201 protein-coding genes and 2 riboswitches (2 of these 203 only partly in view) are annotated in these 230,686 nt (G+C 63.6%); of the genes, 81 read left to right on the top strand and 120 right to left on the bottom strand.

Going from position 1 to position 230,686, the window contains the following annotated elements; genetic code table 11:
* Positions 1-533 carry the 3' portion of an HlyC/CorC family transporter gene (locus BHD08_RS02880; protein ID WP_015275519.1) on the top strand. 310 nt of this gene lie to the left of the window's left edge, so only the last 533 of its 843 coding nucleotides appear in the window; its start codon lies off the left edge, out of view; its stop codon occupies positions 531-533.
* A gap of 116 nt (positions 534-649) precedes the next feature.
* The gene (gene lnt / locus BHD08_RS02875) at positions 650-2,158 is read left to right on the top strand and encodes an apolipoprotein N-acyltransferase (RefSeq protein ID WP_125020745.1); all 1,509 of its coding nucleotides are present in this window, start codon (positions 650-652) and stop codon (positions 2,156-2,158) included.
* Positions 2,159-2,262: 104 nt separating this feature from the next.
* Here lnt and BHD08_RS02870 read toward each other — a convergent pair whose 3' ends face one another.
* Positions 2,263-3,036, bottom strand: a complete 774-nt coding sequence (locus tag BHD08_RS02870; protein WP_125020744.1) for a YdcF family protein — start codon at positions 3,034-3,036, stop codon at positions 2,263-2,265.
* A gap of 66 nt (positions 3,037-3,102) precedes the next feature.
* The gene (locus tag BHD08_RS02865) at positions 3,103-3,552 is read right to left on the bottom strand and encodes a hypothetical protein (protein WP_177412618.1); all 450 of its coding nucleotides are present in this window, start codon (positions 3,550-3,552) and stop codon (positions 3,103-3,105) included.
* Positions 3,553-3,815: 263 nt separating this feature from the next.
* Here BHD08_RS02865 and leuS point away from each other — a divergent pair, with 263 nt between their 5' ends.
* From leuS to BHD08_RS02840, 5 genes are all read left to right on the top strand, one after another.
* Entirely contained in the window at positions 3,816-6,422 is a 2,607-nt protein-coding gene (leuS, locus tag BHD08_RS02860; protein ID WP_125020743.1) for a leucine--tRNA ligase, read from the top strand.
* 43 nt (positions 6,423-6,465) lie between these two features.
* Complete coding sequence (gene lptE / locus BHD08_RS02855) at positions 6,466-7,071, top strand: LPS assembly lipoprotein LptE (RefSeq protein WP_125020742.1); 606 nt, start codon at positions 6,466-6,468, stop codon at positions 7,069-7,071.
* 37 nt (positions 7,072-7,108) lie between these two features.
* Positions 7,109-8,137: a DNA polymerase III subunit delta gene (gene holA / locus BHD08_RS02850; protein ID WP_015275513.1), complete on the top strand. Its 1,029-nt coding sequence runs from the start codon at positions 7,109-7,111 to the stop codon at positions 8,135-8,137.
* A gap of 93 nt (positions 8,138-8,230) precedes the next feature.
* Positions 8,231-8,389: an alternative ribosome rescue factor ArfA gene (gene arfA / locus BHD08_RS02845; protein ID WP_125020741.1), complete on the top strand. Its 159-nt coding sequence runs from the start codon at positions 8,231-8,233 to the stop codon at positions 8,387-8,389.
* Between the two features lie 62 nt (positions 8,390-8,451).
* A complete protein-coding gene (locus BHD08_RS02840; RefSeq protein WP_125020740.1) occupies positions 8,452-9,750 on the top strand; it encodes a lytic murein transglycosylase in 1,299 nt (432 codons plus the stop codon).
* 83 nt (positions 9,751-9,833) lie between these two features.
* Here BHD08_RS02840 and BHD08_RS02835 read toward each other — a convergent pair whose 3' ends face one another.
* The 13 genes from BHD08_RS02835 to BHD08_RS02775 all read right to left on the bottom strand — a co-directional run bounded on the left by BHD08_RS02835 (position 9,834) and on the right by BHD08_RS02775 (position 21,384).
* The gene (locus BHD08_RS02835) at positions 9,834-10,178 is read right to left on the bottom strand and encodes a hypothetical protein (protein ID WP_015275510.1); all 345 of its coding nucleotides are present in this window, start codon (positions 10,176-10,178) and stop codon (positions 9,834-9,836) included.
* A 201-nt stretch (positions 10,179-10,379) separates the two neighbouring features.
* Positions 10,380-11,357 carry a lipoyl synthase gene (gene lipA, locus BHD08_RS02830; RefSeq protein WP_125020739.1) on the bottom strand — a complete coding sequence of 326 codons (978 nt, stop codon included), beginning with the start codon at positions 11,355-11,357 and terminating at the stop codon, positions 10,380-10,382.
* Positions 11,350-12,006 carry a lipoyl(octanoyl) transferase LipB gene (gene lipB, locus BHD08_RS02825; RefSeq protein ID WP_015275508.1) on the bottom strand — a complete coding sequence of 219 codons (657 nt, stop codon included), beginning with the start codon at positions 12,004-12,006 and terminating at the stop codon, positions 11,350-11,352. The genes lipA and lipB overlap by 8 nt, the downstream gene beginning before the upstream one ends.
* The gene (locus tag BHD08_RS02820) at positions 12,006-12,287 is read right to left on the bottom strand and encodes a DUF493 domain-containing protein (RefSeq protein ID WP_041015896.1); all 282 of its coding nucleotides are present in this window, start codon (positions 12,285-12,287) and stop codon (positions 12,006-12,008) included. Before BHD08_RS02820 ends, lipB begins: the two co-directional genes overlap by 1 nt.
* Before the next feature lie 66 nt (positions 12,288-12,353).
* Positions 12,354-13,511, bottom strand: coding sequence for a D-alanyl-D-alanine carboxypeptidase family protein (locus tag BHD08_RS02815; protein ID WP_015275506.1), 1,158 nt, complete (start codon positions 13,509-13,511; stop codon positions 12,354-12,356).
* Positions 13,512-13,558: 47 nt separating this feature from the next.
* Entirely contained in the window at positions 13,559-14,551 is a 993-nt protein-coding gene (locus BHD08_RS02810; protein ID WP_125020738.1) for a septal ring lytic transglycosylase RlpA family protein, read from the bottom strand.
* On the bottom strand, positions 14,548-15,525 hold the full coding sequence (gene mltB / locus BHD08_RS02805; protein ID WP_041756429.1) for a lytic murein transglycosylase B: 978 nt from the start codon (positions 15,523-15,525) through the stop codon (positions 14,548-14,550). Before mltB ends, BHD08_RS02810 begins: the two co-directional genes overlap by 4 nt.
* Positions 15,526-15,572: 47 nt before the next feature.
* Positions 15,573-16,676 (bottom strand): rod shape-determining protein RodA, encoded by a 1,104-nt coding sequence (rodA, locus tag BHD08_RS02800; RefSeq protein ID WP_177412633.1) that lies wholly within the window; start codon positions 16,674-16,676, stop codon positions 15,573-15,575.
* A 38-nt stretch (positions 16,677-16,714) separates the two neighbouring features.
* Positions 16,715-18,604 (bottom strand): penicillin-binding protein 2, encoded by a 1,890-nt coding sequence (mrdA, locus tag BHD08_RS02795; RefSeq protein ID WP_015275502.1) that lies wholly within the window; start codon positions 18,602-18,604, stop codon positions 16,715-16,717.
* Positions 18,605-18,613: 9 nt separating this feature from the next.
* Positions 18,614-19,081 (bottom strand): 23S rRNA (pseudouridine(1915)-N(3))-methyltransferase RlmH, encoded by a 468-nt coding sequence (gene rlmH, locus BHD08_RS02790; RefSeq protein ID WP_014818954.1) that lies wholly within the window; start codon positions 19,079-19,081, stop codon positions 18,614-18,616.
* A gap of 3 nt (positions 19,082-19,084) precedes the next feature.
* Positions 19,085-19,444 (bottom strand): ribosome silencing factor, encoded by a 360-nt coding sequence (gene rsfS / locus BHD08_RS02785; protein ID WP_015275501.1) that lies wholly within the window; start codon positions 19,442-19,444, stop codon positions 19,085-19,087.
* A gap of 15 nt (positions 19,445-19,459) precedes the next feature.
* Positions 19,460-20,119 (bottom strand): nicotinate-nucleotide adenylyltransferase, encoded by a 660-nt coding sequence (nadD, locus tag BHD08_RS02780; RefSeq protein ID WP_125020737.1) that lies wholly within the window; start codon positions 20,117-20,119, stop codon positions 19,460-19,462.
* Positions 20,119-21,384, bottom strand: a complete 1,266-nt coding sequence (locus tag BHD08_RS02775) for a glutamate-5-semialdehyde dehydrogenase (protein ID WP_015275499.1) — start codon at positions 21,382-21,384, stop codon at positions 20,119-20,121. The genes nadD and BHD08_RS02775 overlap by 1 nt, the downstream gene beginning before the upstream one ends.
* Positions 21,385-21,600: 216 nt before the next feature.
* Here BHD08_RS02775 and BHD08_RS02770 point away from each other — a divergent pair, with 216 nt between their 5' ends.
* Positions 21,601-22,920 (top strand): bifunctional DedA family/phosphatase PAP2 family protein, encoded by a 1,320-nt coding sequence (locus BHD08_RS02770; RefSeq protein WP_125020736.1) that lies wholly within the window; start codon positions 21,601-21,603, stop codon positions 22,918-22,920.
* A gap of 27 nt (positions 22,921-22,947) precedes the next feature.
* On the opposite strand, the gene BHD08_RS02765 is transcribed toward BHD08_RS02770, so the two are convergent.
* The 3 genes from BHD08_RS02765 to BHD08_RS02755 are packed head-to-tail and all read right to left on the bottom strand — an operon-like array spanning position 22,948 to position 24,621.
* Positions 22,948-23,532, bottom strand: coding sequence for an LON peptidase substrate-binding domain-containing protein (locus BHD08_RS02765; protein WP_125020735.1), 585 nt, complete (start codon positions 23,530-23,532; stop codon positions 22,948-22,950).
* 10 nt (positions 23,533-23,542) lie between these two features.
* A complete protein-coding gene (locus tag BHD08_RS02760; RefSeq protein ID WP_177412632.1) occupies positions 23,543-24,253 on the bottom strand; it encodes an LrgB family protein in 711 nt (236 codons plus the stop codon).
* A 5-nt stretch (positions 24,254-24,258) separates the two neighbouring features.
* Positions 24,259-24,621: a CidA/LrgA family protein gene (locus tag BHD08_RS02755; protein ID WP_015275495.1), complete on the bottom strand. Its 363-nt coding sequence runs from the start codon at positions 24,619-24,621 to the stop codon at positions 24,259-24,261.
* Between the two features lie 225 nt (positions 24,622-24,846).
* Here BHD08_RS02755 and BHD08_RS02750 point away from each other — a divergent pair, with 225 nt between their 5' ends.
* From BHD08_RS02750 to BHD08_RS02740, 3 genes are all read left to right on the top strand, one after another.
* Complete coding sequence (locus BHD08_RS02750; protein WP_125020734.1) at positions 24,847-25,302, top strand: MaoC family dehydratase; 456 nt, start codon at positions 24,847-24,849, stop codon at positions 25,300-25,302.
* 77 nt (positions 25,303-25,379) lie between these two features.
* Positions 25,380-27,053, top strand: a complete 1,674-nt coding sequence (locus tag BHD08_RS02745; protein ID WP_125020733.1) for a C13 family peptidase — start codon at positions 25,380-25,382, stop codon at positions 27,051-27,053.
* A 19-nt stretch (positions 27,054-27,072) separates the two neighbouring features.
* Positions 27,073-27,714, top strand: a complete 642-nt coding sequence (locus BHD08_RS02740) for an oxidoreductase (RefSeq protein WP_015275492.1) — start codon at positions 27,073-27,075, stop codon at positions 27,712-27,714.
* A gap of 186 nt (positions 27,715-27,900) precedes the next feature.
* On the opposite strand, the gene orn is transcribed toward BHD08_RS02740, so the two are convergent.
* Both orn and BHD08_RS02730 read right to left on the bottom strand, forming a co-directional pair.
* A complete protein-coding gene (gene orn, locus BHD08_RS02735) occupies positions 27,901-28,443 on the bottom strand; it encodes an oligoribonuclease (protein ID WP_125020732.1) in 543 nt (180 codons plus the stop codon).
* A 28-nt stretch (positions 28,444-28,471) separates the two neighbouring features.
* Positions 28,472-29,278 carry a class I SAM-dependent methyltransferase gene (locus BHD08_RS02730; protein WP_125020731.1) on the bottom strand — a complete coding sequence of 269 codons (807 nt, stop codon included), beginning with the start codon at positions 29,276-29,278 and terminating at the stop codon, positions 28,472-28,474.
* A gap of 123 nt (positions 29,279-29,401) precedes the next feature.
* Between BHD08_RS02730 and rsgA the strand changes: the two genes are divergently transcribed.
* Entirely contained in the window at positions 29,402-30,433 is a 1,032-nt protein-coding gene (gene rsgA, locus BHD08_RS02725) for a small ribosomal subunit biogenesis GTPase RsgA (protein ID WP_125020730.1), read from the top strand.
* Between the two features lie 9 nt (positions 30,434-30,442).
* On the opposite strand, the gene motB is transcribed toward rsgA, so the two are convergent.
* Together motB and motA are read right to left on the bottom strand one after the other, a co-directional pair.
* Entirely contained in the window at positions 30,443-31,423 is a 981-nt protein-coding gene (gene motB / locus BHD08_RS02720; protein WP_015275488.1) for a flagellar motor protein MotB, read from the bottom strand.
* Positions 31,424-31,432: 9 nt separating this feature from the next.
* Positions 31,433-32,284 carry a flagellar motor stator protein MotA gene (motA, locus tag BHD08_RS02715; protein ID WP_015275487.1) on the bottom strand — a complete coding sequence of 284 codons (852 nt, stop codon included), beginning with the start codon at positions 32,282-32,284 and terminating at the stop codon, positions 31,433-31,435.
* A gap of 164 nt (positions 32,285-32,448) precedes the next feature.
* On the opposite strand from motA, the gene BHD08_RS02710 reads away from it, so the two are divergent.
* The 6 genes from BHD08_RS02710 to BHD08_RS02685 all read left to right on the top strand — a co-directional run bounded on the left by BHD08_RS02710 (position 32,449) and on the right by BHD08_RS02685 (position 41,073).
* Entirely contained in the window at positions 32,449-33,963 is a 1,515-nt protein-coding gene (locus BHD08_RS02710) for an HDOD domain-containing protein (protein ID WP_125020729.1), read from the top strand.
* Positions 33,964-34,010: 47 nt separating this feature from the next.
* Entirely contained in the window at positions 34,011-34,826 is an 816-nt protein-coding gene (locus BHD08_RS02705; protein ID WP_015275485.1) for a rhodanese-like domain-containing protein, read from the top strand.
* 11 nt (positions 34,827-34,837) lie between these two features.
* The gene (asd, locus tag BHD08_RS02700; protein WP_125020728.1) at positions 34,838-35,737 is read left to right on the top strand and encodes an archaetidylserine decarboxylase; all 900 of its coding nucleotides are present in this window, start codon (positions 34,838-34,840) and stop codon (positions 35,735-35,737) included.
* Positions 35,738-35,890: 153 nt separating this feature from the next.
* Positions 35,891-37,732, top strand: coding sequence for a molecular chaperone (locus BHD08_RS02695; protein ID WP_125020727.1), 1,842 nt, complete (start codon positions 35,891-35,893; stop codon positions 37,730-37,732).
* A gap of 61 nt (positions 37,733-37,793) precedes the next feature.
* The gene (locus BHD08_RS02690) at positions 37,794-39,860 is read left to right on the top strand and encodes an EAL domain-containing protein (RefSeq protein ID WP_125020726.1); all 2,067 of its coding nucleotides are present in this window, start codon (positions 37,794-37,796) and stop codon (positions 39,858-39,860) included.
* 139 nt (positions 39,861-39,999) lie between these two features.
* Entirely contained in the window at positions 40,000-41,073 is a 1,074-nt protein-coding gene (locus tag BHD08_RS02685; RefSeq protein WP_125020725.1) for an NAD(P)-dependent alcohol dehydrogenase, read from the top strand.
* A 110-nt stretch (positions 41,074-41,183) separates the two neighbouring features.
* On the opposite strand, the gene serB is transcribed toward BHD08_RS02685, so the two are convergent.
* Complete coding sequence (gene serB, locus BHD08_RS02680) at positions 41,184-42,398, bottom strand: phosphoserine phosphatase SerB (RefSeq protein WP_125020724.1); 1,215 nt, start codon at positions 42,396-42,398, stop codon at positions 41,184-41,186.
* Positions 42,399-42,599: 201 nt separating this feature from the next.
* On the opposite strand from serB, the gene BHD08_RS02675 reads away from it, so the two are divergent.
* Positions 42,600-44,132, top strand: a complete 1,533-nt coding sequence (locus BHD08_RS02675) for an AhpA/YtjB family protein (protein WP_015275479.1) — start codon at positions 42,600-42,602, stop codon at positions 44,130-44,132.
* Positions 44,133-44,236: 104 nt separating this feature from the next.
* On the opposite strand, the gene BHD08_RS02670 is transcribed toward BHD08_RS02675, so the two are convergent.
* The 9 genes from BHD08_RS02670 to BHD08_RS02630 all read right to left on the bottom strand — a co-directional run bounded on the left by BHD08_RS02670 (position 44,237) and on the right by BHD08_RS02630 (position 53,726).
* The gene (locus tag BHD08_RS02670) at positions 44,237-44,944 is read right to left on the bottom strand and encodes a membrane integrity-associated transporter subunit PqiC (RefSeq protein WP_125020723.1); all 708 of its coding nucleotides are present in this window, start codon (positions 44,942-44,944) and stop codon (positions 44,237-44,239) included.
* Positions 44,945-45,127: 183 nt separating this feature from the next.
* Positions 45,128-47,380 (bottom strand): DNA topoisomerase IV subunit A, encoded by a 2,253-nt coding sequence (parC, locus tag BHD08_RS02665; protein WP_125020722.1) that lies wholly within the window; start codon positions 47,378-47,380, stop codon positions 45,128-45,130.
* Entirely contained in the window at positions 47,377-47,904 is a 528-nt protein-coding gene (locus tag BHD08_RS02660; RefSeq protein ID WP_125020721.1) for a TIGR02281 family clan AA aspartic protease, read from the bottom strand. Before BHD08_RS02660 ends, parC begins: the two co-directional genes overlap by 4 nt.
* On the bottom strand, positions 47,901-48,884 hold the full coding sequence (locus tag BHD08_RS02655; RefSeq protein ID WP_125020720.1) for an esterase-like activity of phytase family protein: 984 nt from the start codon (positions 48,882-48,884) through the stop codon (positions 47,901-47,903). Before BHD08_RS02655 ends, BHD08_RS02660 begins: the two co-directional genes overlap by 4 nt.
* On the bottom strand, positions 48,881-50,767 hold the full coding sequence (parE, locus tag BHD08_RS02650; RefSeq protein WP_125020719.1) for a DNA topoisomerase IV subunit B: 1,887 nt from the start codon (positions 50,765-50,767) through the stop codon (positions 48,881-48,883). Before parE ends, BHD08_RS02655 begins: the two co-directional genes overlap by 4 nt.
* A 157-nt stretch (positions 50,768-50,924) precedes the next feature.
* On the bottom strand, positions 50,925-51,530 hold the full coding sequence (locus tag BHD08_RS02645; protein WP_125020718.1) for a YqiA/YcfP family alpha/beta fold hydrolase: 606 nt from the start codon (positions 51,528-51,530) through the stop codon (positions 50,925-50,927).
* 166 nt (positions 51,531-51,696) lie between these two features.
* Entirely contained in the window at positions 51,697-52,512 is an 816-nt protein-coding gene (gene cpdA / locus BHD08_RS02640; RefSeq protein WP_015275472.1) for a 3',5'-cyclic-AMP phosphodiesterase, read from the bottom strand.
* Between the two features lie 153 nt (positions 52,513-52,665).
* Entirely contained in the window at positions 52,666-53,112 is a 447-nt protein-coding gene (locus BHD08_RS02635; RefSeq protein ID WP_015275471.1) for a DUF1249 domain-containing protein, read from the bottom strand.
* Positions 53,109-53,726 carry an NUDIX domain-containing protein gene (locus tag BHD08_RS02630; protein ID WP_125020717.1) on the bottom strand — a complete coding sequence of 206 codons (618 nt, stop codon included), beginning with the start codon at positions 53,724-53,726 and terminating at the stop codon, positions 53,109-53,111. Before BHD08_RS02630 ends, BHD08_RS02635 begins: the two co-directional genes overlap by 4 nt.
* Positions 53,727-53,941: 215 nt before the next feature.
* On the opposite strand from BHD08_RS02630, the gene BHD08_RS02625 reads away from it, so the two are divergent.
* Positions 53,942-54,679, top strand: coding sequence for an RsiV family protein (locus tag BHD08_RS02625; protein ID WP_125020716.1), 738 nt, complete (start codon positions 53,942-53,944; stop codon positions 54,677-54,679).
* Between the two features lie 57 nt (positions 54,680-54,736).
* Here BHD08_RS02625 and thiC read toward each other — a convergent pair whose 3' ends face one another.
* Positions 54,737-56,617, bottom strand: coding sequence for a phosphomethylpyrimidine synthase ThiC (thiC, locus tag BHD08_RS02620; RefSeq protein WP_003285206.1), 1,881 nt, complete (start codon positions 56,615-56,617; stop codon positions 54,737-54,739).
* A gap of 100 nt (positions 56,618-56,717) precedes the next feature.
* Positions 56,718-56,824: riboswitch (TPP riboswitch) on the bottom strand.
* 174 nt (positions 56,825-56,998) lie between these two features.
* On the opposite strand from thiC, the gene BHD08_RS02615 reads away from it, so the two are divergent.
* The gene (locus BHD08_RS02615) at positions 56,999-58,453 is read left to right on the top strand and encodes a TolC family outer membrane protein (protein ID WP_015275468.1); all 1,455 of its coding nucleotides are present in this window, start codon (positions 56,999-57,001) and stop codon (positions 58,451-58,453) included.
* Positions 58,454-58,649: 196 nt separating this feature from the next.
* Here BHD08_RS02615 and waaA read toward each other — a convergent pair whose 3' ends face one another.
* Complete coding sequence (gene waaA, locus BHD08_RS02610; RefSeq protein WP_125020715.1) at positions 58,650-59,918, bottom strand: lipid IV(A) 3-deoxy-D-manno-octulosonic acid transferase; 1,269 nt, start codon at positions 59,916-59,918, stop codon at positions 58,650-58,652.
* Positions 59,919-60,037: 119 nt separating this feature from the next.
* Here waaA and BHD08_RS02605 point away from each other — a divergent pair, with 119 nt between their 5' ends.
* From BHD08_RS02605 to BHD08_RS02590, 4 genes are all read left to right on the top strand, one after another.
* Complete coding sequence (locus tag BHD08_RS02605; protein WP_125020714.1) at positions 60,038-60,370, top strand: multidrug efflux SMR transporter; 333 nt, start codon at positions 60,038-60,040, stop codon at positions 60,368-60,370.
* Positions 60,371-60,424: 54 nt separating this feature from the next.
* Positions 60,425-61,600, top strand: coding sequence for an FAD-binding oxidoreductase (locus tag BHD08_RS02600; protein WP_125020713.1), 1,176 nt, complete (start codon positions 60,425-60,427; stop codon positions 61,598-61,600).
* Complete coding sequence (locus tag BHD08_RS02595) at positions 61,597-62,406, top strand: aldo/keto reductase (RefSeq protein WP_125020712.1); 810 nt, start codon at positions 61,597-61,599, stop codon at positions 62,404-62,406. Before BHD08_RS02600 ends, BHD08_RS02595 begins: the two co-directional genes overlap by 4 nt.
* An 85-nt stretch (positions 62,407-62,491) precedes the next feature.
* The gene (locus tag BHD08_RS02590) at positions 62,492-63,379 is read left to right on the top strand and encodes a metal ABC transporter ATPase (RefSeq protein ID WP_125020711.1); all 888 of its coding nucleotides are present in this window, start codon (positions 62,492-62,494) and stop codon (positions 63,377-63,379) included.
* A gap of 34 nt (positions 63,380-63,413) precedes the next feature.
* Here BHD08_RS02590 and hldE read toward each other — a convergent pair whose 3' ends face one another.
* From hldE to msbA, 4 genes are all read right to left on the bottom strand, one after another.
* Positions 63,414-64,835, bottom strand: a complete 1,422-nt coding sequence (gene hldE, locus BHD08_RS02585) for a bifunctional D-glycero-beta-D-manno-heptose-7-phosphate kinase/D-glycero-beta-D-manno-heptose 1-phosphate adenylyltransferase HldE (RefSeq protein WP_125020710.1) — start codon at positions 64,833-64,835, stop codon at positions 63,414-63,416.
* Positions 64,836-64,916: 81 nt separating this feature from the next.
* Positions 64,917-66,311: a PIG-L deacetylase family protein gene (locus BHD08_RS02580; RefSeq protein WP_125020709.1), complete on the bottom strand. Its 1,395-nt coding sequence runs from the start codon at positions 66,309-66,311 to the stop codon at positions 64,917-64,919.
* A 3-nt stretch (positions 66,312-66,314) separates the two neighbouring features.
* Positions 66,315-67,211 (bottom strand): GNAT family N-acetyltransferase, encoded by an 897-nt coding sequence (locus BHD08_RS02575; RefSeq protein WP_125020708.1) that lies wholly within the window; start codon positions 67,209-67,211, stop codon positions 66,315-66,317.
* Positions 67,211-69,028 carry a lipid A export permease/ATP-binding protein MsbA gene (gene msbA / locus BHD08_RS02570; RefSeq protein WP_125020707.1) on the bottom strand — a complete coding sequence of 606 codons (1,818 nt, stop codon included), beginning with the start codon at positions 69,026-69,028 and terminating at the stop codon, positions 67,211-67,213. Before msbA ends, BHD08_RS02575 begins: the two co-directional genes overlap by 1 nt.
* A gap of 35 nt (positions 69,029-69,063) precedes the next feature.
* Here msbA and BHD08_RS02565 point away from each other — a divergent pair, with 35 nt between their 5' ends.
* Entirely contained in the window at positions 69,064-69,669 is a 606-nt protein-coding gene (locus BHD08_RS02565) for a toluene tolerance protein (protein ID WP_125020706.1), read from the top strand.
* 37 nt (positions 69,670-69,706) lie between these two features.
* Here the strand turns inward: BHD08_RS02565 and BHD08_RS02560 are convergent, their stop codons facing one another.
* The 15 genes from BHD08_RS02560 to glnE all read right to left on the bottom strand — a co-directional run bounded on the left by BHD08_RS02560 (position 69,707) and on the right by glnE (position 87,408).
* Positions 69,707-70,258 (bottom strand): serine acetyltransferase, encoded by a 552-nt coding sequence (locus BHD08_RS02560; protein ID WP_125020705.1) that lies wholly within the window; start codon positions 70,256-70,258, stop codon positions 69,707-69,709.
* Positions 70,255-71,448 (bottom strand): O-antigen ligase family protein, encoded by a 1,194-nt coding sequence (locus BHD08_RS02555; protein WP_125020704.1) that lies wholly within the window; start codon positions 71,446-71,448, stop codon positions 70,255-70,257. The genes BHD08_RS02560 and BHD08_RS02555 overlap by 4 nt, the downstream gene beginning before the upstream one ends.
* Positions 71,445-72,557, bottom strand: a complete 1,113-nt coding sequence (locus BHD08_RS02550) for a capsular biosynthesis protein (RefSeq protein ID WP_125020703.1) — start codon at positions 72,555-72,557, stop codon at positions 71,445-71,447. Before BHD08_RS02550 ends, BHD08_RS02555 begins: the two co-directional genes overlap by 4 nt.
* Before the next feature lie 11 nt (positions 72,558-72,568).
* Positions 72,569-73,798 carry a hypothetical protein gene (locus BHD08_RS02545; RefSeq protein WP_256678596.1) on the bottom strand — a complete coding sequence of 410 codons (1,230 nt, stop codon included), beginning with the start codon at positions 73,796-73,798 and terminating at the stop codon, positions 72,569-72,571.
* A 14-nt stretch (positions 73,799-73,812) separates the two neighbouring features.
* The gene (locus tag BHD08_RS02540; protein WP_125020702.1) at positions 73,813-74,730 is read right to left on the bottom strand and encodes a glycosyltransferase family 2 protein; all 918 of its coding nucleotides are present in this window, start codon (positions 74,728-74,730) and stop codon (positions 73,813-73,815) included.
* Positions 74,717-76,471, bottom strand: coding sequence for a carbamoyltransferase (locus tag BHD08_RS02535; RefSeq protein ID WP_125020701.1), 1,755 nt, complete (start codon positions 76,469-76,471; stop codon positions 74,717-74,719). The genes BHD08_RS02540 and BHD08_RS02535 overlap by 14 nt, the downstream gene beginning before the upstream one ends.
* Positions 76,472-76,483: 12 nt before the next feature.
* Complete coding sequence (locus BHD08_RS02530; protein WP_125020700.1) at positions 76,484-77,929, bottom strand: lipopolysaccharide kinase InaA family protein; 1,446 nt, start codon at positions 77,927-77,929, stop codon at positions 76,484-76,486.
* Entirely contained in the window at positions 77,926-78,672 is a 747-nt protein-coding gene (locus tag BHD08_RS02525; RefSeq protein ID WP_125020699.1) for a lipopolysaccharide kinase InaA family protein, read from the bottom strand. The genes BHD08_RS02530 and BHD08_RS02525 overlap by 4 nt, the downstream gene beginning before the upstream one ends.
* Positions 78,669-79,403, bottom strand: coding sequence for a lipopolysaccharide kinase InaA family protein (locus BHD08_RS02520; RefSeq protein WP_125020698.1), 735 nt, complete (start codon positions 79,401-79,403; stop codon positions 78,669-78,671). Before BHD08_RS02520 ends, BHD08_RS02525 begins: the two co-directional genes overlap by 4 nt.
* The gene (rfaP, locus tag BHD08_RS02515; protein WP_125020697.1) at positions 79,403-80,209 is read right to left on the bottom strand and encodes a lipopolysaccharide core heptose(I) kinase RfaP; all 807 of its coding nucleotides are present in this window, start codon (positions 80,207-80,209) and stop codon (positions 79,403-79,405) included. Before rfaP ends, BHD08_RS02520 begins: the two co-directional genes overlap by 1 nt.
* Before the next feature lie 43 nt (positions 80,210-80,252).
* Positions 80,253-81,374 (bottom strand): glycosyltransferase family 4 protein, encoded by a 1,122-nt coding sequence (locus tag BHD08_RS02510; RefSeq protein WP_125020696.1) that lies wholly within the window; start codon positions 81,372-81,374, stop codon positions 80,253-80,255.
* Positions 81,374-82,375, bottom strand: coding sequence for a lipopolysaccharide heptosyltransferase I (gene waaC, locus BHD08_RS02505; RefSeq protein ID WP_125020695.1), 1,002 nt, complete (start codon positions 82,373-82,375; stop codon positions 81,374-81,376). Before waaC ends, BHD08_RS02510 begins: the two co-directional genes overlap by 1 nt.
* On the bottom strand, positions 82,376-83,410 hold the full coding sequence (waaF, locus tag BHD08_RS02500; protein WP_125020694.1) for a lipopolysaccharide heptosyltransferase II: 1,035 nt from the start codon (positions 83,408-83,410) through the stop codon (positions 82,376-82,378).
* A 78-nt stretch (positions 83,411-83,488) separates the two neighbouring features.
* Entirely contained in the window at positions 83,489-84,412 is a 924-nt protein-coding gene (gene ilvE / locus BHD08_RS02495) for a branched-chain-amino-acid transaminase (RefSeq protein WP_015275442.1), read from the bottom strand.
* Between the two features lie 50 nt (positions 84,413-84,462).
* Complete coding sequence (glnE, locus tag BHD08_RS02490; RefSeq protein ID WP_125020693.1) at positions 84,463-87,408, bottom strand: bifunctional [glutamate--ammonia ligase]-adenylyl-L-tyrosine phosphorylase/[glutamate--ammonia-ligase] adenylyltransferase; 2,946 nt, start codon at positions 87,406-87,408, stop codon at positions 84,463-84,465.
* Positions 87,409-87,673: 265 nt separating this feature from the next.
* On the opposite strand from glnE, the gene aceE reads away from it, so the two are divergent.
* Positions 87,674-90,319, top strand: coding sequence for a pyruvate dehydrogenase (acetyl-transferring), homodimeric type (gene aceE, locus BHD08_RS02485; RefSeq protein WP_125020692.1), 2,646 nt, complete (start codon positions 87,674-87,676; stop codon positions 90,317-90,319).
* A 24-nt stretch (positions 90,320-90,343) separates the two neighbouring features.
* Entirely contained in the window at positions 90,344-92,347 is a 2,004-nt protein-coding gene (gene aceF / locus BHD08_RS02480; RefSeq protein ID WP_125020691.1) for a dihydrolipoyllysine-residue acetyltransferase, read from the top strand.
* Between the two features lie 108 nt (positions 92,348-92,455).
* Here aceF and BHD08_RS02475 read toward each other — a convergent pair whose 3' ends face one another.
* On the bottom strand, positions 92,456-92,944 hold the full coding sequence (locus BHD08_RS02475; protein WP_041756422.1) for a hypothetical protein: 489 nt from the start codon (positions 92,942-92,944) through the stop codon (positions 92,456-92,458).
* 149 nt (positions 92,945-93,093) lie between these two features.
* On the opposite strand from BHD08_RS02475, the gene BHD08_RS02470 reads away from it, so the two are divergent.
* Both BHD08_RS02470 and msrA read left to right on the top strand, forming a co-directional pair.
* Positions 93,094-95,766, top strand: coding sequence for an EAL domain-containing protein (locus tag BHD08_RS02470; protein WP_125020690.1), 2,673 nt, complete (start codon positions 93,094-93,096; stop codon positions 95,764-95,766).
* Between the two features lie 112 nt (positions 95,767-95,878).
* On the top strand, positions 95,879-96,526 hold the full coding sequence (gene msrA, locus BHD08_RS02465; protein WP_125020689.1) for a peptide-methionine (S)-S-oxide reductase MsrA: 648 nt from the start codon (positions 95,879-95,881) through the stop codon (positions 96,524-96,526).
* A 412-nt stretch (positions 96,527-96,938) separates the two neighbouring features.
* Here msrA and BHD08_RS02460 read toward each other — a convergent pair whose 3' ends face one another.
* The 9 genes from BHD08_RS02460 to bioB form a co-directional block, all read right to left on the bottom strand.
* Complete coding sequence (locus BHD08_RS02460) at positions 96,939-98,717, bottom strand: acyl-CoA dehydrogenase C-terminal domain-containing protein (protein ID WP_106157405.1); 1,779 nt, start codon at positions 98,715-98,717, stop codon at positions 96,939-96,941.
* A 137-nt stretch (positions 98,718-98,854) separates the two neighbouring features.
* Positions 98,855-100,144, bottom strand: a complete 1,290-nt coding sequence (locus BHD08_RS02455) for a diguanylate cyclase (protein ID WP_125020688.1) — start codon at positions 100,142-100,144, stop codon at positions 98,855-98,857.
* A 150-nt stretch (positions 100,145-100,294) separates the two neighbouring features.
* Positions 100,295-102,100 (bottom strand): phenylacyl-CoA dehydrogenase, encoded by a 1,806-nt coding sequence (locus BHD08_RS02450; RefSeq protein WP_106157403.1) that lies wholly within the window; start codon positions 102,098-102,100, stop codon positions 100,295-100,297.
* Between the two features lie 366 nt (positions 102,101-102,466).
* Positions 102,467-102,715, bottom strand: a complete 249-nt coding sequence (locus BHD08_RS02445; RefSeq protein ID WP_125020687.1) for a hypothetical protein — start codon at positions 102,713-102,715, stop codon at positions 102,467-102,469.
* 64 nt (positions 102,716-102,779) lie between these two features.
* Positions 102,780-103,487: a dethiobiotin synthase gene (gene bioD, locus BHD08_RS02440; protein WP_125020686.1), complete on the bottom strand. Its 708-nt coding sequence runs from the start codon at positions 103,485-103,487 to the stop codon at positions 102,780-102,782.
* 1 nt (position 103,488) lies between these two features.
* The gene (gene bioC / locus BHD08_RS02435) at positions 103,489-104,283 is read right to left on the bottom strand and encodes a malonyl-ACP O-methyltransferase BioC (RefSeq protein WP_125020685.1); all 795 of its coding nucleotides are present in this window, start codon (positions 104,281-104,283) and stop codon (positions 103,489-103,491) included.
* Positions 104,276-105,001 (bottom strand): alpha/beta fold hydrolase, encoded by a 726-nt coding sequence (locus BHD08_RS02430; protein WP_106157399.1) that lies wholly within the window; start codon positions 104,999-105,001, stop codon positions 104,276-104,278. Before BHD08_RS02430 ends, bioC begins: the two co-directional genes overlap by 8 nt.
* Positions 104,994-106,172 carry an 8-amino-7-oxononanoate synthase gene (gene bioF / locus BHD08_RS02425; protein WP_125020684.1) on the bottom strand — a complete coding sequence of 393 codons (1,179 nt, stop codon included), beginning with the start codon at positions 106,170-106,172 and terminating at the stop codon, positions 104,994-104,996. Before bioF ends, BHD08_RS02430 begins: the two co-directional genes overlap by 8 nt.
* A 120-nt stretch (positions 106,173-106,292) precedes the next feature.
* Positions 106,293-107,351 carry a biotin synthase BioB gene (bioB, locus tag BHD08_RS02420; RefSeq protein ID WP_125020683.1) on the bottom strand — a complete coding sequence of 353 codons (1,059 nt, stop codon included), beginning with the start codon at positions 107,349-107,351 and terminating at the stop codon, positions 106,293-106,295.
* A gap of 93 nt (positions 107,352-107,444) precedes the next feature.
* Between bioB and BHD08_RS02415 the strand changes: the two genes are divergently transcribed.
* Together BHD08_RS02415 and BHD08_RS02410 are read left to right on the top strand one after the other, a co-directional pair.
* On the top strand, positions 107,445-108,149 hold the full coding sequence (locus BHD08_RS02415) for a ComF family protein (protein WP_122097859.1): 705 nt from the start codon (positions 107,445-107,447) through the stop codon (positions 108,147-108,149).
* 71 nt (positions 108,150-108,220) lie between these two features.
* Positions 108,221-109,195, top strand: coding sequence for a serine/threonine protein kinase (locus tag BHD08_RS02410; RefSeq protein ID WP_125020682.1), 975 nt, complete (start codon positions 108,221-108,223; stop codon positions 109,193-109,195).
* A 113-nt stretch (positions 109,196-109,308) separates the two neighbouring features.
* Here the strand turns inward: BHD08_RS02410 and BHD08_RS02405 are convergent, their stop codons facing one another.
* Positions 109,309-110,148, bottom strand: coding sequence for a 23S rRNA (adenine(2030)-N(6))-methyltransferase RlmJ (locus BHD08_RS02405; RefSeq protein ID WP_125020681.1), 840 nt, complete (start codon positions 110,146-110,148; stop codon positions 109,309-109,311).
* A 135-nt stretch (positions 110,149-110,283) separates the two neighbouring features.
* On the opposite strand from BHD08_RS02405, the gene BHD08_RS02400 reads away from it, so the two are divergent.
* Together BHD08_RS02400 and BHD08_RS02395 are read left to right on the top strand one after the other, a co-directional pair.
* Entirely contained in the window at positions 110,284-111,327 is a 1,044-nt protein-coding gene (locus tag BHD08_RS02400; protein WP_125020680.1) for a nitronate monooxygenase family protein, read from the top strand.
* An 82-nt stretch (positions 111,328-111,409) separates the two neighbouring features.
* Complete coding sequence (locus BHD08_RS02395) at positions 111,410-111,943, top strand: sterol desaturase family protein (protein ID WP_003293989.1); 534 nt, start codon at positions 111,410-111,412, stop codon at positions 111,941-111,943.
* Here BHD08_RS02395 and BHD08_RS02390 read toward each other — a convergent pair.
* Genes BHD08_RS02390 through fni form a run of 5 tightly spaced genes read right to left on the bottom strand, consistent with a single transcriptional unit; the run spans position 111,903 to position 117,834 of the window.
* Complete coding sequence (locus BHD08_RS02390; protein ID WP_125020679.1) at positions 111,903-112,829, bottom strand: phytoene/squalene synthase family protein; 927 nt, start codon at positions 112,827-112,829, stop codon at positions 111,903-111,905. The two genes, BHD08_RS02395 and BHD08_RS02390, sit on opposite strands and share 41 nt — an antisense overlap.
* The gene (locus tag BHD08_RS02385; RefSeq protein ID WP_125020678.1) at positions 112,826-114,331 is read right to left on the bottom strand and encodes a phytoene desaturase; all 1,506 of its coding nucleotides are present in this window, start codon (positions 114,329-114,331) and stop codon (positions 112,826-112,828) included. The genes BHD08_RS02390 and BHD08_RS02385 overlap by 4 nt, the downstream gene beginning before the upstream one ends.
* Positions 114,328-115,497, bottom strand: a complete 1,170-nt coding sequence (gene crtY / locus BHD08_RS02380; RefSeq protein WP_125020677.1) for a lycopene beta-cyclase CrtY — start codon at positions 115,495-115,497, stop codon at positions 114,328-114,330. Before crtY ends, BHD08_RS02385 begins: the two co-directional genes overlap by 4 nt.
* Complete coding sequence (locus BHD08_RS02375) at positions 115,487-116,773, bottom strand: glycosyltransferase (RefSeq protein WP_125020676.1); 1,287 nt, start codon at positions 116,771-116,773, stop codon at positions 115,487-115,489. Before BHD08_RS02375 ends, crtY begins: the two co-directional genes overlap by 11 nt.
* Positions 116,774-116,793: 20 nt before the next feature.
* Positions 116,794-117,834, bottom strand: coding sequence for a type 2 isopentenyl-diphosphate Delta-isomerase (fni, locus tag BHD08_RS02370; protein WP_125020675.1), 1,041 nt, complete (start codon positions 117,832-117,834; stop codon positions 116,794-116,796).
* A 158-nt stretch (positions 117,835-117,992) separates the two neighbouring features.
* Here fni and BHD08_RS02365 point away from each other — a divergent pair, with 158 nt between their 5' ends.
* The 5 genes from BHD08_RS02365 (at position 117,993) to selO (ending at position 127,639) form a co-directional block, all read left to right on the top strand.
* Positions 117,993-118,883 (top strand): polyprenyl synthetase family protein, encoded by an 891-nt coding sequence (locus tag BHD08_RS02365; RefSeq protein WP_125020674.1) that lies wholly within the window; start codon positions 117,993-117,995, stop codon positions 118,881-118,883.
* Between the two features lie 105 nt (positions 118,884-118,988).
* A complete protein-coding gene (locus BHD08_RS02360; RefSeq protein WP_125020673.1) occupies positions 118,989-120,791 on the top strand; it encodes an acyl-CoA dehydrogenase in 1,803 nt (600 codons plus the stop codon).
* 134 nt (positions 120,792-120,925) lie between these two features.
* On the top strand, positions 120,926-122,671 hold the full coding sequence (locus BHD08_RS02355) for a potassium/proton antiporter (RefSeq protein ID WP_125020672.1): 1,746 nt from the start codon (positions 120,926-120,928) through the stop codon (positions 122,669-122,671).
* A 126-nt stretch (positions 122,672-122,797) separates the two neighbouring features.
* Positions 122,798-126,088, top strand: a complete 3,291-nt coding sequence (mscK, locus tag BHD08_RS02350) for a mechanosensitive channel MscK (RefSeq protein WP_125020671.1) — start codon at positions 122,798-122,800, stop codon at positions 126,086-126,088.
* Between the two features lie 90 nt (positions 126,089-126,178).
* A complete protein-coding gene (gene selO / locus BHD08_RS02345) occupies positions 126,179-127,639 on the top strand; it encodes a protein adenylyltransferase SelO (protein WP_125020670.1) in 1,461 nt (486 codons plus the stop codon).
* Between the two features lie 38 nt (positions 127,640-127,677).
* Here selO and BHD08_RS02340 read toward each other — a convergent pair whose 3' ends face one another.
* The 5 genes from BHD08_RS02340 to BHD08_RS02320 all read right to left on the bottom strand — a co-directional run bounded on the left by BHD08_RS02340 (position 127,678) and on the right by BHD08_RS02320 (position 134,153).
* A complete protein-coding gene (locus BHD08_RS02340; protein ID WP_125020669.1) occupies positions 127,678-128,868 on the bottom strand; it encodes a hybrid sensor histidine kinase/response regulator in 1,191 nt (396 codons plus the stop codon).
* A 2-nt stretch (positions 128,869-128,870) separates the two neighbouring features.
* A complete protein-coding gene (locus BHD08_RS02335; protein WP_015275398.1) occupies positions 128,871-129,473 on the bottom strand; it encodes a chemotaxis protein CheB in 603 nt (200 codons plus the stop codon).
* Positions 129,470-130,288 carry a protein-glutamate O-methyltransferase CheR gene (locus BHD08_RS02330; protein WP_125020668.1) on the bottom strand — a complete coding sequence of 273 codons (819 nt, stop codon included), beginning with the start codon at positions 130,286-130,288 and terminating at the stop codon, positions 129,470-129,472. The genes BHD08_RS02335 and BHD08_RS02330 overlap by 4 nt, the downstream gene beginning before the upstream one ends.
* 1 nt (position 130,289) lies before the next feature.
* Entirely contained in the window at positions 130,290-133,799 is a 3,510-nt protein-coding gene (locus BHD08_RS02325; protein WP_125020667.1) for a response regulator, read from the bottom strand.
* 195 nt (positions 133,800-133,994) lie between these two features.
* Complete coding sequence (locus BHD08_RS02320) at positions 133,995-134,153, bottom strand: YqaE/Pmp3 family membrane protein (RefSeq protein WP_015275395.1); 159 nt, start codon at positions 134,151-134,153, stop codon at positions 133,995-133,997.
* Positions 134,154-134,589: 436 nt separating this feature from the next.
* On the opposite strand from BHD08_RS02320, the gene BHD08_RS02315 reads away from it, so the two are divergent.
* Positions 134,590-135,582 carry an SDR family oxidoreductase gene (locus BHD08_RS02315; protein WP_015275394.1) on the top strand — a complete coding sequence of 331 codons (993 nt, stop codon included), beginning with the start codon at positions 134,590-134,592 and terminating at the stop codon, positions 135,580-135,582.
* Between the two features lie 5 nt (positions 135,583-135,587).
* Here the strand turns inward: BHD08_RS02315 and BHD08_RS02310 are convergent, their stop codons facing one another.
* Positions 135,588-135,785, bottom strand: coding sequence for a hypothetical protein (locus BHD08_RS02310; protein WP_125020666.1), 198 nt, complete (start codon positions 135,783-135,785; stop codon positions 135,588-135,590).
* A gap of 313 nt (positions 135,786-136,098) precedes the next feature.
* On the opposite strand from BHD08_RS02310, the gene BHD08_RS02305 reads away from it, so the two are divergent.
* From BHD08_RS02305 to BHD08_RS02290, 4 genes are all read left to right on the top strand, one after another.
* Positions 136,099-137,478 carry a nodulation protein NfeD gene (locus BHD08_RS02305; protein ID WP_125020665.1) on the top strand — a complete coding sequence of 460 codons (1,380 nt, stop codon included), beginning with the start codon at positions 136,099-136,101 and terminating at the stop codon, positions 137,476-137,478.
* The gene (locus BHD08_RS02300) at positions 137,468-138,226 is read left to right on the top strand and encodes a slipin family protein (protein WP_015275390.1); all 759 of its coding nucleotides are present in this window, start codon (positions 137,468-137,470) and stop codon (positions 138,224-138,226) included. The genes BHD08_RS02305 and BHD08_RS02300 overlap by 11 nt, the downstream gene beginning before the upstream one ends.
* Positions 138,227-138,730 carry an LEA type 2 family protein gene (locus tag BHD08_RS02295; RefSeq protein WP_375708234.1) on the top strand — a complete coding sequence of 168 codons (504 nt, stop codon included), beginning with the start codon at positions 138,227-138,229 and terminating at the stop codon, positions 138,728-138,730.
* A gap of 313 nt (positions 138,731-139,043) precedes the next feature.
* Positions 139,044-140,315, top strand: coding sequence for an OprD family porin (locus BHD08_RS02290; RefSeq protein WP_015275388.1), 1,272 nt, complete (start codon positions 139,044-139,046; stop codon positions 140,313-140,315).
* Positions 140,316-140,423: 108 nt separating this feature from the next.
* Here the strand turns inward: BHD08_RS02290 and BHD08_RS02285 are convergent, their stop codons facing one another.
* The 10 genes from BHD08_RS02285 to kdgD form a co-directional block, all read right to left on the bottom strand.
* Entirely contained in the window at positions 140,424-140,753 is a 330-nt protein-coding gene (locus BHD08_RS02285) for a DUF3325 family protein (RefSeq protein ID WP_041756411.1), read from the bottom strand.
* Positions 140,750-142,276, bottom strand: coding sequence for a PepSY domain-containing protein (locus tag BHD08_RS02280; RefSeq protein WP_125020664.1), 1,527 nt, complete (start codon positions 142,274-142,276; stop codon positions 140,750-140,752). The genes BHD08_RS02285 and BHD08_RS02280 overlap by 4 nt, the downstream gene beginning before the upstream one ends.
* Positions 142,273-142,569, bottom strand: coding sequence for a DUF3649 domain-containing protein (locus BHD08_RS02275; RefSeq protein WP_015275385.1), 297 nt, complete (start codon positions 142,567-142,569; stop codon positions 142,273-142,275). Before BHD08_RS02275 ends, BHD08_RS02280 begins: the two co-directional genes overlap by 4 nt.
* A gap of 49 nt (positions 142,570-142,618) precedes the next feature.
* Positions 142,619-144,742, bottom strand: a complete 2,124-nt coding sequence (locus BHD08_RS02270; protein WP_125020663.1) for a TonB-dependent siderophore receptor — start codon at positions 144,740-144,742, stop codon at positions 142,619-142,621.
* 160 nt (positions 144,743-144,902) lie between these two features.
* On the bottom strand, positions 144,903-145,793 hold the full coding sequence (locus BHD08_RS02265; RefSeq protein ID WP_125020662.1) for an aldose 1-epimerase: 891 nt from the start codon (positions 145,791-145,793) through the stop codon (positions 144,903-144,905).
* A 125-nt stretch (positions 145,794-145,918) separates the two neighbouring features.
* Positions 145,919-146,848, bottom strand: coding sequence for a 2-hydroxyacid dehydrogenase (locus BHD08_RS02260; protein WP_125020661.1), 930 nt, complete (start codon positions 146,846-146,848; stop codon positions 145,919-145,921).
* A gap of 93 nt (positions 146,849-146,941) precedes the next feature.
* Positions 146,942-148,495 carry a galactarate dehydratase gene (garD, locus tag BHD08_RS02255; protein ID WP_125020949.1) on the bottom strand — a complete coding sequence of 518 codons (1,554 nt, stop codon included), beginning with the start codon at positions 148,493-148,495 and terminating at the stop codon, positions 146,942-146,944.
* A 136-nt stretch (positions 148,496-148,631) separates the two neighbouring features.
* On the bottom strand, positions 148,632-149,972 hold the full coding sequence (gene gudD / locus BHD08_RS02250; RefSeq protein WP_125020660.1) for a glucarate dehydratase: 1,341 nt from the start codon (positions 149,970-149,972) through the stop codon (positions 148,632-148,634).
* Positions 149,973-150,064: 92 nt separating this feature from the next.
* Entirely contained in the window at positions 150,065-151,507 is a 1,443-nt protein-coding gene (locus BHD08_RS02245; protein WP_125020659.1) for an aldehyde dehydrogenase family protein, read from the bottom strand.
* A 70-nt stretch (positions 151,508-151,577) separates the two neighbouring features.
* A complete protein-coding gene (kdgD, locus tag BHD08_RS02240) occupies positions 151,578-152,489 on the bottom strand; it encodes a 5-dehydro-4-deoxyglucarate dehydratase (protein ID WP_125020658.1) in 912 nt (303 codons plus the stop codon).
* A 449-nt stretch (positions 152,490-152,938) separates the two neighbouring features.
* Between kdgD and BHD08_RS02235 the strand changes: the two genes are divergently transcribed.
* From BHD08_RS02235 to BHD08_RS02220, 4 genes are all read left to right on the top strand, one after another.
* A complete protein-coding gene (locus BHD08_RS02235; RefSeq protein ID WP_125020657.1) occupies positions 152,939-154,330 on the top strand; it encodes an enolase C-terminal domain-like protein in 1,392 nt (463 codons plus the stop codon).
* Between the two features lie 28 nt (positions 154,331-154,358).
* A complete protein-coding gene (locus BHD08_RS02230; protein ID WP_125020656.1) occupies positions 154,359-155,339 on the top strand; it encodes a tripartite tricarboxylate transporter substrate binding protein in 981 nt (326 codons plus the stop codon).
* A gap of 67 nt (positions 155,340-155,406) precedes the next feature.
* Positions 155,407-155,901 (top strand): tripartite tricarboxylate transporter TctB family protein, encoded by a 495-nt coding sequence (locus BHD08_RS02225; RefSeq protein ID WP_015275375.1) that lies wholly within the window; start codon positions 155,407-155,409, stop codon positions 155,899-155,901.
* A 10-nt stretch (positions 155,902-155,911) separates the two neighbouring features.
* The gene (locus tag BHD08_RS02220) at positions 155,912-157,432 is read left to right on the top strand and encodes a tripartite tricarboxylate transporter permease (RefSeq protein ID WP_015275374.1); all 1,521 of its coding nucleotides are present in this window, start codon (positions 155,912-155,914) and stop codon (positions 157,430-157,432) included.
* Between the two features lie 35 nt (positions 157,433-157,467).
* Here the strand turns inward: BHD08_RS02220 and BHD08_RS02215 are convergent, their stop codons facing one another.
* Complete coding sequence (locus BHD08_RS02215; protein ID WP_015275373.1) at positions 157,468-158,610, bottom strand: mandelate racemase/muconate lactonizing enzyme family protein; 1,143 nt, start codon at positions 158,608-158,610, stop codon at positions 157,468-157,470.
* Between the two features lie 102 nt (positions 158,611-158,712).
* On the opposite strand from BHD08_RS02215, the gene BHD08_RS02210 reads away from it, so the two are divergent.
* From BHD08_RS02210 to BHD08_RS02170, 9 genes are all read left to right on the top strand, one after another.
* The gene (locus BHD08_RS02210; protein ID WP_015275372.1) at positions 158,713-159,627 is read left to right on the top strand and encodes a LysR family transcriptional regulator; all 915 of its coding nucleotides are present in this window, start codon (positions 158,713-158,715) and stop codon (positions 159,625-159,627) included.
* A 399-nt stretch (positions 159,628-160,026) separates the two neighbouring features.
* On the top strand, positions 160,027-160,743 hold the full coding sequence (locus BHD08_RS02205) for an AzlC family ABC transporter permease (protein WP_015275371.1): 717 nt from the start codon (positions 160,027-160,029) through the stop codon (positions 160,741-160,743).
* Entirely contained in the window at positions 160,733-161,041 is a 309-nt protein-coding gene (locus BHD08_RS02200) for an AzlD family protein (protein ID WP_015275370.1), read from the top strand. The genes BHD08_RS02205 and BHD08_RS02200 overlap by 11 nt, the downstream gene beginning before the upstream one ends.
* Positions 161,042-161,417: 376 nt before the next feature.
* The gene (locus tag BHD08_RS02195) at positions 161,418-162,233 is read left to right on the top strand and encodes an NAD(P)-dependent oxidoreductase (RefSeq protein ID WP_125020655.1); all 816 of its coding nucleotides are present in this window, start codon (positions 161,418-161,420) and stop codon (positions 162,231-162,233) included.
* A 41-nt stretch (positions 162,234-162,274) separates the two neighbouring features.
* Positions 162,275-163,165, top strand: a complete 891-nt coding sequence (locus tag BHD08_RS02190; RefSeq protein ID WP_125020654.1) for an SMP-30/gluconolactonase/LRE family protein — start codon at positions 162,275-162,277, stop codon at positions 163,163-163,165.
* Between the two features lie 78 nt (positions 163,166-163,243).
* Complete coding sequence (locus tag BHD08_RS02185; RefSeq protein ID WP_125020653.1) at positions 163,244-164,215, top strand: TRAP transporter substrate-binding protein; 972 nt, start codon at positions 163,244-163,246, stop codon at positions 164,213-164,215.
* 58 nt (positions 164,216-164,273) lie between these two features.
* Positions 164,274-164,801 (top strand): TRAP transporter small permease, encoded by a 528-nt coding sequence (locus BHD08_RS02180; protein ID WP_015275366.1) that lies wholly within the window; start codon positions 164,274-164,276, stop codon positions 164,799-164,801.
* A complete protein-coding gene (locus BHD08_RS02175) occupies positions 164,801-166,081 on the top strand; it encodes a TRAP transporter large permease (RefSeq protein ID WP_015275365.1) in 1,281 nt (426 codons plus the stop codon). Before BHD08_RS02180 ends, BHD08_RS02175 begins: the two co-directional genes overlap by 1 nt.
* Positions 166,082-166,304: 223 nt before the next feature.
* Complete coding sequence (locus BHD08_RS02170; protein WP_015275364.1) at positions 166,305-167,207, top strand: EamA family transporter; 903 nt, start codon at positions 166,305-166,307, stop codon at positions 167,205-167,207.
* Positions 167,208-167,264: 57 nt separating this feature from the next.
* Here the strand turns inward: BHD08_RS02170 and BHD08_RS02165 are convergent, their stop codons facing one another.
* The 3 genes from BHD08_RS02165 to BHD08_RS02155 form a co-directional block, all read right to left on the bottom strand.
* The gene (locus BHD08_RS02165; RefSeq protein WP_015275363.1) at positions 167,265-168,017 is read right to left on the bottom strand and encodes a FadR/GntR family transcriptional regulator; all 753 of its coding nucleotides are present in this window, start codon (positions 168,015-168,017) and stop codon (positions 167,265-167,267) included.
* A gap of 116 nt (positions 168,018-168,133) precedes the next feature.
* Complete coding sequence (treF, locus tag BHD08_RS02160) at positions 168,134-169,738, bottom strand: alpha,alpha-trehalase TreF (RefSeq protein ID WP_125020652.1); 1,605 nt, start codon at positions 169,736-169,738, stop codon at positions 168,134-168,136.
* Complete coding sequence (locus BHD08_RS02155) at positions 169,735-170,502, bottom strand: SDR family oxidoreductase (RefSeq protein WP_125020651.1); 768 nt, start codon at positions 170,500-170,502, stop codon at positions 169,735-169,737. The genes treF and BHD08_RS02155 overlap by 4 nt, the downstream gene beginning before the upstream one ends.
* A 202-nt stretch (positions 170,503-170,704) precedes the next feature.
* Between BHD08_RS02155 and rarD the strand changes: the two genes are divergently transcribed.
* Positions 170,705-171,595 (top strand): EamA family transporter RarD, encoded by an 891-nt coding sequence (gene rarD / locus BHD08_RS02150; protein WP_015275360.1) that lies wholly within the window; start codon positions 170,705-170,707, stop codon positions 171,593-171,595.
* Between the two features lie 15 nt (positions 171,596-171,610).
* On the opposite strand, the gene BHD08_RS02145 is transcribed toward rarD, so the two are convergent.
* A complete protein-coding gene (locus BHD08_RS02145; protein ID WP_015275359.1) occupies positions 171,611-172,135 on the bottom strand; it encodes a glycine cleavage system protein R in 525 nt (174 codons plus the stop codon).
* Between the two features lie 219 nt (positions 172,136-172,354).
* Between BHD08_RS02145 and BHD08_RS02140 the strand changes: the two genes are divergently transcribed.
* The 6 genes from BHD08_RS02140 (at position 172,355) to BHD08_RS02115 (ending at position 180,782) form a co-directional block, all read left to right on the top strand.
* On the top strand, positions 172,355-174,535 hold the full coding sequence (locus tag BHD08_RS02140; RefSeq protein ID WP_015275358.1) for a malate synthase G: 2,181 nt from the start codon (positions 172,355-172,357) through the stop codon (positions 174,533-174,535).
* Positions 174,536-174,734: 199 nt separating this feature from the next.
* A complete protein-coding gene (locus tag BHD08_RS02135; RefSeq protein ID WP_015275357.1) occupies positions 174,735-176,357 on the top strand; it encodes a methyl-accepting chemotaxis protein in 1,623 nt (540 codons plus the stop codon).
* 19 nt (positions 176,358-176,376) lie between these two features.
* Positions 176,377-177,546 (top strand): hypothetical protein, encoded by a 1,170-nt coding sequence (locus BHD08_RS02130; protein ID WP_015275356.1) that lies wholly within the window; start codon positions 176,377-176,379, stop codon positions 177,544-177,546.
* An 11-nt stretch (positions 177,547-177,557) separates the two neighbouring features.
* Positions 177,558-177,962, top strand: coding sequence for a hypothetical protein (locus tag BHD08_RS02125; RefSeq protein WP_015275355.1), 405 nt, complete (start codon positions 177,558-177,560; stop codon positions 177,960-177,962).
* A gap of 181 nt (positions 177,963-178,143) precedes the next feature.
* Positions 178,144-180,078, top strand: coding sequence for a putative nucleotidyltransferase substrate binding domain-containing protein (locus BHD08_RS02120; RefSeq protein WP_015275354.1), 1,935 nt, complete (start codon positions 178,144-178,146; stop codon positions 180,076-180,078).
* Positions 180,075-180,782 carry a PolC-type DNA polymerase III gene (locus BHD08_RS02115; RefSeq protein WP_015275353.1) on the top strand — a complete coding sequence of 236 codons (708 nt, stop codon included), beginning with the start codon at positions 180,075-180,077 and terminating at the stop codon, positions 180,780-180,782. The genes BHD08_RS02120 and BHD08_RS02115 overlap by 4 nt, the downstream gene beginning before the upstream one ends.
* Before the next feature lie 178 nt (positions 180,783-180,960).
* Here BHD08_RS02115 and BHD08_RS02110 read toward each other — a convergent pair whose 3' ends face one another.
* The 4 genes from BHD08_RS02110 to BHD08_RS02095 form a co-directional block, all read right to left on the bottom strand.
* Positions 180,961-181,479, bottom strand: a complete 519-nt coding sequence (locus tag BHD08_RS02110; RefSeq protein WP_015275352.1) for a hypothetical protein — start codon at positions 181,477-181,479, stop codon at positions 180,961-180,963.
* A gap of 97 nt (positions 181,480-181,576) precedes the next feature.
* On the bottom strand, positions 181,577-183,346 hold the full coding sequence (locus BHD08_RS02105) for a sodium:solute symporter family protein (protein WP_125020650.1): 1,770 nt from the start codon (positions 183,344-183,346) through the stop codon (positions 181,577-181,579).
* Positions 183,347-183,349: 3 nt separating this feature from the next.
* Positions 183,350-183,613: a DUF4212 domain-containing protein gene (locus BHD08_RS02100; RefSeq protein WP_003282672.1), complete on the bottom strand. Its 264-nt coding sequence runs from the start codon at positions 183,611-183,613 to the stop codon at positions 183,350-183,352.
* A 718-nt stretch (positions 183,614-184,331) separates the two neighbouring features.
* Complete coding sequence (locus BHD08_RS02095; RefSeq protein ID WP_015275350.1) at positions 184,332-184,841, bottom strand: ATP-dependent zinc protease; 510 nt, start codon at positions 184,839-184,841, stop codon at positions 184,332-184,334.
* A gap of 181 nt (positions 184,842-185,022) precedes the next feature.
* Between BHD08_RS02095 and dbpA the strand changes: the two genes are divergently transcribed.
* On the top strand, positions 185,023-186,402 hold the full coding sequence (dbpA, locus tag BHD08_RS02090) for an ATP-dependent RNA helicase DbpA (RefSeq protein ID WP_125020649.1): 1,380 nt from the start codon (positions 185,023-185,025) through the stop codon (positions 186,400-186,402).
* 135 nt (positions 186,403-186,537) lie between these two features.
* The gene (gene yccS / locus BHD08_RS02085) at positions 186,538-188,736 is read left to right on the top strand and encodes a YccS family putative transporter (RefSeq protein WP_125020648.1); all 2,199 of its coding nucleotides are present in this window, start codon (positions 186,538-186,540) and stop codon (positions 188,734-188,736) included.
* Here yccS and BHD08_RS02080 read toward each other — a convergent pair.
* The gene (locus BHD08_RS02080; protein ID WP_256678595.1) at positions 188,733-189,599 is read right to left on the bottom strand and encodes an ABC transporter substrate-binding protein; all 867 of its coding nucleotides are present in this window, start codon (positions 189,597-189,599) and stop codon (positions 188,733-188,735) included. The two genes, yccS and BHD08_RS02080, sit on opposite strands and share 4 nt — an antisense overlap.
* 24 nt (positions 189,600-189,623) lie before the next feature.
* Between BHD08_RS02080 and BHD08_RS02075 the strand changes: the two genes are divergently transcribed.
* The gene (locus BHD08_RS02075) at positions 189,624-190,808 is read left to right on the top strand and encodes an NAD(P)/FAD-dependent oxidoreductase (RefSeq protein ID WP_125020647.1); all 1,185 of its coding nucleotides are present in this window, start codon (positions 189,624-189,626) and stop codon (positions 190,806-190,808) included.
* Positions 190,809-190,829: 21 nt separating this feature from the next.
* Here the strand turns inward: BHD08_RS02075 and BHD08_RS02070 are convergent, their stop codons facing one another.
* The 6 genes from BHD08_RS02070 to BHD08_RS02045 all read right to left on the bottom strand — a co-directional run bounded on the left by BHD08_RS02070 (position 190,830) and on the right by BHD08_RS02045 (position 195,637).
* A complete protein-coding gene (locus BHD08_RS02070) occupies positions 190,830-191,012 on the bottom strand; it encodes a hypothetical protein (protein ID WP_015275345.1) in 183 nt (60 codons plus the stop codon).
* Positions 191,013-191,076: 64 nt separating this feature from the next.
* Entirely contained in the window at positions 191,077-191,406 is a 330-nt protein-coding gene (locus tag BHD08_RS02065) for a hypothetical protein (protein WP_125020646.1), read from the bottom strand.
* Between the two features lie 163 nt (positions 191,407-191,569).
* Positions 191,570-193,780 (bottom strand): bifunctional diguanylate cyclase/phosphodiesterase, encoded by a 2,211-nt coding sequence (locus tag BHD08_RS02060; protein WP_125020645.1) that lies wholly within the window; start codon positions 193,778-193,780, stop codon positions 191,570-191,572.
* Positions 193,781-193,999: 219 nt separating this feature from the next.
* Positions 194,000-194,473 (bottom strand): hemerythrin domain-containing protein, encoded by a 474-nt coding sequence (locus BHD08_RS02055; RefSeq protein ID WP_125020644.1) that lies wholly within the window; start codon positions 194,471-194,473, stop codon positions 194,000-194,002.
* A gap of 93 nt (positions 194,474-194,566) precedes the next feature.
* Positions 194,567-194,845 (bottom strand): DUF3509 domain-containing protein, encoded by a 279-nt coding sequence (locus BHD08_RS02050; RefSeq protein ID WP_125020643.1) that lies wholly within the window; start codon positions 194,843-194,845, stop codon positions 194,567-194,569.
* A 177-nt stretch (positions 194,846-195,022) separates the two neighbouring features.
* Entirely contained in the window at positions 195,023-195,637 is a 615-nt protein-coding gene (locus tag BHD08_RS02045; RefSeq protein ID WP_125020642.1) for a bifunctional 2-polyprenyl-6-hydroxyphenol methylase/3-demethylubiquinol 3-O-methyltransferase UbiG, read from the bottom strand.
* Between the two features lie 291 nt (positions 195,638-195,928).
* On the opposite strand from BHD08_RS02045, the gene BHD08_RS02040 reads away from it, so the two are divergent.
* Positions 195,929-196,309, top strand: coding sequence for a response regulator (locus BHD08_RS02040; RefSeq protein ID WP_015275339.1), 381 nt, complete (start codon positions 195,929-195,931; stop codon positions 196,307-196,309).
* Between the two features lie 60 nt (positions 196,310-196,369).
* Here BHD08_RS02040 and fba read toward each other — a convergent pair whose 3' ends face one another.
* From fba to BHD08_RS02005, 7 genes are all read right to left on the bottom strand, one after another.
* Positions 196,370-197,434 (bottom strand): class II fructose-bisphosphate aldolase, encoded by a 1,065-nt coding sequence (gene fba, locus BHD08_RS02035; protein WP_014818785.1) that lies wholly within the window; start codon positions 197,432-197,434, stop codon positions 196,370-196,372.
* A gap of 178 nt (positions 197,435-197,612) precedes the next feature.
* Positions 197,613-197,948 carry an MliC family protein gene (locus BHD08_RS02030; protein WP_015275338.1) on the bottom strand — a complete coding sequence of 112 codons (336 nt, stop codon included), beginning with the start codon at positions 197,946-197,948 and terminating at the stop codon, positions 197,613-197,615.
* Between the two features lie 22 nt (positions 197,949-197,970).
* Positions 197,971-198,162, bottom strand: a complete 192-nt coding sequence (locus tag BHD08_RS02025; RefSeq protein ID WP_015275337.1) for a hypothetical protein — start codon at positions 198,160-198,162, stop codon at positions 197,971-197,973.
* Between the two features lie 136 nt (positions 198,163-198,298).
* On the bottom strand, positions 198,299-199,459 hold the full coding sequence (locus BHD08_RS02020; RefSeq protein ID WP_125020641.1) for a phosphoglycerate kinase: 1,161 nt from the start codon (positions 199,457-199,459) through the stop codon (positions 198,299-198,301).
* Between the two features lie 46 nt (positions 199,460-199,505).
* On the bottom strand, positions 199,506-200,552 hold the full coding sequence (epd, locus tag BHD08_RS02015) for an erythrose-4-phosphate dehydrogenase (RefSeq protein WP_106157328.1): 1,047 nt from the start codon (positions 200,550-200,552) through the stop codon (positions 199,506-199,508).
* A 105-nt stretch (positions 200,553-200,657) separates the two neighbouring features.
* Positions 200,658-202,655: a transketolase gene (tkt, locus tag BHD08_RS02010; protein WP_125020640.1), complete on the bottom strand. Its 1,998-nt coding sequence runs from the start codon at positions 202,653-202,655 to the stop codon at positions 200,658-200,660.
* Positions 202,656-202,750: 95 nt separating this feature from the next.
* The gene (locus BHD08_RS02005; protein WP_125020639.1) at positions 202,751-203,689 is read right to left on the bottom strand and encodes a LysR substrate-binding domain-containing protein; all 939 of its coding nucleotides are present in this window, start codon (positions 203,687-203,689) and stop codon (positions 202,751-202,753) included.
* A gap of 144 nt (positions 203,690-203,833) precedes the next feature.
* On the opposite strand from BHD08_RS02005, the gene BHD08_RS02000 reads away from it, so the two are divergent.
* From BHD08_RS02000 to BHD08_RS01980, 5 genes are all read left to right on the top strand, one after another.
* On the top strand, positions 203,834-204,730 hold the full coding sequence (locus BHD08_RS02000) for a TauD/TfdA family dioxygenase (RefSeq protein ID WP_125020638.1): 897 nt from the start codon (positions 203,834-203,836) through the stop codon (positions 204,728-204,730).
* Positions 204,727-205,329: a LysE family translocator gene (locus tag BHD08_RS01995; RefSeq protein ID WP_106157324.1), complete on the top strand. Its 603-nt coding sequence runs from the start codon at positions 204,727-204,729 to the stop codon at positions 205,327-205,329. The genes BHD08_RS02000 and BHD08_RS01995 overlap by 4 nt, the downstream gene beginning before the upstream one ends.
* 82 nt (positions 205,330-205,411) lie before the next feature.
* On the top strand, positions 205,412-206,413 hold the full coding sequence (locus BHD08_RS01990) for a metalloregulator ArsR/SmtB family transcription factor (RefSeq protein WP_125020637.1): 1,002 nt from the start codon (positions 205,412-205,414) through the stop codon (positions 206,411-206,413).
* Between the two features lie 14 nt (positions 206,414-206,427).
* Positions 206,428-207,618, top strand: a complete 1,191-nt coding sequence (gene metK, locus BHD08_RS01985) for a methionine adenosyltransferase (protein ID WP_125020636.1) — start codon at positions 206,428-206,430, stop codon at positions 207,616-207,618.
* A gap of 216 nt (positions 207,619-207,834) precedes the next feature.
* Complete coding sequence (locus tag BHD08_RS01980) at positions 207,835-208,170, top strand: hypothetical protein (RefSeq protein WP_125020635.1); 336 nt, start codon at positions 207,835-207,837, stop codon at positions 208,168-208,170.
* A gap of 55 nt (positions 208,171-208,225) precedes the next feature.
* On the opposite strand, the gene BHD08_RS01975 is transcribed toward BHD08_RS01980, so the two are convergent.
* Both BHD08_RS01975 and BHD08_RS01970 read right to left on the bottom strand, forming a co-directional pair.
* Positions 208,226-208,987 carry an ABC transporter permease gene (locus tag BHD08_RS01975; protein ID WP_125020634.1) on the bottom strand — a complete coding sequence of 254 codons (762 nt, stop codon included), beginning with the start codon at positions 208,985-208,987 and terminating at the stop codon, positions 208,226-208,228.
* Positions 208,988-208,999: 12 nt separating this feature from the next.
* Complete coding sequence (locus BHD08_RS01970; RefSeq protein ID WP_106157319.1) at positions 209,000-209,923, bottom strand: ABC transporter ATP-binding protein; 924 nt, start codon at positions 209,921-209,923, stop codon at positions 209,000-209,002.
* 173 nt (positions 209,924-210,096) lie between these two features.
* Here BHD08_RS01970 and BHD08_RS01965 point away from each other — a divergent pair, with 173 nt between their 5' ends.
* The 3 genes from BHD08_RS01965 to BHD08_RS01955 all read left to right on the top strand — a co-directional run bounded on the left by BHD08_RS01965 (position 210,097) and on the right by BHD08_RS01955 (position 213,627).
* On the top strand, positions 210,097-211,428 hold the full coding sequence (locus BHD08_RS01965) for a ferric reductase-like transmembrane domain-containing protein (RefSeq protein WP_125020633.1): 1,332 nt from the start codon (positions 210,097-210,099) through the stop codon (positions 211,426-211,428).
* Between the two features lie 93 nt (positions 211,429-211,521).
* The gene (gene ligB / locus BHD08_RS01960; protein WP_125020632.1) at positions 211,522-213,186 is read left to right on the top strand and encodes an NAD-dependent DNA ligase LigB; all 1,665 of its coding nucleotides are present in this window, start codon (positions 211,522-211,524) and stop codon (positions 213,184-213,186) included.
* A 60-nt stretch (positions 213,187-213,246) separates the two neighbouring features.
* Entirely contained in the window at positions 213,247-213,627 is a 381-nt protein-coding gene (locus BHD08_RS01955) for a DUF1090 domain-containing protein (RefSeq protein WP_106157316.1), read from the top strand.
* A 9-nt stretch (positions 213,628-213,636) separates the two neighbouring features.
* On the opposite strand, the gene BHD08_RS01950 is transcribed toward BHD08_RS01955, so the two are convergent.
* Both BHD08_RS01950 and BHD08_RS01945 read right to left on the bottom strand, forming a co-directional pair.
* Positions 213,637-214,083 carry a cytochrome c gene (locus tag BHD08_RS01950; protein ID WP_106157315.1) on the bottom strand — a complete coding sequence of 149 codons (447 nt, stop codon included), beginning with the start codon at positions 214,081-214,083 and terminating at the stop codon, positions 213,637-213,639.
* 108 nt (positions 214,084-214,191) lie between these two features.
* The gene (locus BHD08_RS01945; protein ID WP_125020631.1) at positions 214,192-214,629 is read right to left on the bottom strand and encodes a hypothetical protein; all 438 of its coding nucleotides are present in this window, start codon (positions 214,627-214,629) and stop codon (positions 214,192-214,194) included.
* Between the two features lie 165 nt (positions 214,630-214,794).
* A riboswitch (S-adenosyl-L-homocysteine riboswitch) is annotated at positions 214,795-214,949 on the top strand.
* Positions 214,950-214,973: 24 nt separating this feature from the next.
* Between BHD08_RS01945 and ahcY the strand changes: the two genes are divergently transcribed.
* The 3 genes from ahcY (at position 214,974) to BHD08_RS01930 (ending at position 219,459) form a co-directional block, all read left to right on the top strand.
* Entirely contained in the window at positions 214,974-216,380 is a 1,407-nt protein-coding gene (gene ahcY / locus BHD08_RS01940) for an adenosylhomocysteinase (protein ID WP_125020630.1), read from the top strand.
* 164 nt (positions 216,381-216,544) lie between these two features.
* Positions 216,545-217,396, top strand: a complete 852-nt coding sequence (gene metF, locus BHD08_RS01935) for a methylenetetrahydrofolate reductase [NAD(P)H] (protein ID WP_125020629.1) — start codon at positions 216,545-216,547, stop codon at positions 217,394-217,396.
* 236 nt (positions 217,397-217,632) lie between these two features.
* On the top strand, positions 217,633-219,459 hold the full coding sequence (locus BHD08_RS01930) for a DEAD/DEAH box helicase (protein ID WP_125020628.1): 1,827 nt from the start codon (positions 217,633-217,635) through the stop codon (positions 219,457-219,459).
* Between the two features lie 93 nt (positions 219,460-219,552).
* Here the strand turns inward: BHD08_RS01930 and BHD08_RS01925 are convergent, their stop codons facing one another.
* From BHD08_RS01925 to BHD08_RS01905, 5 genes are all read right to left on the bottom strand, one after another.
* Positions 219,553-220,977 carry an AdeC/AdeK/OprM family multidrug efflux complex outer membrane factor gene (locus BHD08_RS01925; protein ID WP_015275317.1) on the bottom strand — a complete coding sequence of 475 codons (1,425 nt, stop codon included), beginning with the start codon at positions 220,975-220,977 and terminating at the stop codon, positions 219,553-219,555.
* Complete coding sequence (locus tag BHD08_RS01920; protein WP_125020627.1) at positions 220,974-224,111, bottom strand: efflux RND transporter permease subunit; 3,138 nt, start codon at positions 224,109-224,111, stop codon at positions 220,974-220,976. The genes BHD08_RS01925 and BHD08_RS01920 overlap by 4 nt, the downstream gene beginning before the upstream one ends.
* A gap of 14 nt (positions 224,112-224,125) precedes the next feature.
* Positions 224,126-225,268: an efflux RND transporter periplasmic adaptor subunit gene (locus BHD08_RS01915; protein WP_125020626.1), complete on the bottom strand. Its 1,143-nt coding sequence runs from the start codon at positions 225,266-225,268 to the stop codon at positions 224,126-224,128.
* Between the two features lie 262 nt (positions 225,269-225,530).
* Complete coding sequence (locus BHD08_RS01910; protein WP_015275314.1) at positions 225,531-226,106, bottom strand: YceI family protein; 576 nt, start codon at positions 226,104-226,106, stop codon at positions 225,531-225,533.
* Between the two features lie 25 nt (positions 226,107-226,131).
* Entirely contained in the window at positions 226,132-226,686 is a 555-nt protein-coding gene (locus BHD08_RS01905; RefSeq protein ID WP_015275313.1) for a cytochrome b, read from the bottom strand.
* A 161-nt stretch (positions 226,687-226,847) separates the two neighbouring features.
* On the opposite strand from BHD08_RS01905, the gene BHD08_RS01900 reads away from it, so the two are divergent.
* Complete coding sequence (locus BHD08_RS01900) at positions 226,848-228,251, top strand: adenosylmethionine--8-amino-7-oxononanoate transaminase (protein WP_125020625.1); 1,404 nt, start codon at positions 226,848-226,850, stop codon at positions 228,249-228,251.
* A gap of 90 nt (positions 228,252-228,341) precedes the next feature.
* Positions 228,342-229,058: a 16S rRNA (uracil(1498)-N(3))-methyltransferase gene (locus BHD08_RS01895; protein ID WP_125020624.1), complete on the top strand. Its 717-nt coding sequence runs from the start codon at positions 228,342-228,344 to the stop codon at positions 229,056-229,058.
* Positions 229,059-229,082: 24 nt separating this feature from the next.
* On the opposite strand, the gene BHD08_RS01890 is transcribed toward BHD08_RS01895, so the two are convergent.
* The 3 genes in view from BHD08_RS01890 to BHD08_RS01880 are tightly spaced (each overlapping or abutting the next) and all read right to left on the bottom strand, a layout consistent with a single transcriptional unit that may run on beyond the window.
* Positions 229,083-229,553, bottom strand: coding sequence for a chemotaxis protein CheW (locus BHD08_RS01890; RefSeq protein WP_125020623.1), 471 nt, complete (start codon positions 229,551-229,553; stop codon positions 229,083-229,085).
* A complete protein-coding gene (locus tag BHD08_RS01885) occupies positions 229,550-230,602 on the bottom strand; it encodes a chemotaxis protein CheB (RefSeq protein WP_125020622.1) in 1,053 nt (350 codons plus the stop codon). The genes BHD08_RS01890 and BHD08_RS01885 overlap by 4 nt, the downstream gene beginning before the upstream one ends.
* Positions 230,595-230,686, bottom strand: partial view of an Hpt domain-containing protein gene (locus tag BHD08_RS01880; protein ID WP_125020947.1) — the 3' portion only. Its footprint extends 7,093 nt past the window's final position; only the last 92 of its 7,185 coding nucleotides appear in the window; its start codon lies off the right edge, out of view — the gene reads right to left on this strand; the stop codon is at positions 230,595-230,597. Before BHD08_RS01880 ends, BHD08_RS01885 begins: the two co-directional genes overlap by 8 nt.

The raw sequence follows: 230,686 nt of genomic DNA, 5'->3' as shown, positions 1-230,686 counted from the left end.
TGGACGAAGTGATCGGCGTGCTGCTGGCCAAGGATCTGCTGCCACTGATCCTCAAGGAGGATCAGCAGAATTTCGACATCAAGGATCTGCTGCGCCCGGCCACGTTCGTGCCCGAATCCAAGCGTCTCAACGTCCTGCTGCGCGAGTTCCGCGCCAATCACAACCACATGGCCATCGTCATCGACGAATACGGCGGCGTGGCCGGCCTGGTAACCATCGAGGACGTGCTCGAGCAGATCGTCGGAGATATCGAGGACGAGCACGACGTCGAGGAAGACAGCTATATCCGCCCGTTGCCCAGCGGCGACTTCCTGGTCAAGGCGCTGACGCCGATCGACAGCTTCAACGAATATTTCGGCAGCGCCTTCCCCGACGACGAGTTCGATACCGTTGCAGGCCTGGTGATGAGCACCTTCGGCCACCTGCCCAAGCGCAACGAGGTGACCGAGATCGACGGCTTCCGCGTGCGCGTACTGAACGCCGACAGCCGCCGCGTGCACATGCTGCGCCTGAGCCGCACGGAAAGCGCGTAGAACGCGCCGAATAGCTCCGCGCAGCCAGCCTGCGCGGAGCTCGCGCCGAACCGGCTTGCCCGGCCGCCCCATTGCCCTTAGCCTCCCCTCCCGCATCTATTGCGCAAGGAACCTCCATGCATTGGATCACCCGCCCCGGCTGGCCGGGCAATCTGCTGGCCCTGGTCGCCGGCACGCTGACCACCCTATCCCTGGCGCCCTTCGACATCTGGCCATTGGCCCTGCTGTCGGTGGCGCTGCTGTACCTCGGCCTGCGCGAAACCGCAGCGAAGCAGGCGGCACAGCGCGGTTGGTGCTATGGCTTTGGTCTGTTCGCCTCGGGTGTCAGCTGGGTCTATGTGAGCATTCATGATTTCGGCGCGGCGTCGCCGGCGCTGGCCGGCCTGCTCACGCTGGGCTTTGTCGCCGGGCTGGCACTGTTCTTCGCGCTGCTTGGCTGGCTCTGGGTACGCCTGCTGCGCAATCGCCATTCCGCACTTGGTGATGCGCTGGCCTTCAGCGCGCTCTGGCTGGCATTCGATGCGCTGCGGGGCTGGATTCTCACGGGCTTCCCCTGGCTGTACATCGGCTACAGCCAGCTGGATGGCCCGCTGGCCGGTTTGGCGCCGCTCGGCGGCGTCTGGCTGCTGAGCTTTGCCATCGCACTGAACGCGACGCTGCTGGTCGCGCTACCACGCCTGCGTGCCGATAAGCCGCGCCTGGCGCTGACCATCGCGCTGCTGGCAGCGCCCTGGATTGCCGGGCTGCTGCTGAACGGGCATGCCTGGACGACGCCCAAGGGTGAGCCGCTCAGCGTCGCCGCGGTGCAGGGCAACGTCGCGCAAAGCATGAAGTGGGACCCGAAGAAGCTCGAGATGCAGCTGCTGCTGTATCGCGACATGACCTTTCGCAGCCGCCCGGCGGACCTGATCGTCTGGCCGGAGACTGCTGTGCCGATCCTCAAGGAACACGCTGAGGGCTATCTGAAGATGATGGCCGGCTTCGCCGAACAGCGCGACGCGGCCCTGATCACCGGCGTTCCGGTACGCCAGCCCAACGCCGACGGCGAACTGCGCTACTACAACGGCCTGACCACAGCCGGTGATGCCAGCGGCAGCTACCTCAAGCAGAAGCTGGTGCCTTTCGGTGAGTACGTGCCACTGCAGGATCTGCTGCGCGGCCTGATCGCCTTCTTCGACCTGCCGATGTCCGATTTCGCCCGCGGCGAGTCCGGCCAGCCGCTGCTGCAGGCCAAGGGACTGCAGATCGCACCGTACATCTGCTACGAGGTGGTTTATCCGGAGTTCGCTGCCGGCCTCGCCGCGCAGAGCGACCTGCTGCTGACGGTGAGCAACGACGCCTGGTTCGGCCGCTCCATCGGCCCGCTGCAGCATCTGCAGATGGCACAGATGCGCGCGCTGGAAGCCGGACGCTGGATGATCCGCGCAACCAACAACGGCATTACCGTGCTGATCGACCCTTACGGGGACATCACTGAGCAGATTCCGCAGTTCGAACAGGCGGTGCTGTATGGCGAGGTCACGCCGATGCAGGGGCTGACGCCCTACCTGCGCTGGCGCTCCTGGCCGCTGATCGCGGTATGCGTGTTGCTGCTCGGCTGGGCGCTGATCAGGCGCAAGGCTTAGTCCGATAGCCGTTCAGAAGGCAGGCATCGGCGCCAGGTGCCGATGCCTGCCGACGCTGCACGCAAGTCAGGCCAGGCAAACCGCGCAAGAATCAGGTCGTCGCCTCACTCTGCCGCAGAGCGGTAAACCAGCGGATAGACCGCCATCCCGACCACTTCGTTGAGCAGCATGCCGTTCTGCCAGAACGCCTTTGCTTCCGGCAGCCAGCCGTGCAACGGCCGACCATTGGGCACGCCCATGAAACCCACTGGCGCGGCGATGACCTCAATGCCGTTCTGCTCGAAGCACCAGCGCGAACGCGGCATATGCGATGCCGAAGTAACCAGAACCACCCACTCGACACCGGCCGCACGCAGCATTTCGGCACTGTACAGCGCGTTTTCCCAGGTGGTGCGGCTGCGCTCCTCGAGCCAGCGCGTGGTGACATCCAGGTCGCGCTGAAGTACCTCTGCGCCGAGCATCGCCTCACTGGGCGGCTGGCCGTAGTGCAGGCCGCCGCTGGTGAGAATCGGCAGCCCGGATGCTTTCGCTACGCGCGCTGCATAGCGCAGCCGCTCAAGGGCGATGTAGCCAGGCTGATCGCCGCCCCAGGCCGGATCGTTCTGCTCGCGACCCGCGCCCAACACCACAATGGCACCCGCCTGCTCCGCCAATCCTGACCATTGCGCCTCGACGAGAGCCGGCTCGTTCTCGACCAAACGCGCCGTCCACTCTACGACGATCGGCAAACTCATCAGCCAGAGCCCGGCGAACCCGGTGACGAAGCACAGCGCGGCCAGTCTTGGCGCGCGACGACGCAGCCACCATCCGAGCAGCAACAGAAGCAGCAGCAGACCCGGTGGCAACAGCAGTTGCTTGAAGAAATAGCGAATCGGCATCCGAGCTCTCCGGCAAAAGGCCAACACTCTAGCGGCTGTCAGCGCTTTTGTCGGCGCAGGCTTGGCTCAGTGCCTCGGATAGGTATGCAGACGTTGTCGCGCTCGCAGCAACTGCGAGCCACAAGCCGGGCAAGCGGCGGGGCCGGCGCCGTCCGGCCAGCTCACTTCGGCATTGCACAGCGCGCAGCTGAGCGTCTGCTGCAATGCCACAGGGGCATGTCTGGTGCGCAAGCCATGCCGCTGCCGGCTACCGCCGCGCACCGTCGGCCGCAACGCCTGGCGGCTCAGATGGGCCTGCTCTTCCGCGGCTGCATGCCAGCCCGAAAGCCATTGCGAATCGCGCTGCAGATAGGCGCGGATCAGCTCGAATTCGGCCGGCGTCAGCCCCCGCACCTCCAGTTCACCCGCGCCTGTTTCGCCGGTCGTACTCCGCTCCGCTTCCTGCAACGCTGAACTCAGTCGTTGCAACACCCGCGCATAAAGACTGCCGTCCTCCGACTGCTGTTCTCTGTTCATCAAACTCACCTCGCATTCATCCCGCCCCTGGATCAAGCGTAGCTCAGCCTGACTCGCCCAAGCCGCGTGCGACGGACGGAACCCCTGTCGGCTACGGCAAATCGGGTTTCCCTAGGCCGCGGGGGGTCATGTATGCTACGGCGCTTCCATGCCTCCGCCCGCAGCCCGCAGGGCCGCGTTTGCGCCAGTTCCGCCGGACCTGCCAGACGAGCCTGCGCCAGCATATTTGCGGAGAGCCAGCCCCCATCCCAACGCCAGTAGCCATGCACGAACAGTATCAGCCCCGCGAAATCGAAGCCGCCGCGCAGTCCCACTGGGATTCGCAGAAATCCTTTGAAGTGAGCGAACAGCCAGGCAAGGACACCTTCTATTGCCTGTCGATGTTCCCCTACCCCAGCGGCAAGCTGCACATGGGTCACGTGCGCAACTACACCATCGGTGACGTGATCGCCCGCTATCAGCGCATGCAGGGCAAGAACGTGCTGCAGCCCATGGGCTGGGACGCCTTCGGCATGCCGGCAGAAAACGCCGCGATGAAGAATCAGGTGGCGCCGGCCAAGTGGACCTACGAAAACATCGCCTACATGAAGGCCCAGCTGAAAAGTCTGGGCCTGGCGGTCGACTGGACGCGTGAAGTCACCACCTGCAAGCCCGACTACTACCGTTGGGAGCAATGGCTGTTCACCCGCCTGTATCAGAAGGGCGTGATATATCGCAAGAACGGCACCGTCAACTGGGACCCGGTCGATCAGACCGTGCTGGCCAACGAGCAGGTCATCGACGGCCGCGGCTGGCGCTCGGGCGCACTGATCGAGAAGCGCGAAATCCCGATGTACTACTTCAAGATCACCGCCTACGCGGATGAGCTGCTGGAGAGCCTGGACGAACTGGATGGCTGGCCGGAACAGGTCAAGACCATGCAGCGCAACTGGATCGGCAAGTCGCGCGGCATGGAAATCAGCTTCCCCTACGACATTGCCAGCATCGGCAGCGAAGGTCAGATGAAGGTCTTCACCACCCGTCCCGATACGCTGATGGGTGCGACCTACGTCGCGGTGGCCGCCGAACACCCGCTGGCTACCCTGGCGGCGCAGAACGATCCCGAGCTGCAGGCCTTCATCGACGAGTGCAAGCGCGGCGGCGTCGCCGAAGCCGACATCGCCACCCAGGAGAAGAAGGGCCTGGCCACTTCTCTGCGCGTGCAGCATCCGCTGACCGGAGAGTTGCTGCCGGTGTGGGTCGCCAACTACGTACTGATGAACTACGGCGAAGGCGCGGTCATGGCCGTGCCGGCGCACGACGAGCGCGACTTCGAATTCGCCAGCAAGTACGGCCTGCCGATCAAGCCAGTGGTACGCACCAGCGCCGGCGACCTGACTCCGTCGCCCTGGCAGGACGCCTACGGCGAGCACGGTGAGCTGATCAATTCCGGCATCTTCGACGGCCTCGATTTCGAGGGTGCATTCGACGCCATCGAAGTGGCACTGCAGAAGAAGGGCCTCGGCCAGGCGCGCACCCAGTTCCGCCTGCGCGACTGGGGCATCAGCCGCCAGCGCTACTGGGGTTGCCCGATCCCGATCATCCATTGCGACAGCTGCGGCGATGTGCCGGTCCCCGAAGACCAGTTGCCCGTCGTGCTGCCGGAAGACGTGGTACCGGACGGCGCCGGCAGCCCGCTGGCGCGCATGCCCGAATTCTACGAATGTAGCTGCCCGAAGTGCGGCGCACCGGCCAAGCGCGAAACCGACACCATGGACACCTTCGTCGAGTCGTCCTGGTACTTCGCCCGCTACGCCAGCCCCCACTACGATCAGGGCATGGTCGACCCGGCCGCCGCCAATCACTGGCTGCCGGTGGATCAGTACATCGGCGGTATCGAACACGCGATTCTGCACCTGCTCTACGCGCGCTTCTTCCACAAGCTGATGCGCGACGAGGGGCTGGTCAGCTCCAACGAGCCGTTCAAGAACCTGCTGACCCAGGGTATGGTCGTGGCCGACACCTACTACCGCACACTGGAAAATGGCGGCAAGGACTGGTTCAACCCGGCCGACGTAATCGTCGAGCGCGATGCCAAGGCCAAGGTCATTGGCGCCAAGCTCGCCAGCGATGGCCTACCGGTGGAGATCGGCGGCACCGAGAAGATGTCCAAGTCGAAGAACAACGGCGTCGACCCGCAGGCCATGATCGACGCCTACGGTGCCGACACCTGCCGCCTGTTCATGATGTTCGCCTCGCCGCCGGACATGAGCCTGGAATGGTCCGACTCCGGTGTCGAGGGCGCGAGCCGCTTCCTGCGCCGCGTCTGGCGTCTGGCGCATGCACATGTCAGCGCAGGTGTCGTGGGCGCGCTGGATACCGCCAGCCTGAGCGACGAGCAGAAGGCGGTGCGCCGGGCGATCCACCTGGCCATCAAGCAGGCCAGCGTCGATGTCGGCCAGCACCACAAATTCAACACCGCCATCGCCCAGGTGATGACGCTGATGAACGTGCTGGAGAAAGCCGCGACCGCCACCGAACAGGACCGCGCCCTGCTGCAGGAAGGTCTGGAAACTGTCGCCCTGCTGCTCGCGCCGATCACACCGCATATTTCTCACGAACTCTGGCAGCAACTCGGCAAGCCGGGCGCGATCATCGACGCCTCATGGCCGAAGGTCGACGAATCCGCCCTGGTGCAGGACAGCCTGACCCTGGTGGTGCAGGTCAACGGCAAGCTGCGCGGCCAGATCGAAGTAGCGGCCGCCGCCACTCGCGAGGAAGTCGAGGCCGCTGCCCGCAGCAACGAGAACGTGCTGCGCTTTACCGAAGGCCTGACCATCCGCAAGGTCATCGTGGTGCCGGGCAAACTGGTCAATATCGTCGCTAACTGATTCGGCCCCGGCGTCCGCGTCGGGCCTGCAAGGGGATAACAAGATGAACAAACGGAATCTGATGGTGCTGGGCCTGACACTGCTGCTGAGTGCCTGCGGCTTCCAGCTGCGCGGCACCGGCGACGTCGAGTTCGGCCTCAAGGAAGTCAACCTGCAAGCACGCAACAGCTACGGCGAAACGGTGCAGCAGCTCGAAGACCTGCTCAAGAGCAACGGCGTACGCGTCACTCCGGCCGCCAAGTACAGCCTCAACCTGGCCAACGAACAGACCCGCCAGCGCACCGCGAGCTACACCAGCTCGGCACGCAGCGCTGAGTACGAACTGACCAGCATCCTCGACTATGAATTCCGCGGCCCGCAGAATCTGCTGCTACTCGAAGACAGCATCGAAGTGCAGAAGGTCTACGTGCACGACAGCAACAACCTGATCGGCTCGTCCCAGGAAGGCGATCAACTGCGCCAGGAAATGCGCCGCGAGCTGCTGCAACAACTGGCCCTGCGCATCCAGCGCATCACGCCTTCGCAGCTCGATCGCCTGCAGCAGGAAGCCGAAGCAAAGGCACGTGCCGAGGCTGAAGCCATGGAAGCAGCCCGTCGCGCCCAGGATGCACAGCCGCAACAGTCGCCCATCCAGCTGCCCATCCAGTAACAGGTAACGGGGGCCTCAAGGCCCCCGTCTTCGCATCATGAAGCTTTCTCCCGCTCAGCTCGGCAAACACCTGCAAGGCCCGCTGGCGCCGGTTTACGTCGTCTGTGGCGATGAACACCTGTTGTGCCAGGAAGCCTGCGACGCGATCCGTGCTGCGACGCGCGCACAAGGTTTCAGCGAGCGTCAGGTCTTTCATGTGGAAACCGGCTTCGACTGGGGCCAGCTGATCGAGGCCGGTGCCAGCCTGTCGCTGTTCGCCGAGAAGCGCCTGCTTGAACTGCGCATTCCCAACGGCAAGCCCGGGGACAAGGGCGCCGCGGCGCTGCTGGACTACCTGGCGCGCCCGGCCGAGGACACCGTGCTGCTGATCAGCCTGCCCAAGCTCGATGGCAGCACGCAGAAGACCAAATGGGCGAAAGCGCTGATCGACGGCAAGGACGTGCAGTTCCTGCAGATCTGGCCGGTAGATGCCGCGCAGTTGCCGCAATGGATTCGCCAACGCCTGGCCCAGGCGGGCCTGTCCGCCGATCAGGAGGCGGTTGAACTGATCGCCGCCCGGGTTGAAGGCAATCTGTTGGCTGCGGCACAGGAAATCGAGAAGCTCAAACTGCTTGCCGAAGCCGGGCAGGTCACCGCGGACACTGTGCAAGCCGCAGTCGCCGACAGCGCCCGCTACGATGTCTTCGGCCTGATCGACGCCACCCTGCATGGCCAGGCGGCTCACGCGCTACACATGCTGGAAGGGCTGCGCGGTGAAGGGGTCGAAGCGCCAGTGATCCTCTGGGCCCTGGCGCGCGAACTGCGCCTGCTGGCCAATATCGCTCAGCAGTATGCCCAGGGTATCCCGCTCGACCGCGCCTTCAGCCAGGCCCGCCCACCGGTGTGGGACAAGCGCCGTCCGCTGATTTCCAAGGCACTGCAGCGGCACAACGTGGCCGGCTGGAGCCGATTGCTGATGGATGCGCAACGCATTGACGAGCAGATCAAGGGCCAGGCGGCCGGCGATCCGTGGATCGGGCTGGCCGATATCTGCCTGCAGCTGAGCGGCCGCCGGATCGGCGCCTAGCAGCCAGAACGCTTCACTGGTCCGCACTGGACAATTTTTGCACAAGGCCTATGATGCCCTCGCCCGATAGTGGGCCACCATGAGGGAAATCGGATGAGCACACGCAAGAAACGGCCGAACAAGGCCAAAAGCCTGGTCGCGCAACCCCTGTTCCGCCAACGCCAGGAAACGCCGAAAAAAGGCAAAGGCAGCTACCGTCGCGAAGCCTCCCAGTCCACCAACTGGGAGGCTTCGGTCCTTCTGGCAGCCTGAAAACCCAACACCGCCAAAGCGTGATAATGTCTGCGGCCGACGACACGTTTCGAGAGTGGTGCATGTATCACACCTTCGTTCCCGTTCTGCTGCTTCGTACCCTGGTCGCCGCTTCGGCGATGAGCCTGGTCGTTGCCTGTGCAGCCGAACCCCTCGCGCAGTCCACTCTGGTCAGTAATGCCCCACCGTCAACAAACTCGCATAGCAACGCCGCCGCGGTCGAGCTGGTCCCCGAGAGTCCTCATCTGAGCTTCAGCCAGTGGCGCGATCAGTTTCGTAGCGAAGCCCTGGCGGCAGGTATTTCCGCCAAGACCTTCGACCAGGCGTTCGCCGGCATCGAACCCGATCCCGCAGTGATCGCGGCCGATCGTAGCCAGCCTGAATTCACTCGTCCCGTGTGGCAGTACCTCGAAGGCGCCATTTCCCCCCAGCGCGTGCGCAGCGGCCAGCGCCTACTCAGCGAGCATGCCGCCACACTGGACAAGATCGAGGCTCGCTACGGCGTCGATCGCGAAACCCTAGTCGCGGTCTGGGGGTTGGAGAGCAGCTTCGGCCAGATCATGGGCGACAAGTCGGTCATTCGCTCGCTGGCGACGCTTGCCCATGAAGGCCGCCGCCCGGCATTCGCCAAGAGCCAGCTGATCGCCGCACTGGAAATCCTCCAACATGGCGATGTTGCGCCACAGCGCATGCGCGGTTCCTGGGCCGGCGCCATGGGACAGACGCAGTTCATTCCGACCACCTACAACACCCATGCCGTGGATTTCGACGGCGACGGCAAGCGCGACATCTGGAACAGCTCCGCCGATGCCCTGGCTTCGGCAGCGCACTACCTGCAGGCATCCGGCTGGAAACAAGGGCAACCCTGGGGATTCGAGGTGCAGCTGCCGAAAGGCTTCGACTACGCCCTGGCCGACAACGAGATCCGCAAGCCGCTTGCCGAATGGCGCCGCCTCGGCCTCTATGGCCTGCCCAGCGGCCAGGACGAAGCCAACGCCAGCCTGCTGCTGCCAGCCGGCCACCGCGGCCCAGCATTCCTCATCATGGATAATTTCCGCGCCATCCTGCGCTACAACAATTCTTCGGCCTATGCGCTGGCGATCGGTTTGCTGGCGGAGAACTTCCAAGGCAAGGGACAGGTTGCCGGCAGCTGGCCACGCGGTGAGCAGCCGCTCAGTCGCTCCGAGCGTCTGGAATTGCAGGAGCGCCTCGTCACCCAAGGCTTCGACCCGGGCACACCGGATGGCATCATCGGCGCCAATACCCGCAAGGCCATCCGCGGCTTCCAGCAACGCCTGGGCTGGCCAGCCGATGGCCACCCGACCCAGGAACTGCTCGGCCGTCTGCGCGCGCAACCCTGATTGCCAAACACAGTAGACACGAAAAAGCCCCGGTCATGCCGGGGCTTTTGCTTTCATCTGCAGGCGAGAGCCTGTGGTTGCCATCAATGCTTGATGGCAACCTCATAGAGGTAATCCGGCAACGGATCGATGACCACCTGCTGCCCCTGGTAATGCGCTTGCACTGCCTCACGCGGCACGACGCCATGCGGTACGCGCTGGTCGCCGCCAAGACGCTGGCGAGCACGGTAGTCGATCACACAGCCATCGGTTTCGACCCAGAAGTGCGGCGACACCACCTTTCCGTCCAGCTCCACCTGCCCCAACATCGCCCGGTATGGAATGTGCTGCTTGGCCAGTCGCGTCACGACCAGGCGACTCATCGCATCGCACTCGACCTTTGCGGCATCCAGATCGTCAAGGAGGTTCTTTAACTGGGGTTCGTTCATCTGCTGTGGCCCTCGGTTGGCCTCATGGTGTAAACGAACGCCACTATAGACCAAAGTCTAATGCGGCGTAATGCCGCAAATTTCTTGCCAACGCTTCGGTTGCAAGCAGAACGGATTCAAGCGCGTGACCAAAAAAAAGCCGCGGAGGCAATCTCGATTACCCCGCGGCTTTCCTTGTGACGGCTGGCGCGACTGTACGGATCAGTCGTGCTTGGCCCCATGCGCCTGCTGATCGGCGTGGTACGAAGAGCGTACCAGCGGGCCCGAGGCGATGTTCTTGAAGCCCATCTTCATGCCCTCTTCGGCAAACCAGGCGAAGGTATCGGGATGCACGAAGCGCTGCACCGGCAGGTGGTTGCGCGACGGCTGCAGATACTGGCCGAGCGTGAGCATGTCGATGTCGTGCTCGCGCATGCGGTGCATGACCTCGATAACCTCTTCGTCGGTTTCGCCCAGGCCGAGCATCAGCCCGGACTTGGTCGGTACGCCCGGCACACGCTGCTTGAACTTCTCCAGCAGATCCAGCGACCACTCGAAATCCGAGCCCGGGCGTGACGACTTGTACAGTCGCGGCACGGTTTCCAGGTTGTGGTTGAACACATCCGGCGGTTCACTGGCAGTGATGTCGAGAGCGATATCCATGCGGCCGCGATAGTCCGGAACCAGCGTTTCCAGCTGGATCGATGGCGACAGCTTGCGAATCTCGCGCAGGCAATCGGCGAAATGCTGCGCGCCGCCGTCACGCAGGTCGTCGCGGTCGACCGAGGTGATCACCACGTACTTCAGACGCATGTCGGCGATAGCCTGGGCCAGATTCTTCGGCTCATCCGTGTCCAGCGCGTTCGGCCGACCATGGCCGACGTCGCAGAACGGACAGCGCCGCGTGCAGATGTCGCCCATGATCATGAAGGTCGCGGTGCCGCTGGAGAAGCACTCGCCCAGGTTGGGGCACGATGCCTCTTCGCAAACGCTGTGCAGCTTGTGTTTGCGCAAGGTCTGCTTGATCTGGTCGACCTCCGGGGAAACCGGGATGCGCACGCGAATCCAGTCCGGCTTCTTCGGCAGCTCATCAGTGGGGATGATCTTCACCGGAATTCGCGCAACCTTTTCGGCACCGCGCAGCTTGACGCCGGCTTCTACCTTGGCTGGGCGCTTGCCTGCTGTTTCTACACTACTCATATGCTTCGATTCCGCCCGCGAGGGTCTTCTGTTGCGCGTATCCGAGCTGCCGGACCAATTGCTCGCGCAGTCTATCGGCCACTTGGCAGATGTCGATCGGTCCGATCAAGTCACGCATCTGGGTCATGGGCAACCCTGCATAACCGCAGGGATTGATGCGCCGGAAAGGTTCGAGATCCATATCCACGTTCAGCGCCAGGCCGTGGAAGGACCGGCCGTTGCGAATGCGCAGGCCCAGCGACGCGATCTTCGCGCCATTGACGTAAACACCAGGGGCATCCGGTTTGGCTGTCGCCTCGACGCCATACTCGGCAAGCAGATCGATCAGGCTGCGCTCGATGCGACTTACCAGTTCGCGCACGCCGATTCCGAGGCGACGGACATCGAGCAACAGATAGCCAACCAGCTGGCCGGGGCCGTGATAGGTCACTTGGCCACCGCGATCCACCTGCACCACCGGAATATCGCCCGGGAACAGCAGGTGTTCGGCCTTTCCGGCCTGCCCCTGCGTGAACACCGGCGGATGCTGCAACAGCCAGATCTCGTCGTCGCTGTCCGCATCGCGTGTATTGGTGAACTGCTGCATGGCCTGCCAGGCAGACCGGTATTCGATCAGGCCGAGCTCACGCACACCCACTTCGTGGGTCATCACAGCACCATGTGAACACGGCCGGTGGCCCGCAGGTCGACATGGATGGCCTGCAGCTGTTCCACGCCAGTGGCGGTGATCAGTACCTGCAGCGAAAGAAAGCGCCCGTTGCGACTGTCACGGGTAACCACGGTGGTCTCGTCGAAATCCGGCGCGTGGCGCTGGATGACCTCGATCACGACCTCCCGGAACCCTTCGCCGGCGTCGCCGATCACCTTGATCGGGTAGCGCTCGCAAGGGAAATCGATCTTGGGTGCAGCAACATCTTGGTTATCGGTCATGGCGTAACGGACTCGTGATCCGCAGGTGCGCCGCGGCGGGATCAGCCAAGGCGCACTGGAGCGTGGTCAGTTGAACAAGCTGTAGAAGAAGAGGCGAATGCTATCCCAAAAGCGACGGAACAGCCCACCCTCTTCGATGGTCTCCAGCGCTACCAGGTCGGTGCTGCGCACCACCTTGTCGTCCAGCTTGACCTCGACCTTGCCGATCACGTCGCCCTGCTGGATCGGCGCGATGAGCGTGCCGTTGAAGCTCATCACAGCCTGCAGTTTTTCTACCTGGCCACGCGGCAGGGTCATGGTCAGATCCTGTGCCAAGCCGGCCTTGAGCTTGTCCTGCTGGCCTTTCCAGACCTGCGCCTGGGCCAGCTCAGTACCTTTCTGGTAGAAGGTGCGGGTTTCGAAGAAGCGGAAGCCATAAGTCAGCAGTTTCTGCGTCTCTGCTGCACGGGCCTGCTCGCTGTCGGTGCCGAACACCACCGAGATCAGGCGCATGTTGTCGCGCACGGCAGACGCCACCAGGCAGTAGCCGGCTTCTTCGGTATGGCCGGTTTTCAGGCCATCGACGGTCTTGTCGCGCCACAACAGCAGGTTGCGGTTCGGCTGTTTGATGTTGTTCCAGAAGAACTCTTTCTGCGCATAGATGGCGTAGTGCGCTGGATCTTCATAGATGATCGCCCGCGCCAGCTTGGCCATATCGCCAGCCGAGGAGTAGTGATCCGGGTCCGGCAGGCCGGTGGCATTCATGAAATGGGTATTGGTCATGCCCAGACGCTGGGCGGCGCTGTTCATAAGATCGGCAAAGGCTTCTTCGCTGCCGGCGATGTGCTCGGCCATGGCCACGCTGGCGTCGTTGCCCGACTGAATGATGATGCCATGCAGCAGATCGTCCACCGAAACCTGCGTGTTGACCTGGATGAACATACGCGAGCCGCCGGTACGCCAGGCCTTTTCACTCACGGTGACCATGTCGTTGTCGCTGATCTGGCCCTTCTGGATTTCCAGGGTGGCGATATAGGCGGTCATCAACTTGGTCAGGCTGGCGGGTGGCAGACGCTCGTCGCCATTGTGCTCGACCAATACCTCGCCGCTGGCCGCGTCCATCAGCAGGTAGGACTTGGCGGCCAGCTGAGGCGCCGACGGCAGGATCTGGGCCGCCCAGACGGTCGGGGCGACCGTCAGCAGAGTCAGGACTATGAAGCGTTGCACGAGGCTGGTGATGTTCATCCGAATCTCAAAGTTGGTCAGGTAAAACAGGCAAGGTTTGCAAAGGGTCAGTCGGCAGCGACGCGCCGCGGCTGACCAAGATTGGCCAGGCGAACGCTCTGCTCGAGCTGCATGGCCTCATCCGGCGTGTCGATGGGTCCCAGCCGTACCCGATGCAGAGTCTGCTGGTTGTGTACCACCGAGCTGATGAACACCGGAGCAGACACCACGCCGCTCAGCTTGTCCTTCAACAACTGCGCTGCATCCGGATTGGCGAAGGCGCCAACCTGGAGAAACAGGCCAGAGGCTGCGGGCGAAGCGTTTTTTTTTGCGTCGATTTCAAGCGGCACAGTGGCCGCAGCGTGCTGCTGAGGCGGTGGTGTGTACTGCTCGATCGGCTGGGCAATGCTGCTGGCGGGTTTGGCGGCGGCCATCTGCGGCTGCGCCATCATGCTCGGAACCGGACGTCCCTGCTGCGCCCACCACTGCTCCGGATCGATCCCTTCGACCTTGACCCGCGCCGTGCCGCTTTCGGCAAAGCCGAGTTTCTTCGCCGCCGCGAAAGACAGATCGATGATGCGATCGGAGTAGAACGGACCGCGGTCGTTGACGCGCAACGTCACCGTACGCCCGTTATCCAGATTGGTGACCTTGACGTAGGTGGGCAACGGCAAGGTCTTGTGCGCGGCGCTCATGCCGTAGAGGTCATACTTCTCGCCATTGGCGGTGGGCTGCCCGTGAAATTTGGTGCCGTACCAGGAGGCGGTCCCGGTAGCCGAATAACGCCGCCCGTCACTGATCGGGAAATACGTCTTGCCCAGCACGGTGTATGGGTTGGCCTTGTATGGACCGTAATGCGGCATCGGTACCGCATCCTGGATCTGCGAAACGTCTACGTCCCACCAGGGTGCGCCGTCCTTGTGAGGCCGGGCATAGTCGCCAGGGCCGCTGCTGCCGGCCGGCTTGCTCTGCGTGCTACTAGGCGCCGGTGTCGACGAACAACTCGCCAGCAGTACGCCAGTCACGCCCAGCACTACAAGCCTTGTCCAGATAGCACTCATTGTTCGCCTCGCGCTTCGGCCAGCAGCTGGGACAGCTGATGCACGGCCATGGCATACATGACACTGCGGTTATAGCGGGTGATGACGTAGAAATTCGGCAGGCCCAGCCAGTATTCGTCGCCCTCAGCACCTTCCAGACGGAATGCAGTCACCGCCGTGTCATCAGCCACGGACTTGTCGAACTGCCAACCCAGGCTGCGCATCTCGCCGGCGTTCTTCTGCGACTCCAGGCCGACGGTCAGACCTTCCTCGAAGCGCTTGCCGGACACTTTCGCACGAGCCACGACGGGGCCGCCGGCCGTCCAGCCATGCTGCTTGAAGTAGCTGGCCGCACTGCCAATGGCATCGGTGGGGTTGTTCCAGATATCGATGCGGCCGTCGCCATCGAAGTCGACGGCATAGGCACGGAAGCTGCTCGGCATGAATTGCGGCAGCCCCATGGCCCCGGCGTAGGAGCCCTTCAGGGTCAGCGGGTCGACCTGCTCCTCACGGGTCAGCAGCAGGAATTCCTTGAGCTGCTGGCGGAAGAAAGGCTGCCGCGGCGGATAGTCGAAGCCCAGAGTGGACAGCGCATCGATCACTCGATGGCTACCCGTGTTGCGACCATAAAAGGTCTCGACACCGATGATCGCCACGATGATCTCGGCCGGCACGCCGTATTCGGTTTCCGCTCGAGTCAGGGCCGCTTCGTTCTCGCGCCAGAAATCCACGCCTTGAGCGATGCGCGAATCGGTAAGGAAGATCGGTCGGTACTCCTTCCACGGCTTGACCCGCTCGGCCGGCCGCGAAATGGCGTCGAGAATCGCCTGCTTACGTTCGGCCTGCTTGAACAGGTCACGCAGCTGCTCGCCGGCGAACCCGTAATCGCGGGTCATTTCCGCGATGAACTCGTCCACGTTCGGGCCGGTGTAGTCCGCGGCCTGCAGCGGCAGACTTCCCAGCATAGCGCCGGCCAAGCCCACGCCCCCCAGCATCCGTGCTACCCAGCCACGCCGTAATGAAGTCAACAAATTCACTCTCATCAAACCTGTGCGATCCACTTGCGATGGGTGTGGATCGACATCAAAACCCCGAACCCTGACAACAGGGTCACCAATGAAGTTCCACCGTAGCTTATGAAGGGCAGAGGCACCCCCACAACCGGCAGCAGCCCACTGACCATACCGATATTGACGAAAACGTAAACAAAGAAGGTCATCGTCAACGCACCGGCCAGCAGTTTTCCGAACAATGTCTGCGCCTGCACGGTGATCACCAGTCCGCGGGTGATCAGCAGGATATACACCAGCAGGAGCAGACATACGCCGACCAGACCGAACTCTTCGGCGAGCACGGCGATGATAAAGTCAGTGTGGCTTTCCGGCAAAAAATCCAGGTGCGACTGGGTGCCAGCCAGCCAGCCTTTGCCAAACACCCCGCCCGAGCCGATCGCCGCCTTCGACTGGATAATATTCCAGCCGGTACCGAGCGGATCGCTCTCTGGATCGAGGAAAGTCAGCACGCGCTGTTTCTGGTAATCGCGCAATACGAAGTACCACATCGCCACGGCGATGGGCACCACAGCCGCCACCGCACTGATGATCCAGCGCCAGCGCAGCCCACCAATGAACAGCACGAACGCGCCGGAGGCGAGAATCAACAGCGAGGTGCCAAGATCCGGCTGTTTGAGAATCAGCACGAAGGGAATCAGGATCATCGCCAGGCTGATCGCGGTGTGCTTGATGCTCGGCGGCAGGCTGCGTGACGACAGATACCAGGCGATGGTCATCGGCATGATGATCTTCATGAATTCCGATGGCTGGAAGCGGATCACCCCGGGAATGTTGATCCATCGCGTGGCCCCCATCGCCGTGTGGCCCACCACTTCCACTGCCACCAGCAACGCAACCACTCCGAGATACCCCAGCGGCACCCAGCGCGCCATGAAACGCGGTTCGAGCTGCGCAATGACCAGCATCGCGCCCAACCCAAGCCCGAACGAGGTGGCCTGCTTGATGACCAAGTCCCAGTTCTTGCCGCTGGCCGAATAGAGAATGAACAGGCTGCCGGCCGCCAGCACCAGCAGCAGAACCAGCAGAAGCCCATCGATATGCAGGCGCTGCAAAAGACTGGCGCGGCGGCGCAGCACGTCCTCGCGCGACAGGGTACGGTCGAAATTGCCATTCATGGCTTCTTCCCCTGGGCGGTCACGGGTGGAGCGAACTCGGGCTTGAGCTTGCCCTCCTCATCCAGCAGCCAGGCGTCCATGACCTGCTTGGCCACGGGCGCAGCGACGCCGGAACCGGACTCACCGTTCTCGACCATCACCGCCACCGCAATCTTCGGGTCGTGCACCGGGGCAAAGGCAACGAACAGGGCGTGGTCACGATGGCGCTCGGCCAGCTTGGCACTGTCGTATTTCTCGCCCTGGCGGATGGCGACCACCTGCGCAGTACCGCTCTTGCCAGCGATGCGATAGACCGACGTGTCACCGACCTTGCGCGCCGTGCCGCGGGCGCCATGCAGCACCTGCTCCATGCCATGGATGGCGTGCTCCCAGTGGCGCGGGTCGCGCAACTGGATGTCCGGCAGCGGATCGGGGTCCACTGGCAGCTCGCCACCAATGCTGCGCGCCAGGTGCGGACGGATCCATTTGCCGCGCGTCGCCATCAGCGCAGTGGCTTGGGCCAGCTGCAAGGGCGTGGCCTGCATATAGCCCTGACCGATGCCGAGGATGACGGTTTCGCCGGGGTACCAGGGCTGGCGGTAGCGCGCCCGTTTCCAGTCGCGCGACGGCATCAGCCCAGCGGTTTCCTCGTGCATGTCCAGCGAGACACGCTGCCCCAGGCCAAAGCGGGTCATGTAGTCATGCATGCGATCGACGCCCAGCTTGTGGGCCATGTCGTAGAAGTAAGTGTCATTGGAACGGGCGATGGCGAGATCCAGATCCACCCAGCCATCGCCACTGCGGTTCCAGTTGCGGTATTTGTGCTGCACGTTGGGCAGCTGGAAGAAGCCCGGATCGAAAACCCGGGTGGTCGGCGTGACCACGCCTGCGTCGAGCCCGGCGACGGCCATCATCGGCTTGATCGTCGAACCCGGCGGGTACAGCCCACGCAGCACGCGGTTGTACAGCGGCCGATCGATGGAATCACGCAGCTCGCCGTAGTCCTTGAAGCTGATACCGGTGACGAACAGGTTGGGGTTGAAGCTTGGCTGGCTGACCATTGCCACCACTTCCCCGGTATCCGGCAACAGCGCGACGATCGCGCCGCGACGCCCACCCAGGGCATCCTCGGCGGCTTCCTGCAGATCGAGGTCGAGCGACAGGGTGATGTCCTTGCCCGGGATCGGGTCGGTTCGCTTGAGCACACGCAGCACGCGGCCACGGGCGTTGGTCTCGACTTCCTCGTAGCCGACCTGCCCGTGCAGCTCATCCTCGTAGAACTTCTCGATGCCGGTCTTGCCGATGTGGTGCGTACCGGCATAGTTGACCGGGTCGAGCTGCTTGACTTCCTGCTCGTTGATCCGCCCGACGTAGCCCACCGAGTGGGCGAAGTGCGCACCCTGCGGATAGTGCCGGACCAGCTGCGCCACCACCTCGACGCCGGGCAGGCGAAACTGGTTCACCGCGATGCGCGCGATCTGCTCTTCGGACAGTTCGTACATGATCGGCACCGGCTCGAATGGCCGCCGCCCCTGCAGCACACGTTTCTCGAACAGGCCGCGCTCTTCTTCGCTGAGCTCCAGTACCTCGACCACCGCATCGAGCACGGTCCTCCAGTCGCCAGCACGCTCGCGGGTAACCGTCAGGCTGAAGCTCGGCCGGTTGTCGGCGATGACGCGTCCCTGCCGATCGAAGATCAACCCGCGGTTGGGCGGGATCGGCTGCACATGAACGCGATTATTCTCCGATAGCGTCGAGTGGTATTCGAACTGCACCACCTGCAAGTAGTACATCCGCGCTACCAGCACGCCGATCAGCAGCAACACGACTGCAAGACCCACGACGACGCGACGGCGCACCAGTACGGCGTCCTTCTCGTGGTCCTTGAGCTGAATCGGTTGCGGCATCTTCGCGAACTACTTGTGGTAAGGATGACCGGACAACAGCGTCCAGGCGCGGTAGATCTGTTCGCCGATCAGGATTCGCACCAGCGGATGCGGCAGGGTCAACGGTGACAGCGACCAGCGCTGCTCGCTGCGCGCACAGACCTCAGGCGCCAGCCCTTCAGGGCCGCCAACCATGAGATTGACGTTGCGCGCGTCGAGCCGCCAGCGCTCGATTTCCGCAGCCAGCTGCTCGGTGCTCCACGGCTTGCCGTGTACCTCGAGCGTGACGATGCGCTCGCCCGGCTGAACCTTGCCCAGCATGGCTTCGCCTTCCTGGCGAATCAACCGCGCCACATCGGCGTTCTTGCCGCGGGTGTTGAGCGCGATCTCGTGCAGCTCCAGCGGCAGCTCGGACGGCAGACGCTTGGCGTATTCCTGCCAACCGTCTTCGACCCAGCGCGGCATCTTCGAGCCGACCGCGATCAGCTTGATACGCACGGATCACTCCGCGTCGTGAGTGTGCTGCGCGCGGCTCTGTTCGGCGCCCTGCCACAGACGTTCCAGGTCGTAGAACTGACGGGTCGGCACCTGCATCACATGGACGACCACATCGTCCAGATCGAGCAGTGCCCACTCGCCGCCCTCCAGGCCTTCGCTGCCAATCGGGCGAACGCCCTGCTCCTTGACCTTCTCCAGCACGTTTTCGACGAGCGACTTTACGTGCCGGCTGGAACTGCCACTGGCGATGATCATGTAATCGGTGACGCTGGTCTTGCCACGCACATCGATGGTGGTGATGTCCTGGCCTTTCAGATCTTCCAGGGCGGCAACCGCCAGCTGGACCAACTCTTCAGTTTGCATAACGTGAAAACAACCTCAGTTCGACGCCCGGTACAGTCCGTGCGCGTTGATATAAGCCAGTACGGCATCGGGAACCAGGAATCGGACCGACTTGCCACTGGCCAGCAATTGGCGAATCTGTGTGGCGGACACCTCCAACGGTGTCTGCCAGACGAAGGCAATCTGCCCGCTGCCCCCGCTAAGCGCCTGGGGATCGGACACGCTGCGCGCGGCAAGCAGATCGCGCAGTGCCTGCGGCGCCTCGCTGCCGGCGTCCGGCCGCTGCAGTACGAGGATATGGCAGTAATCGAGCAGCTCCTCCCAGCGATGCCAGGTTGGCAGCCCGCAGAAGGCATCCCAGCCCACCACCAGCAACAACTGGTCTTGCTCGCCCAGTTCGGCGCGCAGCGATATCAGCGTGTCGATGGTATAGGACGGCTTTTCCCGCTCCAGCTCACGCGCGTCCACACATAGCGGCGGCAGATCCTGCACCGCCAGGCGGACCATCGCCAGGCGATCCTGCGCCGAGCAATTGGGGGTGTCACGGTGCGGCGGCCGCGCGTTGGGTATCAGCCGCAGCTCGTCGAGACCGAACATTTCGGCCACTTCCAGCGCACCGCGCAAGTGCCCTATGTGTACCGGATCGAAGGTGCCGCCGAGAATACCGATGCGCCGGGCGCCGCTGCCTTGGCTCATCAGGTACGGACGTGACCGTCGCCGAAGACGACGTACTTCTCGCTGGTCAGTCCCTCCAGGCCGACAGGACCACGGGCATGGAGCTTGTCGGTGGAAATGCCGATCTCGGCACCCAGGCCGTACTCGAAGCCGTCGGCGAAACGCGTCGAGGCGTTGATCATCACCGACGCCGAATCCACCTCGGTGAGGAAACGCCGGGCATCAGTGAAATTCTCGGTAACGATCGCATCGGTATGCTGCGAGCCGTAGCGATTGATGTGCTCGATGGCCGCATCCAGCGAGTCGACCAGGCGAATCGACAGGATCGGCGCGTTGTACTCGGTGGACCAGTCCTCTTCGCTCGCCTCCAGCACATCGCTGCCAAGCAGGGCGCGGGTACGCGGGCAGCCCCGCAGCTCGACGCTCTTCTCGCGATAGATCGCGGCCAGCGGCGGCAGCACCTGCTCGGCGATGCCCGGATGCACCAGCAGCGTTTCCATGGTATTGCACGGCGCAAAGCGCTGGGTCTTGGCGTTGTCGGCGATGCGGATGGCCTTGTCGACGTCTGCTGCCACGTCGATATAGACATGACAGATGCCGTCCAGATGCTTGATCACCGGCACCCGGGCGTCGCGGCTGATACGCTCGATCAGGCCCTTGCCGCCGCGCGGCACGATCACATCGACGAACTCCGGCATGCTGATCAGCGCGCCGACCGCGGCACGGTCCGTGGTCTCCACGACCTGCACGGCGGCGGCCGGCAGACCGGCCTCGGCCAGGCCGAGCTGGATGCAGCGGGCAATCGCCTGGTTGGAATGAATGGCTTCCGATCCGCCACGCAGGATGGTCGCGTTGCCCGACTTCAGACACAGGCTGGCGGCATCAATGGTCACGTTGGGCCGCGATTCGTAGATGATGCCGACCACGCCCAGTGGCACCCGCATCTTGCCGACCTGAATGCCGGACGGCATATAGCGCATGTCGCGAATCGCGCCGATCGGGTCCGGCAAGGTAGCAACCTGGCGCAGCCCTTCGATCATGCCGTCGATCACCTTGGGCGTCAGCGCCAGGCGGTCGAGCATGGCAGCGTCCAGACCATTGGCACGACCACCGGCCAGGTCCAGCTCATTGGCCCGCACCAGTTCGTCGCGGGCAGCATCGAGCGCTGCGGCGGCGGCCTGCAGGGCGCGGTTCTTCTGCGCCGTACTGGCGCGCGCAAGCACTCGCGAGGCCTCGCGCGCGGCGCGGCCCAGGCGGGTCATGTAATCGAGTACGGACTCGGTCATGGATCTAGCTGGCCTGACTGAAGGGAAAGCGACTGATTATAGCTACCCCGGACGCCTACGCACAGCAGCGCCGGGCGAAAGGCGCTCGAATGCCGTACTGCGCTGTCCGCGCAGGACAGCACTGCGCGGCCGCCAGCATGGCGCAGTATCCTCGCGGCAGGAAACCCAGCGCCCTATCATCAGGTCGAAAGGCGTTCACGACGCAAGGAATTACCCATGAGCCAATGGCTCGACACCCTTACCCAATGGCTGGCCGCCAATCCGCAATGGCTGGGCCTGGCACTGGTCATCGTCGCCTGCATGGAATGCCTGGCAGTAGTCGGCCTGATCATTCCAGGCACCGTCATGGTCTTCGCCATCGCCGTGCTGGCCGGCAGTGGCGTACTGACCCTGGGGCAGACCCTGCTGCTCGGATTCATCGGCGGGCTCATCGGCGACCTGCTGTCCTACGCGCTCGGCCGGCGCTATCACCAGGGCATTCGCAGCTTGCGCGGTCTGCGCGATCACCCGGAGTGGCTGTTGCGCGCGGAGCATTATTTTCAGCGTTACGGCGTCGCCAGCCTGCTGGTGGGCCGCTTCATCGGCCCGCTGCGGCCCATGCTGCCGATGACGGCCGGCATGCTCGATATGCCATTCGGGCGCTTCCTGCTGGTCAGCCTGTGCGCCGCCGCGGGCTGGTCGATGGCTTACCTGCTGCCTGGCTGGAGCGCCGGAGCGGCAATGCGCCTGCCCCTGCAAGACGGTTTCTGGAGCGAGGCGGCTGTAGTTGTCGGCGCATTGCTGATCCTGATTGGCGCGACCGCCTATGGCAGCCTGCGCCAGTTGCGCTGGGTCAGTGCGGTGTCGGCTGGGCTGAGCGTCGTCATCCTTCTCGGGCTGTTTTTCGGCTGGCCGCACCTGAAGGAACTCGACGAAGGCCTGCTGGCGGTAATCCAGGGGGAACGCAGCGCCACTTTCGACCGCATCATGGTGGTGATCACCCGCACCGGAGACTTCCACACCCAACTGTGGGCCGCAGTATTGCTGTGCGTGCTGCTCCTGCTCGCACGCCAGTGGCGCGCTGCGCTGTTCGCCGTTTGCACATTGCTCGGAACAGCAGTCGCCAACGGCGCACTGAAGGCCACCTTTGCCCGGGTCCGCCCCGAGGTGCTGATGGAGCCGCTGAGCAGCTACAGCTTTCCCAGCGGACACAGCTCGGCAGCGTTCGCCTTCTTTCTGACCCTCGGGGTGCTCGCCGGTCGCGGCCAGCCACCGCGTCTGCGACTCGCCTGGCTGGTGCTGGCCAGCCTGCCCGCAACGGCGATCGCACTCTCAAGGGTCTATCTGGGAGTGCACTGGACCACGGATGTCACCGCCGGCGCGCTGCTCGCCGCGAGCATCTGCGCAGCCAGCTTGTCCCTGGCGCAATGGCGCAGTCCGCTAGCGGCGATGGCACCCAAGGTCTGGTGGCTGATCCTGCCGGCGTGCCTGGGGCTGCTCGGCGCATTCAGCATCTGGGCGCTGCCGACGGCGATGCAGATGTATCGGTATCAGTAGAGCGCTGGACGCTGCGAAAGCGCCGAACTAGGCGCCATCCTGCAGCAGCTCGAGCAGGCTCTGAATCTGCTCGAGCTGCTGTTCCGGCTCGTCGAGCCCGAGCAGCTCGATCTTCTGCCCGGCCTCGAACGGCAGCAGATAGGCCAGCTGACTGGCCAAGGCGGCCTGATCGCTCACTGCACCACCTAAGCCCAGGGTTTTCACCATCGGGTGCTGGCCGAGCGCCGCGAGCAGCACGATCAGGTCGGCGTGGTGCTCGGCCAGTGGCTGCGGATCGGGGGCGCTGCGCCAGGCCACCTCGGCGACCGTCAGCTGGTCGCGCAGCACCTCGGATGACTGGACGTCGAATCGCCTTGCACCCTCCACGCGAATGCCCAGCAGGCCGTTGGGCAGCTGCTGCCAGTCACGAATCAGCGCCTCGCAACCCACCCGAGCAAAGGAGGTCGGCGCGGCGCCTACCTCGCCGCCCGCGAGGATATGCACTACACCAAAGCCATGCCCGGCCTTGAGGCACTGGCTGACCATGTCGAGATAGCGCGCCTCGAAAATCTGCAGATCGAGGACGCAACCGGGGAACAGTACGGTATCCAGCGGAAACAACGGCAATCTCATGCGGACTCCATCACAGCAACAGGGCTACCACCAGCGGCAGCAGCACCGCGGTCATCACCCCCATCAGGCTCATGGCCAATGCCGCGAAGGCACCGCATTCGTCGCTTTCCTGCAGCGCCTGCGCGGTGCCCACGGCGTGGGCAGTCAGCCCCAGCGCAATGCCACGGGCCGCAGGATGCTGAACGCCAAAGCGGCGCAACAGTTCCGGACCGAGAATCGCACCGAGCACGCCAGTGATCATCACGAACACCGCAGCCAGCGCCACCACGCCACCGATCTGCTCGGCCACCAGCATGGCAATCGGCGAGGTCACCGACTTGGGCGCCAGGGTCATCAGGATCATACGATCGGCGCCGAACGCCCAGGCCAGCGCCATTCCCAGCGCCGTGGCAAACACGCCGGCGACCAGCAGGGTGATCACGATGGGCCCGAACAGCTCGCGAATCCGCCGCAGGTTCAGGTACAGCGGCACGGCAAGCGCAACGGTGGCCGGCCCGAGCAGCAGCGTCAGCCACTGCGCACTGATACGGTATTCGTCATAGTCGATGCCACACAGCAGGAGGATGCCGACGATCAGCGTCATCGACACCAGCACCGGCTGCAGGAATACCCAGCGGGTCTTCTCATACGCCGCATACGCCAGCTGGAAGACAGCCAGGGTGATACCCACACCGAACAGCGGATGATGGATCAGCGCCTGCCAGGCGGCATACCAGTTCAATTCCATCATGCGGCCTCCTTGCGGCGCTGCTTGCGACGAATCAATGCCTGCATCAGCCAGCCAGTGAAGATCAGCGAAACCAGCAGCGAAATCACCAGCACACCGACGATGGCCCAGAAATCCTCGAGAATCGCCTCGGTATAAGCCATCACCCCCACCGCCGGCGGCACCAGCAAGAGCGGCAGATAGCGCAACAGGCTGCTGGCGGCCAGCTGCAGCGATTCACTCGCCCTTCCGCGCGCCAGCAGCCCGGCAAACAACAGCACCAGGCCGATGATCGGCCCCGGCAGCATGGGCAGCAACAGCACGTTGAGCACGGTGCCGAGCAACTGGAATGCGACCAGCCAGGTCAGACCTCTGAGCAGCATGGGAGCCTCCCGCAAAATTGCGACAGTATAAGGGCCAACGCCCGCAGGTGCCCGCGCTGCGCTATGACGGGCCATTCGCAGGGCCGATGCTGGTTTGCCGGCAACCACGCGCGTGCTGATCTAGACCGGCAATGCCGCCCGCGCCGAACGATCGCTTCCGGTGCGGCGCATCCCTCTAGTCAAGCTGCATTCCCCGCAGCCGTACAAGAACAACCAGGAGGACACATGCCACAGGTACCCGTCGCACAGCTCAAGGATTACATCGGCAAGGAACTTGGCCACTCCGAGTGGCTGACCATCGATCAGGAGCGCGTCAACCAGTTCGCCGACTGCACCGGCGACCACCAGTTCATCCACATCGACACCGAGAAAGCCGCGCAGACGCCCTTCGGCGGCACCATCGCCCACGGCTTCCTCTCGCTATCGCTGCTGCCGATGCTCTCCGGTGACCTGCTGGTCGTTCCGGAGGGCACAAAAATGGGCGTCAACTACGGCCTGGACAGCCTGCGCTTCATCCAGCCGGTGCGCGTCGGCTCGCGGGTACGCCTGGGGCTGACGCTGATCGATGCTCACGAAAAGAATCCGGGGCAGTGGTTGCTCAAGGCACGCGCGGTGATGGAGATCGAAGGTTCGGAAAAACCGGCCTACATCGCTGAAACCCTTGCCCTGTGCATCCTCTGAGCACCGCACCTGCGCAGTTGTCGCAGCCCGCCAGGTTTGCGGCATACTGCGGCCGTCTCGCCTGAGCGGATGTCCGCATGCTGCGTTTTCTCCCCTTCGTTCTGCTCACCCTGCTCACCGCCTGCGGTGAAGGTGAACCTCTTACGCCGGCCAATGCGGTACTGCCGGATGGCGGCCGCTATCGCGGCGATATCGTCGACGGGCTGCTGCAAGGCGGAGGCCGCATCGACTACCCGAACGGCAGCTATTACCTCGGCCAGTTCAAGGACGGTCAGTGGCACGGCCTGGGAACCTGGCACGGTGCGACCGGCGATCGCTACGAGGGCGAGCTCAAGCACGGCCTGTTCGACGGCCTCGGCCGCTTCAGTTATGCAGAGGGCGGCGTCTACGAAGGCGAATTCCAAGATGGCCGCATGCATGGCCATGGACGTTTCAGCCAGGACGGCACCGTCTACGAAGGTGAGTTCCGCGACAACCTCTACCATGGCCAGGGCAGCCTGGAATATGCCGATGGCTTCAGTCATCACGGCCAGTTCCGCAAAGGCCAGCCCGATGGCCCCGGCACACGCAAGGACGCCGATGGCCAGCTCAGCGGCCACTTCAGCGCCGGCAGCCTGAACGGCGAAGGCAGTTTCGTGACCACGCAGGGCCAGCGCTACAGCGGGCAGTTCGAGAACGACCAGTTTCACGGCCAGGGCCACTACGAAGACAGCGCGGGCAATGTCTGGAGCGGCACCTTCGTCCAGGGCGAGTTGAGTGGCACTGGCACGCATGTCGCTGACGACGGCAGCCGCTACAGCGGTCAGTTCCTCAGCTGGCGTTACCACGGTCAGGGTCGCCTCGATCGCTCCGACGGCAGCTTCTATACCGGCGGTTTCCGCCTCGGCCGCTTCCACGGCGATGGTGTGCTGACCCAGGCCGACGGCAGCGAACTTCGTGGCATATGGCGCAACGACAGACGTATCCGCGACGAGCAGGGGCGTGCACTACCAGACCCACTCGAACTCGCCCTGCTGAACCAGGGCACGCTGCTGGAACAGGCCATCGAGGCGCTACCGCCGTCCAGCCCGGCGCAGGAGCTTTATACGCTCACGGTTGCCGGCGACGGTCGCCAGAGCGTGTTCATGCGCGAGGCCGACTACGTGCAGCGACTACTCGCCGAGCGTTACGCCGCTCACGGGCAGCTCAGCCTGGTCAACCATCGTGACCATCTGGCCGACCGCCCGCTGGCGACCCGGGAAAACCTGGCCCGGGCGATCCGCGCGCTGGCCGAACGCAGCGGCGAGGAGGACCTGATCTTTCTCTACCTCACCAGCCATGGTTCGGCCGACCATGAACTGGTACTGAGTCAGCCGCGCCTTTCCCTCGACGATCTGCCTGCAGCCGACCTGGCGCAACTGCTCGCGCCGCTGGCCGGGCGCAAGACCATCCTAGTGGTCTCTGCCTGCTATTCCGGCGGTTTCATCGAGCCATTGAAAAACGATCACACGCTGATCATGACCGCCGCGCGCGCCGACCGGGTTTCCTTCGGCTGCTCCGAGCAGAGCGATTTCACCTATTTCGGCCGCGCGCTGTTTGCCGAAGCGCTGCTGGAGACCGACGATATCGTGCAGGCCTTCACGCTGGCGGCGGCAAAGGTTGCCGAACGCGAGCAGGCCGACGACTATCAGGCATCGGAACCGCAATTGTGGGCACCGAAACCGGTCGTCCAACGCTGGCAGGAGCTGCGGCAGCAGCGTGCCACCCAATGATCGCCACAGGAGCAAGACCATGTATTTGACGCCCCAGCGCATTTTGCTTGCCGGCGCCACCGGACTCACTGGCGAGCACCTGCTCGATCGATTACTCAACGAGCCCACCGTCGAGCGCGTGCTGGCACCCACGCGCAGACCGCTGGCGGCCCATCAGCGCCTGGAAAACCCGGTCGGAGAGCTGCTGGCGTTGCTGCCGACGCTGAGCGGCGCGATCGACACGGCCTTCTGCTGCCTGGGTAGCACGCTCAAGCAGGCCGGTGGCCAGGAGGCGTTTCGCGCCATCGATCATGATCTGGTGCTGGCGTTTGCCCGCCGGGCGAAGGAGATGGGCGCGCGCCACCTGCTGGTGATCAGCTCGCTGGGAGCCAATCCGGACAGCTCGATCTTCTACCTCAAGGTCAAAGGCGAGATGGAAGCGGCACTGCAGCAGCAGGACTGGCCGCAGCTGACCATCGCCCGCCCCTCGCAGCTGATCGGGCCGCGCCTGGAGCCACGGCTGAGCGAACGCATCGCCGCGCCTCTGTCGCAGTTGCTGCCGGGCAAATACCACGGCATCGAGACTTGCACGCTGGCCCGGGCGCTATGGCGACTGGCGCTGGAAGAAGGCGACGGGGTGCGCATCGTCGAATCGGACGAGTTGCGCAAGCTGGGGAAATGACTGTCGGCGCCTCGCCAAAAGGCGCCGATTGACCACTGGATGGACGACGCTGCGGCATCGCTCTCACGATCATCATCAGTGACGTAGGGTGGATGTCGCTTTCTACATCCACCTGGCCTCGCCGGTGGATCGGTGAAGCGTGATCCACCCTACGAACCGCAAGCGCGTCAGGCGTTAACGCCCCTTTCAGACCTTGATGAAATGCTCGCGGTAATGGCGCAGCTCGGCGATCGAATCACGGATGTCGTCGAGCGCCAGGTGTGTGCCGCTCTTCTTGAAGCCTTCCATTATCTGCGGCGCCCAGCGCGCCGCCAGCTCCTTGAGCGTCGACACGTCCAGGTTGCGGTAGTGGAAATAGGCTTCCAGCTTCGGCATTTGCCGGTAGAGAAAGCGCCGGTCCTGGCAGATGCTATTGCCGCAGATCGGCGACTTGCCCTTGGGCACCCACTGTTCGAGGAAGGCCAGCGTCGCCTGCTCGGCTTCGGCGGTGGAAATCTTGCTCGCGCGCACGCGCTGGGTCAGACCCGAGCCGCCATGCTGGCGGGTGTTCCACTCATCCATGCGCGCCAGCGTTTCATCGCTCTGGTACACCGCGATCACCGGCCCTTCGGCCAGCACGTTGAGCTGACTGTCGGTAACGATGGTCGCCATCTCGATGATGACGTCGTTGTCCGGGTCCAGACCAGTCATTTCCAGGTCGATCCAGATCAGGTTCTGCGGGTTCTGCATGGCGGGCTCCTTGGCTGTGCGGCGCAGTTTAGCCGCTCGTATCGGCGCCGTCAGGTGCCGTGCTGCCTGGGTACCAGATCAGCAAGCGTGAACCGCGCCAGTCGTTCAGCTCGTGCACCTCGACCGGCTCGATTCCCGGCACCGCGAAGCTGTTGCTGATCAGCAACGCACCGGGACGCATCTCGGCGCGTGCCTTTGCCCACAAGGCAGGCATCGGCGCCGGCGAAAGGAAGCAATAGACCACATCGTACTCGGCGAGATCGACCCGCCACAGGCTGAGCAGACGGATATGGCAATTGCGTCGCGGCAGACAGCGCAGCCAGGACAAGGCGAAGGTCAGCGGCGCGGTTTCCACGCCAATGAACTGCGCCGCCGGAAAGTCCCGCGCCAGGCGCGACAAGCTGCCAGCCAAGCCGCTGCCCAGGTCGATATAGCGAAAATCGGCCGGCAGCTCGCTCAACCGGTTGCGCAATTGGCGCTCGGCTTCGCGGCCAGTCAGATAGAGCGGTACGCGCTCGGTGAAAGCATTCCAGTTCAACAGCAACAGCAAGATGAACGCGCCCAGCGGCAACCAACCCGGCACGTCGAAATCACGCAGCAGCACGAGGCCCGGAACGAACATCAGGTTGATCGCCAGCCACCAGGCCGACAGCCCGAACCGGGCTCCGATCAGCGCAGCCAGGCAACCCTGCGCCAGCGCGGCGACGACGAGACTCGGGCGCATGTCGGCCGCGCCGACCAGGCCAAGCAGCAATAGCCAGATGATCAGCAGCGCCAGTAGCTGAGCCAGCAGCGCACGCAGGATGGGCAGGCGAATAACGACAGAAACAGGCATGACCGACAATCGAACAGGTGACGGAACGCCAGTCTAACCCTCCGTCTTCGACGCCATACAGGCCGAAGTGCGCGGGTTGCAGCGTGCTAGACTCGCTCACCAACCTCAGAGACAACCGAATTCATGGCCAAACGCCAACTCAACCGCCGGCAGAACTGGCGCATCGAGAAGATTCAGGAAGAGCGCGCCGCCCGTGCAGCCCGCCGTGAAAGCCGCGCGCTCGAAGAGCTCGAAGGCGGCGATCTCGGCCCGGAGCAGACCGGGCTCGTCATTGCGCATTTCGGCGTGCAGGTCGAGGTCGAGGCGCTGGAAGGTGAGCAGAGCGGCCAGGTGTTCCGCTGCCACCTGCGCGCCAACCTGCCGGCACTGGTCACGGGTGATCGCGTGGTCTGGCGCCCCGGCAATCAGGGCATCGGCGTCATCGTCGCGCAGCTGCCGCGGCATTCGGAACTCTGCCGCCCGGACACCCGCGGCCAGCTCAAGCCGGTCGCGGCGAACGTCGATCTGATCGTCATCGTCTTCGCGCCGCTTCCCGAGCCACACGCCAATCTGATCGACCGCTATCTGGTCGCAGCGGAACACGCCGGCATCACGCCGTTGCTGCTGTTGAACAAGGTCGACCTTATCGACGATCAGAACGAGGCCGCGCTGAATCGCCTGCTGGAGGTCTATCGCCAGCTGAACTACCCGCTGCTGGAGGTCTCGGCCCACGGTGGCGGCGGGATGGATGCGCTCAAGGAGCGACTCGACGGGCATGTCAGCGTTTTCGTCGGACAATCCGGCGTCGGCAAATCTTCGCTGGTCAACAGCCTGTTACCGGGCGTCGACACCCGCGTCGGAGCGCTGTCGGAGATGACCGGCAAGGGCACCCATACCACCACCACCGCGCGCCTGTTCCATTTCCCCGGTGGCGGCGAGCTGATCGACTCCCCCGGGATCCGCGAATTCGGTCTGGGCCATGTCAGCCGGGCCGACGTCGAAGCGGGCTTCATCGAGTTCCAGGACTTGCTCGGGCACTGCCGTTTCCGCGACTGCAAACATGACCGCGAACCCGGTTGCGCGCTGCTCCAGGCGCTGGAAGACGGGCGCATCCAGCCGCAACGCATGGCCAGCTACCGACACATACTCAGCAGCCTGCCCGAGCCAGACTACTGAGTCTGGTGCTCAGCGAGCGCCGGGCTGACTAAACTGCAGCACGCCGTCTTCGAAGATGTTCAGTCGCTCGCGCAGCTGGGGCGCCTGTAGGGGTTCCTGTACCGCAGGTGCTGCGCCTTGCGCTGGCACCGCACCTTCGGCCGCGTCAGATTGTTCGCCTTCGATCGAGCGCTGCGCCTTCTTGGTCAGCACCAGGATGTCGATACGACGATTGACCGGATTGAACGGGTCGTTGCGATCGAACAGCGCCGACGAGGCGTAACCCACCACTCTTGCGATCTGCTCTTCCGGATAGCCACCGGTTACCAGCGTGCGGCGCGCGGCGTTGGCGCGGCCCGATGAAAGCTCCCAGTTGCCGAAATCACCGCGCCCCGAATACGGCTTGGCATCGGTGTGACCGCTGATGCTGATCTTGTTCGGCACCGCAGCAATGGTATCCACCAGCGCCAGCAGGATGTCTTCGAAGTAGGGCTGCAGCTGCGCACTGCCAAGGGCGAACATCGGGCGGTTCTCGGCATCCATGATCTGGATGCGCAGACCGTCCTGGGTGATCTCGAAGAGGATCTGGTCCTTGAACTTCTGCAGCTCGGGATTCTCGTCAACCTTGTTCTGCAGCTCCTGCAGCAGCAGCTCGAGGCGTTCGCGCTCCAGCTGCTCGGCGAAGGTTTCCACCTGGCTGCTGTCGATCTGCGCTTCGCTCTGGGCCGGCTCCAGTTCCGGGTTGAGGGTGCGATCCGGCGATGGCGTCGGCGTACCGCCCAGATCGATCACATGCGGACTGGCGCTCTCGGTGAAGCCGATCGGATCCTGAAAGTAGCCGGAGATCAGCTTCTTCTGCTCCGGCGTGGCCGAACTCATCAGCCACATCACCAGAAAGAACGCCATCATCGCCGTAGCGAAGTCGGCAAACGCGATCTTCCAGGCGCCGCCGTGATGACCGCCAGCGACCTTCTTGACCCGCTTGACGATGATCGGTTGAGTGTTGTCCATGGCGAACCTTTAGCTGCCGCGCATGGCTTGCTCGAGCTCGGCGAAGCTCGGGCGGTGCGCCGGATAAAGAACCTTGCGCCCGAACTCGACGGCCAGGGTCGGCGGCATGCCGGATGCCGAAGCGACCAGCGTTGCCTTGATCGCCTCGTAAACGTTCAGCTCTTCCTTGGCGTCGTGTTCCAGGGCCGCGGCCAGCGGGCCGAAGAAGCCATAGGAGGCAAGAATACCGAGGAACGTACCGACCAGCGCCGAACCGACCTTGTAACCGATCATCGCGTTATCCGCCTCGGCGAGGATCGACATGGTGATCACGATGCCCAATACCGCCGCGACGATACCCATCGCAGGCAGGCCGTCCGCCACCTTGGCGACGGCATGGGAGGGATGTTCAAGTTCTTCTTTCAGGCTGTTCAGTTCCATGTCGAACAGCCCTTCGAGTTCGTGGGGCGCCATGTTGCCCGACGACATGATGCGCAGGTAATCGCAGGTGAAGGCGGTCATCCGCTCGTCCTGCAGGAAGCCAGGGTACTTGCTGAACAGCGGGCTCGCGGCCGGATCTTCCAGATCGGCCTCGATCGCCATCATGCCTTCACGGCGACTCTTGTTGAGAATCGAGTAGAGCAGGCTGAGCACTTCCAGGTAATAGGCATGGGTGAAGCGTGTGCTGAACATCTTCAGCGACTTCTTGAATACCAGCATGGTGGTACTGGCGGGGTTGGCCTGCAGAAAGCCACCCAGCGCCGCACCGCCGATGATCATCACCTCGAATGGATGGATGAGCGCGCCGATCTTGCCGCCAGAGAGAACGAACCCGCCCAGCACGCTGGCGAACACGACGATGATGCCGATGATTTTGACCATAGAGGTACGTCTGAAACCTGGTTACGAGCTGTCCGGACCGCAGGCAGAAACCGCCCTGAATCGCCGCCAGACGGCCTTGCAGAAGGAATGTTGGAAGAATTGTTCTGGTTATCGGAACTTTTGCGCCAGACTAAAGGCCATCCCGATGAAAAGCCAGTTCGGTCATGACCACCACACCACAGTTACCCCGCACCATACCCGCCTGGATCAAGCTTCTCGATGATGCTCCGCTGCCAGCATTCGCCGCCGTTCATGGCAAGGTGCGCCTGGCGCTGCGCGACAGCAGCAAGTCGATGCGGCAGATTGCCGAACTGATTCAGGACAGCCCGGTGCTGGCGCTGCGCTTCATACAGGAAGCTAACCGCGGCATTGGTGATGGGCAGCCTGCCGAGAGCCTGGAAGTGGCGCTCAGCCGCATTGGCCTGCAACGCGCGGAAGTGCTGCTGGCGCGCATTCCCGCGATGGAAGCCGATGCGATGCCGCAGCCGCTGCGCCAACTGGTGCTGATCAGCCGCCACGCCAGTCAGCAGGCCAACGGTCTGTTCGCCGCGCGACTGGCAAGACTCTGGCAGGACATCCACTGGGGCAGCCTGCTGTTCCTCGCCCCCGCTTGGGCGCTGGTCGGGGCCTTTCCGCACCTGCTCGATAGCTGGGAGCAGCGGGTACTGGTCAAGGGCGAGCCGGCCAGCCGTGTCGAGCGCGAACTGCTCGGAGTGCCGCTGCTGGAGTTGTTCCTCAAACTCGCCGAGCACTGGCGCCTGCCGGATTGGGTCGTCCAGGGCTACCGTCTGCTCGGCGGTGATCGACGCATGCTGATCAAGGCGCTGCATATCGCCCGCGACAACGAGCACCCCCTGCATCAGCAGCAGATGCTCGATGCCGACCCGGATCTGCGCCGCTGGGTGACCCTGCCGAGCAACACCATCGTCCTGGCCAATGGCCTGGCGCTGTCATCGCATCACAGCTGGGGAGGCGTGCACAGTTTGCGCTGGCAGCGGCTGGCCGGCTTGTATCTGCAGGTTCCGCTGGGCGAACTGCAGCAGATGGTGCACCAGCAGGCCGTGATCAACGCGCGCGAGTTCGGCCGAACCGATCTCTGGCATCCGGCCCAGGGGTTGCTGTGGCCAACCGGAAGCCGTTTCCAGACACTGCGCCCGTCTCCCGCTCCCAACCAAGCCGAACTCGCCGAATGGCGTGAGCACTGTCGTCGGCTGCTCAGTGAGCCAACTCCATTCAGCAACGTACTGCAACTGACCGCCAGTGCCAGCCAGGCGATGACCTGCGCCGGCCTGCAGCGTTCGCTGATCATGCTGGTCGATCGCAAGCAGAATCGTCTCGTCGCGCAGCAATGTGTCGGTCTGCCGGGCGATGCCGCGCGACTGACCCTGGCCGCGGAACAAAGCCAGATACTGCGCCGACTGCTGGAGAAGCCCGCACAACTGCGCCTTCAGCCAGCCAATATGGCGCAGTTCTCCGCGTTGCTGCCGGGCACGCTGAAGGCCCTGTTCGCCGGAGAGCACCTGCTGTTGCGCTCGCTGGGCATCGACGGCCGCGTGTTGATGCTGATCGTTGCCGACCAGAACGGCACAGCCATTGCCGATGCGACGCTGCAAACATTCGCTAAAACATCCCAGTGCATCGAGCGCGCATTGAGCCTTTTCAGCAGGCGCGGGGCCTGAGCTTTTTCGCTAGACTTCGCCTCTTCTACGACTAGTCGAGGCCTGCCGTGTCCGCCTTTTCCAACCTGCCGCTGGTGATCGAGCCCGCCGACCTGGCCCCGCGCCTCGATGCGCCCGAGCTGATCCTGGTCGACCTGACCAGTGCTTCGCGTTACGCCGAAGGCCATCTGCCTGGCGCTCGCTTCGTCGATCCCAAACAGACGCAGCTCGGCCAGCCACCGGCACCCGGCCTGCTTCCGCCGCAGGCTCAATTGGAGCGACTGTTCGGCGCACTGGGCCATCGGGCCGATGCCGTCTACGTGGTGTACGACGACGAAGGCGGCGGCTGGGCCGGACGTTTCATCTGGCTACTCGACGTCATTGGCCATCATCGCTATCACTACCTCAACGGCGGGCTGCGCGCCTGGCTGGAGGAAGCGCGCCCGCTGACTCAGGAAGTGCCCGCAGCGGCATCCGGCTCACCGAGCCTGGCTCTGGACGATGCCCCCACGGCAACCCGCACCTATATCGAAAGCCGTCTCGGCGCCGAGGATCTGGTGATCTGGGATGCGCGCTCACCGGCGGAATACCGCGGCGAGAAACTCTTCGCCGCGCGTGGCGGGCATATTCCGGGCGCGATCAACTTCGAGTGGACTGCCGCCATGGACCCCGCCCGCGCACTACGCATCCGTGAAGACATCGCCGAACAGCTGCAGGCGCTTGGTATCGTTGCGGAGAAGGAAATCATCACCCACTGCCAGACTCACCATCGCTCTGGCCTCACCTATTTGCTGGCCAAGGCCCTGGGCTATCCCCGCGTCAAAGGCTATGCCGGCTCTTGGTCCGAATGGGGCAATCTGCCTGACACCCCGGTGCAGCAATGAAAAGGTCAAACATGAAAGATCGCTTGTTCGTCATCAGCCAATACGTGCTGCCGCATCACCTCATCTCGCGCCTGGCCGGCTGCCTGGCCGAATGCCGCTTGCCTTGGGTGAAGAACACCTTCATCAAGTGGTTCGTGCGCCATTTCCAGGTCGACATGCGCGAAGCGCAAACCGAAGAGCCCACCGCGTACGAGCACTTCAACGCCTTCTTCACCCGCGCGCTGAAGGACGGCGCGCGCCCGCTGGACACGACCCCCGGTGCAATTCTCAACCCGTGCGACGGTGCCATCAGTCAGCTCGGACAAATCGAGCAGGGCCGTATCTTCCAGGCCAAGGGTCACAGCTTCAGCGCCATGGAACTGCTCGGCGGTGATCACGAGCGCGCTGCGCCTTTCATGGGCGGCGCTTTCGCCACCGTCTATCTTTCGCCCAAGGATTACCACCGCGTACATATGCCGGTCAGCGGAACGCTGCGCGAAATGGTCTATGTGCCGGGGCGGATCTTCTCGGTCAATACCGTCACCGCCCAGGGCGTACCGGAACTGTTCGCACGCAACGAACGGGTGGTCTGCCTGTTCGACACCGAGCATGGCCCCATGGCCATGGTGCTGGTCGGCGCCATGATCGTCGCCAGTATCGAAACCGTCTGGGCCGGACTGGTCACGCCGCCCAAGCGGACCTTGAAGACCTTCCGCTACGACGAAACGGCGCGCGCGCCCATTCACCTGGAGAAGGGTGCGGAGATGGGCCGCTTCAAGCTGGGCTCCACCGTCATTCTGCTGTTCGGCCCGGACCAGGTGCGCTGGGCCGAACAGCTGGGCCCGCTGAGCCCGGTCTGCATGGGCGAAGCGCTGGGCCAGGCTGAGGCCATTTCGACTACCGAGCTGATCGAACCAACGGAGCTGAGCTAACCCAGCCAACGGGCTGGCGGGACAATTCGGTAGTCGACGGGTGCCGAATGTCGGGTAATATCACTGAGCCATCATTTAGTCCTGCCCTGCGCGGCAGATATTGATAGAGTTCACATTTACCTATGCCCTGAGCCGCCGCGGAGCCCTCCCGTTTTGGATAGACAGAGCCACCATCTGCTGTTGCGCGCACCCGCACCGACTCGGCAGAGCCTGTCCTTCTGCGACGCCAGCGTTCGCGGGGTGGCAGGCTGGCTTGCCGGGTTGCCCAAGGCCAACATCGGCGAAACCGCGCGACAGCTCTATCAGGCGCTGATCGAGCTCAACCAGCTACGCATCGCCTCGGAAACGCGCCTGCAGCTGCTCGAGCTGCTGCGGCCGGACGTTCATTTCGTCTGCACACAGCTGGAAAAGCACTACGTCAACCAGCCTATCGTCCTCAGTGAGCGACCACGCAAGGTTGCGGGGCTCTGCCAGGCGCTGCAGAACCACCTTGCGGTCGGTTACAAGCTGATCGTCGTGCGCGTGGTCGCGCAACCCGAGCGGGACCGCCAGCAACTGCTCTCGATTGCCCTGCAGCGCGCCATACACAGCCTGGGCGCTCTACTGATCCGCTCCACGCAACTCTATGGTCCGGCCGCTCCCGGCCTGTGGCTCGAACTGCATCAGCTTTACCAGCTGGCAGTCGAGCAGGGAACCGAGCGCCTTCTCATCCGCGATCCGCTGGCGCGCCATGCCCAAGGACTGAGCGCGGAGCAGAGCTACCTGGCTTCGCTGCTGCTCGGCTGTGCCCGCTGCAACCAGATGCGCCAACAGAGCATCGTCAAACTCGCTGCTGCGCTAGAGGCGTGGAGCGCAATGGCCAGTGTTCAGGCTGCCAGCGTGCCGAGCAGCCTGTTCCTGTTCTCGCCAGTGGTCGATGGAGCGCCGCGCTACCGGTCACTGTTTCCCGACCGCGATCAGCAGAACCTGCTCGGTATCGATACCTCGATGCTGGTCGAGGTCATCGACGAGCATCTGCGACTGGCCGCCGACAACCGTCAGCTGACGCGTCTTCCCGCGGCAACCGGGCTGGATGACGACCTGCTGCGCCATCTGAGCTCGGCCTGGGGTGCCATTTCCGAGCGCACCTTCCAGCGCATTCCGGCTCAAGGCACGATGACCCTGTGTATCGGCATGACTGCACTGCACTACGAGCTTGCCGGTCAACGGCCGTTCAACGAGGTGCTCGAGCTGCCGCACAGCTCCAATTGCGCAGTCTTCAAGCTGCACAATGGCGCGGCGGACGTCTGGGCCAATGCTTTCGATGCGCAAAGCAGTAGCGCCGAGCTGGTGCCGATGCATGACCACATCGAGTTCGTCAGACCCGACCTTCCTCGCCCAGCGCCTGCAAGCCGCGCAAAGGCAGCCGCTAGCGCAGCATCTCAGCGCTCTACCACAACCGAGAGCTATCCCATCTACCAAATCCAGCTCGTGGACCACAGCCCCGGCGGCTACTGCCTGGCCTGGGAGGGGGAAGTACCGAGCCAGTTACAGGCCGGCGAGCTACTGGGGTTGCGCGAAGGCGCCGCGCAGAGCTGGAGCATTGCCGTGGTGCGCTGGATTCGTCAGGTCCGCGGCGGCAGCACCCAGATGGGCGTCCAGCTGATCGCTCCCCACGCCCAGCCATGCGGTCTGCGCCTGCTGCGCAAGGTGGATCAGGGCAGCGAATACCTCCGGGCCCTGCTGTTGCCGGAGATCGCAGCGATATCCCAGCCGGCGATGCTGATCGCGCCGCGCCTGCCGTTTCAGGAAGGTCACAAGGTGCAGATCAACCGTAACGGTGAGGAACAGCGCGCCGTACTGGACCGCCGCCGGGCCAGCACGGGCAACTACAACCAGTTCGAATACCGCACCATCGGACAGGCCTCTTCAGGGCGAGAGACCCCCGTCACAGGCTGGAAAGGCCACACGACGAGCGGGGATGAAGATTTTGACTCACTCTGGAAGTCGCTGTAGATTGCCGACTCTCGCATTCTTGCCTGCCCGCGCCCTCTCGGCGCGCACTTAAGCTGTTGCCATGGCCCTGCAAAAGAAAACCATCCGTCTGCTGATCCTCGAAGACTCGCAGAACGAAGCCGAGCGACTGGTCAGTCTCTTCCGCAATGCCGGACAGGCGACCCGAGTGCATCGTCTCACCTCCAGCGACGATCTGGCTGAAGCCCTGAAACAGACCTGGGATCTGCTGATCAACGCACCGCAGAGCGAAAATCTCGACCCCAGCGAAGCGATAGCCGCCATCCGCCGGCAGGCCAAGGACATCCCGATCATCCAGCTGACCGCTGGCAACGATGCCGAAGCGATCACCGATGCACTCATGCTCGGTGCGCAGGATGCGCTGCCGCAAGGTGAGGATGAATGGCTGCTGCTGGTGGCCAATCGTGAGCTGGCCAACCTCGAGGAGCGCCGCGCGCGTCGCTCGGCCGAGGTCGCCCTGCGCGAAGCGGAAAAACGCTGCCAATTGCTGCTCGACAGCTCCGTGGACGCCATCGCCTACGTCCATGACGGTATGCATATCTACGCCAACCGCGCCTACCTGGAGCTGTTCGGCTACGCCGACGTGGAAGACCTCGAAGGCATGCCGATGATCGACCTGATCAGCGGCAGCGATCAGAGCACCTTCAAGGCATTCCTGAAGAACTACCAGACCCTCGAAGGCAGTGCCGAACTCGCCTGCGGCGGCGTTCGTGCCGATGGTGAAACGCTCAAGACGCGCATGCATTTCTCGCCAGCGGCGTATGACGGCGAACCCTGTATTCAGGTGGTCATCCGCGCCGAGAACGACAGTGCCGAACTGCAGAAACTGCGCGAGATCAGCAGCCAGGACCCAGTCACCGGCCTGCTCAACCGCAACAGTTTTCTCGAGGTGATGGATGCCGCCGTCGAGCGCGCCGTCAATGCCGGCCAGACCGCCAGCCTCGCCTATATCCGCATCGATCGCTTCGCTGCATTGCAGGCCGAAATAGGCCTGACCGATTCCGACCAGCTGCTCAACCAGCTGGCCATTCTGCTACGCGGCCACTTCCCCGCCGAAACCCAGCTGGCTCGCTTCGCCGACGACGTCTTCACCGTACTGCAGCCGGGGGTCATTCCGCAGCAGGCCGAGCCGGAGCTGCGCAAGTTGCTGAGCAAGGTCGAAGGCCATCTGCTCGATGTTGGCGGGCGTACGGTGCAGACAACCTTGAGCATCGGCGTCGCCGGGCTGGACGAAAAAACCGCCAAGGCGCAGGACGCGATCGAGCGCGCCCATCGCTGCGCCGACGAACTGAGCGACGGCAATGCGCTGAAGATCTACGATCCGGCAGACGAGCTGGCCGCCGCAGCCAACCGTGGCGACATCGCCGCGATGCTCAGGCAAGCGCTGGAAAACAACAGTTTTCGTTTGCTGTTCCAGCCGATCATCAGCCTGCGTGGCGACAGCTTCGAGCATTACGAAGTTCTCCTGCGCCTGCTCGACCCGCAGGGAGCAGAGGTTCCGCCGAACGAGTTTCTCAGCACCGCTGCCGATGTCGGGCTGTCCGCCAAGATTGATCGCTGGGTGATCCTCAATTCCATCAAGCTGCTGGCCGAGCATCGCGCCAAAGGGCATCGCACGCGGCTGTTCCTGCACCTTTGCGCCGCCAGTCTGCAGGACCCCAGCCTGCTGCCATGGCTTGGCGTGGTATTGAAAGCATCGCGTCTTCCAGGCGACTCACTGGTGTTCGAGTTCGGTGAAGCCGATGCCGTGGCTTATCTGAAGCCTGCCAAGGCCTTGGCCCAGGGACTGAGGGGGCTCGGCTGCCATATCGGACTGGCCCAGTTCGGCTGCGTGCTCAACCCGTTCAACACGCTCAAGCACCTCGACGCCGGCTTCATCAAGGTCGATGGATCCTATACCCAGGACCTCACCCGCCAGGAAAACCAGGAAGCGCTGAAGACGTTGCTCGCCGATCTGCACGAGCAGCAGAAGCAGAGCATCGTACCCTTTGTCGAAAGCGCCACCGTGCTCGCCACGCTTTGGCAAGCCGGCGTCAGCTACATCCAGGGCCACTACCTGCAAGGCCCTAGCCAGTCGATGGACTACGACTTCTCCTCCGACGAGGAGTAACTCCGATGCCGGGCTGACATGGTTCAGTCCTCGGCATGTGCACCCCGCCCAATCGAACGCGGCTTGACCGCGGTCATCCGCCGGACGTGCCGCTGGGCTAGAGTGTTTGGACGCCTTCGAATCCAAAAGGAGTCCCACCATGGCCATGATGAAAGCCGCCGTGTTCGTAGAACCGGGCCGTATCGAGCTGCAGGACAAGCCCATCCCCGAAATCGGACCCAACGACGCCCTGCTGCGCATCACCACGACCACCATCTGTGGCACCGATGTGCACATCCTCAAAGGGGAATATCCAGTAGCCGCTGGGCTGACCATCGGTCATGAACCGGTGGGCGTCATCGAAAAACTGGGCAGCAACGTCAAGGGCTATCAGGAAGGCCAGCGGGCGATTGCCGGCGCGATCTGCCCGAGTTTCACCTCCTACGCCTGCCAGGATGGCCTGCCCTCGCAGGATGGCGGCTGCTCGTGCCACGGCTACAAGCCCATGGGCGGCTGGCGCTTCGGCAACACCATCGACGGCACCCAGGCCGAGTACGTGCTGGTACCCGATGCCCAGGCCAACCTGGCACCAGTACCGGACGGCCTGACCGACGAGCAGGTGCTGATGTGCCCCGACATCATGTCCACCGGCTTCGCCGGCGCCGAGGCCGCCAACATCAAGATCGGCGACATCGTGGTGATCTTCGCCCAGGGACCTATCGGTCTGTGCGCCACCGCCGGGGCCAAGCTGCGCGGCGCCAGCACCATCATTGCCGTCGACGGTGTCGATGCGCGCCTGGATATCGCGCGCAAGATGGGCGCCGATGTGACGCTCAACTTCCGCAACGTCGATGTAGTGGACGAGGTGCTCAAGCTGACCGGCGGGCGCGGTGCCGACGCTTCGATCGAAGCGCTGGGCCTGCAATCGACCTTCGAGAGCGCCCTGCGCGTGCTCAAGCCGGGCGGCACCTTGTCCAGCCTGGGCGTCTACTCCAGCGATCTGACCATTCCGCTAGGCGCCTTCCATGCCGGCCTGGGTGACAACAAGATCGTCACCTCGCTGTGTCCGGGCGGCAAGGAGCGTATGCGGCGGCTGCTGAATGTGGTCGCGTCCGGACGCGTCGATCTGGGCCTGCTGGTGACCCATAAATATGCGCTGGACAACATCACCGACGCCTACGACCTGTTTGCCAATCAGCGCGACGGTGTGCTGAAAGTGGCGATCAAACCCTGAGGCAAGGAAATCCCACAAGCAGCGGACGACAAATAGAAAGCCCTGAATCGGCATCGACCCAGGGCTTCGTTGCTCTTGGCGCTTTTCGCTTGAAGCCTGCGCCCGCTTTTTTACTCCGAGCCTTCGCGGTCCCGAAAGCCGAGCAGATAGAGGATGCCGTCCAGGCCCAGGGTGGAGATGGCCTGCTTGGCCGACTGCTTGACCAGCGGCTTGGCACGGAAGGCGACGCCCAGCCCGGCCAGGCCGAGCATCGGCAGGTCGTTGGCACCATCCCCTACAGCAATGGTCTGCTCCAGACACAAACCTTCCTGCTCGGCCAGCTGGCGCAGCAGGTCAGCCTTGCGCTGCGCATCGACGATTGGCTCCACCGCTACGCCGGTGACCTTGCCGTTCTCGATCTGCAGTTCGTTGGCGAACACGTAATCGATGCCGAGCTTGGCCTGCAGCTGCTTGGCGAAGTAGCTGAAGCCGCCGGACAGAATCGCCGTCTTGTAACCCAGACGCTTGAGCTCGGCGAAAAGTACTTCGGCGCCCTCGGTCAGGCGCAGGCTGGCACCGATATCGGCGAGCACGTCCTCCGACAGTCCCTCCAGCAACGCCAGACGCTCCTTGAAGCTGGCACGGAAATCCAGTTCGCCACGCATCGCACGCTCGGTGATTTCGGAAACCTGCTCGCCAACCCCGGCCGCCTTGGCCAGCTCGTCGATGACCTCGGCCTCGATCAGGGTCGAGTCCATGTCGAATACGGCCAGACGACGGTTGCGCCGGTAGACCGAATCGCGCTGGAAGGCGATATCGACGTTGAGCTCTTGCGCCACGCTGAGGAACTCGGCGCGCAGGGCCGCAGTATCAGCCGGCTCGCCGCGCACCGAGAACTCGATGCAGCCCTTGCCCAGTTCTTCCGGCACGTCCAGCGGCATGCGCCCGGACAGACGATCGATATGGTCGATATTGAGGCCGTATTTGGCGGTGATGGAGCTGACCCGCTGCAGCTGCTCGGCGGTGACCTTGCGCGTCAGCAGCGTGACAATGTGCCGAGGCTTGCCCTGCCCAGCCACCCAATGCTGATAGTCGGCCTCTGCGACGGGCGTGAAGCGCACCTGCTGATCGTGCTTGTAGCCCATGAACAGCACGTCCTTTAGCACCGACGAGGCGCGCTCGTTATCCGGAATCTCGATGAGGATGCCGAACGACAGGGTGTCATGGATCACTGCCTGGCCGATGTCGAGGATGTTCACGCCACCCTGGGCGAGCACGCCGGTAATGGCCGCGGTCAGGCCCGGGCGGTCTTCACCGGTGATATTGATCAGGACAATTTCGCGCAAGGCGCAGCTCCCATGACAGGCAATGAAGGCCGGCATTCTACCTCAGCTGACCCGAACACTGGGCAGACGGTGCGCCAGCACAATCAGCCAGGTTAGTGCCGGTTTCAACGCAATTCGTCAGCTTGCAGCCGCAGACCTTCAGCGCCTCCTGCGCTTTACGTATACTGCTCGGCAATTTCCCGACGAGAAGAGCCGCGCTCTGTGAACCGGCCCGCATCCGTAAAGCCAGACAATTTCTTCCTGATGCTCTATCGCGCAGCGCGCCAGCACCGTGTGCCGCTGGTATTGCGTATTGCCGCCCACACGCTGCTACTGGTGGCGCTGGCGCTGGTCATCTACGCGTGGGTGATCGGCATGCAGTTCAAGCACGCTATGGAGCAACAGGCCGACGCCCTCGGCCAGAGCCTGATCACCCAGACGGCCGCCTCGGCCACCGACCTGCTGGTGGCCAACGACATTCTCAGCCTCAACGTGCTGCTCAGTAATCTGGTAAAGAACCCGCTGGTCGCCCATGCGGCAATCTATAGCGTCGATAACCGCGTGCTTGCCGAATCCGGCACGCGTCCTCAGCAGGGACTGCTCGGTGACGACTCTGGCCTGTATTCGACTCCGATCAGCTTTCAGGAGGTGATTGCCGGGCACCTGCGCGTCAGCCTCGACATGCAGCAGTTCCAGCAACCGATGACCATCAGCCTGCAAAGCATGGGCTTGCTCAGCCTGATTCTGCTGGCCTTGACGCTGATCCTCAGCCTGCGACTGGGCCGGCAGCTGGCGACGCCGCTGATGCAGTTGCGTCTGTGGCTCCGCGACCCGGACGACCCCGCCCCGGGTGCTGGACGCCAGGACGAGATTGGTGATCTTGCACGGCAACTGCAGGCTCGCCTGGTGCCGGAGAAGCCTGAACCGGAGCTGGATCTGAGCGACGCTCTCGAAGACGACTATTTCGAACAGGATGACGATCGCGGTAGCAGCGAGCCATCCTTCGCGAAACAGCCGGATCGCTTCGATATCGAGCTGGACGAGCAGCCGCAGCGCCCGCCCCGCTTTTCGGCAAACCCGGATGATGACGATCTGGAAATGCTCGACGACGAGGTTGCATTCGACACCTCGCCCCTGTCGAGCAGTGCTGTACCGGCACCAAAACCAGCGCAACCGACTCGCAGCGCAGTCCTGGCTATCCAGCTCGGCGGACAGGAGCAACTGCGCCGCCTGCCGCGGCCTCGCCTGACGGAGCTGCTGCAGCGCTATCGCGACTGCCTGCAGCAGGCCGCCACGCTTTACCAGGCCGAACTGCACACCCTCAATGATGGCAGCAGCCTGATGCTGTTCCACAGTCAGGACGACGAGCAGAATTACCTGACCCACGCGATCTGCTGCGGCGAGTTGATGCGAGCCCTCGGCCATGCTCTGCAGATCGACGTCGCTGACATCGGCATTAGTCTGCAACTGCAGCTTGGCCTGACCCAGGGCGACAACCTGTTCGATCTGAGCCAGGGCGATCTGCTGCTCAGCGAGCCAGCACAGGCTGCCCTGGAAATGTCGCTGCATAGCCGCAACCTGCTGCTGGTCGAACGCAGCATCAGCGATGATCGACTGATCCAACAGCGCGCGCGCATTCGCCCGATTGCCAGTCCCGAAGGTGCCTGCTGCGTCGAGCGCCTGCTCGACCCCTATCCCTCGCTGCTCGAGCGCCAGCTCGCACGCATGCACGAGCTGCGCAGCCGCGCGCTCTGACAGGCCTCGAGACCGCGACCAGCGCGGGGAGTCAGCAGAAAGCAAAAAGCCCGACCAGACTGACTGATCGGGCTTTTTTTATTGAAGATGCGTCGCTGTCCAGCTCAGAAGCGGAACACTTCCATGTCGGTCCGGATCGGCTCGGCCGCGGGAATGCGCGGTGCAGGGGCCTCGGCTGATCGGTTCACCCGAGGCTTGACGGGCGCGGGCTTCGGTGGATTCTTGGCGACCAACGCGGGTTCGACGGCGCCAGCGACCATCTCGCTCAAGCGCTGCAGCAGTACGCTCTGCGCTCGTACCTGGTCGGACGCACTACCCTGATGCTCTTCCTGCAGACGCACCAGACGGCTGCCCAGATGCTTGCCCTCCTTGTCTCGCAGACGCCACTGTGCCTCCAGCACCGCCGGGTATGCAGGCCCCGAATCGAGACGGGTGATGGACAGTTCGATCTGCACTTCCGGTGCAAACCCATCATCTGCCGGACCGAGCACCAGGCTTTGCGTATCCAGGCGCCAGGCCAGTTGGCGTAGCAGCAGCTGCTCGATGTCGGCCTTCAGGCTGCCCGCCCAACGCGCCTGCTGATCGTTGGCAGCCAAGCTGCCATCGGCCAGGCGCTGGAGCAGTGCGTCGCGCTGCAGATAGTCGGCCAGGGTAACCGGCGCCAACAACACGGCGGCACCGTCGGTGCGCTCCGGCATCTCGGTCGTACCGCTGTCCAGCCGATACATCGGAGCCGGCTGCAGGCCAACACAGCCGGTCAGGCCAATGCTGGCGAGCAACAAAACAGTCGGAACACGCAGCAAGTTCTTCATTACCGTCATAACACCAAAGTTCAGGCCGCTCTTGACTCGTAAGCCAACGAAGCCTTGCGCTCGAAGCGCGCCAAACAATCGACTCCGCCGACGCGAAAGAAAGCACCGGGCCAAATGCCACAGGCTGGAAAGGCCGCTATCTTCCGTGAAAGCGGCCTTCGATTCCAGCGCCAATGCACATTGTCACACTTCGACCAGCAGGCCCTCGACGCGCTGGAAGCCCCGCGGCAGCTTGTTACCGCGCCTGCCACGCTCGCCTTTGTAATGTTCCAGATCCTCGGCCTTGAGCGACAGTGTGCGTTTGCCCGCCTGCAACACCAGAGTGGCGCCAGCCGGCAACACGGCGAGGTCGATCAGGTACTCCTCACGACTGGCGACGCGCTCGCCGGGAATGCCGATGATCTTGTTGCCCTTGCCCTTGCCCAGCTGCGGCAAGTCACGGACCGGGAACACCAGCAGGCGACCCTCGGTGGTCACAGCGGCCAACCAGTCGTCATCGCGACTGGCCAGCGGTCGAGGCGCAACGACCTTGGCACCCTTGGGTAGCGAGAGCAGAGCCTTGCCGGCCTTGTTCTTGGCCTGCAGATCCTCACCCTTGACGACGAACCCGTAGCCGGCATCCGAAGCGATCACGTAGAGCGCATCATCTTCGGGCAGCAACACGCATTCGAAGCTCGCCCCCGGCGGCGGTGCCAGTCGGCCAGTGAGCGGCTCGCCCTGGCCGCGCGCGGACGGCAAGGAATGCGCCGCCAGCGAGTAGCTGCGCCCGGTAGAATCGATGAACACCGCGTACTGATTCGAGCGCCCCGCCGCTGCGGTCTTGAAACCGTCGCCGGCTTTGTAGGAAAGCCCCGTGGCGTCGATATCGTGGCCCTTGGCACAACGCGCCCAGCCCTTCTCGGAAATCACCACGGTCACTGGCTCGGAAGGGAGCAGCTCGTTCTCCGACAACGCCCGCGCCTCGGCCCGCTCGACAATCGGCGAGCGACGCGCGTCGCCATAAGTTTCTGCGTCTGCCAGCAGCTCCTTGCGTACCAGCTTTTTCAGCTTGGCCTCGCTGCCCAGCAGCGCCAGCAGCTTCTCGCGCTCCTTGGCCAGCTCGTCCTGCTCGCCGCGGATCTTCATCTCTTCCAGGCGCGCCAGTTGGCGCAGGCGCGTGTCGAGGATGTAGTCGGCCTGCAGCTCGGACAATTCGAAGCGCGCCATCAGCACCGGCTTGGGCTGATCCTCGGTACGGATGATATGAATCACCTCGTCGAGATTGAGGAAGGCCACCAACAAACCTTCCAACAGGTGCAGGCGCTTCTCGACCTTGTCCAGGCGGAACTGCAAACGGCGCCGCACGGTGCCGATGCGGTAGGTCAGCCACTCGCTGAGCAGGGTACGCAGGTTCTTCACCTGCGGACGACCGTCGAGACCGATGACGTTGGCGTTGACCCGGTAGCTGGACTCCAAATCGGTAGTGGCGAACAGGTGCTGCATCAGCCCTTCCACATCGACTCGGTTGGAGCGCGGGATGATGACGATGCGGCATGGGTTCTCATGATCGGATTCATCGCGCAGGTCAGCCACCATCGGCAACTTCTTGGCCTGCATCTGCCCGGCGATCTGCTCGAGCACTTTCGAGCCGGACACCTGATGCGGCAGCGCGGTGACCACGATGTCGCCGTCTTCGACCCGGTAGACCGCACGCATGCGTACCGAGCCACGGCCGGTCTCGTAAATCTTCAGCAGGTCGGCGCGCGGGGTGATGATCTCCGCCTCGGTCGGAAAGTCCGGACCCTGCACGTGCTCGCAGAGCTGCTCCACGCTCGCACTAGGCTCATCGAGCAAACGCACGCAGGCGGCTGCCACTTCCCGCAGGTTATGCGGCGGTACGTCCGTGGCCATGCCCACGGCGATACCGGTGGTACCGTTGAGCAGCAGATTAGGCAGCCGCGCCGGTAGGGTCGCCGGCTCGTCGAGGGTGCCATCGAAGTTCGGTACCCACTCCACCGTGCCCTGCCCCAACTCGCTGAGCAGCACCTCGGAGTAACGCGACAGCCGCGCCTCGGTGTATCGCATCGCGGCGAAGGACTTGGGATCGTCCGGGGCGCCCCAGTTACCCTGGCCATCGACCAGCGTGTAGCGATAGCTGAACGGCTGAGCCATCAGCACCATGGCTTCGTAACAGGCGCTGTCACCATGGGGGTGGAATTTACCGAGCACGTCACCCACGGTACGCGCGGACTTCTTGTGCTTGGCGTCGGCGTTCAGGCCGAGCTCGCTCATGGCGTAGATGATCCGCCGCTGCACGGGCTTAAGACCGTCGCCGATATGCGGCAACGCGCGATCCATGATCACGTACATGGAGTAGTTGAGGTACGCCTGCTCGGTGAAATCAGCAAGGGAGCGACGCTCCACGCCGTCCAGGCTCAGGTCGAGGGATTCGCTCATGGTCGATCCGTTACATGCTGGCGCAGCACCAGGGTGCCGGCGCGCTGGGTGAATTCAAGTTGTTTCAGGGCACTCATGCCAAGCAGCACCTGTTCGCTGCGAAAGCCGGGGGCGACAAGGGCGCGCACGTCGTGCAGGCGAATGTCACCGAGATCCAGGCTCGACAGCACGGTTCGATAGCCCGTGGTCTGGCCATTGGCGGTGTGCAGCATTACCGCTGCGCCACGTTGCAAGCCCAGACGCTCGGCCAGCTCCGCGGGGATGGCGACATCGGTGGCGCCGGTATCGAGCAGAAAGGTCACCGGCTCACCATTGATACGTCCGCTGGCGACGAAATGCCCCTGGGCATTGCCGGCCAGCTGTACTTCTACCTGCTCACCCTGCACCAGCGACACAGGTTCGCGGTTGGGGTTGATTCGGTCTTCTTCCCAAGCCGCGAAGAAGCGAGTGGCCAGGAACAACCCAGCGCCCCAGGCCAGCACCAGCATCACGCGCCCGGCACGACGCCCGGCTGTCTGGCTCACGGCCGGGCCATCCAGCCGCCCTCCGGCGCAGCGAAGCGCCAGACGATCGGACGTTTCTCGGCATCGCCACGCGCCTTGCCATTGTTATCAACGCCGATCCACGCCCCTTCGGCATCGACCCATAGTGCTTCAGCATTGCCATAGGGCTCGCCGTAGCGGCGCTCGTCGGTCAACGCTTCGCCAGCGAAAGACCAGCAGCGCTCGACCGCTCCGTTCGCCGGACTGCGTCGGCACACGCGATAGGCAGAGGGCTCCAGCACGAACAGTTTGTCGCCGAAGAACGCCAGTGCCGAGAAACTGCGCGGCAACGGCGTATCGCCCAGCGCCGCGGGCGGCTGCTGATTGCCACCCTGGGCCATGAGTACGCAGCCACCGGTGCATTGCCAGCTGCTCTGCTTGCGATGCAGCACCAGCAGGCCGCGGCGCTCACGTTCGGCCGCCAGCCACATGCGTTCGGCCTTTGGGTCGACGGCGATGCCTTCGAATAGCGCATTGAAATGCCAGAGCATGCCGCTGGCCCGCGCCTGGCGGACCAGCGAATCGGGCAACCGCAACCATTCCGCCGTACCTGCCGGGCTAACCCGCAGCACCGAGGCATGGGCCTCGCTGACCACGTAACGGTTGCCAGCGCTGTCGCAGCTCAAGCCCTCGAAGTCCAGATGACCGCCACGCACATGACCACTGACCCAGGCGCGCATACGCATGCCCCAGGGCAAGCCACTGTCCGGCGGCGGACCAGCCTCGAAGCGCTCGGGCTCTGCCTGCCAGGGCGAGACACTGGTATCCAGGCGAAACAAGGCATCGTCCACGCGATCGGAAACGGCCCACAGGGCATCGCCGCACCAGGCCATCCCGGAAAGGTTGCCGCCTGCCATTCCCTCTACCGGATGCTCGCTGAGCAACTTCAGCTCTGCTGCCGGCTCATTGGCCCAGAGCGGTGCCGAAACCAGACTCAGCAAGGTCAGCCAGCGGCGGATCAAACCAGCACCTCCGCCAGGTTGCCCTTGGACTCGAGCCAGTTCTTGCGGTCGCCGGCGCGCTTCTTGGCCAGCAACATATCCATGATCTCGCGCGTTCCTTCGAAGTCATCCAGCGTCAGTTGCACCAGACGGCGGGTATTGGGGTCCATGGTGGTCTCACGCAGCTGCGGCGGGTTCATCTCACCGAGGCCCTTGAATCGCGTCACCTGGGGCTTGCCGCGGCGCTTCTCGGCGACCAGACGCTCGAGGATGCCGTCACGCTCGGCCTCATCCAGCGCATAGAAAATATCTTTGCCCAGGTCGATGCGATACAGCGGTGGCATGGCGACATAAACGTGCCCGGCTTCCACCAACGGGCGGAAATGCTGAACGAACAAGGCACACAGCAGCGTGGCGATATGCAGGCCGTCGGAGTCGGCGTCGGCGAGGATACAGATCTTGCCGTAACGCAGCTGGCCCAGGTCGGCAGCGCCGGGGTCGACGCCAATCGCTACCGCGATGTCGTGGACCTCCTGACTGGCAAGCACTTCGCCGCCGTCGACTTCCCAGGTATTCAGGATCTTGCCGCGCAACGGCATGATCGCCTGGAATTCCTTGTCCCGCGCTTGCTTAGCCGAGCCGCCTGCCGAGTCACCTTCGACGAGGAACAGCTCGGCACGCATCGGGTCCTGCCCGGCGCAGTCGGCCAGCTTGCCGGGCAGAGCCGGGCCCTGGGTGATCTTCTTGCGCTCGACCTTCTTGCCGGCCTTGAGCCGGCGCCCGGCATTGTTGATCGCCAGCTCGGCCAGCTGCATGCCCAGCTCCGGGTGCGCATTGAGCCACAGGCTGAAGGCGTCTTTGACCACACCGGAAACAAACGCGGCGGCTTCGCGCGACGACAGGCGCTCTTTGGTCTGACCGGAGAACTGCGGCTCCTGCATCTTCATCGAGAGAACGAATGCAATGCGTTCCCAGATGTCTTCCGGCGCCAGCTTCAGCCCACGCGGCAGCAGGTTGCGGAACTCGCAGAACTCGCGCATGGCGTCCAGCAGGCCCTGGCGCAAGCCGTTGACGTGGGTGCCGCCCTGGGCCGTCGGGATCAGGTTGACGTAGCTTTCCTGAACGCTTTCGCCGCCCTCCGGCAGCCACAGCAGCGCCCAGTCCACCGCCTCGGTGTTGCCGGCCAGCGTGCCGACAAAGGGCTCATCGGGCAGACGCAGGTAATCGCTGACCGAGTCGACCAGGTACGAGCGCAAGCCATCCTCATAGTGCCACTCGACTTTCTCGCCGCTGCCCTTGTCTTCGAAGCTGACGCTCAGCCCCGGGCAGAGCACCGCCTTGGCCTTGAGCACATGCTTGAGCCGGCTGATGGAAAACTTGGGGGAATCGAAGTATTTCGGGTCGGCCCAGAAACGCACACTGGTGCCGGTGTTGCGTTTGCCGACGCTGCCAATGACTTCCAGATCGGTTGCCTTGAAGCCATCGGCAAAGCTCATGCGGTACTCGCTGCCATCACGCTTGACGGTCACTTCGACCCGCGTGGACAAGGCATTGACCACCGAAATACCGACGCCATGCAGGCCGCCGGAGAACTGGTAATTCTTATTGGAGAACTTACCGCCCGCGTGCAGCTTGGTTAGGATCAGTTCGACCCCCGGCACGCCCTCTTCCGGATGGATGTCGACCGGCATGCCGCGGCCATCGTCGATCACTTCCAGCGAATTGTCTTGATGCAGGATCACCTGGACCGAACGGGCATGCCCGGCGAGGGCCTCGTCGACGCTGTTGTCGATGACTTCCTGGGCCAGGTGATTGGGCCGCGAGGTGTCGGTGTACATGCCCGGGCGCTTGCGCACCGGATCGAGGCCGGAAAGAACCTCGATGGCTTCTGCGGTATAAGACATCTGTCTGGCACTGTCCTTATGTTCTGAACAATTGGCCCTTGCGGACTGTGAAAAAAACCAGCACACCGACCGGAATGAAACGACGGGGCCGCATGGGTGAAACCGCCCGGACGGCTAGCCGCATGATCAGGCAGCGTTGCTCCGAATCGCATGCCCGTCAGAGCTGCTCCAGCCATATTTGCGGCGCGACGCCGGCAAAGGCCAGCAGCGCCGGCAAGCGCTCGCTGAAGCCTTGAAAACCATGGTCACCACCGGCCTGAATACGCAGCGCACAGCCACGATAGAACTGTGCAGCGTCACGGTAATCCAGCGTTTCGTCGGCAGTCTGCAACCAGACCTGATAACGCTCGGCATCCTGCGGTGGCGCGGTCTCCAGTTCAGCCAACGCGGCGACATGATCCTCGGTCAGCTCCCAGACCTCCCCGCTGTACAGGTTCGTCTGCGGCCCGAGGTAACCGTCGAAGCGACGATGCGGAGTCACGGCCGGGTTGATCAGCAAGGCCTTCAGGCCATGCCGCTCGGCGAGGTGCGTCGCATAGTAGCCGCCAAGCGAGCTGCCGACCAGCAGCGGCCGCCCGAGCTCACTGACGCATGCCTCAAGCTGGGCGATGGCCTGCCGAGGATGATGGTGCAGCGCAGGAACCCGCAGCAGCTCGGCCAAACCCAGTTTTTCCAACGCAGCGGACAGTTGGCTCGCCTTCTGCGAAAGCGGTGAGCTGTTGAGGCCGTGTATATAAAGGATCGAAGGCGAATCACTGGACATCGATACAGCCTGTAGAGAAATCGCAAGGCTACAAGGCACGCGCTGTTATCTGCAAGCAGACTGGCAACGCGCATGCGCATGGCAATAGATGGATAGGAAACAAGCAGAAACGGTTCGCTGCGTCCGACGCCATGGTCCACCGCGCGAGCTCACGAGCCGCAAGTCTTCAATAACCCTTCACACTGTAATCGATTTCGAATTCGATACCGCTGACCCGGGAAACCTCGGTGTCCAATCGCCCATCAGCGTACAGCCGCAACCAGCGATAGCCTGGCGCCGCGCTGTCGACCTGGAAATCCTCGCTCTGCGGTGTGAACTGCACGCCGGTGGAAGGCGACGCCAGCAAACGCAAGTCGTTGCGCCAGTGATCGAACTCCTGATGGATGTGCCCCCAGAGCAATGCCCGCACGTTGCTATGACGGTCCAGCACCTCGAACAGCGCATCCGGGTTGCGCAGCCCGATGGTATCCATCCAGCGACTGCCGATGGACACTGGATGATGATGCAGACAGATCAGATGATGGTGGGCCGGGGCCTCGCTGAGCGCCTGATCGAGCAGATCCAGTTGGTCGCTGCGCAGCATGCCGTATACCGAGCCCGCCACCAGCGTATCGAGCATCACCACGCGCCAGCCGCCGATCTCCAGCACAGGCTCCATCAGCGCGCTGCCGCGGCTGGCCTCGCGCATCGCCGCCAGCTCGTCGTGATTGCCCGGACACCAGCGCGCCGGGGCTTCGATGCGCTCGGCAAGCCGACGAAACCGCTGGTATGACGCCACCGAGCCATCCTGCGACAGATCGCCGGTGGCCAGGACCAGATCGATGCGCGGCTGCTCGTCGATGGCCAGCTCGATTACACGCTCCAGGCTGTCGCAGGTATTCATGCCCAGCAGCTTGCCGTCCGCTTCGGCAAACAGATGGCTATCGGTGAGCTGCACCAGCAGAACCGAATCTTCAACAGCAGTCAGGGTCGCACCAGGCAAGGCCCTTCTCCTTGAGCTAAATCGCAACGGAATTATGGTAGGAGCCCGCTAGGAGGGTAAACCTCGGAAGTGGGCCTGGGTCACAGAACCGTGCGGCATACCTGCCAGGAGATCGGTTGCGGACCGCCGTCCGCCATTGGTGGCAAAGGAAAATCAGAGCACCGGTTCGAGCTCGTGACCGCAGGCCAGGCAGTGGCCCAGCCACTCGCCGAGGAAGAGGTTGAGTTGGTTCTTCTCGTCCGGCTGGTGCATCTGTGCGTTGGGATAATGATAGATCCCGCGAAAACGCCGGGCATTCTCGGCGCGAATGACCTCGGCCATGCGTGCATCGTGATAGACGCGCACTTCCATCTTCGGCACGGGCAGCCAGGTCAGGCAATGCTCCTGACTGACCTGCAAGGTCGTGGTGTAGGGGCAGCTCTCCAGCACTTCCAGCACCAGCACACCGAGCAACATGTCGCCCTGACTGATCGCTATTCGCCGTGCGTCGCAAGCACTGCGCATGCCTGGCAGCAGCCGCATCAAGCGTAGGTAATTGGCCTCGCAGGCCGATTGCAGTTCGAGCAGATCGACTCGGTAACGCTCGCGCGTCTTTCTCATGTCCACGCCCCCCGCACCTGCTCGCGATTCAAGGCCAGCCACTGCAAGGCAATGATGCTGGCGGCATTGTCGATACGACCATCATTGACGGCGCGGAGTGCCTCCGATAGCGACCAGACGTGCACGCGAATATCTTCGCCCTCCTCGGCCAGGCCGAACACCCCATCGGCACCCTCGCTGTCGCAGCGACCGACATACAGATACACCCGCTCATCGCTGCCGCCAGGGGACGGGAAATACTGGCTGACGGGCCAGAGCTCGCCCAGGTGCAGCCCTGCCTCTTCGATCGCTTCGCGCCGTGCAACCTCTTCGGGTGCCTCATCCTTGTCGATCAGACCTGCCACCAGCTCGATCAGCCAGGGGTTATCGACCTTGCCCAGCGCACCGACGCGGAACTGCTCGATCAGCACCACGCGATCGAGTAGCGGGTCATAGGGCAGCACGCATACCGCATCGTGCCGGACGAATAGCTCGCGACTCAGCTCAGCGCCCATGTCACCGTTGAACTGGCGATGGCGCAGGTGCAGACGATCCAGCCGGTAGAAGCCGCTGAAGCATTGCTCTCGTCGGAGGATCTGGACATCATCCGGGCCGGGTTTGAAGGTCTCGCTCATGGGCACCACTCATATCGGTTTGATCCGCGCCGGACACGGCAGCGAACGACTGCAACCGTCACATCGTGAGCGGCTTTGTCGTCATCCTAGCGCGGCAGTGCCTCCGGTGCAGCCCTTTGCAGACCACCGTAACCGAAGAGGGCCCAACCAGCCGGAACTCACGAACTTCGGGTGTGACCGGCAATCGAAAGCGCACTGCCATGTCTGGACGAACCATGATTCCAACCGCATACATTCGCAATTTCATCGCACTGAGCAGCCTTGCGATGCTGCTTGGCGGCTGCCAGCACTTTGCTTCGGAACGCCCGGTGGAGGTCCGCCAGACCGTTACCGAACAGCGGCCCAAGGGCTGCGAGGGAGAAAACTGCCCGCTGGTAAACATCGATAGCCTGACATTTGCCGACGAACCGGAACTGAACCGCCTGATCGACGCGCGCCTGCGTCGGATGACGATGAACGGTCCGGATGATCGGTTACCCGAATCCTTGCAGAGCTATCAACAAGGCTTTCTGCGTACGGCCGAGCCAGGCTGGAGCAGTTATCTGCAGGCCAAGCTGCGTGACCAGCACCGCAACATTCTGGTCGTCGAGCTTTCCAGCTATCTGTATGTCGGTGGCGCCCACGGCATGCCCGGTCGCGGCTTCATCAACTACGACAGCAAGAAGGACCGCGAGCTACGCCTGGACGATCTGCTGATCCCCGGTCAGGAAGGCAACTTCTGGCGGGTGGCGCGCCAGGCGCATCAGCGCTGGCTGGTGGAGAACGAACACGATCAGGATGCCGCATTCCTCGAGTTCTGGCCGTTCCAGCAGACCGCGAACGTTGCGCTGCTCAAGGACAGCGTGTTGCTCAAATATGACGTGTACAGCATTGCACCGTACTCGAGCGGTCACCCCGAGCTGTTCATTCCCCATGAACAGCTCAAAGGCATTCTGAAGCCGGAATATCTCTGAGGATACGAAGCGGGCCGGCATCTGCCGGCCCGCTTCGGCTCACCTGCAGGCAGCTGGTTACACCTGCTTGTAGATCACCGAACCCTCGTCCTTGAAACGCGAGGACTGCTCGGCGAAGCCGGCCTCGATGGCCTTCTGCTCGTCGGTCAGGCCGTGCTCGGCAGCGTACTCGCGCACTTCCTGAGTGATCTTCATCGAACAGAACTTCGGTCCGCACATGGAGCAGAAGTGCGCCACCTTGGCCGATTCTTTCGGCAGCGTCTCGTCGTGGAAGGCACGCGCGGTGTCCGGGTCGAGGCCGAGGTTGAACTGGTCTTCCCAGCGGAACTCGAAGCGCGCCTTGGACAGCGCGTTGTCGCGAATCTGCGCGCCCGGATGACCCTTGGCGAGGTCGGCGGCATGGGCGGCGATCTTGTAGGTGATGATGCCGGTCTTGACGTCATCCTTGTTCGGCAGGCCGAGGTGCTCCTTCGGCGTGACGTAGCAGAGCATGGCGCAACCGAACCAGCCGATCATCGCCGCGCCGATGCCGCTGGTGATGTGGTCGTAACCGGGGGCGATGTCGGTGGTCAGCGGGCCGAGGGTGTAGAACGGCGCCTCGTCGCAGCATTCCAGCTGCTTGTCCATGTTCTCCTTGATCATGTGCATCGGCACATGGCCCGGACCTTCGATCATGCACTGCACGTCGTGTTTCCAGGCGATCTTGGTCAGCTCGCCGAGAGTTTCCAGTTCGCCGAACTGCGCGGCATCGTTGGCATCGGCGATCGAACCCGGACGCAGGCCATCGCCCAGCGAGAAGCTGACGTCGTAGGCCTTCATGATTTCGCAGATTTCCTCGAAGTTGGTGTAGAGGAAATTCTCCTTGTGATGCGCCAGGCACCACTTGGCCATGATCGAGCCACCGCGCGAGACGATGCCGGTGACGCGCTTGGCAGTCAGCGGCACGTAGCGCAGCAGTACGCCGGCGTGGATGGTGAAGTAGTCGACGCCCTGCTCGGCCTGTTCGATCAACGTGTCGCGGAACAGCTCCCAGGTCAGGTCTTCGGCAACGCCGTTGACCTTTTCCAGCGCCTGGTAGATCGGCACTGTGCCGATCGGCACCGGCGAGTTGCGAATGATCCACTCGCGGGTCTCATGGATGTGCTTGCCGGTGGACAGGTCCATCACCGTGTCCGAGCCCCAGCGGATGCCCCAGGTCAGCTTGGCGACCTCTTCTTCGATCGAGGAGCCCAGCGCCGAATTGCCGATATTTCCGTTGATCTTCACCAGGAAGTTGCGGCCGATGATCATCGGCTCGAGCTCGGTGTGGTTGATGTTGGCCGGGATGATGGCGCGGCCGCGGGCGACTTCGTCACGCACGAATTCCGGCGTGATCTCCTTGGGGATCGAGGCACCGAAGCTATGCCCGGCGTGTTGATCCTTGAGCAGTCCGGCCTCGCGAGCTTCGGTCAGCTTCATGTTCTCGCGGATGGCAACGTATTCCATCTCGGGGGTGATGATGCCCTTGCGCGCGTAGTGCATCTGGCTGACGTTGTGCCCGGCCTTGGCCCGCCGCGGATGACGCACATGAGCAAAACGCATGGCGGTCAGCTCGGCATCGTTGAGGCGACGCTGGCCGAATTCGGAAGTCAGCCCCGGCAGCTTCTCGGTATCACCGCGCTCCTCGATCCAGGCACTGCGCACGTCGGCGAGGCCCTTGCGTACATCGATTTGCACATTCGGGTCGGTGTAGGGACCGGAGGTGTCGTAGACGGTGACCGGGGCGTTGATCTCACCACCGAAGTCGGTCGGCGTCACGTCCAGGCTGATCTCGCGCATCGGCACGCGGATATCCGGGCGCGAACCTTGCACATAGATTTTCTGCGAGCGCGGGAAGGGTTGGATCGACTGCTGGTCGACCTGGGCGGATTCACTCAGGTTCTGTTGTTCTACACGCATCAGGCTGGCTCCTAGAGAATTGTCGGAGCGAACCTGAAAACACGGATGGCAAGGGCGTCGGGTGCGCCGGGACTGGCGCCGAGAGAGCTGGCCGAACGACTGGCGAGCACATCTTGTTCCCTACGCAGGCCTTAACCTGATCAGGTTCAACGGGATCCGGAACTTTCCGATCTCAGCCTTCGCTTCAAGGCACCCCGACAAGAACGCCATCGAGTCTAATCAAGACCCCGTAGGAACGCCATGCCGAGGGCGAAAGTAGTCGACCGTTCGGTCATTTCGGCCAGCCACATCGCCATCCGACCCTGCTTCGCACACGCGCCTTGACCCCCCGTCAGCTGCCGCTTAGCCTTGCCCATCAGCTCTATTCAGGATGGACCCAACATGCTGCGCAGACTCCCGCTGGCTCTCGCCGTGGCCTCCCTCACCGCCGGAGCAGCCTGGGCACAGGAAACCGTCCCGCTCGCCAGCAAGACCGACCTGGTCAGCGTCTATCAGCAAGCCGTCAACAACAATGCCGACCTGGCTGCAGCTCGCGCGCAGTTCCGCGCTCGCCAGGAAATCGTGCCGCAGGCGCGTGCTGGATTGCTGCCCAATCTCAGCGCCGGCGCAGAGCTGAGCGACACCGAAACGGACGTCGACACCAGCCGAGGTTCGACCTCGCTGTCGCGCAGCGGCACCGCCTATCAGGCGACGCTGAGCCAGCCGATCTTCCGCGCCGATCGCTGGTTCCAGCTCAAGGCCGCGCAAGCCGTCAGCGAGCAGGCGGCAATCGAATACTCCATCGCCGAGCAGGACCTGATCCTGCAGAGCGCCCAGTCCTACTTCGCCGTGCTGCGCGCGCAGGACAACCTGGCCGCGGTAAAAGCCGAGGAAGCAGCATTCAAGCGCCAGCTCGACCAGGCCAACGAGCGCTTCGAGGTCGGCCTCTCCGACAAGACCGACGTGCTCGAAGCCCAGGCCGGGTTCGATACCGCGCGGGCCAACCGCTCCATCGCCCAGCGCCAGGTTGACGATGCCTTCCAGGCTCTGTTCACCTTGACCAACCGCGAGTACATCGCCCTCGAAGGCATCCGCCACACCCTGCCGGTGCTGGCCCCGGCGCCGAACGAGGCCAAGGCCTGGGTCGATACCGCGACGCGGCAGAACCTCAACCTGCTGGCGGTCAATTACGCGGTGACCGCGGCCGAGGAAACCCTGCGCCAGCGCCGCTCCGGCCATGCACCGACGCTCGATGCGGTGGCGTCCTATCGCAAGGGCGACAACGACTCGCTGGGTTTCAGCAATTCCCAGAACATCCCGGGCTTCGACATGCCGCGCTACACCGGTGATGTCGAACAACGCAGCATCGGCCTGCAGCTGAACATTCCGCTCTACAGTGGCGGCCTGACCACCTCGCAGAGTCGCGAGGCCTATTACCAGCTCAGCCAGAGCGAGCAGCAACGCGAAAGTCTGCGCCGCCAGGTGGTCGAATCCACACGCAATCTGCATCGGGCGGTGAATACCGATATCGAGCAGGTCGAAGCCCGCCGGCAGTCGATCATCTCCAACCAGAGCGCGCTGGAGGCGACGGAGATCGGCTATCAGGTCGGCACGCGCAACATCGTCGACGTGCTCGACACCCAGCGCCGCCTTTACGGCGCCGTGCGCGACTACAACAACGCCCGCTACGACTACATTCTCGACAATCTGCGCCTGAAACAGGCCGCCGGCACACTCAACCCGGACGACTTGCAGCAACTGGCGGCGTACCTGAAGCCCGACTACAACCCGGACACCGACTTCCTGCCGCCGGACCTGCCGCAGACCATCGGCCAGCCGGTGCGTGTGGATTATTGAAGCGGGGGCTCGCTTGAGCGGTGGCTCGGTGGGCTGAAGCCTACCTGCAGCCCACCGCCACCAGGCGAAACGAAGTACTAGCGATACCAGGCTGCAACACGACCGGGCCTAGGGTGGGTTTCAGCCATCAGGACCACGCACTGCGGGCGGCGCCGTCAGTCGCGCCAGCCTGCCTTCCAGACCAGACGCCACACTGCTAGCCGAGCAGCCTCGCCAATCCCGTCAGCAAACGCTGCAAGGCCCCCTGATTGGCCTTGAGCACCCCCAGCCCGGCGTCCTGCATCCGCTGCGCGGCAGCCGGATCGCGCCAGAGCTCATCGACGGCATCAGCCAGCTGGTCGGCATCCCGCACTTCACGCAGAGCGCCGGCATCGCGCAGCTGCGCGGAGATTTCGAGAAAGTTGAACAGATGCGGGCCGCTGAGCACCGGCTTGCCCAACGCCGCAGGCTCCAGCAGGTTATGCCCGCCATTGGGCACCAGACTGCCGCCGACGAAGGCGATGTCGGCCAGGGCATAGAGAAACAGCAGCTCGCCCATGGTGTCGCCGACCAGTACCTGGGTCACGGCGCTGACCGCCTCGCCCTTCGATCTTCTAGCCGCGACGAAACCTTCCTTGCGGCACAGCTCGAACACCGACGCGAAGCGTTCCGGATGCCGCGGCACCAGCAGCAGCAACGTCTGCGGAAACCGCTCCAGCAAACGCCGATGCGCGGCCAGGATGATTTCGTCCTCGCCGGCATGAGTGCTGGCGGCGATCCACAATGGCCGCTCCTGCGCCGCCCACTGCTGGCGCAATTCGCTGGCCCGCACCAGCAGTGCCGGGTCGATGGCCAGGTCGAACTTGATCGAGCCGGTCACCTCGACGCACTCTCGGCGCGCGCCGAGCTGACGGAATCGCTCGGCCTCAGCCTCTGTCTGCACGGCAATCAGGCTCAGCTCGGCGAGCATCGGCGCGGTCAGGCGGGCGAAGCGTGCATAGCCACGGGCCGATCGCTCGGACAGCCGCGCATTGGCCAGCGCCACTGGAATGCCGCGGCGGGCACACTGATGAATATGGTTGGGCCAGAGTTCGGTCTCCATCACCACCGCCAGCTTCGGCCGCAGGCGGTCGAGAAAGCGCGCCGCAGCCCAGGGCAGGTCATAGGGCAGGTAGCAATGCTGCACGCTGTCGCCGAACAGCGCCTGGATGCGCTCGGAACCGGTTGGGGTCATGCAGGTGACGGTGATCGGCAGCTGCGGATAGCGCGCCATCAGCTCGCGGATCATCGGTGCCGCGGCGATGCTTTCGCCCACCGAGACCGCATGCACCCAGATGCCACCCGGACGCAGCGGCGGCAAACCAAAGGCGAAACGCTCGCAGATACGACGGGAGTAGGCCGGCGCGCGCCAGGCGCGCCACAGCAGGCGCAGGAACACCAGCGGCAGGCCGAGGTGGAACAGCAGGGTATAGAGGGTGCGATTCATGGGCGCGGAGCTTAGCAAGCCGCCTGCCGGCGAGCCACAATCGCCACGGCTGGCGAACTAGTTGACGAGGACGCGACCGAACGAAGTTGACCCCATCCAGCCCACGATCAGGATTTCCCATGTCCGGTTACGTTTACCTGGCCATAGCCATCTGCGCCGAAGTGATCGCCACCACCTCGATGAAAGCCCTGGCCGGCTTCAGTCGCCCGCTGCCACTGCTGCTGGTGGTCACAGGCTACAGCCTGTCGTTCTGGATGCTGGCTCTCGTGGTGAAAACCATACCGGTGGGCATCGCCTATGCCATCTGGGCCGGGCTCGGCATCGTGCTGGTCAGCATCGCTGCAGCAGTGATCTATCGCCAGTATCTGGACCTGCCGGCGATCCTCGGCATGTCTTTGATCATCGCCGGAGTGGTGGTCATCCAGCTGTTCTCCAGTAGCACTGGCCACTGAGACCCGACGCACTGCAGTTATACTGCGCGTCCGTTTACCCAATGAGGTCTGCACATGCCCGAATCCCTCAGCACCGACGTCCTGATCGTTGGCGGCGGCGTCGCCGGCCTCTGGCTGAACGCGCGCCTGCGCCGACTGGGTTTTGCCACCCTGCTGGTCGACAAGGGAACACTGGGCGGCGGGCAGAGCGTGAAGTCCCAGGGCATCATTCATGGCGGCACCAAGTACGCGCTGAGCGGTGCCCTCACCGGTGCCTCCGAGGCGATTGCGGACATGCCGCGGCGCTGGCGCGAAGCCCTCGAAGGCAAGGGCGAGCTGGACCTCAGCGGCGTGCGTCTGTTGTCCGATGCGCACTATCTGTGGTCGCCGGGCACCCTGGCCGGCAACCTCACCAGCTTCTTCGCCAGCAAGGCGGTGCGCTCGCGGGTCGGCCAAGTCAAGGGCGACGAGCTGCCGCCCGCGCTGCAGCATCCGAAATTCAAAGGCAAGGTCTACCGCCTCAGTGAACTGGTGCTCGATGTGCCCAGCCTGATCGCCCGGCTGGCCGAGCTGGCTGGCGACAGCCTGCTGGCCTGCCAGCGGATCGAACCGTTGCTCGACGACCACGAGCTGGTCGGGTTGCGCGTCGATGGTCGCGAGATCCGCGCCCAGCGCATCGTGTTTAGCGCCGGTGGCGGAACTGCCGAGCTGCTCGCGTCGCTCGGCCTGCAGCAACCGGCCATGCAGCGCCGTCCGTTGCACATGGTCATCGTCAAGGCGCCAACGCTCAAGCCGCTCTATGCCCACTGCCTGGGCGGTGGCACCAAGCCGCGCATCACCGTTACCAGCCATCCGGCGGCGGACGGCGAGTGGGTCTGGTATCTCGGTGGCGACCTGGCCGAAGCCGATGGCGTGGCGCGCGACGAAGCCAGCCAGATCGCCGCGGCGAAACAGGAACTGGCCGAACTGGTACCCTGGATCGACCTGTCCGCAGCGCACTGGGCCACGCTACGCATCGACCGCGCCGAGCCGGCGCAATCGGCCCTCGCCCGTCCGGACAATGCCTTTCTCGCCGAGCAGGGCCGCCTGCTGGTCGGCTGGCCAACCAAGCTGGCGCTGTCACCGGACTTTTCCGACCGCGTCGAAGCCGCTCTCGCCCGCGACGGCATTCGCCCCGGCCAGCATCCCACACTACCTGAACTGCCACGTCCGCCGCTGACCGGGCCTTTCTGGGAAGGCCTGCTGCCATGAGCACGACGCTGCACGAACTGCACCGCCCGCTGGGCAGCACCGGTCTGCGCATTTCGCCGTTGGGTCTGGGCACGGTGAAGCTGGGCCGCGACCAAGGCGTGAAATACCCCAGCGGCTTCGCCATTCCCGACGATGCCCAGGCGCGCCAACTGCTGAATCTTGCCCGCGAGCTGGGCATCAACCTGATCGACACCGCGCCGGCCTACGGCGTCAGCGAGGAGCGGCTCGGTCCGCTGCTGATCGGTCAGCGCGAGGAGTGGGTGATCGTCAGCAAGGTCGGAGAGGAGTTCGAGAACGGCCAGTCGCGCTTCGACTTTTCCGCCGCGCACACGCGCTTTTCGGTCGAACGCAGCCTCAAGCGTCTGCGCACCGACCGCATCGAGCTGGTGCTGGTGCATTCCGATGGCAACGATCTGGACATCCTGCAGCACGCCGAGGTCTACCAGACCCTGGCCGAGCTCAAGCGCGAGGGCAAGATCCTCGGCTACGGCCTGTCCGGCAAGACGGTCGATGGCGGGCTGCTGGCACTGCAGCAGGGCGACTGCGCGATGGTGACCTACAACCTCAACGAGCAGGCCGAACGGCCGGTCCTCGACTACGCTGCAGCCCACGGCAAGGGCACCCTGATCAAGAAGGCCCTGGCCAGCGGACATGCCTGCCTCAAGCCAGGCGACGACCCGGTCCGTCGCAGTTTCGAGCTGCTGTTCGGTCACCCAGGTGTCAGCGGCGCGATCATCGGCACTATCAATCCGCAGCATTTGACGTCTAACGTAGCCACTGCTGCCGCCGTCCTGATGGGCAATTGATCTCGGAGGCGCAGCGTTCCAATCGCTACGCGGCAGCAGCCACCGGTGCCGCGCCGCGGCCCCGTTCGCCGTAAGGAGAGCCCGGATGCCTAGTGTTCTGGTACGCAAGAGCCCTGCCGCATTCAAGACCCTGCCCCTCTACGTCGAGGCTGGCCATCACGGCCTGAGCTACCAGAGCCTGGGTCGGCCGCTGAATTTCGCCGAAGTCATCGCGCGCCGGCGCCCGGTTGAGGTGGCCGATCCAGGCCGCTTCGCCATCGAGCTGGCCAATCTGGGCGTTTCGGTCCGCCTGACCCTCTGCTGGCAGGGCCGGGAATATTGGGTGCTGGTCCGTCAGCAGCGCCTGGACCGCGGCGACGTGGTGCTCAAGCTGATTTCCGGCTATATCCCGGCACATGAGCTGAACCTGCCACTGCTCACCGCCATCCAGGAAATCGCCGAAGAATGCCTGCTGGAGACCCCCGAAGGCTGGCTGGCCGGGCGTTTCGGCGACACCTGGTTGCCCACACCCTATCAGACCAGCCTGCACTACCGCGAGGCAGTGCATTTCAAGCTCGCCTCGCAATCCGGCGCCACGCGGCCGGTGCAGTGCGGCAACATGGTGCTGATGGAACGCCCGCGCGCCTACGTGCACCTGCCGACGGCATCGCTGCAGCTGGTCTACGACATGCGCATGGAACTGCCGAAAGAGGTTCGCCAGCTCAGTCTGTTCCACGTCGACGAACGCCTGGAGGCCGACAAGCTGGTGGCGCGTCTGCAGCGAAGCAGGCCCGACCTCTACCTGATCCCGCTGCACCAGGGACAGCCGCAGGAGCAACTGCTGCAGTTACGTGATGGCCAGTTCAGCCCCGTCAATACACGAGGGTTGTGGCTGTCGGAGAGCTTTGCACCACAGGAGGGCTGGGTGGTGCGCGACGAGCGGGTACGCTGGAAGGACTGGTGGGCAGCCAGGCCGGCCGCCGCGGCGCGCTGAGAAGCCCGACCGCGCCGCACCTGGTCGCCATGGCTCAGCGGCTGCGGATCTTCTCGACGATGGCGGTAGTGGAGCTGTTTTCCACCAGCCCCAGCACCTTCACCACGCCGCCGTAGGCCTTGACCAACTCGGCACCGACCACCTGATCGACGCCATAATCACCGCCCTTGACCAGCACATCGGGGCGCACCTGGGCCAGCAGGTTTTCCGGCGTGTCCTCGGAGAAGCACACCACCCAATCCACCGCTTCCAGACCGGCCAGCACCGCCATGCGGCGATCCACCGAGTTGATCGGCCGACCCGGGCCTTTGAGGCGGCTCACCGAACTATCATCGTTCACCGCCACCACCAGCCGGTCGCCTTGGGCGCGGGCCTGTTCCAGATAGGTCACATGGCCGGCGTGCAGGATGTCGAAACAGCCATTGGTGAAGACGATCTTCTCGCCCTCGGCACGGGCATCCTCGACCGCAGTGAGCAGTTGTTCGACGGTCATTACACCGCGCTCGGAGCCCTCTTCGCGCTGTACCGCGCGGCGCAACTCGGGCGCGCTGATGCAGGCGGTGCCCAGCTTGCCGACCACGATACCGGCGGCCAGGTTGGCCAGTGCCACGGCCTGCGGCAGCTCCTCGCCTGCAGCGATCGCAGCGGCCAAGGTTGAGATGACGGTGTCGCCGGCACCGGTGACATCGAACACCTCGCGGGCACGGGCCGGCAGGTGCAGCGGCGCGTGATCAGGGCGCAGAAGGGTCATGCCGTGCTCGCCGCGGGTGACCAGCAGCGCATCCAGATTGAGCCGACTCATCAGCTCGGCGCCCTTGGCGACCAGTTCGGCCTCATCGGCACAATGCCCGACGATCGCCTCGAACTCGCCCAGGTTCGGCGTGATCAGGGTGGCGCCGCGGTAGATTTCAAAGTCCTTGCCTTTGGGGTCGGCGAGGACCGGAATGCCACGGCGCCGCGCGGCCTGGATAAGCGCCTGATGGTTCTTCAAAGCGCCCTTGCCGTAGTCCGACAGCACCAGCACCTTGACTCCGGTCAGCTGCCCTTCCACCTCGGCCAGTAGCGCGGCCGGATCGGTGTTGAACGGCTCCTCGAAATCCATGCGCAGCAATTGCTGATGACGACTCATCACCCGCAGCTTGACGATGGTGGGCTGGTCATCAATGCACTGGAAATGCGCGTTCACACCCGCCGCGGCTAGGCTGTCGGCCAGGCTCTGGCGCGCCTCGTCTTCACCGGTCACCCCCACCAGTGCCGCCGGCGCACCCAGTGCCGCGATGTTCAGCGCCACGTTGGCCGCGCCGCCGGGACGATCCTCGATCTGCTCGACCTTGACGACCGGCACCGGCGCCTCAGGCGAGATCCGCGACGTGCCGCCATGCCAGTAACGATCAAGCATGACGTCACCGACCACCAGAACGGCGGCTTGGTCGAAACGGGGCATGGACAGCTTCATGAGGGCTCCAGCGAGGAAGAGAAAAAACGGCGGGATAATAACACTGTGGACAATGCCGGCCTGTCCAGCGCGGCAAGGCTGCTACAACTTGCGCACCCAGAATAGCTCGTGGCGGCGCACGGCCTTGCGGAAGAACTCGTCGTCGCCACTCGCCGGCCAGCGGCGACCGGCTAGTGCCGCCTGGATCAGTCGACGCAGGCGCCTCTTGAACGGCAAAGGTCCTTGCAGGTCATGCTGCATGGCCAGTGCCATCGCCTTGTTCAATCGCGCGCCTGCATCCAGCGTCGGGCTCCACAAATGATCGACCGGCAGAGGCTCGATGGCGGGAGGCAAGGCCACGCCGCCGTCAGCCGGGCCCATCGGCCAGCGGTCGTTATCATGTAGATGGTTGGCATAGAGCAGTAGCGTTTCTGGTAACCAATCACCCTCTTCCATCGCCTGACAGAGGGCTCGCGTGGCTGCGACGTGATCGGAGTGCGGATCGAGTTCAGGATGCGGCGTCACCACCACTTCGGGGCGAAAGTGCGTCAGCAGCGCGCGCAGGTCAGCCTGCAGGTTGTCCCAGCTGGGCACGCCGTCCCCATCCGCCGGTAGAGCCAGAGGATTGTGCTGGCGTACGCTGCGGATGTCCTGCTCGTCCGATTCCCGCGAACCGAAGGCGCGTTCCGGCTCCTCAGCCATGGCCGGTAACTGCAGGCAGTAATAGCCGAGCTGCACGCATTGCGATTGCGGCACGCCGCCCCAGAGGGGGATCGCAAGGCTGTCCCAGCTGCGCAGACGACCCTTCAAGCGCGCCGCAGCGGCCTGGTCCAAATCCAGGCGTTGGTAGTTCTTCGCCTCGATCTCGCCCTGAGTCAGGGTAACGATGGCGACGTCACGCGCTCGGCTATACAGGCCAAAGGCGGCCAGCTCGGCATCGTCGGCGTGGGGGGCGATGATCAGAATGCGGCGCTCGGCGTAGTCCGGATTGCGCATCGCATAGAGGGTCGCATCATTCGAGAGCTGGCAGAAACGCCCGCGAACGCTCAGCCTACCCTGGACGAGCAGCTCGTGCTGACCGGAAAGGTTGAGGTAACGCCGACCCTCGACACCGCGCTCGAAATCCTGACGGTCCTCACCGATCCATACCTGTGGGTCGCGCCAGCGCCCTAGCCAGCTGGCCTTCAGATTGACCTCGAGAATCAGCGTATCTGCAGCCTCGAAGTCGTCCGCCAGCACCAGACAGCCATCCTCGATGCGCACCGGATAGCGCTTGGCATCTTCAGGAAAGGCGTAGCGGTAGTCGTCCTGCGGCCGGTAGAACAGATGATCGGCGAACCATGCCTCATGGGCGATCCAGCCCAGAACCACCAGCAGCGGCACCGGCCACCAGGCGACCAGCGTGCCAATCAGCAGCAGCACAACCAGCGCGATGAGCAACGCGATGCGCTTGTGCTTGCGGTGACGTTTAAGCAGCTGCTGCTTGCGGGCACTCATGGATCACACCTGATAGACCGGAACTCGGTTGCACCAGCGGTCCTTGTACTCTCGGTCCGCACGGCCGAAGGAATAACGCAGCGGTTTGCCCAGCGCCCGTGCCTCGGCCCAGGCAGTCTGGGTGTTGACGAAGCTGAGGACGCTGCCGGGGCTGAAATCCCGCTGCTGCGGATCGACACCGCCATTGATGTACTCGATGGACACCCACTTCGGTGCCTCGACCCGGTAAAGCACCTGGACGGCAATGGGCTGCTCGTCGAGCAGGACCACCGAGCCGGTCATGAATTCGCGCAAAAGTTCGAACACTTCATGAAGATGCGCCTTACCGGGCGCTTCAAAACCCCAGCGGCGCTGGAACAGATCGGCGTACATTGCCGCTTGCTCGGTCGGCGAGAAATCCAGCAGCGGGCGCAGTACACCGCCGGCCTCTTCCAGCAAACGCTGCTCACGACGCTGGTTGTAGCGAAATTTCTTCGAATACGCCTCCGGCTCGCGCGCCAGCGCCAGACCCTCAGGCTGCTCGCGCAACGTGCTGATCGCAGCAGCATTCAGCTCGGACACGTAGCGCATACGCTGGCGTACCGGTACCTCGGCCCGCTCGGCGACCGGCAGAATGATCTCCGCGTTGCCCATATCGAACAGGCCGCGTTTGCCGGTCTTTTTCAGCACATCCTTGGAAAGCGCCAGATGCCGACCCCAGCAGGGAACCGCTGCGATCAACTCGCCCTGCTGATCCCAAGCCAGATAGCGCACCGGTATATCGGCGAGCCGGGCCAGGCGTTCAATGACGTCAGGGTGAGTCGCAACGCTGCCACCGTAGCGCTGCCACACCTCGGCATACGTCGATGCGTCGATAACGCGCCAGCCACGCTCGCGCCAGCTCTGCAGGAACTGCAACATCAGGATTCCTGCTCTTCGGGCACTTCGTCCTTGAACTGCGTCGCGTGGAGCCTGGCGTAGGCGCCGTTCACGGCCAACAGCTCGGCGTGGGTACCGCGCTCGACGATGCGCCCCTGCTCCATCACCAGAATCTGGTCAGCCTTCTCGATGGTGCTCAGGCGGTGCGCGATGACCAGCGTGGTACGGCCCTGCATGACATGATCCAGCGCGCCCTGGATGTGCCGCTCGGACTCGGTATCCAGCGCCGAAGTGGCTTCGTCCAGAATCAGCACAGGCGAGTTTTTCAACAAGGCACGGGCGATGGCCAGACGCTGGCGCTGACCGCCTGACAGCAGCACGCCGTTTTCGCCGACCAGGGTCTGATAACCCTCCGGCATCTGCTCGATGAACTCGTCGGCGTATGCATCACGGGCCGCACGGCGGATGTCGTCCAGCGGTGCGCCAGCCAAGTCGCCGTAAGCGATGTTATTGGCTACCGTATCGTTGAACAGCGTCACCTGCTGAGTCACCAGCGCAATGTGCCGACGCAGATTGCGCAACGTGTAGGACTCGACATCTGCACCGTCGAGCAATATCTGACCGGCCTCATGGTGATAGAACCGGGGGATCAGATTCGCCAGTGTCGACTTGCCGCTGCCGGAACGCCCGACCAGCGCCACCATCTGCCCCGGTTCAATGGTGAAACTGATGTCGCGCAGCACCTGCTTGTCGGTACCCGGATAGACGAAGTCGAGGTTACGTACCTCAAGATGGCCGCTGACGGCTTCGCGCTCAAGCGTACCCCGATCGATTTCCGGCTCCTCGTCGAGCTGTTCGAAGATACTCTCAGCCCCGGCCACACCCTTCTGAATGGTGGAGCTGACTTCCGAGAGCTGACGGATCGGTTTTGGCAGCAATCCGGCCAGCGTGATGTAGGCGACCAGATCGCCAGCAGACGCATCACCACGCAGCAGCAACACCAGAAACATCAGCACCGCCATCGCGCTGTAAATAACCAGCTGCAAGCTCGGCGTGTAAACAGCGTTGGTCTTGACCATCCGCAGCTGCTTGGCGGTGTTCTCCGAACTTGCTGTCAGGAAGCGATTCCGCTCGTAGGGTTCGCCCCCGAAGCTACGCACCACGCGGTAGCCCTGAATGGTTTCCGACGCCACATGCGTCACATCGCCCATCGCGAGCTGGATCTTTTTGCTCTGCTTGCGGAATTTCTTGCTGGCGCTCGACACCATAAAACCGATCACTGGCAGTATTGCCAGCATCACCAGGGTGAGCTTCCAGTTCATCCATAACAGCGTGGCGAACAGGAAAATCACCGTCATACCCTCGCGTACCACGACCTTGATCGCATCGGTCGCCGCCCCCGTCACCATGGTGACGTTATAGGTGATCCGCGAGATCAGGTGCCCGGAGTTGTGGCTGTCGAAGTAGCGGTTGGGGAGGGTCAACATGTTGTTGAACAGTGCCAGCCGCAGGTCATGCACCAGCCCTAGCGAGACCTTTGCAAGAAAAAAATTGCCGAGGAACGAACCGATGCCCTGCATGAGCGCGATGAAGACGATCAGCAGCGGGACGGCCTGCAATAGCTTGAGCTGAGCGAGCCATGGTACTTCATTGAGATGCGGGACCTGGGCAAACAAACTGGCGTCTGGATTGTTCAAACCATCAACAAAAAACTTCAGTATGTAGCCGAGCATAGGCTGGGTCGAAGCGAAAATCAGAAAACCAAGAAGACTGATCGCAAATAGCCCTAAATAGGGAAACACATAGCGCAGCAATCGCAGGTACACCGTCACGCTGGATTGCTGGGTAGAATTGGCCATTCGGCAAGCCCCACAAGACTGGCTAGAGGAACAAGATGCGGATTGTAACAGCGCAGGAGCTGGAAAACTGGCTGGTGGAAGGCAAGGTCCTGGAAAAGGATGCGCGTGGACCCAAGGTTCTGGCGCTGGCTGATGGGAGCTTTCTAAAGGTCTTTTACACTCGTCGGCGCCCCTTTCTGGCTCGCCTGTTTCCTTATGCAGAACGGTTCGCCAAGAACCTTGCCGTATTGCGTGACTCAGGATTCAACGTACCTGAGATCATAGAGACTTTCTGGCTTGATAAGAACGCCGGCCTGAGCGGCTGCCTCTACCAACCCTTGCCGGGTGTCTCGTTAGAATCTGTTTTCCGCACCGACCCCAGCGTGATGAGCCGGCACTTACCTGCGCTAGCAAAGTTTATAAAAAGCCTGCACGAAAAAGGAATCTATTTTCGATCATTGCATATCGGCAACATTATCATACTTCCGGACGGCTCGTTCGGCCTGATTGACGTCCTCGATTTGCAAAAGAAGCGAAACCCTCTTAGCCAAGCATTGGTCAGACGAAACTTTAGACACTTAAGCAATCATTTAAAAAGAAAGAAACTTGAGAAATTCCCTATCGATGAAATCATCAAGCTTTATGCAGATAAGCACCATTAGAAGAGGAAAGTGAAATAACAGAAACCGGATAGCGGCATTAACTGCCGCAACCGAAACGATCCAACCCTCTTTTGTTCACATAGATTCCAGAGCTCGTAATATCCTTGTTCACCAAGGTCATCGCACCGATCACCACGTTATCTGCAATCGAGATAACATCACCAATAATGCAAGAATTTACGCACAGGCTGACGTTATCACCTATAGCTATTGCCTTTCCTCCATCGCCGCCTTTAATACCGACGGTGCACCCCTGCCAGACTTTGAAATTTTTACCAATGTTTGCATAGGCGCTAATCACGATACCTGAGGGATGAGCAATCCATAACCCCTCGCCGACCGTCGCACCAAGCATAATTTCAACATTGTATTTTCGGCTTATTCTCTCATTGAGAATTTTGGCTCGCCGTTTCCAAAAACGACCGCCTTCAGCGTGAAGCACATAGGCGACACGAAACCAGAACAGATAAGCATAGCGATTGCTTCTTTTGTACTTCTGCCTGAGCCTGCGCCAAGAAAATTCTTCCTCGCTGCAACCTAGAATCTCAAGGCACCAGTAGCGCCTCATACTTCCAAATATCGACATCATTTAACCTCGCACCGCCCGCTTCCTGAACCTTCGTACAACAGAATTGCAGCCGGCAGCCAGAAAACAATCCAGAACACACCTGGACGCAAAAGAATCACATAGTAATTGGCGATAGCCACAACAATAACAAACACCATAAGCGCCAAGCCAAGAGGGGCAAAGCTCTGTACCGAACGAACGCGCCACCCACCTAACAGAAGACTGATGATGAACAGCAGCAGGAGCAGCAAGCCAGGAAGGCCATACTCGTAGAAGAACTGCAAATAGAGGCTGTGTGCTTGGTTGAAGCAGCGCGCAATGCCGTCGATACATATGTTCGGATCAGCTCCCGCTCCGGCCCCCCACAACCAGAAAATTCCGATGTTCGACCACCACTGCCAGAATATTTGGTCTCGATAACTCGCATCTATTCCCCCCGCCTTTCCAAGAAAAAAGAGCCCCGAAAAAGCTAAAGGAAGAAAGCTCCATAGCAGCAGGCGGAACTTTCGCGCGGAGAGCGAAACCGCCAGACAAACCATAACGGCGATCAAGAGACCGAGCCAGACGCCCCGCGAGTACGTGAAATAACAGTACGCCGAGGCTCCAAGGAACGCGATCAGGGAAAGAACTCGGATTCCGCCTTTTTCCCGCAACGACAGGCACAGCGCGATCACCGCTACGACGCCAAAGTACAAAGCAGAAACTATAGGATTCTCGAAATCCGCCATTTTATGGCCCGCCCAGGAATCCAGTCTAAAGCTCCTGAAGCCAAAGCCCCGATCATCAATGAGAAGCGCCTGAAACAGGCTGAGCCATGCGAACAGCCCTGCAGTACAGACTACCGCGAGAAGCAGGACTCGCCAGAGAGTCTTGTTCTGCATCACCACCCCAACGGCTAGCACATAGAGAACTACATAAACGAGCAACCGCAACCATCGCCACGGTGCGCCAACGCTCCCCTCATTAAATACTGCAACCAAGGCCACCCACACACACAAGGCTACCAACACGCCAAAAGCCGCCTTGTTCAACGACGGCCACGACTGCCTGAAAAAAACGAGCGCGACGAGCGCGGGAGCGAACAGCGTGAGATTAGTAATGGTGGCGTATCGACTACCATCAGGGATAAAGCAAATCCCCGCGAGCTGCAGATACAGCCCAATCGAGAGCAAAACTCGCAGGGTGGCAGGGAGCGGCCGGCGTGAAATCATACTGCCAAAGCCTCAACTTTCCTCGCTACAGCCGCATAGTGTTCCGTCCCGGCATCTTGCCAACGGCCAGGCAAACAATATTCATCTCGGAGATAACTAATGAAGGCCTGTTGCAGCTCCTCGTCTAGCCCCCAAGCCGGCAGCCTTTCCAGCAAAGCGAGTGCCTCCTCAGCATTTCGCGCTCTGGCCGCAACGCCTTCGATCGCGTAGAAGGCCTCGCCCAAAACCAGCACAGGCGTCGCTAGAAGAATGCTCTCAAGGCCTACCGTCGAATTGATGGTAACGACGCAATCAGCTTTTTCGATCAAACCCTGCGTCGAGTTGCCATTCGCGAAGAAGACGTTATCTGAGGCGCGCTTGGCCAGATCTGGATATTTCACCCGGCTCGATGGGTGCTCCTTCAGAACGACGGTTCTCCCACATCGCTGGGCAACCAGTTCGGCAAAGAAGAAAAGCTCGCGCATATTACTTATCCAGGGCGAGAACAACCGAATCTGCGTGTCCCAATCATCTTGAAACGGGATAAAAATATAGTTGCTGGGTAGCTCAACTGCCTTGCTTTGACGCTTTGCCTCTCTCGGAACTAGCGTTACCGACTGAGCGCCGTTTAGCCGGCCAGGGTACCGATCTGCATAGTTTCGATAGAACTCGGCATTCCTTGGCACAGAGTTGCGATAATTGACGCCCTGAGCATCAAGGGTAGTAGTACCAGGAAGCAGTCCATTTTCGAAATACAACGTCTGCACGCCAGCCTCGCACATGCTTGTGAGCAGTGCGCAATAGCGGTGGCTGCCGTTCCAAACCGCAACGGCGTCGGGCCGTTCCTTGCGCAGCAGCCGACCGAAACGGAGCGCGACCACCAGCATCTCCAACCTGAGCAAAAGTCGATATACAGCGCCGTGATAGCGCCCCTTCGTCGCCCGCTCGGTGCACTTTTCCTGTATCAGCCGTCTCCACTCAACCCGACGTAGCGCTTGTCGTAGCCCGCAGACAGATGGAAGAGGCAGTGTCGCAGGCGTAACGACGGTGCCATTCAAATCGGTATTTTCAAGAAGGGCGCGGAAGTACCTGACTTGGTGCTTAGCCAAACCGAGAAATAGAACTTTCATAAATATACTTCTTAATATCCTCGGGCCGGAGCGGACAAACGAATACCTGCAGGCCCCGAAGCGTTCGTTACCTCCCGCACACTATCGACTAGAGACTCAACTGGCTTTTCTGAGTGACAAATATGGTAAGTCAGGAATTCGAACAGGCGCTCCCTCATCTTTTCCGGTTCAGATAGGACGTTTTCGATACAGGGCGCCAACTGGGATTCGACAAAGCTTCTAGGTAACCCATATCGCGCAACCGAAAAATAATCCTCGCCCTCTCCAAGGAGCACGAAAGGAACTCCGGCACGAGCCACATCCAAGACAGCATTGGTGTAGCCACACAGCACGACATCGAAGTGCCCGGCGCACTGCTCGAGCGACTCACCTGCAGGTAGCAGGGCAATTCGCTCGCAACTCACAGCATAGTCCAACCAAGGATAACCTTGCCCACGGGGATGGGGCTTCACTGAAAGCGTTGCATCCTGATGCTGTTCGAGCCATGTCACTACCCACCTGCAATACTGCTGATAGGACTCGGCATGCTCGTAATCCGGACCCGAACCGAGAAACAACAAACGTGGCGTTCGCCTGTTATCAGGCCCGTGCCAAGCGGTTTCCTTTTTGTCTGTCAGATAATATGGCCCTGCATATACGGCGCAGCATTCACCAAAAGCTTCCCCAAGCGAAGAAAGGTAGTCATAGGAGCTTCTGCCAAACATCAGATAGTAGTCGTAATCGAAATAGTCATAGCGACTGGACTGTCCAGACGGCACGGAATGCGCCAGATGCATCACACGCATGCCCTCGGTGCGCAATGCCTTGATGAAGCTTGGAACTATCCAACCGTTTCGCTCGGATAACACCGCCTTGGCCCGATACCGTTGCAGCAAGAACGCCGCATGCGCTGCATGCCAGTACAGCAGGAACGGGACGGGCTTGGCCGGCCTGACGAACTGCCGAGCGCTAATCAGCACGGCATCTGACTCTTCGACAAACTCCTCTACGTGGAGGCCGTGAGCCCGCAACGCTTGTAGGAAAGGGCCTTTTCGGCCTTGTTCGTACGACTTACGTGAGGGATGAACCAGAAGGACATCGCATGGCGTTACTGGGATATCACGACCTATGGATAAAAAGAAAGCCAACAGGCCTTTACCTGCCAACCGACAGCGCAGTCGCCAGGCTGCCAGTCGCCCCTTCCCGCGGCGCAATGGTGCGCTGACTACGAAGTCGAGCAGTTGGCGCAACGTCACGTCCATGGGCCGCCCCACGTTCAGCGTGTTCCACTCAACCAAAGCCGCAACGCTTTGCGGGTGTAGGACGTCTTGAAAATTACCCGCCAATCAGTATCGATCGCCTGCCGATACATCCCGCGCGCCTCGGCAAACCGACCCGCGTTCAAAAGCCCACGAAAAAGCGAAAGGCAACGCTGAGCCTTGAATGCTTTGCGTAATGGCGCCATCTCCGCAGGCACTCTCCCCCTGTCGAATACTTCCTCGACGACGGCAAGCCCCACCGCACAATCCTGCTTGATATCGTGCCTCATGCTGTCACCGTGCTTGTAGATCAACGCCATGGGCGCTGCAAGAACCGTACATTCGAAGTTTGCGAGTGCTTGGCTGAAGACTGGAATGTCCTCGGCGTTACGAAAGTTTTCAGGGTAGTTTCCGAGCCGGAAAACGTCGCGATGGATGGCGGAGGCCCCGTTGGCAAGACCGATGGTCTTGTCCAGCAAATATCCACGCAACCGTTCGAGCCGATCATCAGGAAGCGCCGTTGGTAGATGTTTGCGGCGTTTTCCATCGGGCCAGACCGCCCAATGACCGCCGATCACCATGCGTGTGTGCCGGTGATGTTCGAGGTGCTCGCTCAGCAACCGCATGGCATCCGGCGCCAACTCGTCGTCGGCATCTAGAAAAATCAGATAGCTCCCCAAAGCTTCTGCAATGCCGCGATTACGTACGGAGGACAGACCTCCGTTGGGCTTGCGGATTGAACGAAACTGTCCGGGATATCTAGCTTGCAATTCGGTAAGCACCGCCGGTGTCTCGTCGGTTGATCCGTCATCGATTACCAACAGCTCACTATGCTCGCTCAGCTGAGTTATCACCGACTCTACTGCACGCGGCAGCGTCTTCGCGTAATTGTAGGCCGGTATGACAACGCTGATCAGCAAGTCAGACGTGCTCATACCAATTCACCCCATCCTTAATGACGAGCACGTCCTCCATGATCAGATACTGCAGATCCGACCCATAGAACATGTTCAGCGCATCGGTCGGCGAGCAGATCATCGGTTCGCCGCGGCGGTTGAGCGACGTGTTCAGCGACACTCCATTACCGGTCAGCTTTTCCAGCTCCAGCATCAGGTCGTACCAGCGCGGATTGTGGCGGCGCTCGAGAACCTGGGCGCGCGAAGTGCCGTCTTCATGGACCACCTCGCCGACACGCTCCTTCCAGCCTTCGTTGACCTCGAAGGTGAAGGTCATGAACGGGCTCGGATGGTCAACCTTGAGCATCTGCGACGCCACGGTATCGAGCATCGACGGGCAGAAGGGTCTCCAGCGCTCGCGGAACTTGATCTGTTCGTTGATGCGATCGGCCACGCCCGGCACGCTCGGGCAGCCGATGATCGAGCGACCACCCAGCGCACGCGGACCGAATTCCATGCGGCCCTGGAACCAGGCCACGGGGTTGCCGTCCGCCATGATGCGGGCGATGCGCTCAGGTGTATTGGTGATCTGCTTGAACACCGGCTTGTTAGGGTGCTTGGCACAGGCAGCGACGACATCTTCGTTGGAGTAGGACGGGCCGAGATAGACGTGCTCCATCTTCTCCACCGGGACGCCGCGCTGCACCGATACATAGGCTGCGGCACCAACCGCAGTACCGGCGTCGCCGGAGGCAGGCTGAACGAATAGCTCCTTGACGTCATCACGGGCAATGATCTTCTGGTTCAGCTTGACGTTCAGCGCACAGCCGCCGGCGAAGGCGATCTTGCCGGTCTCGCGGATGATGTCACCCAGGTAGTAGTCCATCATCTGCAACGCGAGCTTTTCGAACAGCGCCTGCATCGCGGCCGCGTAATGGATGTAGGGATCGTCGGCGATATCGCCTTCGCGCTTGGGCCCGAGCCACTCGATCAGCTTCGGCGAGAAGTAGTAGCCCTTACCCTTCTCCTTGTAGCGACGGAAGCCGATGACATTGGCGTAGTCGGTATTGATGGTCAGCTCGCCGTTCTCGAAGGTCGCCAGGCGCGAGAAATCATACTTGGCCGCGTCACCGTAGGGCGCCATGCCCATCACCTTGAACTCGCCATCGAGCATCTCGAAGCCGAGGTATTCGGTGATCGCGCCGTACAGACCGCCCAAGGAATCCGGGTCGTAGAATTCCTTGATCTTGTGGATCTTGCCGTTCTCACCCCAGCCGAAGAAGGTGGTCGCGTATTCGCCCTTGCCATCGATGCCAAGGATCGCAGTCTTTTCAGTGAAACCGGAGCAGTGGTAGGCGCTGGAGGCGTGAGCGAGGTGGTGTTCTACCGGCTGCAGCTTGACCTTCTTCAGGTCGAAGCCCAGCTGCTGCAGGCACCATTCGATGCGCTTCTTGTAGCGGTAGTAGCGGCGGTTGCCCATGAGGATGGCATCCAACGCGCGATCCGGTGCGTACCAGTAACGCTTTGCATAGTGCCAGCGCGCCTTCTCGAAGATGCTGATGGGTGCGAAGGGAATCGCCACTACATCGACATCGCACGGCTTTATCCCGGCCTGCTCCAGGCAGAACTTGGCCGATTCATACGGCATGCGATTCTTGGCATGCTTGTCGCGCACGAAGCGCTCTTCTTCGACGGCAGCGATCAGCTTGCCGTCGATGTACAGGGCGGCGGAAGGATCATGACTGAGGGCGCCGGAAAGGCCGAGAATCGTCAATGCCACGGGTATTGCCTCTTAATCTTCGATGCTGGTGCCGGGCACCGCGGGTAAACGTTGGTCAAGCAGTCGACGTAGTGCGCTGTCGGCCGGCCAGTTGCGCAAAAAACGTGCGCGATCCTTGGCATAAGCCCGGACGAAGCTGGCATCGCTGCCATGTTGCTGGACGGCATCGAGATCGATGAGTGCCCAGCGGCCCTGCTCCCAGAACAGGTTGTGCCCCTTCAAATCGCCATGGCTGATGCGCTCGCGTATCAACACGGCGAACAGCCGATCAAGGGCGAACAATTCTTCCTCGGGCGGGCTTCCATTCAGGTATGGCTGAAAACGCGCGATTATATCTTCTCCGCGCAGCAATTCGGTAATCAGCCATGCCGGCCCGCGCATCCACAGCCAGCGTCGCTCGATGACCGCCAGCAATCGCGGAGTGGCAATTCCGAGAAAGTCGAGCCGATTGCCCTCGACCCAGCTGTGCCAGGCCCGGCTCGGCCGCCAGAAGCGCTTGAGCCAATGCAATGGATTCTTGATGTTGTAGCGCTTGATCAGCAGTGCGCGGCTGCCCAGTTCGCATTGCGCAACGGTGGCTGCGCCGCCGGTCTTGAACAGTTTGCCCTTGGCGATGAACGCATCCGGGTCGGCAAGCACGACCTGCAAGCCTGCTTCCTCATCGCGCCTGATGACCTGCGCACCGAACGCACCGATACGCGCGCTGAAGAGACTGCAATCGCGCGCGACCTTTTTGAGGTAATCATTCAGACGCCAAGCGCGGGTCTTGCGGATTTCCTTGAGCAACGCCTCCAGTGGCAACGCATGCTCGCTGTTAGCGAGCAGGTAGTGCACCAGCAGCTCTTCGATGAACGGCTCAAGCTCCGCCGGCAACTGGGCGAAGAAAACGCCGAGGTTCTCCAAGACCCGCGCCCGGGATAATGACCTACCGGGCACTTCCGCTTTCACGCCACCGCCGTCAACTACATAGAGCTGATCTCCTGCGCGCAGCAGATTGTCGAGGTGCAGATCGGCCTGCCAGATGCCGCATGCGTGCATTCTGGCAACCAAATCCAGGGCTTCGCCAAGTACACGCTGCTGCCCCTCCGACAGCATGGCTTCAGTCTTTATGGCGCGCCAGGCGGTCCACAGACTTTCCGCACCGTCGAGCCACTCGAATAGCAACCAGCCGCCGGAGCCGGCCTGCCGACCCTCTGCCAACAGTGCTGGCGTGGGCAAATGCTGTGTCACCAGGGCCTGTACGCCATGTAGCTCGCGCTGCTGATGTCGCTGTGCGCTGCCACCGACCAGCAGCTTGGCTAACACGGTACGTCCGTTCCACCGAGCCTGGCCGACATAACGCTGCCCTGGCAGAACACGAAGCCAGTGTTCGACCTCGAGAATCTCACCATCAGGCAATTCGACGTGCAAGGGGCAGGCTGGCCGCCGCCCTGCGCCAGCCAGATCGGACAATTTCATCCGCGAGCCTCCTTGTCTTTCCGCCTGCGATTCAATCGCCGCAGCCATGCCTCGAGCAGGAGATCATCATCCAGATAACTCGACAGCAGCCACCTCACCCCGTCATCGCCGATACAACCAGCGCGGCGTACCAGCGGTTCGAGATCCTTGATGCGGTCACGCTGCCCCCATAGCAGAGGACGTGTTTTTTCCAGATCGATTAGGCATGCCTGCCAATCGTCATCCTGCTCGCGCAAGAAAACATGCTTGGGATAGAAACAACCATGCATCTGCCCGGCGCGGTGAAGCGTGCGAGCCAGCTCACCGGTTGCACTGATGACTGCTTGCTGCTGTTTTTCGCCCAGCACCGACCATCGGCTCAGCAAGGCATCCAGATCGGTCCAACCATCGAGCGCGCGTGTCAGCAGAACAGCCCTCTGCTCGCTGCCGACCTTGCGCTGGCCGAAAAAGGCTGCCTGCAGCGCCGGCACGCCAAGCCGTGCGTAGCGCCGGATATTGCGAAATTCCCGAGCAAATGTCGGCTGACCAAAAGGGTGTGCAAGACTGCGGGTCAAGTGATTGCTCTGGCGCTTCAGGTAGAAGGCCGCGCCATCGAGTTCGAGCCGGAAGACGCTGCTCCAGCCACCACGCTCGACATTGGGCTCATCCACCGCTTCAAGCTGTACCGCCCAAAGCGAATCGAAGTCAGCCAGGCCGTTGCGCTCAAGCACCGAACGATCGGACTCCGCAATGAAATCGGTCATTCTCGTCCTTGAAAGTAATTCAGAATCTGCTGGATACGAGGTTTATCCTGCGCGACGAGCCGCTTACGTTGGCAATACTGCAAGTAGAACCTCAGACGCTGAGTGCGGGTGAGCTGGTACTTGGCGACCTTATCAAGGCAGGCCAGGTCCTTGACGATTCGGCGCCGCAGAAACGGGCCACACCAGAACGCACCGGTCGGGCAGTCAATCAGATATAGGCGGCGTTGCGGATCGACCAGCAGATTGCGCCATTTGAGGTCGTTGTGGGTAAAACCCCGGTCATGCATCGCCCGCGTCGATCGCGCGAGCTGCACGCTGACCTCCTGCACCCAACGCGGATCGCGCAGACGGGCATCATGGGTATCGGCGAGCATGGCTAGATCGTCGGTCTGCTCCAGTTCGCGGGTGATCAGGGCACCGCGTAAAAACGCTCCGCCGCGCCGCTCAAGACCGTAGGCCACAATGGGCGCGGTTGGAATCCCCCAGCGGCGGAAAAGCATTAGGTTCTGCCACTCAGCCTTCACCCTGGGGCGACCTATGAAGCGGCGCAGGCCCTTGCCGGCACCGGAATAACGCTTAACGTAATAGCGCACGCCGTTGCGCTCGACACGAATGACTTCCGAAAGTGGATCCTGGGTCAGCCGCTCGCCTTCCAACGCGAACACACTTGCGAGCGTACCGAAATCCGCACTCAGATCGGCATAGGCCGGGTCCAATGTCCAGCCGGCCATTACAGCGCATCCCCATAGCGGATCTTGCGCGCCAGCAGCTTTTCGGCCTTGCGCTGCAACCATGCCAACAGCCCAGCCTCGTCACGCAGAATCTCCCGCAACGGGCGCTGAAAGTAATTGCGCAGGAAGCGTAGTCTATCGCCGCGGGTCAGGCCGATTTCCAGGGCGGAGAAATACAACCCAGCCAGATCCTTGTCGCGCCAACGCCGCGGTGTTTGGGCTCGGGTTTGCGCGCGATGCAGGTCGATCAGCGACAGACGGAAATCGCTCGCTGTCACCGGCCTGTCGGTATGCAGCAGAAAGTGGCAGATGTAGAAATCACGGTGGTTGACGCCGGCGCGGTGCATGGTGCCAGCCATGCGCGCGACTTCGGCAATCAGCGCGCGCTTGAGCGCCGGCGCGGGTGGCTGTTCACGCCAGTTAGCCGAGAAGTCCTCCAGGCTGACCGTCGGCGCCAGTTCTTCGGTGATGATGAACGAGTGTTGAGTCGCCGGATTGCCGCCACGCTCGCCATAGGCAACCGCGGTCATGGTCGGAACCCCCACTTCGTGCAGCCGCTGAATGGCGCGCCACTCCTGGCCGGCTCCCAGCACCGGCGCCTTGGCGGTGAGCAGGTTCTTGGCGATCTCGCCCCAGCCGATGCCCCGATGAATCTTGACGAAGTATCCGCGCCCGTCGACCTCGGCGCGCAGGGTGCGCCGGCCTTCCAGCTCGCGGTAGACCTGACCATCGAGACGTTCGACTTCTACGAATGGATCCTTGCCATGCCAAAGGCTTTTGAACGGTTCCAAGAGCATCAGGCGCATAGAGGATCCGCCAATCGACAGGTCGCTGACTGAGCGGCGACGGTCATGCGCGCCCCTCTAGGATTACATCGGCCGCCTTCTGCGGCATCGAATAAAGATCAGCAGATTCGGCATATGCCAGCCCGTTGCGACTCCAGGCCGCGCGCTGCTGATCATCGGCCAGCATCTGTGCCAGCATTCGATCAAGGACGCTCTGCTCGAACGGGCCGGGCACCACCCGACCGCAATCGGCATCGGCGATGTAGTGGGCGTAGCCACATACGTCGCTGACCAGCACCGGCAGCCCGGCAACCAGCGCCTCCAGCAACACGGTGCCGGTATTTTCATTATAGGCCGGATGGATCAGCAGATCGGCACCGAGCAGAAAGCGCGGGATGTCGCTACGCCCCCTGAGAAACTCGACCATGCCGGAAACGCCCAGCGCCTTGGCCTGCAGCTTGAACGGCTTGGGATCGTCCTGGCCGATCACCAGCAGCCGGGTACGCTGGCTCAGTTCGCGCGGCAGTGCAGCCAAGGCCTTGAGGCTGCGGTCGACGCCCTTGGTCTTGAAGCCGGAACCGATCTGCACCAGCAGCAGCTCGTCGGGGCGCACCTCGAACTCCTCGCGGAACTCGGCACGGATCTGCGCGGCATTGGCCGGCGCGCGGCGATCTTGGGCGATGCCCGGCGGCAACAAGTGAAAGCGTTCGGCGGGCGTGCCGTAGTGTTTGACGAACAGCGGCTGCTGCACCTCGGAGATCATCAGAATTTCGGTCTTCGCCTCGGGCGCGAACACCGCGCGCTCGTACTCGGCAAAATGCTTGTAGCGACCCCAGCGGCGGTAAATCGGGTTGCGCAGGGTCTGCGCCTTGTCCTCGAAGCAGGGATCGGCGGCGTAATACACATCGAGTCCCGGCATCTTATTGAAGCCGATCACCCGGTCGACCGGCCGCTTGCTCAGGTCCGCCTCGACCCAGGCAGTGAAGCGCTCGTTGCGGGTGTGATTGAACAGCGCCTTGACCGGTGCAATCAGCACCTCGAAGCCGTCCGGCACGTCGCCTTCCCAGATCATCGCGTAGACACGGATCGTGTGGCCGCGACGCTGGCATTCGAGGGCTATGCGCATGAAATCGCGCTGCAGACCGCCGAAGGGAAAATACTTGTAGAGAATGAAGGCCAGTTGCATCAGACGGACTCCGGGGCCCGCAGCAGGGCTTTCAATTCGGTGACGACGCGCTCGGGGCGCAGGTCGTCGAAACAGGGCTTGTGCCGGTCACCGCGACCGGCGTTCGGCCCGCTGGCACACAGGTGCACCTGCGAGCGCCCATACGCGCCGACCCGCCCGGGCAGGGTCGGACCATAAAGTGAAATGCTCGGCACATCCAGCGCCGCAGCCAGGTGGCCGAGACCGGTGTCCACCCCGACGCAGGCGCGTGCACCGGCGATGACCCGGGCGACACCGGCAAGATTGAGCTTCGGCAGCACCGCGGCGTTGGCTATGCCGCTGACGATGCGTTCGGCCCGCGCCTTCTCTTCGGCATTGCCCCAGGGCAAGCGGATCGCCCAGCCGAAATCGCTCATGCGTTCGGCCAGCTCGCGCCAATAGGCTTCCGGCCAGTGCTTGCTCGGCCAGGTGGTGCCGTGCAGAAACAACAGATACGGCTGATCGCTGGGCGCCGCCATCTGCTCGCGATTCAGACCGTAGTCGGCAACGTCCTGCGGCAGCGGATAACCGAGCGCCTGGGCGAACAGCTGGCGCACCCGCTCCAGCGCATGCTGGTCACGCGGCACGGCATAGCAGCGGTCATAGAAGCGTGCGGCGATGGGCTCGCGGGCCGAATCGCGATCCAGCCCGGCGACCGGAGCCTTCACGTAGCGGGTCAGCCAGGCGCTTTTGAGCAGGCCCTGGGCGTCGATCACCAGGTCGTAACGGCCTTCCCGGAGGCGCGCCTTGAAGCGCTGCCATTCACCGTTGCGCAGGGTCTGCAGCGGGTGCTTGCGCCAGCGGCGAATCGCTACCGGGATCACCTGTGCCACTGCCGGATGCCAGGCCGGAATTTCGGCGAAGCCCTCCTCCACCACCCAGTCGAACTGGATGCCGGGCAGCGCCCGCTGCGCATCGGTCAGGGCCGGCAGGGTATGCACGACATCGCCCAGCGACGAGGTCTTGACCAGCAGGACCTTCAATCAGCGCACCTCGACCGACTGCGGGACCAGACGATCCAGCGCCTCGATCACCGCGCGCGGCTTTAGCTCGCGCATGCAGTTGTTGTGGCCGAAACGGCAGGTGCGCTCGAAACAGGGGCTGCAGTCGAGGCCCAGGCGCACCACTTCGACCTGTTCGGAAAGCGGCGGGGTAAAGGCTGGCGAGGTGGAACCGTAGACGGCCGCCAATGGCCGGCCCAGCGCAGCGGAGACATGCATCAGCCCGGAGTCGTTGGACACCACGGCATCGGCGCAGGAGAGCAGATCGATCGCTTCGGCCAGACTGGTTTCGCCGGCCAGGTTCACAGCCTCTTCACGCAGGCCCGGAATCAGCCGCTCAAGGATCTGCTCACCCACCGGATGATCGTTTTTCGAGCCGAACAGCCAGACCTGCCAGCCTTCGCGGACCTTCACCTCGGCGACCTTGGCGAAGTGCTCAGCCGGCCAGCGCTTCGACTCACCGAATTCGGCACCGGGGCACAGCGCCAGCACCGGCCGGTCCAGGCTCAGGCCGAAGCGTGCCAGGGCCGCATCGCGCGTTTCGGCGTCGATGCGCAGTGACGGGTTCGGATAGAGCCTGGGCAGCTCGGCGCCCGGCTCGAAGGCCAGCGCCATGAACCGCTCGATCATCAGCGGATAGCGCTGCTTGTCCAGCTTGCGCATGTCGTTGAGCAGGCCGAAACGCATTTCGCCACGCCAGCCGGTGCGCTTGGGGATGCCGGCAAAGAACGGCACCAGTGCCGATTTCAGCGAGTTGGGCAGCAGGATCGCCTGCTGGTACTGACCACGCAGGCTCTGCGCGACCTTGCGCCGGGTCGCCATGTCGAGCACGCCGTGCCCGACCGGAAAGCTCAACGCCTGGCGCACCTCAGGCATGCGTTCGAGAATCGGCCGGCTCCACTCAGGCGCCAGCACGTCGATCTGGCAGTCGGGATGGCGCTGTTTCAGGCAGACGAAAAGCGTCTGCGCCATCACCATGTCGCCAACCCAGCTGGGTCCTACGATCAGTATGTTCATAAGCTCTAAGCCATAAGCTGAGGGGCTGGAAGCGTGGCCGGCAAGCGAGTCATGCGCTGCCGGCTCCCAGCGCCAGGCTTACTTGACCAGGGTCCGCCATTCGGCGTGGGCATCGGTCTTGCCGGTGACCAGATCGAAGTAGGCTTTCTGCAGCTTCTCGGTGATCGGGCCACGACGGCCGATACCGATGGCGCGACCGTCCACTTCGCGGATCGGGGTGACTTCGGCGGCGGTACCGGTGAAGAAGGCTTCGTCGGCGATGTACACCTCGTCGCGGGTGATGCGCTTCTCGACTATCTTCAGGCCATGCTCGGCGGCCAGGGTCAGCACGGTGCCGCGGGTGATGCCGTTCAGGCAGGCGGTGACTTCCGGGGTGTAGATCACGCCATCCTTGATGATGAAGATGTTTTCGCCCGAGCCCTCGGCCACGTAGCCTTCGGGGTCCAGCATCAGCGCTTCGTCGGCGCCGCCGGAAATGGCTTCCTGCAGGGCCAGCATCGAGTTGATGTAGGCACCGTTGGACTTGGCGCGGGTCATGGTGATGTTGACGTGATGGCGGGTGAAGGAACTGGTGCGGACCTTGATGCCCAGTTCCAGCGCTTCGTCGCCCATGTAGGCGCCCCAGTGCCAGGCGGCGACGATCACATGCACCTTCAGGCCGCTGGCGCGCAGGCCCATGCCTTCGCTTCCGTAGAACACCATCGGGCGGATGTAGGCGCTTTCCAGGTTGTTCTCGCGTACCGCGGCGCGGGTCGCCTCGTTGATCTCTTCCTTCGAGTACGGCATCGGCATGTTCATGATGTGTGCCGAATCGAACAGGCGGTCGGTGTGCGCCTGCAGGCGGAAGATCGCCGTGCCGTCCGGAGTGTTGTAAGCGCGCACGCCTTCGAACACGCCCATGCCGTAGTGCAGGGTATGGGTCAGCACATGGGTGGTCGCATCGCGCCACTGCACCAGTTCGCCGTCATACCAGATGACGCCATCACGATCGGCCATCGACATCGTTGCCAGCTCCTCAGAATTCGATATTGCTTGGTAGCCCGACGAGGGACTCAGCTGAGCCCCAACTCGCGCCAGATACGCATGACTGCGCGACGCTCGTCGTGGAATTGATCCCCACTCACCAGTCCGGGCTGCTTCTGCAGTGATTGCCGGTGGGCTGCCGCGCGGTAGGCCTTGTAGGCGTCCTGCAGCAGCCGGACCTCATCGCCGGTCATCAACCCGGCCTGCTCCAACCCATCGAGAATGCGGATGTTATCGGTATAGCGCAGCAGTTCGGGATGCTGGTGCGACCACGCCAAAGCCGCGTATTGCACCATAAATTCGATATCCACGATACCACCGGCGTCCTGCTTGAGATTGAACTCGGCCGCGCCGTCGAAGGCTTGCTCAGCGGTCCCCGCATGCGTCGCCCGGGTACCGAGGTTGTCGCGCATCTTCGCGCGCATGTCGCTGACCTCGCGGCGCAGCGCCTCGAGATCGCGTTCGCGACCGAGCACAGCGGCACGCACCCGCTCGAAATCGGTGGTCAGCTGCGGGCAGCCGACAAGTACACGCGCACGCACCAGCGCCTGATGTTCCCAAGTCCAGGCCTCCTGACTCTGATAGCGCTCGAAGGCGCCCAGCGAGCTGACCAGCAGCCCGGAAGCGCCGGACGGGCGCAGGCGCATGTCCACTTCATAGAGCTGGCCAGAGGTGGTCTGGGTGGTCAGCAGATGGATGATGCGCTGCCCCAGACGGGTAAAGAACTGCGCGGTGTCGATGGGCTTGGCGCCATTGGTCTCCGCAGCAGGGTCGCCGTCGTGGATGAACACCAGATCCAGATCGGAGCCGTGACCGAGCTCGATCCCGCCGACTTTGCCGTAACCGACGATGACGAATGCCGGATCGCAGAGCGTGCCGTCGCTGCGCTGCGGCTGGCCATGACGCGCGACAGTGTGGCGCCAGGCCAGGGTCAGCACTTCCTGCAGAATCGCCTCGGCCAGCCAGGTCAGGTAGTCGCTGACCTTCATCAACGGCAGCGTACCGGCGATCTCCGAGGCGGCAACGCGCAGCCGGTGCGCCAGCTTGAAATGCCGCAACGCCTCCATCTGCTGCTCGAGGTCGTCCTCAGGGATGCGCATCAGCCGTTCGCGCAGTTCAGCCGCCAGTTCCGGCGCCAGCGGCGGGCTGTACAGACGACCGGCGTTGAGCAGCTCGTCGAGCAACAGCGGGAAGCGGGCGATCTGCTCGGCGATCCACGGGCTCGCCGCACAGAGCTCGAGCAATCGCTGCAGCGCACCGGGGTTTTCGGTCAGCAATACGAGATAGGCCGAACGCCGGGCGACCGCCTCCACCAGCGGCAGCACACGTTCGAGCACGAGATCGGGGTCGGCCTGCTCGACAGTCTGCGCCAGCAGGCGGGGAATGAAGGCATCCAGTCGTTCACGACCGAGACGCTGCATGGTGCGCACCTGACTGGCATTGCGCAGTGCGGCAAGGCGCTGGCAGGCGCCCTGGCCGTCGCGAAAGCCGGCTTCGGACAGCTGTCGGCAGGCGAATTCCTCGTCCCAGTCCTGCTCCCACAGCGGCAACCACTCACCGCCGACCAATGCATCGCCTTCGGCGGCTTCGTCCTCGTCTGGGTCGGCGATCACCTGGTGGAAATGCCAGTCGATGCGCCCACGCCAGTGCAGGAGTCGCTCGTGAAAGGCCGGCCAGCTGTCGAAGCCGAGCATGAAGGCGACCCGCGCGCAGTCGACTTCGCTTTCCGGCAGCATCTGCGTCTGCCGATCGGCGATGGCCTGCAGTGCGTGCTCGGTGTAGCGCAGGAATTCGTAGCCTTCACGCAGTTCGACGACCGCCGCGGCTGGCAGGTAGCCCTGCCCTTCCAGGGTGGCCAGCACGCCAAGCAGCGGACGCTGCTGCAGGCTGAGATCGCGCCCGCCATGGATCAGCTGAAAGGCTTGAGCGATGAACTCGACTTCGCGGATACCACCAGCACCGAGCTTGATATTGGCGGCCATGCCCTTGCGCCGCACTTCCTGCTGGATAAGCTGCTTCATGGTGCGCAGCGCTTCGATCGCCGAGAAGTCCAAATAGCGCCGATAGACGAAGGGCCGCAGCATCTCCAGCAGCTCTTTGCCGGCCTGCTGGTCGCCGCCGATCACCCGCGCCTTGATCATCGCGTAGCGCTCCCAGTCGCGCCCCTGGTCCTGGTAGTACTGCTCCAGTGCATTGAAGCTGTACACCAGCGGCCCGGACGAGCCGTACGGGCGCAGGCGCATATCGACGCGGAAGGCAAAGCCATCGGCAGTGATCGCGTCCAGCGCCTTGATCAGTCGCTGACCGAGGCGGACGAAGAACTCCTGATTGTCCAGCGAGCGCTTGGCGCCGACTGTCTCGCCGCCTTCCGGATAGCCGAAGATCAGGTCGATGTCGGAAGAGAGATTAAGCTCATGGGCGCCCAGTTTGCCCATGCCAAGAATGACCATGTGCTGCGCGGTGCCGCTGCGACGCCCGGTCGGTACGCCGAACTGCTCGCAATGACGCACGTACAGCCAGTGATAGGCCAGATCGACGGAGGCATCGGCGAGATCGGAAAGGTCACGGCAGGTTTCAGCAAGATCGGCCCGACGAGTCAGGTCGCGCCAGATGATGCGCACCTGCTGGCGATTGCGAAAGCGGCGCAAGGTCAGCGCCAAGGCGTCTTCGTTGTCGCAGGCACCGACCAGCTCGCCGAGTGCTTCGCGCATTTCGCCAGCCTCGAGCGACCGCTCCAGCCAGCCCAGCTCGGCCAGCTGCAGCAGCATCTGCGGATCTCGACTAACCTGTTCGCTGACGAAATCGCTCGCTGCACAGACCCGGCTGAACGCCTCACGCTGCTCAGCCAACCAGACGTGACAACGTGCCGCAAGCGCTTCCGACAGGCTGCCGGCAGCGGCGAGGAACGACTCTTCGGCTCGACTGACAAAAGGCAGGAGCGAGGACGGCAATGCAACCAGCGGGGGCAGACTCATTGTGGTTTCCTTTACGACAGCAGTACGGTAAACCGCGATTCAGAGCCTCGCATATGCCTTTTTCAGGAAAATGCCAGCGCCGCTGATCTGTAGTTTTACTACTAAAGAGTATTTCAGGGGGCTGATCCCGGCGCGTTTTTGTAGTAAAACTACAGACGCCCGGTTCTACCCCCGGCATTCGTCCAAGACATTACACGCACCGGCCCACAAAGCCGGTAGCGAACAGGCGACCGATTCTGGAAGCCTTTCCGCCATGGAGCAAGCCATGCAAGATCTCGATCCCGTCGAAACCCAGGAATGGCTGGACGCCCTCGAGTCCGTCCTCGACCGCGAGGGTGAAGACCGCGCTCACTACCTGATGACCCGGATGGGCGAACTGGCCACACGTAGCGGCACTCCGCTGCCCTACGGCATCACCACGCCGTACCGCAACACCATCCCCGTCACCCGTGAAGCCAAGATGCCCGGCGACCTGTTCATGGAGCGTCGAATCCGCTCTCTGGTCCGCTGGAATGCCCTGGCCATGGTGATGCGTGCGAATCTGAAGGATCCGGACCTGGGCGGCCATATTTCCACCTTCGCCTCCAGCGCCACGCTTTACGACATCGGCTTCAACTACTTCTTCCAGGCACCGACCGAAGAGCATGGCGGCGACCTGATCTACTACCAGGGCCACGCCTCCCCCGGCATTTACGCCCGCGCCTTCCTGGAAGGCCGCCTGACTGAAGAGCAGATGCTCAACTTCCGCCAGGAAGTCGATGGCAAGGGTCTGTCGAGCTACCCGCACCCGCACCTGATGCCGGACTTCTGGCAGTTCCCGACCGTCTCCATGGGCCTCGGCCCGATCACCGCGATCTACCAGGCGCGCTTCATGAAGTACCTGGAAAACCGCGGCTTCATTCCGAAAGGCAAGCAGCGCGTCTGGTGCTTCATTGGCGACGGCGAGTGCGACGAGCCGGAAACCCTCGGCGCGATCTCCCTGGCTGGCCGTGAGAATCTCGACAACCTGGTATTCGTCATCAACTGCAACCTGCAGCGTCTGGACGGCCCGGTTCGTGGCAACGGCAAGATCATTCAGGAACTGGAAGGCGTGTTCAAAGGCGCCAACTGGAACGTCAACAAGGTCGTCTGGGGCCGCCTGTGGGACCCGCTGTTCGCGGTCGACGAGGACGGTCGCATGCAACGCCGCATGGACCAGGCGATCGATGGTGAATACCAGAACTACAAGGCCAAAGACGGCGCCTACGTGCGCAAGCATTTCTTCGGCGCCGACCCCGAGCTGCTCAAGCGCGTCGAGAGCATGTCCGACGAAGAGGTCTGGAAGCTCAACCGCGGCGGCCACGACCCCTACAAGGTCTATGCGGCCTACCACCAGGCGGTCAATCACAAGGGCCAACCGACGGTCATCCTGGCCAAGACCATCAAAGGCTATGGCACCGGTGCCGGTGAGGCGAAGAACATCGCCCACAACACCAAGAAAGTCGATATCGACAGCCTGAAGAAATTCCGCGATCGCTTCGACATCCCGGTCAACGACTCGCAACTCGAAGAGCTGCCGTTCTATCGCCCGGCCGAAGACAGCGCGGAAATGAAGTACCTGCGCAAGTGCCGCGACAAGCTGGGCGGGCATCTGCCGCAGCGCCGGCCGAAGAGCTTCAGCATCCCGACACCGCCGCTGGATACCCTCAAGGCAGTGCTCGACGGCTCCGGTGACCGCGAGATTTCCACCACCATGGCCTTCGGCCGCATCCTCTCGCAGCTGGTCAAGGACAAGGATCTCGGCAAGCGTATCGTGCCGATCCTAGCCGACGAGGCGCGCACCTTCGGCATGGAAGGCATGTTCCGCCAGCTGGGTATCTACTCCCCGGTCGGGCAGCTGTACGAGCCGGTCGACCGTGATCAGGTGATGTACTACCGCGAAGAGAAGGACGGCCAGATCCTCCAGGAAGGCCTGAACGAAGCGGGCGCCTTCTCCTCGTTCATCGCTGCCGGTACTGCTTACAGCAACTACAACCAGCCAATGCTGCCGGTCTACATCTTCTACTCGATGTTCGGCTTCCAGCGCATCGGCGACCTGGCTTGGGCGGCCGGTGACGCGCAGACCCGTGGCTTCCTGCTGGGCGGCACCTCTGGGCGTACCACGCTCAATGGTGAAGGCCTGCAGCACGAGGACGGCCACAGCCACATCCTCGCCAGCACCATCCCCAACTGCCGCAGCTATGACCCCACCTACGGCTACGAGCTGGCGGTGATCATGCACCACGGCATGCACGAGATGATGGAGCAGCAGAAGAGCGTCTACTACTACATCACCGTGATGAACGAGAACTACCAGCAGCCGGCCATGCCGCAGGGTGTCGAGGACGGCATCATCAAAGGCATGTACCTGCTCGAAGAAGCCAAGGGCGACTTCAAGCACCGAGTGCAGCTGCTGGGTTCGGGCACCATCCTGCGCGAAGTCCGCGCCGCGGTGGACATCCTCGCCAAGATGGGCGTGGGCGCCGACGTCTGGAGCGTCACCAGCTTCAACGAACTGCGCCGCGATGGCCTGGCGATAGACCGCTGGAACCGTTTGCACCCGACCGAGGAGCCGCGCAAGAGCTACGTCCAGCAGTGCCTGGAAGGCCGCGAAGGTCCGGTCATCGCCTCGACCGACTACATGAAGCTGTTCGCCGACCAGATCCGCCAGTGGGTGCCGTCGCGCGAATACCAGGTGCTGGGTACGGACGGTTTCGGCCGCAGCGACTCGCGCGCCAAGCTGCGTGATTTCTTCGAGGTCGACCGTCGCTGGGTGACTGTGGCCGCACTGCAAGCACTCGCCGATCGCGGCGCCATCGAACGCACCGTGGTGGCCAACGCCATCACCGAGTTCGGTATCGACCCCGAGAAGCGCAATCCGCTGGATTGCTGATGCGTGCGCACAGGAGAACCTATTGTGAGTGAAACCATACGCGTACCCGACATCGGCAGCGGTGAGGGTGAAGTAATCGAATTGTTCGTCAAGGTCGGCGACCGTATCGAAGCCGACCAGAGCATCCTGACGCTCGAATCCGACAAGGCCAGCATGGAAATTCCCGCGCCCAAGGCGGGCGTGGTGAAGAGCCTGAAGGTCAAGCTCGGCGATCGCCTGAAAGAAGGCGACGAGCTGCTGGAACTGGAAAGCGAAGACGGCCAGGACAGCGCGGCTCCCTCACAGGCTGCAGCCGAACCTGCTGGCGCGGCGAGCGGCGGCCCGACCGATGAAACCGAAGCGCCGACGCCTCCGGGCGACGACGATGCTTCGGCCTCGGCCGGCGAAGGCGAGACACAGGAGATCAAGGTTCCGGATATCGGCTCCTCGGGCAAAGCCAGCGTGATCGAAATCGCGGTTAAACCCGGCGATACCATTGCCGCCGAGCAAGCGTTGATCACGCTCGAGTCGGACAAGGCCAGCATGGAGATTCCGTCTCCCGCAGCCGGCGTGGTCGAGAGCATTTCGGTCAAGGTAGGCGATGAAGTCGGCACCGGCGATCTGATCCTGGTTCTCAAAGGCGCAGCGCCCAGCAAGCCGGCAGCAAGCAAGGCGCCAGCAAGCCAGGCGGCAAGCGCACCGAAGCAAAAGCTCAGCGAGCCGGCAGTTGAAGAACCTGCCGAAGACGCCGGCGAATCCGTGGAAGAAGTACGCATCCCGGACATCGGCTCCAGCGGCAGTGCCAATGTCATCGAAGTGATGGTCAAGGCCGGGGACAGCGTCGAGGCGGACCAGTCGCTGATCACGCTGGAATCGGACAAAGCCAGCATGGAGATTCCGGCACCCAAGGCCGGTATTGTGGAATCGCTGTCGATCAAGGTCGGCGACGAAGCCAGGACCGGCGATCTGATCCTGACCCTAAGGGTTCAAGGCACCGCACCAGCGAAGAAGCCCGCCACCAAGGCGGAGGCTGCACCGCAACAGCAGGCGGTTGCACCGAACAAGCAAGGCGTTCCCGAGGCGAAAGCTGCCGCAACGCCCGCTCCGGCGGTCAGCGGTCCGAGCAAGGCTGGCACCAAGGTGCATGCGGGGCCAGCGGTACGCATGCTTGCCCGCGAGTTTGGCGTAGAGCTGGCTGATGTTCCGGCCACTGGTCCGAAGGGCCGAATCCTCAAGGAAGACGTTCAGGCCTACGTCAAGAACATGCTGCACAAGGTCAAGCAGGCTCCTGCCGAAGGTGCTACCGGTGGTGCGGGCATCCCGCCGATCCCGGCGATAGACTTCAGCCGTTTCGGTGAAGTCGAAGAAGTAGCAATGACTCGCCTGATGCAGGTCGGTGCCGCCAACCTGCATCGCAGCTGGCTCAACGTGCCGCACGTGACCCAGTTCGAGTCGGCCGACATTACCGAGCTGGAAGCCTTCCGCGTCGCGCAGAAGGCAATCGCCGAAAAGGCTGGGGTCAAGCTCACCGTGCTGCCGCTGCTGCTCAAGGCGTGCGCGCACCTGCTCAAGGAACTGCCGGACTTCAACAGTTCGCTGGCGCCAAGCGGCAAGGCGCTGATCCGCAAGAAGTACGTGCACGTAGGTTTTGCCGTCGACACGCCGGATGGCCTGATGGTCCCGGTGATTCGCAACGTCGACCAGAAGAGCCTGCTGCAACTAGCCGGCGAGGCTGCGGAGCTGGCTGAGAAGGCACGTACCAAGAAGCTTTCACCGGATGCGATGCAGGGTGCGTGCTTCACGATCTCCAGCCTCGGCCACATCGGCGGCACCGGCTTCACGCCGATCGTCAATGCACCGGAAGTGGCGATCCTCGGCGTATCCAAGGCGACCATGCAGCCGGTGTGGGATGGCAAGGCCTTCCAGCCACGGCTGATGCTGCCGCTGTCGCTATCCTATGACCACCGTGTCATCAACGGTGCGGCGGCGGCGCGCTTCACCAAGCGCCTATCCGAGCTGCTGGCGGATATTCGTACGATGCTGCTGTAAACGCCTGTACCCAAACAGGAACGCCGCGTCCTCTCACGAGGGCGCGGCGTTCTTGTTTTCCAGGTTGCCGGAAAGCCATCAGCTCAGGCGCAGTCGCTGGCCGTTCTGTCAGCCCTTTTGCAGGTTGCGAATCAGAAACGACAGTGCCTTGGCGAGCTCTTCGGCGCCCTTGGGGTCGCGCAGGATGACCACCAACGGCAGGCCGTCGACCGGACTGTTGACGAAGCAGCTAGGCCCCTGAGGAGGACACTGGTATTGCAGGTAGGGATCGAGACCAAATACCGACAGACTGCGATTGCGAACGGCTACGCCGCCACTGCTGCCGCGCACTTCCTCACGGATACGCAACTCGCCCGGCGCGGTGACGCTCAGCTCGTAGAGAAAGTCCTGGGGATTGGCCTGGCCGACCTGGTAACCGGCACGCAATGCGTAGGTATCCAACAGGCTATTGCTGTGCGTCAGCAGCGCCGTGCGATCGCTCGAGGTGAGATAAAGCTTCTTCAGTTCGGTCAGGTAAAGGGTCGATTCGTCAGAACCGAATTCGATTGGCTCAGCCGCCATCGATGGTGTGCCGATCGTCCAGAAAACCGAGACCATCACTAACTTTGCAAGTCGACTTGTCAGTCCCTGTCGCATGATGCACCCTTGCCGAAATTAATATTATTTAGCCATCGTCCTTCGCTGGAACGGTGCCTGGAGCCCGAGCCAGCCCGACTCCGTGGAGCATACTGGAAGCCAACCGCTCGATGAAAATACATACCGATGCCGCCAGCCGCCTGGCGACCGAGGTTGTGACGCAGTTGCCAGTGCCTTCACGGCTGGGCATGCTGCGTTTCGAGCGGCTGAACGAGTCCAGCTGGACGCTGCTGTTTCTCGACCCTGCCTGTGAACGTCTGCTCGGCGTGTCTGCCAGCGACCTGTGCTCACTGATCGACTCCCCTTATGCCAGCCTGATGGAGCCCAGCGCTCGTCTTCAGCTGCATGAAGATATCCAGCAGCAGCTGAGCGCACGCAACCACTATTCCGTCAGTTACCGGCTACACACACCTGACAGTGTGCTGGATATCACTGAGCTGGGCGAAGTCTGCCAGCAGTACGGGCGTGAATTGCTGCGGGGCTATCTGATGGCGGGCCGAAGGCCAGAGTCGGATCAGGACCTCAGGTCCCAGAATGCCCGCCTTCGCACCTCGCTGCAGCAGCACCAGCAGACGCAGGACGAACACCTCGAACACATGCTGCGCTCACGTACGCAGCAGGGACTCATCGTCAAGCTGGCGCGGCACCGATACAGCTCCACCAATCCACAGCAGGAAGCAGCGCAACTGATCACGCAGGCCGCCTGCGAAGTCTATGAGGTCGACCGTGCAGCCATCTGGCATCTGAACGGCACCCGCCTCGAGCCGATTGCTTGCTACAGGCTCGGCAGCGACAACTATGAAACGCTGCCGGAAGTGGAGCTGACGCCCTTCCCGCGCTATCTGCAAGCCCTGCAGAGCGGGCGGGCCGTCGATGCGCAGGACGTGTCGCAGGACCATCGCACCAGCGCATTAGGCGAGCAGCTCCATCGTCCGCAAGGCATCCGCTCGATCCTCGACGCCAGCATTCGAGTCGGTGGTGAAGTGATTGGCGTGTTGAGCCTGCAGCACGCCGGTCAGCCGAGGGCATGGCAAGCTGACGAGGTCGCCTTCGCCGGAGAACTGGCCGACCAGTACGCGCAAGTGCTGGCCAACCAGCAGCGCCTCAGCGCGACCCATATGCTTGGCCTGTTCCAGCGCGCCGTGGAACAGAGCGCGAGCGCCTTTATCCTGGTCGACCGTGACGGTCGCGTGGAGTACGTCAATCCGGCCTTCACCAGCATCAGCCAGTTCTCCGCGACCGAGGTGCGCGGCCAGCGCCTGACCGACCTCAAAGCCCTCGAAAATCTCAGCGAGCTGCTGTTCGATACCTCATCGGTACTCGCCCACAGCAACAGCTGGCAGGGCGAGTTCCGCTCCCGTCGCAAGAATCTGGAGCCCTATTGGGGCCAGCTCTCGATCTCCAAGGTGTTCAACGACGAAGGCGTGCTGACTCATTACATCGGCATCTACGAAGACATCACCCGCAGCAAGCTGGCCCATCAGCATATTGAGCGACTGGCCTATACCGATAACCTGACCAACCTCGGCAACCGGCCATATTTCATCCGTAGCCTCGAGGAACGCTTTGCTGCAGGTGCCGAGCCTCGGCTCTGCCTGCTGCTGGTGGATATCGACAACTTCAAGCGAATCAACGACAGCCTCGGTCACCAGACCGGCGACAAGCTGCTTACCAGCCTGGCACGCCGACTGCGCAACGGCCTCAGTCAGCAGAGCGTGCTGGCACGTTTCGCCAGCAACGAGTTCGCCCTGCTGTTCGACGACATGGAGCTGGATGAAGGGCTGCGGCTGGCCGATCAGGTTCTGCGCGTCCTCGACAAGCCACTGTTCGTCGACAAGCAGCTGATCAGCGTCAGCGCGTCCCTGGGTCTGGCCTGCTCGCCGCAACACGGACGTGATCCGGAAACACTGATGAAGCATGCGGGGCAAGCGCTGCACAAGGCCAAGGCCAACGGCAAGAATCAGGTGCAGATCTTTACCGAGGCCCTGCATGCCGAGGCCAACTACAAGCTGTTCGTCGAGAACAACCTGCGCCGCGCACTCACCCAGAACGAGCTTGAAGTCTTCTATCAGCCGAAGCTTTGCCTGCGTAGCGGACAGCTGCAGGGACTGGAGGCGCTGTTGCGCTGGAACCATCCGGAGAAAGGGATGATCCGCCCGGACCAGTTCATCAGTGTCGCCGAAGAGACGGGTCTGATCATCCCTATCGGCAAATGGGTCCTGCGCGAGGCATGCCGCATGGGCGTCAGACTGTCGGCACTGGGCCATGGCAAACCACAGATCGCAATCAACCTGTCTCCCAAGCAATTCTCCGATCCGGATCTGCTTGGCTCGATTGCCGCCATTCTTCTGGAAGAGCAGCTTCCTCCGGGCCAGCTTGAACTGGAGCTGACCGAAAGCCTGCTGCTCGACGCAACCGAAGAAACCCGGCAGCAGCTGATCGGCTTGAAAGCACTGGGGCTTACCTTAGCCATGGATGACTTCGGCACGGGATATTCCTCGCTCAGTTACCTGAAGAAATTCCCCATTGACGTGATCAAGATCGATCGCAGCTTCATCAAGGACATCCCCGACAACCAGGACGACATGGAGATCACGTCCGCGGTGATTGCCATGGCGCGCAAACTGCACCTGAAGGTGGTCGCCGAAGGTATCGAGACAGCCGAGCAATTGAAGTTCCTCCGCCATCATCGCTGCGATATCGGCCAGGGCTACCTCTTCGACAAACCGATTCCCGGCAACATCCTGAGCGACGCCTTGCGCCGCTATCCCCATTGGCGCTAAGCGCCGACAACCACTTTCGCCAGGATCGGCGACGCGTGGTCACCATCAAGCTTTCACTGTTACGCCCGCTTTTGTAGCCTAGCTGTCCGCCCCCATTTCGTCCGAGGCAACCATGTCGCTACGCTCGCAGATACTGGTCAACAAACAGGCACTGCCAACTGCCGAGCAGGCGCTGCCCGGCCGCTCGACGGCCGTACCGGTACCACCGGCCCATTATGTGAACGGCAACCCTTTGCAGCCGCCCTTTCCGGCCGGCTTATCCCAGGCCATATTCGCCATGGGGTGCTTTTGGGGAGCAGAGCGCCGCTTCTGGGAGTTACCGGGTGTGTGGACCACAACCGTGGGCTACTCCGGCGGCTTGACACCGAACCCGACCTACGACGAAGTCTGTTCCGGCCTGACAGGCCATACGGAGGTGGTGCTGGTGGTTTTCGATCCCCGGCAGATCGATTACGCCACCTTGCTGCGCACGTTCTGGGAGGCGCACAACCCAACCCAGGGGATGCGCCAAGGCAACGATATCGGCAGCCAGTACCGCTCGGCGATCTATTGCACGGACGCGCAGCAGCGCAGCGAGGCGGAGGCCAGCCGGGAGCGTTTTCAGCAGCGTCTGAGCGATGCTGGGTTTCCGGCAATCACTACGGAGATAGCCGACGCACCGACGTTCTACTATGCGGAGGCTTACCACCAGCAGTACCTGGCTAAAAATCCGGGTGGCTATTGCGGGCTGGGCGGCACAGGTGTCTGCATGCCGGACTGAGGCAAGAAGGCGAAGGGTTAAGTCCGAAGCGTCAATGCCAGCCTGAATGCGCGGGATTGAAGCAGAGAGCTAAGCAGAAAAGAAAAACCCCGCCGAAGCGGGGCTCTGCAGACTGAATCCTGACATCCATGATCGCGCGCCATCCTGGCACCGCTCCCTGAGTGGTCCGTATTGTTGATTCGCGCTTTCCATGCGCCACGTCCCTATGCAGTAGATTACTGCCTGCCCTTGCGGACCTGTAGTAGCCATTGTGCATCACGCCTTGTAAGCCTTTTCCTACATCGCGTCATCCATGACACAGAGCTGTAAGTCGAAGCTTACATTGCGCGGTTTTTATGACCGAAGGGCCGGCTTAATCGTTCCACGTCATGGCCAAATAATTTCATATTGCCTTTAGATTAAGCCGCACCGATCAGAATTGAGCGGCATCAAGCAGGTACAGCGACTCGCTTCCGGCCTTGACCGAAGCGCTCAGCGAATGGATCCGCGGCAGCAGCCGCGCGAAATAGAAACGCGCAGTACCGAGCTTGCTCTGGTAGAAATCGCCTTCCGCCCGCTTGGCAAACGCGACAGCGGCCATGCGCGCCCACATGTAGGCGTAGGCGGTATAGCCGAACACATGCAGGTACTCCACCGAGGCGGCGCCGATTTCGTTCGGATTGGCCTTGGCCTGATCGATGACCCACGCAGTCAGCTCGTCCAGGTTGTCCAGGGCGCCCTTGAGCGGCTCGGCAAACTCTTTCAGCTCGGGACCCGCATCGGCGATGAACGCGCGGATCTCGTCGACGAAAGCCTGGTACATGGTGCCGCCGCTGCCGACGATCTTGCGACCGACCAGATCCAGCGCCTGGATGCCATTGGTACCTTCGTAGATCTGCGTAATGCGACAGTCGCGCACCAGCTGCTCCTGCCCCCATTCACGGATGAAGCCGTGACCGCCGAATATCTGCTGACCATGTACGGTGGTTTCCAGCCCCATATCCGTGAGAAAGGCCTTGGCAACGGGCGTCAGCAGTGCGACCTGCGCCTCGGCGCGCTGCCGGGCCTCGTCGTCATCGCTGAACTTGGCAATGTCGAGCTGCAGCGCGACGTAGCTGGAGAATGCCCGGCCACCCTCGTTCAGCGCCTTCATGGTCAGCAGCATGCGACGCACGTCGGGATGCACGATGATCGGATCGGCAGCCTTGTCCTGAGCCACAGGCCCGGTCGGTGCGCGACTCTGGATACGATCACGGGCGTACTCGATTGCGCTCTGATAGGAACGTTCGCCAGTCGCCAGGCCCTGAATGCCAACGCCCAGGCGCTCGTAGTTCATCATGGTGAACATCGCCGCCAGGCCCTTGTTCGGCTCGCCGACCATCCAGCCGGTGGCGCCATCGAAGTTCATCACGCAGGTAGCTGACGCCTGAATGCCCATCTTGTGCTCGATGGAGCCGCACGACAGCGAGTTGCGCTCGCCCAGCGTACCGTCTTCGTTGACCAGCACCTTGGGCACAAGGAACAGGGAGATCCCGCGGGAACCGGCCGGCGCATCCGGCAGTTTGGCGAGCACCAGATGGATAATGTTTTCGGTCAGATCATGCTCGCCGCCGGTAATGAAGATCTTGGTTCCGCTGACCTTGTAGGAACCGTCTGCCTGGGGTTCTGCCTTCGTGCGAATGATGCCCAGATCCGTGCCGGCATGAGGCTCGGTCAGACACATCGAGCCGGACCATACACCGGCATACATGTTCGGCAGGTACTTCTGTTTCAGCTCTTCGCTGGCATGGGCGTAGATCGACAGGCAGGCACCGGAGGTCAGCATCGGATACAGGCCGAACGCCAGGCTGGCAGAGTTCATCATCTCCTCCACCTGCGCCGAGATCACCTTGGGCATACCCATGCCACCGAATGCCGGATCACCACCGACGCCGACCCAGCCACCCTCGGCATACAACTGATAAGCCTCGCGGTAGCCGGCGGGCGTCGAAACCGCCCCGGCGTCCCAACGGCAACCTTCTTCATCGCCGCTGCGGTTGAGCGGCGCGATGCTGTTGGCGGTGATCTTGCCCGCCTCCTCGAGGATGGCGTCGGCCGTCTCGGCATCGACGACCTCGGCGAGCGCTGGCAGCGTCTGCCAGAGCTTCGGCGCGTCGAAGACTTCATTCAGGACAAAACGCATGTCGCGCAGCGGCGCTTGGTAGTCAGCCATGGCAAGGTTCCTCGCAAGACACTGGGTTGCGGCACTGAGGGCCGTTTCCAGCGAGTCTAACCGAATAACGAAGACAGGATTAAGCGTCTTTTTGTGACCGAATGGTTTTTAATGGTCACAATAAGCACTTCTCAAACCTAATGCGAATGCCCGTTCATGCGCACCGCGCCGCGCCCGCTGCCATGTACGCGCACGCAGTTTCGACCGGCCTTCTTGGCGCTGTAGAGAGCCTGGTCGGCCGCCTTGATGACTTCGTCCGGGACACGCTGCTCGCCTTGCCGCTCGGCCACACCGATGCTGATGGTCACCGATACCTGCGTCGCCGACGTCTTGCCCCGCGCCATGCGACCCTGACGGTCATCCTTCGGGCGGCTGCTCGCGTCGCGCAACTGCAGCGCATAGCTCTCCACGGACTGGCGTACCGCCTCGAGATGCGGCAGGCACTCTTCGACGCTGCGGCCGGGAAACACCAGGGTGAACTCCTCGCCGCCATAACGATAGGCGCGTCCGCCACCGCCTATCTTGCGCAGCCGGCTGGCGACCATCTTCAGAACCTGATCGCCGACGTCATGCCCATGGGTATCGTTGAAGCGCTTGAAATGATCCACATCCGCCATGGCCAGTACGTAATGGCGACCCAGGCGCTGCAGCCTCTCGTTCAATGCGCGACGTCCGGGCAAGCCGGTCAGCTCGTCACGGAAGGCCATGAGATAGGCCTCATGGGCGATCGCCGCTACCAGCATCAACAACACGTGGCTGCTCAGAACATTCAACGCCGCGCCGCGGCTGAAGGTTTGCGGGAGCAACAGCAGCACGCCAACCAGCCCGACGAGCTGCGCGGCATGGGAGGGCCTCGGCTGACGCAGGTACTGCACCGTCAACAACACCAGCGCGGCAAGAAAAGCCGGATACGCCAGCTGGATGAGTTGTAGCCAGTCGGCCTGCAGGGCCGGCCAACGGATCACCACCAGCCAGGCATGCAGCGCATCCGGAAACCGCCTCGCCAATGCCAGGGCCACGATACCGACGGCGAAGAGCACCGCCGCACGCGCCAAGCCTTCCTGAGCGAGATGGCTGCGCTCGCGCCATACCCCGAACAGGCCATAAAGCAATGGCAGCAGCAGGCTGCACAGATGGAATGTCAGGGCTGCGTCATCCAACAGCCTGCCATGATCGCGGTAATGGTCAGCGTGCGTGTCGAGCAGGAAATAGACGAGATACACGCAGAGCAGCAGGAAGCACTCCCGGATGCGACCGTACATCAAGCAAAGCGCACCACCGAGCAAGAGCAGCACGGTCGGCAGGACGTTATAAAGCGAAGTGAAGAACTCGTTGAGCGATACCTGGCGTGCAATGACCTCACCACCGACCAGCAAGGCTAGCGGCGCTACGAAGTGATTGAAACGAGGCGAGACGGCACGCGACACAAAGGCTCCGGCAACCCACAAGAAAAGCAGGCATTGTGCCTCTACACACACGAACATGCAGCCAATTGCTAGTTAGAAGGCGCAAATACGTGGCCGACGAGCATAAAAAAGCCGCTGCAGAGCAGCGGCTTCGTTTACAGCCTCACACCATCAATAGCCAAGCGCGAAGTCCGCTTCGGCCATGTCCATCAGATTATCCGCGCCGGACAGCATGGCTTCCACGTGAGTGCGGGTACGCGGCAGGATGCGCGCGAAGTAGAAGCGCGCAGTCTGCAGCTTGGCCTTGTAGAAACCTTCTTCCTCGGTGCCGGCGGCCAGCTTCTCCGCGGCAACGCGCGCCATGTCGGCCCAGAAGTAGGCGAGGCAGGCGTAGCCGGAGTACATCAGGTAGTCCACCGAAGCAGCACCGACTTCCTCGCGGTTCTTCATTGCGGCCATACCGACCTTCATGGTCAGCTCGCCCCACTCCTTGTTCAGCTTGGCCAGCGGCTCGACGAATTCCTTGACGGTATCGTTGCCTTCGTTGGCCTGGCAGAACTTGTGCACGATCTTGGTGAAGCCCTTGAGCGCTTCGCCCTGGGTCATCAGCACCTTGCGGCCCAGCAGGTCCAGCGCCTGGATGCCGGTAGTACCTTCGTAGAGGCAGGAGATACGGCTGTCACGCACGTTCTGCTCCATGCCCCACTCGGCGATGAAGCCGTGGCCACCGTATATCTGCACGCCGTGGTTGGCCGCTTCGAAACCGACTTCGGTCATGAACGCCTTGGCGATCGGGGTGAGGAAAGCCAGCATGGCGTCAGCGGCCTTGCGCTGCTCTTCGTCCTGGCTGCGCTGCATCACGTCGACCTGCTTGGCAGCGAAGTAGAGCATGGCGCGGTTGCCTTCGGCGAAGGCCTTCATGGTCAGCAGCATACGGCGCACATCGGGGTGCACGATGATCGGGTCGGCGGCCTTTTCCGGCGCCTTCGGCCCGGTCAGCGAACGCATCTGCAGGCGCTCACGGGCATAGGCGATACCGCCCTGGAAGCCGATCTCGGCATGGGCCAGGCCCTGCAGAGCGGTGCCCAGACGCGCCGTGTTCATGAAGGTGAACATGCAGTTCAGGCCCTTGTTCGGCGGGCCGATCAGGAAGCCGGTGGCGCCGTCGAAGTTCATCACGCAGGTGGCGTTACCGTGGATACCCATCTTGTGCTCGATGGAACCGCAGGAGACGCCGTTGCGCTCACCCACTTCGCCTTCGGCGTTAGGCAGGAACTTCGGCACGATGAACAGCGAAATACCCTTGGTACCTTCCGGCGCATCGGGCAGACGGGCAAGAACGATATGGACGATGTTCTCGGCCATGTCGTGCTCACCTGCGGAGATGAAGATCTTGGTACCGGTAACCTTGTAGGTGCCATCGGCCTGAGGCTCGGCCTTGGTGCGCAACATGCCCAGATCGGTGCCGCAATGCGGTTCGGTCAGGCACATGGTGCCGGTCCACTGGCCGGATACCAGCTTGGTCAGGTAAGCCTGCTGCTGCTCAGGAGTGCCGTGCTCATGCAGGGTATTCATCGCACCATGGGACAGGCCGGGATACATGCCCCAGGACCAGTTGGCTTCGCCGATCATTTCGCTGATCGCCATGCCCAGCGACTCCGGCAGGCCCTGGCCGCCGTGCTCGACGTCATGGGCCAGGCTCGGCCAGCCGCCCTCGACGAACTGCTGATAGGCCTCCTTGAAGCCGGCAGGCGTCTTCACGCCGCTTTCGCTCCAGGTACAGCCCTCAATGTCACCCACACGATTCAGAGGGGCGATGACCTGCTCACAGAACTTGGCGCCTTCTTCGAGAATGGCGTTGACCATGTCCGGGGTGGCGTCTTCACAACCCGGAAGGCTCTGATAGTGCGCTTCGTAGCCGAGCAGTTCGTCACGTACAAAGCGGATATCGCGCAAGGGGGCCTTGTAGTCAGGCATAGCGTAAACCTCAGCGGTAGGTTCTTGGTTCAGGTGACTGATGATCAGCCACGCTTGATTATGAATTGGACCATCCGGCATCGCCCCGGCAGGTCAAACAGGCGTTTGAAACATACGTTTCGACCTGTGCGATGTCAAGCGAAGGAACACGCCGGCGTTGCATAGCCAGAAGCCATCGCTCCGCCTGTCAGGTGTAGCACCTGAGCGGAACATTGATGGCCGGGCGAAGGGTAGTGAAACGAGCTGTTGCAAATGCGGCAGGCGGGCGCGCGACGCAAATGGAGCGGACGGAAAGATCGACTGGCGGGCGCCGAGGGGCGGCAACGGAAAGCGTGCGAACGAACGTCGTGGAACCAGGCCGGACGATTAGGCCTGGGTGTCGATTAGCGTACCGAGCACTTCATCGGCGCTCTGGATCATGCGGGCGCCGAGCTTGGCGCTGTGCTCACCGACTTTCAGCTGAATCAGCTGCTCGGTGATTTCGGCGACGGCCTGAGAGTTGCCCAGGGCGGGCGAACTGGCGGAGGCAATGCCGGATGCGGCCTGCTCGACGCGCTGCTGACCGTTCTGGAAGGCACTCAGTCCGGCGCCCATGAGGCTGTTGGTGATCTGCATGGTTCGCTCCACGCGCTATCAGGTTGCCAGCATTCAAGCAGATGCCGGTTGCGCCGGCAAGGCGCTATTTCGTGGAACCTCGACCGCTAGGCAGTTGCAGGGCACCGAGCGACAGATGGAGGGCGACCTGCTGCGCACCTGGCTGGTCGAGGCGCGGCACACGGCCGAGACAGGGTGCGGGCAGCAGCTCGGCCAGCGTCGCCAGATTCTCCTCCAGCCGCGAGGTCGCCGGATCGACGATATTGGCCACCCAGCCAGCCAGCCTCAGACCATCGCGGGCAATCGCCTCGGCACTGAGCACCGCGTGATTGATGCACCCCAGCCGCACGCCGACCACGAGGATCACCGGCAAGCCCAGTGCCTGCACAACCGCCGAAAGACTTTCCCGCGCATTGAGCGGCACGCGCCAGCCCCCTGCACCTTCCACCAGGGTGAAATCGGCCTGCCGCGCCAACACCGGCCGTATCACCTGAACGAGGCGCTCGGCGCTCAGCTCGACACCGGCTTCGCGCGCGGCGATATGCGGGGCGATGGCCGGTGCGAAGGCGAACGGGTTGACCGTCGCATAGTCCAGCGCCGGGTTGCACTCGGCCAGCAGCGCCAGCGCATCGCTGTTGCGCAGGCCGTACCCGGTCAGCTCGCAGCCGGAGGCGACCGGCTTGATCGCTGCGGTGGACATCCCCTGCGCGCGGGCGACATGCAGCAGACCAGCGGCGATGGTGGTCTTGCCCACGTCGGTATCGGTGCCGGCGATGAAGAAAGAGTGGGCCATATCACGAGTCCTTGCGCAGAACGCCATAGACCACCTGATAGGTGGCCGGCAGGCCCGCGGGCTGACGGAAACCTTCGTAGGCATCGATCAGTGCACGGATGCGGGCACGACCGGTCAGCCCGTCGGGGCGTCCGGGGTTGAGGTTGTGTGCGCCGAGCGCCTTGAGTTCACCGGTCAGCTGGCGTAGATCAGGGAAATGCAAAACCTCCGGCCGTACATCCAGGCTCACCAGGGCCATACCGCTGTCGCGGCATAGCGCCTGATAGGTAGCCAGCGAGCGGAAACGGTTGACGTGGGCAAAGCCGTCCACCATCTGCCAGGCGTCGCGCAACTCCTGCAGCGTGCCCGTGCACAGACTGCTGAAGGCCAGGGTGCCGCCAGAGCGCAAGACCCGCCGCGCTTCACGCAGTACGCAGGCGAAGTCCTCGCACCATTGCAGAGCCAGGCTGGAATAGATCAGATCGACGCTGCCATCACGCAACGGCAGACGCTCCGCATCGCCCGCCACGAAGTGCAGCGCACCGCCCTGCGGCCGGGCGTGACGCAGCATGCCTTCGGCGATATCCAGTGCAATGCCTTCGGCACGCGGAAAACTCGCCGCCAGTGCGCGCGAGAAGTAGCCGGTACCGCTGCCCAGATCCAGCCAGCTTAACGGCTCTGCAGCGGCCGGCAGACGCGCCAACAGCTGGCTGCCCACCTGCCGCTGCAGAGCAGCAACACTGTCGTAGGTTGCCGCGGCGCGGGAAAAGGACGCGGCGACCTGGCGCTTGTCCGGCAGCAGGGCGGCGTCAGTCATCCTCGCCCTCACCCATGAACGCCAGCATGGCGGTCGCCACGTCGTCGGCGCGCTCCAGCGGCAGGCCGTGGCTGGCATTGGCCAGCACATCGACTTCCACATCCGGCAGACAGGCCAGCAGCGCCTCCGCGGCAGCCGCAGGGACCAGCGCATCGCTGCCCGCGAACAGGTGTAGCTGCGGCCCAACGTAACGCTGCAGCGACTCGCGTCCATCCAGATCGGCAAGCAGGCGCAAACCGGCGGCCGCGACGGCCACAGGCTGGTCGAGCAGGCTGACCTGCAACTGTCGGGCAAGCGTGCGCGGATCGTACGCACCGCGGCTGCAGAGCAAACTGAAGCGCTTGAGCGTGTCCTCCGGTCCCATCTGGAATGCCGCATCGAAGGCATCGAAGACTTCGGCAGGCATGGCCGTCGGCCAGTCGTCGCGGCTGCGGAAGCAGGGGTTGCTACAGATGGTGATCAGCCCAGGGCAGTTGTCGCCACGGCGCGCTGCCAGCTGCGTGGCCAGCATTCCGCCCAAGGACCAGCCCGCTATCCAGCTATCGACGGGCAGCCGTGCATCCAGCTCGTCGAGCCAGGCAGCTGGTCGCTCCAGCGCCGGCAGCGGGACAATGTCGACCTGCAGCCGCGGCTCACGATCACGCAACAGCTCGGCCAGGGGCTCCAGAGCAGCCGGGCCGAACGCCCAGCCTGGCAGAAGAATCAGTCGATCACGCATCGTCGCTCTCCTTGGGCAACAAGGCCCAGCACTCGGCCAGCGCCTCCAACAGGCGCTCGAGCTGCGCATCGCTGTGGCTTGCGGTGAAGGTGATCCGCAACCGTGCGCTGCCGGCCGGAACGGTCGGCGGGCGAATGGCGCCGACCAGGATGCCGCGTTCGCGCAGCAATGCCGACAGCCTTAACGCCCGTTCGCTGCTGCCCACCAGCACCGGCTGGATCGGCGTCGGGCTGTCCATCAGCGTCAGTCCAATCTGCTGCGCGCCCTCGCGGAAACGCGCGACCAACCGGTTCAGATGCTCTCGGCGCCAGCCTTCGCTGCGCAGCAGCTCCAGGCTTTTGAGTGTGGCACAGGCCACCGCCGGCGGCTGGCTGGTGGTGTAGATGTAGGGCCGGGCGAACTGGATCAGCGTTTCGATCAGCTCCTCGCTGCCGGCAACAAAGGCACCCGCGGTGCCGAACGCCTTGCCCAGGGTGCCGACCAGCACCGGGACGTCGTCCATGCCCAGACCGAAGTGCTCGACGATGCCGCCGCCCGTCGCGCTCAGCGGACCGAAGCCATGGGCATCGTCGACCATCACCCAGGCGCCACGCTGCTTGGCCGTGGCGCAGATCGCCGGCAGGTCGGCGAGATCACCATCCATGCTGAATACGCCATCGGTCACCACCAAGGTATTGCCGCTGGCCTTCTCCAGGCGCTTGCCGAGGCTCTCGGCGTCGTTGTGCAGGTAGCGCGAGAAACGCGCGCCCGAGAGCAGACCGGCGTCGAGCAGGGAAGCGTGATTGAGGCGATCCTGCAGCACCGTATCACCCTGCCCGACCAGCGCCGTCACCGCGGCCAGATTCGCCATGTAGCCGGTGGAAAACAGCAGGGCACGCGGGCGGCCGGTGAATTCGGCGAGGGCTTCTTCGAGCTGGTGATGCGGCGTGCTGTGGCCGATCACCAGATGCGAGGCGCCGCCGCCCACGCCCCACTTCGCGGCGCCCTGCTGCATGGCTGCGATCACCTCGGGATGGCTGGCCAGTCCCAGGTAGTCGTTGGAGCAGAACGCCAGCAGCCGCTGCCCATCGACCATCACTTCTGGCTGCTGCGGCGTTTCCAGCAACGGGCGTTGACGATAGAGATGGGCCGCGCGGCGCTCGGCAAGACGGGCGGAGAGATCGAAAGTCATGGACTCGGATACCGGCGAATGGTGGATAACCGCAAGCGGGTTATCCACCTTACGAAGAGTCGCGTTAAGTGTCGGGGGAATCGGGGCGCAGTTGGCGCCTCCATCCACCGAAACGAATCATCAGGCCGAAGCGGCGTTGTAGAACAGCTTGCTGTCGCGCTGCTCGATCAGCGCCTGCTCGATGGCCGCCTGGTGAACTTCGTCGGCGTGCTCGTGGCGCTCTTCCGGCTTGATGCCCAGGCGCGCGAACAGCTGCATGTCCTTGTCCGCCTGTGGGTTGGCGGTGGTGAGCAGTTTTTCACCATAGAAGATCGAGTTGGCGCCGGCGAAGAAGGCCAGGGCCTGCATCTGCTCGTTCATCTGCTCGCGACCGGCGGACAGCCGCACATGGGATTTCGGCATCATGATCCGCGCCACGGCGAGCATGCGGATGAAGTCGAACGGATCGACGTCCTGTTCCTCGGCCAGCGGCGTGCCCTTGACCTTGACCAGCATGTTGATCGGCACCGATTCCGGGTGCTCCGGCAGGTTGGCCAGCTGGATCAGCAGGCCGGCGCGATCGTCCAGCGACTCGCCCATGCCGAGAATGCCGCCGGAGCAGATCTTCATGCCCGCCTCGCGCACGTAGCTCAGTGTCTCCAGACGCTCACCGTAGGTGCGGGTGGTGATGATGTTGCCGTAGTACTCCGGCGAGGTGTCGAGGTTATGGTTGTAATAGTCCAGCCCCGCTGCGGCCAGCGCCTTGGTCTGCTCCTGATCGAGCTTGCCGAGGGTCATGCAGGTTTCCAGGCCCATGGCCTTGACCCCTTCGACCATCTTCAGCACGTAGGGCATGTCCTTGACCGACGGATGCTTCCACGCCGCACCCATGCAGAAACGCGTCGAGCCGATGGCCTTGGCTTCGGCCGCCGCCTCCAGCACCTTCTGCACTTCCATCAGCTTCTCTTTATCGAGGCCGGTGTTGTAGTGGCCGGATTGCGGGCAGTACTTGCAGTCTTCCGGGCAGGCGCCGGTCTTGATCGAGAGCAGCGTGGAAACCTGCACGCGGTTGGCATCGAAGTGCTGGCGGTGCACGGTCTGCGCCTGGAACAGCAGGTCGTTGAAGGGTTGCTCGAAGAGCGCCTTGACCTCGGCAAGAGTCCAATCGTGGCGGGTAACGGAAGCGGAGGTGGCGCTCATGGGCATTCCTTGTAATTAATAGCGGCTCGGCGGCCTGGCACGGATGCGGAATGGTTAGCCAAGCTCGAAACGCTGTCAACCAGGAAAGGAATCATGGTTTACAACTGGTCAATTAATAAACAGCAATGTTTATTGTGCGATGAGCCTTGCGAAGGCCATCCACTGTGTATCCCGTGCGAAGCGGAACTGCCCTGGCTCGATGGCCAGTGCGCAGTCTGCGCCGTGCCGCTGCCGACCCGGGGGCTGATCTGCGGCGAGTGCCTGAAGCGGCCACCGAGCTACGACCATGTCGAAGTGCCCTGGCGCTTCGCCTTTCCCGTCGACACGCTGATCACCCGCTTCAAGCATCAGGCGCGCTGGCCATTCGGCCGCCTGCTTGGCGAGCGCCTGGCACTGCATCTGCAACATGCCTTCACCGACGGGCTGCCGCAGCCTGATCTTCTCGTGCCGGTGCCGCTGGCCCGCCGACGCCTGCGCCAGCGCGGCTTCAATCAGGCGCAGATGCTGGCGCAGTGGCTGGCCGCCGCACTGAAACTGCCGGTCGATGAGCGCCTGCTCGAGCGGATCGTTGATACGCCACCGCAGCAGCAGCTGGACGCTGCCACGCGACGGCGCAATCTGCGCCAGGCGTTCCGCGTCGCACCCGCAGCCAACATCGAGGGCCTCCATCTGGCGCTGATCGACGACGTGCTGACCACCGGTGCGACCGCCGAAGCGCTGGCGCAACTGCTCAAGCGTGCGGGTGTGGTGCGAGTGGACGTCTATTGCCTGGCGCGCACGCCCAAGCCGGGCAACTGATCGCGGCGGACGCGCGGTTGTTTAAAAGCCCGGGTGCAATACACTGATCGGTCTATCCTGCGGAGCCGGTCATGTCTCATCCCTTCGATACACTCACGCCGGACCTGGTCCTCGACGCCGTGGAAAGCATCGGTTATCTCAGCGATGCCCGCGTGCTGGCGCTCAACAGCTACGAGAACCGCGTCTATCAGGTGGGCATCGAAGACGAAACACCACTGATCGCCAAGTTCTATCGCCCCGGCCGCTGGAGCAACGAGGCGATTCTCGAGGAGCACCAGTTCAGCCTGGAGCTGGCTGAGCACGAGGTGCCGGTGGTGGCACCGCTGCTGCGTAACGGCACGACGCTCTTCGAGCATGCCGGTTTCCGCTTTGCGCTATTTCCACGCAGGGGAGGTCGCGCGCCGGAGCCGGGCAATCTCGATCAGCTCTATCGCCTAGGCCAGCTGTTGGGACGCATGCATGCGATCGGTGCAAACCGGCCGTTCGAGCATCGCGAAACCCTGGGCGTACAGAATTTCGGCCACGACTCGCTGAACAGCTTGCTGGAAGGTGACTTCGTGCCCAAAAGCCTGCTGCCGGCCTATGAATCAGTGGCGCGCGATCTGCTCAAGTGGGTCGAAGACGTCTTCGCCAGCACCAACTTCACCCCGATCCGCCTGCATGGCGATTGTCACCCGGGCAACATCCTCGCCCGCGACGATGCCTTTCATCTGGTCGATCTCGACGATTGCCGCATGGGCCCTTCTGTCCAGGACCTGTGGATGATGCTCGCCGGCGAACGCCACGAGCGGCTCGGCCAGCTGGCCGAACTGGTGGACGGCTACAACGAATTTCATGATTTCGCCCCCCGCGAGCTGCCGCTGATCGAGGCACTGCGCGCCCTGCGGCTGATGCACTACAGCGCCTGGCTCGCCCGCCGCTGGGACGATCCGGCCTTTCCGATGAGCTTTCCCTGGTTCGGCAGCGAGCGTTACTGGGGCGACCAGGTGCTGATCCTGCGCGAACAGATATCGGCGCTGCAGGAAGAGCCGCTCAGGTTGTTCTGAGGCATGGTGTGGCTGCGGACCCGTGACGGTGGATGTGAAAAGCGACATCCACCCTACGGTTGATCACGCAGCGTAGGGTGGATCGCGCTTTATCGATCCACCGGGGGCGATGCTCAAGCCTCCTCGATCAGCCAGTCGAGGCGCCAGCTGCCCTGGCTTTGCGCCAGCTGCTCGGCCAGCCACGGCAACAGCGCACGCAGTTCGTCCTCCAGCCCCCACGGCGGGTTGACGATGGCCAGGCCCGAACCGCTCAGGCGGCTGGCATCGTCGGCCGGGTGGACGAACAGCTCGGCGCGCAACAACTTGGGCGCGCCGCTGCGCGCGAGGTCCTGATAGAAGCGCTTGAGCTGGCGCTCATCCTTGATCGGGTACCAGATCACGCCGATGGTCTGGCGCATGCGGCCGAGCGCTTCCTTGAGCGCCGTGACGCAACGGCTCAGCTCGTCGGCCTGTTCGAACGGCGGGTCGATCAACAACACCACGCGCTTTTCCTGCGTCGGCATCAGCGCCCGCGGCACATGCCAGCCCTCACCGCGATGCACTGCCACGCGGCGGTCGCCGGCCATGTTGTCCTTGAGCAGGGCGCCATCCTCGGGGTGCTTCTCGTTGAGCTGCAGGCGATCCTGCTCGCGAGTTAGCTGCCGCGCCAGCTCCGGCGAGCCCGGGTAGTAGCGCAACGCCCCATCTGGATTCAACTCACGAATTACGCCGAGGTAGTCATCGAGCAGCGCCGGCTGCGCCTCGGCCTGCCAGATGCGGGCAATGCCCTGCAGCCACTCGCCAGTACGGCTGGCCTGGTCGCCGGCCAGGTCGTAGAGGCCGACGCCGGCGTGGCTGTCGAGGTAGGCGAAGGGGGCCTCCTTGCGCGACAGCAGGGCGAAGATCCGGCTCAACACCAGGTGTTTGAGCACATCGGCGTGGTTGCCGGCATGGAAGGCGTGGCGGTAGTTCATCTGATCCTCCTCGAGAGCCGCGCAGTTTACCCGTCCGCCTTGCGCCGCGCAGGTCCGGCATGACCAGCGTCGTTTTCCCCGGCCACCGACACGGGCTACAGTGGCGCCCCACGACGACTGAACGGAGCTGACCTCATGGACCTGCGCGATCTCTTCGGCATCGAGCACCCGATCATCCAGGCGCCCATGGCCGGCGCGCAGAATCACCTGCTGGCCGCGGCGGTGTGCGAGGCCGGCGGGCTGGGTTCGATCCCGGCCGGCATGCTCAATGCCGAGGCGCTGGACGCCGAGCTGACCGCCATCGAGGCGCTGACCGACCGGCCCTACAACGTCAACTTCTTCTGCCACCAGACGCCGGCTGCCGACCCGACGGCCTTCGACGCCTGGCACCGGATGCTCGCACCCATGTTCGCCGAATTCGCCATCGACCCGGCAGGCATTCCCACCGGCGCCACCCGCCAGCCGTTCGATGCGGCAATGGCCGAAGTGCTGGAGCGGCACAAGCCGGCGCTGGTCAGCTTCCATTTCGGCCTGCCGGCGCCCGATCTGCTGCAACGCGCCCGCGCCACCGGGGCAAAGATCGCCTCCAGCGCGACAACGGTCGCCGAAGGCCTCTGGCTGCAGCAGCACGGTGTCGACCTGGTGATTGCCCAGGGTCTGGAAGCCGGCGGCCACCGTGGCATCTTCCTTAGCGAGGACCTGACCACCCAGCTCGGCACCTTTGCCCTGCTGCCGCAACTGGTCGCCGCGCTGAACGTGCCGGTGGTCGCCGCCGGCGGCATCGCCGATGCCGGGGGCGTGGCTGCAGCGCAGACGCTCGGCGCGGCTGGTGTGCAACTGGGCACGGCCTACCTGCTGTGCCCGGAGAGCCGCACCAATGCGCTGCATCGCGCCGCGCTGAAGAGCCCGTACGCAGCGCATACGGCGCTGACCACCCTGTTCAGCGGGCGCCCGGCGCGCGGCATCGTCAACCGCATCATGCGCGAACTGGGTCCGCTGCCCGAAGGCGTGCCGCCCTTCCCGCTGGCCGGCAACGCCATCGGCGCGCTGCGCGCCCAGACCGAGAAGCAGGGCCTGAATCACTGCACGCCGCTGTGGGCCGGGCAGAACGTCAGCGGCTGCCGGGAGATCCCGGCCGGCCAGCTGACCCGTGAACTTGCGGCCGGCTGGCAGGACTGAGTCATTACGCATTCCGTCGCGGCGAGCCCTGAGCCGCCGCGACGGGGCGTAGAATCGACCGCACGTCACACGGAACGCCGCCATGAGCCCACTGACCAACACGCTCGTCTTCCTCGCCACCCTGGCCGGCATGGAGGTCTTCGCCTGGTGGGCGCACAAGTACGTGATGCACGGCTGGGGTTGGGGCTGGCACAAGTCGCACCACGAGCCACGCAGCGGCTGGTTCGAAAAGAACGACCTGTATGCGGTGGTGTTCGCTGGCGTGGCGATCCTGCTGATTGCCTTTGGCACGGCCGGCTACCACCCGCTGGAATGGATCGGCGCCGGGATGACGGCCTACGGCTTTCTCTACTTCGTCGCCCACGATGGCCTGGTGCACCACCGCTGGCCGCTGCGCTACGTGCCGCGTAACGGCTATCTCAAGCGCCTCTATCAGGCGCACCGCATGCACCATGCGGTCGAAGGCAAGGAGCGCTGCGTGTCCTTCGGCTTTCTCTACGCGCCGCCGCTGCCGGTGCTCAAGCGCCAGCTGCGCGAGCTGCACGACGGGCCGTTGCGCAAGCACCAGGGTGCATCTAGCGAGGACGTCTCCAGAGACCGTCAGGACGCGGCCTGACCTGCATCCGCCGCGAGGCCAGCGCCAGCACACCGCCGCCCAGCAGGAACTGCAGCTTCTGCCCTTTGCTGGTCGACACCCGCGCATCCCAGGCCGCCGCGCCGCGCGCTTTCACCTCGACGCCGATCTGCCGGTAGACGCCATGGGCCGTGGCGATCGACCAGGCCGAGCGCAGCGGCAGATCGCGCAGGCCCTGCGACGCAGAGCGATAGTAGGGCTCGGCCAGATCCACCAGCCGCGCCGCCAGGGTCGCCAGTGCAGCACGGTGCTCTGGCAGTGCGACCTGATCCTCCGGAATGCCCACCTCAGCCAACCAGTCCGCCGGCAGGTAGATGCGCCCGATATGGGCATCCTCGACGATATCTCGGGCAATATTGGTCAGCTGAAAGGCCAAGCCCAGATCACAGGCGCGATCCAGCGTCGGCTCCGCTTCGGCGCCCATCACCCGCGCCATCATCAGGCCGACCACGCCGGCAACCCGGTAGCAATACAGCAGGGTGTCGTCGAGGGCCTGGTAGCGATAGCCCTGCACATCCATGCGAAAACCCGCCAGATGCTCCAGCGGATGGGCCTTGGGAATCCGGTGACGCTGGATCACCTGCTGGAAGGCGGCGAACGCCGGATCGGCCATCGGCTCGCCGGCATAGGCGCGCTCGGTGAGATCGACCAGCTCGGCCAGCCGCGTCTTACCGCTGTTGCGATCGCCCTCGACCTGGCCGTGCCCCAGCGTCTGGCCGTCGATCAAATCGTCGCAATGACGGCACCAGGCGTAGAGCATCACCGCGCTCTGGCGGGTGCGCTCGTCGAACAGCTTCGCCGCGGCGGCGAAGCTCTTGGAGCCGACATTGATCGCCTGAGTGGAGTGATCGATGACCTGATCGTTCATCCGGCCTGCCCCTTCAACATGAAGTCCTGCAGCATCAGCCCGGCGGTGGCCTTGGCCGAACCGACGACCCCCGGCACGCCGGCACCCGGGTGAGTGCCGGCGCCGACGATATAGAGGTTAGGAATCAAGTCGTCGCGGTTGTGCGGGCGGAACCAGGCGCTCTGGGTAAGGATCGGCTCCAGCGAAAACGCCGAGCCCAGATGCGCATTGAGCTCGTCACGGAAATCGTGCGGCGTGAAGATGCGGTGGGTGACCAGATCGCCGCGCAGCCCCGGCATGTAGTGCCGCTCCAGGTACTCGAAGATGCGATCGCGGTACTTCGGCCCCTCCTCCGCCCAGTCGATATCCGCCGTGCCCAGGTGCGGCACCGGCGCCAGCACGTAGTGGCTGGCACAACCTTCCGGCGCCAGCGAGGGATCGGTGACGCAGGGCGCGTGCAGGTAGAGGGAGAAATCATCGGCCAGCGTCTCGCGCTTGAAGATTTCGTCGATCAGCTCGCGATAGCGCGGGCCGAAACACACCGTGTGGTGCTGCAGGTGCTCGTGGCGGCGCTTGAGGCCGAAATGGATGACGAACAGCGACATGGAGAAACGCTTGCCGGAGAGCCGTTTGACCTCGTCGCGACCACGTTGCTCATGCCCGAGCAGTTGCTTGTAGGTGTTGACCACATCCGCGTTGGACGCCACCGCATCGGTGTCGAAGCGGCGACCGTCACCGGTGATCACGGCCTTCGCGCGTCCAGCCTCCAGCTCGATCCGCGCGACCTCGGCGTTCAGCTCCAGCTTGCCGCCCAGATCCTCGAACAGCCGGACCATCCCCTGCACCAGCGCCCCGGTGCCGCCGCGGGGAAACCAGACGCCGCCCTGACGCTCCAGCGCGTGGATCAGCGCATAGATGGACGAGGTTTCAAACGGATTGCCGCCCACCAGCAGCGAGTGAAAGGACAGCGCCTGGCGCAGCCGGTCGTTCTCCACGAACTTGGCCACCATGCTGTACACGTTGCGCCAGGCCTGCAGCTTGGCCAGCTGCGGGGCGACGCCGATCATGCTGCGAAACGACAGGAAAGGCACGGTGCCGAGCTTGACGTAGCCCTCCTCATACACCGCCCGCGAATAGGCGAGAAAACGCTGGTAGCCGGCGACATCCTTAGGATTCAACGCATGAATCTGCCGGTCCAGCTCGACCTGATCGTTGACGTAATCGAAGCTGTTACCGTCCTCCCAGCACAGCCGGTAGAAGGGGCTGACCGGCAGCAATTCGACGTAGTCGGCCATGCGCTTGCCGGCACCGCTGAAGAGTTCTTCCAGTGCCGGCGGATCGGTGATCACCGTCGGCCCGGCGTCGAAGGTGAAGCCCTGGTCGTGATAGACGTAGGCGCGGCCACCCGGCTTGTCGCGCTTCTCCAGCAGGGTGGTCTGGATGCCGGCACGCTGCAGACGGATGGCCAGCGCCAGCCCGCCGAAGCCGGCGCCGATTACCACCGCTCGTTTAGCTTGGTTCATCGGTAATCCTTGCGATGCAGATCATGGGCGGCGAGCGCGCGCAGCGCTTCGCCGAGCGGAACAGGAGGCTTGCCCGAGACGATGCGCAAGCGGTCGCGGGTGGTCAGATTGGCCGCGTAGAAACGCTGGATCAGCGGTTCGCGCAGACGATAGAAACGCTGCATCACCGCCCAGCGGCGATCCGCCGGACCGGCCATGAACAGCATGCGATTGAGCAGTCGGAAGAAACCGCGCTGGCGCCACTGCGCCAACGAGTAATCGCGGATCGCCTCGAACAGGCTGGCGGCATCCCAGCGATCCAGCGCGATCAGGTGATCGGCCAGACGCACCGCGTCAGGCAGTGAGTAGCCGGTGGTGGGATGGAACAACGCCGCGGACAGCCCCGTCTGCGGCACGCCACGCGCCTCGCCCCAGAAGGCGGCGATGTCGCCGGACAGCACGATGGGCAGCACGCCCTGCTCCTCGCGCAGCACCTCGCGGATCGCCCAGCCGCGGCCCTCGGCGTAGCGCTGGATATTGGCGCGCAGTGTCTCCGGCGCTACCGCGTCGCCGTCGGCGTAGTAGGTGTCTTCGATCAGCAGGCTGTCCGCACTCAGCGGCAGCACATAGACGAAGCGATAGCCGTCGTGCTGCGCGACGCTCGCGTCCATGATGATCGGCTCCTGCAAGCCGTGCGGCTGCTGCAGGCGCAGTTCCTGGCCGAGAAACTTCTGAAAGCCGAGGGCCAGCTGATCGGTCCGGCGCACGCCGCGTCCATCGATCACGGCGCCGGCCTGCAGGATGTCCCCCGAGCCCAGACGCACCCTGTGTGGCTCCACGCTTGCAACGGTGGTGCGCAAACGCACGCCATCGCTCAGTTCGGGCATCAGGTACTGGTGAAAGCGCTCCGAGAAGATGGTCGCGTAACCGCTGGCCAGCCTTCGCTGCAGTTCGGGAAAGATCACTGCATAGCCGGGCCAGCGCTTGCCCACCATAGGTTCCAGCCAACGCTGCTGAGCCGGCGTCAGGTCATGCTCATGAAAGGACCAGGTGTGATTGCCGCCCAGGGTGTCGCCCTGCTCCAGCACCAGCAGGCGCAGATCAGGCCGCTGCTGACGCAGGCGCAGGGCCAGAAGGCCGTTGGCCAGCCCGCCGCCAACCAGGATCAGGTCCGCATCAAGCGCCACTCGCCACCTCCGCTCGCTGCCCATCTGTCCCGAGCGCCGCCTCGATCAGCTCGGCGGCACGCACCGCACCACCGGCCTCACGCACTTCTGCCCCGAGCTGCGCCGCCCGCTGGCGAAACTCGCCTTCGTTCAGCAGCCGCTGCAATGCGTGGCTGATCCGCGCCGGACTTGCCAACCGCGGCTGCAAGCGCAGGCCGACGCCGGCATGTTCGATACGCGCCGCGACACCCGGCTGATCGAAGGCAATCGGCAGCGCCAGCATCGGTACACCGGCCTCCAGCGCATCGAGCACGGTATTCAGTCCGGCGTGGGTGATGACGGCCGAGGCCCTGGCCAATGCCGCCCGCTGCGGCGCGAAGTCGGTGACCCAATGCGCACCCTCGTCACGTAGCCGCGCCGCCTGTGCTGCATTCAGCCCGCCGCAATGGGCGATCAACAGCTCTACGCCGAGCGGCTTGCAGGCGCGGGCGATATTGCGCAGCAGTCCGTAGCGATGCCCCTGCAGGGTGCCCAGCGAGGCGAAGACGAACGGCCGCGCCGGGTCGATCGGCAGGTTCAGTTCGGCCTCGCCGTGCAGCGGGCGACGCAACGGCCCGACAGCCTGGAAATTCGGCGGAAGCTGGCGGCGCGGAAAGTCGAAGCCCGCCACCGTCTGGCTGATCTGTAGCAGCGGCGACAGGCAGTCGCTCAAGGTCGAGCGCGGCGCCAGGCCGAACGCCTGGCAGTAACGCTCGATCACCTCGGCGTGGGGGCGCATCAGGCGGTCATAGACACGGCTGCTGTGCAGGTTGAGCTGCTCGCCCCAGTCTGTCGCCCGGTAGCGCCAGGGCATCACCGGCAGGGGCAGCAGCGGTTCGCGGTTGAACGGCAAGGCGCAGGCGATGGAAACGAACGGCAGGCCAAGATGCTCGGCCACCAGCGGCCCCGCCGGCTCCATCTGGTCGGCCAGCACGGCGTCGACCTGCAGCGAACGCAGCACGCGCGGCGCCTCGCGACAGAACAGCTCGGTGCTGGCCGCCATGTCGGCGATGACCCGACGGATGCCGAACGGCCCCGGTTGCGCGGCGCGGCGGACCACCGCAGCCAAGCTGCCCGGCGGATGGGAATCGGCGCCGATGACGGTAAATCCGGCGTCGGACAGCTCCAACAGCGCGGCGACATCGGCCTGCTGAACGAAGGTGACGCGATGACCGCGCTGCACCAGCTGCCAGGCAATGGCTTCGAAGGCGCGCAGATGGCTGAGATAAGGCGGGGCGATTGCCGCGAAATGTGTCATCTGGCGGCTCCGTCCGGGCTTCAGTAGCCGGAGACTTGCAGCAGCCGCGCCTGCCGCAGCTCGGCGAGGCTGGCCGAGCCCGTGCAGAAACAGGCAATCCGCAGCTGCTCGATCAGCACCTCGAAGTGCTGTACCACCGCATCACTGCTGAGCATCGCCGCCTGCAGTACCCCGGCCGCCTGCCCGACCAGATCGGCGCCCAGGCAGATCGCCTTCGCTGCTTCGACCCCGTCGCGGATGCCGCCGGAGGCGATCAGTGGTGTGCCGGGACAGGCCTCGCGCACGGCCTGCAGCGCCTGCGCGGTGGGAATGCCCCAATCGGCGAAGGCCTGGGCGATCGCGCGCTGGCTAACATCGGTGGCTCGCTCGGCTTCCACCGCGGCCCAGCTGGTCCCGCCAGAGCCCGCCACATCGATGGCGGCAACACCGGCGTCGACCAGCTGCCGTGCCACTGTCGCGGATATGCCGGCACCGACTTCCTTGATCACCACAGGCGCAGCCAGGCGGCTGGCAAGCGCTTCGATCGCCCGCAGCACGCCTCGCCAGTCACGATCGCCGCCCGGCTGCACCGCCTCCTGCAACGGGTTCAGGTGCACGATCAGCGCATCGCCGTCGATCATCTCGACCGCGCGGCGCGCCTCATCCACGCCGTAGCCGCGCACCAGCTGCGCGGCACCGAAGTTGGCCAGCAAGAGGATGTCCGGCGCCAGCTGACGCAGCTGCCCAGTCAGGCCCTGATCACCGGCGGTCTCCAGCGCAACCCGCTGCGAGCCGACCGCCATGGCGATACCCAAATGTTGCGCGGCTTCCGCCAGGTGCGCATTGATCGCGGCCGAACGTGCGGCGCCGCCGGTCATCGAGCTGATCAGCAGCGGGGCTCGCAGGCTGCGACCGAACAGCGTGCCTTTCAGGTCGATCTGGTCCAGGTGCAACTCGGGCAGGGCGCAGTGCTCAAAGCGGAATGCGCCGAAACCGGTACCCGTCGCACCGGCTGCCCGCGCCGGGTCCAGGACGATATCCAGATGATCGTTTTTGCGGCTGACCAACGATTGCTTGCTCATGGAAATCGGCTCCCGGGAAGACTTGTTTGGACGTGACGCCCTGAAAAAAGTGCTATGCGATGGCAACGAGTTGTACAGGTTTTTGTCATAACGTCCAATCGTTGTACAACATTGCGCAACCCGGCTGCTCGAACTGGGGCGCCAGCGAGGGCACCGCCATGCAAACGCAGAATTCCCCCGTCCCGCTTCCGCAATGCGACAGCCTGCTGCGCCTGCGCCGGCAGGTCGATGAGCGCCTGGCGCTGCGCCTGCCATTCCCCGAGTCGGAGCTGGACAAGGTCAGCCTGGCCTTGCGCGAAGGCACGCTGGCACCCGGCAAGCGGCTCAGGCCGCTTCTGTTGCTGTTGGCGCTAAGTGATCTGGGCATCGACCCGGATATCGGCCTGGACCCGGCCTGCGCCTTGGAAATGATCCACGCCGCCTCGCTGTTTCTCGACGACATGCCATGCATGGACAACGCCAGCCTGCGGCGTGGACAGCCGACCATTCATCTGCGCTTCGGCGAAGACGTCGCCGTGCTCGCCGCGGTCGCCCTGCTCAGCCATGCCTATGGCATCACCGCCACCGCGCCCCGGCTCACCCCCAGGCAGCGCAACGACGCGGTGGCCATCCTCGCGCGCTCGGTCGGTGCGCAAGGCTTGGTACGTGGGCAGTTCCGCGACCTGCATGGTGCACAAGAAGCACAGCAGCTCGACGCGGTGATCGCCACCAACCAGTTGAAAACCGCCTCGCTGTTCACCGCCGCGCTGGAAGTTGCGGCCCTGCTTGCCGGCGCGGAGCGGACGCGGACACGCCATCTGCAAGGCTTTGCCAACGAGCTGGGCCTGGCCTTCCAGCTGCTCGACGATATCGCCGATGGTCTGACACCCGAGCAGACCGGCAAGAACTGCCAGCAGGATCGGGCCAAGGCCACCGTGGTCTCGCTGCTCGGCCAGCAGGCAGCCGAGCAACAGCTGGCAACTCACCGAGAGGCCGCACTGACCCATCTCGACGCCGCCGGCCTGGGCGATGGCGCACTGGCCGCGCTGATGCGCCAGCTGTTCGGCTGAACGATGGCTCGACCCCGTGTTGACGCTTCATCAGTGCAATGGATGAAGCTAGGCAATGGAAAAGCGCGGTCCTTAGACTCGGGCGGATGAAAACGGAGGTTGACCATGACCGAGACCCTGCTCTGCCCGCGTAACCTGGCGTTCGAACTCTACGAAGTGCTGGACGCCGAGGCCCTGACCCGCCGCGAGCACTTTGCCGATCACAGCCGCGAAACCTTCGACGCCGCCATCGGCACCGCGCGGACCATCGCCGAGAAATACTTCGCGCCGCACAATCGCAAGTCCGACGAGCACGAGCCGCAGTACGTCAACGGCGAAGCGGTGCTGATTCCCGAGGTCAAGCCAGCGGTGGACGCCTTTATCGAGGCGGGCTTCCACAACGCCCAGCGCAGCTTCGACGACGGCGGCATGCAGCTGCCGAACCTGCTGTCGCGGGCCTGCTTCGCGCATTTCCAGTCGGCCAACATCGCCACCAGTTCCTACCCGATGCTGAGCATGGGCGCCTCGCACCTGATCGAGACCTTCGGCTCGGAAGAGCAGAAGCAGCGCTTCCTGCAGCCGATGCTCGAAGGCCGTTTCTTCGGCACCATGGCACTCACCGAGCCGCATGCCGGCTCCTCGCTGTCGGACATCCGCACCCGCGCCGAACCGGCGGGCGACGGCAGCTATCGGCTCAAGGGCAACAAGATCTTCATTTCCGGCGGCGACCATCCGCTGTCGGAAAACATCGTGCACATGGTGCTGGCCAAGCTGCCGGACGCGCCCCCCGGAGTGAAGGGCATCAGCCTGTTCATCGTGCCGAAGTTCCTGGTCAACGACGACGGCAGCCTCGGCCAGCGCAACGACGTGCTGCTCGCCGGGCTGTTCCACAAGATGGGTTGGCGCGGCACCACCAGCACCGCGCTGAACTTCGGTGACAACGGCAACTGCGTCGGTTACCTGGTAGGCGAGCCGCACAAGGGCCTGGCCTACATGTTCCAGATGATGAACGAGGCGCGCATCGGCGTCGGCATGGGCGCGATCATGCTCGGCTACGCCGGTTACCTCTATTCGCTGAACTACGCCCGCGAGCGCCCGCAGGGCCGCCTGCCGGACGGCAAGGACCCGGCCTCAAGCCAGGTGCCGATCATCGAGCACACCGACGTCAAGCGCATGCTGCTGATGCAGAAGGCCTACGTCGAAGGCGCCTTCGATCTCGGCCTGTACTCGGCACGCCTGGTGGACGACGAGCACACCGCCGAGAGCGAGGAGGAGCGGCGCAATGCCAGCGAGCTGCTCGACCTGCTGACACCGATCGTCAAATCCTGGCCGTCGGAGTACTGCCTGAAAGCCAACGAGCTGGCGATCCAGATTCTCGGCGGGCATGGCTACACCCGCGAATACCCGGTGGAGCAGTACTACCGCGATAACCGCCTGAACCCGATCCACGAAGGCACCCACGGCATCCAGTCGCTGGACCTGCTCGGCCGCAAGCTGATGCAGAACAAGGGCGCCGGCCTGCGCCAACTGCTTGGGCTGATCCAGGCCAGCTGCGCACGCGCCGCCGAATACGACTCGTTGACCGCCCTGCGCAAGCCGCTGGAGCAGCATATCGCCCGCCTCACCAGCGTCACCCAGGCCCTGCTCGGCGATCTCGCAGCGGGCAAGGTGAACCAGGCGCTGGCCAACTCGGCACTGTATCTGAAGGTGTTCGGCCATGCGGTGATCGGCTGGCGCTGGCTGGAACAGGCCCTGCGCGCCGAACGCGGACTCGCCGAGGGCAACGCCGCAGACGCCGACTTCTATCGCGGCAAGCTGCAGGCGGCGCGTTACTTCCTGACCTGGGAAGTTCCGGCCTGCGAGCCCGAACTGGCCATCCTCGAAGCACGCGACGACACCTGCCTGACCATGCAGGACGCCTGGTTCTAGGGCATCGCGTACAACACGTACGGCGCCCCGCTCATGCGGGGCGTTTTTTTTACAGCCTGCCAAATCATCGGGTTAGAATCGCTGGCATATCCCGTGCATGAGCGCGAGGCGGCATTCTCTGACGGAGACCTGATTTGGACCTCGGCAACCTCAACCACCTGTTCTTTATCGGTGCCTTGTTGGTGGCTGCGAGCATCCTGATGAGCTCATTGTCGAACCGCCTCGGCGTACCGATCCTGGTCATCTTTCTTGCCGTCGGCATGCTCGCTGGGGTCGACGGCGTTGGCGGTATCGTCTTCGGCGATTACCAGCTGGCCTTCATTATCAGCAACCTGGCGCTGGCGGTGATCCTGCTCGATGGCGGCATGCGCACCCGCACCGCCACCTTCCGCGTTGCACTGAAACCGGCGTTCTCTCTGGCGACCCTGGGCGTGGCGATCACCTCCGGATTGACCGGGCTGGCCGCCGCCTGGCTGTTCGATCTGCCGCTGCTGCAGGGGCTGTTGATCGGCGCCATCGTCGGCTCCACCGATGCCGCGGTGGTGTTCAATCTGCTCAACGGCAAGGGACTCAACGAGCGGGTCGGTTCGACCCTGGAGATCGAGTCGGGCAGCAACGACCCGATGGCGATGTTCCTCACCGTCGCCCTAATCGACATGCTGCTCGCCGGCCGCACCACCTTCGGCTGGGACTTCCTTCTCACCCTGTTGCAGCAGTTCGGCATCGGCACCGTGCTCGGTCTGCTTGGCGGCTGGCTGTTGCTGCAACTGATCAATCGCCTGTCGGTGGCCGACGGCCTTTACCCGCTGCTGGCAGTGGCCGGCGGCCTGATGATCTTCGCGCTGTCCGGCGCCATCGGCGGCAGCGGCATCCTGGCGATCTACGTGTGCGGTCTGTTGCTGGGCAACCGGCCGATCCGCAATCGCCACGGCATCTTGCACATGTTCGACGGCCTGGCCTGGCTCAGCCAGATCAGCATGTTCCTCGTGCTCGGCCTGCTGCTCACCCCCAGCGAGCTGCTGCCCATCGCGCTGCCGGCCTTGGCCCTGTCGCTGTGGATGATCCTCTTCGCCCGGCCGCTGGCGGTGTTCGTCAGCCTGCTGCCGTTTCGCAGCTTTCACCTGCGCGAGCGCCTGTTCATTTCCTGGATCGGCCTGCGCGGCGCGGTGCCGGTGATCCTCGCGGTGTTCCCGCTGATGGCAGGGCTGGAAAACGCGCAGTTGTTCTTCAATGTGGCGTTCTTCATCGTGCTGGTGTCGCTGTTGCTGCAGGGTTCGACCCTGGCCTGGGCGGCGAAGAAAGCCAAGGTGGAAGTACCGCCCTCGCCGATGCCGGTTTCGCGTAGCGGTCTGCAGGTGCACACCACCAGCCAGTGGGAGATGTTCGTCTACCGCCTGAGCGCCAGCAAATGGTGCGTCGGCGCCGCGCTGCGCGAGCTGAAGATGCCGCCCGGCACACGCATCGCCGCACTGTTCCGCGGCAAGGAACTGCTGCACCCCTCCGGCAGTACCCGGCTGCAGGTCGACGACATTCTCTGCGTGATCGGCCACGACGAAGATCTGCCGGCGCTCGGCAAGCTGTTCAGCCAGGCGCCCACGCGCGGCCAGGATCTGCGTTTCTTCGGTGATTTCATCCTCGAAGCCGACGCTCAGCTCAGCGCCATCGCGGCGCTCTACGGCCTCAAGCTCGGCGAGGTGGATGGCAACCAGACGATCGGCGCCTTCATGGCCGAGCAGGTCAGTGGCAATCCGGTGGTCGGTGACCAGGTCGAATGGAACGGCCTGACCTGGACCGTGGCGGCGATGGAAGCCGGCGAAGTGCGCAAGGTCGGCCTCAAATTCCCGGAAGGCGACAAGCCCGGTCCGCAGCTGATGTTCTAGCGGGCGTCCAGCCGGCGAGCAGCGCGGCAACCGCCCGTCCGTCGGTCAGTTGCGCGGTACTCGCGCAGAACTGGCGCAGCCCGTAGACTTTCGCCCTCTCTGGTCATCCGCCTACGTCACGCCCCCATGTCACTTCTGCGTACCCTGCTGTTCTCGACGATCTGTTTGTTCGTCGCTCCCCTGCACGCCCAATCGCTGGATAGCCTGACTGGCACACCGCCGGCCACCGAAGGCGAGGCGAAACCTGCGCAACTGTCGCTGGGCGAGCAAACCCAACGCATGGTTCAGCAGACCGAAACCAGCAACAAGCGCGCCGAGGACCTGAAGGCGCTGCTGGCCCAGGCCCCCAAGGAGATCGCTGAGGCGCAGCGCGAACTGGCCAAGCTCAAGGCCAGTCCGGATGAAGACCCGGCGCAGCGCTACGCCAAGCAATCGGTCGAAGCGCTGGAGCAGCGTCTGAGCGCGCGGGTCGAAGAACTCTCCGAATGGCAGAAGCAGTTCAGCGCTGCCAACAGCATGATCATCACCGCGCAGACCCGCCCGGAGCGCGCCCAGGCGCAGATCAGCACGGCGCAGACGCGTATCCAGGAAATCAACAATCTGCTCAAGAGCGGGCGCGAGTCAGGCAAGCCGCTGAGCGAGGAACGCCGGGGGCTGCTGGACGCCGAAATCGTCTCGCTCAGTGCGCAGATCGATCTGCGCCGCCAGGAACTGGCCGGCAACAGCCTGCTGCAGGACCTGGGCAAGGCACGCCGTGACCTGCTCGCCGAGCGCATCGCCCGCGCCGAGCAGGACACCCAGGCGCTGCAGAGCCTGATCAACGAAAAGCGCCGCGCAGAATCGGAACAGACCGTGGCCGAATTCTCGGCACGGGTGCAGCAGGCCGGTTCAGACAAGCTGCTTGCCGCCGAGAGCGCCGAGAACCTCAAACTGTCCGACTACCTGCTGCGCGCCACCGAGCGCCTCAACCGCCTCAATCAGCAGAACCTCAGAACCCGCCAGCAGCTCGACACCCTCAACCAGACCGACCAGGCGCTGGAAGAACAGATCGCCGTGCTCGAGGGCAGCCTGCTGCTGTCGCGCATTCTCTACCAGCAGAAGCAAGCCTTGCCGAGCCTGCAACTGGACAAGAATCTCGCCGACGAAATCGCCGATATCCGTCTCTATCAGTTCGAACTCAACCAGCGCCGCGAGGCCGCCGGCAACCCCGCGGCCTACGTCGAACAACTGCTGGCACAGCAGAAGGAAGACGAAATCACGCCTGAGCTGCGGCGCACGCTGATGGACCTGGCGACCACCCGCAGCGAACTGCTGGATCGCCTAAACCGGGAACTGGACGCCCTGCTCAACGCCTCGATCACCCTGCAGCTGAATCAGAAACAGTTGCAGGACACCGCGCGCACCCTGAGCGATACCCTCGACGAGCAGATGTTCTGGATTCCGAGCAACAAGCCGCTGGATCTCGGCTGGCTGCAGGGGTCGGTACAGCGCCTGAAAGCCCAGCTGGCGGCGATGCCGTGGCTTTCGGCAATCCAGGAACTGGGCGCCGGGCTCAAGGAGCGCCCGCTGTTCTTCCTGCCGTTGCTGTTGCTGATCGCCGGGCTGCTCTGGTGGCGCAAGACCATCGACGCCAAGCTCAGCTCACTGAGCGAGCAGATCGGCCACTTCCGCAACGACAGCCAGCTGCACACGCCGCTGGCGCTGCTGCTCAACCTGTTGCTGGCGCTGCCCGGCGCACTGTTCCTGGCGCTGTGCGGCTACCTGTTGCAGATGGACGCCCGCGGGCAGAACTACGTGCTTGGCGCTGCGCTGTACGAAATGGCCCAGGCCTGGCTGGTGTTCTACAGCGCCTACCGGATGCTCTCGCCAGGCCGCGTGGCCGAACTGCATTTTGGCTGGTCACGGCCGCAGGTGGCGTTCCTGCGTGACGAGATCCGCCGCCTGGGCATGATCGTCATGGCCCTGGTCGCCGTGGTCAGCGTGGCCGAACACCAGCCAGCGCGGTTGGCCGACGACGTCCTCGGCATCCTCGTGGTGCTGGCCTGCTTCGCGTTGATGAGCTGGCGTCTCAATCGTCTGCTGCTCAAGGGGCCGTCGAGCCAGAACGCGCCGCCGCTGCGCCTGATGATCGGCCTGCTGTTCAGCATGCTGCCGATCGCGCTGATCGTCGCGGTGGGCTTCGGCTACTACTACACCGCACTGAAGCTCACCGACCGCCTGATCGATACGCTCTACCTGCTGATGATCTGGATCGTCGTCGAGGCGGCGCTGATCCGCGGACTGACCGTAGCCGCGCGGCGTCTGGCCTACAAGCGCGCACTGGCCAAGCGTCAGGCGCAGACCGAAGAACCCGGCGACCCGGTAGAAACCCAGGGCGAGCCGGGGCTGGATATCGAACAGGTCAACCAGCAGTCCCTGCGCCTGACCCGCATGACCATGTTCGGCGTGTTCCTGGTGGCGCTGTACTGGGTCTGGTCGGACCTGATCTCGGTAGTGTCCTACCTGGACAACATCACCCTCTACGAATACACCAGCGGCAGCGGCGATGCCCTGACCACCGCGGCGATCAGCCTGAACAACCTGCTCGGCGCGCTGTTGATCATCGCCATCACCGTCGCCCTGGCGCGCAACCTGCCCGGCCTGCTGGAGGTCATGGTGCTGTCCAAGCTGCGCCTGGCCCAAGGCAGCGCCTATGCCACCACTACCCTGCTGTCGTACGCGCTGGCCGGCTTCGGCATCGTCGCCACGCTGTCCACCCTCGGCGTCAGCTGGGACAAGCTGCAATGGCTGGTGGCCGCACTTTCGGTCGGCCTTGGCTTCGGCCTGCAGGAGATCTTCGCCAACTTCATTTCCGGCCTGATCATCCTCTTCGAGCGCCCGGTACGCATCGGTGACGTGGTGACCATCGGCAACCTGTCGGGCACGGTCAGCCGGATCCGCATCCGCGCCACCACCATCACCGATTTCGACCGCAAGGACATCATCGTCCCGAACAAGACCTTCATCACCGGCCAGCTGATCAACTGGTCGCTGAGCGACACCGTCACCCGCGTGACGCTGAAGGTCGGCGTGGCCTACGGCTCGGACCTTGAGCAGGTGAAGACCCTGCTCTACAAGGCCGCCCAAGCCAACCCGCGCGTACTCAAGGATCCAGAGCCGCAGGTGTTCTTCCTCAACTTCGGTGAAAGCACCCTGGATCACGAACTGCGCATCCACGTGCGCGATCTCGGCGACCGCAACCCGGCCACCGACGAGATCAACCGCTTCATCGACCGCGAGTTCAACAAGGCCGGCATCAACATCGCCTTCCGCCAGGTCGACGTGTTCCTGAAGAATTTTGCCGGTCAGCAGCTGCAATTGAGCGCCACGCCCAAGCCCGCCGACGAACAGAAGCCGTCGACCGACGATCGCGGCTGAGGAACACTCAGCCAGCTCGCGGCCTCCAACGTCCTGAACATGCCCGGCACCGGCCGGGCCATTGCTGCTGTACGCCGTGCCGGAGGCATCTTGAAAAGCCTGACCCAACTGACCTTCGACAATCGCTTCGCCCGTCTCGGCGACACCTTTTCCACCGAGGTGTCGCCGCAGCCGCTGAGCGATCCGCGCCTGGTGGTTGCCAGCGAAGCGGCGATGGCGCTGCTGGATCTGGCCCCGGCCGAAGCCGAGCAGCCGCTGTTCACCGAGCTGTTTTCCGGGCACAAGATCTGGTCCACGGCCGAACCGCGCGCCATGGTCTATTCCGGCCACCAGTTCGGCAGCTACAACCCGCAACTCGGCGATGGCCGCGGACTGCTGCTCGGCGAGGTCGTCAACGAAGCGGGCGAATACTGGGACCTGCACCTCAAGGGCGCCGGCAAGACGCCCTACTCGCGCATGGGCGATGGCCGCGCGGTGCTGCGCTCATCGATCCGCGAGTTCCTGGCCAGCGAACACCTGCATGCGCTGGGCATTCCCAGCTCTCGTGCGCTGTGCGTCACCGGCTCGGACTCACTGGTCTACCGTGAGCGCCCGGAGCGCGGCGCCATGCTGCTGCGCCTGGCGCCCAGCCACGTGCGCTTCGGTCACTTCGAGTTCTTCTACTACACCCGCCAGCACGCCGAACTGAAGCAGCTGCTCGAGCACGTCATCGAGGCGCACTTTGCCGAGCTGCTCGAACACCCCGAGCCCTTCCATGCGTTCTTCCGCACGGTGCTCGAGCGCACCGCCGCGCTGATCGCCCGCTGGCAGGCCTACGGGTTCTGCCATGGGGTGATGAACACCGACAACATGTCGATCCTCGGCATCACCTTCGATTTCGGCCCCTACGCCTTCCTCGACGACTTCGATGCGCGCTTCATCTGCAACCATTCGGACGACACCGGCCGCTATTCCTTCGAGAATCAGGTGCCCATTGCCCACTGGAACCTGGCCGCGCTGGCGCAGGCGCTGACACCTTTCGTCGAGGTGAAGGTGCTGCGCGAAACCATGGAGCTGTTCCTGCCACTGTACGAGGCCGAATGGTTGGACCTGATGCGCCGGCGCCTGGGTTTCGCCCAGGCCGAAGCAGCTGACGATGCGCTGGTGCGCCGTCTGTTGCAGCTGATGCAGGCCAGTGCCGTCGACTACACGAATTTCTTTCGCGAACTGAGCGAGAGCCCTGCCGAGCAGGCGGTACGCCGGCTACGCGAGGACTTCGTCGATTTGCAGGGGTTCGATGCCTGGGCGGCGGATTACTGCACCCGCACGGCATTGGAGGGCGGCGATCCAGCCGAGCGGCAAACGCGGATGCAGGCGGTGAACCCCAAGTACATCCTGCGCAACTACCTGGCGCAGCAGGCCATCGAGGCCGCGGAGAAAGGCGACTACGCCCCGGTACGCGAGCTGCACACCGTACTTGCCCGGCCCTTCGAGGAACAGCCCGGCATGCAGCGCTACGCCGAACGGCCACCGGAATGGGGCAAGCATCTGGAAATCAGCTGTTCGTCCTGAGGATGGACAGGCGATAGAGGCCAGCCGACAGGCTTCGGCTATTCGCCCAGCGGCAGCAGGACGCGGAACTGCGAACCCTGCCCCTCCACGCTCTGCACCTGGATGCGGCCGTTGTGTGCGCGGACGATCTGGTCGGCGATAAACAGGCCCAGCCCCAGGCCAGCGCTGCCTTCGCTGCCCTCGGCGCGCTCGAACTGGCAGAAGATGCGCTCCAGGCTCTGTGGGCTGATGCCGATGCCGTGGTCGCGCACCTCGATGCAGGCACCTTCTGCGCATGAGGTGACGCTGACCTGCACCGGCTTGCCGGCACCGTAACGCATGGCGTTGGTCAGCAGGTTGGCCAGCACCTGCTCGATGCGGAAAGCGTCCCACACGCCGATGATCGACTCGGCCCGCTCCAGTCGCAGCTCGCAACCGCAGGCTTCCATCTGCGCGGCGAAGCTCTCCACGACATTACCGACCAGCTCGGCAAGGTCGGTGCGACTCGGACGAATCGACAACTTGCCGGTGCGGATGCGCGAAACATCGAGCATGTCGTCGATCAGGCGGATCAGACTCTGGACCTGCCGCTCGTCCTTGTCGACCATGTTGCGCAGCCGCTCTTCGCTGAAGGCCGCGAGGTTGTTGCGGCCGAGCTGCAGCTTGCGCAGCTGCACCTCGAGAATCAGCGTGTTCAACGGCGTTTTCAGCTCATGGGAGACGATCGACATGAAATCGTCACGCATGCGCACTGCATCTTCAAGCTCGGCCTTGGTGCTGCGCAGTTCATCAAGCAACACTTCCTGTTCGCGACGGCTACGCTCCAGCGCTTCGAGCTGACGCGCCAGGCGTTTGCGGCTGCGGTACAGGTCGACGAACACGCTGACCTTGCTGCGCACCGCATGGGCATCCAGCGGTTTGTGCATGAAATCCACCGCACCGCTCTCGTAGCCCTTGAAGGCGTAATTGAGCTCGCGGCCGGCCGCGCTGACGAAAACGATCGGGATCTGCTTGGTGCGCTCGGTGCCGCGCATCAGCTCGGCCAGCTGGAAACCGTCCATGCCGGGCATCTGCACGTCGAGAATGGCCAGGGCGAACTCGTATCGCAGCAACAATTCGAGCGCCTGCTCGGCCGACTCGGCCTGATGCACCCGCACGCCTGGCGCCTGCAACAAGGCATCCAGCGCCAGCAGGTTCTCCGGCAGGTCATCGACGATCAGCAGGTTCACCTCGTCGGCACGGTCGGGCATGGTCACTCCAGTTCTCGCAACAAACGGTGGATGTCGCGCAGAGGCAAGATGAAATCCGGTGCGAAGCGCTGCAGGGCGGCGCGTGGCATGGTCGGCACCGCCGCTTCGGCGGGGTCCTGGATCACGGTCAAACCGCCGCAGCGGTGAATCGCCTCGAGACCGGCAGCGCCGTCCTCGTTGGCGCCGGTCAGCAGAACACCGGCGACCTGCGCGCCCCAGGTATCGGCTGCCGATTCGAACAGCACGTCGATCGACGGGCGGGAAAAATGCACCGCATCGTCCTGGCTCAGCGACAGGCTGCGGTCATTCTCGACCAACAGGTGATAACCGGGTGCGGCAAAGTACAGCATTCCGCAGCGTAACTGGTCCTTGTCGTTCGCTTCCTTGACCTGCAGCCGGGTTCTGCGAGCGAAGATCTCGGCCAGATGAGTGGGTCCGCTGGCAGGTATGTGCTGGACCACCAGAATCGGTGGACGGTAACCGCTGGGCAGGCCTTCGAGCACCATGCCAAGCGCCTCCAGCCCACCGGCGGACGCACCGATCACTACCGCCTCGATGGGCGGCTGGCGTCTCGCCTGAAGAAGCGCCTGCGCGGGGCTGCTCATAGCTTGCGGAAGATCCTTTCCGATTTGTCGAACGGCTCGTAGTAGCTGGCGTAGCCGGAAAACTCGACGGTTTCCTTGCTGCCGAGGCCGAGAAAACCCCGATGGCAGAGCGATTCGTGAAACAACCCGAAGGCACGATCCTGCAGCGGCTTGTTGAAATAGATCAGCACGTTGCGGCAGGAGATCAACTGCGTTTCGGAAAATACGCTATCGGTCGCCAGGCTATGGTCGGCAAACGTAACCTTTTCTTTCAGCGCCTTGTCCATGATCGCCGAGTCGTAGGCGGCGGTGTAATAGTCGGAAAAGCTGCGCGTGCCGCCGGCCTGCTGATAGTTGGCCGTGTACTGGCGCAGGTGGTCGATGGCGAAGATGCCCTGGCGCGCCTGCTCCAGCGAACGCGGGTTGATGTCGGTGGCATAGATGATCGAGCGCTCCAGCAGACCTTCCTCCTTGAGCAGGATGGCCATCGAGTAGACCTCTTCCCCGGTGCTGCAACCGGCGATCCAGATCTTCAGCGACGGATAGGTGCGCAGCACCGGCACCACATGCTCGCGCAGCGAGCGGAAGTAGCTCGGGTCGCGGAACATCTCACTGACCGGAATGGTGAGGTACTGCAGCAGCTCCATGAAGGCCTGCGGGTCGTAGAGAATCTTGCGCTGCAGTTCCGAGATGCTGTCGCAGTTCAGCTGCTTGAGCGACAGCAACACCCGGCGCTTGAGCGAGGCGCCGGAGTAGTCGCGAAAATCGTAGCTGTACTTGAGGTAGATGGCCTCGATCAGCAGCTTGAGTTCGATCTCGACATTACGGTCGGGCATTTCACAGCAGCTCCACTTTCGGCAGCCAGACGCGGATCAGCGAGAACAGCCGGTCGAGGTCGATGGGTTTGGCCAGGTAGTCATTGGCACCAGCGCTCAGGCAGCGATCCTGGTCATCCTTCATCGCCTTGGCGGTTACCGCGATGATTGGCAGCTTGGCGAAACGCACATCCTTGCGAATTTCCTGCATGGCGGTGAAGCCATCCATTTCCGGCATCATGATGTCCATCAGCACCAGGTCGATGTCAGTGTCGTGCTGCAGCTTGTCGATGGCCTCCAGGCCATTGCGGGCGATTTCCACCAGCGCGCCCTTCTGTTCCAGCGCGCTGGTCAGGGCGAAGACGTTGCGCACGTCGTCGTCCACCACCAGGATCTTGCGGCCCTCGAAGGCCTTCTCGCGGCTGCGCGCGCTTTTCAGCATCTTCTGCCGCTCCGGCGGCATATCCGACTCGACCTTGTGCAGGAACAGCGTGACCTCGTCGAGCAGGCGCTCCGGCGAGCGCGCGCCCTTGATGATGATCGAGCGCGAGTACTTGAGCAGCGCCGCTTCTTCGTCGCGGGTGAGGTTTCGCCCGGTATAGACGATCACCGGCGGGAAGGAGCAGATGTCCTCCTTGGCCATGCGCTCGAGCAGCTCGCTGCCGTCCATGTCCGGCAGCTTGAGGTCGATGATCATGCAGTCAAACACCGTATCGCGCAGCTGTTCCAGCGCCTGCGCGCCGAACTCGACAGCGGTGATCTCGATGTCGACGTCCTCGATCAGCCGCGACATGCTCTCGCGCTGCAGAGCGTCGTCCTCGACCAGCAGGATGCGTTTGACCTTCTGCGCCAGCTTGGCTTCCAGGCGGCTGAACACGTCCTTCAGTTCCTCGCGGGTGGTCGGCTTCATCGCATAGCCCACCGCGCCCATCTGCATCGCGGCCTCCTTGCGATCCTCCACGGAGACCACGTGGACCGGGATATGCCGCGTCGCCGGGTTTTCCTTGAGGCGCTCGAGCACGGTCAGGCCGGAGTGGTCCGGCAGGCGCATGTCAAGCAGGATCGCGTCAGGCTTGTACTGCAGCGCGGTATCGAAGCCGTCGTCTGCGTTCTGCGCCAGCAGGCAGCTGTACTGCAGTTCATGGGCGAGATCATGGAGGATGCGCGCGAACTGCGGCTCGTCCTCGATGACCAGCACGCAGCGCTCCTTGAAGGGGAATCTGTCGCGGTCATCCGGCAGGCGCTGCGGCGGTGCACTGACCGCATGGCGCGGCGCTTGCGGCTCTGCGCGGCGCTGCGGCGGCTCGACCGGCCGGCTCGGCAGAGACGGGCTGCTGCTCGGCTCCACCACAAGCGGCTCGGCAACGCGTGCTTCGCTGTAGCTCTGCGGCACGACCAGGGTGAAGGTGCTGCCCGCCCCCGGCGCGCTCTGCACCTCGATCTGGCCACCGAGCAGGTTGGCCAGCTCGCGGGAAATCGACAGGCCCAGGCCGGTGCCGCCGTAGCGCCGATTGGTGGTGCCGTCGGCCTGGCGGAACGCTTCGAAGATTACTGCCTGCTGTTCCTGCGCGATGCCGATGCCGGTATCGCGCACGGCAAAGGCCAGCAGGTCGTCATCACGAGGCTCCACACGCAGCGTCACCGAACCCTTCTCGGTGAATTTGAAGGCGTTGGCCAACAGGTTCTTGAGGATCTGCTCCAGCCGCTGGCGGTCGGTGAACAGGCTGGCCGGCAGGTCGTCGGCCAGTTCGACGCTGAACTGCAGCGAGCGCTCCATCGCCTGGGGCAGGAACAGATTCTTCATGCCGTCGACCAGACGGCTGAGAATGGTCAGCTCCGGATGCACCTCGAGCTTGCCGGCTTCCACCTTGGAAATGTCGAGAATGTCGTTGATCAGCGTGAGCAGGTCGTTGCCCGCCGAGTAGATCGAGCGGGCGAACTGGACCTGCTCGTCGCTGAGATTGCCGGCCGGGTTGTCGGCCAGCAGCTTGGCCAGGATCAGCGAGCTGTTCAGCGGCGTGCGCAGCTCGTGGGACATGTTGGCGAGGAATTCGGACTTGTAGCGGCTGGCGCGCTGCAGCTCATCGGCGCGCTGTTCGAGCATCAGCTGCGCCTCGTTCAGGCGCTGGTTCTTCTCGTCCATCTGATCGCGCTGACGGGCCAGGGCCTCGGTCTGCTCGGCCAGCTGTTCATTGGTCTGCTCCAGCTCGGCCTGTTGCTCTTCCATGTGTGCCTGGGATTCGCGCAGGGCGTTGGATTGCTCCTCCAGCTCCTCGTTGGCGGCGCGCAGCTCTTCCTGCTGCACCTGCAGCTCCTCGTTGAGCTGCTGGGTCTCGGCCAGCACCTTCTGCAGGCGCTGACGGTAGCGCGCGGCTTCGATGGCCGAGGCGATGCTCGGAGCGATGCGTCGCAGCAATTCGCTGTCCTGCTCGCGCAATGGCCGCAGGAAGCCGAGTTCGATCACGCCGTTGAGCATGCCGCTGTCTTCCACCGGCACGATGAGCACCGAGCGCGGCGCGGTGTCACCCAGCGCCGAGGTGACCTTGAGATAGTCCGCCGGCAGGTCTTCCAGCGCCATGACCCGGCGTTCGAGCGCTGCCTGGCCGACCAGACCGGTGCCGACGTTGAGCGTTCGGCCGCTCTGCAGGTGATCCGGGTCGTAGGCGTATTCGGCGACGCGCTGCAGCTTGCCGTCCTGCACCACGTACAGCGCACCCACGGCCGCGTCGATGTAGCGCGAGAGGAAGTTCAGCACGCCTTGGCCCAGTGCCGGCAAGGCCAGCTCGCCAATGATCGAATCGCTGAGCTGGGTCTGCCCGGTGCGATACCAGGCCTGCTGTTCCAATGCCTCAGCATGGGCATGTTGCTTGCCCAGCAACTCTGAATAGGTGGTGGACAAGGAGGTCAAGTCACGACGGCCGAGATAGACCAGCATGCCGCTGAAAATCAGGCTGAACAGCAGGAAGCCACCGATCAGTGCCGTGGTAATGACTTCCGACGTATCGGTGCGCTGAGCGCGCAGCTGGCGCTCCTCGGCAATGACTTCGTTGAGCAGGTTGCGCCGCTGGTTGGTCAGGTCCAGGCCCCGGCGGGTGCGCACGTAATCGACCACCGGCTCACCGGCCGCCCGCCGTGAGATGCCCTCTTCGGCAAAAGCCAGCCAGAGATGGTGGGCCGCGTCGACTTTTTCGAGGCGCGATAGCTGCAGCGGGTCGCTGCCGGCGTAATCCTTGAGCGCGTCCAACTCGCGCTCCATCTGCCCCAGCCCCTGGCGATAGGGATCGAGAAACGGCTCTTCACCGGCGATCAGGTAGCCACGCAGACCGGTTTCCAGGTCGGCGACCAGGCGCAGCGCCTCATGGGCGTGGGCGACCCCTTTGACCGATTGTTCGACCCAATGGCCGACGCTCAGCAGGTAATAGACGATGGCGCTGAAGAAGAAGGCGCTGAGGAAACCGAAACCCAGTGGCACGGCCACGTTACGGTTGAGTATCCGTCTGAAATTGCTCTGGTCGATGAAGGACTCGCTCATGGTTTCCTTTCCGTATGCCCGGGGTGGGCTGAACGCGCATGGATGTGCAGACGCCAGCAAGGTTCGATGGCGCTGGGTTACCAGCGTTTTCTTGAGTGTTTCGCGCGCAATAGGTTCCGCAGCGCAGAACGCGCGACTCTACACGGGCAGGGAGAGGAGTTCAAAAACGGCCCGGCAGAACCCGGGCCGGGACGATCAGCGGCGGGCGATGATCCAGACGGCGTGGATGATGCCGGGAATGTAGCCGAGCAGCGTCAGCAGGATGTTCAGCCAGAACGCGCCAGCGAAGCCGACTTGGAGAAACACACCAAGCGGTGGCAGCAGAATCGCAACGATGATGCGGATAAGGTCCATCAGGGTCTCCGTCAGTCAGGGATGGCCATCAAGAGGGCCTACTGAATCGACCTGATTGGCGCAGACGGGTTCCTTGCTGTGAGGCGGGATGCCCGCTGCCGCAGGGCAGCGGGTAGAAAAGTCCGCAGGCGACCGGATAAGCCGCCGAGGGCATCGGATGGATGCTCAGAGAGGGAAGACGCAGCCACCTAGAGTGGCATCGTGCGTCATGCCGCTTCGCCTTTTGAGCAAAGGGGCGGCGCCAGCTTTCGCTTAGCCTGCTAACCATCCCAGACCAAAGACGTAGCCGCCATTGGCCATTGGTCGATAGCCGAGCAATTCGGTAGGGAACAACCCCGGCGCCGGGGTCGGAACTCGCCACGGCTTGCGCGGGTCGTCTAACCACAGCTTGCGTGCCACCACGCGGCTTTCCCATGCATCGACCAGAGGGTTTCCTATGCCAGAACCAACCGCGGTGATCTGTGGAGCGACCGCCGGAGTCGGCCGTGCGACCGCCGAGGCTTTCGCCAAAGCCGGCTACCGGGTCGCGCTGATCGCGCGCGGCGAACAGGGCCTGCGCGACACCCAGGAGCAACTCGAAGCGCTCGGCGCGACGGTTCTGGCGATTTCCGCAGACGTCGCCGATGCGGCTGCGCTGGATGCCGCAGCCAGCCGCATCGAAGCGGAGCTCGGCGCCATCGATGTCTGGGTCAATGCGGCTATGGCCACGGTGTTCGGCCCCTTCGCTGCCTTGACCGCCGAGGAGATCCGCCGCGTCACCGAGGTGACCTATCTCGGCAGCGTGCATGGCACCCTGGCCGCGCTGCGCCACATGCGCTCGCGCAACCGCGGCACCATCGTCCAGGTCGGCTCGGCGCTGGCCTACCGCGCGATACCGCTGCAGTCCGCCTATTGCGGCGCCAAGTTCGCCATCCGCGGTTTCATCGACTCGCTGCGCTGCGAGCTGATTCACGACAACAGCGCCATCCGCCTGAGCATGGTGCAGCTGCCGGCGCACAACACGCCGCAGTTCGAATGGGCGCGCAACAAGATCGGCTGGCGTGCGCAGCCGGTGCCACCGATCCACACGCCGGAGGTCGCCGCCCGTGCGATCCTGCACGCAGCCCGGGAGGCGCCGCGAGAGCTGTGGGTCGGCAGCGCGAGCCTGAAGGCGATCATCGGCACGCTGTTCATGCCCGGCCTGCTCGATCGCATGCTCGCGCGGCAAGCCTGGGACGGCCAGCTGATCCCCGAACGCGCGCCCGAGGGCCGACCCGACAACCTGTTCGAGCCGGTCGAGGGGCTGCACGCCACCGAGGGACGCTTCAGCGATCAGGCCCAGCCACGTGCGCTGGCGCTCAGCTCGGCGACTGTCGGCAAGCTCGCGCTGGGTGCTGGCACGCTACTGGCCCTGGGCGCAGGCTGGGCGCTGGGCCGGCGCAGACGCTGAGGCATTCAGCTGCGGGGCGGCTGCGCCCCGCGCTTACGGCGGATATTGATCCAGGAAAGCACGGCCAGCGCGAGCATCGCCCCGGCCATGTTGTAATTGCCGATCGCTGCATAGCCGACGGCGGCAACCGAACAGGCAGCGAAGCCGATCCAGCGCACCGCGGCCATCATCGTCTCGACCGTCTTGCTGCGTGGCGCCGCCATCAGTGCGCCCCGCCCTGCATGCGCGCCAGTTCCCGCGAGTCGTGACTGCAGAACCGCGTCTCGGCGCGATGCTTCAGGCAGCCGAGCGGACACATGCAGCCACAGTTCAAATGATGGATGCGCATGGCGACTCCCTTGATCAGCATGCAGGCCGGAAGGCCTGCCCTTACTGGCTCTGAGGCCGTGAACGCGACCGGAGTTCAGCCCGGCCGGCGGATGCGCGGCGTCCTGCCTCGCTGTGCCAGCACGGCGGTGGTCTAAGCTGCCAGCAAGGGCACGACACTGTGCCGTGCCGTCGCCAGAGGACATCGCCATGCCTCGCCCGCCCCTTCGCTGGCTGCTTTTCCTGCTCTGCGCGCTGGCGGTCCAGGGTGCGAGCGCCGCGGCGCCGGTGACACTGCTGCGGGTGGATGGCGCCATCGGTCCGGCCAGTGCCGACTATGTATTGCGCGGCCTCGAACATGCCCGCGACGAGGGCGCACAACTGGTGGTGCTGGAGCTGGACACTCCCGGCGGGCTCGACGTTTCCATGCGCGCCATCATCAAGGCGATCCTCGCCAGCCCGACCCCGGTGGCCACCTATGTCACCCCCAGCGGCGCCCGTGCCGCCAGCGCCGGCACCTACATGCTCTACGCCAGCCATGTCGCGGCGATGGCCCCCGGTACCAATCTCGGCGCGGCAACGCCGGTGCAGATCGGCGGCGGTATGCCCGGTGCTCCACCCGAGCAGCCGAAGGGCGAAAAGGATGAGGACACGCAGAAGCCCGCCGATGCCATGAGCCGCAAGCAGATCAACGATGCGGCCGCCTATATCCGCGGCCTCGCTCAGCTGCGCGAACGCAACGCCGAGTGGGCCGAGCAGGCGGTGCGCGAGGCGGTCAGCCTGTCGGCCAGCGAAGCGCTGGAACTGGAGGTGATCGATTACCTGGCGCGCGATGTCGCCGACCTGCTGCGCCAGCTCGACGGCAAGACCCTCGCGACCATCGCGGGCGACGTCAGCCTGAACACCGCCGATGCGCAGCTGATCGAGCATGCACCGGACTGGCGGGTACGCCTGCTGGCGGTGATCACCAACCCGAGCGTCGCGCTGATCCTGATGATGATCGGCATCTACGGGCTGATCCTCGAATTTTCCAGCCCGGGCATGGGTGGCGGCGGCGTGCTCGGCGGCATCTGCCTGATCCTCGCGCTGTATGCGCTGCAACTGCTGCCGGTGAACTACGCCGGCGTCACGCTGATCCTGCTCGGCATCGCCTTCATGGTCGCCGAGGGCTTTCTGCCCAGCTTCGGCATGCTCGGCATCGGTGGCGTTGCCGCGTTCGTCACCGGCGCGGTGATCCTGATCGACACCGACGTGCCCGGTTTCGGCATACCGCTCTCGCTGATCGTGCCGCTGGGAATCATCAGCGCCCTGCTGGTGTTCGCCCTCGTCGCCATGGCGTTGAAAGCGAGACGCCAGCGGCTGGTCAGCGGCGACAGCGCGCTGATCGGCAGTCTGGTGCTGGTCGACGCAGTACCAACACAGAACCCGCACAGCGGCTGGGTGCACCTGCACGGCGAGAACTGGCAGGTGCGCAGCACCACCGCGCTGCAGGTCGGCCAGCAGGTGCGCGTGATCGCCCGGGACGGTCTGCAACTGGAGGTCGCGCCACCATCTGCAACCAATCGAGAGGAGCTGAACCATGGCTTATGAAATGAGTTTTCTGGTGCTGCTGGTATTGCTGGTGGGGGTGCTCGCCTCGGCGTTTCGCATCCTGCGCGAGTACGAACGCGGCGTGGTGTTCATGCTCGGCCGCTTCTGGAAGGTCAAAGGGCCTGGGCTGATTCTGATCATCCCCGGCGTGCAGCAGATGGTGCGGGTCGACCTGCGCACACTGGTGCTGGACGTGCCGACGCAGGACGTGATCTCCCGCGACAACGTCTCGGTGAAGGTCAATGCGGTGGTGTATTACCGAGTGCTCGATGCGCAGAAGGCGATCATCGAGGTCGAGGACTACCACTCGGCGACCAGCCAGCTGGCGCAAACCACCTTGCGCGCGGTACTCGGCAAGCACGAACTGGACGACATGCTGGCCGAGCGCGAGCGGCTCAACACCGATATCCAGCAGGTTCTGGACGCACAGACCGACGCCTGGGGCATCAAGGTGGCCAACGTCGAGATCAAGCACGTCGACCTCGACGAGTCCATGGTCCGCGCCATCGCGCGCCAGGCCGAGGCGGAACGCGAGCGGCGCGCCAAGGTCATTCATGCAGAGGGCGAACTGCAGGCTTCGGAAAAACTGATGCAGGCCGCCGAAATGCTCGGCCGGCAATCAGGCGCGATGCAACTGCGCTACATGCAGACGCTGAGCAACATCGCCGGCGACAAGAGCTCCACCATCGTCTTCCCGCTGCCCATCGAGCTGCTGCAGGGCATCAAGAACCTCGACAGGAAACCCTGAGTGCACATATTTGCCATGCTTCACCGCCCGCTGCGCCTGCTGCTGATCGCCCTGCTTGCCTCGGCGCTCGGCGCCTGCGCAGCCTTTTCGCCACGCGACCCGCTGAACGTTCAGGTCGCCGGCATCCAGCCACTGCAGGGCGAAGGTCTGGAGTTGCGCTTCATGGTCCGGCTGCGCCTGCAGAACCCCAACGAGGCCGCCATCGATTACAACGGCGTCGCCCTCGATCTGGAGGTCAACGGTCGCCGACTGGCCAGCGGCGTCAGCGACCAGCGCGGCACGGTGCCGCGCTTCGGCGAGAGCGTGCTCAGCGTGCCGGTGACCATTTCCGCCTTCTCGGCTGCGCGTCAGGCGCTGGGGCTGGCCGAGCACGTCGGTCTCGACGAGGTGCCCTACGTGCTGCGCGGCAAGCTTGCCGGCGGCCTGTTCGGCACCCAGCGCTTCGTCGAGAAAGGCACCTTCGATCTCTCTCCGGCAGCAACCTCACCCTATCGCCGCCCCTAGGTCATACGATCACCCGTCGATTCAAGGGTGATCCTTCGGGCACGCATCCGACGAGATGCAATAGCCCATCTTCAAGCGCTGCATAGCCGCCAGAATGGCGCTCATGGCCATTCTACGGGCTAAAAAACTGCCAGCCGCCCATACAACCTGCCCTTGCGTTCGACTTTAGGCGACGTTGACAACGATGCAGGCATGCCCATAATGCGAGCAGTCATATGACAACTGACGTCATTAGACTTGCCATCAGGCATAGACCACCGCCCCCACGGTGGCCACACCGGGGCGGCCCATCAAGCAAGGGAGCACAACAATAATGACCCCACGCACCCCCTCGTCCGTCGCGCTGTTCGCTGGCGGCTGCATGACCCTGGCATCGCTCGGCTTTACCGCCAGCGCGCAAGCCGAAGGCTTCATCGATGACGCAAAGCTTTCACTGAACCTGCGCAACTTCTACATCAACCGTAACTTCGTCGACCCCGACTACGCCCAGAGCAAGGGTGAGGAATGGACACAGAGCTTCATCCTCAACTTCCAGTCCGGCTACACGCCTGGCCCGGTCGGTTTCGGTGTGGATGCGCTGGGCTTGTTGGCCGTCAAGCTCGATGGCGGTGGCGGCACCTACGGCACCGGCCTGCTGCCGGTACATGGCGCACCGGGCGACCGCCATCCGCCGGATGATTTCGCCCGCGTGGCAGTCGCGGCCAAGGCCAAGCTGTCCGAGACCGAAGTGCGTGTCGGTGAGTGGATGGTGGCATTGCCGATCCTGCGCTCGGATGACGGCCGCTCGCTGCCGCAGACCTTCCAGGGCGGCATGATCACCTCCAGGGAGATCAACGGCCTGGCGCTTTACGGCGGCCAGATGCGGCAGAACAGCCCGCGCGACGACGGCAGCATGGACGACATGTTCCTGCAGGGTTTCGCTGGCGTGACGTCCGACCGTTTCAACTTCGTGGGTGGCGAGTACGAGCTTGGCGCCAAGACCAAGGTCGGCGCCTGGCATGCACGACTGGAAGACATCTACCAACAGAACTACTTCCAGTTCCTGCACACCCAGCCAATCGGCGAAGGCATGGCGCTGACCGCCAACCTCGGCTATTTCACCGGCAAGGAAGAAGGCAGTGCGCGGGTCGGCGACCTGGACAACAAGACCTACTCCGGTCTGTTCGGTCTGCAAGTGGGTGGCAACACTTTCTACGTCGGCCTGCAGAAGGTCAGCGGCGACAATGGCTGGATGCGCGTCAACGGCACCAGCGGCGGCACCCTGGCCAACGACTCGTTCAACTCGGCCTACGACAACCGCAACGAGCGCTCCTGGCAGCTGCGCCATGACTACAACTTCACCGGCATGGGCGTTCCGGGTCTGACGATCATGAACCGCTACATCAGCGGCGATCGCATCGAAGCTGGCGGCGTGGATGACGGCAAGGAATGGGGCCGCGAGTCGGAGCTCGCCTATACGGTGCAGAGCGGTCCGTTCAAGAACCTCAACGTCAAGTGGCGCAACTCCAGCATCCGTCGCGACTACAGCGCCAACGAGTTCGACGAGAACCGCCTGATCTTCAACTACCCGCTATCTGTGCTGTAAGCGGTAGCGCAGTACGCAACCCTCCTCGCTCCGGTTGCGGTAAATCTTTGGCCCGTCGTCTGACGGGCCTTTTTTCGTCTCACGCCGGGCGAACCCGGCGCCCAGCCGTTACAACACCCCCTGCAAGATACCGCCCAGCGTCAGTAACGGCGCCGCGGGCAGCACCCAGTGCGCACGCCAGGCCAACAGCAGTACCAGCAGCAACCCCGATAGCATCACCAGACAAAGCCATACCACCGTTCCGATCTCGCCGCCCTGGCTGGCGATTCCCAGCCACAAGGCGATGCCGAAACAGCCCGCAGCCAGCAAACGCAGGATCACCACGCCAGGCAGACGCGTACCGGCGCGCAACAGCACGCCCCGGTGGCGATTCATCGTCAGGCACAACAACGCCATGCCCAGATAGGCCAGGGCAAAAGCCAATAGCAGCACGTTCATGCCTCCTGTACTCGAGTCGCACGACCGCGCACCGCAGCGGCAGCCGGGGTTGTGTTCAGGCGCCAGGCGCAGGTCGCACAGATCAGCCCGGCGACGATCATGAACAGATCGACCGATGCCAGCGCCCAGTCACCACGTCCGAGACTGGCGATCAGGTGACCATCGGAGCTCAGCGCGTTGATGAGCGGCAAGCCGAGCGCAAGCGCCGCACCGATTAGCAACTGCTCACGCAGCAGTTGCCGCGCCTGCTGACGCCGCAGCACGGACCAGAGCGCGACCAGCAGCCAGGCGCCGGCGAACACCCAGCCTTCGGCGACCGCCCGCTCGGCGAAACCGGCCGGGATCAACCGGTTGCCCCACAGCAGCGCCAGGCTGGCCAGCGGCAGGCCGGCGAACACCGAGGCGTTCAGCGCACGCACCCAGACCACGCTCGCATCACCGCGCTGCTCGCGTTTGGCCAGCCAGACCTGCAGCCCGCCGACCAGCATGGCGCAACCGGCAAGCCCCATCAGCAGATAGAGCAGACGCACCAGCGTGCCGCCGAACTGCGCCATGTGCAGCCCCGCCAGCCAGAGGTAGGCGCGATAGCCGGTGGAGGCATCCTGACGGTTGAGCAGTTCACCAGTGCCGGCGTCGTAGCTGAGGGTGTCCTGCGGCGAGCCGATCCGCGAACGGTCCCGGCGCCGGACGTCCACCACCGCCGACGCATCATCGGGATGATGCACGCTGACCCAGCCCGCCTCGCCTCCGCCCCACTGCCGCTGCGACTCGACAATCAGCGCATCGAGGGACACCGGCGCCGGTGGCGGCTGGCCCACTTCTTCGCGCTCGAAGCTGCCCATCACCTCGCCGAAGTACTGCATGACGTTGCCGGAATAGCTCACCTGGGCGGCAGCCGGCATGTAGGACGCAACGAAGATCGCCACGCCGGTGTAGGCCAGCACCAGATGGAATGGAAAGCCGACCACGCCGAACAGGTTGTGCGCATCGAGCCAGGCACGCTGCCCGTTGGCCTTGGGCCGCAAGGTGAAGAAGTCCTTGAAGATGCGCCGGTGGATGATCACTCCCGACACCAGCGCGACAAGCATGAACATGCCAGCCAAACCGACGATGTACATGCCGATATCGCCGGCGTGCAGGTTGTAATGCAGCTTGAAGAAGAACTCGCCACCGACGGTTTCCGCCATCGGTTCGGCCTGCGCACTGCGCGGGTCGAAGGCGACGTTGTGGATCGTCTTGGTGGCGTCCACTTCCCAGCCCAGTCGCCAATAGGGCTCGCGCTCGGTGGGGCCGTGCATCCAGAAGGCATGCAGCTCCTCGCTGACGTTCCGCTGCAACCAGCTACGCACATCGTCCGCACCGAGACTGGATACCACGCCGTCATGCAGCGCGGGACGCATCCAGCGGCTGAGCTCCTTGTCGAAGCAGGCGACGGTACCGGCGAAGATGATCACGAACAGCAACCAGCTCGGTAGCAGTCCGCCCCAGGTGTGCAGGCCGGCCATGCTTTGGCGCAGTTTCATGGACGCACCCTCCAGTCGCCGGAAAAGAACGCGGCCAGGCACAGCACCGCAGTCACGCCGACGATCAACAGCCATACCCGTGTGGCGCTGCGGGCAGCGAACACGTAGATCACCACGGCGGTCCACACGGCGAAGCTCGCCAGGCTGGAAAACACCACACGATCAGGGCGCGCCAGCGGCAGGTAGACCGCAAGAAAGGCGGTCACTGCGTAGGCGACCGCGTAACCGCCGACCAGCGCCGCGAGCACGCGCGACGCGATGTTCCAGCGGTTGATGGATATGTTGCGACTCACCTGGAGCCCTCCCTTGCAGGTCGGTATGCGGCGCCTGGCTCAGCGGCGATCAAAAGCTGTAGCTCGCGGTCGCCGTCAGCGTGCGGCGGTTGCCGGTGAAGCAGTCGCCGCGTGACAGACAGGTGGTGTAGTAGGTCTCGTCTTCCAGGTTGGTGGCGTTGAGGGTGAGCGACCAGTCCTGGTAGGCGTAGCCGAGCATGGCGTCGAACAGCGTGGTCGAAGGCGTCTTCAGGCTATCGGTGCCATCCCAGCTGGCGCCGACGTAGCGCACACCGGCACCGGCGCTGAAGCCGGGAATGCCGGCGATGCTGAAGCGGTGCTGCGACCACAGCGAGGCCATGTGTTCGGGCACGCTGGCAATGCGCTTGCCCTGCTGGGCGACCGGTCCCTTGACCACTTCGCTGTCCAGGTAGGTGTAGGTGCTGATCAGATCCCAGTTCGGATTCATCGCCACCAGCCCTTCCAGCTCCAGCCCCTTGACCCGCGCTTCACCGGCCTGGATGGTGCTGAGCGGGTTTGCCGGGTTCGGCATCTGGCGGTTCTTCTCACGCAGATCGAACACCGCGGCCGTGAGCAGCGTGTTGCTGCCAGCTGGCTGATACTTCACACCGAGCTCCCACTGCTCGCCTTCTAGCGGCTTGTAGGACTGCTGAGTGACGTTATCCAGACCGATGATAGGGGTGAAGGACTCGCTGTAGCTGATGTAGGGCGCCACACCATTGTCGAACAGGTAAGTCAGACCGACGCGACCGGTGACTGCGTCATCCTTCTGCCGGGTGCCCTGCTCGACGCGGGTGTCGGCCCAGTCCTTGCGCAGGCCCAGGGTGGCCAGCCACTTGTCCAGACGGATCTGGTCCTGAACATAAAGACCCTGCTGCGCGACACGCTGCTGCGGAACGTCAGACAGGGTGATGCCGGACGGATCGAAGGTGCCGTACACCGGGTCGTAAAGGTCCAGCGGCGTAGCGTTACCGCGAGCGGTCCGGCTATCGGTGACCGCATGCCGATAGTCGATGCCCACCAGCGCGGTGTGCTGCAGCGGGCCGGTGTCGAAGCGCGACTCGGCCTGATGGTCGGCGCTCCAGATGGTCACTTCCGGTTTGGAAACGTAATAGACACGATTGACCGTGCGGTCGTCGGCGCCCAGTACTGGCGGCCATCCGTATATGGACTGGTAGCTGACCTTGCTCTTCTGCCAGCGCAGGTTCTGCCGCAGCGTCCAGGTGTCGTCGACACGCCAGGCCATCTGCGAGGTCAGCGCTTTCTGCTCGGTGTCGTACTCGTCGAAGCCGGGCTCGCTGACGAAGCGCTCACTGCCGATTTCGCCATAAGGCGCACTGAGCACAGTGCCGCGGTGCGGCAGGAACCCACTGGTGGTGCCGCCATCGTCCTTCTGCACGTTGGCCATCAGCGTCCATTCGAACTGCTCGTTCGGGCGCCAGGTCAATGACGGCATGAACAGCAGACGGTTGTCCTTGGTGTGATCGACCTGGGTCTGGCTGTCGCGCTGGATCGCCACCACGCGATAGAGCAGCGTGCCATCGTCGTCCAGCGGACCGGTGCTGTCGAAGGCGATCTGCTTGCGGTCGAAGCTGCCGTACTGCAGCTGCAGCTCGCTCTTCTGTTCCGCCTGCGGACGCTTGCTGACGAAATTGAGCAGGCCGCCGACCGAACTCTGCCCGTAGAGCATCGAGGAGGGCCCCTTGATCACCTCGACGCGTTCCAGGGTGAACGGATCGGTACGTGAGTTCGTGTAGAAGCCCACGCTCTGCTGCAGGCCATCCAAGAAGAGTGTTGGCGCAACGCCGCGAATCAGCGCGAAGTCGCCGCGACTGTCGAAGCCATAGGCCTCGCCGCGCATGCCGGCCACGTAGCGCAGCGAGTCCTGGATGGTCAGCGAGCCCTGGTCGCGAATGCGGTCGGCAGTGATCACGCTGATCGACTGCGGCGTTTCGATGATCGGCGTGTCGGTCTTGGTGGCGCTGACGCTGCGCTTGGCAACGTAGCCTTCCACCGGGCCATTACCCCGCTCGACTTCACGCGGCGCGGTGATCTGTTGTGCCTCCAGCTCGACCGCTTCCTGCGCCTCCACGGCGAAGCAGGCGACCAGCATGGGCAGACCCAGCACCAGCGGGCGCAACGAAAATGGAGGCGAAGCGACAACGAGACTCATGGAGTTCTACCTTGTTATTTATGAGAACGCGCATGATATTGATAAATGTTTGCATTTAGAAGATGTGTTTTTGTTTTGCCGAACGGTTCGGCTTTTCGTGGAAATGCCTTGCCTGCCCGTTGCTGGAGGGTCGCCTCTGAGCAGATGCCAGCCGGCGCGGTCAGCCCGCCGCTGGGCTGAGCCGCCAGCGGCAATCACGGATCAGGGTCTGTCCGGGCGCGAGGATTTCCAGCCCTTCTGCGCCACGATTGAGTGCGCCATTGGCGTGGGACACCGGCTCCACGGCGATGAAGCCCTGGACGGCCGGCGGGGTGTAGGCGATCAGATGCTGCAGCCCCGGCCCAGCCTCGATCGCCAAGCTCAGCCGCTGCTCCGGCCAGCAGAGCCGAGCCTGGCCGTTCCAGCCGCTGAAATTGTTGTCCAGCCCCGGCTCGTCCACCGCGCGCAGCTGGCGGAAATCCCAGCTAGCCGGAATCGCCGCCTGGCGCAGCGGCAGCTGCTGCTCGTCGGCCTGCCAGACAGCCGCGGCGGCGAACTGCAACTCGACACCGGCATGCCGAGGGAAGTACGGATGCCAGCCGAGTCCCGCCGGCATCGGCCGGCTGTCGCGGTTGTGCAGCCGTAGCTCCAGTGCCAGGCCGTCATCGAGAAGCTGCAGTCGCTGGCTGAGGTGAAAGGCGAACGGCCAGTCCGCGGTGTTCTCGCCCTCGCGCGGGTCATGCGACAGGCTGAGCAGCAGGTGATCGGCGCCCCGCTCGTCCAGCTGCCAGGCCCGCTTCCAGGCCACGCCATGAATCGGCAAGGCGTGATCGGCCGAGTTGCGCCGCAGTTGATGGGAGCTGCCGTCAAAGTCGAAGCGGCCATCGGCGACGCGGTTGGAATACGGCGCCAGCACGAAGCAGCCCGTGCGCCGTACCTGCTCGCTGCCATCCCAGGGCCGCAGCAGATCGACACCGTCGAAGGCGAAACGGGTGATCGCCCCACCCAGCGCCGGGCAGACCGCGAGCTGGAAGCCGCCACGGGCGAGGTGGAGTTCGTCGAACGAAGCCATGCGTCTTTCCAGAATGTGTGCCGCCACACCGCTGGGGCGCTTGTGGCGTCCCGGGTGCGCGGCGATGGGCCATGCAATGCCGGCGCGGGCTTGTGGCCTGCGCCGTGTACGGACGCCAGCCGTGATCAGACCGGCGTCACCAGCTGCCCCTCGACAAGGAAGCGCTGCAGGTTGGCCAGCACCAGATCTTCCATGGCGCCGCGGGTTTCCCGGGTGGCGCTGCCGATGTGCGGTAGCAGGACCACGTTATCCATGCCCAGCAGCGCCTCGGGCACCTGGGGTTCCTCGGCGAACACATCCAGCGCGGCGCCGCCGAGGCGGCCCGCCTGCAGTGCCTCGACCAGCGCCGGCTCGTCCACCACCGAACCGCGCGCGACGTTCACCAGCAGGCCGTCCGGGCCGAGCGCATCGAGCACTTCGCGGTTCACCAGACCGCGAGTCTGCGGGCCGCCAACGCAGGTCAGCAGCAGCACGTCGGCCCAGCGCGCCAACTCCACCAGGCTGCCGGCGTACTCGTAGGGGCAGTCGGCGAGCGGCCGGCGGTTGTGGTAACGCACGGGCATGCTGAAGCCCTCGGCGCGCTTGGCTACTGCGTGGCCGATGCGGCCGAGACCTAGAATGCCCAGCCGGCTGCCGGTGACCCGGCGCGCCAGCGGCAGGTTGCCGCTGGGCCAGCCGCCGGCGCGGACGAAGCGATCGGCGCGGCTCAGCTGCCGGCGGCCGTCGATGATCAGGCCCATGGCGAGGTCGGCGACGCAGTCGTTGAGCACCTCCGGCGTGTTGCTGATGGCGATGCCGCGGGCCTGCGCCGCCGGCACGTCGATGGGATCGTAGCCGACGCCGAAACTGACGATGGCCTTGAGCGCCGGCAGCCGCGCCATCAGCTCGGCCGAGCAGCCGAAGCGCGAGCCTGTCACCACCACCTCGATCGCGCCGGCCAGCTCGTCCAGGCGCGCTGCGGTCTCGGCCTGCCACAGCGACAGGATGTCGTAGCGGCTGGCCAGTTCACGGTCGAGCCGCGCCGACAGCGGCGCGACCTGCAGCAGATAAGCCATGGTGTTCTCCTCGAAACCTGCTCCGTAGACCGCGCCTGATGTCAGTTTCGCGGTGTTGAGTGTGCCAGCCCGATCCGGCCTTTGCGGCGCCCGTCAGGTGATGGGCGCCGGGTTGAACAGCACCAGGTCGTTGTGCAGGCGGTGCTGCTCGGCCCAGGCCTTGCGGCGGCCGCTGGCGACGTCCAGGTAGTAGTGGAACAGCTCCCAGCCGAGCTCCTCGATGCTTGCGCGGCCACTGGCGATGCGCCCGGCGTCGATGTCGATCAGGTCTGGCCAGCGCTCGGCCAGCTCGGTGCGCGTGGCAACCTTGACCACCGGCGCCATGGCCAGGCCGTAGGGCGTGCCGCGGCCGGTGGTGAACACGTGCAGGTTCATCCCGGCCGCCAGCTGCAGCGTTCCGCAGACGAAGTCGGATGCCGGCGTGGCGCAGAAGATCAACCCTTTGCGCGCAACCCGCTCACCCGGCCCGACCACGCCGTTGATGGCGCCACTGCCGGATTTGACGATGGAGCCCAGGGACTTCTCGACGATATTCGACAGCCCGCCCTTCTTGTTGCCCGGCGTGGTGTTGGCGCTGCGGTCGGCGGCGCCGCGCTCCAGGTAGCGGTCGTACCAGTCCATCTCGGCGATCAGTGCATCGGCGACCTCCGGCGTTTCGGCGCGGGCGGTGAGCATATACACCGCATCGCGCACCTCGGTGTTCTCCGAGAACATCACCGTGGCGCCGGCGCGCACCAGCAGGTCCGCCGCATAGCCCAGCGCCGGGTTGGCGGTGATGCCGGAGAAGGCGTCGCTGCCGCCGCACTGCATGCCGAGGATCAGCTCGCTGGCCGGCACCGTTTCGCGGCGGCGCTGGTCGAGTTTTTTCAGCCGCGTTTCGGCCAGCGCCATGATCTGCTCGATCATCTCGCCGAAGCCGCTGTTCGACTCCTGCAGGCGGTACAGCCAGGGGTCGCGCAGGTCCACCGAGGGATCACCCTCGTGCATCACCTGTTCGGCCTGCAGCTTCTCGCAGCCGAGGCTGATGACCAGCGCTTCGCCGCCCAGGTTAGGGTTGCGCGCCAGGTTGCGCACGGTGCGGATGGGGATGTAGGCGTCGCGGGCATTGATCGCCACACCGCAGCCGTAGCTGTGGGTCAGCGCGACCACATCGTCGACGCTCGGGTACTTGGGCAGCAGCTCGTCGCGGATGCGCTTGACCGCGTGTTCCAGCACGCCGGTGACGCACTGCACCGTGGTGCTGATGCCGAGGATGTTGCGCGTGCCGACCGTGCCGTCGGCGTTGCGGTAGCCCTCGAAGGTGTAGCCCTGGAGCGGCTCGAGCCCGGCCGGCACGGCGGTGGCCCGCGGCAGGCTTTCCAGCGGCGGCGCGCTGGGCATCTTCAACTGCGTTTCCTTTACCCAGCTACCGCGACGGATGGGTTCGAGCGCGTAACCGATGATCTGCCCATAACGGCGCACCGGCTCGCCTTCGCCGATATCGACCAGCGCGACCTTGTGGCTCTGCGGCACGGCGTCGACGGTGACCAGCCCGCCCTCGAACTGCGCACCGACCGGCACGCCGCCGTCATTGACCACCACGGCGACGTTGTCCGCCTCATTCAGGCGGATGCAGCGCGGGGAATCCTGGTGGGGAATCAGTTGCACGGTTTCGCTCATGTCTGCTCCGGTTAGGGTCCGGTTGTTGTTCTGTTCGGTGATCGCCGGGGGTGCCATACACGTGGCTCGCCTCGTAGGGTGGACGGCCGAAGCCGTCCACCGGAGCCGGCCCGGCAAGCGTGCCTCAGCGCACCATGCACGGCTTCTTGTTGTTGAAGGTCCAGTCGGGGATCAGGTACTGCATGGCGATGGCGTCGTCGCGGGCACCGAGGCCTTTTTCCTTGTACAGCGCATGCGCCTTGCGCAAGGCATCCCAGTCGAGTTCGACACCCAGCCCCGGCTTCTGTGGCACCGCGACCTTGCCGCCAACGACCTTCAGCGGCTCGCGGGTCAGGTGCTGGCCGTCCTGCCAGATCCAGTGGGTGTCGATGGCGGTGACGCGGCCCGGTGCGGCGGCGGCGACGTGGGTGAACATCGCCAGCGAGATATCGAAGTGGTTGTTCGAATGCGAGCCCCAGGTCAGACCGAACTCGGCGCACATCTGCGCCACGCGCACGGAGCCGGCCATGGTCCAGAAATGCGGGTCGGCCAGCGGAATGTCCACCGAGTTGAGCTGCACGGTGTGACTCATCTGCCGCCAGTCGGTGGCGATCATGTTGGTCGCAGTCGGCAGGCCGGTAGCGCGGCGGAACTCGGCCATCACTTCGCGACCGGAATAGCCGTTCTCGGCACCACAGGGGTCTTCGGCGTAGGCCAGCACGCCGTGCAGGTCGCGACACAGGCCGATGGCTTCGTCCAGCGACCAGGCGCCGTTGGGGTCCAGCGTCACGCGGGCGTCGGGGAAGCGCGCGGCCAGGGCGCGGATCGCCTCGACTTCTTCTTCACCGCGCAGCACGCCGCCCTTGAGCTTGAAGTCCTTGAAGCCGTAGCGCTCGTAGGCCGCCTCGGCCTGGCGGACAATGCTCTGCGGGGTCATCGCCTCCTCGTTGCGTAGGCGGAACCAGGCGTCATCGGCGCCGGATTCGTCGCGGTAGCCGAGGTCGGTCTTGTTGCGATCACCGATGAAGAACAGGTAGCCGAGCATTTCCACTTCATCGCGCTGCTGGCCGTCGCCGAGCAGTGCAGCGACGGGCACCTCAAGGTGCTGACCGAGCAGGTCGAGCAGCGCCGACTCCAGCGCAGTGACGGCATGGATGGCGATGCGCAGGTCGAAGGTCTGCAGGCCGCGGCCGCCGGAATCGCGGTCGGCGAAAGCGCGGCGCGCACGGTTGAGCAGGGCGTTGTATTGGCCGATGGGCTCGCCGACCATCATGCCGCGGGCGTCTTCCAGCGTCTGGCGGATGGCTTCGCCGCCCGGCACTTCGCCGACGCCGACATGCCCGGCGCTGTCCTTGAGGATGAGGATGTTGCGGGTGAACCAGGGGCCGTGAGCGCCGCTGAGGTTCATCAGCATGCTGTCCTGCCCGGCGACGGGCACGACGGTAAGTTCGGTAATGCGGGGCGTGCCCGTTGCGGCAATGGTCATGGGTGTCCCTCTGTTGTTCTTGTCGGGGTGCGGCGCCCGCGCGGGGCGCCGTTACGCAGTTTCGCAGCGTGGCCTTTCGACCGGCTTTCACCTCAGCCGATGTAGGTGGTCTTCACCGTGGTGTAGAACTCCTGGGCGTAGCGGCCCTGCTCGCGCGGGCCGTAGGACGAACCTTTGCGGCCGCCAAACGGCACGTGGTAATCCACCCCGGCGGTGGGCAGGTTGATCATCACCATGCCGGCCTGGGCGTGACGCTTGAAGTGATTGGCGTACTTCAGCGAGGTGGTGCAGATGCCGGCGGACAGGCCGAACTCGGTGTCGTTGGCCATCGCCAGCGCCTCGTCGTAGTCCCTGACCTTCACCACGTTGGCTACCGGGCCGAAGATTTCCTCGCGGCTGATGCGCATGTTCGGGTCGCTGTCGACGAACAGCGTCGGCGCCAGGAAGTAGCCCTCGGTGCCACACTTCACCCGCTCGCCGCCGCAGGCCAGGCGTGCGCCTTCCTGCTTGCCGATCTCGATGTAGCGCAGGTCCTGCTCCAGCTGCGCTTCGGACACGACCGGGCCGATATCCACGCCCTGCTCGAGTGCCGAACCAACCTTGATCTTCTTGATGCGCTCGACCATCGCCTCGACGAAGCGGTCGTAGATGCCTTCGGTGACGATGATGCGGCTCGACGCTGTGCAGCGCTGGCCGGTCGAATAAAACGCGCTCTGGGTGCACAGCTCGACGGCAACGTTGAGGTCGGCATCGTCCAGCACGATCTGCGGGTTCTTGCCGCCCATCTCCAGCTGCACCTTGGCGCCACGCGCCACGCAGGTCTGGGCGATACCGCGACCGACACCCACCGAGCCGGTAAAGCTCACCGCATCGACATCCTTGGCATTGACGATGGCCTCGCCGACTTCACGACCGCGGCCCATCACCAGATTGAACACGCCAGCCGGGAAGCCCGCACGGGAGATGATCTCGGCGATGGCCCAGGCGCAGCCGGGAACCAGGTCGGCCGGCTTGATCACCACGCAATTGCCGAAGGCCAGCGCCGGAGCGATCTTCCAGGCCGGAATGGCAATGGGGAAGTTCCACGGGGTGATCAGGCCGATCACGCCGAGCGGTTCGCGGGTCACTTCCACGCCGACACCGGGGCGCACCGACTGCAGCGTCTCGCCGGCCTGGCGTAGGCATTCGCCAGCGAAGTACTTGAAGATATTGCCGGCGCGGGCGACTTCACCGATGGCTTCCGGCAGGGTCTTGCCCTCTTCGCGGGCCAGCAGCGTGCCGAGCTCTTCGCGGCGGGCGAGGATTTCCAGTCCGACCTTTTCCAGCGCATCGGCGCGCGCCTGGATGCCGAAGGTGGCCCACGCAGGGAAGGCGCGGCGGGCGGCGGCAATGGCCTGCTCGACCTGTGCGGCATCGGCCTGGGCGTATTCGCCGATCACGTCAGAGAGGTCGGACGGGTTGGTGTTGGCCTGGTAGCGATCCGAGCCGACCCACTGGCCGTCGATGAAGTTGTCGTAGCGTTGTACGTCAGCCATGCAAAGTGTCCTCTGATGATGCCCGGCGCGGCCGTTCGGCAGCGCAGCGCCGGGGCGATTCCGGAAAGGCTTACTGGGCGCCCTGCTTCTCGATCAGCACCGCCAGGCTCTCGTATTCGTCGGGCTTCAGCTCGGTCAGTGGCGCGCGCACCGGGCCGGCGTCGTAGCCGGAAATGCGGGCGCCGGCCTTGACGATGCTGACCGCGTAGCCCTTGCAGCGGTTGCGGATGTCCAGATACGGCAGGAAGAAATCGTCGATCAGCTTGCCGACGGTTTCGTGATCCTCGCGGGCAATGGCCTTGTAGAAGTCCATGGCGGTCTTCGGAATGAAGTTGAACACCGCCGAGGAATACACCGGCACGCCCAGCGCCTTGTAGGCGGCGGCATAGACTTCCGCGGTCGGCAGGCCGCCGAGGTAGCTGAAGCGCTCGCCGAGGCGGCGGCGGATCGACACCATCAACTCGATATCGCCCAGGCCATCCTTGTAGCCGATCAGGTTCGGGCAGCGCTCGGCCAGCTGCTCCAGATGCGTCGCGGTCAGGCGGCAGACGTTGCGGTTGTAAACCACCACGCCGATGTTCACCGACTTGCAGACCTGCTCGACATGCAGCGCGACGCCTTCCTGGCTGGCTTCGGTGAGGTAGTGCGGCAGCAGCAGCAGACCCTTGGCACCCAGACGCTCGGCTTCCTGCGCCATCTGGATGGCCAGACGTGTCGGGCCACCGACACCGGCAAGGATCGGCACCGTGCCGGCGCAGGTGTCGACGGCGGTCTTGATGATCTCGCTGTACTCGCGCGGTTCCAGCGAGAAGAACTCGCCGGTGCCGCCGGCAGCGAACAGCGCCGAGGCACCGTAGGGGCCGAGCCATTCCAGACGCTTGATATAGCCGGCGCGATGGAAGTCGCCCTGCGCGTCGAAGTCAGTGACCGGGAACGACAGCAGGCCGGTAGAGAGGATGGCCTTCAATTCTTGTGGATTCATTATTCGAGCATCCTGAATGCATGTTGAGGAGGTACAAGGGCATCAGCCTTGAGATACGTTATCGTACAACTAAAAATAGTCCAACCGTTTTTTCTGCGCATTTTCTTCGGCGCTGAAGCTGAATGAAAGCTTTCTGCCTTTCACTCCTCCGGCCAGGGCAAGCTGTGCGAATTCTGCTGCTTAATGGCATAAGCAGTTGAGCAAACCCAGGCAAATGCACTGATTATTTCGTTTGACAGCTGACGTAGCGAACTGTAAAAAATCCTCCATAGTCGTATGACGACCTATGACCACAATAACAATAGCGAGGCCCCGGACATGTTCCGCAATTGCCCGTCCCCTGCGCAGCCGCCGGCTGCCGATACCACCATCCGCTGCGCCACCCCAGCCAATTCTCACAGGGCGACTGTCCCGGCAGCTCGCTTCGCCTGCAGCGGAGGCCGCGCACAATGAGTCAGCCGTTCAGCGCGACACCCCACGTACAGAGCATGCAGGTCATCCCCGTGGCCGGCCACGACAGCATGTTGCTCAACCTCTGCGGGGCCCATGCCCCCTACTTCACACGCAATCTGGTGCTGCTCACCGACAATGCCGGCAACACCGGCATCGGCGAAGTACCCGGTGGCGAAGGCATCCGCCAGGCACTGGAGCGCTGCCGGGCGCTGGTCATCGGCCAGCCGATCGGCCTCTACAACCGCACGCTCAACAGCCTGCGCAGCGCCATCGCCGGCAACGCCGCCGGTACCCCGCAGGCAACCCGCCACGAGGTGACCTCCGAAGCCGAGGCGGCGGTACTCAAGCAGCCTCACGAGATCAACCTGCGCCTGGACAACGTGATCACCGCGGTAGAGGCCGCCCTGCTCGACCTGCTCGGCCAGCACCTCGACGTGCCGGTAGCCGAGCTGCTCGGCAGCGGTCAGCAGCGCGACGCGGTGCCGATGCTCGCCTACCTCTTCTATATAGGTGATCGCCAGCGCACCGACCTGCCCTATCTGGCCAGCACTGGCGAGGACTGGTACCAGCTGCGCCATCAGCAGGCGCTGACCCCGGACGCCATCGCCCGCCTGGCCGAGGCCGCGCGTGCGCGCTACGGCTTCGCCGACTTCAAGCTCAAGGGCGGGGTGATGCGCGGCGAGGAGGAGATGCAGGCGATCGCCGCGATCAAGGCGCGCTTCCCCGATGCCCGCGTGACGCTGGACCCCAACGGCGCCTGGTCGCTGGACGAGGCCATCGCCCTGTGCAAGGGCCAGGGCCACCTGCTCGCCTACGCCGAAGACCCCTGCGGCCCGGAAAATGGCTACTCCGGCCGCGAGATCATGGCCGAGTTCAAGCGCGCCACCGGCATTCCCACTGCCACCAACATGGTTGCCACCGACTGGCGGCAGATGGGCCACTCGCTGCGCCTGGAGTCGGTCGACATCCCTCTGGCCGACCCGCACTTCTGGACCATGCAGGGCTCGGTGCGCCTGGCGCAGATGTGCGAGCAGTTCGGCCTGACCTGGGGCTCGCATTCGAACAACCACTTCGACGTCTCGCTGGCCATGTTCACTCATGCCGCGGCCGCTGCACCGGGGCGCATTACCGCCATCGACACCCACTGGGTCTGGCAGGAAGGCCAGGAGCGCCTGACCCGCGAGCCACTGCAGATCGTCGCCGGCCAGGTCCGCGTGCCCGAGCGCCCGGGCCTGGGCATCGAGCCGGACATGGACCGAATCATGAGCGCCCACGAACTGTACAAGAAGGTCGCCAGCGGCGCGCGTGACGACGCCATGGCGATGCGTTACCTGGTGCCTGGCTGGACCTACGACCCGAAGAAACCCAGCCTCGGCCGCAATACCTGAACCCGCAGCCCAAACCCGGAGAACTCCAATGAAAACAATATTCCGCGCCTCCCTGCTTTCCGCCCTCGTCGGCATCGCCGGTCTCGCTGCCGCCTCCACCACGATGGCCGCCGATGTGAAATGGCCGACCCGCCCCGTGCAGGTGGTGGTGATCGCCAACCCCGGCGGCGACACCGACTTCAACGCCCGCACCATGGCCAAGTATTTCAACCAGATCACAGGCAAGAGCATGGTGGTGACCAACATCGCCGGCGGCGGCGGCACCCTGGCCGCCGAGCAGGTCAAGGGCGCCGCAGCCGACGGCAACACCATCCTCTTCACCCACCCCGGCCAGCTGATCGTCAACGAGGTCGCCGGCCTCACCGAGGACAGCTACGAAACCTTCGACGTCTCATGCATCGCCGGCGTCGACAAGAGCACGGTGTTCGTCGCCTCCAAGCAGTCCGGCGTGACCAGCATGCAGGACCTGATCGACAAGTCGAAGGCCAAGCCGGGCAGCGTCACCTACGGCACCGAGATGGGCAGCTTCTCCCACGTGCAGGGGCTGATGCTGGAGAAGCTGACCGACACCAAGCTGAAGATGGTCGACGGCGGCACCGTTTCCGACCGCGTGGTGGGCATGCTCGGCGGCCGCCTGGACCTCGGCGCGATCACCTACGGCTCGGTGCAGGACTACGTCAGCGGCGGGCAGATGGTCGCCCTCGGCCAGCCCAACGACGAGCGCAACCCGCTGCTCGGCGACGTGCCGACACTCAAGGAGCAGGGCCTGGATATCACCATGGACAAGCCCTACGTGGTCGCTTTCCCGAAAGGCACCGACCCGTCGATCGTGAAGAAGATGGCCGACCTGATGAAGCAGATCACCGAGATCCCCGAGTACGCCGAGGACCTGAAGAAGTTCAAGCAGCCGGTGGCCTACTACGGCACTGAGGAAGCCAAGCAAATCCTGGCCAAGACCCGCGACGACTTCATGCAGTTCAAGGACGAGCTGCGCACGGCCAAGAAATAAACCCGACGCAGCGCCAGCCGGCTGAACGGACCGGCTGGCCGCTCCTCTTCGCGTACGGAGGTTTGCCATGACCACTGCGAACAAGAAAGAACTGACCATCGGTGTAGCCATGCTCGGCGCCAGCGTGGCCTATCTGGTGATGGCCTCTCGTGTACCTGGCCACGAAGGCATCGATGCCGCCACCGTGCCCTTTCTGCTGGCCGTCCTGCTCTGTCTGCTGGGCCTGCTGCAGACCCTGAGCGCTTTCACCCGCCATGCGCGGGCTGACGTAGGCACCAGCGATACGCCAGACGAGCCCAAGGCAACGGTCACCGAGCCGCTGACCGTACTCAAGACACTGGGCCTGATCCTGCTCTACGTCGTGCTGCTGGGACCGGTGGGCTTTCCCATCATGACCACGCTCTACCTGTACCTGCAGTTCATCGTGCTGACCCCGGTGGAGCGCAAGATCCGCCACCTGCCCTATGCGGGCATCGCGCTTGTCACGTCCATCGTCATCTATCTGCTGTTCCGCGAGGCCTTCGATCTGTTGCTGCCCGCTGGCCTGCTGAATTTCCTCTGAGGAATCGACCATGCTCGAATTACTGCAGCAAGGCTTCGGTGCCGTCTTCTCGCTCAACATCCTGCTGCTGATGCTCGGCGGCGTCGCGGTCGGCATCGTCTTCGGCGCCGTACCCGGCCTGTCGGCGACGATGGCAGTGGCGCTGTGCTTGCCACTGACCTTCACCATGGGGCCGCAAGCTGGCCTGTCGCTGCTCGTCGCGCTGTTCATCGGCGCTACGTCCGGCGGGCTGATCTCAGCGATTCTGCTGAAGATCCCCGGTACGCCATCGTCCATCGCCACTGTGTTCGACGGCGGCCCGCTGATGGAGCAGGGCATGGGCGTGAAGGCGCTCGGCGTCGGCATCGTGTTCTCCTTTCTCGGCACCATCTTCAGCATCATCGCGCTGATGTTCATCGCCCCGCAGCTGGCCAAGGTGGCGCTGAGCTTTGGCCCGCACGAATACTTCGCCATCGCGGTGTTCTCGCTGACGTTGATCGCCACCCTGTCGGCCGGCTCGATGGTCAAGGGCCTGTTTGCCGGCACCCTCGGCATCGCCGTATCCACCGTCGGCATCGCCCCGGTGGAGGCGGTGCGCCGCTTCACCTTCGGCGTCAGCGAGCTGAACGGCGGCTTCTCCATGCTCACGGTGATGATCGGCATGTTCGCCGTGGCCGAGGTCATCAAGCTCGCCGAAACCGGCCGGCATGCCGTGCGCAACAAGGCCGGTTCAGTGAGCATGAAGCAGATCAAAGGCTTCGGCTTTTCGCTCAAGGAGTTCCGCCAGGAGCTGCCCAACGCGACCCGTTCCGGCCTGATCGGCCTGGCGGTGGGCATCCTGCCGGGGATCGGTGCCGGCACCTCCAACCTGCTCTCCTACATCGTCGCGAAGAAGCGCGCCAAGCAGCCGGAAACCTACGGCAAGGGCAACATCGGTGGCGTGGTCGCCAGCGAGACCGCGAACAACGCCGGCATCGGTGGCGCCATGATGCCGCTGATGACCCTGGGCATTCCCGGCGACACCACCACGGCGATCCTGCTCGGCGGCTTCCTGATCCACGGCATCCAACCCGGCCCGCTGCTGTTCATCAGCCAGGGCCCGCTGGTCTACACCATCTTCGCCGCGCTGCTGGTGGCCTCGGTGATGATGCTGTTCATGGAGTTCTACGGCCTGCGCCTGTTCATCAAGCTGCTCGACGTGCCCAAACACATCCTGCTGCCGATCATCCTGGTGCTCTGTGTGGTCGGTGCCTTCGGCCTCTCCAGCCGACTGTTCGATGTCTGGTCGATCCTGCTGTTCGGTGTGCTCGGCTACGGATTCGTCAAGGCAGGCATGCCCGTCGCGCCCTTCATAATCGGCTTTATCCTCGGGCCGATGGCGGAGACCAACCTGCGCCGCGGGCTGATGCTCTCCGATGGCAACTTTGCATCCTTCTTCACCAACCCCATCGCCGCGACTTTCCTCGGGCTGGCCCTGGCCTTCGTGCTCTGGCAGCTGTACAGCGCGATGCGGCCACGGAGCGGCGTGCTCGGTCAGGCGCTACGCACCTGAACCTGCGCCCCTCTGCGCGAGCAGAGGGGCTGCCGTCACGGCTTGGTGCCGAACGTCTCGCTTGCCAGCGTCCAACCCGCCACCTGCTCACTGAGGCTAAGCCCCAGCCCGGCCCGAGTCGGCACCTGCATGCAGCCATCGCGGATCTCGAGCCGCTCCCGGAATAGCGGCTCCAGCCACTCGAAATGCTCGACCCACGTGGCATGTTCGTAGGCCGCAGCGAGGTGGATATGCAATTCCATGACGAAATGCGGCGCCATCACGATTCCACGTCGCCGCGCCGCCTCGGCCACCTGCAGGAACGGCGTGATGCCACCGATGCGCGGCGCATCATGCATGATCACGTCCACCGCCCCGCGCTCGATGAAGGCACAGGCTTCGGCCGCGCTGCCGAGCATCTCGCCAGTGCCAACCGGGGTGATCAGCTGTGCAGCCAGGGCGGCGTGGCCTTCCAGATCGTGGGCGTCCAGCGGCTCCTCGATCCAGGTCAGCTCGAACTCCTCCAGCGCCCTGCCCATGCGTGCCGCGGTGGTGCGATCCCATTGCTGGTTGACGTCAACCATCAGCGCCACCCCGTCACCGAAGTGCTTGCGCAACGCCTCGACCCGGCGCAGGTCGGCGTGCCGATCGGGCTGGCCGACCTTCAGCTTGATCCCGCCAATGCCTCGCGCCCTAGACGCCTCGGCCTTTTCGATGACCTCCTCGATGGGCGCCTGCAGGTAGCCGCCGGAGGTGTTGTAGCAAGGCACCGCGTCGCGGTGGGCGCCGAGCAGCTTGGCCAGCGGCAATCCGGCGCGGCGCGCCTTGAGGTCCCACAGCGCGGTATCGAAGGCAGCGATGCTCTGCACCGCCAGGCCGCCGCGCCCGATCGAGGCGCTGGCCCAGCTCAATCGGCTCCACAGGCGGGCGATGTCGTTGGGATCCTCGCCCAGCAGCAACGGCGCTAGCTCCCGCGCATGGGCATATTGCGCCGGCCCGCCGCTGCGCAGGCTGTAGCTGAAGCCCAGCCCCTTATGACCCTGCTGCGACTGCAGTTCAACGAACAACAGGCTGACCGACGCCAGCGGCAGCTGCCGCCCGGTGAGTACCTTGGCGTCGCTGACCGGCCGCTGCAGCGGCAGCTCCACCGCACGCAGGCCGATCCAGCTGATGCGGTCAGCTTCATAGAGGTCGCTCATTCGTGCACCGCCTCGCCAGTCAGGGGATGCGCTGGATAATCCGCCGGCTGATTGATACGGTCCAATTCATTAACGCTTTCGATTGATACTAGGAACGGATCAATGTTCGAACTCGCCCAACTGCGCTGCTTTACCACCCTGGCCAGCGAACTGAATTTCCGTCGCGCGGCCGAGCGCCTGAACATGACGCAGCCGCCGCTGAGCCGGCAGATCCAGCTACTGGAGCATCAGCTCGGCGTCGCGCTGTTCACCCGCAGCACGCGCTCGGTAGCACTCACCGCTGCCGGTCGCGCCTTCTTCGTCGAGGCCCAGGCCCTGCTCGACCAGGCCCACCGCGCCGCACAAGGTGCGCGCCTGGCCGCACTGGGCGAGAGCGGCTCGCTGACCATCAGCTTCGTTGCCAGCGCGGTCTACGACTTCCTGCCGCGCGCCATCACCCAAGTGCGCCGGGAACGGCCAGGTGTGGCCATCAACCTGCTGGAGACCACCACCTTCGAACAACTGCAGGCTCTGCGCGCGCGTCGGGTCGACTTGGCGGTGGTGCGCGAGCCGTTGCGGCAGCCGGGACTGGTCAGTGAATGCCTGCTGCGCGAGCCCTTTGTGCTGGCCACGCCGGCCGACCACCCGCTGGCGCAGCATCCGGCGCCGATGCTGGAAATGCTCCACGGCGAGCCGTTCATCCTCTATGCCCATGGCGCCTGGCAGCCGTTCAACGAGCTGCACACCGGGCTGTTCCGCGCCAGCGGTATCCAGCCCGAATTCGTGCAGTCACTCGGCTCGACGCTGACCATCCTCTCGCTGGTCAACGCTGGCCTCGGCCTGGCGCTGGTGCCGCGCGGGGCCAGCGCGATCCGCTTCCAGCAGGTACGCTTTCGCGAACTGCCGCTGCCGGCGGGCATCTGCGCCGAGCTGCATCTGGCCTGGCGCGACGACAACGACAACCCGGCGCTGGAAGCGGCGCGCGATGCCGTACGCCAAGCGGCCGGCGATATTGCCCGGGACCTGCCACCGCTCTAGCGGACCTGGTCGCATCGCAACCCCATATCGCTTCTCCTGCCTGCGCTGGCCCGCCCGTCGCCGCCGGCACCGCTCCGGCCGATCGCCCGCGGGTTCGCCCCAAACACTCGGTCGAGTCATGCGAGTGCCGCGACGTGCCACCCGGCTCGGATGGCCGGGCGGTTGGCGGCGCATGTGGCTCGCCGGCTTGCTCGGCCACTTACTGCGCTTACGTATCCATGACTTCATCAATACACAGATCAGCCTCTACGCTGAGCCGCAGCAAATCGCGCAAATCTGTACCGGCCGATCGGTGCGCAACTGAACTGTTCCGCTGGTCGAACAGGTCCTAATCTGGCTGACCGGGCATTGGACGGGCATCGCCGCCAGCACGCCGTGCTCAACCTGAGGATTTTTGGCATGCACGACGCAGAGATCGATCTGCATCATTTCGACCGGCGCATGGTCTGGGCCGGTTTTCGCCAGCTCGCGCCGATTTCCATCTTCGTCACCCTGTTCGGTGCCGCCTTCGGCCTCGCCGCGGTGCAGACCGGGCTGGACGATACGGTGATCCTGGCGATGAGCGCGCTGGTGTTCGCCGGCGCCTCGCAGTTCGCCGCGCTGGAGCTGTGGGGCACGCAGGTGCCGCTGTTCACCCTGATGCTCACGGTATTCGCCATCAACGCCCGGCACCTGCTGATGGGCGCCACGCTCTACCCCTGGTTGCGCCAGCTGCCGACGCGCCGACGCTACGGAGTGATGCTGATCGCCTCGGATGCCAACTGGGCGATGGCCATGCAGGCCTTCAACCGCAACCGTCCGGGCTTTGGCCTGCTGTTCGGTGGCGGCCTGGCGCTGTGGTCGTTCTGGGTGGTGGGCAGTTGGCTGGGCATCCATTTCGGCAGTGCGGTCAGCGATCCGAAGCGCCTGGGGCTGGACATGGTGATGGGCTGCTTCCTGCTGGCCATGGTGGTGGGCGGCGAAAAGAACCTGCGCATGCTGGCGATCTGGGGTATTGCCGCCGGCGCCTCGCTGCTCGCCTTCCGTTACCTGCCGGAGAACAGCCATGTGGTGGTCGGCGCCCTCGCTGGCGGCCTGGCCGGTGTGCTGTGGAAGGAGAAGATGCGTGAATCTTGATGCGACGGGCGCAGGCGCGCTGATCCTGGTGCTGGTCATGGCACTGGTGACCCTGGCGACGCGCTGGGGCGGCGTCTTCGTCATGGCCTTCGTGCCCATCGGCGACCGCGTCCGCCAGTTCATCACCGCCATGTCCGGCTCGGTGCTGGTGGCGATAATCGCGCCGATGGCCTGGCAGGGCGACAGCGGCGCGCGGCTGGCACTGCTGGCCACAGCGGTGACCATGCTGGTAGTGAAGAAGCCGCTGCCGGCGATTGCCGCCGGTATCCTCGCCGCGGCGCTGACCAGGCAATTCTGAGCAGTGGCGGCTGATCGCAGCCGCTCCAGCCGGATCACCCCCTGCATGCAGCCATAACGGGGGCGCACCAGCAGCGCCTCGACATCGAGCGGTCGCGCACCGACCTCGTTGCGCAACGCTCTTTCGGATAGTCATCATACAACCAATAGAAAAATGAAGACGGTGCCCCGGCTTTATCAGTCTGGGGCGCCGCTTCTCTGCAGCCCTCTGTCGCCGCACTTTAGCTTGACCTGTTCCCTGCAAGCGGCGCTGCCAAGCGATATATCTCATCAAATACGACTTTAAGCCTGTTGACATTGATGCGGGCAGATGCTGATATTTAGCACATGTCATATGACAACAGATGACTTCAAGAACAATAACGACAGGCACCTCGATGACTACCACTCCGACACCCCAATTCGGCCGTCTTCTGCTCACCGGTGCAGCGGGCGGCCTCGGCAAGGAGCTGCGTGAACGCCTGCAGCCCTATGCCCGCATCATCCGACTGTCCGATATTGCGCCGATGGCCCCGGCAGCCGGCGAGCATGAGGAAGTCATGCCCTGCGACCTCGCCGACAAGGCGGCCGTGCATGTCCTGTGCGAAGGCGTCGATGCCATCGCCCATTTCGGCGGCGTCTCCGTCGAGCGATCATTCGAAGAAATCCTCGACGCCAATATCCGCGGCACCTTCCATATCTACGAAGCGGCGCGTCTGCATGGCATCAAGCGCGTGGTGTTCGCCAGCTCCAACCATGTGATCGGCTTCTACCCGCAGACCGAAACCCTGGATGCCCATTCACCGCGCCGCCCGGATGGCTACTACGGCCTGTCCAAGTCCTACGGCGAGGACATGGCGAACTTCTATTACGACCGCTACGGCATCGAGACCGTCAGCATCCGCATCGGCTCCTCGTTTCCCGAGCCGGCCAATCGTCGAATGATGAGCACCTGGCTGAGCTTCCGCGACCTCACCGAGCTGATGCGTTGCGCGCTGTTCACGCCAGCGGTCGGCCATACCGTGGTCTACGGCATGTCCGCCAACCGCGGCGTCTGGTGGGACAACCATCTCGCGGCGCACCTGGGCTTCAGCGCGCAGGACAGCTCCGAGGTGTTCCGCGACAAGGTCGAGCAGCAACCGCGATACAGCGCTGACGACCCCGCCGGCATCTACCAGGGTGGCGCCTTCGTCGCGGCCGGCCCCTTCGACTGATCGACCACCTTCGCCCGCGTAGAACAACACAGAGAAACGCAATGGCCAGTGAAGCTGAACTCATCGTTGACCTCGGCTGCGCCACCGGCGAAAGCCCGGTGTGGGTCGCCGCCGAACAGGCGCTGTACTGGGTCGACATCCCCAACCGCGAGCTGCTGCGCTGGAATGCCGCCGATGGCCAGATTTCTCGCTGGCAGGGCGACGAGATGCTCGCCTGCATCGCCCGTCATGGCGACGGCTGGGTGGCCGGCATGGAGAGCGGCTTCTTCTCTCTGCAGACGCGCCCGGATGGCCGCCTCGACAGCCATCTGCTGGCCACCATCGATCACCAGTTGCCCGCGATGCGCATGAACGATGGCCGCTGCGATCGCCAGGGCCGTTTCTGGGCCGGCAGCATGGCGCTGGACATGGCCGCCGGGCACCCGGTCGGCGCGCTGTACCGGCTGGACAGCACGATCATCGACGCCCCGCTGGTGCCACAACTGGACGGCCTCATCGTGCCCAACGGCCTGGCTTTCAGCCCGGACGGGAGGACCATGTACCTCTCCGATTCGCACCCCAGCGTGCAGAAGATCTGGGCCTTCGATTACGACATCGATAGCGGCACACCAAGCCGTCGGCGGCTGTTCGTTGACATGCTCGATCACCCCGGCCGGCCCGACGGCGCCGCGGTGGATGCCGATGGCTGTTACTGGATCTGCGGCAACGATGCCGGCTTTATCCACCGATTCACGCCCGATGGCCGCCTGGACCGTTCGCTCGCCGTGCCGATGAAGAAACCGAGCATGTGCGCCTTCGGCGGCGCGCGGCTGGACACCCTGTTCGTCACCTCGATCCGCCCCGGTGGCGACCTCAGCGACCAGCCGCTGGCCGGTGGCGTCTTTGCCCTGAACCCCGGTGTTACCGGACTGGAGGAACCCGCTTTCAGCTGAAAAAACCAGGGAAGGGCCGCTTGCCCGACCTCGCTTCTCGCAACGCTGCACACCAACAAAAACAAGATGGAGAGTGTCATGAACCTCAAACGCAAGTTGCTCGTTACCGCCCTTCCCTTCGCCTTCTGCATCAGCGGGCTGGCTCACGCCATGACGCTGAAGATCGCCGAGATCCACCCGGCCGGTTACCCGACCGTGGTCGCCATGGAAAACCTTGGCAAGAAGCTGGAAACCGCCACCAACGGCGAGATCAAGTCGCGCATGTTTGCCGGTGGCGTACTCGGCTCCGAAAAGGAAGTGATCGAGCAGACCCAGATTGGCGCGGTGCAACTGACCCGCGTCAGCCTCGGCTCGGTAGGTCCGGTAGTGCCGGCCACCAACGTGTTGAACATGCCGTTCGTGTTCCGCGACATCGAGCACATGCGCAAGGTGGTCGACGGCGAGATCGGTCAGGAGATCCTCGACGCCATCACCAACTCGGACTTCAACATGGTCGGCCTGGCCTGGATGGAAGCCGGCAGCCGCAGCCTGTACACCAAGAAACCGATCCGCCGCATCGAAGACCTCAAGGGCATGAAGATCCGTGTGATCGGCAACCCGCTGTTCATCGACACCCTCAACGCCATGGGCGCCAACGGCATCGCCATGGACACCGGCGAAATCTTCAGCGCCCTGCAGAGCGGCGTGATCGACGGCGCCGAGAACAACTCGCCGACCCTGCTCGAACACAACCACTTCCGCGTGGCCAAGCACTACACCCAGACCCACCATTTGATCCTGCCCGAGCCGCTGCTGATGTCCAAGGACACCTGGAACAAGCTCAGCCCCGAGCAGCAGGCGACGGTGAAGAAACTGGCCAAGGAAGCCCAGCTGGAAGAGCGCGACCTCTGGGTGGCCAAGGAAACCGCCAGCAACGAGAAGCTCAAGGCCGAGGGCGTCGAGTTCATCGAGGTCGACACCAAGCCCTTCTACGACGCCACCGCCCCGGTCCGCGAGAAGTACGGCGCGCAGTTCGCCGAGCTGATCAAGCGCATCGAAGCCGTTCAGTAACCCTCGTGCAAGCGCATCGCGGCGGCCTGCACCGCCGCGATGCAATCGGTGGAGTCTCATGAAAAACCTGGTTCTAGGCGTCAATGACGCCATCTACCGCGCCTGCGTCATCGTCGCCGCCACAGCGATCGTGATCATGGCGACGATCATTCCCTGGGGCGTGTTCAGCCGCTACGCACTGGGTCAGGGCCTCGGCTGGCCCGAACCCATCGCCATTCTGCTGATGGTGCTGTTCACCTTCGTCGGCGCCGCCGCCAGCTACCGCGCCGGCGCACACATGGCCGTGCAGGTGCTCAGCGATCGCCTGCCGCCGCTGGCCCAGCCCTTCATCATCCTGTTCGTGCGCCTGGCCATGGCGGCCATCAGCCTGTTCATGCTGATCTGGGGCTACAAGCTGTGCGTCGCCACTTGGAACCAGTACCTCAGCACCCTGACCTGGATGCGGGTCGGCATCAGCTACGCACCGATTCCACTGGGCGGCTTCATCACCCTGCTGTTCGTCATCGAGCAACTGCTGTACGGCGACCAGAGCAAGCGCCGGGTCGTCGATTACGAAGCCCGTGAAGAGTCCAAGGAGTCCGTGTAATGGATGCCGTCGTCCTGTTGGGCAGCTTCATCGTCCTCATTCTGCTACGTGTTCCGGTCGCCTACTCCCTCGGCCTGGCCACCCTGGTCGGTGCCTGGTGGATCGACATTCCCCTGCACGCCGTGATGATTCAGATCGCCGGCGGCGTGAACAAATTCTCCCTGCTGGCCATTCCCTTCTTCGTTCTGGCCGGCGCGATCATGGCTGAAGGCGGCATGGCCCGGCGCCTGGTCGCCTTCGCCGGAGTGCTGGTCGGCTTCGTTCGCGGCGGCCTGTCACTGGTCAACATCACCGCCTCGACCTTCTTCGGCGCCATCTCCGGCTCATCCCTGGCGGACACCGCCTCGGTCGGCTCGGTGCTGATCCCCGAGATGGAGAAGAAGGGCTACCCGCGGGAATTTTCCACCGCGGTGACCATTTCCGGTTCGGTACAGGCACTGCTGACGCCGCCCAGCCACAACTCGGTGATCTATTCGCTGGCCGCCGGCGGCACCGTATCCATCGCCGCGCTGTTCGTCGCCGGCATCGGTCCGGGCCTGCTGCTCAGCGCCACCATGGCGACCCTGTGCCTGCTGTTCGCCCGCAAGCGCAACTACCCCAAGGGCGAAGTAGTACCGCTGCGCCAGGCGTTGAAGATCTGCGTCGAGGCGCTGTGGGGCCTGATGACCATGGTCATCATCCTCGGCGGCATTCTCTCCGGCGTGTTCACGGCCACCGAGTCCGCCGCGGTGGCAGTGGTCTGGGCGTTCTTCGTGACCATGTTCATCTACCGCGACTACAAGTGGAGCGAGCTGCCGAGAATGCTGCATCGCACGGTGCGCACCCTGTCGATCGTGATGATCCTGATCGCCTTCGCCGCGAGCTTCGGCTACATCATGACCCTGATGCAGATCCCGTCGAAGATCACCACCGCGTTCCTGGCGCTGTCGGACAACCGTTACGTGATCCTCATGTGCATCAACTTCATGCTGCTGGTGCTGGGCACGCTGATGGACATGGCACCGCTGATCCTGATCCTGACGCCGATCCTGCTGCCGGTAGTCGTTTCCTTCGGCGTCGACCCGGTGCACTTCGGCATGATCATGCTGGTCAACCTCGGGATCGGGCTGATTACCCCGCCGGTCGGTGCGGTACTCTTCGTCGGTGCCGCCATCGGCAAGGTCACCATCGAGAACACGGTAAAGGCCCTGCTGCCGTTCTACGCCGCGCTGTTCGCGGTGCTGATGGCAGTGACCTATATCCCGATGATTTCGCTGTGGCTGCCGAGCGTAGTGCTCTGATCCAGCTCACGATCTGCTGCGCGTCGGCCCTCCTGCGTTAAAAACAGGCTCGGAATGCTCATTTACAAAAGTAAACTCCGCTTCCTCGCCTGTTTTTGCCTTGTAGGGCTCTAGCTCGCAAGATCTCACACACTGCCTGCTTCGCTGCATCGTTTGCCGAGCTACTCGCCCAAGCAAAGCCGCCTTGTGCGCAGCGCCTCGTTTAAGGACGTATCGCCCTGCCATGTTAGCCACGCCATTTCCACGCCACATCGCCGTGCTGATCCTGGCCACTCTGGCCTGTTCATTCGCCGCCAACCACATCGCCGCGCGGATCGCCTTCGACCATGGCACCGGCCTGCTACTGGCCATGCTCTGCCGCGCCGGGGTGACGCTGCTGGCGCTGGCTGCGCTGGTGTTCTGGCGTCGTGAATCGCTGCGTCTGAGCCCGGCAACCTGGCGCTGGCAGATCCTGCTCGGCCTGCTGATCGCGGTGCAGAGCTTCTGCATCTATTCGGCGGTGGCGCGCATTCCGGTGGCGCTGGCGCTGCTGGTGGTGAACCTGTCGCCGATTCTGCTGGCACTGCTCACCTGGGCGCTCGGCGGGCCGCGGCCGACCCGCCAGGCGCTGGCGATCATGGGGCTGATCCTGATCGGCCTGGTGCTGGTGCTGGATGTGCCAGCACGCCTGATGAGCGCCGAGGCGCCGGATGGCCAGTGGGTCGCTGGCATCCTCTTCAGCCTGACGGCAGCGGCAGTGTTCGCGGTAGCGCTGTGGGTCACCGAGCACAAGCTGTCGAACATGGCCGGTTCGGTGCGCAGCATGCTGACGCTGCTCGTAGTGTTCGGTGCGTCGGCGCTGCTTGGCGCCAGTGACCTGATTCCCGGTGGGCTTGGATTACCCAACGCATCCGCCGGCTGGATCGCCCTGGGTTGCCTGGTCTTGCTCTACGGCGCGGCCTTTTCGACGCTGTTCATCTGCATGCCACGGCTGAACATCGCGCGCAACGCGCCGGTGATGAACATGGAGCCGGTGGCCGGCATGCTGCTGGGCTGGCTGGTGCTCGGCCAGCTGCTCGGGGCGATGCAGGTGGTCGGCGGCCTGATCGTGGTCGGCGGTGTCGTCCTGCTGGCGTACCGCCGCTAGGCCTTGCCGAAGGCCAGCCCGCCGCAGGGCGCGGCGGCTGGCTGACGAGGCGCGGGGTCAGCCGACCTTGCTCGCCTCCGCCTCCTCATGGGCCTGACGCAGCCGCTCGCGGCTGTTGGTCAGGTGCAGGCGCATGGCCGCCCGCGCCGACTCCGGGTCCTGTCGCGCGATGGCCTCGTAGATCTGCTCATGCTCGCGGCCCAGACGCGCCTGATAGTGCTGCTGATCGTCATGGGCCAGGCGCGCGGAATTGACCCGGCTGCGCGGGATCAGCGTCGTGCCGAGGTGGCTCATGATGTCGGTGAAATAGCGGTTGCCGGTGGCCTCGGCGATTTGCAGATGGAACTGGAAGTCCGACGCCACTGCGTCGCTGGAATGCGCCGCGCTCTGATTCAGCTGATCGAGAAAGGCACGCATCGCCGCCAGCTGCTCGGGCGTGCGACGCTGCGCGGCGAGGCCGGCCGACTCCACTTCCAGGCTGATGCGCAGCTCGAGGATCGCCAGCAGATCGCGCAACGTGCCGATGGTCGCCGGGTCGATGCGCAGTCCGGTGGTGCTCGGCGTATCCAGCACGAAGGTGCCGATACCGTGCCGCGTTTCCACCAGCCCCGAGGCCTGCAGCCGCGAGATCGCCTCGCGCACCACCGTGCGGCTCACGCCCTGCGCCTGCATGATCGCCGACTCGGTCGGCAGCTTGTCGCCACGCTTCATCAGGCCGTCGCGGATCTGTTGCGAAAGCTCGGCGACCAGTTCCTGGGCGAGGCTGCGGTGTTTGCGACGGGCGCGGGGCTGGGCGCTCTGATTATCCATGGACGGCGATCTCTGAGAAGCGGAAGCAACCGTCATCATAGCCCAGCAGTTGTACGATAACTATTGATCCATTGCATTTGTAGGGAAATACAGCCCCACAGATGCGCTTTGGTCAGCTACGAGGCCGTCCGGCAGTGCCCGGCGCGGCAGCGGTTGGCTTCGTGGCCGGGATCTTCCTGCATCAGCTTGCGGGTCACGCCGTTGGTCCAGCCGAAGCCATCCTGCAGCGGATACTCACCGCCACCGGCATGCTCGGTGCAGGGCCGCAGCACGTATTTCTCCACCAGCTTGTTCTCGCGCTCGAAGAGGTGGCTGACGATGGTCAGCCAGCGCTCTTCGATCTCCAGCGCCAGCGCATCATGGCCGTAGCGCTGCAGGCCACGAATGCCGATCCACTGCAGCGGTGCCCAGCCGTTGGGGCGGTCCCACTGTTCGCCACTGCCACCGATTTCCGTCGTCGCCAGGCCACCCGGCACGAGCAATCGTGCCTGCACAGTCAGGGCGACAGCGGCCGCCTGCTCGGCGCTAGCCATGCCGACGAACAGCGGGGCCAGTGTTGCGGCAGTGAGGTTGTCGCGCTGCCGGCCGCGCTGCCAGTCGTAGTCGAAGTAAGCAGCGGCATTCGGGTTCCACAGGTAGTTGTCGATGGCACTGAGCCGGGCCGCGGCGCGTCGCGCGAAGTCCTCGGCGCAGGCATGCTGGTTCTTCACCGCGGACAACTCGGCGATCTGCCGCTCCAGCTTGTAGAGCAGCGCGTTGAGGTCGACCGGCAGGATGCTGGTGGTGCGGATGGTCGCCAGCCGGTGGGCGTCATCCAGCCAGCGCGAGCTGAAGTCCCAGCCCGATTCGGCCCCGGCGCGCAGATCGCGATAGACCTCGTGCCGCGGCCGGCAGCTGGAGCGCGCGGTTTCGACATCTTCTCGATACGACTCCTCGCGCGGCGTGTCGCGCTCGTCCCAGTAGCGGTTGAGCACCACGCCGTCGGCCAGGCAGACGCAACGCCGATGCGCCTCACCCGGGCGCAAGGCATCGGCCCCGTCCATCCAGAACGCGTACTCCTTGTGCAGCTGCGGCAGGTAATCGCTGGCGCGATAGACGCCGGTTTCCTCGAACAACTCGGTCATCAGGGCGAACACCGGCGGCTGCGAGCGGCCCAGGTAGTAGGTGCGATTGCCGTTGGGCACGTGGCCGTAGGTGTCGATCAGGTAGGCGAAGTTGTCCGCCATGGCGCGCAGCAGATCGCAATGCCCACTTTCGTCCAGGCCGAGCATGGTGAAGTAGGAATCCCAGTAATACAGCTCGGTGAAGCGTCCGCCCGGCACCACGTAGTCGTGCGGCAGCGGCAGCAGCGAGGAATGCTCGGGATGGTCCTGCGGATGGCGGGTGAGGATCGGCCAGAGCCGGTCGATGTGCTCGGCCAGGCTGTCGTCGGGGTTGGCGACAAACTCCCTGACCGGCATTTCATACAGGCTGAAGTGCTCGCGAACGAACGCGGCGAGGTCGAAGCCCGGCTCGTCGCAACGGCTTCGATAGTCCGCCAGGATGGTTTCGGGATGCTGCAGAGGCGCGCAGTCGACGAAGGTTTTGCTGTCGGGAAAGATGCGCTGCATCTGCACGGCGACGAACAACTCCTGATAGCGCTCGGCGGGGCTAAGGGTGTCCGCCAGCGAGATGCTGCTGACGTCGCAGTTGAACGGCGGGCACGGGGCGCTATCGGTCATTGTTCGCTGTAATTCCATAGCAGGCCGCCATCGACCACCAGGGTAGTCCCGGTGATGTATTCGGCGTCGGGTGAGGCCAGAAAGGCAACGACGCCGGCGACGTCGTGAGGGCGGCCGAGACGGCCGGCGGGAATGTTCTGCAACAGGCTGGCAAGCTTTTCCGGCTGGTTCATCAGTTCGCGATTGATCGGCGTTTCCACCGCGCCGGGCGCCACGTTGTTTACCGTGATGCCCAGCGGCGCCAGCTCGATGGCGATGTTGCGCATCAGCATCTTCAGCCCGCCCTTGCTCGCGCAATAGGCGGTGAAGTTGGGGTGCGGCAGCTCTTCGTGCACCGAGCTGTTGTTGATGATGCGCCCGCCACGGCCCTGCTCGCGCAGATGACGGGCAAATGCCTGGGCGAGAAAGAACGGCCCACGCAGGTTGACGTTCAGCACCTGATCGTAATCATCCGCCTGCGCGTCGAGGAATGCCGCGTGCCGCTGCACACCGGCGTTGTTGACCAGGATATCCAGCCGCCCCATCTGTTCGATGCCTTCGCGCACCAACCGCTGGCACTGCTCGACGTCACCGACATCGGCGGCGATGAAGCACACCCGCCGGCCCAGGGCGCGTACCTGTTCGAGGCTCTCGCGGGCCTGCTCGTCGTCCTGGCGGCCGTTGACGATGATATCGGCGCCCTCCTCGGCCAGGCGCACGGCAATGCCGCGGCCGATGCCCTGGGTGCTGCCGGTGACCAGAGCCACCTGATTCTGCAAGCGCATTGCGACCCTCCGCACGCCCTGACGGGCGCGATGCCGTTTCGATCAGTATGCAGATCAGACGGAACGAGACGGCGCGCGTTCCCCTTTTTAGCCCGGCGCAAGCAGCCGGTCGCACCGAGTGTCTACGTTAGCTGACTAACCTTTCTCTCCTCTGGCCGAAGGCGCAAAATGGCCGGCTCTCCGCTGCTCGTCGAAGGACGTCATGGCTACCGCCAATCTGCGCAAGGGTTATCTGCTGGGGCTGGCCACCTTCAGCATCTGGGGCATGTTCCCGCTCTACTTCAAGGCACTCGAACAATACGGCGCGCTCGAGATCGTCACCCAGCGGGTGATCTGGTCGGCCGTGTTCGGCTCGCTGGTACTGCTGGTCTGGCGCCATCCAGGCTGGTGGCGCGAACTGCTGGCACATCCACGTCGCCTCGGCGTGCTCGGCATCTCCAGCGTGCTGATCGCCGCCAACTGGCTGATCTACGTCTGGGCGGTGAACCACGACCGGATGGTCGAAGCCAGCCTGGGCTACTACATCAATCCGCTGGTCAACGTGCTGCTCGGCATGCTCGTGCTGCGCGAGCGCCTGCGCCCGCTGCAGTGGCTGGCTGTGGCGATGGCCACTGTCGGTGTCAGCCTGCAGTTGCTGATGCTCGGTGAGTTTCCGTGGATTTCCATCGTGCTGGCGCTGAGCTTCGGCAGCTACGGTCTGCTACGCAAGCTGGCACCGGTGGCCGCGTTGCCCGGGCTGGTGGTGGAGACCTGGATGTTGTTGCCGGTAGCGCTGGTCTGGCTGTTCTGGTTCAGCAGCGGCACCAGCACCGAGCCGGCATTCTGGACCAGCAGCGATGCGCTCTGGCTGATGGCCGCCGGGCCGGTGACGCTGATTCCGCTGCTCGGCTTCAACGCCGCGGCGCGTCATCTGCCGTATTCGACCCTGGGCTTCCTGCAGTACCTGACGCCGACGCTGCTGCTGATCCTCGCCGTGCAGCTGTTCGGCGAGCCGTTCCCGGTCGACCGTCAGCTGGCGTTCTTCTGCATCTGGGCGGGGCTTGCGGTGTACAGCCTGGACGCCTGGCGCATCATGCGTAAAAGCGCCGGCTGAAATGCCGGCGGCCGGCTAGGGTTTCTCAGCAGGTTGCAGCTTGAGTTCGACCATCAGGTCATCGGCCAGCGCTTCCAGCCGCTGTTGCAGGACCTCCAGCGACAGCTCGCTCGGCACGGCCAGGCGCACCTCGGCGCGGAACAGCAGCTCGCTGCTCATCGGCGCCGGCAGCACCTCGGTATCCAGGCTTTCCAGGTTGACGCCGTGCGTGGCCAGCAGATGGGTAATGTCGCGCACGATGCCCGGACGGTCATTGCCGACCAGCTCTAGCTGGATTTCCTGCCAGCTCTCTACCGGCTCCGTGCCGCTGTGCGCCAGCAGGACGCGAATGCCCTGCGCCTCCAGCCCTTGTAGCGCAGCGGTAAGCTCGGCATGGGCCTGCTGCGGCACGGCCACCCGCAGAATGCCGGCGAACTGCCCGGCCATGCGCGACATGCGGCTCTCCAGCCAGTTACCGCCATGATCGGCGATGCACTTGGCCAGACGTTCGACCAGACCCGGCTGATCTTCGGCAATGACGGTAAGAACGAGGTGATCCATGGACTGCTCCTGTGCTGGGGAATCGCTCACGCGGTAGCGGCGGCCCATTAGGTATAGCAGGCGGTCGCCCTCGATGGCAGCCTGCCGCACCCTCCCCGTCGTCGCAGGGGGGCTCTTTCGGCGGACTGATTTTCCCCGGCGCTTCATGTAGTATCCGGCGACTCGGACTACAAGAAACGAGACTGTCCGTCGAATTAGAAGAACCAAGTGAGGCGAGTAATGACTGAGCGCGTTCAAGTCGGTGGCCTGCAGGTCGCCAAAGTCCTGTACGACTTCGTGAACAACGAAGCGATTCCCGGTACCGGCGTCGATGCCGCCGCCTTCTGGGCCGGCGCCGACAGCGTCATCCACGACCTGGCGCCGAAGAACCGCGCGCTGCTGGCCAAGCGCGACGACCTGCAGGCGCAGATCGACGCCTGGCACCAGGCTCGCGCCGGTCAGGCCCACGACGCAGTGGCATACAAGAGCTTCCTGCAGGAAATCGGCTACCTGCTGCCGGAAGCCGAAGACTTCCAGGCCACCACCGAGAACGTCGACGAAGAAATCGCCCGCATGGCCGGCCCGCAGCTGGTGGTGCCGATCATGAACGCGCGCTTCGCCCTGAACGCCGCCAACGCCCGCTGGGGCTCGCTGTACGACGCGCTGTACGGCACCGACGCGATCTCCGAAGCAGACGGCGCCAGCAAGGGCCCGGGCTACAACGAGATCCGCGGCAACAAGGTCATCGCCTACGCGCGCAACTTCCTCAATGAAGCCGCACCGCTGGAAACCGGCTCCCACGTCGATTCCACCGGCTACCGCATCGAAGGCGGCAAGCTGGTTGTTTCGCTGAAAGACGGCAGCACCACCGGCCTGAAGAACCCGGCCCAGCTGCAGGGCTTCCAGGGCGAAGCCAGCGCACCGATCGCCGTGCTGCTGAAGAACAACGGCATTCACTTCGAGATCCAGATCGACCCGGCCAGCCCGATCGGCCAGACCGACGCGGCCGGCGTGAAGGACATCCTGATGGAATCGGCGCTGACCACCATCATGGACTGCGAAGACTCCATCGCTGCCGTCGACGCCGACGACAAGACCGTCGTCTACCGCAACTGGCTCGGCCTGATGAAGGGCGACCTGGTCGAGGAGCTTGAAAAAGGCGGCAAGCGCATCACCCGCGCGATGAACCCGGACCGCGTCTACACCAAGGCCGACGGCAACGGCGAGCTGACCCTGCATGGCCGCTCGCTGCTGTTCATCCGTAACGTCGGTCACCTGATGACCAACGATGCCATCCTCGACAAGGAAGGCAACGAGGTGCCGGAAGGCATCATGGACGGCCTGTTCACCAGCCTGATCGCAGTGCACAACCTCAACGGCAACACCAGCCGCAAGAACACCCGCACCGGCTCGATGTACATCGTCAAGCCGAAGATGCACGGCCCGGAAGAAGTGGCCTTCGCCACCGAGCTGTTCGGTCGCGTCGAGGACGTCCTCGGTCTGCCGCGCAATACCCTGAAGGTTGGCATCATGGACGAGGAGCGTCGTACCACGATCAACCTCAAGGCCTGCATCAAGGAAGCGCGCGAGCGCGTGGTGTTCATCAACACCGGCTTCCTCGACCGCACCGGCGACGAAATCCACACCTCCATGGAAGCCGGCCCGATGGTGCGCAAGGCGGCCATGAAGGCCGAGAAGTGGATCAGCGCCTACGAGAACAACAACGTCGACGTGGGCCTGGCCTGCGGCCTGCAGGGCAAGGCGCAGATCGGCAAGGGCATGTGGGCCATGCCTGACCTGATGGCGGCGATGCTCGAGCAGAAGGTCGGCCACCCCATGGCCGGTGCCAACACCGCCTGGGTGCCGTCGCCGACTGCTGCCACCCTGCACGCCATGCATTACCACAAGATCGACGTGCAGGCGCGTCAGGTCGAACTGGCCAAGCGCGAGAAGGCGTCCATCGACGACATCCTCACCATCCCGCTGGCGCAAGACACCAACTGGAGCGAGGAAGAGAAGCGCAACGAGCTGGACAACAACTCGCAGGGCATCCTCGGCTACATGGTTCGCTGGGTCGAACAGGGCGTCGGCTGCTCCAAGGTGCCGGACATCAACGACATCGCGCTGATGGAAGACCGTGCCACCCTGCGTATCTCCAGCCAGCACGTGGCCAACTGGATGCGCCATGGCGTGGTGACCAAGGATCAGGTGGTCGAAAGCCTCAAGCGCATGGCGCCGGTGGTTGACCGTCAGAACCAGGGCGACCCGCTGTACCGCCCGATGGCGCCGGACTTCGACAACAGCGTGGCCTTCCAGGCTGCCCTGGAGCTGGTCCTCGAAGGCACCAAGCAGCCCAACGGCTACACCGAGCCGGTACTGCACCGCCGCCGTCGTGAGTTCAAGGCCAAGAACGGCCTGTAACAAGCGAGTCAGCTGCAAGAGAACCGCCCTACGGGGCGGTTTTTTTATGCCTCGAATCCGCCGAACGGTTCTCAAGTTCACTCTGTTACAACCGATAACGTGACCCGAAAGGCATTTCCAGTCACAATATCGTTGCGCGATAGCATTTGGCCATATGCGCAACTCCCGCAGTACCTGCAGCCCGCCCTGGAGTCGATGCATGCTGAAGAACTTCTCGCTGACCGCCAAGCTTTCCCTGGTGCCGGCAGTAGCCCTGTTCGGGCTCGTGTTGTACGTCGGCTATACCTCGCTGCAGCTTTCGGCTACCGATTCGCGGCTGGTCTTTCTCGAAAACCGTGGCTACCCGACGCTGGAAAAGGCCGATGCGGTGATCTTCCAGTTTTCCCGCGTGCCGGCTCTGCTGAACAACGCGGTGGCTGCCGGCGAGCCCGGTGTGCTCGACGAGGCTCGTGAAGTGCTGCAGCAGATCGATACGCAGCAGCAATCCCTGGCAGCCCTGCTGAGCGATCAGCGCCAGCAGCACCAAGCCCTGGGCGACTGGCGCAAATCCGTGCGCGACTATGCCGACAACGCGCTCGCCGCCTCGACCAAGCTGATCGACGGCAGCGCCTCGTTCGATGACCTGCGACCGAGCCTCGACCGCATGGCGAGCGACCTGGCCCAGGCGCAGAAGCTGGGCAGCGATTTCCGCGCACAGGCCTACGACAGCTTCCAGCAAACCCTGGTCGAGACCCGCGAAGCCAACGCCAACACCACGCGGCTGGGCATCATCCTCAGCCTGGTGCTGGTGATATTGGTCAGCCTCGGCGCCTGGCTGGTGATCCGCAGCGTGATGGTCAATATCCGCGGCGTGATCGCTTCGCTGCAGTCAATTGCCCGCGGCGACGGCGACCTGACCCAGCGGGTCAACGTCGAATCCAACGACGAAATCGGCGCGATGATCGAGCTGTTCAACAGTTTTCTCGACAAGTTGCAGAGCACCATTCGCCAGATCATCGATGCCGCGACCCCACTGGGCCAGGTTTCGAAGGAGCTGTACAAGCTGACCCAAGGCTCGGAAGAAAACGCCAAGTCGCAGCAGCACCACACCGATTCGATCACCCGCGACATCCTCACCATGACCGGCAGCATTCAGGAAGTGGCGCAGCGCTCACAGCAGGCTTCCGACGAGGCCAACTCCGCCGCCCGCCAGGCCGCCACCGCACGCGAACATGTCGGCAGCCTGTCGACCGGCATCAGTGACCTGGGTGACAGCGTGATGGGCGCGGTCAAGGCTATGGAACAGCTCGAGGAAGAAACCCAGGAAGTCGGTTCGGTACTGACCGTGATCCGCAGCATCGCCGAGCAGACCAACCTGCTCGCCTTGAACGCCGCCATCGAAGCCGCCCGTGCCGGCGAGCAGGGCCGCGGCTTTGCCGTGGTCGCCGATGAGGTGCGCAACCTGGCGCAGAAAACCGCCGCCTCCACTGCCGAGATCCAGCAGATCATCCAGCGCCTGCAGAACAGCGCCAACACCGTACTCAATGTGATGACCAGCAATGGCGAGAAATCCCGCGCGAGCATCCAGCGCTCGATCGAGGCCACGCAGCTACTGGAAACCATCGCCCGCACGGTCAACCAGATCGACGAACTCAACGCCGGCATCGCTCAGTTCACGCAAGAACAGATCGGCCTGTCGAGTTCCATCCAACAAGAAACCCAAGTGTTGCAGCAGGACGCACAAGCAACCGCTAACGGCGCCGAAGCCACCGCCCGTCTTGGCGAGCAACTGGTGAGTACCGGAGACCACCTGCGCGCGGCTACGGGCCAATTCCGTGTTTAACGATTATTTGGAGCATCAAATGACTGCACTTCGTGTCGCCGGTCTGGCAGCTGTCTGCCTGGCCGCCACCCCTGCCTTCGCCCTGGAACAGGGTGAACATCGCTTCAACGGTTTTGGTACCGTCGGCTTCACTCACCTGGGCGGCGAAGATGATGGTCGCAGCTATGGCATTCAGGGCCAGACCAACGATTCCTGGCGCGGCGATCAGCTGTCCAAGTTCGGCGCCCAGCTGAGCTACGGCATCACCGACACCCTGGGCGTAACCGTCCAGGCCACGGCCAAGGCGCAGCAGGACGAGTGGAAAGCCAACCTCGAGTGGGCCTACCTGTCGCTGCAGGCCAACGACCAGCTGATGCTCCGCGCCGGTCGCCTGCGCAGCCCGGTCTACATGTATTCCGAAAGCCTCGACGTCGGCTACAGCTACCCATGGCTGCGCCTGCCCGACGAGGTCTACAGCCAGGTGCAGGTCACCAACTACGAAGGCATCGACGCGGTCTACACCGTGCCGCTGTCGTACGGCTCAGTGACCTTCCAGCTTGCCGGTGGCCAGGCGAAGAACCGTGACTACTACGCCTACGACGAGCAGTTCGATATCGATTACGGCAAACTCTTCGGCGCCAGCGTCAGCCTGGCTACCAATGACTTCGGCACGCTGCGCATCGGTTATGTCGAGGCGGATATCAAGACGGATATCACCGGCACCGTCGATGCGACCGCCATTGGCTTTGGCGCCAACGAACCCCTTTCCCTGCTCAACTTGAATAAAGAGAAAGGCAAGTTCACCTCGATCGGCTATCAGTACGACAACGGCACCTGGATCAGCAGCAACGAGTGGACCTCGCGCCTGATCGAGAACGACGGAATGGAAGCGATCGACTCCTTCTACCTGATGGGTGGCCGTCGTTTCGGCGATTTCCTGCCGCACGTCACCTATGCGCAACTGGATGACAACGGTGGCCGTCAGAGCTCCTGGACCCTGGGCCTGAACTACCAGGCCGCGCCGACCGTGGTGGTCAAGGGCGAGTACAAGCGCGTCGATACCAAGAACGGCTATGACGGCGTGTTTACCCGCAGCGCGCAGGAGGTCTTCGACAATGAAGTGAATGGTCGCTTCGGTGGCGCAGTGGGCACCCCCGCCCGCAACTACGACGGCGACATCGTTTCCGTCGGCGTCGATTTCGTATTCTGAGGAGCGTCCTGATGAAAGCATCCATTCGCATCCTCGGCACCGCCGCACTGCTCGGCATGGTTTCCCTGGCTCAGGCCGAGGTCGCCGTGATCGTCAATCCCGGCGCAGCCAAGGCACCGTCGCAGTCCGAGGTCGCCAACATCTTCCTGGGCAAGGACAAGTCCATGAAGGGCGTCGACCAGGCTGGCTGGACACCTGCCAAGGAAGCCTTCTATGCCGGCGTGACCAGCAAGAACGAGTCCCAGCTCAAGTCCTACTGGTCCGGTCTGATCTTCACCGGCAAGGGCCAGCCTCTGCCCACCGTCGCTGACGACGCTGCAGTAGTGGCGAAGGTCGCCGCCGAAGCCGATGCGATCGGCTACGTCGACAGTGCTGCCGTCAATGGCTCGGTCAAGGTGCTGTTCACCCTGCCCTGAGGCTCGCCAGCCAGATAAGAAACCGCCCTACGGGGCGGTTTTTTATGCCTGTACTATCGCAACAGCCCGAAACACCAGGCTGACCCTGATCAGCTCCTGCAACGCCCGTGCTGACTAGACTTACGTCCAATTGGGTCCGAACGGCCCGCAGCCCACCATTAACAAAAAATGGACGCCAAGCATGAGCACACCCGACGCCTTTTCTCAGGCTGGGAAGACGGCCGTACTGCAGAATATCCACGGCACCATGGAGTTCCTGCGCAAGTACGCCCCGTTCAACCAGATGGAGCCGGCCCACCTGACGTTTCTGGTGGAGAACTGTGAGCTGCGCTTCTATGCCGAAGGCGACTGCATCATTTCCCCGGATGACGGCGTGGTGCAGCATTTCTATATCGTCAAGCAGGGGCGCGTTCATGGACAGCGCCCGCATACCGCCAAGCGCGGCACCGATACCACCTTCGAAGTCATCGTCGGCGAGTGCTTTCCGATGGCCGCGCTCATGGGCGAACGCGCGACCCGCACGGCGCACCTGGCCGCCGAGGACACCTTCTGTTTCCTGCTGAACAAGCCCGCCTTCGTCAAGCTGGTCTCAAGCTCGCCAGTGTTCCGCGATTTCGCCATGCGCGGCGTCAGCAGCCTGCTCGACCTGGTCAACCAACAGGCACAGATGCGCGCGGTGGAAAGCCTAGGCGAACAGTACTCACTGGAAACCAGCATTGGTGAACTGGCGCTGCATCACCCCGTCTCGTGCCTGCCGTCCCGGCCGCTCAACGAGGCGGTGGCGATGATGCAGCAAGAGAACGTCGGCAGCATCGTCATCGTCGATGAGGCTCTGCATCCGCAAGGCATCTTCACCCTGCGCGATCTGCGGCGAGCCATCGGCACCGGCACCACGGACCTGAGCCAGCCGATCTCGCAATTCATGACGCATGACCCGTTCTATCTGCCGCCGGACGCCACCGCCTTCGATGCGGCCATCGCCATGACCGAGCGGCATATCGCCCATGTCTGCGTGGTGGAGAACGGTCTGTTGCAGGGCGTGATTTCCGAGCGCGACCTGTTTTCCCTGCAGCGAGTGGACCTGGTGCATCTGGCGCAGACCATCCGCCATGCAGACCGCGTCGATGCGCTGGTGGTCATCCGCAGCCGCATCGCACAGCTGGTCGACAACATGCTGGCCCATGGCGCCTCGTCGACGCAGATCACCCACATCGTCACGCTGCTCAATGACCACACCGTGTGCCGGGTGATCGAGTTGGCGATCGAGCACATGGGTGACCCGGGCGTGCCCTTCACCTGGCTGTGTTTCGGCAGCGAGGGGCGTCAGGAGCAGACCCTCTACACCGATCAGGACAACGGCATTCTTTTCGAGGCCGCCGACGCTGCCGAAGCCGCGCATATCCGCGGCCGCCTGCTGCCACTGGCCGAGCGCATCAACCGCGACCTCGACACCTGCGGCTTCAGCCTGTGCAAAGGCAACATCATGGCGAGCAATCCGCAGCTGTGCCTGTCGCGCCAGGAATGGAGCCGCCGCTTCAGCTCGTTCGTCCGCGAAGCGACACCGGAGAACCTGCTCGGCAGCACCATCTATTTCGATCTGCGCAGCATCTGGGGCCCGTCGGAAGGTTGCGAGCAGCTGCGCCGCGATCTGCTCGACGAGATCAAGGGCAACAGCCTGTTCCAGCGCATGATGGCCGACAACGCCTTGCGCCATCGCCCGCCAGTGGGCCGCTTTCGCGACTTCGTGGTGGCGCGCAAGGGCGAAGGCAAGGACACCCTGGACCTCAAGGTGCAGGGGCTGACGCCCTTCGTCGATGGCGCCCGCCTGCTGGCGCTGAGCAATGACATCGGCACCTGCAACACCCTCGAGCGCCTGCGCAAGCTGGTGGAAAAGGGCGTTATCGAGAAGAAGGATGGTGCGGCCTACGAAGAGGCCTATCATTTCATTCAGCAGACGCGAATGCAGCATCACCAGCAACAGGCGCGCGACGAGCTGCCCTATTCCAACCGCCTGGATCCGGATACGCTCAATGTGCTGGACCGTCGGATCCTGCGCGAGTCCTTCCGCCAGGCCCAACGTTTGCAGGCCAGTCTCGCGGTGCGCTATCAACTATGAGTATGTTCTGGTTCAACTCACGCGGCCCGAAGCTGCCCCCCGAGCAGCAACAGCGCATTGACGAGCTGCCGCTTCCCCTTGCGCCGCAGACGGTCCCGTTGCGGCAACAGCGCCTAGTGGTGCTGGACCTGGAAACCACCGGCCTGCACCTCAAGCGCGATCTGGTCATCGCTATTGGCGCAGTTGTCATCGAAGACGGTGCCATCGACTATTCCCAGCAGTTCGAATGCACGCTGTGCCGTCAGGTGAAGGTTACCGAAAGCGTGCTCATCCACGGCATCGCGCCGAGTGAGCTGGCCAACGGCCTGCCACCAGCCGAAGCGCTGCTCAGCTTCATGGAGTTTGCTGCCGGCAGCGTGATCCTTGCCTTTCACGCACCGTTCGACCAACGCATGCTCGGCCGCGCGCTGAAAAGAGAGCTGGGCTACACGATGGACCACACATTCCTCGATGTGGCCGATCTCGCACCCATGCTATTTCCTGAAGCGATGATCCATCGCGGCGGCCTGGATCACTGGCTCGACTACTTCAATATCCATATCCCGCAACGCCACAACGCATCAGCCGATGCCATGGCGACCGCAGAGATCGCCCTGATCCTGCTGCACCGCGCACAACGGGTGGGCCTGACCAGCCTCGACGAACTGGCTCAGCGGCTCAGATGCTGGCAACGCGCACGCAAGGCCGCATTCAATTCGATCTGAGTGGCCCCCGGCAGCTGTCAGCGTCGCGGTGGAATAGTGTCGCCGAACGATTCGATGCCTACAGACATCAGCTGCCACTCACTGCAGCTGACCGATCAGCCCATTGCGGGCCCGCTCTTCCGTCACGGCGCGCATCAGGGGTTGCTGATGCGCGATATCCCAGGGTGCAAGTGCCTAGTTACCGGCGGGCCTCACAAATAGCCTGATACAGCGGTGAATCGGCTTCCAGCTCGGTGAGCGTCTCGATCTTCGCCTGGCCGGCTTCGTTCAGCCTGAACATTGCCCTCTCGGTGCAGATCAGCTGATAACTGGCGCTCTTCACGCTCGACATCAGGTGCTGCTTCTCGAAGCGGTACAGTACGAAACGTCCAAGACGGCCTTGATCGGTGTCCTGCACCTGAGCGTTCGCGCCGTCCAGTACCGTATAGGCCAGCGGCATCGGATAGAGCATGGTCCATGGCCGCCAGAGCATCTCGCCCTCTTCACTGGCTACCACCAGCGAGCCTTCCGGCAGACGCGCTTGCTTGGTCTCGAACCAGGTGTACTCGTAATGGATGGTGTAACTGAGCATGCCCAGCCCGGCGAACACCGGAATGATCCATTTCGGCAGTCGCTTACGCGTCAGTGAGCGCAGCATCAGGCCGATACCGGCTCCCGCCACACCAGCGACGATTGCCGCGATTAGATGCCAGAACATATACAACCCCCCTAAAAAAATCGGGCTTCCAAATGGAAGCCCGACTTCTACTTCAACCTTGTGTCAGAGCAGGTCTGACGTTCGGCTGCATTATCAGTTAGTGGTCAAGCGCAACGCCAGCACCTTTCGGGGTACGAACGCTCTCGACCAGATCCTGAATTTCCTGCGGCGGAGCTTCGGTAGCCATCGACACAGCGTAGGCAACAGCGAAGTTCAGCATGGCACCCACGGCACCGAAGGCCTGCGGGGAGATGCCCATCCACCACTGATCAGGGGTGTTCGGGATGCTCGCAGTGCCAGGGATGAAGAACCAGCCCAGGTACAGGAAGATGTACACGGCGGTGGAAATCACACCGACCAGCATACCGGCAACCGCACCCTTGCTGTTCACGCGCTTGGAGAAGATACCCATCATCAGCGCCGGGAACAGGCTCGCTGCCGCAAGACCGAACGCCAGTGCCACTACCTGCGCCGCGAAGCCTGGAGGATTCAGACCCAGCCAGGTAGCCAGCAGGATCGCCGCCGTCATGGAAAGACGAGCAGCCAGCATCTCGTTCTTCTCACTGATCTTCGGATTGATGAGTGTCTTGATCAGGTCGTGACTGATTGCCGAGGAAATCGCCAGCAGCAGACCCGCAGCTGTCGACAAGGCTGCCGCAATGGCACCCGCAGCGATCAGACCGATGACCCAGCCCGGCAGGTTGGCAATTTCCGGGTTGGCCAGAACGATGATGTCATTGTTCACGGTCAGCTCGTTGCCGTTCCAGCCACGCTCTGTAGCGGTGGGGGTGAACTTGGCGTTAGCGTCGTTGTACATCTGCACACGACCGTCGGCGTTCTTGTCTTCCCACTTGATCAGGCCAGTACGTTCCCAGGTCTGCACCCATTCCGGACGATCTTCGTAACGCATCGCTTCGGCCTGCGGGCCTTCCGGATAGATGGTGTTAACCAGGTTCAGACGTGCCATCGAGGCAACGGCCGGAGCGGTGAGGTACAGCAGGGCGATGAACACCAGAGTCCAGCCAGCGGACCAGCGAGCATCAGCGACCTTCGGTACGGTGAAGAAGCGGATGATTACGTGCGGCAGACCAGCAGTACCGATCATCAGCGACAGGGTGAACAGGAACATGTTCAGCTTGTTGTCGACGTCAGCGGTGTAGGCAGCGAAGCCCAGATCGGTAACGACCTGATCCAGCTTGTCCAGCAGTGGCACGCCGGAATCGACGTGGGTACCGAACATGCCGAACATCGGGATCGGATTGCCAGTCAGCTGCATGGCGATGAACACGGCCGGAATGGTGTAGGCAATGATCAGAACGATGTACTGAGCCACCTGGGTGTAGGTGATGCCCTTCATGCCGCCGAATACAGCGTAGGCGAACACGATTGCGGCAGCGATCCAGATACCAGCGGAGTTGCTCACTTCCAGGAAGCGGGAGAACGCCACACCAGCACCCGCCATCTGACCGATTACGTAGGTAACAGAGATGAGGATGAGGCAGACAACTGCAGTCAGACGAGCACCGCGGCTGTAGAAGCGGTCACCGATGAAGTCCGGCACGGTGAACTTGCCAAACTTGCGCAGGTAGGGTGCCAGCAGCATCGCCAGCAGCACGTAGCCACCGGTCCAGCCCATCAGGTAAACGGAAGTGGCATAACCGCCGGAAGCGATCAGACCGGCCATGGAAATGAAGGAAGCGGCAGACATCCAGTCTGCTGCGGTCGCCATACCGTTGGTGACGGGGTGAACACCACCACCGGCAACGTAGAATTCCTTAGTCGACCCAGCGCGAGCCCAGACCGCGATCCCGATATAAAGCAGGAACGAGGCGCCCACGAACATCATGTTGATCCAATATTGGCTCATGGCTTACTCCTCAACCCCGAATTCCTTGTCCAATTTGTTCAACCGCCACGCGTAGTGGAAGATGATCGCAATGAACGTGATGATGGAACCCTGTTGAGCGAACCAGAAGCCTAGGTCAGTTCCCCCGACGGGGATGCCGGCTACCAGCGGACGCAGGAGGATACCGAAACCGTATGAGACGAGAGCCCAGACCACTAAGCTCCAAGTGATAAGGCGAACATTCGCCTTCCAGTACGCAGCAGCATTTTCTTTATCGTTGTCGGCCATTGACGTTCTCCGCCTTATTTTTATTACGTGTGAAGGGAACCCACATGCTGAATTTAACAGGGGTGCCTTTCTGAATGAAAGCCCCGACTTTAGTCTGACGAACAACACGCAAAGACCAAACCACGTATTGCAGAGCCTCCTAAAGAATCCCGCTCAGGGTGGCCACGAGCCATCGGACGGACTACTCGCCGTAACCTTCGTGGCAGACGGTTTTGACGACGATCCGTGCGGCGAGCTGACGCGGCGCCTCTACCCCGACTCGCCCCTCCCGCTGGAGCACTCTCAATACCGACCAGTCACAAATTAATCTCGCCGCACCCCAACTAAAAAAACAATGGCAAAACAACAAGAACTTCAACCAGTGAGAACTTTAAATATATGCAGGATTTAAACTTGTATATATCGACAAATAACAGGCAACCAAATTAACTCACTTATATTGCCTTTTAATTGCAAGCGATGCGGTTTCCAGCGCACGCCAAACGGGCGATTTGCCACGCCGTCAGGCAGGCTGATCCCGCCAGCGCATGCGGGACGGCTCGATGGGGGAGGAATTCAGGTGGCGCCGCTGCCAGCCAACGGCAGCGGCTGCTCTTGGACGCGAAGGGGCGTTCGGCTGATGCAGCAGCGCGCCATCGCCCTGCTGGATCAGCCTGCGAAGCTCAGGCCAGACCGGACGCCGTCTGGCCGACTCGCCGCCGTTGCCGCTGGCACCGCGTCAGCAGGCTGGCTGACCCGCCGTGTACTTCTCGGTGGGATAGATGGCGGCGTTCAGTTCACGGATGGTCTCGGCGCCGATCAGCAAGGGATAGCTGAAGTGGGTGCGATCGGTCAGGTTGACCTCCACATCGCGCAACTGATCGCCAATGCACAGCTGCATCCCGACAATCGGGCGCTCTGCTCGTGGCGGCTCGCGATGCGGATCGACGTTGCCGGACTCCTCGGCACGCGTCTTGATTCGGCTGATACCGAGCAGGCGTTGCTCATATAAAGTGTCATCGGCACCGTCGACGGCCAGCCGGAAGCGGACCCAGTCTTCGCCATCCCGCTCGAATTGCTCGATGTCCCGAGCCGACAGCGACGCAGTCATGGCGCCGGTATCCATCTTGGCGGGCAAGGTCTTGCCGATCTCTTCGATCTTGATGTGTTCGTAACGTCCGTAGAGGGTGGGCTCGGCGGCGAACGCGGGTAGCGCCAGCAGTCCGGCAAGGAAAAGAACGCGAGACAAAACAACCTCCTGGGGGCGGATAGTGGACAATTTTCGATCAGAACCCCCGCCTGGGGTTCCGTCTACCGGCCTTTCAAAACGTTTCACGATGCCGGCCTATCGCCACACCGAAGCCGCGTGACCGGCGCATGCGCCGGCAGCCTGATAGACTGCAGACCGATTCCCGTCTGAAGACTCTCCCGTGCCCAGTACCGCCTTTTCTTCCCTGCCCCTTTCTGCCGCCATGCTGGCCAACCTCGACGCCCTCGGCTACGCGGCGATGACGCCGATTCAGGCGCAGAGCCTGCCGGTCATGCTCAAAGGCCACGACCTGATCGCCCAGGCCAAGACCGGTAGCGGCAAGACGGCCGCCTTCGGTATCGCCCTGCTCGAACCGTTGAATCCACGCTATTTCGGCTGCCAGGCGCTGGTGCTGTGTCCGACACGCGAACTGGCCGACCAGGTAGCCAAGGAGCTGCGCCGTCTGGCGCGGGCGGCGGACAATATCAAGATCCTCACGCTTTGCGGTGGCGTATCGATCGGCCCGCAGATCGCCTCCCTCGAACATGGTGCGCATGTCATCGTCGGTACGCCGGGCCGGGTGCAGGAACATCTGAAGAAGGGCACGTTGAAGCTCGACGGGCTGAACACCCTGGTACTCGATGAAGCCGACCGCATGCTGGACATGGGCTTCTACGACGCCATCGCCGAGATCATCGGCCAGACGCCAGCCAGGCGGCAGACCCTGCTGTTTTCCGCTACCTACCCCGCCGGCATCAAACAGCTTTCCGCGAGTTTCATGCGCGACCCGCAACAGGTGCGCGCCGAAGCGCTGCACGATGATGCGCAGATCGAGCAGCGCTTCTACGAAATCGACCCTGAGCAGCGCATGGAGGCAGTAACGCGCGTGCTGGCCAGCTTCCGTCCGGAAAGCTGCGTGGCCTTCTGCTTCACCAAGCAGCAATGCCAGGAGCTGGTCGATCATCTGAGCGGCAACGGCATCTCGGCCATGGCACTGAACGGCGACCTCGAGCAACGCGACCGCGACCAGGTGCTGGCGATGTTCGCCAACCGCAGCCTGTCGGTGCTGGTGGCGACCGATGTCGCGGCGCGCGGGCTGGATATCGACGCGCTGGACATGGTGATCAACGTCGAGCTGGCGCGCGATGCGGAAATCCATGTGCACCGGGTTGGCCGCACGGGCCGCGCCGGCAATCAGGGCCTGGCCGTGAGCCTGGTCGCCCCGGCTGAAGCGCATCGCGCGCAGGCCATCGAAAAACTGCAGCAGGCGCCGCTCAACTGGCAGCCGCTGGACGGCCTTAAGCCCAAGGGCGGTGCGCCGTTGCAGCCGCCGATGGCTACCCTGTGCATCGGCGCCGGGCGCAAGGACAAGCTGCGCCCAGGCGACATCCTCGGGGCATTGACGGGCGATGCCGGCATTCCCGGCACCCAGGTCGGCAAGATCGCCATCTTCGATTTCCAGGCGTTCGTCGCCGTCGAGCGCGGTGTGGTCAAGCAGGCGCTCAAGCGCCTCAATGAAGGTAAGATCAAGGGCCGCTCGCTGAAAGTACGCGTGCTCTGACAAGCCTGGAGCCGGTAACGGCCGAACGCAGGTGCCAGCCGGCGTTCGCTGCACCAGCTGGCTGAACGCACGAGCCAACCGCGACAGCGTGCGCGGTGGCTTCGTCCTATCAGGCCTACACCAACGGATCGCTTCATGCCGCAACCCTCGCTCAGCCAATCCCTGCGTCGCCTCTGGGCGCTGGAGAAGTTCGGCTACAGCCTGCGCGTGCTTATCGCCATGGCTGGCAGCATGGGGCTGAGTTGGTACCTCGGCCAGCCGACGCTGATCATCCCGCTGTTCCTCGGCATCATCGCCAGCGCGCTGGCGGAAACCGATGACAGCTGGCTGGGCCGGCTGAATGCACTGCTGGTCACCCTGCTGTGCTTCAGCATCGCGGCCGTGGCCGTCGAGCTGCTGTTTCCCTATCCCTGGCTGTTCGTCGCGGGACTGGCAGTTTCCACCTTTGCACTGGTGATGCTCGGTGCGCTGGGCGAACGCTACGGGGCGATCGCCCAGGCAACCCTGATCCTCGCCATCTACAGCATGATCGCTGCCGACCAGCGCAACGGTGAACTGCAACACTTCTGGCGCGACCCGCTGCTGCTGGTGGCTGGCGCCGCCTGGTACGGCCTGCTCTCGGTGTGCTGGAACGCGCTGTTCGCCCACCAACCGGTGCAGCAGAGCCTGGCGCGACTGTACCGCGAGCTGGGACTGTATTTCCGTTACAAGGCTGCGCTGTTCGAACCGGTGCGCCAGCTGGACGTGGAACAGCGGCGCCTCGAACTGGCACAACAGAACGGGCGGGTCGTCAACGCGCTGAACGCGGCCAAGGAGACGCTGCTGCACCGCCTCGGCAATGGACGGGCTGGAGGCAAGATCAATCACTACCTCAAACTGTATTTCCTCGCCCAGGATCTGCATGAGCGGGTCAGCTCGTCGCATTACCCCTATCAGGCACTGGCCGAAGCCTTCTTCCACAGCGATGTATTGTTTCGCTGTCAGCGCCTGTTGCGCCTGCAGGCCAGCGCCTGCGCCGAGCTCGGTGAAACCATCCAGCTGCGCCAGGCGTTTCGTTACAGCGAAGCCAATGGACAGGCGCTGGAGGACCTGCAGGCGTCGCTGGAACATCTGCGCGAGCAGAACAACCCGGCCTGGCGCGGCCTGCTGCGATCACTGCGCGCACTGTCGGGCAACCTTTCCACCCTGCAGCGCCAGCTCGCCAGCGCCAGTGACCCTGGCACCCTGGAAGGTGAGCAGGACAACAGCCTGCTGGATCGCCAACCGCAAACCCTGCGCGAAGCGTTCAATCGCATTCGCCTGCAGCTGACCCCCACCTCGCTGCTGTTCCGTCATGCCCTGCGCATGACGATTGCCCTGATCACCGGCTACGCCGTGCTGCATGCCATCCATCCGGAACAGGGCTACTGGGTGCTGCTGACCACCGTATTCGTCTGCCAGCCCAACTACGGCGCCACCCGCATCAAGCTGGTACAACGCATCAGCGGCACCGTGCTGGGGCTCGTCGCCGGGTGGGCGCTGTTCGATCTGTTTCCCAGCCAGCCGATCCAGGCATTGTTCGCGGTGGTCGCTGGCGTGGTGTTCTTCGCCACCCGCAGCACCCGCTACACCCTGGCCACCGCGGCCATCACGCTGATGGTGCTGTTCTGCTTCAACCAGGTCGGCGACGGTTACGGGCTGATCTGGCCGCGCCTGTTCGACACCCTGCTCGGCAGCCTGATCGCCGCGGCTGCGGTGTTCCTCATTCTGCCGGACTGGCAGGGCCGGCGTCTGAACCAGGTGGTGGCCAACACGCTCAGCTGCAACAGCGACTACCTGCGTCAGATCATGCGCCAGTACGACAGCGGCAAGCGCGACGACCTGGCCTACCGGCTCGCGCGGCGTAACGCCCATAACGCTGATGCGGCGTTATCCACCACGCTGTCCAACATGCTGCTCGAGCCGGGACACTTTCGTAAGGATTCCGAAACCGGCTTTCGCTTCCTGATTCTTTCCCACACCCTGCTCAACTACCTCTCCGGCCTCGGCGCCCATCGCGAGAGCCTGCCGGACGACGCGCGCGACGCGCTGCTGGAAAGCGCCGCGCAGCAGCTGGCGGCGAGCCTCGACGATCTCGCCGCCGCGCTGGCACAGAACCGGCCCATTGCCATCTACAGCGAGGAGGAGGAGGCGCTGGCGCAGCAACTGGAACAGACCCCGGACGAGATGGATGATGCCCATCGCCTGGTGCAGACCCAGCTGGGGCTGATCTGCCGCCAGCTCGCGCCGCTGCGCAGCATGGCCGTGCATCTGCTCAAGCAGCAGCCAGCGGGACAGGGCCAGGATCAGCGCTAAGGCAACCCATCCGGGACCGGCAGTGCGTGGCGAACAAAGATCGCCGCGTAGCTGCCATCATCGAGCATGGCGGCAATTTCCCGATTGAAGGTAGCGATGATATCGGTCGCCCGTGGATGGTCGCGCCGCACAAGCAACGACAGCTCCACGCGCCTGAACTCACCCGGCACGAACGCCAGCGCATCCCGCTCATGCCCCAGCTCCCGCTCGAAGTGAAACAGTGCAGTGCGCTCGTCCTCCAAGGTCAGGTCAGCACGCCCGGCAAGCACCATCGTGGCCGCCTGGACGAAGTTGGCGGCATAGCCCTTCTGCAGGCGCGTATCGTCGTCCAGCTCATCGCTGTACGTGTAACCCCTGCTCAGCACAAGCAGATAGCCGATCAGGCTGTCGAGACCGTCATAACGAATGCCGCTCCCGCTTCGCTGGACCCAGCGCATCCGGTTGATCAGAAACGGACGGGAACTGAGGGAATAGTCAACGCGCTTGACCGTAGGCCAGCCGTTGACCATGTCGTAGCTGCCTTTGCGCAGGCCGAGCAGTGCGCGCTCCCAGGGCACCTCGATGTATTCCACCTGATAACCGCCACGGCCAAGCGCAGTACGGATCAACTCTACGGACAATCCCTCGCCAGGCAGGCTCCGGTCTGTATAGGGCGGCCACGGATTGCCCGCCAGACGCAGCACTTCGGCGGGCAGCGAAGCGCTTGCCAGCAGCAGTATCAACCCAAGCAAACGTCGCAAGCCTGTCAAGTTCTCTTGCCCCGGCAAAGTGCTATCAATTTCAATCAGAGCACAAAGTGCGCCAATCGACGTCAGCGTCTCGTCGGATGCCGGGCTGCACCGAGCCAACAGCAGGAGTACCATCGCGCCTTTTGCGCGAGGTAAGCAGTGGTGCAGACTGACGTGGTGGTGATCGGCGCAGGTGCGGCCGGGCTAATGTGTGCCTTCACCGCCGCGGCGCGCGGACGCCGGGTGCTGCTGCTTGATCATGCCAACAAAGCCGGCAAGAAGATCCTCATGTCCGGCGGCGGGCGCTGCAACTTCACCAATCTATACACCGAACCGGCGAACTTCCTTTCCAGCAACCCGCACTTCTGCAAGTCCGCGCTGGCGCGCTACACCCAGTGGGACTTCATCGAGATGGTCAGCCGCCACGGCGTCGCCTATCACGAAAAAAAGCTCGGCCAGCTGTTCTGCGATAACAAGTCCAGCGACATCCTCGAGATGCTGCTGGACGAATGCGCCCAGGCCGGCGTCGACCTGCGCCTGGATACCGCGGTCGAGTCCATTGTCAGGCATGACGATGGTTATCTGTTGCAAAGCGGCATCGGCGCGGTGCGCTGCCAGTCGTTGGTGATCGCCACCGGCGGGCTGTCGATTCCCACCCTCGGCGCCAGCGGCTTCGGCTATCAGATTGCCCGTCAGTTCGGCCATAGCGTGCTGCCGACCCGGGCTGGGCTGGTGCCGTTCACCATCACCGAGCCACAGCTCAAGACCATTTGCACCGAGCTATCCGGCACATCGGTAGAAGATTGCCTGGTCAGCTGCAACGGGCAGATCTTTCGCGAGAACATCCTGTTCACCCATCGTGGCCTGTCGGGGCCGGCGATCCTGCAGATCTCTTCCTACTGGCAGCCAGGCGACGTGGTGCATATCAACCTGCTGCCCCATCTGGACCTGAACGAGTGGCTATCAGCGCAGAAACAGGAACGCCCCAACGCTGAGCTGAAAACCGTGCTGGGTGACGTCTTCACCCGCAAGATGGCCGGCCTGCTGTGCGAGCACTGGTTCGACTCCAAGCCGCTCAAGCAATACGTACCCAGTGAACTGGAAGCGATCGCCGCGAAACTCGCGGACTGGCAGCTGGTTCCGGCTGGCACCGAAGGCTATCGCACCGCGGAGGTGACGCTGGGAGGAGTGGACACGCGGGAAGTGTCGTCGAAGACCATGGAATCGCAGAAATCCGCGGGACTGTATTTCGTCGGCGAAGTCCTCGATGTCACCGGCCACCTGGGCGGCTTCAATTTCCAGTGGGCCTGGGCGTCTGGCTACGCGGCCGGACAGTACGTCTAGCCAGCGCAGCAGCACCTTCGCTTATTCGTTGGTCCGGTTGGACGGCGGCGAGATCTCGCGCGGACCTGCGGGATCGGTCGCGGTGTTCTGATATTCCTGCTGGTTGCGGGTGTTGTTGTCCAGCGCCGACTCTTCTTCGTCCGGTGAACAACCCGCTATGGCAAGCGCGCTCAGAGCGCCGGCCAATAGATAATTCCACTTCATTGCTTTCTCCTGCGGGAGGCACCTCGCGCGATGCGCAAGGTGCCTGGGTCAGGTGATACCGCGCTTACTGCGAAGTGCCGGTGCCGGCGCCAGTGCCAGTGCCCGTACCAGTGCTGGGCGCAGTGCCCGAACCGGATTCGGTGCCCAGGCCGCTGCCGTTGTCGGCGGGCGGAGTGGCCATGCCGCCAGAAGTGCCGGTACCCGTTCCGGTGCTCGGGGCAGTTCCGGTACCGGTGCCAGTGCCTGCAGGCGGTGTGGTGGTATCAGTGGAAGGTGCAGCAGGCTGCTCGGTAGTGGCTGGCGGCGGAGTCGGCTCACGCTCGCGATCTTTGTCTGGGCCGCAACCGACCAGCAAGAGTCCGAGTACGGGGGGCAGCAGATAGGTAAGACGCATGGTTAACCTCCTTCAGGGTGGTCCGACGGATAGCCGGAGAATTCTTGAATCGTCAGATTCACAGAAGGTTGACCGCTTCGAGGCGCAAGAGTGCCCCTGCCTGCCCGATGGCGGGCGGCATCCGGCGCCTGTCATCCTGAGGATCAGTGCAATCGATTAACTGCTACCGGAGCTGCTGCAAGCCCCATAGTCCGTCGGCTCGGCGCGTTCCATCGAACAGCGCCTGCAGCTCGGGGGCTGGCCGCGGCGGGCTGAACCAGTAGCCCTGAACCGCTCGGCAACCCTGCGCGACGAGAAACTCGATCTGTTCGGGTCGCTCAACCCCTTCGGCGACCACTGCCAAGCCGAGGCTTTGCCCCAACCCGATAATGGCGCCGCTGATCGCCACCGAATCGGCGTCATCCGGGGCTGCCGCGATAAAGCTGCGATCAACCTTGAGCACATGCAGCGGGTAGCGCTTCAGGTACCCAAGCGAGCAGTAGCCCGTGCCGAAGTCGTCCAGCGCCAGACGCACCCCCAGCGCAGCGACCTCGTGCAGGCAGTTCAGCATCATCTCGCTGTCGTGCATCAGCAGCGTCTCGGTGATCTCCAGCAGCAAGCTTTGCGGCGGCAGCCCGGTTTCACGCAACACCCGCGCCAGCAGCTCGGCAAAGTCGACCTGCTGCAACTGACGGATCGACAGATTCACCGCGCAGTAGAGTTGCGTCTGCCCTGCCTGCTGCCAACGCCGGACCTGGCGACAGGCCTCACGCAGCACCCATTCGCCGACCCGGACGATCTCGCGCGACTCCTCCAGGACCGGAATGAACTCAATCGGCGCAACCGGCTTGTCCTCGAAGCGCCAGCGCAGCAGCGCCTCGACGCCGAGCAGATAGGGCTGGCCCTGCTCGACGCGGCAGATCGGCTGGTAATGCAGCGTGAATTCCCGGCGCGTCAGCGCTTGCGCAAGCGCACTTTCCAGCTCCAACTGGCGTGCGGCCTTGGAATGCAGGCCATCGCAGAACAGCGCGAATTGGTCCTTGCCGGCGCTTTTCGCACGATACAGCGCAAGGTCCGCCGCCTGCAGCACGTTCAGCGCCTGTCCGTCGCGCTGCAGGGGAGCGATGCCGATGCTGGCGCTGACCGACAGTGTGCGTTCGCCAAGCTGCAACGGCTCGCGCAGTGCGACCAGCATCCGCTGCGCGACGCGCTCGGCATCGGCCTCACAGGCCAGATCACCGAGCAACGCAACGAACTCGTCACCCCCGAAGCGCGCCAGATGATCGCCGGGACGCAGGCAGTGCAATAGCCGCTGCGCGACTTCGACCAACACCTGATCGCCAGCGCCATGGCCGAGGCTGTCGTTGATCAGCTTGAAGCGGTCCAGGTCAATGAAGAGCAAGGCAGCAGCTCGACCATACGGGCGCTGCTGCACCTCCTTGAGCAGCTCATCGAGATGCAGGCGGTTGGCCAGACCTGTGAGCGCATCATGCCGTGCAGCATGGCGCAGGCACTCCTCCGCCGCCTTGCGTGCACTGATATCGGTCTGCGAACCTGCCATGCGCAGCGTGCCCTGCTCACAACGTTCGGCCACCCCTCGCACCAACACCCAGAGATACTCACCGGTCTCCATGCGCACGCGGTATTCATGCGCCAGCGAAGGGGAGTGCCCATTGAGGTGAGCAGCGATCGCTTCGCGCAGCCCGGGCAGGTCGTCCGGGTGCACACGCTCGAACCAGCCGCGGCTGCAATAGCCGGCCTGCATCGGCATCCCCAGCATGGCGGTCCAGCGTTCGGAGAGGTGCAGCTGATCGCGCTCGACATCCCACTCCCAGATACCATCCTCGGTGCCGCGCAATGCCCGGGTCAGTCGCGCCTCGCTGTCCTCCAGCGCATGTCGCTGCGCCGCGCTGTAGGTGTCGATCGCGAGGACCATGTCGAAGAAGACGATCTTCAGCAGGCTGTCGTAAAGCGCATGCTGCTCGCCATCTCCCAGCAGCGTCCGTAGCATTTCCGACAGGTAGAGGCGGTACGCCCCCAAATACCACTCCAGATCGACCCCGACACGCTGGTGCACCAGCCCGACCAGCAACCGGTCGCGCACATAATCACGCTCGTATGGGCCGTTCCACAGGCGGCGGTAATACTCCAGCTGGCGTTGCTTCAGCCGTGCGATCCCGACGGAATCGTTCTGCATGGCGGAGGGTTGAGCGAAAGCATTCAGGTGTTCGTAGAGTTTTTCGATGAAGGCCGGGTGCGCAGATTCCAGCTCCGCCGCGGCGCGGTTCAGACGCAGCCCGTCACTGGCCTGCCACTGCAGGTAACGTTTGCGCACCAGAATCTGGTCGAGGCCGAGCCCGACTCGTTGCAGCAGTGCCTTCAGCTCGTCTTCCATCCCCGCCCCTGTTCGCTGGACACACGCCACTAGGACTGCGCGCCATGCAGCTACGAGCAAGGGTTGCGTCGAGGGAATGCACCAGATGATGCCATCGAGCCATCAAGGGTCGCAGCGGAGCCACGGGCCGGTTTTGATGCAGGTCAGCAAAGCAGATGGTCCGGGGGCAGACCATGGTCGAGCAGACCGGGGCTATAGGCCCCGGTTGAGACGCGGAACTCAGGCGGCCTGCTTGGCCGTCAGCTCCTTTTTCAGACGGTTACGCAACGCAATCATCTGCTCGCCCATTTCTTCGAGGCGCTTGGCATCGAACAGCTCGCGCGCCTGCGGGAACATTTCCGACTCCTCTTCCTCGATGTGGTGCTCAAGCAACTCCTTGCACACCTTGGCACGGCCGGAGAATTCGAGGCTGCCCGGTTCGGTTGCCTTCAGATCTGGCAGCACCAGCGCATCCACCGCTCGGTGTTCCTCCTTGGCCTCGTGGTACATCTTGACCTCTTCCTTGCCGCCAGCTTCCTTGTAAGCGGGGTAGAGAATCTGCTCTTCCAGCTGGGTATGGATAGTCACTTCCATTTCCAGCTTGCTCAGCAGTTCGGTACGCGTCTTCACGGCGCGCTCGGTGGAATCGGTCAGGCGCGTCAGCAGGTCCTTTACGCGCTCATGATCCTCAATCAGCAGGTCGATGGCGTTCATGCGGTAATCCTCTTCGGCTTCACGGCAAACGAACCGAGCTCTGTGGCCCGGTGTCGAAAAATGTGGCTGCGGTCATCCCGCAGCCGGGGCGGCTCAGGCGTACTCGTAGGTAGGCAGTGCGGTACGGCTCTGGCTCTGCAGGTGTGCGATGGAAGGCGACATCCCCGCCTCCAGCGCCAGGTCACGGCGAACCGAGCTGACGACCCATTCCAGTTGAACTCGGGTCTGGGTCTGCCCCTTGGACAATGCACGCTTGACCAGGGTGCGGTCGTCGTTGCGCAGGGTCAGCAGCAAGCCGCCATCTGGGCGGGGCTCGGTGAGCACTTCGAACTCAGGAAAGGCAGCAGTAAGGAATTGTTGTGCGGCGGTCATTGTTCTGTACTCCAATAAGTTCCAGCGGACTTAACGGAGCAGCGTTCGTGCCAACCCTGATATTCAGGTTTTATCCTTTAAAAACAGATACTTAAGTAAATCATCCAAAGCATTAAGCCGTGCAAAACGCAATATGAAGCGTGACGCAGGTTGCATTCTGCGGTCTGCGCTGCCTGCTCAGGCCTTGCGCCATACGCTGGCGAGCCACGGCTGCTGCGCTCGGGGCAGCCCCGCCGGCCGGTAATAGTGCTCCAGCTCAACAAAGCCTGCGGCCAACACATGCGTGCGCCAGGTCGACCAGCGATACCAGACGCCGTAGCGATCACCGCTCCAGCCCTCTTCGTCCTGCCCGCGCGGGTTGGAGCAGAACAGCACCCCGTCCGGCTTCAGCGTGCCGTGCAACTGCGACAGCAGCTTGGGTAGATGAGCGCTCGGCACATGGAACAGCACGGCGTTGGCGAAAATGCCGTCGAACGACTCGGACGGCAGTTGCAAGTGCAACAGGTCCTGATGCCAGACTTCGCAGCCGCTTTCGGCGCGAGCCATCTGGACGAACGCTTCGGTTCCGTCGAGCCCTACTGCCACATGTCCGCGGGCGGTCAATGCCTTCAAGTCACGTCCCGGGCCACAGCCGAGATCGAGGATGCGCAACGGGGGCTGTGCCTGAATGTGACGCAAAAGGGCATCGAGATTCTGGCTGACGTCATGCTCACGGGTGCCCTCGCGGAAAGCCTCCGCATTGAGGCGGTAATAGTCGAGGGTGCGCTGCGCTGCCTGCTCCGATTCGCTCATGCTGAACTCCTGCAATACCTGGTCGACCACCCTACCGCGGCCCGCCATCCAGGGCCAGCAGGGGCGCCCGGCTAGGTGCCCCCAGCTAGGCGCCCCCAGCTAAGGTCGGCCTTGAGCGCAGCGTCCGAAGCGGCGAGGATGCTGTTCACAACGTGCGCCAGCGCACAGCAGCGCAGCGAAAGTGACGACCGTCTGGCTGCAGGACTGAAACTTGCAGCGCGTAGCCTGTCGAAACCCTGTCCGGCTCGCAACGGGCTGGCATGCAGCACGTAAGGCAACATCGAGACCACCATGAACCACGCACCGCCGAAAATCGTCCTGCTCGTCGAAGACGAGCCGCATATCCTCAGCCTGCTCGCCGATTATCTGGCCGGCGAGGGCTACCAGGTGCTGGAGGCGGACAGTGCGCCCAAGGCGTTCGAAATCCTGGCGACCAAGCCGCATCTGGACCTGCTGGTGACCGACTTCCGCCTGCCGGGCAACGTCTCGGGCGTGATGATCGCCGAACCTGCGCTCAAGTTGCGGCCCGACCTAAAAGTGATCTTCATCAGCGGCTATCCCATCGAGATCTACGAGTCGGGCAGCCCGATCGCTCGCTCCGCGCCGGTACTGGCCAAACCCTTCGCCCTGGATACGCTACGCAGCCAGATCCAGCAGTTGCTCGCCAGCTGAACGAGGTCAGGCACAAACGAAAAAGCCCGCTCGAAGCGGGCTTTTTCATATCAGGACCAATCAGTTGATCTTCGGGTCCAGTTCACCACTGGCGTAGCGCTGGAACATGCCTTCCAGCGAGATCGGCTTGATCTTGCTGGCATTGCCGGCTGTACCGAAGGCTTCGTAGCGCGCGATGCAGATGTCGCGCATGGCCGAGACGGTCTTGGCGAAGTATTTACGCGGGTCGAACTCGCTGGGGTTCTTCGCCATGAACTCGCGAATCGCGCCGGTGGAGGCCAGACGCAGGTCGGTATCGATGTTGACCTTGCGCACGCCGTACTTGATGCCCTCGACGATTTCCTCGACCGGCACGCCGTAGGTCTCACCGATTTCACCACCGTACTGGTTGATGATCTGCAGCCACTCCTGCGGCACCGACGAGGAACCGTGCATCACCAGATGGGTGTCCGGGATGCGCGCATGGATTTCCTTGATGCGCTGGATCGACAGGGTGTCGCCAGTCGGCGGCTTGGTGAACTTGTAGGCGCCGTGGCTGGTGCCGATGGCAATCGCCAGGGCATCGACCTTGGTCTTGGCGACGAAGTCGGCGGCTTCTTCCGGGTCAGTCAGCAGCTGGCTGTGGTCAAGCACGCCCTCGGCACCGACGCCGTCTTCCTCGCCGGCCATGCCGGTTTCCAGGCTGCCCAGGCAACCCAGTTCGCCTTCCACGGAAACGCCGCAGGCATGGGCAAAGGCCACGGTCTGCTGGGTCACGCGGACGTTGTAGTCGTAGTCGGCCGGTGTCTTGCCGTCGGCCTGCAGCGAACCGTCCATCATCACCGAGGAGAAGCCGAGCTGGATCGAACGCTGGCAGACATCCGGGCTGGTGCCGTGGTCCTGGTGCATGCACACCGGGATGTGCGGGAATTCTTCGATCGCCGCCAGGATCAGATGACGCAGGAACGGCGCACCGGCGTATTTGCGGGCACCGGCGGAAGCCTGGACGATCACCGGGGAATCGGTCTTGTCGGCCGCTTCCATGATGGCGCGCATCTGCTCGAGGTTGTTGACGTTGAAGGCCGGCACGCCGTAGCCGAACTCGGCGGCGTGGTCGAGCATCTGGCGCATGCTGATGAGTGCCATGTTTTCCTTTCTCCCGGTCTGGGTCGTTTGATCGTGTAGAGCCTGCCGCAGTGGCCGGCGCTGTTCAAGCGCCGCACGCGGCGCGGCATTGTAGAGGCGGGAGCGACAAATGCCAGCGTCCCGCCAGCGCTTTCAATTCATGCCCCGTATCGGTGGGGCAGCTTCTACTCTTTTACCGCTAGATACTGATGAGCGATGCACTGCAGCCGTGGGCGAGCAGCTTGTCGTCGGCGATGCGATACACCAGCGCCTCGTTGCCCTTGTCATGGAAGGCGATCACGCCATCGCTATAGAAACTGCCACGCGTTGCAGGTTCCTTGCGCAGGGTATGAATACGTTCGCTATTGCCAACTTTCAGGTCGATTGCAGTTCGTTTGTCGTCTGCGTAACGCCAGGCGATGTTCTGCTGGCTCTGGCACTTCCAGCGTACGAACGGCGCGTCCGGACCGGATTGCCAATGGCCACAACCGCCGAGCAGCAACGCTGCGATCAGTATGGACAGGCCTTTTTTCATTCCTTCTCCTTGGCAGCGTCAATCACGGGCAATCCTGCAGACCGCCTTGCGTGATGGTCGGGTCGCCCGTGGCCTGAATTTCCACGCGCTGATCATGCTCGGCGGTCGGGCTGAGCACCGGCGGCGGGTCGAGCACCTGACAGGCAGTATCCGGCGAATTACCGGCGCAACCGGCCAGGCCCAGACAGCAAAGTGCAACGACGGCATAGCGCATGATGCATCCCCTTTCCTTGTTCAAGATAGAACAAAGACCACGACGAGCGGCCGGGGTTGCCTGCAGGCGGTTAACGTTGCCGGCGCCATGGCGCCGGCAACCTGAGCCGATCGAGGCATTCGCCTCGCCGACGGGATCAGCCGGCGCGCTGCTCCAGCACTTCGACGGCCGGCAGCACCTTGCCTTCGACGAACTCGAGGAAGGCGCCACCGCCGGTGGAAATATAGGAGATCTGCTCGGCCACGCCGTACTTGTCGATCGCCGCCAGGGTGTCGCCACCGCCAGCGATGGAGAATGCCGGACTCTGGGCGATGGCCTGGGCCAGCACCTTGGTGCCGTTGCCAAACTGGTCGAACTCGAACACACCAACCGGACCGTTCCACAGGATGGTCTGCGAGGACTTGAGCATTTCGCCGAACATGGCCGCCGTCTTCGGACCGATGTCCAGGATCATGTCGTCATCGGCGACGTCGGCAATGGCCTTGACCGTGGCCTCGGCCGTTTCGGCGAACTCCTTGGCGACTACCACGTCGACCGGCAGCGGCACGGCGACCTTGGCGGCGATGGCCTTGGCGGTGTCGAGCAGATCGGCTTCATGCAGCGACTTGCCGACGTTGTAGCCGGCCGCGGCGAGGAAAGTGTTGGCAATGCCGCCACCGACGATGAGCTGATCGCATACGTCCGCCAGGGAGGTCAGCACGTCGAGCTTGGTGGACACCTTGGAACCGGCAACGATGGCGACCATTGGCTTGGCCGGGGTCTTCAGCGCTTTGCCCAGGGCGTCCAGCTCGGCGGCCAGCAGCGGGCCAGCGCAGGCGACCTTGGCGAACTTGGCCACGCCGTGGGTCGAGCCCTGGGCGCGGTGGGCCGTGCCGAAAGCGTCCATGACGAAGACGTCGCACAGGGCAGCGTACTTTTGCGCCAGCTCATCGGTGTTCTTCTTCTCGCCCTTGTTGAAGCGCACGTTCTCCAGCAGCACCAGCTCACCCGGCTGGACTTCGACGCCGTCGAGGTAATCCTTGATCAGCGGTACCTCACGGCCGAGGGCCTTGGACAGGTAGTCGGCGACCGGCTTGAGGCTGTCTTCCTCGCTGTAGACGCCCTCTTCCGGACGGCCCAGGTGCGAGCAGACCAGCACCGCGGCGCCTTTTTCCAGTGCCAGCTTGATGGTCGGCAACGAAGCCAGGATGCGCGCATCGCTCTTCACCGCGCCGTCCTTCACCGGCACGTTGAGGTCCTCGCGGATCAGTACGCGCTTACCCTGGAGGTCGAGATCGGTCATCTTCAAAACGGTCATGTTGGTCTTCCTTAAGGTCGAGAAGCGATATTCCAGGCGCGGGCCGCTAGGGACGTCCAGCCACGCGCAAAAAGTGGTCGGTGACGTCGAGCATGCGATTGGCGAATCCCCATTCGTTGTCGAACCAGGCCAGCAGGTTCACCAGCCGCGGGCCCGACGCGCGGGTCAGGCTGCCGTCGACGATCGCCGAATGCGGGTCGTGGTTGAAATCACAACTGGCGTGGGGCAGCTCGGTGTAAGCCAGCAGTCCCTTCAACGGGCCATGCTCGGCTGCCTCGCGCAGTACCCGGTTGATCGTTTGCGCATCGGTATCACAGGCCGTCTGCAGCGTGATGTCCAGGCAGGACACGTTCACCGTGGGCACCCGCACCGCTTTGGCCTGAATCCGCCCCGAGAGTTCCGGCAGCAGGCGCTCGATGCCGCGGGCGAGCCCGGTGGACACCGGAATCACCGACTGAAAGGCCGAACGGGTGCGGCGCAAGTCCTCATGGTGGTAGGCGTCAATCACCGGCTGGTCGTTCATCGCCGAGTGAATGGTGGTGATCGAGGCGTACTCGATGCCCACCGCATCGTTGAGCAGCTTGAGCAACGGCACCCCGCAGTTGGTGGTACAGGATGCGTTGGAGATCAGCCGCTCGGCGCCGGTCAGTTGCTGCTGGTTGATACCCATGACCACCGTGGCATCGATGTCCGCCGCGCTGGCCATCGGCTGGGAAAACAGCACCCGCGGCACCCCGGCGGCAAGGAAGCGCTCGCCATCGGCACGGCTGGTGTAGGCGCCGGAGCACTCCAGCACCAGATCGACATCCAGCGCACGCCAGTCGATGGCTTCGGGCGTCGACTCGCGCAGCACCTTCACGCAGTGCCCGTTCAGATGCAGGCAGTCGCCGTCGACGCTCACATCGCCGGGGAAGCGGCCGTGGGTGGAGTCGAAACGGGTGAGGTATTCCAGGCTGGCCATGTCGGCCAGATCGTTGAGGGCAACGAACTGAAAATCGAAGGCGGCGCCACGCTCATAGAATGCACGCAGCACGCAGCGGCCGATGCGGCCGTAGCCGTTGAGAGCGACGCGATAGGGACGGGCGTTGGCCATGGGTTCTCGTCGGTCCTGCAGGTGGAAAGCGGCAGATGGCTCGCCACCCTACGCGGAAGGGGCTTGAGGGGATGGATGACCGCAGCCATCCACCCATCGTCGCGATCAGTCCTCCAGCAGCTCTTCGGCGACCGCGAGGATGTTGTCGACGGTGAAGCCGAATTCCTCGAACAGCTGGTTGGCCGGAGCCGACTCGCCGTAGGTGGTCATGCCGATGATGCGACCGTCGAGGCCGACGTACTTGTACCAGTAGTCCGCATGCGCCGCCTCGATGGCGATGCGTGCGCCGACTTCCACCGGCAGCACCTGCTGCTTGTAGGCCGCATCCTGGGCGTCGAACACGCTGGTGCACGGCATCGAGACGACGCGCACCTTGCGGCCCTGTTCGGTCAGCTTGTCGGCGGTCTGCACTGCCAGGCTGACTTCCGAACCGGTGGCGATCAGGATCAGTTCCGGCTCGCCGGCACAGTTCTTCAGGATGTAGCCGCCGCGGGCGATGGCCGCTTCGGTTTCGTTGTCACGCACATGGAACGGCAGGTTCTGGCGCGAGAAGATCAGCGCGCTCGGGCCGTCCTTGCGCTCGACGGCATGCTTCCAGGCCACTGCGGATTCGACGGTATCCGCCGGGCGCCAGGTGTCCAGATTCGGCGTGGTGCGCAGGCTGGTCAGCTGCTCGATCGGCTGGTGGGTCGGACCGTCTTCGCCGAGGCCGATGGAATCGTGAGTGAACACGTAGAGCACACGCTGCTTCATCAGCGCCGACATGCGCACGGCATTGCGTGCGTATTCCATGAACATCAGGAAGGTCGCGCCGTAGGGGATCAGGCCGCCATGCAGGGCGATGCCGTTCATGATCGCGGCCATGCCGAACTCGCGCACGCCGTAGTACATGTAGTTGCCCGAGGCATCCTCGGCCACCACCGGCTTGCAGCCCTTCCACAGGGTCAGGTTGGAGCCGGCCAGGTCAGCCGAGCCGCCGAGCAGCTCCGGCAGCAGCGGGCCGAAGGCGTTCAGGCAGTTCTGGCTGGCCTTGCGGCTGGCGATGGTCTCGCCCTTGTTGGCAACTTCACGGATGAATTCGCTGGCTTTCTCGGCGAAGTCAGCCGGCAGCTCGCCGGCCATGCGCCGCTTGAATTCGGATGCCAGTCCGGGGAATTCGGCCTCGTATGCGGCGAAGCGCTTGTTCCACTCGTTCTCGGCGTCGGCGCCCTTCTGCTTGGCGTCCCACTCGGCGTAGATCTCCGCGGGAATCTCGAACGGGCCGTGCTTCCAGCCCAGCGCTTCGCGGGTCAGAGCGATTTCGGCGTCACCCAGGGCCGCGCCGTGGGATTCTTCCTTGCCCTGCTTGTTCGGCGAGCCGAAGCCGATGATGGTCTTGCAGCAGATCAGCGTCGGGCGATCGCTCTTGCGCGCGGTCTCGATAGCCATCTGGATTTCGTCGGCATCATGGCCGTCGACATTGCGGATCACCTGCCAGCCATAAGCCTCGAAGCGGCGCGGGGTATCGTCGGTGAACCAGCCGTGGACTTCGCCGTCGATGGAAATGCCATTGTCATCGTAGAAGGCGATCAGCTTGTTCAGGCCCAGCGTGCCGGCCAGCGAGCAGACTTCGTGGCTGATGCCTTCCATCATGCAGCCGTCACCGAGGAACACGTAGGTGTTGTGGTCGACGATGTTGTGGCCGGGGCGGTTGAACTGCGCCGCCATGACCTTCTCGGCCACGGCGAAGCCGACGGCGTTGGCCAGGCCCTGGCCCAGCGGGCCGGTGGTGGTCTCGACGCCGGCGGTGTAGCCGAACTCCGGGTGGCCCGGGGTCTTGCTGTGCAGCTGGCGGAAGTTCTTCAGGTCATCGATGGACAGGTCGTAGCCGGTCAGGTGCAGCAGCGAGTAGATCAGCATCGAGCCGTGGCCGTTGGACAGCACGAAGCGGTCACGGTCGGCCCACTGCGGGTTGGTCGGGCTGTGCTTCAGATGATCACGCCAGAGCACTTCGGCGATGTCCGCCATGCCCATGGGGGCACCCGGGTGGCCGCTGTTGGCTTTCTGCACAGCATCCATGCTGAGGGCGCGGATGGCATTGGCTCGCTCACGACGGCTGGGCATCGCTGAATCTCCTGCGGGGTGTACGTAGAAAAAGGCGGCCATTTTCCCCTACCGAGGGTGGCCCCGGCAATGACTGAATCGCCCGGCAGGCGCGCTCAATCCAACAGCTCGACGCCCTGGCTGGTGATATCCGGCAGATGCTCGAGCAGGTAGTCACGCATGCGTGTCAGGGTGACCGACTCATTGCCCGCGCCCGGCCAGACCAGGTAATAGCTGTCGCCGGACTTCACCGCCTGCTGAAAGGGCAGCACCAGGCTGCCGCGCTGCAGCTCCGCGCCAACCAGCGCCAGGTCGCCAATCGACACGCCATGCCCCTGCGCCGCGGCGGAGATGCCCAGCTCCAGGGTGTCGAACAGCTTGCCCTGCTGCCAGGCCACCTGATCCGCGCGGCCGGTACGCTGCAACCAGCGTCGCCAGTCCCGGCAATCGCGCGACGGATGAATGAGTTCGACCTCGGCCAGGTGCTGCGTATTCCAGGGCAAGGCACCAAGCAACTCCGGCGCACAAACCGGCACCAGCCATTCATCGAACAGCTTCACCCGCCGCCATTCGGCGGGAAAACTGCCATTGCCGAGCAGGATCGCGCAGTCGAACGGCTCGCTACTGAAATCCACCGCATCCAGGTCCATCCAGGCGCTGGTGAGCTGCACGCGGCTCTGCGGATTGGCCACCTGAAAGCCCTCCAGAGTGCCCAGCAACCAGCGCATGGTCAGGGTAGACGGCGCTTTCAGGCGCAGCGCACCGCGCTGACGAGTAACGGCGACGCAGGCGTTCTCGATGGTGCGAAAGCCGATCTTGAGCTCCTGCGCCAGCAAGCGCCCGGCGTCGGTCAACGCCAACCGCGAGCCATGCCGCTCGAATAGCTGGCAGCCCAGGTGCTCCTCCAGCGTCTTCACATGCCGGCTCACCGCACTCTGGGTGATGAACAGGCTCTGCGCGGCCTGGGTGAACGAGCCGAAACGCGCCGCCACCTCAAAGGCCCGCAGGGCATAGAGAGGCGGCATGCGTGACGCTGCAATGACCGAATCCGGCATGACTAAAACTCATCCTTATGGGCTGTTTTTTCCATTTTCCAATCCTCTTCCGCCTACCAATACTGCGCCAGCAATGGGTTTCAGACCAACTCCGGTCTTCTCCCGACGCCTCCGAGCACCCATAAAAACTCAGGAAAGGACGCCATGCAGAGCAAATACTACGAGACGCTTCTGGCCAACGCGGTAGAGAAAGGTGCGTTGCGGCATGAGCAGATCGGTCAGATCCTGAATTTCAGGCTTTTCGGCAACAAGAAAGGCTTCATGACGCTCGAGAGCCTCCCCATCGGCGAAGTCCCGCCGACGCCGTTGAGCTGCGACCATCTCTGCAAGCCGGATGACAGCAGCGAGCGCCTGCTGCTGCAGGCCACTGCCCTGCTCGGCGAACCGATTGGTTACGTGCAGGAGTCCGATGGCTGCATCGTCAATAATTTCTTCCCCCAGCAGGCCCATTCCCGGGCGGCCACTTCGGACAGTTTCGATACAGAGCTCGACCTGCATACGGAAAATGCCTTCCATGCCGTGCTGCCTGATTACCTGGTGCTGCTCTGCCTGCGCCAGGACCCGGACGCCGAAGCCGTCACCTATATCGCGTCAAGCGAACGAATTCTCGAGCGCCTGACGTTCGAGGAGCGGGCATTCTTCCTTACCGAACCCTATAACTTCCTCTCGGACTACGGCCCGACGAGCAAGAACCAGCGCATCGACATCAATCGCCACCAGACCATCCTTTATGGCGACCCAGATGCACCCTTCTTTCGCTTCGACCCCCAGTTCATGCTGGCCTTCAGCAGCCGGGCCCAGCAGCTGATGGACAAGCTGCGCGCCATCGCCTGGGAGGTGGTCGAGCCGGTGCGCCTGAACTGCGGCGACATGCTGATCATCGACAATCGCCGCAGTGCCCATGCGCGCAGCCCCTTCAGCGCGCGCTTCGACGGCAGCGACCGCTGGATTCAGCGCGCCTTCGCCATCACCAACCCCAACTTCTACGCCGAGCGCCTGGGCCAGCGCAGCCGGGTCTTCGGCCTGGTGACCGAACTATGAACGCCACCTATCTCGCCTTCGCCGCCGCGGTTGCCCTGCTGATCGCCTCCCCCGGTCCGGTGGTCGCCCTGGTGGTGGCCGACGCCCGCCGCCGCTGGCCGCTGTGGACCATCCTGGGCGGCGCGATCTCGGCGCAAATCCTGATGATCGCCGCGCTGGTAATGATCTATCTGGCGCTGGATCTCGACCCCCTGGTGCTCGAGGCCGGACAGATCCTCGGCGGGCTCTACCTGATCTGGCTGGGTTGCGACGGCCTGTGTGGCGGCCGCAGCGAAACCGCCACACCGAAACGCAGCGAAGCGCATTACTTCTGGCGGGCCATGGCCGTGGGCCTGTCCAACCCGAAGGACATTCTGTTCTTTCTCGCCTTCCTGCCCGGCTTCATCCTGCCCGCACAGCCGTTTGCCCCTCAGGCGACGGTGCTGATCGTGATCTGGGCGGTGATCGATCTGAGCATCCTGCTCGCCTACAGCCTGCTGTCGCGTCGCCTGGCCGGCGAAGGGCTGATCCAGCGCCTGCTGGATATCCTGCCCAACTACTTCCTCATCGGCCTGGGCCTGGTGTCGTGCACCCTTGGACTGTCCCGCCTGCTGGAGTAACCCTGCGCGCCCAAGGGCAATATCAAAACTTTTTGATACTGCCCTTGCTGTACGAAAAGTGACCGACTAGACTGCGCGGCTTATGAGCCTGCGCATGCCCCAGATATCCCAAGACACCAGTGACCAGCTTGCCTCGCTGTGCAAGGCCGGCGGTGATGCCTTGCGCCTGAAGGTACTGCGCGCACTGTCCAGTGATTCGTTCGGCGTCCTCGAGCTGGCGCAGATCTTTGCCATCGGCCAATCCGGCATGAGCCATCACCTCAAGGTGCTGACCCAGGCCGGCCTGCTGGCGACACGCCGTGAAGGCAACGCGGTGTTCTATCGGCGCAGCCTGCCGCAGGCCGACAGCCTCGGCGGCCGGTTGCATACAGCGCTGCTGGAAGAGGCGGATCGACTGGAGTTGCCGCACGAGATCGAGGCCCGCATCGCTGCCGTGCACGCCCAGCGCAGCGCCGCCAGCGAGGACTTTTTCGCGCGCATGGCCGACAGCTTCCAGGCGCGCCAGGATCTGATCGCCGGCCTGCCGCAATACCGCGACAGCGTGCTGGCGCTGCTCGACGCTCTGAACTTCGACAACAACGCCACGGCACTGGAAGTCGGTCCGGGCGATGGCAGCTTCTTGCCGGAGCTGGCAAGGCGCTTCGCCCGCGTGGTGGCGCTGGACAACAGCCCGGCCATGCTCGATCTGGCGCGGGCGCGCTGTGACGAGGCAGGCTTGCTCAATGTCGAGCTGAAGCTCGCCGACGCCTTGCACGACGACTGCCCGCCGGCCGACTGCGTGATACTGAACATGGTGCTGCATCACCTGGCGGCGCCAGGCGAAGCGATGAAACAACTGGCACGACTGGTGAACGCAGGCGGCAGTCTGCTGGTCACGGAGCTGTGCAGCCACAACCAGAGTTGGGCCAGGGAGGCCTGCGGCGATCTGTGGTTGGGGTTCGAACAGGACGATCTGGCCCGTTGGGCCGATGCCGCGGGGCTCACGCCCGGCGAGAGCCTCTACATTGGCTTGAAGAACGGTTTTCAGATCCAGGCCCGGTACTTTTCCCGGCTCGCCCCTGACAGCCGACTCACCCACCGGTAATAGGAAACCGATAGATGAGCGAATATTCGATTTTTACCTCCGAGTCCGTGTCCGAAGGGCATCCGGACAAGATCGCCGATCAGATCTCCGATGCGGTGCTCGACGCCATCATCGCCGAGGACAAGCATGCCCGCGTGGCCTGCGAGACGCTGGTCAAGACCGGTGTGGCGATCGTTGCCGGTGAAGTGACCACCTCGGCCTGGGTCGACCTGGAGCAACTGGTGCGCGATGTCATCATCGACATCGGCTACAACAGCTCGGAAGTCGGTTTCGATGGCGCCACCTGCGGCATCATCAACATCATCGGCAAGCAGTCGGTGGATATTGCCCAGGGCGTCGACCGCAGCAAGCCGGAAGACCAGGGCGCCGGCGATCAGGGCCTGATGTTCGGCTACGCCAGCAACGAGACCGACGTCTTGATGCCGGCGCCGATCCGCTTCTCCCACGCCCTGGTCGAGCGCCAGGCCGAGGCACGCAAGAACGGCCTGCTGCCGTGGCTGCGCCCGGACGCGAAGAGCCAGGTCACCTGCCGCTACGAGAATGGCAAGGTCGCCGGCATCGACGCCGTGGTGCTGTCGACCCAGCACAACCCCGACGTCAAGCAGAGCGACCTGCGCGAAGCGGTGATGGAGCTGATCATCAAGCACAGCCTGCCGGCCGAGCTGCTGCACAAGGACACCCAGTACCACATCAACCCGACCGGCCAGTTCGTCATCGGCGGCCCGGTGGGTGACTGCGGTCTGACCGGACGCAAGATCATCGTCGACACCTACGGCGGCATGGCCCGTCACGGCGGCGGCGCGTTCTCCGGCAAGGATCCGTCCAAGGTCGACCGCAGCGCTGCCTACGCTGGCCGCTACGTCGCCAAGAACATCGTCGCCGCCGGCCTCGCCGAGCGCTGCGAGATCCAGGTGTCCTACGCCATCGGCGTGGCGCAGCCGACTTCCATCTCGCTGAACACCTTCGGCACCGGCAAGCTCAGCGACGACAAGATCATCGCCCTGGTGCGCGAGCATTTCGACCTGCGCCCCTACGCGATCACCACCATGCTCGACCTGCTGCACCCGATGTATCGCGCCACCGCGGCCTACGGCCACTTCGGCCGCACCCCCTACGAGATGACGGTGGGTGCCGACACCTTCACCGCCTTCACCTGGGAGCGTACCGACAAGGCCGACGCCCTGCGCGCCGCCGCCGGGCTGTAAGCGACCTCCGGTCAACGGAAAACCCCGCCGGCGTGAGCTGCGCGGGGTTTTCTGCTTTCAGGGCCGGATGCATCCAGCATCGCGCAACCTGCACCACTTCACGAAACCTGCATGCCAGAGCCTTTGCGCGCAGCAGGCTAACAGCTATCATCGCCGCCCTTTTCGAATGGACTCGATCGATCACCTGCCGTGATCGACATTACAAGGAGCTTATCCATGCGTATTTCCCACCTCTTCGGCTGTGCCGTCCTCGCCCTCTCGAGCGCCTCGCTGCAGGCGGCCTCCAGCGATGCGCAGGCCAAATGCGAACAGCAGCTGACCGCCCAGCAAGGCAATCTGGAAACCGGCAAGATGCTCGGCCAGATGCTTGGCAACGAGAAGCTCAGCAATGCCATTGCCCAGGTGGAAGGCGGCTGCGCACAACTGAATGGTGAAGAACTGGCGGCCAATGCCAGCGCTACCGAACAGAGCACGGCGATCGACGAGAAGCTTCAGGCCGTGACCCAGGCCAAGGATGCCGTGCTCGGCCTCGGCAAGATGTTCGGCAAGTAAGCTTCAAGTGCTGTAATTGAAAACGCCCGCATCTGCGGGCGTTTTCGTTTCTGACTCAGTTTTTCAACCGATAGCCGGTCTTGAAGATCCACCACACCGCCAGCAGGCAGGCGGCGAGAAAACCGAGGATCATCGCCAGGCTGATGCCGACGCTGATGTCCGAAACGCCGTAGAAGCTCCAGCGGAAGCCGCTGATCAGGTACACCACCGGGTTGAACAGCGTGATCTTCTGCCACAGCGGCGGCAGCATCTCGATGGAGTAGAAGCTGCCACCGAGAAAGGCCAGCGGTGTGACGATCAGCGCCGGGACGATCTGCAGCTTCTCCCAGCCATCGGCCCAGATGCCGATGATGAAGCCGAACAGGCAGAAGGTGACCGCCGTCAGTACCAGGAACAGCGCCATCATCAGCGGATGCTGGATCTGGTAATCGACGAACAGCCGCGCCGTCAGCAGGATGATCACGCCGAGAATCAGCGATTTGGTCGCCGCTGCACCGACGTAGCCGATGACGATCTCGACGTAGGACACCGGCGCCGACAGCACCTCGTAGATGGTCCCCGAGTAGCGCGGCATGTAGATGCCGAACGAGGCATTGGAGATGCTCTCGGACAGCAGCGCCATCATGATCAAGCCGGGGATGATGAAGGCGCCGTAGGGGATGCCGTGCATGGCCTCCATGCGCGCGCCGATGGCCGAGCCGAATACCACGAAGTACAGCGAGGTAGAGATCACCGGGGTGGCGATGCTCTGCAGCAGGGTGCGCCAGGTGCGCGCCAGTTCGAACAGGTAGATCGCGCGGATCGCGTAGAGATTCATGCAGTTGTTCCTTCAGCGCCCGTGAACGAGGTTGACGAAGATGTCTTCCAGCGAGCTCTGGCTCGACTGCAGGTCCTTGAAATCGATGCCGTGGGCAGCCAGCCGCTTGAGCAGGTCGGCGATGCCGGTGTCCTCGTGCTGCGCATCGAAGGTGAATACCAACTGGTTGCCGGCATCGGTGAGCTCCAGCGGATAGCTGGCCAGCTCCATCGGAATCTCGGCCAGCGGCCGCTGCAGATGCAGGGTCAGCTGCTTCTTGCCGAGCTTGCGCATCAGCACATCCTTGTCTTCCACCAGGATGATCTCGCCTTTGCTGATCACGCCAATGCGGTCGGCCATCTCCTCGGCCTCTTCGATGTAGTGCGTGGTGAGAATGATGGTCACGCCGCGTTCGCGCAGGCCGCGGACCATTTCCCACATATCTCGACGCAGCTCCACGTCGACGCCCGCGGTGGGCTCGTCGAGAAACAGGATCGACGGCTCGTGGGACAGCGCCTTGGCGATCATCACCCGACGCTTCATGCCGCCGGAAAGCTCGAGAATGCGGGCATTGCGTTTGTCCCACAGCGACAAATCGCGCAACAGTTTCTCCAGGAACGAATCGTCCGGCGCCTTGCCAAACAGCCCGCGCGAAAAACGCACTGTCGCCCAGACGCTTTCGAATCCTTCATTGAACAGTTCTTGCGGCACCAGTCCGATCTTCGAGCGGGCGGCGCGGTAGTCCTGGACGATGTCGTGGCCGTCGACCAGCACGCGACCGCTGCCGGGATTGACGATGCCGCAGATGATGCTGATCAGCGTGGTCTTGCCGGCGCCGTTGGGGCCGAGCAAGGCGAAGATCTCGCCCTTGCGGATGTCGAGGTCGATGCGCTTGAGCGCCGGGTGGCCGGAAGCGTAAGTCTTGGTGAGCTGCTCGATGGCGATCACTGGTTGCACGGGCTCGTCTCTTCGAGGAATCGGGGCGGAATTGTAGATAAAAACGCAACGCAGGGCGCCCGCCGTTTCCCCCGGTCACGACTCACAGTGATCGTGATCATGGCGACGCAATGGCGACACATACATGCTTGGAAGCGCTGGCAAATGCGCGCCAGCAAGGAGGCTTTCCCGAGATGAGACAGATAAAACTCACTTACGTCGCGCTGTTCGTCGGACTGACGCTGCTCTGGTTGCTGGTGGACGACTTCATCATCGGCCGTTATCAGATCTGGCCGCTGCGCAAGGTGCTGGTGCATTACAGCGGCGTACTCGGTATCGCCGCGATGAGCGTGGCGATGGTGCTGGCGGTGCGGCCACGGCGCTTCGAACGCTTCTTCGATGGCCTGGACAAGACCTATCGACTGCACAAGTGGCTGGGCATCAGCGCCCTGGTGATCGCCCTCTTCCATTGGGGCTGGGGGCAGATACCGAAATGGCTGGTCGGCTTCGGCTGGCTCGAAAAGCCGGCAAGACGTGCGGGTGAGGGCCAGATGCACGAGGGCATTTTCGCCCTTCTGCAGCGCTTTCGCGGCCTCGCCGAGACGATTGGCGAATGGGCCTTCTATGCCGCGGCAATCCTGATCGTGCTGGCGCTGGTCAAGCGCTTCCCCTACCGCTGGTTCTTCAAGACGCACCGCTGGCTGGCGCTGGTCTACCTGGCGCTGGTGGTGCATGCAGTGGTGCTGACCCCGCCCGGCTACTGGACCTCGCCGCTGGGCCTGGTACTCGCCGTACTGATCGTTTCGGGCTCGGTGGCCGCCTGCATCTCGCTGCTGCGCCGTATCGGTCGCAAGCATCAGGTAGTCGGTCGTATCGAAAGCCTGACCCACCATCGGGACAACCGCGTGCTGCGCGTCGATATCAAGCTCGACGGCCCCTGGCCGGGGCACAAGGCCGGGCAGTTCGCCTTCGTCACCTTCGACGACAAGGAAGGGCCTCACCCCTTCAGCCTGTCCTCGGCCTGGTGCAACGACGGCAAGTTGTCCTTCTCCATCAAGGGCCTCGGCGACTACACCCGTACCCTGCCGGACACCCTGAAGGTGGGCGACGCGGTAAAGGTCGAAGGGCCTTATGGCTGCTTCGATTTCCACAGCCGCAAGCCACGGCAGATCTGGGTCGCCGGCGGCATCGGCATCGCGCCGTTCATTGGCCGCTTACAGGCGCTCGCCGAAAGCGGCAAGGGCAACAATGTCGATCTGTTCTACTGCACCAGCGCGCCCGACCAGAGCTTTATCGAGCGCATTCGCCAGCTGGCCGAACGCGCCCGGGTGCGTCTGCACGTGCTGGTGGCCAGTGAAGGCGGCCGGCTGACACCCGAGCGCTTGCGCCAGCTGGCGCCGCAGTGGCAGGACAGCGACGTCTGGTTCTGCGGCCCGGCCGGTTTCGGTCAGGACCTCAGCCGTGACCTGCAGCGGCGCGGCCTGCCGGCGCGGGATTTCCACCAGGAACTGTTCAACATGCGCTGACGCACGGTCGGGCCGCGTCGAGCCGGGGACAATGAGCCACTGGCCTTCAACGAGCGGAGGCCAGCCCGATTCATCAGAGCAAGGATGCTCGCCATGCAACGCCTGATCGCACTGTCGCTGTGCCTCTTCCCGTCCGTTTGCCTCGCCACCTGCCCGACCTGGGACGATGCGCGAGCGCAACAGGAAATCACCAGCCTCCAACAGCAGCTGCAGCACTGGGACGAGGCCTATCACCGCCGCGGCGTGGCGCTGGTGGATGACGAAATCTACGACCAGAGCCGCGCGCAGCTGCACGACTGGCAGCGTTGTTTCCCGAGCACCGTCACGGCACAGGATCCGTTGGCCGGCGCCGGCGGTCCGGTACGGCATCCGGTGATGCAGACCGGGCTGGCCAAGCTCGCCGACGAGCAGGCGGTCGCCGACTGGATCGCACGCCGCGAAAATCTGTGGATCCAGCCGAAGGTGGACGGCGTGGCAATCACCCTGGTCTATCGCGACGGCCTGTTGTTGCAGGCCATCAGCCGCGGCGACGGCCACCGCGGGCAGGACTGGACGGCCCACGCCCGGCAACTGCCAGCGGTGCCGTCCCGGCTTGCAGAGCAAGGTGAGGTGATACTGCAGGGCGAACTCTACTGGCGTCTGGAGCAGCATGTGCAGGCCACGCATGGCAGTACAGGCGCACGCAGCCGTGTAGCCGGCGCCATGGCCAGCAATCGGCTGGATACCGATACGGCGACGCAGATCGGCCTGTTCGTCTGGGACTGGCCGAACGGGCCGGAGGCGATGACCCTCCGCCTGCAGCGGCTCGCCGCCATGGGGTTCAGCGACAGTCAGCGCTTCAGCCTGCCGCTAGCGGATCTCGCGCAAGCGCGGCATTGGCGCGAACAGTGGTATCGGCAACCGCTGCCATTCGCCACTGATGGCGTGGTGTTGCGGCAAGGCACGCGCCCGCCTGCCGAGCGCTGGCAGGCCGAGCCACACTGGGCCGCCGCCTGGAAGTACCCCCTGCGCACCGCGGTGAGCGAAGTTCGTGCCGTGGACTTTCGCATCGGCCGCACCGGTCGGATCACACCGCTGCTGCGGCTGGCGCCGGTACGCCTGGACGATCGGCAGATCCGCACGCTCAGCCTCGGCTCGCTGGAGCGCTGGCGAACCCTGGACGTGCGCCCGGGTGACCAGGTGGCCATCGTTCTGGCCGGGCACACCATCCCGCAGTTGCACTCGGTAGTCTGGCGCAGCGCCGCACGACCCGCGCTGATCGTGCCCGACCCGGGCCTGTATCATGCAGGCAGTTGCTGGCGACCGACAGCCGGCTGTGAACAGCAGTTCATCGCGCGCCTGGTCTGGCTGAGCGGCAAGCAGGGTCTTGATCTTCCCGGAACAGGCGCCGGTAGCTGGCAAGCGCTGTTGAACGCCGGCTTGCTGCCCGACCTGCTTGCCTGGCTGGAGCTGGACGCGGCAGCGCTGCAACAGGCGCCTGGCATCGGCAAGACACGCGCCGACAGGCTCGCCGCGAGCTTCGCCCTGGCGCGCCAACGGCCGCTGGGGCAATGGCTGAAGGCACTCGGTATACCAGCCAGCATTTCGCTCGCTCCGGAAACCGACTGGGATGTTCTAGCTGCGCGCAGCCTGGAGCAATGGCTGAGCGAACCGGGTATCGGACCGACTCGGGCAGACCGGCTGCACAACTTCTTTCGCACGGCAGATCTGCAACCGTTGCGCCACCGGCTACGGGCTGCCGGTGTTTCCGGTTTCTGAAGGGACTTTCACCGAATGACGCGGTCGATAGGAGCTGGATAACAATTATGGAGGCGAGGCATGTCTTTGCGACATTGGCCGATTGCCCTGCTGATCGGCAGCACTGCCATCAGCCCGCTGCTCGCCGCAGCCCAACAAGCCAACACCCAGTGCCACGAGCAACGCCAAACCCTGCGCGAGCAGCTGCAGCAGGCTCGCCTGCAGGGCGACAAGCTGCGCCAGACGCAACTCAACACCGAACTGCAGACGCTGACCGAACAATGCCAGGGCCTGGTCGCGCTGCATCCGCGTCAGGTCGAGTACGAGCACATCAATCGTCAGGTGGAACGCCGCGAAACGCTGCTGCGCGAAGCGCTGGGCACTGGCGACGCGCAGCTGATCGAGCTGCGTCGCAACCAGCTGGCCAAGTCCCGGGAAAAGCTTGAAACGCTGCGCCGCTAAAACACCGTCTCAGTAAGCACGGAATTCCTTGTGGCAGGTTTCGCAGGCATCCTCGACCCGTTGAAAGGGGGCCGCCACGCTTTGCGCGCTAACGGGTTGCGCGCTGACCACGCCGGCCAGCTCTGCCGTGGTCGCTTCCAGCGCCCGTGCCAGCTCGTTGAAGCGCTCCTGTCGCTGCCAGACATCATCCCGCGCATCGCTCTGCTTTTCCTTGACCTCGGGGTAGTGCTGCCAGGGCTGGCGCGAGAGTTCGTCGAGTTTCACCGCGCCCGCGCTGAACCCCTCCGCATCGAACGGAATACGGCCGCGCAACATGCCGCCGAGATCTTCCTTGGTATCAAGCATCGCCTGGTAGATCGCCTTGCGCTTGCCCAGTGGCGAGTCAGGATCGACCCGGTCGCAGCCTGTCAGTACAAGGGCGGCAATCAGGGGCAGGCTCAGCAGACTCAGCTTCATGGTTCGACCACTCATGGATGCAAAGCGCAGGATTATCCCCGCCCATGCACCGCTGAACAAATCAGTCGGGCATTGACTTCGTCAGCAAAGATTGCGCGAGCGCGCCCGCTAGCGTGACCAGCTGCCGCCTGCACTCTCGCAATCAATCTTGGCCTGCGCCCGATCACTGGCGTGGTAGTGGTAGGTGACGATCGTCGCATCGTCACTCACCTGGGTTGGCAAGGTACCGTTTTTCGCCTGGGAGCCGGCGGCACGTTCGTTGGCGAGAGTCTCCGGAGTCATTGCTGCTGTACAGATACCAAAGTGGCCGTCAGGGCAGCTGTCGCGGATCTCGCGGCGGGAATTCTTCACCGCCTCGTTGTCCTGACACACCCAGTCGATGGCGTCCTCGTCATCCAGACCGTGAAACTCGAAGCACTGCTCGGTCACCACCGGCGCCGGCACGGCGCCAGACGTTTCGCTATGCACGTAGCAGGATTTAGCAGCGGCAGGGAGGCTGAAGGCGCCGACGAGCAGCACCGGCGCGAGGCGAAGCATGGGGTTCATGGCGGTCTCCTGAAACGGTTTCGCCCGGCAAGGTCACCGAACCTCAAATTTCGACCCCCTGCCCGGCTACGTAGTTCGCGCGGTATCGGACTTGGGATTGCCGCACAGCGCAGCTATAATCGCCTGGTTTTTCCCGGTCGACTCCGCTTCGACCGTGCCCGCCACCCGTCCGAGGGGCGCTGCAGCAGGAATGAAAGCCTGTTTTGTATCTCGCAAGCCACGCGGCTTACCTTGTCGCGCCGCAGCAGATCCAGATCAGAATTCACCTGTCAGGCTCGGATGGGGCGTTTCCTAGAACGCATCAACGGCGCCCATTCGCATCTATACGAATGGAGAACTCTTCTATGAGTGCTGTCATGACGCCTGCCGGTTTCACCGACTTCAAGGTCGCCGACATTTCCCTGGCCGCCTGGGGCCGCCGCGAGATCATCATCGCCGAATCCGAGATGCCTGCGCTGATGGGCCTGCGTAGCAAGTACGCCGCAGAGCAACCGCTCAAGGGCGCGAAAATCCTCGGCTGCATCCACATGACCATCCAGACCGCCGTGCTGATCGAGACGCTGATCGCCCTCGGCGCCGAAGTACGCTGGTCCTCCTGCAACATCTTCTCCACCCAGGATCAGGCCGCTGCCGCCATCGCCGCCGCCGGCATCCCGGTGTTCGCCTGGAAGGGCGAGACCGAGGAAGAGTACGAGTGGTGCATCGAGCAGACCATCCTCAAGGACGGCCAGCCGTGGGAGGCCAACATGGTGCTGGACGACGGCGGTGACCTGACCCAGATCCTGCATGACAAGTATCCGCAGGTGCTCGAGCGCGTCCACGGCGTGACCGAGGAAACCACCACCGGCGTGCACCGCCTGCTCGACATGCTCAAGGGCGGCACCCTGAAGATTCCGGCGATCAACGTCAACGACTCGGTCACCAAGAGCAAGAACGACAACAAGTACGGCTGCCGTCACAGCCTGAACGATGCCATCAAGCGCGCCACCGACCACCTGCTGTCGGGCAAGCAGGCGCTGGTCGTCGGCTACGGCGACGTCGGCAAGGGTTCGGCACAGTCGCTGCGCCAGGAAGGCATGATCGTCAAGGTCTCGGAAGTCGACCCGATCTGCGCCATGCAAGCCTGCATGGACGGTTTCGAGCTGGTTTCCCCCTACAAGGACGGCATCAACGACGGCACCGAAGCCAGCGTCGACGCGGCCCTGCTGGGCAAGATCGACCTGATCGTCACCACCACCGGTAACGTCAACGTGTGCGACGCCGGCATGCTCAAGGCGCTGAAGAAGCGCGCCGTGGTGTGCAACATCGGCCACTTCGACAATGAGATCGACACCGCCTTCATGCGCGCCAACTGGGGCTGGGAAGAGGTCAAGCCGCAGGTGCACAAGATCCACCGCACCGGCAAGACCGTCGACCCGACCAACGACGACTACCTGATCCTGCTGGCCGAAGGCCGCCTGGTGAACCTGGGCAACGCCACCGGCCATCCGAGCCGGATCATGGACGGCTCCTTCGCCAACCAGGTGCTGGCGCAGATCCACCTGTACAACGAGAAGTTCGCCGACCTGCCGGTGGCCGAGAAGAGCAAGAACGTCACCGTCATGGTGCTGCCGAAGAAGCTCGACGAGGAAGTTGCGCTGGAAATGGTCAAGGGCTTCGGTGGCGTGGTCACCCAGCTGACCGCCAAGCAGGCGGAGTACATCGGCGTGACCGTCGAAGGCCCGTTCAAGCCGGACAGCTACCGCTACTGATGCGCGGCGTGGCAATCGCTAGCAGCGCATTGCCACCCGACCCTGCCGATTAAGCGCAGGAGGCCAAGCCGAAGCGGGACGCAAGCATGCTAGCGTCCCGCTCCGACCTCCAGCGTTTAGAGGACGTCCTGGGCGCGCCGCGCCCGACAACCCTGGATTCGCCCATGAGCACATCCCCACGCCCCTCCATCAGCTTCGAGTTCTTCCCGACCAAGACCGATGCCGGGCATGAAAAACTGCTGAACGTGGCCCGCCAGCTGGCCGGCTATCAACCCGATTTCTTCTCCTGCACCTACGGTGCCGGTGGCTCGACCCGTGACCGCACGCTCAACACCGTGCTGCAGCTCGACGGCGAGGTAAAGGTGCCGACCGCGCCGCACCTGTCCTGCGTCGGCGATACCAAGGCTGAATTGCGCGAACTGCTGAACATCTACAAGGATGCCGGCATCCAGCGCATCGTTGCCCTACGCGGCGACCTGCCCTCCGGCATGGGCATGGCCAGCGGCGAGCTGCGCTACGCCAACGAGCTGGTGGAGTTCATCCGCAGCGAGACCGGCGACCACTTCCACATCGAAGTTGCCGCCTACCCGGAAATGCACCCGCAGGCGCGCAATTTCGAAGACGACCTCGCCAATTTCGTGCGCAAGGCCAAGGCCGGCGCGAACAGTGCGATCACCCAGTACTTCTTCAACGCCGACTGCTACTTCTACTTCGTCGAGCGCGTGCGCAAGCTCGGTGTGGATACGCCGATCGTGCCGGGCATCATGCCGATCACCAACTACAGCAAGCTGGCGCGTTTCTCCGATGCCTGCGGCGCCGAGATTCCGCGCTGGGTACGCAAGCAGCTCGAAGCCTATGGCGACGACATGCAGAGCATCCAGGCCTTTGGCGAGCAGGTCATCACCGAGATGTGCGAGAAGCTGCTGGCCGGCGACGCGCCCGGCCTGCACTTCTACACCCTGAACCAGGCCGAGCCGAGCCTGGCGATCTGGAACAACCTCGGGCTGTCACGCTGAGTCTCCCGCCAGCTCCGTAGAAATACGGAGCTGGCTAATGAACCCGTGACCTGCGACACTGTCAGAGCAATGCGGCGTTAACAGGCTCTGTTATACTCCGCGCTTCCGCCAGGCTTACGCCCGGATGCCGCTCTTATATTTATCTGCGGCAGGACCGGACGGGATCGCACGCCAGTCGCGATTCGAGCCAGGCATGATCATCCCAGGGCCTCGCCCCTAACAAGACAGGATTACTCATGTCCTTTGCTTCCCTCGGTCTCTCCGAGGCTTTGGCCGGTGCCGTCGAGGCTGCCGGTTACACCCAGCCTACCCCCGTGCAACAGCGGGCCATTCCCGCCGTGTTGCAAGGCCGCGACCTGATGGTTGCCGCCCAGACCGGAACCGGTAAGACAGGCGGTTTCGCCCTGCCGGTCCTCGAACTCCTGTTTCCGGGTGGTCACCCGGACCGTGAACACCGCTACGGCCCGAAACAGCCGCGCGTGCTGGTGCTGACACCGACCCGCGAGCTCGCCGCCCAGGTTCACGACAGCTTCAAGGTCTATGCCCGTGACCTGCCCCTGAAGAGCACCTGCATCTTTGGTGGCGTCGGCATGAACCCGCAGATCCAGGCGGTAGCCAAGGGTCTCGACGTGCTGGTCGCCTGCCCCGGCCGCCTGCTCGACCTGGCCAACCAGAAAGCCATCGACCTCTCCCATGTGGAAATCCTCGTCCTCGACGAAGCCGACCGCATGCTCGACATGGGCTTCATCCATGACGTCAAGAAGGTCCTGGCCAAGCTGCCGGCCAAGCGCCAGAACTTGCTGTTCTCGGCAACCTTCTCCAAGGACATCACCGATCTCGCCGGCAAGCTGCTGCACAACCCCGAGCGCATCGAGGTTACGCCGCCGAACACCACCGTCGAGCGTATCGAGCAGCGCATGTTCCGCGTGGCCGCCAGCCACAAGCGCGCCCTGCTCGCTCACCTGATCACCCAGGGTGCCTGGGAACAGGTACTGGTTTTCACCCGTACCAAGCACGGCGCCAACCGCCTGGCCGAGTATCTGGAAAAGCATGGCCTGCCGGCTGCCGCGATCCATGGCAACAAGAGCCAGAATGCACGGACCAAGGCCCTGGCCGACTTCAAGGCCAACCAGGTGCGCATCCTGGTCGCCACCGATATCGCCGCCCGCGGTCTGGATATCGATCAGCTGCCGCACGTGGTCAACTTCGAGCTGCCCAACGTCGAAGAAGACTATGTGCACCGCATCGGTCGTACCGGCCGTGCCGGGCGCAGCGGCGAAGCCATTTCGCTGGTCGCGCCAGACGAGGAAAAGCTGCTCAAGGGCATCGAGCGCATGACCAAGCAGCGCATTCCCGAAGGCGATCTGATGGGCTTCGATGCCAGTGCCATCGAGGCGGAAAAGCCGGAGGTGCGCGAACCGCGCCAGCCGCGTCCGCAGCGCGGCGAAGGCAAGGCACGCGGCGAGCGTAACAAGCCTGCCGAAAAAGGTGCCGAGCAGAAGGAGCGTAATCGTCGTAGCCAGAGCAAGTCCCGCAAGCCTGCGCGCGATAGCGCCAGCGGCGAAGCGCAGGTCGTCGCGCGTCCGCCGCAGCTGCCGCCGGATCGCGCTCCGGACGAGTTCCGCGATGATGAGCTGGACAACTTCGGCAATCGCGTCGATTACGTCAGCCCGTACCAGAACAAGCAGAACCGCGGCCGCCGTCCCGGCGCCCCGGCTCAGCCTGGTAGCGCGCCACGCGCAGCCGGAGCCGCGCGTACTGGCGCCGCCGGTGCCGCTGGTGCCGGCGCGCCTGCTGCCAAGGGCAAACGCCCAGGCCAGGCCCAGGGCGCACGCAGTGGTCAGCCACGCAACGGCCAGCCTCGGCGCAAGAACGAAAGCCGTCGTATCGACGAGCCTGTCGTTTCGCGACAGGAGGCCGCCAAGCCTCGCGAAAAGCAGCCGGTGATCATTCACAAGGAATCGAAGATCGATCGTCTACCCAGCCTGGATCAGCTCGAGCAGCTACCAACGCGTCCACGGGGCGAGAAGCCGGCCCTGCTGACGCGTAACCGCGAAGCCTGAGCCACAGATGAAAACGCCGCCCAATGGGCGGCGTTTTCGTTTCTGCATACCGACAGCGCCGCGGTGATCAGACGAACACCGCGGCGACTCAGCTCAACCGCCGGACGGCTGCGTCTGACCAGCCTCCTGCCAGCCACCACCAAGCGCCTTGAACAGATTGACCTCGCTGGTCATCTGCGCCAGGCGGTCGCCAATCAGTTGCTGCTGCACGTTGAACAGCTGACGCTGTGCATCGAGCACAGTCAGGTAGCTATCCACCCCAGTGCGATAGCGGCGCTCGGCAAGGTTGTAGTAGTCCTCGCTGGTCTGCAGCAGATCACGCTGCGCCTGCACCTGGCGCGTGTAGGTAGCCTGGGCGGCCAGCCCGTCGGCCACTTCGCGGAAGGCCGTCTGGATGGCTTTCTCATACTGCGCGACCTGGATGTTCTTGCTGATCTGCGCGTAATCCAGGTTCGCCCGCAGCTGGCCGGCGTTGAAGATCGGCACGCTGATGCTCGGCGAGAAACTCCAGTAACCGGAGCCGCCGTCGAACAACCCGGACAACTCGCTGCTGGCGGTACCCGCCGCACCGGTCAGGCTGATACGCGGAAAGAACGCCGCGCGCGCCGCACCGATGCTGGCGTTGACCGCCCGCAGCTGGTACTCCGCCTGCAGGATGTCCGGCCGCTGCTGCAGCAGATCCGAAGGCAGGCCGATCGGCAGTGCCGCAAGCTGGGTCCGCTCCAGACCATCACCAGACGGCAACCCGGCCGGCAGGCTCTGACCCAGCAGCAGTGTCAGCGCGTTGCGGTCCTGCGCCACCAGGCGCGTGTACTGCTCGATGCTCACCCGCGCACTGTCGACGGCACTGCGCGCCTGGCGCAGCTCCAGTGCCGAGGCGACGCCGACATCGAAACTGCGCTGCGTCAGACCCAGGCTTTCCTCGTAGGTCTTGAGCGTGTCCCGCGTGACCTGCAGCAGCGCCTGATCGGCCTGCAGTGTCAGCCAGGCATTGGCAACACTGGCGATCAGGCTGATCTGGGTGCTGCGCTGCGCAGCCTCGCTGGCAAAGTACTCTTCCAGCGCCTGGTCGCGGAGACTGCGCAGGCGACCGAACAGATCGAGTTCCCAGGACACGCCGAACGTTGCGCTGTACTGACTGCTGATGGCCGGCTCGCCGGTCATGTTCATGTCCCCCGGCGTACGGCTGCGCGTGCCCGAGCCATCGGCACTCACTGCCGGCAGCACATCGGCACGCTGTACGCGATACAGCGCGCGGTACGCATCGACATTCAGCGCCGCAACGCGCAGGTCGCGGTTGTTTTCCAGCGCGACTTCGATCAATTGCTGCAACGCCGGATCGCGGAAGAACTCGCGCCAGCCAAGCGCCCGCTCGGAGGCCTGCGCCGCGCCCTGCGGGTAGGCCTCGCCCTGCGGCCAATCGCCGGCCACCGGGGCGTCGGGACGCTGATACTCCGGTATCAGCGAGCAGCCACCCAGGGCCGCCGCTAGGGCGAGGGCCAATAGAGACTTGTTCACAGCGACTCCTCCTTCGCGGCCTGGTTGGCGGGCTTCGTGCGATCGAAGAACGTACAGATCATCACGTAGAACAGCGGAATCCAGAAGATCGCCAGCACCGCAGCGGTCAGCATGCCGCCGATTACGCCAGTACCGATGGCATGCTTGCTGCCCGCACCGGCGCCAGACGCAACGGCCAGCGGCACCACGCCGAGGATGAACGCCAGCGAGGTCATGATGATAGGCCGCAGACGCATGCGACAGGCCTGCAGCGCCGCATCGGCGTAGCTCATGCCCTGTTCGTGCAGTGCCTTGGCGAACTCGACGATAAGGATCGCGTTACGCGCCGACAGACCGATGGTGGTGACCAGGCCGACCTGGAAGAACACCTCGTTGGACAGTCCGCGCAGCATGGTGAACGCCAGCGCACCAACGATACCCAGCGGCACGACGAGCATGACCGAGAACGGAATCGACCAGCTCTCGTACAGTGCCGCCAGGCAGAGGAACACCACCAATAGCGACAAGGCGTAGAGCGCCAGCGTCTGCGAGCCCGCCAGCCGTTCCTCGTAGGACTGGCCAGTCCAGGAGTAACCCACGCCCGGCGGCAGCTGGGCGACGATGCGTTCCACCTCGGCCATGGCATCACCGGAGCTGTAGCCAGGCGCCGGTTCACCGAGCATCTCGATCGCGCTGACGCCGTTGTAGCGGGACAGCTTCGGCGAACCGTAAGTCCATTCGCCGCTGGCGAAGGCGCTGAACGGCACCATCTCGCCGGCATCGTTGCGCACATACCACTTCGCCAGGTCTTCGGGGTTCATGCGGGCATCGGCGACGCCCTGCAGATAGACCTTCTTGACCCGACCACGATCAATGAAGTCATTGACGTAGCGCCCACCCCAGGCGATCGACAGCGTGCTGTTGATTTCCGCCAGCGAAATGCCGAGTACCCGCGCCTTTTCATCGTCGATAAGCACCTGATACTGCGGTTCGTCGCGCAAGGTGTTCGGTCGCACACGGGTCAGCACCGGACTCTGGCTGGCCAGCTGCATGAACTTGTCACGCGCTTGCTGCAGCACCTGCTGGCCAACGCCAGCGCGGTCCTGCAGGAAGAAATTGAAGCCTGTGGCATTACCCAACTCCATCACCGCTGGCGGCGCGAAGGCGAATACCTGAGCGTCGCGGAAGCTGGCGAAATGCTGTTGCGCACGCTGGGCGAGGGCGAAGACGCTGTCTTCCTTGTTGGTCCGTTCGCTCCAAGGCTTCAGACCGATGAAGGCGATACCCGAGCTCTGACCGCGGCCGGCGAAGCTGAAGCCGGTCACGGTGAACACGGAACGGACGATGTCGCCCTCTTCTTCCAGCAGATAGCTGCGCATCGCATCGATGCTCTGCTGGGTGCGCTCGGCGGTCGACCCCGAAGGCGTCATTACCTGGGCGAACAGCACGCCCTGATCTTCCTCCGGCAGGAACGCCGAGGGGATGCGGGTGAAGAGCACCACCATGACGCCAACGATCAGCACATAGAGCAACAGGAACGGTGCCTTGCGCTTGAGCACGGCTTTCACACCGCGCTCATAGCCATTGACGCTGCGCTCGAAGGTGCGGTTGAACCAGCCGAAGAAGCCACGCTTTTCGTGATGGTCGTCCTTGTCGATGGGTTTGAGCAGTGTCGCGCACAGTGCCGGGGTGAAGATCAGTGCCATTAGCACCGAGAGCACCATCGCCGAGACGATGGTGATCGAGAACTGCCGGTAGATGACCCCTGTCGAGCCACCGAAGAAGGCCATCGGCAGCAGTACCGCAGACAACACCACACCAATGCCGATCAGCGCACCCTGGATCTGCCCCATGGACTTGCGCGTCGCTTCCAGTGGCGAGAGCCCTTCCTCGCGCATCACCCGCTCGACGTTCTCCACCACCACGATGGCATCGTCCACCAGCAGGCCGATGGCCAGAATCATGGCGAACATGGTCAGGGTATTGATGCTGAAGCCGAACACCGCCAAGACGCCGAAGGTACCCAGCAGCACCACCGGCACCGCCAGCGTCGGAACCAAGGTCGCGCGGAAGTTCTGCAGGAACAGGTACATCACCAGGAACACCAGCACGAACGCTTCGAGTAGCGTGTGCATCACCCCAGTGATGGACGCAGAGATGACCGGCGTGGTGTCGTACGGATAGACCACTTCGACACCCGGCGGGAAGAACGCCTTGAGCTCTTCGATGGTCTTGCGTACACCTTCGACGGTATCCAGCGCGTTGGCACCGGTGGCCAGCTTCAGCGCCAGACCGGCGGCCGGCTTGCCGTTGAAATGGGCACTGACGGCATAGGTTTCGCCGCCCAGCTCGACCCTGGCGACGTCGCCCAGGCGCACCTGGGAGCCATCGCTGTTGACCTTGAGCAGAATGTTGCGGAACTGCTCCGGCGTCTGCAGACGAGTCTTGCCGATCACGGTCGCGTTGAGCTGCTGCCCGGGCAGTGCCGGCAGTCCGCCAAGCTGACCGGAGGAAATCTGCACGTTCTGCGCCTGAATCGCCGTGCTTACATCCACCGGCGTCATGCTGAAACTGTTCAGCTTGGCCGGATCGAGCCAGATGCGCATCGCGTACTGGGCACCGAACACCTGGAAGTCACCGACGCCCTTGGTGCGGGAGATCGGGTCCTGCATGTTGGCGACGATATAGTTGGCCAGGTCACGCTGGTCCAGGCTGCCGTCCGTGGACACCAGGCCGATGACGATGAGGAAGTTGCGTACGGCCTTGGTGACACGGATGCCCTGTTGCTGAACCTCCTGCGGCAGCAGCGGCGTTGCCAGCTGCAGCTTGTTCTGCACCTGGACCTGGGCGATATCCGGGTTGGTGCCCTGGTCGAAGGTCACGGTAATCGTCATGCTGCCGTCGGAGTTGCTCTCCGAGGAGATGTAGCGCAGCCCGTCGATGCCGTTGAGCTGCTGCTCGATGACCTGCACCACGGTGTCCTGCACCGTCTGCGCCGAAGCGCCCGGATAGCTCACCGAAATGCCAACGGCAGGTGCGGCAATGCTCGGGTACTGGTTGACCGGCAACTTGAGAATGGACAGGCCGCCGGCGAGCATGATCACCAGGGCAATCACCCAGGCGAAGATCGGCCGGTCGATAAAGAATCTGGACATGGACTAGAAACCCCTCAGCCTTCTTGGCCTTGGGGCTGTGCTGGCACCCCACCGCGATTATCGACATTGGTCGCCGGGACCGCTTCGACCTCCACTCCCGGCTGGATGAACTGCAGCCCTTCGGTGATCACTCGATCACCCGGCTGCAGGCCTTCGCCCACCAACCAGCGATTGCCCACGGCACGTTCGGTCTTGATCGGCCGCACCTCGACCTTGCTCTCGGCATTGACCACCATCGCGGTCGGATCGCCCTTGGTGTTGCGCGTCACACCCTGCTGGGGCACCAGGATCGCCTCGCTCTTCATCCCCGCCACCAGTTGCGCATGCACGAACATACCCGGCAGCAGATCCTTATCCGGATTTGGGAACACCGCGCGCAGGGTCACCGATCCGGTGCCGGCATCCACAGTCACCTCACTGAACTCGAGCTTGCCTTCATGGGCGTAGTCGCTGCCATCCTCAAGCTTGAGGGTGACCTTTGCCGCGTTGTCGCCGGACTTCTGCAGACGCCCTTCGGCCAGGTCACGGCGCAAGGCGAGCAGATCACGGGCCGGCTGAGTCACGTCGACATAGATCGGGTCGAGCTGCTGGATCGTCGCCAGTTCCTGCGTCTGGCCGTTGCTGACCAACGCACCTTCGGTGACGGCAGAACGGCCAATGCGCCCGGAGATCGGCGCCAGCACCTTGGTGTACCGCACGTCGATCCGCGCTCGCTCCAGCTCCGCCTCGGCTTGCAGGCTGGCGGCCCGCGCCTCGTCATAAGCCTGTTTGCTGACGGCCTGGTCCTTGACCAGCTCGGCATAGCGGTCGGCCAGCGACTTGCTGGACGCGACGCTCGCCTGGGCGCTCTTCAGCGTCGCCTCGTAGACCGACGCATCGATCTGATACAGCTGCTGCCCGGCCTTGACGTCGCTGCCTTCGGTGAACAGGCGCTTCTGGATGATGCCGTTGACCTGCGGCCGCACCTCGGCGATGCGGTAGGCACGGGTACGTCCGGGCAGCTCGGTGGTCACCGCGAACGGCTCCGCCTGCAGGGTCACGATACCCACCTTGGGCTTCTGCTGGGCCGGAGGGGCGGCTTCTTCCTGACAGCCGGCCAGGAAAACAGCCATGGCGAGAATGGACATCAGGGCAGCATTGGCTGACTTGATTGGCATGGATAGACCTCTTGAAAACCTGGCAGGCGGGATTGAGCAACAGCGCGCCGCGGACACGGAGTGCGGGATGAGCCGAAATATACTTACATCCATGACTGTCTGTAAACCGGCAAACGCTTATCGCTCCCATATAAAATGTTGCGAAACATGCGCCGCAGACCTCTGCATAGACGCTCAACCGCTGCGCGGAACTTTCCACATTCGCCCCCTGCAACGCAGAACGCCGGCTAACTGCCGGCGTTCCTGATCCGCTAGGACCTTCTTACTTACGCACACCTTCGACCGAGATGATCAGCTCGACCGTCTGCGAGGCCGGGCCCAGATCCATCTTGATGTCGAAGTCCTTGAGCGTCAGCGTGGTGCTGCCCTCGAAGCCGGCGCGATAGCCACCCCACGGGTCCTTGCCCTCACCGATGAACTTAGCGGCAATCACCACCGGCTTGGTCACACCATTGAGGGTAAGGTTGCCAGCGATATCGGCTGTGCCGTCGCCGGTAGGCTTCACCGAGGTTGACTCGAAGGTTGCCGTCGGGTGCTTGGCGACATTGAGGAAGTCGTCGCTGCGCAGGTGCTTGTCACGCTCGGCATGGTTGGTGTCGACGCTGGCAGTCTTCAGCGTGACATTGACCTTGCTCTCTTCCGGCTTGGCCGCATCGAAGCTGAACGCGCCGTCGAAGTCCTTGAAGGTGCCCCACAGCCAGCTGTAGCCAAGGTGGCTGATCTTGAAGTTGACGAAGGCGTGCTGGCCTTCCTTGTCGATGGCGTAATCGGCAGCGAAGACCTGGCCGCCTGCCAGGGCAGAACCGAGAACCAGTGCCGCGAGCGTTTTCTTGAGCATCGATGAGTCTCCTATCGGATGGTGATTAACCGGGATTACGACCGAGCATGCGCTTGAGCGTCGCGTCGCGGTCGATGAAGTGATGTTTGAGTGCGGCCAGCGCATGTACGACGGCGAAGATCACCAATGCCCAGGCGGCGTACTCGTGGACCAGTCCGGCACTGTCGGCCTGGTTGGGAATGGATGTGATCAACGCGGGCACGTCGAACAGGCCGAACACGCTGATCGCTCGGCCATCGGCGGTGGATATCAGGTAGCCCGACATCATCACCAGGAACAGCCCTAGATACAGCACGCTGTGACCCAACTTCGCCGCCATTTGCGTCAGCCGCCCCTGGCTGGCGAGCGGCGCCGGCGCTGGACTGATAAAACGCCAGAGCACCCGCAACAGCATGATCAGGAACAACACCAGGCCGATGCTCTTGTGCAGATCCGGCGCGGTGCGATACCAGCTGCTGTAGTAGGTCAGCCCCACCATCCAGTAGCCCAGACCGAACAGACCGAACACGGCCGCGGCGACCAGCCAGTGCAGCGCGATACTGGTCAGCCCGTAGTTGGTGGAGGAGTTACGCCAGCGCATTGATTCATCCTTTGAATTTCAGGCCTAGAAGCCTAGCCGGTTACCTATCGGAATAGAGCGCATTTTTTCGCTCTGAAACATCGAGTAAATCGATAAAAGACGCATCAAGTCTTGCCCGGACGCTTCTGCTAGGCTTCGCGACTCATAGCGGAGGAGTAACGATGAGCCTGAACGACAGCTGGATGCAACGCGACCTCGCCGTGCTCTGGCACCCCTGCACCCAGATGAAAGATCACGAACAGCTGCCGCTGATTCCAATCCGCCGCGGCGACGGCGTATGGCTGGAGGACTTCGACGGCAAGCGCTACCTCGACGCCGTCAGTTCTTGGTGGGTCAATGTATTCGGCCACGCCAACCCGCGTATCAATCAGCGCATCAAGGATCAGGTCGATCAGCTCGAGCATGTGATGCTCGCCGGCTTCAGCCATCAGCCTGTAGTCGAACTGTCGGAACGACTCGTTGCGCTGACGCCAGCCGGGCTGGATCGCGTCTTCTATACCGACAATGGCTCGACCGGCATCGAAGTAGCGCTGAAGATGAGCTTTCACTATTGGCGCAACAGCGGTCGCGGGCAGAAGCAGCGCTTCGTCACCCTGACCAACAGCTACCACGGCGAAACCGTCGCGGCGATGTCGGTAGGCGATGTCGCGCTCTTCACCGACACCTACAAGCCGCTGCTGCTGGACACTTTCAAGGTACCAAGCCCGGACTGCTACCTGCGGCCCGACGGCGTGAGCTGGGAAGAACACTCGCGACAGATGTTCGCGCATATGGAGCAGACGCTGGCCGAGCATCACCAGGACATCGCCGCGGTCATCGTCGAGCCACTGATCCAGGGCGCTGGCGGCATGCGCATGTATCACCCGGTCTACCTCAAGCTGCTGCGTGAAGCCTGCGACCGCTACGAAGTGCATCTCATCCACGACGAGATCGCCGTCGGTTTCGGCCGCACCGGCACCATGTTCGCCTGCGAGCAGGCCGGCATCACGCCCGACTTCCTCTGTCTGTCCAAAGCCCTCACCGGCGGCTACCTGCCGATGGCCGCGGTGCTGACTACGGACAGGATCTATCAGGCGTTCTACGACGACTATTCGACGCTGCGGGCCTTCCTCCACTCGCACACCTACACCGGCAACCCGCTGGCGTGCGCCGCAGCGCTGGCAACGCTGGATATCTTTGCCGAGGACAATGTCATCGAGGCAAACAAGCCGTTAGCCGCACGCATGGCCAGCGCCACCGCACACCTGGTCGACCACCCGCATGTGGCAGAGGTCCGTCAGACCGGCATGGCGCTGGCCATAGAAATGGTTCAGGACAAGGCCAGCCGCACCGCGTATCCCTGGCAGGAGCGGCGCGGCCTGAAGGTCTACCAGCACGCCCTGGAGCGCGGCGCGTTGTTGCGGCCGCTCGGCAGCGTGGTGTATTTCCTGCCGCCGTATTGCATCACCGAGGAGCAGATCGACTTTCTCGCCGCTGTCGCCACCGAAGGCATCGACATCGCTACACGAGATGCTTCGGTATCCGTAGCAAGCGGCAGTTACCCAGGGTTCCGCGATCCGGGCTGATGCTGACAAGGTATCCAAGCGAGGTAGCCTGCGAGCCGGGCTGCCGATGCTTTAGACTGTCGCCTCCGACTTCCCGCCTGTAGCTGCCCTATGCGCCTATCCCGCTTCTTCATCGACGCTCCGCTTTCTCTCGGCCAGCATCCGCTGCCTGAAGCATCGGCCCACTACATCGGTCGGGTGCTGCGCCTTACCCCCGGCAGCGCAGTGCAACTGTTCGACGGCAGCGGCGACGAGTTTAGCGGCGAACTGCTGGAGGTCGGCAAGAAGACGGTCACCGTCGAACTGCGCGAGCACCTGAAAGGTATGCCGGAGTCGGCGCTACAGATTCATCTGGGCCAGGGACTGTCGCGCGGCGAGCGGATGGATTGGGCAATCCAGAAAGCCACCGAGCTGGGCGTCGCGCAGATCACTCCGATCATCAGCGAGCGCTGCGAAGTGCGCCTCAACGACGAGCGTGCCGACAAGCGCCTGGCCCACTGGCGGCAGATCGCGATCAGCGCCTGCGAGCAATGTGGCCGGTCGGTTCTGCCGATCATTCACGCGCCCGTCAGCCTTCGCGACTGGCTGGCTGTTGAAGCAGAGCTGAAGTTGGTGCTTCACCCGATAGCCGAGCCGCTGGCGAGCCATGCGAAGCCGCAGACGCTGGCGTTTCTGATCGGTCCGGAAGGCGGCTTGAGCGAAAACGAAGTCGAGCAGGCCGCCGCGCAGGGGTTCCTGCCCGCCAGGCTCGGCCCGCGGGTGCTGCGCACCGAGACCGCACCTGTAGTGGCCTTGAGCGTGGCGCAGCAGTTGTGGGGGGATTTCTAGCGGGGCGCTGGCAACCAGGCGTGATCAGATCAGGCCGGCATCGGCCAGTTTCTGTTCCAGGCCGACCAGATCGGGTATGCGCGCCTGTACATCGCCGAGGTTGACGGCATCGAGCTCCAGCGGCGCAAGCGCCACATCCGCACGCGCCAGGCTGGCATCGACCTTGATCGAGTGCGGAATGCCCTGCACCAGCAACGCAATGAACTTCACGTGATCACGCCCGCCAACCGCATTGAGCACGGCCACCCGGGCAGTGTTGCTCACCGGCTGCGCCTGGCCGTTGGACGCGGCTTCGAACGAAAGCAGCGGAAGGTTCAGGTCGCGCCATTGCACCTGCCCGAGAAACCATGCCGGCATTCCCTGCACCGCCTGTGGCGCGCGATAGGGAATCAACTCGGCGACGGCCACGTTGGGCATCAACAGCATCCGATCGGCAAGTGGCATCAGCAGCCCGGTAAGGCTTTCCGCATCCTGAGAAACGACCATCTGACTCATGAGTTATCCCGTTTAAAAGACGTGGTGGGCGTGCCGACCTGATTGACCAAATGATTGACCAATGCCTGAGCCAACTCGCGCGGATCACCGCTGTAGGAGCTGTAGCCGCCTTCGCGAAGGTTGTCCGGCATGCTCGAGCAGGCACAGGAGTCGGCACGCTGGGTCCAGACCTTGCCGCCCTGGCGCAGCACATAGGCGGCAGCGGCACTGCCGTCGCTGCCCATGCCGCTGAACGCGATGACGCCGCACCGCTCGCCAAACTGCTGAGCCAGATTCAGCATCATCTGATCGATCGACGGACTGTACGGCTCCGGCCAGCAGCGACCATTCAGTCTTGCATTGCCATCGCTGTCGAATCCAAGCTCCTCGGCGATGGGCGCGATGACCACTTCGCCACAACGCACTGGCTCCCCTGCCCTGACCTGGCGAACCTGCCACTGACTGTGCCGCCCCACGGCCTGGGACAGCGCCGATTCGAAACTGGCTTCGATGTGCTGGGCATAGATGAAGCCCACCGGAAGACCGCCGGGCAGCGCATCGAGAAACGCCTTCACCGCCTCCGGCCCGCCCAGCGAAGCCGCCAGCAGCCATACCTGACTGGCTGGCTCACCGGCCAGCAAGGCGGTATCGGCCAATAGTGGCGGGAGCGTCAGGCGTTCCGGGCGTTGCCCTTCGCCCTGCAGCACATCCAGACGCGGACCCACCGCGCGCGATGGATCGCCCACCAGACGCTTCAACTTGCTGAAAAGGCTGCGTTCCCAGCGTGGATAGAATTCCGAATGCCGCTCCGGCGCATGCCCTTCACCGAACAGCACCCGCGTGGTGTCTCGCTCAAGCAGCGCATCCACCAATGGCGAGTCCTCGGTCTGCGCCAGATCGACCAGCCACAGATCAGCTTCGGTGCTGTCCAGATCGGCAGGCTCAAGGCGCGCCGGGTCGTTGTTCAGCACCACCTGATAACCGCTGCCGGTCAACGCCTGCTGCAGCACGTGGCGCTGCAGCGAGGTATCGGCCAGAACCGCTATACGTGCGCAGAGGACTTCAGACATCGGCATGCACCAGCCGCTGAATCGCCTCGAGCAACACCGACTCCTGGTACGGCTTGCCAAGGTACTCATTGACGCCAATGCTCA

This window comes from Pseudomonas sp. SCT, from assembly GCF_003864275.1.
Classification (GTDB): Bacteria; Pseudomonadota; Gammaproteobacteria; order Pseudomonadales; family Pseudomonadaceae; genus Stutzerimonas; species Stutzerimonas stutzeri_AE.
This window is presented reverse-complemented; position numbering and strand designations above follow the sequence as displayed.

Excerpts from the sequence above, each read along its gene's own strand:
- BHD08_RS01895 (WP_125020624.1), top strand. The coding sequence starts at position 228,342 with ATGCGCCTATCCCGCTTCTTCATCGACGCTCCGCTTTCTCTCGGCCAG.
- BHD08_RS01965 (WP_125020633.1), top strand. The coding sequence starts at position 210,097 with ATGAGACAGATAAAACTCACTTACGTCGCGCTGTTCGTCGGACTGACG.
- BHD08_RS02810 (WP_125020738.1), bottom strand. The coding sequence starts at position 14,551 with ATGAGTGCTATCTGGACAAGGCTTGTAGTGCTGGGCGTGACTGGCGTA.
- ligB (WP_125020632.1), top strand. The coding sequence starts at position 211,522 with ATGCAACGCCTGATCGCACTGTCGCTGTGCCTCTTCCCGTCCGTTTGC.
- BHD08_RS02325 (WP_125020667.1), bottom strand. The coding sequence starts at position 133,799 with ATGAGCGAGTCCTTCATCGACCAGAGCAATTTCAGACGGATACTCAAC.
- bioC (WP_125020685.1), bottom strand. The coding sequence starts at position 104,283 with ATGACTGACGCCGCCCTGCTGCCGGACAAGCGCCAGGTCGCCGCGTCC.
- BHD08_RS02320 (WP_015275395.1), bottom strand. The coding sequence starts at position 134,153 with ATGGACCTTATCCGCATCATCGTTGCGATTCTGCTGCCACCGCTTGGT.
- BHD08_RS02530 (WP_125020700.1), bottom strand. The coding sequence starts at position 77,929 with ATGAAATTGTCCGATCTGGCTGGCGCAGGGCGGCGGCCAGCCTGCCCC.
- BHD08_RS02285 (WP_041756411.1), bottom strand. The coding sequence starts at position 140,753 with ATGAACGTGCTGCTATTGGCTTTTGCCCTGGCCTATCTGGGCATGGCG.
- BHD08_RS02065 (WP_125020646.1), bottom strand. The coding sequence starts at position 191,406 with ATGCGTCTTACCTATCTGCTGCCCCCCGTACTCGGACTCTTGCTGGTC.
- BHD08_RS02525 (WP_125020699.1), bottom strand. The coding sequence starts at position 78,672 with ATGACCGATTTCATTGCGGAGTCCGATCGTTCGGTGCTTGAGCGCAAC.
- BHD08_RS02130 (WP_015275356.1), top strand. The coding sequence starts at position 176,377 with ATGACTGCACTTCGTGTCGCCGGTCTGGCAGCTGTCTGCCTGGCCGCC.
- metF (WP_125020629.1), top strand. The coding sequence starts at position 216,545 with ATGAGCACATCCCCACGCCCCTCCATCAGCTTCGAGTTCTTCCCGACC.
- BHD08_RS02560 (WP_125020705.1), bottom strand. The coding sequence starts at position 70,258 with ATGATGTCGATATTTGGAAGTATGAGGCGCTACTGGTGCCTTGAGATT.
- BHD08_RS01990 (WP_125020637.1), top strand. The coding sequence starts at position 205,412 with ATGAGCCTGCGCATGCCCCAGATATCCCAAGACACCAGTGACCAGCTT.
- BHD08_RS02395 (WP_003293989.1), top strand. The coding sequence starts at position 111,410 with ATGAGCCCACTGACCAACACGCTCGTCTTCCTCGCCACCCTGGCCGGC.
- BHD08_RS02600 (WP_125020713.1), top strand. The coding sequence starts at position 60,425 with ATGCCCGAATCCCTCAGCACCGACGTCCTGATCGTTGGCGGCGGCGTC.
- BHD08_RS02100 (WP_003282672.1), bottom strand. The coding sequence starts at position 183,613 with ATGGCCGACAACGATAAAGAAAATGCTGCTGCGTACTGGAAGGCGAAT.
- BHD08_RS01975 (WP_125020634.1), bottom strand. The coding sequence starts at position 208,987 with ATGAATCTCTACGCGATCCGCGCGATCTACCTGTTCGAACTGGCGCGC.
- yccS (WP_125020648.1), top strand. The coding sequence starts at position 186,538 with ATGCCGCAACCCTCGCTCAGCCAATCCCTGCGTCGCCTCTGGGCGCTG.
- rfaP (WP_125020697.1), bottom strand. The coding sequence starts at position 80,209 with ATGCGCCTGATGCTCTTGGAACCGTTCAAAAGCCTTTGGCATGGCAAG.
- BHD08_RS02110 (WP_015275352.1), bottom strand. The coding sequence starts at position 181,479 with ATGTTCTGGCATCTAATCGCGGCAATCGTCGCTGGTGTGGCGGGAGCC.
- BHD08_RS02685 (WP_125020725.1), top strand. The coding sequence starts at position 40,000 with ATGGCCATGATGAAAGCCGCCGTGTTCGTAGAACCGGGCCGTATCGAG.
- BHD08_RS02840 (WP_125020740.1), top strand. The coding sequence starts at position 8,452 with ATGTATCACACCTTCGTTCCCGTTCTGCTGCTTCGTACCCTGGTCGCC.
- mltB (WP_041756429.1), bottom strand. The coding sequence starts at position 15,525 with ATGCTGGGGGGCGTGGGCTTGGCCGGCGCTATGCTGGGAAGTCTGCCG.
- BHD08_RS02245 (WP_125020659.1), bottom strand. The coding sequence starts at position 151,507 with ATGGCTGACGTACAACGCTACGACAACTTCATCGACGGCCAGTGGGTC.
- ilvE (WP_015275442.1), bottom strand. The coding sequence starts at position 84,412 with ATGTCGATGGCCGATCGTGATGGCGTCATCTGGTATGACGGCGAACTG.
- BHD08_RS02445 (WP_125020687.1), bottom strand. The coding sequence starts at position 102,715 with ATGCAGATCACCAACAGCCTCATGGGCGCCGGACTGAGTGCCTTCCAG.
- ahcY (WP_125020630.1), top strand. The coding sequence starts at position 214,974 with ATGAGTGCTGTCATGACGCCTGCCGGTTTCACCGACTTCAAGGTCGCC.
- BHD08_RS01995 (WP_106157324.1), top strand. The coding sequence starts at position 204,727 with ATGAACGCCACCTATCTCGCCTTCGCCGCCGCGGTTGCCCTGCTGATC.
- lnt (WP_125020745.1), top strand. The coding sequence starts at position 650 with ATGCATTGGATCACCCGCCCCGGCTGGCCGGGCAATCTGCTGGCCCTG.
- BHD08_RS02835 (WP_015275510.1), bottom strand. The coding sequence starts at position 10,178 with ATGAACGAACCCCAGTTAAAGAACCTCCTTGACGATCTGGATGCCGCA.
- BHD08_RS02025 (WP_015275337.1), bottom strand. The coding sequence starts at position 198,162 with ATGCGCTATGCCGTCGTTGCACTTTGCTGTCTGGGCCTGGCCGGTTGC.
- BHD08_RS02115 (WP_015275353.1), top strand. The coding sequence starts at position 180,075 with ATGAGTATGTTCTGGTTCAACTCACGCGGCCCGAAGCTGCCCCCCGAG.
- parE (WP_125020719.1), bottom strand. The coding sequence starts at position 50,767 with ATGTCTTATACCGCAGAAGCCATCGAGGTTCTTTCCGGCCTCGATCCG.
- BHD08_RS01920 (WP_125020627.1), bottom strand. The coding sequence starts at position 224,111 with ATGTCCAGATTCTTTATCGACCGGCCGATCTTCGCCTGGGTGATTGCC.
- BHD08_RS01955 (WP_106157316.1), top strand. The coding sequence starts at position 213,247 with ATGTCTTTGCGACATTGGCCGATTGCCCTGCTGATCGGCAGCACTGCC.
- BHD08_RS02270 (WP_125020663.1), bottom strand. The coding sequence starts at position 144,742 with ATGAGTCTCGTTGTCGCTTCGCCTCCATTTTCGTTGCGCCCGCTGGTG.
- BHD08_RS02595 (WP_125020712.1), top strand. The coding sequence starts at position 61,597 with ATGAGCACGACGCTGCACGAACTGCACCGCCCGCTGGGCAGCACCGGT.
- BHD08_RS02170 (WP_015275364.1), top strand. The coding sequence starts at position 166,305 with ATGTTAGCCACGCCATTTCCACGCCACATCGCCGTGCTGATCCTGGCC.
- BHD08_RS02080 (WP_256678595.1), bottom strand. The coding sequence starts at position 189,599 with ATGGTACTCCTGCTGTTGGCTCGGTGCAGCCCGGCATCCGACGAGACG.
- BHD08_RS02135 (WP_015275357.1), top strand. The coding sequence starts at position 174,735 with ATGCTGAAGAACTTCTCGCTGACCGCCAAGCTTTCCCTGGTGCCGGCA.
- bioB (WP_125020683.1), bottom strand. The coding sequence starts at position 107,351 with ATGAGCGCCACCTCCGCTTCCGTTACCCGCCACGATTGGACTCTTGCC.
- glnE (WP_125020693.1), bottom strand. The coding sequence starts at position 87,408 with ATGAGTCTGCCCCCGCTGGTTGCATTGCCGTCCTCGCTCCTGCCTTTT.
- aceE (WP_125020692.1), top strand. The coding sequence starts at position 87,674 with ATGCAAGATCTCGATCCCGTCGAAACCCAGGAATGGCTGGACGCCCTC.
- BHD08_RS02550 (WP_125020703.1), bottom strand. The coding sequence starts at position 72,557 with ATGAAAGTTCTATTTCTCGGTTTGGCTAAGCACCAAGTCAGGTACTTC.
- bioF (WP_125020684.1), bottom strand. The coding sequence starts at position 106,172 with ATGACTTTCGATCTCTCCGCCCGTCTTGCCGAGCGCCGCGCGGCCCAT.
- BHD08_RS02865 (WP_177412618.1), bottom strand. The coding sequence starts at position 3,552 with ATGAACAGAGAACAGCAGTCGGAGGACGGCAGTCTTTATGCGCGGGTG.
- BHD08_RS02220 (WP_015275374.1), top strand. The coding sequence starts at position 155,912 with ATGCTCGAATTACTGCAGCAAGGCTTCGGTGCCGTCTTCTCGCTCAAC.
- BHD08_RS02340 (WP_125020669.1), bottom strand. The coding sequence starts at position 128,868 with ATGCCCGACCGTGCCGACGAGGTGAACCTGCTGATCGTCGATGACCTG.
- BHD08_RS01915 (WP_125020626.1), bottom strand. The coding sequence starts at position 225,268 with ATGCCAATCAAGTCAGCCAATGCTGCCCTGATGTCCATTCTCGCCATG.
- BHD08_RS02040 (WP_015275339.1), top strand. The coding sequence starts at position 195,929 with ATGAACCACGCACCGCCGAAAATCGTCCTGCTCGTCGAAGACGAGCCG.
- BHD08_RS02140 (WP_015275358.1), top strand. The coding sequence starts at position 172,355 with ATGACTGAGCGCGTTCAAGTCGGTGGCCTGCAGGTCGCCAAAGTCCTG.
- holA (WP_015275513.1), top strand. The coding sequence starts at position 7,109 with ATGAAGCTTTCTCCCGCTCAGCTCGGCAAACACCTGCAAGGCCCGCTG.
- BHD08_RS02165 (WP_015275363.1), bottom strand. The coding sequence starts at position 168,017 with ATGGATAATCAGAGCGCCCAGCCCCGCGCCCGTCGCAAACACCGCAGC.
- BHD08_RS02195 (WP_125020655.1), top strand. The coding sequence starts at position 161,418 with ATGACTACCACTCCGACACCCCAATTCGGCCGTCTTCTGCTCACCGGT.
- BHD08_RS02450 (WP_106157403.1), bottom strand. The coding sequence starts at position 102,100 with ATGCCTGACTACAAGGCCCCCTTGCGCGATATCCGCTTTGTACGTGAC.
- BHD08_RS02415 (WP_122097859.1), top strand. The coding sequence starts at position 107,445 with ATGGTTTACAACTGGTCAATTAATAAACAGCAATGTTTATTGTGCGAT.
- mscK (WP_125020671.1), top strand. The coding sequence starts at position 122,798 with ATGTCACTTCTGCGTACCCTGCTGTTCTCGACGATCTGTTTGTTCGTC.
- BHD08_RS02580 (WP_125020709.1), bottom strand. The coding sequence starts at position 66,311 with ATGAGTGCCCGCAAGCAGCAGCTGCTTAAACGTCACCGCAAGCACAAG.
- tkt (WP_125020640.1), bottom strand. The coding sequence starts at position 202,655 with ATGCCCAGCCGTCGTGAGCGAGCCAATGCCATCCGCGCCCTCAGCATG.
- BHD08_RS02815 (WP_015275506.1), bottom strand. The coding sequence starts at position 13,511 with ATGAACATCACCAGCCTCGTGCAACGCTTCATAGTCCTGACTCTGCTG.
- BHD08_RS01980 (WP_125020635.1), top strand. The coding sequence starts at position 207,835 with ATGCGTATTTCCCACCTCTTCGGCTGTGCCGTCCTCGCCCTCTCGAGC.
- parC (WP_125020722.1), bottom strand. The coding sequence starts at position 47,380 with ATGAGCGAATCCCTCGACCTGAGCCTGGACGGCGTGGAGCGTCGCTCC.
- bioD (WP_125020686.1), bottom strand. The coding sequence starts at position 103,487 with ATGGCCCACTCTTTCTTCATCGCCGGCACCGATACCGACGTGGGCAAG.
- BHD08_RS02545 (WP_256678596.1), bottom strand. The coding sequence starts at position 73,798 with ATGGACGTGACGTTGCGCCAACTGCTCGACTTCGTAGTCAGCGCACCA.
- BHD08_RS02190 (WP_125020654.1), top strand. The coding sequence starts at position 162,275 with ATGGCCAGTGAAGCTGAACTCATCGTTGACCTCGGCTGCGCCACCGGC.
- BHD08_RS02000 (WP_125020638.1), top strand. The coding sequence starts at position 203,834 with ATGCAGAGCAAATACTACGAGACGCTTCTGGCCAACGCGGTAGAGAAA.
- mrdA (WP_015275502.1), bottom strand. The coding sequence starts at position 18,604 with ATGCCGCAACCGATTCAGCTCAAGGACCACGAGAAGGACGCCGTACTG.
- BHD08_RS02460 (WP_106157405.1), bottom strand. The coding sequence starts at position 98,717 with ATGGCTGACTACCAAGCGCCGCTGCGCGACATGCGTTTTGTCCTGAAT.
- leuS (WP_125020743.1), top strand. The coding sequence starts at position 3,816 with ATGCACGAACAGTATCAGCCCCGCGAAATCGAAGCCGCCGCGCAGTCC.
- asd (WP_125020728.1), top strand. The coding sequence starts at position 34,838 with ATGAAAGATCGCTTGTTCGTCATCAGCCAATACGTGCTGCCGCATCAC.
- BHD08_RS02060 (WP_125020645.1), bottom strand. The coding sequence starts at position 193,780 with ATGGAAGACGAGCTGAAGGCACTGCTGCAACGAGTCGGGCTCGGCCTC.
- BHD08_RS02690 (WP_125020726.1), top strand. The coding sequence starts at position 37,794 with ATGGCCCTGCAAAAGAAAACCATCCGTCTGCTGATCCTCGAAGACTCG.
- BHD08_RS02215 (WP_015275373.1), bottom strand. The coding sequence starts at position 158,610 with ATGAGCGACCTCTATGAAGCTGACCGCATCAGCTGGATCGGCCTGCGT.
- BHD08_RS02330 (WP_125020668.1), bottom strand. The coding sequence starts at position 130,288 with ATGCCCGACCGTAATGTCGAGATCGAACTCAAGCTGCTGATCGAGGCC.
- BHD08_RS02410 (WP_125020682.1), top strand. The coding sequence starts at position 108,221 with ATGTCTCATCCCTTCGATACACTCACGCCGGACCTGGTCCTCGACGCC.
- BHD08_RS02280 (WP_125020664.1), bottom strand. The coding sequence starts at position 142,276 with ATGAAACTGCGCCAAAGCATGGCCGGCCTGCACACCTGGGGCGGACTG.
- BHD08_RS02405 (WP_125020681.1), bottom strand. The coding sequence starts at position 110,148 with ATGAACTACCGCCACGCCTTCCATGCCGGCAACCACGCCGATGTGCTC.
- BHD08_RS02105 (WP_125020650.1), bottom strand. The coding sequence starts at position 183,346 with ATGAGCCAATATTGGATCAACATGATGTTCGTGGGCGCCTCGTTCCTG.
- BHD08_RS02615 (WP_015275468.1), top strand. The coding sequence starts at position 56,999 with ATGCTGCGCAGACTCCCGCTGGCTCTCGCCGTGGCCTCCCTCACCGCC.
- BHD08_RS02365 (WP_125020674.1), top strand. The coding sequence starts at position 117,993 with ATGCAAACGCAGAATTCCCCCGTCCCGCTTCCGCAATGCGACAGCCTG.
- motB (WP_015275488.1), bottom strand. The coding sequence starts at position 31,423 with ATGGACAACACTCAACCGATCATCGTCAAGCGGGTCAAGAAGGTCGCT.
- BHD08_RS02555 (WP_125020704.1), bottom strand. The coding sequence starts at position 71,448 with ATGATTTCACGCCGGCCGCTCCCTGCCACCCTGCGAGTTTTGCTCTCG.
- BHD08_RS02045 (WP_125020642.1), bottom strand. The coding sequence starts at position 195,637 with ATGAGCGAATCGGAGCAGGCAGCGCAGCGCACCCTCGACTATTACCGC.
- arfA (WP_125020741.1), top strand. The coding sequence starts at position 8,231 with ATGAGCACACGCAAGAAACGGCCGAACAAGGCCAAAAGCCTGGTCGCG.
- epd (WP_106157328.1), bottom strand. The coding sequence starts at position 200,552 with ATGGCCAACGCCCGTCCCTATCGCGTCGCTCTCAACGGCTACGGCCGC.
- BHD08_RS02305 (WP_125020665.1), top strand. The coding sequence starts at position 136,099 with ATGCCTCGCCCGCCCCTTCGCTGGCTGCTTTTCCTGCTCTGCGCGCTG.
- BHD08_RS02750 (WP_125020734.1), top strand. The coding sequence starts at position 24,847 with ATGCCACAGGTACCCGTCGCACAGCTCAAGGATTACATCGGCAAGGAA.
- BHD08_RS02590 (WP_125020711.1), top strand. The coding sequence starts at position 62,492 with ATGCCTAGTGTTCTGGTACGCAAGAGCCCTGCCGCATTCAAGACCCTG.
- BHD08_RS02745 (WP_125020733.1), top strand. The coding sequence starts at position 25,380 with ATGCTGCGTTTTCTCCCCTTCGTTCTGCTCACCCTGCTCACCGCCTGC.
- BHD08_RS02630 (WP_125020717.1), bottom strand. The coding sequence starts at position 53,726 with ATGAGCGAGACCTTCAAACCCGGCCCGGATGATGTCCAGATCCTCCGA.
- BHD08_RS02730 (WP_125020731.1), bottom strand. The coding sequence starts at position 29,278 with ATGCCTGTTTCTGTCGTTATTCGCCTGCCCATCCTGCGTGCGCTGCTG.
- BHD08_RS02180 (WP_015275366.1), top strand. The coding sequence starts at position 164,274 with ATGAAAAACCTGGTTCTAGGCGTCAATGACGCCATCTACCGCGCCTGC.
- nadD (WP_125020737.1), bottom strand. The coding sequence starts at position 20,119 with ATGAGCCAAGGCAGCGGCGCCCGGCGCATCGGTATTCTCGGCGGCACC.
- BHD08_RS02155 (WP_125020651.1), bottom strand. The coding sequence starts at position 170,502 with ATGCGCTTGCAGAATCAGGTGGCTCTGGTCACCGGCAGCACCCAGGGC.
- BHD08_RS02400 (WP_125020680.1), top strand. The coding sequence starts at position 110,284 with ATGGACCTGCGCGATCTCTTCGGCATCGAGCACCCGATCATCCAGGCG.
- metK (WP_125020636.1), top strand. The coding sequence starts at position 206,428 with ATGAGCGAATATTCGATTTTTACCTCCGAGTCCGTGTCCGAAGGGCAT.
- fni (WP_125020675.1), bottom strand. The coding sequence starts at position 117,834 with ATGAGCAAGCAATCGTTGGTCAGCCGCAAAAACGATCATCTGGATATC.
- BHD08_RS02775 (WP_015275499.1), bottom strand. The coding sequence starts at position 21,384 with ATGACCGAGTCCGTACTCGATTACATGACCCGCCTGGGCCGCGCCGCG.
- BHD08_RS02385 (WP_125020678.1), bottom strand. The coding sequence starts at position 114,331 with ATGAACCAAGCTAAACGAGCGGTGGTAATCGGCGCCGGCTTCGGCGGG.
- BHD08_RS02510 (WP_125020696.1), bottom strand. The coding sequence starts at position 81,374 with ATGCAACTGGCCTTCATTCTCTACAAGTATTTTCCCTTCGGCGGTCTG.
- BHD08_RS01950 (WP_106157315.1), bottom strand. The coding sequence starts at position 214,083 with ATGAAGCTGAGTCTGCTGAGCCTGCCCCTGATTGCCGCCCTTGTACTG.
- BHD08_RS02540 (WP_125020702.1), bottom strand. The coding sequence starts at position 74,730 with ATGAGCACGTCTGACTTGCTGATCAGCGTTGTCATACCGGCCTACAAT.
- waaF (WP_125020694.1), bottom strand. The coding sequence starts at position 83,410 with ATGAACATACTGATCGTAGGACCCAGCTGGGTTGGCGACATGGTGATG.
- BHD08_RS02625 (WP_125020716.1), top strand. The coding sequence starts at position 53,942 with ATGATTCCAACCGCATACATTCGCAATTTCATCGCACTGAGCAGCCTT.
- BHD08_RS01910 (WP_015275314.1), bottom strand. The coding sequence starts at position 226,106 with ATGCTCAAGAAAACGCTCGCGGCACTGGTTCTCGGTTCTGCCCTGGCA.
- BHD08_RS02145 (WP_015275359.1), bottom strand. The coding sequence starts at position 172,135 with ATGGATCACCTCGTTCTTACCGTCATTGCCGAAGATCAGCCGGGTCTG.
- BHD08_RS02070 (WP_015275345.1), bottom strand. The coding sequence starts at position 191,012 with ATGAAGTGGAATTATCTATTGGCCGGCGCTCTGAGCGCGCTTGCCATA.
- BHD08_RS02185 (WP_125020653.1), top strand. The coding sequence starts at position 163,244 with ATGAACCTCAAACGCAAGTTGCTCGTTACCGCCCTTCCCTTCGCCTTC.
- rsgA (WP_125020730.1), top strand. The coding sequence starts at position 29,402 with ATGGCCAAACGCCAACTCAACCGCCGGCAGAACTGGCGCATCGAGAAG.
- rarD (WP_015275360.1), top strand. The coding sequence starts at position 170,705 with ATGGCTACCGCCAATCTGCGCAAGGGTTATCTGCTGGGGCTGGCCACC.
- BHD08_RS02565 (WP_125020706.1), top strand. The coding sequence starts at position 69,064 with ATGCGGATTGTAACAGCGCAGGAGCTGGAAAACTGGCTGGTGGAAGGC.
- BHD08_RS02300 (WP_015275390.1), top strand. The coding sequence starts at position 137,468 with ATGGCTTATGAAATGAGTTTTCTGGTGCTGCTGGTATTGCTGGTGGGG.
- lipA (WP_125020739.1), bottom strand. The coding sequence starts at position 11,357 with ATGAGTAGTGTAGAAACAGCAGGCAAGCGCCCAGCCAAGGTAGAAGCC.
- orn (WP_125020732.1), bottom strand. The coding sequence starts at position 28,443 with ATGCAGAACCCGCAGAACCTGATCTGGATCGACCTGGAAATGACTGGT.
- BHD08_RS02225 (WP_015275375.1), top strand. The coding sequence starts at position 155,407 with ATGACCACTGCGAACAAGAAAGAACTGACCATCGGTGTAGCCATGCTC.
- treF (WP_125020652.1), bottom strand. The coding sequence starts at position 169,738 with ATGACCGATAGCGCCCCGTGCCCGCCGTTCAACTGCGACGTCAGCAGC.
- msrA (WP_125020689.1), top strand. The coding sequence starts at position 95,879 with ATGTCGCTACGCTCGCAGATACTGGTCAACAAACAGGCACTGCCAACT.
- BHD08_RS02645 (WP_125020718.1), bottom strand. The coding sequence starts at position 51,530 with ATGTCCAGTGATTCGCCTTCGATCCTTTATATACACGGCCTCAACAGC.
- BHD08_RS01885 (WP_125020622.1), bottom strand. The coding sequence starts at position 230,602 with ATGTCTGAAGTCCTCTGCGCACGTATAGCGGTTCTGGCCGATACCTCG.
- BHD08_RS02020 (WP_125020641.1), bottom strand. The coding sequence starts at position 199,459 with ATGACCGTTTTGAAGATGACCGATCTCGACCTCCAGGGTAAGCGCGTA.
- BHD08_RS02315 (WP_015275394.1), top strand. The coding sequence starts at position 134,590 with ATGCCAGAACCAACCGCGGTGATCTGTGGAGCGACCGCCGGAGTCGGC.
- BHD08_RS02375 (WP_125020676.1), bottom strand. The coding sequence starts at position 116,773 with ATGACACATTTCGCGGCAATCGCCCCGCCTTATCTCAGCCATCTGCGC.
- BHD08_RS02005 (WP_125020639.1), bottom strand. The coding sequence starts at position 203,689 with ATGCCGGATTCGGTCATTGCAGCGTCACGCATGCCGCCTCTCTATGCC.
- BHD08_RS02210 (WP_015275372.1), top strand. The coding sequence starts at position 158,713 with ATGTTCGAACTCGCCCAACTGCGCTGCTTTACCACCCTGGCCAGCGAA.
- BHD08_RS02520 (WP_125020698.1), bottom strand. The coding sequence starts at position 79,403 with ATGGCCGGCTGGACATTGGACCCGGCCTATGCCGATCTGAGTGCGGAT.
- BHD08_RS02430 (WP_106157399.1), bottom strand. The coding sequence starts at position 105,001 with ATGCGTGATCGACTGATTCTTCTGCCAGGCTGGGCGTTCGGCCCGGCT.
- BHD08_RS01930 (WP_125020628.1), top strand. The coding sequence starts at position 217,633 with ATGTCCTTTGCTTCCCTCGGTCTCTCCGAGGCTTTGGCCGGTGCCGTC.
- fba (WP_014818785.1), bottom strand. The coding sequence starts at position 197,434 with ATGGCACTCATCAGCATGCGCCAGATGCTCGACCACGCCGCCGAGTTC.
- BHD08_RS02470 (WP_125020690.1), top strand. The coding sequence starts at position 93,094 with ATGAAAATACATACCGATGCCGCCAGCCGCCTGGCGACCGAGGTTGTG.
- BHD08_RS02120 (WP_015275354.1), top strand. The coding sequence starts at position 178,144 with ATGAGCACACCCGACGCCTTTTCTCAGGCTGGGAAGACGGCCGTACTG.
- hldE (WP_125020710.1), bottom strand. The coding sequence starts at position 64,835 with ATGAAGCTGTCCATGCCCCGTTTCGACCAAGCCGCCGTTCTGGTGGTC.
- BHD08_RS02265 (WP_125020662.1), bottom strand. The coding sequence starts at position 145,793 with ATGGCTTCGTTCGACGAACTCCACCTCGCCCGTGGCGGCTTCCAGCTC.
- gudD (WP_125020660.1), bottom strand. The coding sequence starts at position 149,972 with ATGACCATTGCCGCAACGGGCACGCCCCGCATTACCGAACTTACCGTC.
- BHD08_RS02475 (WP_041756422.1), bottom strand. The coding sequence starts at position 92,944 with ATGGTCTCGGTTTTCTGGACGATCGGCACACCATCGATGGCGGCTGAG.
- BHD08_RS02125 (WP_015275355.1), top strand. The coding sequence starts at position 177,558 with ATGAAAGCATCCATTCGCATCCTCGGCACCGCCGCACTGCTCGGCATG.
- BHD08_RS02765 (WP_125020735.1), bottom strand. The coding sequence starts at position 23,532 with ATGAGATTGCCGTTGTTTCCGCTGGATACCGTACTGTTCCCCGGTTGC.
- BHD08_RS01905 (WP_015275313.1), bottom strand. The coding sequence starts at position 226,686 with ATGCGCTGGCGTAACTCCTCCACCAACTACGGGCTGACCAGTATCGCG.
- BHD08_RS02870 (WP_125020744.1), bottom strand. The coding sequence starts at position 3,036 with ATGCCGATTCGCTATTTCTTCAAGCAACTGCTGTTGCCACCGGGTCTG.
- BHD08_RS02710 (WP_125020729.1), top strand. The coding sequence starts at position 32,449 with ATGACCACCACACCACAGTTACCCCGCACCATACCCGCCTGGATCAAG.
- BHD08_RS01945 (WP_125020631.1), bottom strand. The coding sequence starts at position 214,629 with ATGAACCCCATGCTTCGCCTCGCGCCGGTGCTGCTCGTCGGCGCCTTC.
- BHD08_RS02235 (WP_125020657.1), top strand. The coding sequence starts at position 152,939 with ATGAGTCAGCCGTTCAGCGCGACACCCCACGTACAGAGCATGCAGGTC.
- BHD08_RS02770 (WP_125020736.1), top strand. The coding sequence starts at position 21,601 with ATGAGCCAATGGCTCGACACCCTTACCCAATGGCTGGCCGCCAATCCG.
- BHD08_RS02205 (WP_015275371.1), top strand. The coding sequence starts at position 160,027 with ATGCACGACGCAGAGATCGATCTGCATCATTTCGACCGGCGCATGGTC.
- BHD08_RS02050 (WP_125020643.1), bottom strand. The coding sequence starts at position 194,845 with ATGACCGCCGCACAACAATTCCTTACTGCTGCCTTTCCTGAGTTCGAA.
- BHD08_RS02230 (WP_125020656.1), top strand. The coding sequence starts at position 154,359 with ATGAAAACAATATTCCGCGCCTCCCTGCTTTCCGCCCTCGTCGGCATC.
- kdgD (WP_125020658.1), bottom strand. The coding sequence starts at position 152,489 with ATGAATCCACAAGAATTGAAGGCCATCCTCTCTACCGGCCTGCTGTCG.
- BHD08_RS02670 (WP_125020723.1), bottom strand. The coding sequence starts at position 44,944 with ATGAAGAACTTGCTGCGTGTTCCGACTGTTTTGTTGCTCGCCAGCATT.
- BHD08_RS02335 (WP_015275398.1), bottom strand. The coding sequence starts at position 129,473 with ATGAGCAGCCCCGCGCAGGCGCTTCTTCAGGCGAGACGCCAGCCGCCC.
- BHD08_RS02055 (WP_125020644.1), bottom strand. The coding sequence starts at position 194,473 with ATGAACGCCATCGACCTGCTGATTGAGGATCATGAGCGCGTAAAGGAC.
- thiC (WP_003285206.1), bottom strand. The coding sequence starts at position 56,617 with ATGCGTGTAGAACAACAGAACCTGAGTGAATCCGCCCAGGTCGACCAG.
- BHD08_RS02820 (WP_041015896.1), bottom strand. The coding sequence starts at position 12,287 with ATGACCGATAACCAAGATGTTGCTGCACCCAAGATCGATTTCCCTTGC.
- BHD08_RS02030 (WP_015275338.1), bottom strand. The coding sequence starts at position 197,948 with ATGAAAAAAGGCCTGTCCATACTGATCGCAGCGTTGCTGCTCGGCGGT.
- BHD08_RS02605 (WP_125020714.1), top strand. The coding sequence starts at position 60,038 with ATGTCCGGTTACGTTTACCTGGCCATAGCCATCTGCGCCGAAGTGATC.
- waaA (WP_125020715.1), bottom strand. The coding sequence starts at position 59,918 with ATGAATCGCACCCTCTATACCCTGCTGTTCCACCTCGGCCTGCCGCTG.
- BHD08_RS02390 (WP_125020679.1), bottom strand. The coding sequence starts at position 112,829 with ATGAACGATCAGGTCATCGATCACTCCACTCAGGCGATCAATGTCGGC.
- rsfS (WP_015275501.1), bottom strand. The coding sequence starts at position 19,444 with ATGCAAACTGAAGAGTTGGTCCAGCTGGCGGTTGCCGCCCTGGAAGAT.
- BHD08_RS02575 (WP_125020708.1), bottom strand. The coding sequence starts at position 67,211 with ATGTTGCAGTTCCTGCAGAGCTGGCGCGAGCGTGGCTGGCGCGTTATC.
- BHD08_RS02755 (WP_015275495.1), bottom strand. The coding sequence starts at position 24,621 with ATGCTGCTCAGAGGTCTGACCTGGCTGGTCGCATTCCAGTTGCTCGGC.
- BHD08_RS02635 (WP_015275471.1), bottom strand. The coding sequence starts at position 53,112 with ATGAGAAAGACGCGCGAGCGTTACCGAGTCGATCTGCTCGAACTGCAA.
- BHD08_RS02290 (WP_015275388.1), top strand. The coding sequence starts at position 139,044 with ATGACCCCACGCACCCCCTCGTCCGTCGCGCTGTTCGCTGGCGGCTGC.
- BHD08_RS02310 (WP_125020666.1), bottom strand. The coding sequence starts at position 135,785 with ATGGCGGCGCCACGCAGCAAGACGGTCGAGACGATGATGGCCGCGGTG.
- BHD08_RS02175 (WP_015275365.1), top strand. The coding sequence starts at position 164,801 with ATGGATGCCGTCGTCCTGTTGGGCAGCTTCATCGTCCTCATTCTGCTA.
- BHD08_RS01900 (WP_125020625.1), top strand. The coding sequence starts at position 226,848 with ATGAGCCTGAACGACAGCTGGATGCAACGCGACCTCGCCGTGCTCTGG.
- BHD08_RS02260 (WP_125020661.1), bottom strand. The coding sequence starts at position 146,848 with ATGGCTTATCTGCTGCAGGTCGCGCCGCTGTCGGCGCGGCTCGACCGT.
- lptE (WP_125020742.1), top strand. The coding sequence starts at position 6,466 with ATGAACAAACGGAATCTGATGGTGCTGGGCCTGACACTGCTGCTGAGT.
- msbA (WP_125020707.1), bottom strand. The coding sequence starts at position 69,028 with ATGGCCAATTCTACCCAGCAATCCAGCGTGACGGTGTACCTGCGATTG.
- BHD08_RS02360 (WP_125020673.1), top strand. The coding sequence starts at position 118,989 with ATGACCGAGACCCTGCTCTGCCCGCGTAACCTGGCGTTCGAACTCTAC.
- motA (WP_015275487.1), bottom strand. The coding sequence starts at position 32,284 with ATGGTCAAAATCATCGGCATCATCGTCGTGTTCGCCAGCGTGCTGGGC.
- BHD08_RS01890 (WP_125020623.1), bottom strand. The coding sequence starts at position 229,553 with ATGAGTCAGATGGTCGTTTCTCAGGATGCGGAAAGCCTTACCGGGCTG.
- lipB (WP_015275508.1), bottom strand. The coding sequence starts at position 12,006 with ATGACCCACGAAGTGGGTGTGCGTGAGCTCGGCCTGATCGAATACCGG.
- BHD08_RS02740 (WP_015275492.1), top strand. The coding sequence starts at position 27,073 with ATGTATTTGACGCCCCAGCGCATTTTGCTTGCCGGCGCCACCGGACTC.